The organism is Polynucleobacter sp. AM-26B4, assembly GCF_018882285.1.
Taxonomy (GTDB): Bacteria; Pseudomonadota; Gammaproteobacteria; order Burkholderiales; family Burkholderiaceae; genus Polynucleobacter.
In genome coordinates this window covers 1,085,999-1,316,684 of sequence record NZ_JACVOT010000001.1, presented here as the reverse complement: position 1 = coordinate 1,316,684, position 230,686 = coordinate 1,085,999, and the positions used below count along the sequence as shown (strand labels likewise).

Sequence of the window (230,686 nt, the reverse complement as noted above, 5' to 3'; positions counted from 1 at the left end):
CAAGATACTTGAATAGGTATGGAGTCTACTGAAAGCTTCAGCCAACGGTGAGAGTATCACTGGAAAGCCATGACTCAACGCTTCTTCACGCAAAGAGTCCATCATCGGCTCAAAAATAAATGCTGATACTCCTGCGCAAATCAACATGGTCAACAAGTACCAGCGAATATTTTTATAACGCCCACAACCACGCTTGACCAATAAATTTGCAAACACAATCAAGCCGACACTGAGGATCATGCTGATGATTCCCTCAACGCGGAACAATGCGCCAGCGACCATGCCGGCCACCTGTCGATCTGAAAGAGTTGCAAATAAAGTGGGGGTCACGATGTAACCCACCGTGATGATGCTACCCACCCACAAAGTCAAGATGTAAAGAAAAACTCGTTGGGCGGTGATGTGCATCTAAATGTCGCCTGAAGTTTGTTTGAAATTGCCTGGGTTAGATGTATTTAACGTTCAGAATTTCAACTTCACGGCTGCCGCCTGGAGATGAGAAGGTCGCCACATCACCCTCCTCTTTACCAATCAGCGCTCTGGCGATTGGTGAGCTGATAGAAATCTTATTGGCTTCTAAATCTGCCTCGTCATCTCCCACGATTTGGTAAGTGGCTTTTTTGCCATTTTCTAAATCTTCAATTTCCACAGTGGCGCCAAAAACAATGCGACCCTCAACATCCAATGTTGATGGATCAATGATTTGAGCTGCTGCCAACTTACCTTCTAACTCTTGAATGCGGCCTTCGATGAAAGCTTGCTTTTCTTTGGCGGCATCGTATTCAGCGTTTTCAGACAAGTCACCCTGGGCGCGAGCTTCAGAGATTGAATTGATCACAGATGGACGCTCAACGTGCTTCAAGTTATGCAACTCTTGCTTTAATAACTCTGCGCCATGTTTTGTAATAGGAATGGTACTCATAAATCTACATCCAAAATCTAGTTAATCTAATAACAAATGACTGGTAGTTCTCTACCAGTCATTGTTGTTTTTCGTATTTATTTTTAGTTTACTTCTAATTTATAAGACATCTTAGCCGATATCTTATAAAGAGGCGTGCAAGCCCTGCAAGTCGTAAACTTCAAGCTGATCAATCGCCTTAATACCGGCAACCGCAGCTTTAGCACCACTGATGGTGGTGTAATAAGTCACACGGTTCGCTTGAGCAGTGGTTCTGATGGATCTTGAATCAGCAATCGCTGTTCTTGTTTCATCAACCGTGGTGAATACCAATTCGATTTCACCATTCTTGATCATGTCCACAATGTGTGGGCGACCATCTTTGACTTTGTTCACGCGCTTGACTGGCACTCCAGCTTTTTCAATTGCATCGGCAGTGCCTTGTGTTGCCACAATGGAATAGCCCATGTCGTGAAGCATTTGCGCCACTTCAACAGCTTTGGCTTTATCACTGTCTTTAACAGTCAATAACACTGTGCCTGATTTAGGCAAAGTAGTGCTTGCGGCCAATTGTGATTTGAATAAAGCCTCACCAAAAGTTCTACCAACACCCATCACTTCGCCAGTTGAACGCATTTCTGGTCCAAGAATTGGGTCAACGCCTGGGAATTTATTGAATGGGAAAACTGCTTCCTTGACTGAGAAGTAAGGAGGAATGACTTCTTCGCCAATGCCTTGCTGGTCCAAACTTTGACCAGCCATACAACGAGCAGCAATTTTTGCTAATTGCAAACCTGTTGCTTTTGATACATATGGCACTGTTCTAGAAGCACGTGGGTTCACTTCAAGAACGTAAACGATGTCTTTACCATCCACTTGCTGAATCGCGAACTGCACGTTCATCAAACCAATCACATTGAGGCCTTTGGCCATCGCTGCAGTTTGGCGACGCATCTCATCAACAGTTTCTTTTGAGAGTGAGTATGGTGGCAAAGAACACGCTGAGTCACCTGAGTGAACACCTGCCTGCTCAATGTGCTCCATCACACCACCAATGAAGACTCTCTTACCATCAGAGATACAGTCCACATCACACTCAATCGCATCATTCAAGAATCTATCCAGCAACACTGGTGAGTCATGAGAAACCTTCACGGCTTCACGCATGTAGCGCTCTAGGTCACGACCATCGTGAACGATTTCCATGGCACGACCACCCAAAACATAGGATGGACGAACCACCAATGGATAACCAATCTCTTCAGCCAATTTCAGAGCTTCTGGCTCTGTGCGAGCTGTTCTGTTTGGTGGTTGACGTAGACCCAAGTCTTGCAATAATTTCTGGAAGCGCTCACGGTCTTCGGCAGCGTCGATCATGTCTGGACTGGTACCAATGATAGGTACGCCATTAGCCTCTAAATCAAGGGCTAGTTTCAATGGAGTTTGGCCACCGTACTGAACAATCACACCCTTTGGCTTTTCAATCGCAACGATCTCTAAGACGTCTTCAAGTGTCAGTGGCTCAAAATACAAACGATCAGAAGTGTCATAGTCAGTAGACACTGTTTCTGGGTTGCAGTTGACCATGATGGTTTCATAACCATCATCACGCATCGCTAAAGCGGCGTGCACGCAGCAGTAGTCAAATTCAATACCTTGACCAATGCGGTTAGGACCACCACCCAAAACCATGATCTTCTCTTTGGTCGTCGGTTGTGATTCACATTCACCGTGCTCTGCTTCGTAGCAAGAGTACATGTAGGCAGTGTTAGTTGAGAACTCTGCAGCACAAGTATCAACGCGCTTGTAAACAGGTCTTACCTTCAAGGCATGACGTGCTTCACGAACTGCTTTGGCATCTGTCTTTAACAGTTTGGCCAAACGACGGTCTGAGAAACCTTTTTGTTTGACGAAGCGCAATTCTTGCGCGCTCAAATCTTTTAATTGGCGATCTTGTAATTTCTTTTCAATCTCAATCAACTCTGAGATTTGTGCCAAGAACCAAGGATCGATCGCTGTGTGCATGAATGCATCATCCTTGCTCATGCCCATGCGGAATGCATCACCCAAATACCAAATGCGGTCTGGGCCTGGCTCACGAATTTCTTGGGTGATCTCATCCAAGTCTGTTGATTTCTCATCCAAACCATCCACGCCAACTTCAAGGCCACGCAAGGCTTTTTGGAATGACTCTTGGAATGTTCTACCAATCGCCATCACCTCACCCACAGATTTCATCTGAGTGGTCAAGCGCTTGTCAGCGGCTGGGAATTTTTCAAAAGCAAAACGAGGAATCTTCGTCACAACGTAATCGATCGACGGCTCAAACGATGCTGGTGTTTTGCCACCAGTGATGTCGTTTTGCAATTCATCCAAAGTGAAGCCCACAGCCAATTTCGCCGCAATCTTAGCGATTGGGAAACCAGTGGCTTTTGATGCCAAAGCTGATGAGCGAGACACACGTGGGTTCATCTCAATCACGATCATGCGACCATCCACTGGGTTGATCGAGAACTGAACGTTTGAACCACCAGTGTCCACGCCAATCTCACGCAATACAGCCAATGAGGCATTACGCAAAATTTGATATTCGCGATCGGTCAATGTTTGAGCAGGTGCCACCGTGATTGAATCACCCGTGTGGACACCCATTGGGTCTAAGTTTTCAATCGAGCAAACGATGATGCAGTTGTCTTTGCGATCACGCACCACTTCCATCTCGTACTCTTTCCAACCCAAGAGTGATTCTTCAATCAGAAGTTCACGAGTTGGAGAAAGATCTAGACCACGTTTACAAATTTCTTCGAATTCTTCGCGGTTATAAGCGATACCGCCGCCTGAACCACCCATCGTGAACGATGGACGGATGATCACAGGGTAACCAGAACTACCAGTCTCAGCCATGATCTGTTGCTGAACAGCATTCGCTTCTTCTAATGAGTGTGCGATGCCAGACTTGGCTGAACCAAGACCAATCTTGGTCATGGCTTCTTTGAACTTTTGACGATCTTCTGCTTTATCGATCGCTTCTGGTGAAGCGCCAATGAGCTCACAACCGTATTTCTTTAAAACACCATGTCTGTGCAAATCCAAAGCACAGTTCAAAGCTGTTTGACCACCCATGGTCGGCAAAATCGCATCTGGTTTTTCTTTAGCGATGATGCGCTCAACCACTTCCCAAGTGATCGGCTCAATGTATGTCACATCAGCCATCTCTGGATCCGTCATGATGGTCGCAGGATTGCTGTTCACCAAAATGACTTTATAACCTTCAGAACGCAATGCTTTACAAGCTTGCGCGCCTGAGTAGTCAAACTCACACGCTTGTCCAATCACAATTGGACCTGCGCCAATAATGAGGATACTTTTTATGTCGGTACGCTTAGGCATTCGTCAATCTCACATCAATTTAATAAAGCGATCAAACAAGTACGCAATGTCATGCGGACCCGGCGATGCCTCTGGGTGACCTTGGAAACAAAAAGCTGGCTTATCAGTCCAAGCCAATCCTTGTAATGAACCATCAAACAAAGACACATGAGTCGGTCTTACATTTGCTGGCAATGTTGCTGCATCCACAGCGAAACCGTGGTTTTGTGAAGTGATCACCACACGACCGTCATCCAAGTCTTTGACTGGATGGTTGGCACCGTGATGACCGAATTTCATTTTGAGAGTCTTAGCACCTGCTGCCAAACCCATGATTTGATGACCCAAGCAAATACCAAATGTTGGAATGCCTTTGTCAATGATGGTTTTAGCTGCTGCGATGGCGTAATCACATGGCTCAGGATCTCCTGGACCATTTGAGAAAAACACACCATCTGGTTTCATCGCCAATACATCAGCGGCTGAAGTTTTGGCAGGCACGACCGTGATTTTGCAACCGCGCTCTGTGAGCATGCGCAAAATATTGCGCTTCACACCAAAGTCATAAGCCACCACATGCTTGAGTGGTTTTTCTAATTTCTTAAAGCCTGGTTTACCGTGATCTGCGTTCAGACCCCACTCACCTTCTGTCCATTCGTAGATCGAAGGTGTTGTCACCACTTGCGCCAAATCCAAACCAGCCATTCCTGGGAAGCTCTTCGCTGCAGCCAATGCTTTTTCAGTCAAGGCTGCAATCGTGTCGCCTACTTTGCCGGTCACAATGGCGCCCGGTTGCGCACCCTTGTCGCGCAGAATGCGAGTCAATTTACGTGTATCAATACCAGCGATACCAACAACGTTTTCGCCAGTTAAATAGTCACTCAAGGTTTTTTCAGAGCGGAAGTTTGAAGCGATCAATGAAAGATCTTTGATGATCAAACCGGCTGCGTAGATTTTGCTAGATTCGCAATCTTGTTGATTCACACCCACGTTACCAATGTGTGGATAGGTCAAGGTCACGATTTGACGTGTGTAACTTGGGTCTGTGAGGATTTCTTGATATCCAGTCAAGGCTGTATTGAAAACAACCTCGCCAGCGGATTGCCCAACGGCGCCAATGCTGTAACCAGGAAAAATGGTTCCATCGGCAAGAGCCAAAACTGCTGGGGGTAAAGAAGGAATTAGTGGCAGCAAAGGTATTCTCCAAAGCCCTGCTGCCATCCGACACATCCCTCTTCCGGAAAAGACACCTCCGGTCTGAGAATTTTCGGGAGGTATATGTGTCTTTAAGCGCTAGGGCAAGTATCTAATAATTTAACTAAGAAATTATACCTTACCGGGGGTGTTTGACCCCATTTGTCGCATCTGCCACAAATGAAAATAGGGGATAAATCCCCTATTTTTCAACAACTTAACTTGCTTTAACGCTTGCCTTCTCAGTCACATTAACAACTGTTTTGAGAGGGCTTTCTAAAGCCTATGAAGCAGCCGTGAACAATGTTTTGATATTGGCCAAAACACTTTGATCATCCAAAGTGCTCAAGTCACCAGGATCACGGCCTTCAGCCACCGCTTGTAAAGCACGGCGCACAATCTTGCCAGAACGTGTTTTTGGTAATGCTGCCACCACATACACGCGTGCAGGTCTTGCCACCGCACCCAATTGAGAATCCACTGTTTTCAGAATCTCTGCTTCCAAAGTGGCGGTGTTGTTTGAATCTTTAGCAATCGCAAAACCGATTGCTACCTGACCTTTGAGTTTGTCAGCGATACCCACCACGGCCACTTCGGCCACGTTCGGATGACTTGAAATACTTTCTTCAATCTCACGGGTGCCAAGACGGTGACCGGCCACGTTGATCACGTCGTCGGTACGACCCAAGATGAAGAAGTAACCATCTTTGTCTTTGATACCCCAGTCAAAGGTGGAGTAAACCATCTTGCCTGGTACTGTTTCCCAATAAGTTTTAACAAAGCGTGCGTCATCACCCCAAACCGTTTGCATACATCCTGGAGGCAATGGTCCTTCAATCGCAATCACACCCTTTTGATCAGCGCCAAGTTCAGCGCCTGTTGAATCATCCAAAAGTTTCATGTTGTAACCGTACACAGGAACACCTGGTGAACCAAACTTGTGCGGCATCACTTCAATACCACGCTGCAAGGCAAGCATTGGCCAACCTGTTTCTGTTTGCCAGTAGTTATCAACGATTGGCTTGTTGATTGCACCATGCAACCATGAGGCGGTTGGCTCGTCCAATGGCTCACCTGCTAAGAACACTGAGCGCAAAGTTGATAGGTCATATTTTGATAAGAATGCTGGATCTTGTTTTTTCAATACACGTGCTGCAGTTGGTGCAGAGAACATCACTGATACTTTGTACTTCTCAACCAAGTTCCACCAGATACCAGCATCAGGACGCAAAGGCGTGCCTTCATACATGATCGTTGCCATGCCGTTGAGCAATGGGCCATAAATGATGTAGCTGTGTCCAACCACCCAACCAATGTCAGAAGTTGTGAACATTGCTTCACCTGGCTGACCGCCATAGATGTGGCGCATCGATGAAGCCAAAGCGACTGCGTAACCACCCGTGTCACGCTGCACACCTTTTGGCTTACCAGTAGTGCCTGATGTGTACAAAATGTAAGAAGGATCGGTCGCATCTACCCATTCACAAGGCACTTGAGCATCCATCACTTTGGCACGCTCAGTCGCGTAATCTAAATCGCGACCAGCCACCTTGTTGTACTCAACCAATTTACGATCAATCAATAAAACTTTTTCTGGCTTGTGTGTCGACAAAGTGATTGCTTCGTCCAACAATGGCTTGTATGGCACAGGCTTGCCACCACGAGCACCCGCATCAGCCAAGATCACCATCTTTGGTTTGGCATCATCGATTCTTGAGGCCAAGCTGTGTGAAGCAAAGCCACCAAACACCACAGAGTGAATGGCACCAAGACGAGCACATGCCAACATCGCAAAAGCTGCTTCTGCCACCATTGGCATGTAAATTAAAACGCGATCACCTTTAACCACACCATTTGCTTTAAGAATCGCAGCCATGCGATTCACTTCAGTGTGAAGTTCTTTGAATGTGTAAGTTTTTTCTTGGTCAGTTTCTGTTGAAACAGAAATCAAAGCTTGTTGATCACCACGATCTTTTAGGTGACGGTCGACAGCGTTATGGCAAAGATTGATTTTGCCGCCCACATACCACTTTGCAAATGGAGGATTGTTGTAATCCAACACTTTTTCAAAAGGCTTTTGCCATTCAACTAATTTAGCTTGCTCCGCCCAAAATCCTTCTGGATCCTTAATTGAACGCTCGTGAAATGCCTTGTAAGCAGACATGTATCTCTCCCTGATAAATAGTCATTAATACTTTAACTGCATGAATGTGCGACTTCATGCTGACTAGCATCTGACACATCAGGGTTCACCCTAGTTTATAGGGATTGAATCAGCCAATCTGGCCCTGAGAATGCCTAGTTGGCCTTCTTCTCATTAGCAGCCACCTTGGTGTCTGCTTGAGACTTGGGCTTTGGTTTAGGCTTATTGGCGTTATTGGCTGTTTGTTTATTGGCTGACTGCTTATTGCCTGCTTGTTTATTGGCAGGCTTTTTAGCTTTTGCCCCACTGGTGTTGTTCGCTGTGGTTTTTGGCTTAGCGGCTGCCTCCCGCTCCAACATCAACTTGCCGGCGTTATTGGCCAAATGCTCAGCCACATCACCGACCTTACCGCCCCTAGGAATCAATACCGTTGATCCAGCTTTGATTCTCATGCCCTTAGGAATGTTATTGATTTGCCTCACCTGATTGGCATCCACATCCAAACGGGTGGCCAGTTGATCAACCGTCTCACGGCCGTTAACTCTAATAGCAGTCCAAGAAGACAGGCGCCCTTTGTATTGCAATAGATTTTCTTGGAAAGATTCAGCGCGACCAAAAGGCAATAATATTTGTGGCTCACTGGCACCCAAAATCACCGGCTTATTGAATGATGGGTTCATCGCCTTGAACTCTTCAACGGTCATACGAGCAAACTGAGCGGCCAAATCCACATCAATATCTTTAGCAGTTGTAACAACCACAAAATACGGGTGATTCTCCAAAGTCGGCAGGGTCAAACCGTAAGACTTAGGATTTAAGACGATGTTTTTAACTGCGAGTAATTTAGGCACGTAATTGCGCGTCTCATCCGGCATTTTTAAACTGGCGTAATCAGTCGGTAACTTTTTGGCTTGATTGCGTTTGATGGCTTTTGAAACATTGCCCTCACCCCAGTTATAGGCTGCCAAAGCCAACTCCCAATCACCAAACATTTTGTGCAAGCGTTGCAAGTAATCCAAAGCTGCATCGGTCGACTGAATCACATCGCGACGCTCATCACGAAAAATGTTCTGAGTTAATTTAAAGTCTTTACCAGTGGCGGGCATGAACTGCCACATGCCTGAGGCTTTGGCGCGTGAAAAGGCTTCAGGGTTGAAGGCACTTTCAATGAAAGGTAACAGTGCTAACTCCATCGGCATCTTGCGACGCTCAACTTCTTCAACAATGTAAAAAAGATAACGCGATGAGCGAGACATCATGCGATCAACATAGTCAGGACGATCGGCATACCAACGCACATGTTTGATCACCAAAGGACTGTCTGAATCTTCTAACTCAAAGCCATCACGGATACGATCCCAAAGATCGTTGTATGGAGCATCCAAAGCACCGACGGAATCTTTATCAATATTGACTCTTGGGGCTTTGCCAGATTTGCTGTATTTGCCAGTCTTAGCAGTTTGTTTGTTTGAAGTTGAATCACTCCACTCATCATTCATGGTGGCACATGCACTGAGGGCTGATGCAACCATCACGACAGTGATGAGTCGGAATAGTCGTGAAAAAGAAGCTGAGAATCTTTGCATCATGCTCTGAAGGTGTCTTTCCATGAACGCAAATGAGCAAACACCGTCACTGGATGAGTGTCTTTGATTGCTTGATGTTGTTTCACTGATTCAATCACGCTGGATTCTTCACACCTTAAAAATGGATTAACGCTTTTTTCATGAGCGATGGTTGTTGGCACCGTGGGCACACCCTGTTGTCGCAAGCTCTGTGCTTTCTGCTGCCAAGCCAATAGCTCTTGGTTTTGAGGCTCAACAGCCAAAGCGAATTTTATATTAGATAAGGTGTACTCGTGAGCGCAATGCACCAATGTTTGATCAGGTAAGTTTTTTAACTTGTTCAATGAATCCACCATTTGTGCGGGGGTGCCCTCAAACAGGCGCCCACAACCCGTGGCAAACAATGTGTCACCACAAAACACGTGCGACTGTTCCTCCGCATTCAGATAGAAAGCAATGTGTCCTGCAGTGTGCCCTGGCACATCTAGGACTGTGAATTCACACGCAGGTCTTGCAACAGAAACAATGTCTGATTCAATCAAACGTTCAGTGACCACTGCGATGTTTTCATGGGCTGGCCCATAAACCACTGGTTTTTCTTGGCCAAGAGAATCGCACCAAGCCAATAAATTAACCACGCCACCGATGTGGTCAGCATGATGGTGAGTGATTAGAATGGTGGTCAGTGTTAAATGATGTTCTGTGAGGTAGCGAATCACTGGCGCAGCATCACCTGGATCAACAACTACGGCACAATGCTTATCGGAAATCAACCAAATATAGTTATCGTCATAAGCTGCAATTGAATGCACTTGCAATAAATTGTCATCAGGCATAGAAATAACCACTCATGAGTCAACCAACCGATACCGATCATCAACAAGCTCCATGGACATCATGGGATGCTTGGCTTGGCTCGCCTCCAGGGAAATACGTCCTGAAGTGGGAACAAACTCAATTTGACCACATTGTGAGCGATATTTTTGGTTATCACGCCTTGCAAATTGGCTTGCCGCAATTACCCGCTTTGACTGAAAATCGGATGCCTTTGCAAATGATCTTGCGCGCCCCGCACGACAAGCCCAACGATGAATCTGGCGGGCAATGGCACACGATTGAAGGCATCCCAGAAGAATTGCCCTTTGCCAGCCAAAGTCTTGATTTGGTGGTGCTACCCCACGTCCTTGAGTTCGCGACTGATCCTCATGCCGTTTTAAGAGAGGTTGAACGCGTCTTGATGCCTGAAGGTCGGGTGGTGATTTCTGGATTTAATCCAGCGAGTCTTTGGGGCTTGCGCCAATACTGCAGTCATTTGGTTGGCCAACCTTACCTTCCTAGAGATGGGCAGTTCATTGCATTGTTAAGATTGAAAGATTGGTTGAAGTTACTTAACTTCTCAGTTGATCGCGGTCGCTTTGGTTGCTATCGATTGCCCTTGCGAAGCGAATCCGGTATGCAAAAGCTGGCTTTCCTTGAAAAAGCCGGTGATCGCTGGTGGCCTGTCTTGGGCTCTGTGTTCATGGTGTCGGCAATCAAACGCGTGTCGACTTTGACACTCGTGGGCAGAATTGAGAAAGGTGTTGCGGCCAATCAAGCACAATTGAATCCTGTCACCCAATTAAACACATCCTCACAAAAAAATCAGTTGCAAAATAAGTTGAAAGATCAGGCATGAGCACTCCCGCACAAAGCAAGGTTGTGATTTACACCGACGGTGCTTGCAAAGGCAATCCAGGCCCTGGCGGCTGGGGAGTGGTATTGCGTTCTGCAGATAAAGAAAAGCATTTGCATGGCGGCGAGTTGATGACAACCAACAATCGCATGGAAATGACAGCAGTGATTGAGGCTTTAAAAGCACTCAAAATGGCTTGTCATGTGAGTTTGTACACAGACTCAAAGTACGTGATGCAAGGGGTCACTGAATGGATGGGCGGCTGGAAAGCCAGGGGCTGGAAAACTGCCGGCAAAGATCCTGTTAAAAATGTCGACTTGTGGCAAGAAATTGATGAATTGCTGGGCAAACATCAAATTGACTGGCATTGGGTCAAAGGCCACGCAGGACATCCCGGCAATGAGCTTGCTGATGCTCTAGCCAATAAGGGCGTCGAAGAAATCCTCAAAAAAACTGCGTTCTGAATCTAATTCTGCTATCAGGGCACTTCAAGCCCGTAATTAATGCCAAATCAGGCTGAGTGTGCGAGAATTAAGCTAGAACAAATAAGGAGATAGCGGCTTTAAGTCAAAGCCCCTCAGCCATGCAGTTACTCACCAAAATTAAAGACAAAGTCATGCAGCTAGGCTGCCGTGTTGTGACTTACACCATGAACCTGATCAAGAAGTTCGATTGGGCTAAAACTTATGCGTTTGTGCTCAAGCGTAAAAAAAGAATCATCATCATTTTGATTGTGCTTTTTGCTGCCAATTACGCTTATGACAAGTGGATGCCAAAGTCAGCAAAAAAAGCACCGCCTCAATTGGTGACCACCACTGTGGTTGAAACCGCAGACACACCAGTGATCATCGAAGCAACCGGCACCATCATCGCTGCCAACATTGTGGATATTCGTCCGCAAACGACCAATGTGGTCAGCAAGATACACATCAAAGAAGGCCAAGCAGTAAAAGCTGGTGAGTTGCTGTTCACCTTGGACGATAGAGCCAGCCGTGCCAATTACGAAAAAGCCAAAGCCTTGGCTGATGATGCAAGCCGCCAATACAAGCGATCTTTAGAACTGATTGAAAAGAAGTTTATTTCTCAAGCAGCGGCTGATACATCCAAAGCCAATATGCAATCAGCTGTGGCAAATGCCAAAGCCGCTGAAGTTGCCATGAGCTTTGATCACATCCGCGCACCGATTGCCGGTCGTGCTGGCGTAATCAACGTCTTCCCAGGAAGTCTTGTGCAAGCTGGTACCAATATTTCTACTACCAGCAGTGCGACGTCAACCACCACCACAGGTGCGATGGTCACGATCACTCAGTTGGACCCTATCAATGTGCAGTTCACCATTCCTGAGAAAGAAATTCCTTTGATTCTTGGTAGCCGCGAAGCTGGTGAAGAGCTGACCGTGAGCGTGGATGTGAATGGCTCAGACAAACCAGTCCAAGGTACCGTGTATGTGATCGACAATCAAGTGGATCCAGCCATCGGTGCAGTGAGAGTCAAAGCTCAGTTAAGCAATAAAGATGGCAACATGATTCAAGGGCAATTTGTCAGAATCAAATTAAAAGCCAAAACATTGAAAGACTCTTTGGTCGTTCCAACGCAAGCAGTTGTTACCAATACCAAGGGTGATCATTTGTACGTGGTTGAAAAATCCAACACAGTTGCTCTTAAGCCAATCAAAGTGATTTACCAGTACCAAGGTCAAACAGTGGTCACAGGTGTGAACGCTGGTGACAAGATTGTGGTGGAAGGTAAACAAAACTTAAGACCTAATGGCGTGATCAGAGAAACATCTGGCGCTGGGAAGTAATCACTCATGAACATCTCAGAGTTATGTATACGCCGCCCGGTCATGACGGTATTGCTGTCATTGGCCACTGTTGCCGCTGGCACTGTTGCTTATTTAAAAATACCCGTCGCCGCCCTACCAAGCTTTAACACGCCGGTCATTCAGGTCAGCGCCACCTTGCCAGGTGCCAGCCCTGAGAACATGGCGTCATCGGTTGCCCTGCCTTTAGAAAAAGAGTTTTCAACGATTGACGGTATCACGGTCATCAGCTCAACGAATACATTGGGCAGCAGCAATATCACGCTTGAGTTCAACAACAACCGTGACATTGATAAAGCAGCAGTGGATGTTCAAGCAGCCTTGTTGCGCGCTCAAAGACGTTTGCCGATTGAGATGACCAATCCACCGTCGTATCGCAAGGTCAACCCTGCTGATGCGCCAGTCTTGATCATGACAATGACCTCTCCGTCGATGGATTTGTCACAAATTAACGATTACGCCGAGAACTTGATTTCTCCAACACTATCGACCATTGATGGTGTGGCACAAGTCTTGGTTTACGGTCAAAAAAGATATGCGGTCAGAGTTCAAGTCAATCCAACTGTATTGGCCGCCAAGAATCTCACCATTGATGATGTTGCCAAAGCCATCAACAATGCCAACTCCAATACCCCTGTCGGTGTTTTAGATGGTCCTCGTCAATTACTGACCATTTATGCCAATGAACAATTGGTCAAAGCCAGTGAATACGGTAATTTGGTGGTTGCGCAACGAAATGGTTTGCCAGTGCGTTTAAAGGATGTGGCGCTGGTTGAAGAAAGTTATGAATCTGTCAAAACAGTAGCCGCCTATAACGGTGAGCGCTCAATCGCTTTAGCGATCTTGCGCCAGCCAACCGCCAACTCTGTTGAGGTGGTGGATGCCGTGCGCAAGATGGTGCCTAAGTTTGAAGCGCAGATGCCAGCGTCAATCAAAGTGAATTTATTGATTGATCGCTCAAAATCAATCAGAGAAGCCATCCATGATGTGAACCTCACCTTATTGCTCACCATCGGTTTGGTGGTGATGGTGATTTTCTTGTTCTTAAAGCGTGCAGCTGCCACGATCATTCCTGCGCTGAGCTTGCCGATTTCTTTGATTGGGGCTTTCTCGATCATGTATTGGATGGGTTACAGCTTAGACAATATTTCTTTGCTGGGTATCACGATTGCTGTTGGCCTGGTGGTCGATGATGCGATCGTGGTACTTGAAAACATCATGCGTCACATTGAGAACGGCATGCATCCTTTAAAGGCATCTTTATTGGGCAGTCGTGAGGTGAGCTTCACCATCATTTCAATCTCCATCTCTTTGGTCGCTGTGTTTATTCCGATTTTCTTTTTACCAGGCCCACTTGGTTTGTTGTTCAGAGAATTTGCGGTGGTTGTGTCTTTATCTATTTTGGTATCTGCAGCGGTGTCGCTCACTTTGGTGCCAATGCTTTGCAGTCGCTTCTTACCCAAGCATGGTCAAGAAGCCAAAGAGCGCCCTATCACCATCAAGTTTGATCACTATTTCAATCAAGTCTTGGCCATCTATGAAAAAGCACTTGATTGGGCGCTGACCAATCAAAAGAAAGTTTTACAAGGTGCCTTGGCAACGTTTGTTATCACGATTGGTTTATTCATCTTAAGTCCTAAAGGTTTCTTCCCAGAAGAAGACACGGGTCAATTGTTTGTGACCACTGAAGCAGCGGATGACATTTCTTTCAATGCGATGGTCGAGCTACAAAACAAAGCGGCTGAGATTGTTCGTAATAATGAAAATATTGAAGGTCTTGTGTCGATCATCGGCGGTGGCGCAAGCTCTGGCACCAATACTGGCAGGATGTTCGTGAATCTAAAACCTCGCGGCGACAGAGTCCCGATGAAAAAGGTTTTAGAGAGTCTGCGCAAAGACTTGAGAGACATTCCAGGCCTTGCGATTTATTTGCGCCCTATTCAGAACTTGCAACTAGGCGGCAAAGTCACCAAGAGTCGCTATCAATACATTTTGCAAAGCGTGGGCTTTGAAGGCATCAATGAGTGGTCCAACAAGGTCACTGAAAAGATGCGTGCAGATCCTGGTATCTTCCGCGACATCACCACTGATTCTCAGTTAAAAGGTTTGCAAGCTCAAATTGACATTGATCGAGAAAAAGCTGCGAGCGCAGGTGTGACCGTTGCTGATATTCGAAATGCTTTGTATTCAGCTTATGGTGAAAGACAGGTTTCAACCATCTACACCAGCGTGAACACTTACCAAGTGATTTTGCAAGCAGCGAATGAGTACAAGCAATATGAAACTGATCTCAACGGCATTTACGTTAGAGGCAGAAACAATGACAAGCTAGTTCCACTATCCAGCATTGCCTCATTCAGAAGAACCATTGGACCAACGGCTGTGAACCACCAAGGTCAAGTGCCTGCGGTGACGATTTCATTTAACTTGGCTCCTGATGTGGCTTTGGGCGATGCAACCAAGAAGCTAGAGCAATACGTCAAAGAACTTCAGTTACCGCCATCAATCATCACCAGCTATGGTGGTGATGCTGCGGTATTCCAAAGCGGCCAATCCAGCCAAATCATTTTATTGTTGGCTGCCGTATTGGTGATTTACGTTCTCTTGGGTGTTTTGTATGAGAGCTACATCCATCCTTTGACGATTTTGGCAGGCTTACCGTCTGCAGCGATTGGTGCTTTGATCTTCCTTCGAATTTTTGATTTGGAATTAACCATCATTGCAACCATCGGTATCTTGCTCTTGATTGGTCTGGTGAAAAAGAATGCGATTTTGATGATTGACTTTGCCTTGGATGCGCAACGCAATCAAAACTTATCACCTCGTGAAGCAATCCGCAGCGCCTGCTTATTGAGATTCAGACCTATCACCATGACCACCCTCACAGCTGTGGTGGGTGCATTACCAATCGCTCTAGGCTTGGGTGCTGGCGCTGAATTAAGACAGCCTTTGGGTATTGCTGTGGTGGGTGGTTTGATTGTGTCGCAATTCGTAACATTGATCATCACACCAGTCATTTATCTTTATTTAGATAAATACAGTGGCACAGGTCCGATGGAAATCCCCGCTGAAATGCTGAAGGATTGAGCATCAGTTTAGAAGTTTGAGTTTTGAGATTTAATTTTGTTATTGGTTTTAAGTTAGGAAGAATTTATGCGTCAGATCATTCTTGATACAGAAACAACTGGTCTTAACCCGCTCACTGGTGATCGGGTGATTGAGATTGGCTGTCTAGAAATGATCGATCGACGCTTGACCGGTAATAAGCTTCATCATTACATCAACCCTCAACGCGATATCGATCCAGGCGCGGTCGCTGTGCACGGTTTAACGGTGGAATTTTTATCAGATAAGCCAGTCTTTGCAGATGTGGCTGATGAAATCATCACCTTCCTTAAAGATTCTGAAGTGATCATTCATAACGCCCCCTTTGACGTGGGCTTTTTAGATGCTGAGTTTGGTCTTCTAAAACGTGGCAAGGTCGATGAGCATGTGGCAGGCGTGATTGATACTCTCAAGAATGCCCGAGAAATGTTTCCTGGCAAAAGAAATTCCTTAGACGCTCTGTGCGAGCGCTTTGCAATCAGCAATGAGCACCGCACCCTGCACGGCGCGCTTCTAGATGCTGAACTCTTGGCTGAAGTGTATTTGGCCATGACCCGCGGTCAAGAAGATTTGATGATTGATCTGCATGGCATGGACAGCGATGCAGCCAATGCGAAACGCAAGCCATTGCCCACGAAATTAGTGGTGCAGTTAGCTTCCATCGAAGAGCAAGAAGCTCATCAGGCTTATCTAGAAGGTGTTGCCAAGGCAGCCAAGAAGCCACCTGTTTGGAATTGAATAAATCCAAAAGGGTTGGTTAAAGAAATAAAGCTAGAGAAATAGAGTTGGGGAAATAAAAAAGATCGCCGTGGCGATCTTTTTTCTTTTGTGCTCTCTAGTTCTTTACTTTTCACTGATTGCTTTAGTTATTTGCTTATTTACTTATTTGATTATTTACTTATCACCCCATCTTAGGCGGGAAGAATTTGTACCAAAAACCGTAGGCCCAGCAAGCGGCACAGAATGAAAATGCCCACTCAAGGGTAGAGAAAATCACCAAGGCAGTGGCAGGCACTTTCCATAAATCATTGCCTGAATAAAACAAGATGGAGGCAATGGTCGCAGCGATGAATAAAATCTTATTGGCAAACATTTTTGCACCGGCATTCTCTTTTTTGCCTGCGAGGTTCATGCCGGTCAAGATCTTAGTGAATAAGCGATGTGATGGACATTTATAGTGCCCCAAAAATCCTCGCATAAAACCCATCAATGCTAGTAGAGGTAAAAGATGTGGAAAGCCCAATAGAGCGATAAGACAAACCACAAATGTAATAAAGGCTTCAAGCCTCACCACATTGGCGTTCACGGGTGGTATATCAAAACGTAACATGCTCACTCCTCAGAAGAGATTGAATCTCATTCAGTTACTTTGTATCTCATTTATTAACTATTTGTAAATTTTAAGCCTGAAGATTCTTCTCGTCACTTAGAGAAAATTTTTAAGTGAATGCCTTGTTTTAGGGCATTCACTTTGTAAGATTTACTGCAAGGCTTTGGTGATTTCTTCTTGCTTGGTCACGAAATTGATTTCAGTCACTTTTCCAGACTTGAGCTTGATGATGGTGATTGCATCATCTTTTTGTGGGAATAGCTTTGACTGTGCCTCATCTCTCAAGATGGCAATCGTATAAGGTCTTTTTTGCATTTTAGGAATCGCCACCATTTTGGTGATGAAACTTGGCATGCCACTGATATCAGCCACGTAGATGGCTTTTTTATCTTTCAGAGTGGTCGGCGGCAAGTCTTCCAAGGTTTTGCTCATGAGTGCACTGGTTGATTTACCAGCGGCAAATAGAATCAAGTTGGTTTGCTCGTTGATTGCGACGGTTTGATCGTGCTGATCTTTGAGTTCAAGGACCAAACTATCGCCAATACGTGCCCCGCTCGCCGCTTGATTGGCAGAGGCAATCAAAGCAAAACCGCACAAAACCAAGACTAAAGCCACTAATTTTTTCAAAATAACACCTATTTTCTATTAAATAAATTTATATAAATCAATGGCTTAAGTATTTAATGCCTTGATTTAAGAATCCTTAATTTAGCCTTAATTTTCGACCTCTATTGTTTGACCTATACCAAACAAAAGGATCAGACATGGCTCTTACATTAAGAACATATCATGACGCAAAGCATACCTTAATCTGCCCAGAATTTAATTCTGAGGAAGATCTTTACAAGTTCGAATGGGTAACCAAACAACACCCAGACCGCGAAAGCCTTCAGTCTTTCATCGCAACCACTTTCTATAAAACCTATGGCGCTGATGTACACCACTTCAGCGATATCTTGGTGGGCTGTAAAGATGCTCAAGGCCAATGGCTAGCAGCTTTAGGTTTTTCAGCCATCACCGACAAAAAATGCTTTTTGGAGCAATACTTAGATGCGCCACTAGAAATCAACATTGAAGCTCAAGTCAAAGAACACACGACCCGCAAGGAAATCGTGGAAGTCGGCAACTTAGCAGCCATCCATGCAGGCGCTGGCAGAACACTGATCATCAATATGACCCGCTTTTTACATGAGCAGGGATACAAGTGGGTGACCTTTACAGCCACTCGCACTTTGCTGAATTCATTCAAGCGCCTAGGCATTAAGTTATTTCAGTTGGCAGAAGCGGATCCAAGTCGTTTAGAAGATGGCGGCAAAAACTGGGGCACTTATTACAACACTCAACCACAAGTGATGTTTGGTGACATCGCTTCAGGCTATGAGACGCTGGCTTAATTTAATCCCAGAAAATAAAATTATCTTGTCCTCAGGGGCAGAGTCTTGGGATAAGGCTGCCCTTTTAAAGAAAATATCTCAAGTATCAGAAGCTCTTTTAAATAGAAAAAATCCTAAAGCACCTGTTGGGGTTTTGGCAGATAACTCTTTAGAGTGGATTGCGATTGATTTGGCCACCCAAGAGATTGGCGTGACTTTGATTCCTCTTCCAAGCTTCTTCACACCCAATCAATGGCTGCACGCCATCAAATCCAGTGGCATGCAAGCTATTTTTTGCCCACAAGAAGATGTGGCTAAAAATCTTGGCTTCATGTTTCAGAATGACTATGCTGGCGAATTAAAGTTGTTTGAAAGCATGAGTGTTCTTTCAAGCATCGTGGACCAACCCAATTTATCAGAAGTACAAAAGATAACCTACACCTCTGGCACTACCTCAGAGCCAAAAGGTGTTTGCTTGAGCACCGATCAACAATGGTCCGTGGCCCAATCACTAGAGCAGGCCTTGCGCTCGCTTCAAATCAAGAAACATCTGAATGTCCTGCCCTTATCAGTTCTTTTAGAGAATATTGCTGGCGTATACACAGCTCTAGCATGCGGCGTAGAAAACACATGCGTGCCATTGAGTGAAGTTGGCTTGCACGGCTCAAGTAATTTTGATGCGGATGCTTGCATCACAGCAATTGAAAAATACCAGGCAGAAAGCATCATTCTTTTGCCTCAAATGCTTCAAGCCATTGTTGCTAAAAGCACCAAGCAAGATCCTCGCTTAAAAAGCTTGAAGTTTGTGGCTGTGGGTGGCGGTAAAACGCCTGTGGCATTGATCAAGACTGCTAAGTCGATGGGCATACCTGTTTATGAGGGCTACGGCTTATCGGAGTGCGCATCAGTGGTTGCCTTAAATACACCCGAGAATGAACGCATCGGCAGTGTTGGTAAAGTTCTTTCTAATCGAAATGTTCGAGTCTCAAAAGATGGTGAGATTGAGGTCAAGAATGTGGACCTTCCTCATTATTTAGAAAATCCTGCAGGTCTCACAAGCACTCTCACAAGCACACCTTCAAGTGCTGGTGGTGAATGGTTGCCAACTGGTGATTTGGGTCATTTAGATGATGAAGGATTTTTGTATTTAGATGGTCGTAAAAAGAATGTATTGATCACCAGCTTTGGCAGAAACATATCGCCAGAATGGCCTGAGTCACTATTACTGGGCAGTGGCTTGTTCAAACAAGCCATCGTGATTGGCGATGGGCAAGCACAGCTCAGCGCTTTACTGGTCACCTCAAAAGATGATGTTTCTGATGAAGCGATTCAGCTAGCGATTACATCGGTCAATCAAGATCTTCCAGACTACGCTCAAATTGGGCCATGGATGCTGGCTGATGAGCCCTTCTCACCGAACAATGGTCTTGCAACTGCCAATGGCAGACTTAAACGAGATCTCATTAAAAACAAATTTAACAATCAAATTGAATTGCTGTACGCAAGAACTTAAACCTATGGAGAATCGCTTGAAATTTTTCAATCAGTTAGAAAGCTCAACCGAGCAAGAAAGACAAGTTCTTTTTGCTGCCCCCATCATTGAATATGCCTTGAAAGGTGAGATTCAGAAGGAGCAGTATGTTGCATTCTTGACTCAGGCTTATCACCACGTTAAACACACAGTGCCATTGTTGATGGCTTGCGGTTCTCGATTGACTTCTCAACATGAATGGTTAAGAACAGCCATTGCAGAATACATTGAGGAAGAACTCGGACACGAAGAATGGATTTTGTCTGATATCGCGGCATGCGGTGGCGATGCGAATCAAGTAAGACACTCACGCCCGCACATCAGCACTGAGATGATGGTGGCCTACGCCTATCACCAAATCGACCGCGGTAATCCAATTGGATTTTTTGGCATGGTGCATGTTCTTGAGGGAACCAGCATCGCCTTGGCCACCAATGCAGCCAGTTCTATTAAGAGCAGCCTTGGTTTACCTCCCAATGCTTTTAGCTACCTCAATTCTCATGGTAGCTTGGACTTAGAGCACGTCAAATTCTTTGAGAGCTTGATGAATCAAGTGACTGATTCAAAGGATCAAGAAACCATCATTCATTGCGCCAAGAATTTTTACAAGCTTTACGGCGATATTTTTAGAAGCATCAATACTGAAGAAATCATTTTTAACTGATCACCATGACACATAAACCATATAAAGCTGTTTTAACAGGTGCAACTGGGGGCATTGGCAAAGCGATTGCCATGCAACTTGCACCACAGTGTTCATCATTGATTTTGATGGGACGCGACACTCAAAAGCTAGAGGCTTTAAAGGATGCATTGCTTGATTCAGGAGCAAACATTCAAATCGTTTCTGGCGATTTGTGTGATGACAGCACCTCCGTTCGATTGATGGATGCCATCTCGGCTCAACAAGGGATTAATCTGTTGATCAACAATGCCGGTATCAGCCAGTTCAAGAGTTTTGAACAGCAATCAGATAAAGACATCACGCAGTTGATGCTAACCAATCTGATTTCTCCGATGCTCTTGTGCAAACAATTAGTGCCTCTTTTGAAGAAAGAATCCTCTCAAATCATCAATATCGGGTCTATCTTCGGATACTTGGGATTTCCAGGCTTTTCTTCTTATTGCGCCAGCAAGTTTGGCCTGCGAGGTTTTTCTCAATCCCTTCGACGAGAATTGTCAGACACATCGGTATCAGTCAGGTACTTTGCCCCACGCGCCACCAAAACAAGCATCAATTCAGATCAAGTGATGCAAATGAATGCTGAACTTAAAACTGATTCTGATACACCTGATGCAGTTGCTAAAGAATTCATGAAGTTTCTACGTGGTAATGCCTGGGAAAAGAAATTAGGTTTCAAGGAATCATTTTTTGTCTTTATGAATCACTTATTTCCAGGGGTTCCTGATAAAGCTATTCAAGGTCAGCTTCCAATCATCAACAAATACTTAAATAAATAAACACGAGGTTTTTATGAACATCATTAAAAAATTACCAGCCGCTCTTTTGATCAGCTTATCGCTGATCAGCTCTCTTGCCTTTGCAGGCCTCGAAGAAGATGTCAGCACCCTCCAAAAGGAATGGGAAAAGATCAAGTACCAAAGCCCTGAATCAAGTCATGAAAAAGGCTTTGAATCATTGATCAAAGAAGCCAATAAATTGGTTGCACAAAATCCGAACCGCGCCGAGATTTTGATTTGGCAAGGCATTGTTGAATCTAGCTATGCAGGAGCAAAAGGTGGGTTAGGTGCATTGGCTCATGTGAAGAATGCTAAAAAGACTTTTGAAAAAGCACTTGAAATCAATCCTTCGGCTTTGGATGGTTCTGCATACACAAGTTTGGGCTCCCTTTACTATCAAGTTCCAAGTTGGCCGATTGGCTTTGGAGATGACAAAAAAGCTGCTGAGTATTTGAAGAAGGGTTTGAGCATCAACCCTGATGGCATCGACCCAAATTACTTTTATGCTGATTTCTTGTTCAGAAGTGGTGATTACGCAGGCGCTGAGAAATCTTTGCGCAAAGCTTTGCAAGCACCCGCTAGAAATGGCCGCAAAGTAGCTGATGATGGTCGTCGCAAAGAAATCAGTCAATTACTTGAAAAAGTGGCTGAAAAACGAAAATAATGCTCTGGGTTAATCGATTAAACTATTCAAATTGATAGTTAATCTTTGATAAAAGGGCTTGGGCGGTGAGAATTTTATTGGTAGAAGACGATGAATTACTCGCCTCCGGCTTGATGACCGCATTGACTCGGGCCAACCATCATGTGGACCATGTCGAGGATGGCCAAAAAGCCATCCGCGCCATGACTGATGGTGAGTTTGATCTTGCCATCCTGGATTTGGGTCTACCCGTAATAGATGGTACCGAGGTACTCAAAACCATACGTCAAAAAGGCAGTCATATCCCAGTATTGATTTTGTCTGCCAGGGATGCCACCAAAGACCGCATCTTAGGCTTGGATTTGGGAGCCGATGACTACCTCACCAAGCCATTTGAGCTAGATGAATTACTTGCAAGGATTCGGGTTTTAGAAAGACGTCGTAGCGGCAATACGGTCAATCAAATAAAAATTGGTGATTTGGTCATTGACCTCACTTCTTTATCTGTGACCTGGAAAGGCACCATCCTGGATTTACAGCGCCGCGAATTCGCCTTACTGAAGAAGTTAGCAGAAAGCCCACATCAAGTTTTTAATCGTTCTCAGCTTGAAGAATCGCTGTATGGTTGGAATGACGGCGTTGAGAGCAACACGATTGATGTGCACATTCATAATTTACGTAAAAAAATCAGTCCAAATATCGTTAAGACACTTCGAGGCGTTGGCTACAGAATTGGTGACATAGAAGAATCATGATTTATTTTTCAATTAGAAAACGCTTACTGCTGGGGATATTTTTATCCATGATCATGATTTTGGGTGGCATGGGTCTTGCCGCCCACTTTGTCACTGAACATGAATCAGAAGAGATTTTCAGTGCGAGACTCGCAACTTCTGCCAGAGTGCTTGAAGTTTTAGCGGCCAAACAACTCGAGCATGCCACGATCAATAATCCAATCATCATTGAATTGCCCGATGAATTAGAGCACCAGCACTCATCTACCGAAGAAATCAGTGGTCACCCCTACGAAAGTAAGATTTCTTTTCAGATTTGGCACAGCAATGGGAAATTATTGGCCAAATCTGCCACCGCTCCTGATAAACCTTTAGGCCCGATGACCGAGGGCTTTGGTAAAAATCAAATTGGCGATGATTTATGGCAAGTCTTTAAACTCAAATCAGGTGATGTTTGGGTGATGGTCGCTGAAATGGATGCAGTGAGAGGCGAGATGGCCGGTGACTTGGGCGTGGCCATCATGACGCCATTGATCATTGGCTCACTGCTTTTATTGATCGTGATTAATTTGATTGCTTATAGAAGCCTAAGGCCTTTGCAAGCTTTGGCCAATGTCATTGCTGCTCGTGACCCACAATCAATCAAACCCATCAAGTTATCAAAGACACCTTCTGAACTAAAGCCTGTAATTGATGAACTGAATCACCTGCTTGATCGAGTTCAAAAAGCGTTTAAACGTGAACAACAGTTCATTGATGCGGCTGCCCATGAAATCAGAACGCCGATTGCAGCACTTCAACTTCATATTGAAAACGCTGTTAATGCCAAAAATGATGCTGACAGAGATCAATCCTTGGCGGAGGCCTTGAATGGTCTTCGCAGAACCACGCGTCTAACAGAGCAACTCTTGACCATGAGTCGAGTCAGCGGTGCGACCGATCAAGAACAGCAGCAAGTGTTATCCCTCGATGGCATTTGTAGAGAAATTGTTAAAAATACCAAGCCACTCATCAATCAACGTGGTCAAACGATTGAGTTACATGTCAGCGATGATTGCTTGATTCATGGTGAACAGCACAAGATTGAGCGCGTGATACAAAATCTGATTGATAACGCCTCTCAATATGGTGCAGCACAGGGACTGATTTCAGTTTCTTTAGAGAAAGTATCCAACGCTATTCACTTGGTTGTAAGCAATGATGGCGACACCATCCCTCAATCTGAAAAGATCAAGGTGTTTGATCCTTATTACAGAATCTTGGGCAGTAAATCATTTGGCAGCGGCTTAGGCCTTGCGATTGTCAAAGAAATTGTTCAGCAACACAAAGGATCTATACGGATTGAAGATAAATCCGCAGGCAATGGCGTTCAAGTGATCATTGAATTCAAAAGCGCGATTTAATCAAACCACTTTTGAGTATCTGGCTTCTGTTTGCACATCTCTTAAGTGCTTATCAAACACCATGGCAACGCGCCTAACCAGCAAACGACCTTTGGTAGGCACATAAATCTTTTTACCTTGCCACTCCAATAACCCTGCCTCTTCAAGCTCTTTAAGCTCTGGCAACTCTCTTGAGAAATAAGCATCAAAATCAATTTGGTGATTTTTTGCAAATAGCTCTGTATCAAGCTCAAATTGGCACATCAATTCACCAATCAACTCACGTCTGAGTAAATCATCTTGATTCAATCTCATGCCACGCAGAGTGGGGAGTTGATTGTGATCTAGAGCGTGGTAATAGTCTTCAAGTGTTTTGACGTTTTGTGGATAGGTGTCAGCCACCTTACCAATCGATGAAATACCAAAGGCCAATAGATCACATTCAGCTTGAGTTGAGTAGCCCTGGAAGTTGCGATGCAAACGCCCTTCTTTTTGAGCAATCGCCAACTCATCATCTGGCTTTGAAAAGTGATCCATACCAATGAAAACAAATCCAGCCCCATTGAGTTGTTCAATGGTGTTGGCCAAGATGTCTAATTTATCCTTGGCCACAGGCAATTGGTCCTCCGCAATACGACGTTGAGGCTTGAAGATGGTGGGCAGATGCGCATAACTATAAACAGACAAGCGATCAGGGCTCATCTCAATCACCGCATTGACTGTGTCCTTGAATGTCACAGGGGTTTGCTTGGGCAAGCCATAAATCAAATCAACGCTGACGGAGTTGAAACCATGCTTTTTGGCCCAATCAATCACATCTTTTGTTTCTTGTATTGTTTGCACCCGATGAACCGCTTGCTGAACTTCCAAATTGAAGTCTTGCACACCCAAACTGATGCGGTTAAATCCCAACTTCGCCAAGAGCTCAATATCAGCTTCACTGACACGGCGCGGATCAATCTCAATTGAATACTCACCAGCCTCTTGCAATTCAAAATGCTCTTTGGTGTGATGCATCAACTCAATCATTTCTTCATGAGATAAAAATGTGGGAGTACCACCACCCCAATGAAGTTGAGTCACTGGTATTTTTTTGCTCGCACCCATGGCTTGGGTGACGAGATTCATTTCTTTGGCCAAGTACTTAATGTATTTCGCACTTCGACCATGATCTTTGGTGATGATTTTGTTACATCCGCAGTAGTAGCAAATGTTCGGACAAAACGGTAAATGGAAATACAAAGAAATTGGTTTTTGATGCGTGGCGCATCGTTTCAATGCATCGACATAGTCAATCTGATTGAACTGGCCATTGAATCGATCAGCCGTTGGATAGGATGTGTAGCGTGGCCCATTGATGTCAAAGCGTTTCAACAATTCAGGCTGAAACAGCGGTTCAGGGCCAGCAGGGGCTAAGACAGAGGGTTGCTCTAAAAAAGTCATGGGGGCTATTTTAAGCCCCCATGTTTTAGCTCCAATTGATGAAAATCAAATGGATTGGTTAAAGTTAGTTAAATTAACTAAGGATTTAATCCTTTAACCATTCACTGGCATGCTAAAGCTCGGACCCTGAGCAATGGTTTCTGGCCAACGCTGTGTCACTGCCTTCATGCGAGTGTAGAAACGCACACCTTCTGGACCATGCACGTGATGATCGCCAAACAGACTGCGCTTCCAACCACCAAATGAATGGAATGCCATCGGTACTGGAATAGGCACGTTCACACCCACCATACCTACCTGAATACGGCTCACGAATTCACGGGCAGTGTTGCCGTCTCTGGTGAAGATTGCTGTGCCGTTACCGTACTCATGATCATTGATCAACTGAATCGCTGTTGCAACATCATCAACACGCATCACGCTCAACACTGGGCCAAAGATTTCTTCTTTGTAGATGCTCATATTAGGCTTGACGTTGTCGAATAAACAACCGCCCAAGAAGAAGCCGTTTTCACAACCAGCCACTTTTAGGTTACGGCCATCGACCACCAACTTAGCACCTTCTTTAACACCAGCGTCCACATAACCTGTGACTTTATCCAAATGAACTTTGGTCACCAATGGGCCCATTTCAGCACCAGGAGTTAAACCATTATCAACCTTGAGTTTCTTGATACGAGTGGATAGTTTTTCAATCAAGGCATCAGCCACATTACCAACAGCCACCGCTACTGAAATCGCCATACAACGCTCACCAGCAGAACCGTAAGCAGCACCCATCAAAGCATCCACCGCTTGATCTAAGTCGGCATCAGGCATCACCACCATGTGATTCTTGGCTCCGCCCAAGGCTTGAACGCGTTTGCCATTTTTAGCAGCTGTTTCATAAATATAAGAAGCGATTGGAGTTGACCCAACAAAGCTGATGGCTTTGACATCAGGATGGTTCAACAATGCGTCCACAGCGGTTTTATCGCCCTGCACAACGTTGAATACACCTTTTGGTAGGCCAGCTTCTTCCAACCACTTAGCAGCCAACAAGGTGGCTGAAGGATCTCTTTCTGAAGGCTTGAGCACAAATGTGTTGCCAGAGGCAATGGCCACTGGGTACATCCACATTGGCACCATCGCTGGGAAGTTAAATGGCGTGATACCTGCACACACACCCAATGCTTGACGCATGGTCCATGCATCCATGCCTTTGGCAATTTGCTCGGTGTATTCACCTTTTAAAAGCTGAGGAATGCCACAGGCAAAATCCACCACTTCTAGGCCACGCTGAATCTCACCTTTGGCATCATCAAATGTTTTACCGTGTTCACGGGTGATCGCTTCTGCCATTTCATCGATACGCGCTTCAATGATGGCCTTGAAATTGAACATGACCTTGGCACGACGTGTCACAGGAGTGGTTGACCAAGCTGGAAAAGCAGCTTTGGCTGCAGCGACTGCTTTGGCAACGCCGTCGACTGAGGCTAACTCTACATTGGCACGAACTTGACCTGTTGCAGGCTCATACACTGGGGCAGCATTGCCACCAAAACGAATGACCTCACCATTGATATGGTGTCCGATAGTTTCTGACATTTTGTCTCCTACTTCATTTATATTCTTAGAATTACAACTTTACCAATATTCTACCCAATTGACCGTTTTTAGACTTTTTCTCAAGCTTTTTGCAGCGGTATTCGCCCTAGGGCAATTATCAGCCTGCGCCATGGTGGCGGCCTACCCATTGACTGCTGCCAGCGTTGGCACCACAGTGACCACCGGAAAGAGTTTGACGGATCATGCCGCATCTGAGGGCACGGGGCATGACTGCTCGGTGATGCGGGTATTTGAAGGTAAAAATGTCTGTGAAAAGCGCCTAAAACCGAGCGAAGTTCCAGTTCAAGACTTCAGCCGCCAACAGAGAGTGGTACCCCAGTAATTATTGAAGAGTATCTTTTAAGGCTGGGAATACTGGTAAAGAAACGACCTCAATGCCCTCTTCACGAAGCTCCGCAGTTTCATCCACAGTGGCATGACCACGAATGCTTCTTTCAGGGGCTTCTTGGTAGTGGATTTTTCTGGCCTCTTCAGCAAAGTCATGGCCAACGTCTTCTGTCTTATTGATAAGCTCTCTCATCGCCCTCATGACCGTGGCCTGAACTTGAGCCTGTAAGTGCGCCTGCTCTGAACCAGTCAAAACCATGGATTGACCAGCATCGCTGTTCATAGCAGCAGGGTTAGTGGCTTGGGCTGGCGATTGATTGGCAGACACCAACTCACGGCTACTCCGCTTAGCGATTCGCGGAGCTGAAGGTAAACGAACAATCTCATTGCTATCGCAAACAGGGCAACTGAGTAAACCAGTTTCTTGCTGAGAAATATAATCAGCCTCAGAAGCAAACCACCCCTCAAAGTGGTGATCTAGATGGCAAGCGAGGTTATAAACTTTCATGGGGCAAGGCAAACTTATGACTTATTAATATATTTGCTATTTTAATTACTTAATAGATTTCTGTTTTATTTTTGACTTCTTCAAAGTTGTTTGAGACGTCTGGCCAAGTGGTAAACAGAAATGATGGTTTTAACGTCGGTGATTTTTCCTTTAGCAATCCACTCGTGCATTTCATCCAAAGTGGCAGCAAAAACATCCAAGAATTCACCCTCGTCCAAGGCGCATTCACCCAAGGTCAAATCTTTGGCGAGATAAATATCGATGATTTCAGTTGAATAAGAAATCACTGGATGAATTCTGCCAAGAAATTCCCAAGATTTAGCCGAGTATCCGGTTTCTTCTAAGAGTTCACGCTTGGCACACAAGAGTGGGTCTTCGCCAAGCTCTAGCTTGCCAGCAGGAATCTCAATCATGGCAGCATCCACAGGGTAACGGAACTGTCTCTCTAACAAGATACGGCCATCATTCAAGATAGGCATGATCGCCACTGCCCCAGGATGAATTAAATATTCGCGATAAGTTGAGTTGCCATCTGGCAACTTAACAATGTCTTTTTTTAAGTGCAGGAATTTTCCCGAATAAACATCTTCAGAAGATGTTTGATGCTCACGCAAGTGATCATCAGATTCAGGTAAATCAGAGAAACTTTTCTCTGACTTGTTTGACTCAGACGAACTCATAAAGCTAAGGAAATAAAGTGGCGCTTAGCCACGAGCATCATTGCGATGCTTCATCAGAAAACGCCAAGTGAAGCCCGGGAAAGCCGCCACGAAGAACAAGCACAAGCTAACCGCAAAGAATTCCCAACGCTTTGGAAAGACATTACCAATCATGCTTTCCAATGAATACCCAATCAAACCAATCAGAGCGTACCAAACACCCATTTCCAATAAGCACCAACCCACGTGTTTGTCTTCGAGTGTTTTAAAGAATAAAAATTTACGGCTTGCATAAGCAGCGTTGGCAGCGACCAAGGCCACCAAAATCAAAATCCAAGATTCAATGCTTAAGCTTGTGGGGGCCATGATTAACTCAGCAATGTGGTTGACATGGCACTCAAGCAAAGTGCCATCAATGTTGCTGGGAAAATGCCGCACAACAGAACAAATAGACCGTTCAAGGTAAACACGGTTTTAACAATCAAGCCACCTTCGATTGGCGCTGTTTGAATTGGCTCATCAAAGTACATGCATTTAACAACGCGCAAGTAATAGAATGCGCCTACCAATGAAGCCATCACAGCAATGATTGCAAGATACAAATGCTCACTGTCAATCAAGGCCTCAAGAATTGATAACTTCGCAGCAAACCCAACTGTTGGAGGAATACCGGCCAAAGAGAACATCAAGATCAAACCGATGAAGGCCATCCATGGATGACGGCGGTTCAAACCTTTAAGGTCATCGAGTGTTTCACACTCATAACCTTTGCGAGAAAGAATCATTAGCAAACCAAATGAACCCAAAGTGGTCAGCACATAAGTCACAGCGTAGAACAAAGCAGCGCTGTAAGCGTGCTCATCAAAAATTGACAACATGCCTAAAATCATGAAGCCCATATGAGAAATTGTTGAGTAAGCCAACATTCTCTTGAGATTGGTTTGCGCAATCGCAGTCAAGTTACCAATCACCAAAGACATCACCGCTAGGATCATGATCATTGGTTGCCAATCATTGGTCAATGGCAACAAGCCACCCACCAATAAGCGGAACAACAATGCGAAGGCAGCCACTTTTGGTGCGCCAGCAATCATCAATGTCACAGCCGTTGGTGCACCTTGATACACATCAGGTACCCACATGTGAAACGGTGCTACACCAAGCTTGAATGCCAAGCCTGACACAATGAACACCACAGCAAAGGCTAATACCAAACGGTTGATGCGTTGGTCACCCACCGCTTTTAAGATTTCATCAAGATCAAGGCTGCCTGTAGCGCCGTATAGCATTGACATGCCGTACAACAAGAAACCAGAAGCCAAAGCACCCAAGATAAAGTACTTCATTGCAGCTTCAGTACCCAAGCCAGAGTCACGCTTCATGGCAACCAAGGCATAGGTTGGTAGCGCTAATAACTCTAAACCCAAGTAAAGCGTCAATAAGTTAGAACCTGAAATCATCACGCATTGACCCATCAAGGCCAACAGCGTTAGAACAATGAAATCTACTCTGAATAAGCCACGATCAATCAAGTATTGCTTTGAATAAACCAAAGTCACGAAAACAGCCAAACAAGCCACTGACTTCAAGATGCTTGATAAAGCATCAACCACGAACAAATTATTGAAGGCGTGTACTGGCTGATCGACTGCTTGCAAACCAAATGCAAAGCTCAACCCTAGCAACAAGGCCAAACTGATTTTGTAGGCTAATTCAGTGCCACGTGGCGTATAAAAAATATCTTCGTCTGATGCCTGTGGCTCATTCATGAAAACAGTCATTAATAGCAAACATGCTACCGTCAGGAGCACTAGCTCCGGCAACATCGCAATGAGATCAATCGATTGCATAAATATCTCTTTCCTCTTTCAGGATTAAAGTTTGCTAACTGCCACGTGCTTTAAAAGCTCGATAACAGAAACGTGCATCACATCAGTGAATGGTTTTGGATAAACGCCCATGCCAATCGTGAAAATGGCCAAGACACTCATGATTAAAAATTCACGGGCATTGATATCAGTTAACTCTGCAACGTGTTGATTACCCACATCGCCAAAGAACACTCGCTTGGTCATCCACAATGAATAAGCAGCACCAAGGATCAAGGCAGTCGCTGCCAAGATACCGATCAAGAAGTCGTAATCAACGGCGGCCAAGATAACCATGAACTCACCCACAAAACCTGAGGTTGCTGGTAGTCCGCAATTCGCCATGGCAAATAAGACGGCAAAGGCTGTGAATTTAGGCATGGTGTTGACCACACCACCGTAATCAGCAATTTGGCGTGAGTGCATGCGGTCATAAAGAACACCGATGCTCAAGAACATGGCAGCAGAAATAAAGCCATGAGAAATCATTTGGACAATCGCACCCTCAACACCCATTGGGTTGAAGATGAAGAATCCTAAAGTAACGAAGCCCATGTGTGCAATCGATGAATAAGCCACGAGCTTTTTCATATCAGCTTGAACCAAGGCCACCAAACCAATGTAAATCACCGCGACCAATGACAGCGCAATCACGGCAGGCGCCAAGTATTGACTTGCATCTGGTGCAATCGGTAATGAGAATCTCAAGAAACCATAAGCACCCAACTTCAACATGATTGCAGCCAACACCACTGAACCACCGGTGGGTGCTTCTACGTGAGCGTCTGGCAACCATGTATGAACTGGCCACATCGGTACCTTGACCGCAAAGGCCATGAAGAATGCGCCAAAAATCAGCACTTGCTCAACAATGTCTAGCTTGGCTTTGTGCCAAGTCAGAATGTTAAATGTGTCTGTCACGTTGTACAAATACAAAATGGCAATCAAAGTTAAGAGTGAGCCAAGCAAGGTGTACAAGAAGAACTTGAAGGCCGCATACACACGATTTGGACCGCCCCACACACCGATGATGATGTACATCGGAATCAATGTGGCCTCAAAGAAAACATAGAACAACAAGCCGTCTAATGAGGCAAATACGCCAATCATCAAACCAGACAAAATCAAGAATGCAGCCATGTACTGAGATACGTTGACTGTGATCACTTCCCATGCAGCAACCACCACGATCACTGTGATGAAAGCTGTCAACACAACAAACCACATTGAAATACCATCAACTCCTAAGAAGTAATTGATGTCATAGCGTGGCACCCAAGATACTTGCTCCACAAACTGCATGGCTGCCGTGCTGGTGTCAAAGCCTGTGACCAATGGCAAGGTTGCAGCAAAGCTGATCAAAGAAGCGATCAAAGCCATGATGCGAACATAGCCCTTGCTGTTGTCCGAACCAGTGAACAAAATAATCAAACCGAAGATGATCGGTAACCAGATTGAGTAAGAAAGAATCATATTGGGGCGCTCTATCTATTGTTTTATTTAATGGAGCCCAAGTGGGTATATAAAATCCAGCCGATCAAAGCAATCAAGCCAAGAATCATCGCAAATGCATAGTGATACAAATAACCTGATTGCACCTGACGCACGCTTGCTGAGAACCAAGCAATCACTCGTGTGCTGCCGTTCACAACCAAACCATCAATCAATCCCTGATCAGCACGCTTCCACAAGCCAGTGCCTAACAACCTTGCACCTTTGGCAAACACAGCTTGGTTGAAGTCATCCATGTAGTACTTGTTATCAAGGATCGTCTTAACTGGTGCTAGCACACGAGCAAAGAATGCTGGAATCTGAGGTAACCACAGATAAAAGACTGCAGCCGTCACCACGCCACCCAGCGCCAAATACAAAACCGGTGTGTGCAATGAGTGAGCCACCATGCCCAAAGGACCTGTGAAGGCATCCGCAAGTTCTTTAATGGCCACGTGCTTGGTCACATCAACAAAGATGGCATTACCAAAGAAGTCGCCAAACAACATTGGGCCAATCGTGAAGTAACCCACAATCACTGATGGAATCGCTAATAGAACCAATGGCAATGTAACCACCCATGGAGACTCGTGTGGTTTTTGACCAGGAGCCAAACCATGATGGTGATCATCGTGATGATCGTCCTTGGCGTCATGAGCATCATGACCGTGGTCGTGATGAGCTTGACCAAAACGTTCTTTACCGTGGAAGACCAAGAAGTACATTCTGAATGAATAGAAAGCCGTGATAAATACGCCGGCCATCACAGCAAAGAAGGCAAAGCCAGAGCCAGTGATGGTGCTCTTGGCAACCGCTTCAATGATTGAATCTTTTGAGTAGAAGCCTGAGAAAAGCGGTGTACCAATCAAAGCCAAAGAACCCAACAAAGATGTGAACCATGTGATTGGCATGTACTTCCACAAACCACCCATGTTGCGCATATCTTGGTCGTGGTGCATACCCATGATCACACTACCCGCTCCCAAGAACAACAATGCCTTGAAGAAAGCGTGAGTCATTAAATGGAATACGGCGATTGGGTAAGCAGACACGCCCAAAGCCACTGTCATGTAACCAAGTTGTGACAAAGTTGAATAGGCCACCACACGCTTGATGTCGTTTTGTACGATGCCCAAGAAACCCATGAACAAAGCAGTGATTGATCCAATGATCAAAACAAATGACAAAGCAGCATCAGACAACTCAAACAATGGTGACATACGGCTCACCATGAAAATACCTGCAGTCACCATCGTGGCCGCGTGAATCAAAGCAGAAATCGGTGTTGGACCTTCCATTGAATCTGGCAACCAAACGTGCAATGGGAATTGCGCAGACTTACCCATCGCGCCGATGAACAAGCAAACGCAGGCCACTGTGACCAAATTCCAATCAGTGCCAGGTAAAACCTGTTGAACCAATAAATCCTTCTGAGCAAACACACCGTCATAACTCATGCTGCCGGTGTAAGCCAATAAAAGACCAATACCAAGAATGAAACCAAAGTCACCCACACGATTAACCAAGAAGGCTTTCATATTGGCGAAGATTGCGGTTGGTCGCTTGTACCAGAAACCAATCAATAAATAAGAGACCAAGCCAACAGCTTCCCAGCCAAAGAACAACTGCAAGAAGTTATTGCTCATCACCAACATCAACATAGAGAAGGTGAACAAAGAAATGTAAGAGAAGAAACGAGCATAACCCTCGTCTTCAGCCATGTAACCAATGGTGTAAATGTGCACCATCAAAGAAACAAAGGTCACCACCACCATCATCATGGCAGTCAATGGGTCGACCAAGAAACCAACCTCTAGGCTCAACTCACCCAACTGCATCCAGGTGTAAATGGTTTCGTTGAATCGTGCACCCGCCATCACATCATTCAAGACCATGAATGAAAGGATGCATGAAATAGCCACACCAAGAATAGTCACGGTGTGTGAAGCTGAGCGACCGATGAGATTGCCCAAGAATTTAGTACCAAATAAACCAGCAATCACTGCACCCACCAATGGGGCTAGTGGGATGGCCAGTAATACTAGAGGGTTCAAGATTGGAGTAGTCATATGATCTGTCTTAACCCTTCAGTTGTCCGAGGTCTTCAGCATGGATTGTGTCCAGCTTACGGAACATCGTGACCAAAATTGCCAAGCCAATGGCTGCTTCAGCAGCTGCCACGGTCAAAATAAAGAATACGAATACTTGGCCAGCCATATCTCCTAGGTAGTGAGAGAAGGCAATGAAGTTCAAATTAACGGCCAACAACATCAATTCCAAAGACATCAACAAAACAATGATGTTCTTGCGATTCAAGAAAATGCCAACCACGCCAATAGCAAACAAGATGGCAGCCAACACTAAGTAATGAGCTAAGGTGATTGTCATGAATAAATCCTTTTTCCGAAATGTCTCATCATCACTGTCCTAAGATTTTTTATTGGCTGATGAATCAGCATTCATAGAGGTGACCATGCGCACACGATCTTCTTTTCTTGTGCGAATTTGATCAGGAATATCTTGGGTTTTGGTGTCTTTGCGGCGACGCAAAGTCAAAGCCACTGAAGAAATGATGGCTACCAACAAAATAATGCCGGCGACTTCAAAGCTGAAGAGGTACTCGGTGTAAAGCAAGATACCCAATGCCTTGGTGTTATTAGCAGCTACTTCAGGATCCATGTTTCTGATTGGCTGAGTGGTACCGATGAAGCCACGAATCAACACAATTGCCATCTCAGCCACAATCACTGCGCCCACCAAAGAAGCCACTGGCATGTATTGCTTGAAACCTTTGCGCAAATGATCCAAGTCGAGGTCTAGCATCATGACCACGAACAAGAACAAGACCATCACCGCACCAACATAAACCAAGACCAACAAAATAGCTAAGAACTCAGCATGCAACAACATCCAAATAGCCGCCGCTGTGAAGAAAGATAAAACCAAGAACAATGCAGCGTGAACTGGATTGCGGGCAGTGATCACGCGCAAAGCAGCCATGATCAAAATGGCAGCAAAGATGTAAAAGAGGATTGATTTAGGTTCTAGCATCATTTGTATTTAGCATCCGCTGTTTTGTTTGCAGCGATTTCGTTTTCATAACGGTCGCCTACTGCTAACAACATGTCTTTCGTGAAATACAAGTCACCACGCTTTTCGCCGTGATACTCATGAATATGTGTTTCAACAATCGCATCCACTGGGCAAGCTTCTTCGCAAAAGCCACAGAAAATACATTTGGTTAAATCGATGTCATAACGAGTGGTTCTGCGAGTGCCATCATCACGCTGATCTGATTCAATCGTGATGGCCATGGCTGGGCACACTGCTTCACATAGTTTGCAAGCAATGCAACGCTCTTCACCATTCGGGTAGCGACGCAAAGCGTGCAAACCACGAAAACGTGGAGACATTGGAGTTTTTTCTTCAGGGTATTGCACAGTGATCTTTGGCTTGAACAAGTACTTGCCAGTCAAAGCCATGCCTTGCAACAACTCTCTTAAGAGCAAGCTACCGAAGAATTCGCGGATACGTTGGAACATTTTTAAATCCTCGCCTTATTTCCAAATATTCCAGGGTGACAAGACCCAAGCACCGACCAACAAGATCCAGAAGATCGAGATGGGAATAAATACCTTCCAACCCAAACGCATGAGTTGGTCATAGCGGTAACGTGGGAATGACGCACGCAACCAAATAAAACAAGATAAGAAGAAGAATGTCTTAGCAATCAACCAGAAAATGCCTGGGATGTCGCGCAAGATTGGCAAGTCAACAATCGGAGCCCAACCACCGAAGAACAAAATAGAGGTCAAAGCAGCGATCAAAATCATATTGGCGTATTCGGCCAAGAAGAACATCGCAAAGGCCATGCCTGAGTATTCGATCATGTGACCAGCAACAATCTCAGACTCACCCTCAACCACGTCAAATGGATGACGGTTCAATTCAGCAACGCCTGAGATGAAATAAATCAAGAACATTGGCAACAACGGTAACCAGTTCCAAGATAGGAAGTTCAAACCAATACTGGCGAAGTAACCCGTTTGCTGAGACTTCACGATGTCGCTCAAGTTCAAAGTGCCAGAGATAACCAACACAGCAGCAAGCGCAAAGCCCATCGCGATTTCATAAGAAACCATTTGAGCTGAAGCACGCATCGCTCCTAAGAAAGCGTATTTAGAGTTAGATGCCCAACCAGCCAAGATAATGCCGTACACACCCACAGATGTAATAGCCATAACGTACAACAAACCAGCGTTCACATTGGCCAGAACCATGTCTGCTTGGAACGGTACCACTGCCCAAGCAGCAAATGCAGGAGCAATCACCATCACGGGAGCGACAATGTACAAGACCTTGCTGGCCTTGCTTGGAATGATGACTTCTTTGAGCAATAACTTAAGAGCATCAGCGATTGGCTGCAACAAGCCTAAAGGACCCACACGATTAGGGCCTAAACGAACGTGCATCCAACCAATGAGCTTACGCTCCCACAAAGTCAAATAAGCCACGCAACCAAACATCGGTAAAACGATGGTCACAATTTTGATCAAAGTCCAAACGATGGGCCAAGCCATCTCACCAAACAGAGCTAAACCGTGTGTATTGATTGTTTGAATAAAGTCGGTCATACACGCTCCACAGATAATTGACCAAACATTCCGCCCAATTGAGCACTGAATGCTGTGCCTGCAGAAAGTCTGACAACGCCACTGGTCAAAGCACGCTCTTCTGTCACTGGCATGTTCACTGAAGATCCAGCTTGGGTGACACGCACAACATCACCCTCTTTTAGTTGCAACTGCATCATGAGATCAGTTGGCACACCCAACTTCAAAGCCTTCTTCGCATCTTGCGTCAACTGTAAAGCAGGTGCACGACGCACAATCGCATCAGTTGAATGAATCGTCACATCAGCCAAACGCTCAATCGCCGGTGTGAATGTACTGGTGATTGCAGGAGCAGCAGATGTGTTGTTATTTAACTGTTCAGCAAAGTTTTTAGGAACCGCTTCGTCCAACACCTCATCAGAACTGTTGAAGTAGAAACCATCCATGCTCATCAAGTTACCAAGCACACGAATTACTTTCCATGCAGGACGAGCTGAACCCAAAGGCTTAACAACCGCCTGTGTGGATTGCAAGCTACCCTCTAAATTGATGAAGCTGCCAGAAGTTTCTGTGTATGGTGTGATAGGCAACAAAACATCAGCCACTTCACGAAGTTCAGCGCTGTCAAATGCCGTCATGGCAATCACCGTGCCAGCTTTTGCTAAAGCTTGCTTGGCCAATTGTGGATCTGGCAAGTCTGTGCCAGGTTCAATATTCATGAGCAAAACTGCTTTAAGATTTTTTGCCATCAAGCCATTGATGCCTGATGCAGAAACAGCTTTAACGATATGAGCACCAACCGCATTACCACCCTCAGGCAAGAATCCCAAAGTTGCTTCTGTTTGGTTTGCAATGAACTGTGCGTAAGCATGTAATTGTGCGAACTGTGGGTGAGCCATGGCAGCCGCACCCAAGAACACTGCTTTACGCTCACCACTTAACAAACTATCAGCGATGGCTTTTGCTTGTGCGCTGATGGCAGCATTACTTGGAGCACTCACGCCCTTGGCTTGAGCAACCGCTGCTGCAACACCCGCTAACTCTGCCGGCCAATTCGCTGGCGACACTTGAGCGCTGGCAGCCACTGGCATCAACCAGTCTTCGGTGCTAGCACCTAAACGAGTGACTTTCAGACCACGCTTGGTGGCTGCACGAACTCTGGCTGCCAACAAAGGTTGATCTTTACGCAAGAAACTACCAATGAAGAAAGCTCTTTGTAATTGGCTCACTTCAGCAATCTTCATACCCAACCATGGTGCAGTCGCTGCACCACTCACATCTTGCGAACGCAAACGTGTTTCAGTGTTGTCAGATCCCAAACCAGTCATGAGTGTTTTAAGAAGATACAACTCTTCAACACTTGAGATTGGGTGAGCCAAAGCAGCGATGGCATCAGAGCCATGATCTTGCTTGATCGATGACAAAGAACGTGCCACGTAATCTAAAGCAGACTCCCAGTCTGTTTCGATCCATTGATTGTTTTGCTTGACCATTGGATTTTTCAAACGGTCTTTGCTGTTCAAGCCTTCGTATGCAAAGCGATCTTTATCGCTGATCCAACATTCATTGATGGCTTCGTTTTCTAAAGGCACTGTGCGCAATACTTGATTGGCTTTGGTTTGCATCACCACGTTAGAACCCATCGAATCATGCGGGCTCACAGAGCGCTTGCGGCCTAATTCCCAAGTACGTGCTGAGTAACGGAATGGCTTGCTGGTCAAAGCACCCACTGGGCAAAGATCAATCATGTTGCCAGACAACTCTGAGTCAACAGTCTTACCAACGAATGAAGTGATTTCTGAATGCTCACCGCGGTTGAGCATGCCCAACTCCATCACGCCAGCAATCTCTTGACCAAAACGAACACAGCGAGTGCAGTGGATACATCGGCTCATCTCTTCCATTGAAATCAATGGGCCAACATTCTTATGGAAGACCACGCGCTTTTCTTCATCGTAGCGAGATGTCGTTTTACCGTAACCCACCGCCAAGTCTTGTAATTGACACTCACCACCTTGATCGCAAATCGGGCAATCCAAAGGATGGTTGATCAACAAAAATTCCATCACTGATTTTTGTGCTTGTACTGCTTTTTCTGAATGCGTGAACACTTTCATGCCAGGTGTTACTGGAGTTGCACAAGCAGGCAAAGGTTTTGGTGCTTTTTCAACTTCAACCAAACACATGCGACAGTTAGCCGCGATTGACAATTTCTTGTGATAACAAAAATGAGGGATGTGCGTGCCAATTTTCTTAGCCGCATCCATCACCATAGAACCCTGTTGGATTTCTACTGTTTTGCCATCAATTTCGATTTCAACCATCTTATTTTCCTGTCGATCTCTTCGAATGCTTAAACGTATGCCGGCACGATGCAACGCTTGTGCTCAACGTGATACGCAAACTCATCCATGTAATGCTTCAACATGCCCCGCACAGGCATTGCCGCAGCATCACCCAATGCACAAATTGTTCTACCTTGAATATTCGCAGCAACGTCGTTCAAAAGATCCAAGTCTTCTGGACGACCTTCTCCGTGCTCAATGCGATTAACAATGCGCCATAACCAACCGGTACCTTCACGGCATGGTGTGCACTGGCCACAAGATTCTTCGTGATAGAAATAAGATAAACGCAACAGTGACTTCACCATGCAACGCGTTTCATCCATCACAATCACCGCACCAGAACCTAGCATTGAGCCAGCCTTAGCAATGCTGTCGTAATCCATACCGGTATCCATCATCATCGCGCCTGGAATAACAGGAGCTGATGAACCACCAGGGATCACTGCTTTGATTTTTTTACCGCCGCGCATACCACCCGCCAACTCTAAAAGAGTAGCAAAGGGTGTACCCAACGGAATCTCATAGTTACCAGGACGTTCTACATCCCCAGAAATTGAGAAAATCTTTGTTCCACCATTGTTAGGCTTACCTATCTTGGCGTAAGCCTCACCACCAATTTCAAAAATGAATGGCACAGCAGAGAATGTTTCGGTGTTATTGATCGTTGTTGGTTTGCCGTACAAACCAAAACTTGCTGGGAAAGGTGGCTTGAAACGTGGCTGACCTTTTTTACCTTCTAAAGATTCTAAAAGCGCTGTCTCTTCACCGCAGATGTAAGCACCCCAACCATGATGAGCATGTAATTGGAATGAGAACTCAGAGCCACAAATCTTGTTGCCCAAGAACCCAGCCGCGCGAGCTTCTTCTAAAGCTTCTTCGAAGCGAGCGTACTCGTGCCAAATTTCACCGTGAATGTAGTTGTAACCAACTGCAATACCCATGGCGTATGCAGCAATCGCCATGCCTTCAATCAAAGCATGCGGGTTGTAACGCATGATGTCGCGATCCTTGAACGTACCAGGCTCGCCTTCATCGGTGTTACACACCAAGTATTTATCGCCAGGGAACTGACGTGGCATAAAACTCCACTTCAAACCCGTTGGGAAACCTGCACCACCACGGCCACGCAGACCAGAGGCTTTTACTTCAGCAATCACCGCTTCAGGCGTGATGCCTTCAGTCAAAATTCTTTTGAGTTGCGCATAACCGCCACGCGCAACGTAATCTTTTAAACGCCAGTTATTACCATCAAGACCCTTAAGGATCAAAGGCTGAATGTGACGTGTGTGCAAACTGGTCATGCTGCACCTCCAGTTGCATTAGCTTTGGCTTTTAATTCATCAATCAAAGCATCTAATTTGTCATTGCTCATGAAACTGCACATGGTCTTATTGTTCACAATCGCCACAGGCGCATCACCACAAGCACCCATGCACTCACCCTCTTTCAAGGTGAATGTGCCGCAAGGAGTTGTTTCGTTGTAATCAATGCCCAACTTCTTCTTCAAGTACTCACCTGCACGAGTGCCACCAGATAGTTCACATGGCAAATTAGTACATACAGCTAATTTGAATTTGCCAACAGGCTTGGTGTCGTACATGTTGTAAAACGTTGCCACCTCTTGAACAGCAATCGGTGGCATTTCTAGAATGGCAGCAATTTCTTCGATTGACTCAGGTGTGACCCATCCGAATTGGTCTTGAGCAACCACCAATGCGGCCATCACAGCAGACTGTTTTTGATCGGCCGGATACTTTGCAATATTGCGATTGATTTCAGCGCGAGCTTGTGGGGAAAACATATGCTCTCTTATCCTTTTAGCGGTCAATCTCGCCGAACACAATGTCCTGCGTACCAATAATCGTTACAGCATCAGCCAACATGTGACCTTTTGCCATTTCATCTAAAGCTGATAAATGCACAAAGCCCGGGGCACGAATCTTCAAACGGTAAGGTTTGTTAGCGCCATCAGAAATTGCATAAATACCAAACTCACCCTTTGGATGTTCAACGGCGGCGTAAGCCTCACCTGCCGGCACGTGAATGCCTTCTGTGAACAGTTTGAAGTGGTGAATCAATTCTTCCATGTTGGACTTCATGTCCACACGTTTTGGACTTGTGACTTTGTGGTTATCGCTCATCACTGGACCAGGATTAGCTCTTAACCACTTCACGCATTGCTGAATGATTTTGTTGGACTGACGCATCTCTTCAACACGAACCAAGTAACGATCGTAAGAGTCGCCGTTAACGCCCACAGGAATATCAAAATCTAATTTGCTGTAAACCTCATACGGTTGCTTTTTACGCAAATCCCATTCAATGCCTGAGCCACGCAACATCGCACCAGTGAAACCAAGTTGCAAAGCACGTTCTGGTGAAACCACACCAATACCCACCAAACGTTGCTTCCAAATACGGTTGTCGGTTAATAGAGTCTCGTACTCATCAACATACTTTGGAAATCTGGTGGTGAAATCTTCAATGAAATCCAACAAAGAACCTTGGCGGTTTTCGTTCAATTTCTTCACAGCTTTTTCGCCACGAATCTTATTGGCCAAGTACTGAGGCATGGTGTCTGGCAAATCACGGTACACACCACCTGGACGATAGTAGGCAGCATGCATACGGGCACCAGAAACGGCTTCGTACATATCAAACAAATCTTCACGTTCGCGGAAGGCGTACAAGAACACCGCCATGGCGCCTACGTCCAAACCATGACAACCAATCCACAACAAATGATTTAGTAAGCGAGTGATTTCATCAAACATCACGCGGATGTATTGCGCACGCTCTGGCACTTCAATTTGTAATAGCTTTTCAATGGCCATCACATAAGCGTGCTCATTGGCCATCATTGAAACGTAGTCCAAACGATCCATGTATGGAACGTTTTGTACCCAAGTTCTGGTTTCTGCTAATTTTTCAGTGGCACGGTGCAACAAACCAATGTGCGGGTCTGAGCGCTGAATCACTTCACCATCTAACTCCAAAACCAAACGCAACACACCGTGCGCGGCAGGATGCTGTGGGCCAAAGTTCAGGGTGTAATTTTTAATATCAGCCATGATTAAGAACCGTAGCTTTCTTCGCGGATCACTCGAGGAGTTACCTCGCGAGGATCAATCGTGACAGGTTGATAAATAACTCTCTTTTGCTCTGGGTCATAACGCATTTCTACGTTGCCAGAGATCGGGAAATCTTTTCTGAACGGATGGCCAATGAAGCCATAGTCCGTCAAGATGCGGCGCAAATCGTCATGACCATCAAACAAGATGCCATACAAATCGAATGCTTCACGTTCAAACCAGTTGGCTGAATTCCAAATCGGTGTCACAGACGCCACCAATGGGAAATGATCCACCGGTGCAAACACACGAAGACGTAAACGCCAATTGTGTTTCACAGATAACAAGTGACTCACAGCAGCAAAACGAGGGCCTTCCCACGTTGCGTTGTCGTACTCACTGTAATCAACGCCACAAAGGTCCATCAACTGATCAAAGCCTAAAGTTGGCTCATCTCTCAAAGTTTTTGCTACTTCTAAATAGTCTTCTGAGCGCACCACCAAAGTGAGTTCGCCAAGCGCCTCGTGTAAACGAGAAACTTTTTTGCCCAATACTTTTTCTAAGCGCTCTTTAAGCACGGATAGAGTGTCTGACATCTCAGGCCTTTCTCGCAATCGTGCTGGTGCGCTTGATCTTGGCTTGCAATTGAATGATGCCGTACATCAAAGCTTCAGCAGTTGGAGGACACCCAGGAACATAAACGTCCACAGGAACAATGCGGTCGCAACCGCGAACCACAGAATAAGAGTAATGGTAGTAACCGCCGCCGTTAGCGCATGATCCCATTGAGATCACCCAGCGTGGCTCAGGCATCTGGTCATACACCTTGCGCAAAGCTGGTGCCATCTTGTTACACAAAGTACCCGCCACAATCATCAAATCAGACTGACGCGGTGATGGTCTGAACACAACACCAAAACGGTCCAAGTCATAACGAGAAGCACCGGCGTGCATCATTTCAACTGCACAACAGGCCAAACCAAAAGTCATCGGCCAAAGAGAACCTGTTCTCGTCCAGTTAATGAGCTTATCAGCCGATGTTGTGACAAAACCTTCTTTTAAGATACCTTCAATAGCCATGTTTTATCGTCACTCCCAGTTAAGGGCGCCCTTCTTCCAGATGTAGGCAAAGCCAATCACGAATTCCAACAAGAAAATCAACATCGATATGTAGCCAGCCCAGCCAATTTCAGACAAGGCCACGCCCCAAGGGAACAAGAATGCTGTTTCTAGGTCGAATAGGATAAAAAGAATGGCGATCAAGTAGTAACGCACATCAAATTTCATGCGCGCATCTTCGTATGCGTCAAATCCGCACTCGTAAGGGGAAATTTTTTCAGCGTCGGGCTTGTTCGCTCCGAGCAATTTGCCTAGGCCCATGGGGGCCAAGCCAACACCAATCCCCACTAGGATGAATAGTAAAACGGGAAAATAAGCTTCTAAGTTCAAGAGCGTTCCAATTCGTAACTCTAAGTATCACTTACATATTTTCACTAATTGGTCTTGCAGCTTTCTGACAAGCGGCAAAACCCCCTATTTGGTGCCGTCGGCGAGACTCGAACTCGCACAGCTTACGCCACTACCACCTCAAGATAGCGTGTCTACCAATTCCACCACGACGGCATACGGTAAAACCCTTAGATTTTAGCTTATTGCCGTCTTTCTAGAGGTGTTTTTTCAGAATTCTTAGAACTTATCTAGGGACATTTTGACCAGAACCGGTCACTGGAGCGACTGGCGAACCTGGCGCAGCTGTTGCTGGCGCTGGAACTTCAGCAGCTGGGGCTGTCACAGGAGCGCTGGTACCTGATAAAACACCTGCGTTTTGTGACTTGGTTGAACCAAATAAAGTGATGCCCAAGGTAGACAAGAAGAAGATTGTGGCAAGTACAGCCGTCACGCGTGACAAGAAGTTGGCTGAACCAGCGGCACCGAACAAGCCACCTGAAGAACCACCGCCAAAGGCTGCGCCCATATCTGCGCCCTTACCTTGCTGAATCAGAACCAAGGCAATCACGCCAATCGCAGAAATGATCTGCAACACAACCAATATAGTCTTTAACAATTCCATCTAAGTCTCCAAAAACAAATTTATTTACATGCTTGGCATAAAGCCAAAAAATCTTTTGCATTCAACGATGCGCCACCCACCAAACCACCATCAATATCTGGCATCGCCAACAAATCTTTAGCATTATCAGGCTTTAAGCTACCGCCATACAAAATTGCCACTTTTGAGGCTGCTTCATCATCGAATTTAGCGAGCTGCAAACGCAACTCTCTATGCACCTCTTGAGCCTGAGCCGGGGTAGGTACTTTTCCAGTACCAATGGCCCAAACAGGCTCATAAGCAATGATGCAAGACGCAATTTGGCCTTGTAGCAAATCCAAAATAGCCTGTAACTGACGACGCACAACGGTCAAGGTTTTGCCGTCATCATGTTCAGCTTCAGTCTCACCCACACAAATGATAGGAGTGATATTGGCTTGCAAGCAGGCTTTCGCTTTTCTGGCTACCAAGCCATCACCTTCTTGATGAAATTGACGGCGCTCAGAGTGACCAACAATCACATACTGACAAGCAAACTCTTGCAACATTTTTGCGCTGACGTCGCCCGTGTATGCCCCGTTAGGATGATCAGAAACATCTTGGGCACCACAAGCAATCGGTGACTTGGCCAATAATTGGCTGACTTGCGATAAGTATGGATAAGGCACACATAAACCTGCGCGCACACCTTGCAGATTTGCTAAAAAATCTTTGCTGCTCAATAACTCTTCAATGAGTTGCTGATTGGCAGCCAAGCTGCCATTCATTTTCCAGTTGCCAATGATGGTCAAGGGTCTCATTAAAGTCTCGTTTAATTAACAGTTAATACTATCTTACCAATGTGCTGACTTGATTCCATCAATTGATGGGCCTTGGCAGCAGCTTCTAATTCAAATACTTCATGTATCACCGGTCTAATCTTTTTAGACTCCAGTAATGGCCAAACATGCGCTCTCAATGACCTTGCAATCGCACCCTTGAAATCAACCGACCTCGGTCTCAAGGTTGATCCAGTGATGGTCAAACGTCTACGCAAAACTTGACCCATATCCACTTCTGAAATTTTACCGCCCTGATTAGCAATGATCACAATTCGGCCATCATCTGCTAAACAATTAATTTCTCTGCCCACATAAGGTCCTGCCACCATATCTAAAACAACGTTGGCACCTTTGCCTTTTGTAAAAGATTTAACTTCTTCAACAAAATCTTGGGTACGGTAGTTGACCGCCAATACAGCACCAAGCTCTTTACAAGCTTTGGCTTTTTCATCACTGCCCACAGTCACAAGTACATCATGGCCCAAAGCAGTCACCAACTGAATCGCTGTGACACCAATGCCACTGCTGCCACCATGAACCAATAATGTTTCTTTGCCACGCCCATCTAAACCCAAACGACCGCGGTCAAAAACGTTGCTCCAAACCGTGAAAAATGTTTCTGGAATACTCGCTGCTTCAACATCCGACAAACCTTTAGGCACTGGCAAACATTGCGCCAATGGAGCAATGCAATACTCCGCATACGCACCACCAACCACCAAGGCACAAACCCGACTACCCACTTCGAAACTAAAAAAATTATCAGGGTGTGCAATATCACCACCAATAATTTCACCTGCCAATTCCAAACCAGGTAAATCTGTTCCACCAGGAGGGACAGGATAGAAGCCTTGACGTTGCAAAACGTCAGGACGGTTGACCCCTGCAGCTCTGACTCTGATCAATACTTCACCAGAACCAGGAAGCGGTAAGACCAAATCAGGTCTTACCGTCGCCTTTAAAACTTCAGGGCCACCATACTGGCTGATTTCAACAGCACGCATGCCGTTTTAGCTCAGATTATTGCTGTTGCTGTTCAGCTTGGTCTGCAGGTGCAGCATCAGCTTGAGGTGCAGCACCGTTCAAAGGAGCAATGCTTGTTCCTTCATCAGCACACGCAGCCTTCAATGACAAACGCAAACGTCCACGCTCATCAGCAGCCAATAACTTCACGCGCACAACTTGACCTTCTTGCAAGTAGTCTTTCACATCTTTCACACGCTCATTAGCGATTTCTGAAATATGCAACAAACCATCTTTACCTGGAAGAATATTGATCAAGGCGCCGAACTCTAACAACTTCACTACTGGGCCTTCGTAGATCTTGCCTACTTCAGCTTCAGCTGTGATGCCTTCAATGCGACGCTTCGCTTCTTCCATGCCTTCAGCACTTGTTGAAGCAATTGTTACAAGACCATCATCAGTGATATCAATGCTAGTACCAGTTTCTTTTGTCAAAGCCTGGATTGTTGCGCCACCCTTACCGATCACTTCACGGATCTTGTCTGGATGAATCTTGATTGTCACCATGCGTGGAGCGTGCTCAGATAACTCTGTGCGAACGCCACTCATGGATTCTTGCATCTTGCTCAAAATGTGCAAACGGCCTTCTTTAGCTTGAGCTAAAGCAACCTGCATGATCTCTTTGGTAATACCTTGTACCTTGATATCCATCTGCAATGCAGTGATACCGTTTGATGTACCAGCTACCTTGAAGTCCATGTCGCCCAAGTGATCTTCATCACCCAAGATATCTGTCAAAACAGCGAAACGATTGCCATCCAAAATCAAGCCCATCGCTACACCAGCCACGTGGGCCTTCACAGGAACACCGGCATCCATCATCGCTAAACAGCCGCCACAAACAGAAGCCATTGAAGATGAACCGTTTGATTCAGTGATTTCTGAAACAACGCGCAAGCTATAAGCAAACTCTTCTGCGCTTGGCAATACTGGAATCAAAGCACGCTTAGCTAAACGACCGTGGCCGATTTCGCGACGCTTTGGACTGCCTACACGACCTGTTTCGCCAGTGGCAAACGGAGGCATGTTGTAGTGGAACATGAAACGATCACGTTGCTCACCTTCTAAGGCATCAATGATTTGCTCATCGCGTGCTGTACCCAAAGTTGCAACCACCAAACCTTGTGTCTCACCACGAGTGAACAATGCTGAACCGTGAGTACGTGGCAATACACCCGTACGAATTTCAATTGGACGAACAGTGCGTGTATCACGACCGTCAATGCGTGGCTCACCGTTCAATACTTGACTACGAACAATCTTTGCTTCGATGTCAAACATGATGTTGCCAGCTTCAACTTCATCAAATTCACCATCTTCAGCCAACTTGGCCATCACATCTTTTGTCACTTCTTTCAACTTAGTTGAACGAGCTTGCTTTTGACGAATTTGATACGCTTCACGCAAACCAGCTTCAGCCAAGGCAGTGACCTTAGCAATCATTGGCTCATTCTTAGGAGCTGCTTGCCAATCCCACTCAGGCTTACCACCTTCGCGCACTAAATCATTGATCGCATTGATCGCTGTTTGCATTTGCTCATGACCATAAACAACCGCGCCCAACATGATCTCTTCAGACAATTGATAAGCTTCAGATTCAACCATCAACACAGCAGATTGAGTACCAGCAACGATCAAATCTAATTGGCTAGTTGCTTGCTCAGTGCGTGTTGGGTTCAACATGTATTGACCATCTTTGTAACCCACGCGAGCGGCGCCCACTGGACCATTGAATGGAATGCCTGAAACAGCCAAAGCTGCAGAAGCACCAATCAATGCAGGGATGTCTGCAGGTACGTCTGGGTTGATCGATACCACATGAATCACCACTTGCACTTCGTTCAAGAAACCTTCTGGGAACAAAGGACGCAATGGACGATCGATCAAACGAGAAATCAGTGTTTCGCCTTCTGAAGGACGGCCTTCACGACGGAAGAAACCCCCAGGAATCTTACCGGCAGCATATGTCTTCTCTAAATAATCAACTGTGAGTGGGAAGAAGTTTTGGCCTGGCTTGGCATTTTTTGCGCCAACCACTGTTGCCAAAATAACTGTGTCATCCACATCAACTAAAACTGCACCACCTGCTTGGCGAGCAATCTCACCAGTTTCCATACGAACAGTGTGTGAACCCCATTGAAAACTTTTTACTACTTTATTAAACATCGTCATTTATGTATATCTCCAATCAACATTTGCCATAGAAAATCAGCGCTATGGCAGCACTGGAGCAATTAGGGGCTATGCGGAGTAAGGATGCCATTCCAAAGAAAGGCTTAGAGAGAAGAGTTAACCTGTCTTTGGAATGACACGGGTCCTGTACTGCGAGCAGCCACCGACCGCTCAAAACGATAATGCCTGCCAAAGTCAAACTGAGGCAGGCATTGTCGGAATTACTTACGTAGACCGAGCTTATCAATCAAAGCGCGATAACGATCAAAATCTTTTGACTTCAAATAGTCGAGCAAACGACGGCGACGGCTAACCATCTTCAACAAGCCACGACGGCTGTGGTGATCTTTAGCATTTGCTTTGAAGTGAGGTGTTAAATCATTGATGCGAGCAGTTAACAAAGCAACTTGAACTTCAGGACTGCCTGTGTCATTTGCTGCACGTGCGTTATCTTTAACAATAACGGCTTTATCAGCTGTAAGAATAGCCATTTTTAAACTCCATACTTGCGAACAAACGAGCTTGAGATTCAATAATTATTGGTCTCTGACCCGATATGTCGTGCGAATTGTTGAAAAACCCAGAAGCTTTTGGTTCTTTTATTACTTATTAAAGAAATCAATCACTTCGGCACTTTTTGGGAAATTACCAGAAAGTGCCGAAATTATAGCCTATTTGGCCTTAAACAGCCATCTGAGCGTTCAATTTCTGTTGAGCGGGGTCGTATAACTTGTTCAAAGCTGCCAAATAAGCCTTGGCTGAAGCGGCCACAATGTCCGGATCTGTGCCAACGCCATTCACAATCCGGCCACCCTTGGCAAGACGGACCGTGACTTCACCCTGAGACTCGGTGCCGGTCGTGATCGCATTGACCGAGTACAACAACTGCTCAGCACCACTTTTGACCTTTGATTCGATCGCATTCAAGGTTGCATCGACCGGGCCATTGCCTTCAGCCTCAGAGGTGAACTCTTCTTTGCCAGATTTGAAAATAACTTTGGCAAATGGGCGCTCCCCAGTCTCAGACCTTTGTGACATTGAGATAAAACGATAGTGGTCACTAGCCTCTTCAGCGTTATTGCCCACAATTGCAGTGATATCTTCATCAAAAATCTCGGCTTTTTGGTCAGCCAAGGTCTTGAATCGAGAGAAGGCGTCGTTCATTTCAGCCTCAGAATCCAACTCGATGCCCAATTCTTGCAAACGCTGTTTGAATGCATTTCGGCCAGACAATTTGCCCAAAACGATCTTGTTAGCTGCCCAACCCACATCTTCTGCACGCATGATCTCGTAGGTATCACGAGCTTTTAAAACGCCATCTTGGTGAATACCTGAAGCGTGAGCGAAGGCATTGGCGCCAACCACCGCTTTATTCGGTTGCACCACAAAACCCGTGATTTGAGAGACCATCTTAGAGGCTGGCACGATTTGAGTCGTATCAATGCCCACTGATAAATCAAAGTAATCTTTGCGGGTTTTGATCGCCATCACAACTTCTTCCAAAGAAGTGTTGCCGGCGCGCTCACCCAAACCATTGATGGTGCATTCAATTTGACGAGCACCGCCAATCTTCACGCCCGCCAATGAGTTGGCAACGCCCATGCCCAAGTCATTGTGGCAATGCACAGACCAAATGGCTTTATCCGAATTCGGGATGCGCTCACGCAAAGTCTTGATGAAGTTGCCATAAAGCTCAGGAACAGCATAACCAACCGTGTCAGGAACGTTGATGGTTGTAGCGCCTTCTTTGATCACAGCTTCAAGCACGCGGCACAAGAAATCTACTTCAGAGCGATAACCATCTTCTGGTGAAAACTCAATATCGTTGGTGTGATTACGAGCAAAGCGCACAGCAGCTTTGGCTTGTTCAAACACTTGATCGGGCGTCATGCGCAACTTCTTTTCCATGTGCAATGGCGATGTCGCAATGAATGTGTGAATACGCTTAGAGTTGGCACCCTTCAAGGCATCAGCAGCTCGGCCGATGTCTTTTTCATTAGCACGAGCCAAAGAGCAAACAGTCGAATCCTTGATGACTTGAGCAATGGCATTAATGGCCGCAAAATCTCCGTCAGAGCTGGCAGCAAAGCCTGCCTCAATCACGTCCACGCGAAGACGCTCAAGCTGTCTTGCAATCCTGACCTTTTCATCTTTGGTCATTGAAGCACCAGGTGACTGCTCACCATCTCTCAAAGTGGTATCAAAAATAATCAATTTATCTGTCATGACTTGCTCCCGAACTTACAAAATTTACTAAATAAAAAACCCCAGTAGGACTGGGGTTCGTGTTGTTTGCTTTGACTCTAAGTGTTTAAGCGTGCACCGACCCCAGGTTTTGACCTAGTCCTAAAAGTAGCAGCAGTGACAAGCTTGTATTCATAAACTCCAATATACACAAAAAATGAATTAATTGTTAGAAAGCATATCTGAAGCTTTTTTCTTGCGCAAGACAATTTTTTGCCATACCCAAAAAACATAGCCCGAGATCGCATAAGCCACAAATAAACCAAACAATGCAACCGGTGGATCGCTTGATACCAAAACAAAGCCCAAGATCACCAAAATCATGACGCCAAAGGGTGCTCTGTAGCGCACATCCAATGCTTTACCGCTGTAGAACATGGCATTTGAAACCATCGTGATACCCGCATAAATGGTCAAGGCAAACATCACCCATGGCAATGCCAGCTCCTGAACATGCAATTTATTGTCCACAGCCAACCAAACAAAACCTGCAATCAAGGAAGCTGCAGCAGGACTTGGCAGACCTTGGAAAAAGCGTTTATCAACCACGGCGATATTGGTATTGAATCGTGCCAAGCGCAAGGCAGCTCCTGCACAGAAAATAAATGCAGCCAACCAGCCCCACTTACCTAAATCTTTTAAAACCCACTCATAAGCAATCAATGCGGGTGCCACACCAAAAGAAACCATGTCAGTGAGTGAGTCGTACTGTTCACCAAAAGCACTTTGAGTATTGGTCATACGAGCGACACGGCCGTCCATGCCATCCATGACCAAAGCCACAAAAATAGCAATCGCAGCAAATTCAAAACGCTGGTTCATGGCCTGCACAATGGCAAAGAAACCGCAAAATAAATTGGCGGTTGTAAAAGCATTCGGCAATAAATAGATGCCACGGTTACGTGGTCGACCTAGGTTCTCTTGATCAGGGCCAGCCCAATCATTGCGACGCAAAGGCGTCACATTGCTAGGTAAATTTTTAGTTAATCTTGGTTTTCTACGTCGAAATGTCGTCATAGACTACTTTTTAGTCCAATCCGGGCAATTTGGCTAGTACCGTGCTGGTTGCAGATACTTTGTCGCCAACACTCACCAATGGCTCAGCTGTCAGAGGCAAATAAACATCCACTCTTGAGCCAAAACGGATAAAACCATAACGCTCGCCCTTTTTAAGCTTGTCGCCTAAATGTGCGTAGCAAAGAATTCTGCGGGCAATCAAGCCGGCCACTTGAACCAATGTGATGGTTTGACCATTTGCGTCAATCACAACAGCATTGCGTTCATTTTCTGTGGATGCTTTATCTAAATCAGCATTCACAAACTTACCAGGGAAATACTCAATGCGTTTGATCGTGCCGTTCACGGAAGAACGATTGGAATGGACGTTGAACACGTTCATAAAAACGCTGATCTTGAGTGCTTCACGATTAGCGTATGGATCAAATGATTTTTCAACAATGATGACTCGACCATCTGCTGGCGATAAAACCGCATCTTTGGTCAGAGGAATCAGACGACCTGGGTCTCTGAAAAACTGAACAACAAAAATAAAAATAATCCAGAAAGGCCAAGACCATGCCCACCCTGCGGTGGAATGAATCACGAACAATACAAAACCCGCGATGGCCACGTGTGGCCAACCTTCTTTTGCAATGATTGGATGCGGGTAATGAACTGCCATGTTGTCTCTCTTTCTGGATCTTTTTATTTATTTAACAACTACTCTTAGTTCTTGCTTTGATCAACTAGCTTGTTCTTAGCAATCCAAGGCATCATTGCGCGCAACTTAGCACCAACTACTTCGATGTCATGCTCAGCGTTCAAGCGACGACGAGAAATCAATGTAGGAGCACCTGCTTTGTTTTCCAAGATGAAGCTCTTTGCATATTCACCAGTTTGAATATCTTTCAAACACTGACGCATTGCATTCTTAGTATCTTCAGTCACAACGCGTGGACCAGTCACATACTCACCGTACTCAGCATTGTTTGAGATTGAGTAGTTCATGTTGGCGATACCACCTTCGTAGATCAAGTCAACGATCAACTTCAACTCGTGCAAGCACTCGAAGTAAGCCATTTCAGGAGCGTAACCAGCTTCAACCAAAGTTTCAAAACCAGCTTTGATCAATTCAACTGCGCCACCACAAAGAACAGCCTGCTCACCGAACAAGTCAGTTTCAGTTTCTTCACGGAAGTTTGTTTCGATGATGCCGGCACGGCCACCACCGTTGGCTGTTGCATATGACAAAGCTACGTCACGTGCTGAACCAGTTGTGTTTTGATGAACAGCGATCAAATGAGGAACGCCACCACCTTGTGAATATGTGCCACGCACAGTGTGACCTGGTGCCTTAGGAGCAATCATGATCACGTCCACGTCTGCACGAGGAATCACTTGACCGTAGTGAACGTTGAAGCCGTGAGCAAATGCCAATGCAGCGCCTGCCTTGATATTTGGAGCAACTTCTTTGTTGTACACCTCAGCAATTTGTTCGTCAGGCAACAACATCATCACAACGTCTGCGCCCTTAACAGCTTCAGCCACTTCTTTAACTTGCAAACCTGCGTTCGCAGCTTTATTCCAAGAAGCGCCACCTTTACGTAAACCAACAGTTACTTTCACACCAGAATCATTCAAGTTCTGTGCGTGGGCATGGCCCTGTGAACCGTAACCAATGATTGTTACTTGCTTACCTTTGATCAAAGATAAGTCTGCGTCTTTATCGTAAAAAACTTTCATGCTATTTCCTATGTAATTTCAGTTTGTTGTTTGTTAAAAAGTTATACCTTCAAGATACGCTCACCGCGACCAACACCAGAGCAACCAGTTCGAACTGTTTCCAAAATGGCACTGCGGTCTGTAGCCTCAATGAATGCATCTAATTTACTGCTGTCTCCAGTCAGCTCGATGGTGTAAGACTTATCGCTGACATCAATGATACGACCGCGGAAAATGTCCGTAATGCGTTTCATCTCTTCGCGCTCCTTACCAACAGCTCTGACCTTGATCAACATGAGCTCACGCTCAATGTGAGGACCATCGGTCAAATCAATCACCTTCACCACCTCAACAAGGCGATTCAAGTGCTTGGTAATTTGCTCAATGACGTCTTCAGAACCCACTGTCACAATCGTCATGCGTGACAAAGATGGATCTTCTGTAGGAGCCACTGTTAATGTTTCAATGTTGTATCCGCGAGCAGAAAATAAACCGACCACGCGTGACAACGCACCTGGCTCGTTCTCTAAAAGAATAGAAATAATATGGCGCATCATAGTTCCTCGCTTCCTAAAAGCATTTCAGTAATGCCTTTACCAGCTTGAACCATCGGCCAAACGTTTTCTGTTGGGTCTGTTTGGAAATCCATGAACACAGTTCGATCTTTCATTTTGAATGCTTCACGAAGTGCTGGCTCAACATCAGATTTCTTCTCAATGCGCATACCCACGTGACCATACGACTCAGCCAACTTAACAAAGTCAGGCAATGAATCCATGTATGAACTTGAATAACGCTTGTTATAAGTTAACTCTTGCCATTGACGAACCATGCCCAAATAGCGATTGTTCAAAGAAACAATCTTGATGGGTGTGTCGTATTGTTTGCAAGTTGATAACTCTTGAATACACATCTGAATAGAACCTTCACCAGTGATGGTGACGACTTCATTGTCAGGGAATGCTTTTTTGATGCCCATAGCGTATGGCAAGCCAACACCCATGGTGCCAAGACCGCCAGAGTTGATCCAACGACGTGGCTTATCAAATTTGTAGAATTGCGCAGCCCACATTTGATGCTGACCAACGTCTGAACAAACGAAGGCATCACCTTTGGTGAGTTCCCAAATTTTTTCAACCACGTACTGTGGCTTCACAATTTCAGAATCACGGTCAAAGCTCAAGCAATCTTTTTTGCGCCACTCATTGATTTGTGACCACCAAGCATCCAACTTAGCTTTGTTCTTCAATGGACCAGCGGCCTTGATCATGGCAGACATCTCAACCAATACTTCTTTGAGATCGCCCACGATAGGCACGTCTACTTTCACGCGCTTTGAAATCACTGAAGGGTCGATATCGATGTGAATGATTTTTCTAGGCACACTCGAAAAGTGCGCAGGGTTACCAATCACGCGGTCATCAAAACGAGCGCCGATCGCGATCAATACATCGCAATGCTGCATGGTCATATTGGCTTCATACGTGCCGTGCATACCCAACATACCCAAGAAACGTGGGTCTGTGCCAGGGAATCCACCCAAGCCCATCAAGGTATTGGTCACAGGGTAACCAAGCAAGTCAGCAAATTGCTTAAGCTCAGGTGCTGCATCTGAAAGAATCACGCCACCACCTGTGTAGATGTATGGACGCTCCGCTTCTAGCAACAAACTGATCGCTTTGCGAATCTGACCACTGTGACCTTTGTTCACAGGGTTGTATGAACGCATGTTCAATTCATCTGGATAGTTAAAGCGTGCTTTTTGGAAAGACACGTCTTTAGGAATATCCACCACCACCGGACCTGGGCGACCAGTTCTGGCAATGTGAAAAGCTTTTTTCAAAGTCAAAGCAAGATCCGCAGGATCTTTGACCAAGAAATTATGTTTAACGATTGGACGAGTGATACCAACGGTGTCGCACTCTTGGAACGCGTCTTCACCGATCGCAGCCGTAGGCACGTTACCAGTGATGATCACCATTGGGATTGAATCCATGTAGGCAGTCGCAATGCCAGTCACAGCATTGGTCACACCAGGACCTGAGGTCACCAATGCAACGCCGACATTACCTGTGGCACGCGCATAGCCATCAGCAGCGTGAACAGCTGCTTGCTCATGACGCACCAAGATATGTTCAAACTTATCTTGTTTGAAGATCTCGTCGTAAATAAATAAAACTGAACCGCCTGGGTAACCCCAGACATATTCCACACCTTCAGCATGAAGGGCATGGACCAAAATTTCGGCGCCAATCATTTCTGGGCCGTCTTGGTTTTGATTGTTACTAGCAGGGTTCAAAAGTTCCGCGCTGTTGTTATTTGCATTCATTTTCTATAGTCCTTTGCAATTTTCGGCAAAAAATTGTTTGGGCTACTCTGGCTCCGTGCTTATGGCTCGGGTTCGAGTGGCGGTCGCTTAAATCCGGGAAAAAACCATCTTATGAAAGGTCCGGCAAGTCGAACCTAGGATTTTAGCCTATAAAGCCTTATTAGGGGTGGGTTTGTGAAGCGTTGTCTAATAGAGGTCATGGCTTCTGCAAAAGAACTGTCCGACTTCCTCAAAGGAGTCGAGGCAAAATCCTTCAAACGTACCGTATTCTCTACGCGGGACGAGGATGCAGCCTTGGATATCGTGCAAGACAGCATGATGAAACTGGCTGAGAAGTATGGCGACCGCGATGCTGCAGAACTGCCCTTGATTTACACCCGAATTCTTCAAAATACGACCTTGGACTGGTTCCGACGTCAAAAAACCCAAAATATCTGGGTCAGCCTCTTCTCATCCATGAGGGGTGGCAATAAAGATAATTTGGATGACTCTGATTACTCAGATCCTCTCGAGTTCCTTGATTCTTCAGAAGAAAATCTAGGTTTTGAGGATGGCGCGACGATTTTAGAGCGTCAACAAGTGATCAAAATCATCGAAAATGAGATTTCAAAACTACCTTCACGTCAACGCGAAGCCTTCCTCATGCGTTATTGGGATGATCTGGGCATTTCTGAAACAGCCAAATTAATGGCTTGCTCAGAGGGTAGCGTGAAGACACACTGCTCTCGAGCATGCTCTTTTTTGGCGAAAGCCCTTAAAAAACAAGGATTTAAATTGTGAGTAAGCACTATCAAACCCCTCAAGTCGATGGCAACCAAGAGTTGCAGGTGGCTCTACTTACCCGCGATTTACTCAATGAAGGTGCTGCAAATCTGCCAGCACACATCTCAAATCGTCTTGAAAATGCCAGAAAACTGGCTTTGGCAGCAAAATTAGAAGAACGCAAACCATTCTGGTCACACAACTGGGTCAGAGAGAGTTTTAAAAACTCAAACTCAACAGGCTCGGATTGGCGCAACCGTGCATGGGGTGCATTTGGTGCCGCCCCCATCTTGGCTTTGGCTTTTGGCATTGTTTTGATTTCGAATTGGCAACAAGATGAGCGCATCTTAGATATCGCCAAGGTTGATAGCGCTATTTTGGTCGACGTTGTTCCACCACATGCCTACAAGGATGATGGCTTTGTTCGATACCTGATCACCAATGGCAAAGATTTGGCTGTTGCAGAAGATGAGGAAGAAGAAAAGATCTGATCATGTCTTTTTCATCTTTCTTTAAATCCTTCACAAACATGAAATGCCAAAATCGGTATATCTGTTTAAGCCGTTGCCTAATTTCACACATCACTGTTTTTGTTTTTATTCTTTTAGCTTACCCCGTGGTGGCTAATGCGCAAAACTGGTCAGCACTCAATGAGGATCAACGCTTGATTTTGGCACCGCTTGAGGAAGATTGGTCGAGCCTCACTGTTGCTCGTCAAAAAAAATGGGTGGATGTGGCGAATCGCTATCCATCAATGTCTGATACCGAAAAAAGTACCTTGCAGTCTCGCATGTCAGAGTGGGCTAGTTTATCGACGCATGAGCGCCAGCGTGCCAGAGATAACTACCTGCGCATCATCAATATTTCACCTGAGAAAAAAGCAGCTGCCTGGGAAAGTTATCAGCAACTATCGGCTGAAGATAAAAAGTTATTGGCGCAAAAAAGAGCTCAAACAAGCAAACCAAGCGCAGTCACTTCACCAACGCTAAAATAGCGTTTGTGAAAGAATCCAATCAGTTCATCCCCCTTCCCGCAAGTTACTTAAAGTCGCTGCCAGTACCGACGATCAAACGTCGCATTGCCTTGAATCTTTATGAGATGTTGGTTTTGTTTGGCGTCTTGGCGTTTACCTTTTTGGTGCCGCACTTGATCATCGGGGTTTTGTTTGAGGTCACAGCACCCCCTGCCATTTTGATGGCTCACATGTACCTTGTCTTGGCTTTTTACTTCATGTGGTACTGGACCAAAACAGGGCAAACGCTCGCGATGCAAACTTGGCGCATTCAGTTGGTGAGTGAAGATGGTGCCATCATGAAACGTTCGCAAGCATTGATGCGCTTTGCGATAGGTTCACTGTGGTTGATACCTGCCGCCTTATTACTCTTCATCAATATCAAAATGAATCCATCGGCCAGCATGGGTGGATCAGTTTCAATTATTTTCTTTTCAATTACTTTATTTTTGTGGCCGCTATCAGCCATCTTGGATAGAAAGAATCGCCAATCGATTCCTGACCGCTGGTCTGGTACTCGCCTGGTTCAATTACCCAGCACGATTCCTCATCCAGTCAGCAGTAGTAAAGAATGATTGCATCAGGCGTTCAAATAGAATGCCATTGATGCCAACGTCTTTCATCGCTTGACGCATGCACTGCAACCACTGATCTCTTTCAGAAATACCAATTGAGAATGGCAAATGTCTGGCTTTGAGTCTTGGGTGTCCGTATTGCTGAACAAATAAATCTGGGCCACCCATCCAACCACTCAAGAACATGAACAACTTTTCTCTCGATGAAGTTGAATCAGCAGGATGCATGAGTCGTATCCCCTGATAATTTTCTTCTAGATCCATCAGGTCGTAAAAACGATCGACTAACTCACGTAGCTTCTCAGCTCCGCCAATTAACTCATAAGTGGTTTGTTCTTGTGACATATCTTTATTTTATTCTTGATTAAAGACTTCTGAGCACTTCTGATGCCGACGTATGAGAAATCTTTCTCTGTAACCACAGACCACCCAATACGCAGGCAGAAACACCAAACACAACACCATAAACAATCACGATCCATGGAATTGGTAAATTGAATTCAAAGACATGGGTGGCCAAAGCCCAACCCACACCAATGGCGCCCAAGGAAGCCAAGAGCCCTGAAATAAAACCAATCACAGTCAACTCGGTATAAAAAGCACGCCTGATTTGAGCATGACTGGCCCCCAAGGTTTTGAGTAAACCTGCATCCTTGAGACGCTCATCTTGAGTCGATGCCAAAGCAGCGGCTAATACCAAGATGCCAGCAATCACCGTGAAGCCAAAAAGTAATTCCACAGCTGCTGATAATTTATTCAATACATCCTGTACTTGATTTAAAGCAGACTCCACATCCACAACCGTCACATTAGGAAATTGCGCCACGACAGAAATATCCAAAGGCAACACTTGTGGCACCAGAGGTCCTTGCTTATAGGCCGTGATCCAAGTTTGAGGCATTTCACTGAGAAGATGCGGTGGCAAGATCGCAAAGAAGTTAACGCGCATGCTGCCCCAATCAAGTTCTCTGATGGAGGTGACCTTTGCCTTCACAGGTATACCTGCGATATCAAAGACTAAGCTGTCACCTAACTTTAAAGACAGCGTTTTAGCCAAACCTTTTTCAATCGATACTTCTGGCATGCGCGTGTTGCCATGCCAAGTTCCTGCGGTCACTTTATTTTTATCTGGTAAGTCTGCGGCGTATGAAAGATTGAATTCTCTATCCACCAAACGTTGCGCGCGTGAATCTGCAAAATCTTGCGGCAACACCACTTGATCATTGATGTGCGTTAAACGACCGCGCACCATGGGATACAAGACAATTTTCTTAATGTCAGCGTTCAATAATTTTTGCTCAATGGCTGATTTTTGTTCTGGCTGGATATTGATCAAAAATCGATTGGGTGCATCCGGCGGAGAACTGCCTTTCCATGCACTCATCAAATCTTGTCTGACCACAGCCAAGAGCAATAGCGCCATGATGGCAATCGCTAATGATGCTATTTGTAAACCAGTGAACAAAGAGCGTCTGGATAAAGACTGCCAAACAAATCGTTGCACAACGTGCTGACCTAACCATGAATGCTCTGCCATCTTGGCAGTCAATTTGATCAACAACCAAGAGACCAAAATAAAGACGCCGGCTGCCAATGAAAAACCGCCCAAAGTTAAAACAGCTAATTTGACATCTTTAGCAACACTCAAGAGCAACACGAAGAAACTAATCAATCCGAAAAACATCAACAGCCAAGAGGCGGGATGCCTGACTGAGATATCACGACGAATCACTTTGAGTGGTGAGATATCACTCAAATACAGTAATGGCGGCCAAACAAATCCGATCAACAAAACCACTGCCACCAGTAAAGACCAGATCAATGGCCAGATGGATGCTGATGGCAAATCAGCCACCAACAAATCACCCAAGAAGAAAAGCAAGCCTTGATGACCGATCCATCCTAAGAATGCACCTATGGCTCCACCCAAAAGCGCAATCACCATGCTGGCTTTGAAGTGCTCAAGCAACACTTGGCGCTTGTTAGCGCCCAAGCATTTCCAAATTGCTGTTGGATTGGCTTGCTTGCTGGTGTAGCGTTTGGCTGCTAAAGCCATTGCCACAGCAGCGACCATGGCCGTCAAAATGGCCACCAGTGATAAAAACTTTTCAGCGCGATCGAGTGTTGCTCTCATCAAGGGTTGACTGTTATCAACCCCTTCAATTTTGATACCCCTTAATTGCTTGGCATCGATTTCTTTTTGAGCCCACGACAAAAATGCATTGACCGTTGGTTCTTGACCAGCAATCAAGAATCGATAAGTCACCCGACTACCAAAACCAATCAGCTGAGTTTTAGATAACTCATCGTCACGCATCATGACCCGTGGTGCAAAGTTTAAGAAACCAGCACCCTTATCTAGCTCTTGAGTTAACAAAGCTTCAATCACAAAACTGCTTGACCCCAAGGTGATGCGATCTCCCAACTTTGCAGAAAGACCTGCCAATAGAGCAGGCTCTACCCACACGGACCCTGGCGATGGTGTTGCACGTGCGCTTGCGCCCTTGATGTCTAGAGCATCTTTAGAGATCTTGATACTCCCCCTCAGCGGGTATGCCTCTGTGACTGCTTTTAAAGCCACTAGGCGGGTATTCGAGCCAACGGATGACATCGTGGGGAACACCGTGGTCTTGGCCGTTAGCAACCCTTGTTTGGCAGCCTCTTGTTCAAAAAGGATTGGTAAGGGCTGATCACTCTGAATCAAAGCATCTGATGCAATCAATTGCTTGGCATCTCTCTCAAACGCTCTTTGCATGCGATCTGCCAAATAAGCCACGCTGCTCAAAGACGCCACGGAAACAACCAAGGCGGCTAAAAGCCAAGCAAACTCAATAGATCTGAAAGAACGGGGAAGATTCATTGCAACTCAATATCAGCCAATTAGTGATTTAGGCACTAGGATAGTGGTTGTTCACTAAAAGTGTGCAAGCTTGCAATACCCCAGATTGATCAAGGTCATCTAATAGCCACTCAAGGGCAGATGACTGAGCTTGATGAGAATTAATTCAATGTGAGACCAAGCTTGGCAACAATATCGCGGTAGATGTCATATTCAGCTTTGATTTCTGCTGCGAACTGTTCTGGACTATTGGCCACAATGATCGACCCAGTGTCTTCAATGCGCTTTCTCACTGCAGGATCTTGTAGAACTTTGATCACTCCTGCGTGAATCTTTTCCACAGCTTCTCTTGACATACCAGCTGGACCGATCAAACCATAGAAAGCCATGCGATTCACTGGAGTCAAACCTACTTCTGCAAATGTTGGCACATGAGGCAAGCTACTCAATCTTTTTGGAGCAGCCACAACCAATGGCAGCAAACGACCATCTTTAATAAAAGGATAAGCTGATGGCAAATTATCGTAAATGATGGGTACTTTTCCTGAAACCGTATCGACCAAAGCTGGTCCAGCTCCGCGATAAGGCACATGAATCATTTGAGCACCAGTCAAACTTTTAAATAATTCAGTTTGTAAATGACCAATGCCGCCGGAGCCTGAAGTTGAATAACTGTACTTACCAGGATTCTTTTTAATTAACTCTAAAAATGATTTGTAATCTTTAGCGCTGAATTTTGGATACACAGCAATCACATTGGGTGTTGCTGCGATGTTAGTAATAGCCTGAAAATCTTTGATCGGGTCGTAACCAATTTTTTTATTGATCGCTGGACTTGAAGCAGTGGTTGAGACTGTCGCGATGCCAATCACATGCCCATCCTTACCGCCCCTCACGATATCCAATGCACCGATGGATCCACCAGCGCCCGCTTTATTTTCAACAACAACAGGTTGACCAAGAACTTTACTCAAAGGTTCGGCAATGGCGCGTGCGATGATATCTGTGCTGCCACCAGGTGCGAATGGCACGATCAAACGAATCTGTTTTTGCGGGAATGACTGCGCATGGGCCATGAATGGCATGAAAACGCTCACAAGCGCAATGATGAAAACAGAACGTAGCAAACCAACTCTCCCTCAAAGACATGTCCTGGTAATTTCGTGACACATGCCCCAACCCAATTGAATGCATTTTTAAATTCAATGCTTATCAATTCTTATTTCAATAATTTATATTCGGGAGATATTTAAACACAGTTACAGGGGCATTCAAAGCCAAATCAACATCGCCATACAGGTACCCAACAATTGATGAAAAAGATACTTTGTAGGTGTTTTGTAGGTAATTTTTTAGACCTTGTGTTTTGAGACGCAGCTTGGGCTCTCATTGGGAGAATGAAGCAGCTTGAATGAAAAAGGGCCTAGCTTTACACTAGGCCCTTCTGTTTTGGTGCGGCTGGCAGGAATTGAACCCACGACCCCTTGGTTCGTAGCCAAGTACTCTATCCAACTGAGCTACAGCCGCATTAAGACCGACATTATGCCATGGAAATCAAAAACTACATAACTCCTGCTGGTCACCAGCGCATGAAAGATGAACTTTTGCATCTCTTGGATGAAGAACGCCCAGAAATTGTCAAAATTGTTTCATGGGCTGCCTCGAATGGTGATCGCTCTGAAAATGGTGATTATCAGTACGGTAAAAAGCGTTTACGTGAAATCGACCGTCGTATTTATTTTCTGACCAAGCGCTTAGAAGATGTCTTGGTGGTTGATCCTGAGGCAAGAGATAAAACTGACCAAATCTTCTTTGGAGCAACGGTTTGTTATGCAGATGAAACTGGTCAAGAAACCACCATTGCGATTGTGGGTGTTGATGAAGTCGACATGGAGAAAAATCATGTCAGTTGGATTTCACCGATTGCCAAAGCCTTCATCAAAGCAAGAGAAGGCGACACAGTTAATTTACAAACGCCTGAAGGTTTGAAAGAGCTTGATATCTTAAAAGTTACTTACCAAAAACTCGAGTGATTTTTAGAACGTCTTGATTCTGTCTTAAGCGACGCATGACCTTGGCCAAGTGATAACGGCTTTCCACCTGAATCACAAAGCGAATACCCACAGCAGATTCACTGAAGCGATCATCCATTGCCACGTGAGCAATATTGGCATCAGCCGATGTCAATGTGCCAGCAATGCGAGCTAAAACACCTTTGGCATTTTTGACATCCACACGAATCGCCACATCAAAACTTCTTTGAATATCTTCTGCCCAAATCACATCGACCCAATGATCTGGATCACGGTGATGCAATCTTTGAGCTTGGCGACATTCATGCGTGTGAATTTGTAAGCCCTCACCTTTACCAAGGTAACCCAAGATGTTGTCACCAGGAATTGCATGACAGCAAGCAGGGAAAGACACTGACTCACCGGCATTGCCATCAATCATGATGGCTTGCTTGTGCTCAGGAACATCATCAGATGAGGTCTCCCACTCAGCAGTGTCCAAGCGCATTTGTTCCGAATGGCCCTTGCTCTCTCGAATGATCATTTCAATTCTTTTTGCCATCACCGCAGGAACGCGATGACCCATGGCAATGTCAGCACACAATTCTTCACGACCTTTACTGCCGGTCCAATGCAAGAGCTTTTCCCAAATATCATCTGTGACCAGAGCTGCATCACCACCTTGCTGACGCAGCGCTTGAGACAACAAGCGCTCACCCAACTGAATTGCCTCTGAGTAACGTCTGGTTTTGAGGTGATGACGAATCGCTGCACGAGCTTTGCCAGTTTTAACAAATGTGAGCCAAACAGGATTCGGTTGTGAATTAGGCGTTGAGCTGATTTCGATGATGTCGCCGTTCTTTAACTCTGTTCTTAATGGCAACTGCACGCCGTTCACTTTGGCACCAACACACTCGTTACCTAAGTCACTGTGCACAGCATAGGCGAAATCCAATGCTGTGGCGCCCCTTGGCAAGGCTCTGATTTGTCCTTTAGGCGTGAACACGTAAACTGCATCTGGGAATAAATCGATTTTGACGTGTTCCAAGAATTCTTGAGAGTCGCCACTGTTGTCTTGAATATCCACCAATGATTGCAACCATTGATGAGCTCTGGTTTGCATTTCAGTGAGATGGTCATCACCATCTTTGTAGGCCCAATGTGCAGCAACGCCCTCTTCTGCCACGCGGTGCATGTCTTGGGTACGAATCTGAAACTCCACCGGCATACCAAAAGGGCCCACCAAAGTGGTGTGCAGTGATTGATAGCCATTGAGCTTAGGGATGGCAATGTAATCTTTGAACTTGCCAGGCATTGGCTTATACAAGGCGTGCAAGACGCCCAGCGCTCGGTAACACTCATCAATTGATTTGACGGTGACACGGAAAGCGTAAACATCCAAGACTTGAGAGAAGCTCAAATGCTTTTGACGCATCTTCATGTAGATGCTGTACAAGGTTTTTTCTCTACCGCGCAAATCAGCCTCAAGACCTGACTTACTCAAAGTCATGCGCGCAGCATCCAAAATCTTACTCACCATTTCTTTGCGATTACCCCTGGCTTTTTTAATTGCCTTATCCAAGGTGGCATATCTGAATGGTGATGAATGTCTGAAGCTTAAATCTTGCAGCTCTCTGTAAACCAAATTCAAACCAAGGCGGTGAGCAATTGGTGAATATATTTCTGCAGTTTCAAGAGCGACTCTTTTGCGCTTGGCCAAAGTGGTTGCATCCAGGGTGCGCATATTGTGTAAACGATCTGCCAACTTCACCAAAATCACTCGAACGTCTCTGGCCATGGCCATGAACATTTTTCTAAAGCTTTCAGCCTGCGCTTCTGCCTGACTTTGGAACTCAAGCTTGTCTAACTTGGTTAAACCTTCCACCAATTCAGCCACTTTGCCGCCGAAAATTTCTACCAACTCTTGGCGAGTACTGCCTGTATCTTCAATCACATCATGCAATAAGGCGGCCATGATGGATGGGGCATCTAAGCGCCAACTAGCACATAGTTCGGCAACGGCTAAAGGATGGGTGATGTAAGGCTCGCCACTCTGGCGATATTGACCTAGATGAGCAGAGTCTGCATATTGAAATGCTTTTTTGACCAAAGCAATTTCATCAGGTTTTAAATGAGAGATTTTTTCGATAAGGCCGGCAAGAGAAACAACTTGTGGCTTTGGGGGATGAGCCGGCTGGGATGTGGGTCCGAATAAATGCCGGCTTGACTGCTCCAGGATGGCGGCTAGGATGCCTTGGGCATCTGGGTTTGGCGCCACCGTGTCACCTCTTATAGAGGTACTTTAACCAACATGTCTCGATCTGTAACGCCAGCAGCCACTTCACGCAAAGCAATCACGGTTGGCTTGTCCTTAGCGTTCACTCTAGGAGCATGGCCTTGCGCTAATTGACGAGCGCGATAGGTAGCAGCTAGAACCAATTCAAATCGATTTGGGATGGTTTTCAAACAATCTTCTACAGTAATACGGGCCATGTGTTTAACTCAAAAAGTACTAGGAATACCTAAAGGATAACTCACTTGGGCAAAAGTGACAGAAAGTTCACTTTTGATTGTTTGTGGCACCGAGCTCTTGAGCTAATTTTTGATGTCTGGCCAACTGAGAATTCTTGCGCAAACGACTCGCTAAAACCACATGATTTAACTCAGCCAAGGCTGTTTCAAAATCATCATTGATCACCAAGTAATTGGCTTCAGCCACATGCGTTAATTCTTCCTTGGCGGCAGCCACGCGTTTTTGAATGGTGGCCTCATCATCTTGAGCACGGTGTTTCAAGCGATCTTCTAGCGCCTGTATTGATGGCGGCAAAATAAAAATCCAAATCGCTTCAGGAATGATGGCTTGAACTTGACGCGCTCCTTGCCAATCAATTTCTAAAATGACATCTCTGCCATTTTTCATTTGAGACTCAATCCAAGATTTGGATGTGCCGTAGTAGTTGCCGTGCACTTTGGCCCACTCTAAAAAATCACCGGCTTCTTTGCGCTCTAAAAATTCTGCTTCACTGAGAAAATTGTATTCACGACCATTCACTTCACCAGGCCTTGGGGCACGTGTGGTGAACGAGACAGATAAACCAATACCAGCATCTTGCTTGAGAAGTGCATTGACCAAGGAGGATTTGCCTGCCCCAGAAGGAGCAACCACCATCAACATGCTACCGGTATAAGTCATGAGACGCCCTCTAAAACCTCAGTTAAAACATTACTCAAGATTTTGCACCTGCTCACGCATTTGCTCAATCAATAATTTGACTTCAATCGAGGCATTACTGCTTTCTTGAGACACTGACTTAGATCCCAGCGTATTGGCTTCACGATTCAATTCTTGCATTAAGAAGTCCAAACGCTTGCCAACCGGTCCACCCTTCTTAAGGGCTGACTCAACAGCGTCCAAATGTGTTTTAAGACGCTCAAGCTCTTCAGCCACATCAATACGAACGCCATACAAAATAACTTCTTGTTTGATACGTTCTGAAACGTCATTTTTTGCCACAGCCTGACCTTGTGCATCAATGCCTGTGAGTATTTCAGTCAAGCGCTCTGTGAGCTTGGCTTGATGTGCGGCAATGATTTGAGGAATCAATGGCTTTAATTGCTCAACAATCGCACGAATGCCATTCACACGCTCCATCAAGATTTCAAGCAGAGCCTTGCCTTCGCCCTGACGACTACCCTTAAGAGCTGTCAGAGCCTCTGTGGCAGCTTCCAAAGTCAGCTTGCGCCAGAGTTCGTCATCCACATTCTTTTCATTGATCACACCTGGCCAACGCAAAATCTCACCCATGCGCATATTTCCCGCATTCGGCATTTCTTTCAAAACAGCAGCTTCTAGCGCTTTGAGGCTTTTCAGACTGTCTGAATTTAATAAATCTGTGGATTGAGTCGAGGCCTCTGTTTCACGGTGGACATTGATGCGGAACTCCACCTTGCCACGGCCCAACTGTTTGGTGACCAATTCGCGCAAAGACATTTCTGCAGAACGGCACTCTTCAGGTGAACGTATGTTCAAATCTAGGAAACGACTATTTACTGAACGGCATTCAACCGCTACAGTTGCATAGACTCCGCCACCCAGGTCTAATTGTCTGGAGGCACTACCAAAACCGGTCATACTTTCTATCATTCATCCATTGTAAAGTCCTAACATGACAATATCCAAACGCCCTAGTAATCGCCAAGCCGAAAATCTTCGCCCAATTGCCATCATTCGTGGCTTTACCAAGCACGCAGAAGGCTCTGTATTGGTGAAATTTGGCGATACACACGTGCTTTGCACGGCGTCCATCCTTGAAAAAGTACCCCCTCACCAAAAAGGCAGCGGCGAGGGTTGGGTCACCGCAGAATATGGCATGTTGCCTAGGGCCACCCATACCAGGGGCGATCGTGAAGCCGCTAAGGGCAAGCAAAGTGGTAGAACCCAAGAAATTCAGCGCCTGATTGGCCGCTCCATGCGCAGCGTGTTTGACCTCAAATTACTGGGTGAAAGAACCATTCATTTGGATTGCGATGTGCTTCAAGCCGATGGCGGCACCAGAACAGCAGCAATCACTGGGGCTTTTGTGGCCGCCCGTGATGCCGTCAATCAACTATTAGAAAAGAAACTCATTGCTCAAGATCCGATCAAAGATCATGTGGCGGCTATTTCAGTGGGCATTTATCAAGGCACGCCTGTGCTTGATTTGGATTACGCCGAAGACTCTGCTTGCGACACAGACATGAACGTTGTGATGACTGCTCAAGGTGGCATCATTGAAGTTCAGGGAACAGCCGAAGGTCCAGCGTTTTCTAGAAAAGAACTGGATCAACTTTTGAACTTGGCTGAGAGTGGCATCAAAGAATTGGTGAAACTTCAAAAAGAAGCTTTAGCAAAAAAATAATGTCTTCGAAGAAAATTGTCTTAGCTTCCAACAATTCTGGAAAAGTTAGAGAATTTAACGCTTTACTCAGCCCACTTGGCTTTGAAGTAACGCCACAGGGTTTGCTGGGCATCCCATCCTGCGAAGAACCCTTTCCAAGCTTTGTTGAAAATGCCATTGCGAAAGCCAGGCATGCCAGCAAACTGAGTGGTTTACCCGCCCTTGCAGATGACTCTGGTATTTGTGTTGATGCACTCGGTGGTTTGCCAGGAGTCTTATCAGCCAGATTCGCTTTGAGTGATCAAAAGAAAGATCCTTCAGATGCTGATAACAACGCTTTGTTGATTAAAAAGTTAAGTGGGGTCGAGCAACGAAGCGCTCACTTCACTTGCACCTTGGTGTTCCTCAATTCAGCGGATGATCCAGAGCCTCTGATCGCGGTCGGTCACTGGCATGGTGAAATCCTCGAGGCCCCACAAGGTGAACATGGCTTTGGCTACGATCCTTTGTTCTTCATTCCAGCGCTTGGTAAAACAGCGGCTGAATTAAATGCTGAAGAGAAAAATCAAATCAGTCATCGTGGGCAAGCACTGAATATCTTGGTTCAAGAGTTGAATAAAAAGTTAAACAAAAAAATTGGCCTGTCACGCTGACACTAAACGATGCTGACATCATTGCCCCCTTTATCTCTTTACGTTCACATCCCATGGTGCATTAAAAAATGTCCTTACTGTGACTTCAATTCTCATCAAATCAAAGATGTCAAAGAAGCTAAAGATACAAAGAGCAATGTGATTGAGATTCATCAGACCAACCAGACCAACGAATCAAACGAAGCCAAGCAAGGCTTTGATGAAAAAAGATATCTTGAGGCCCTGCGTTTAGATTTACAGAGCACGCTTCTCAAAGTTTGGGGTCGCAGAATACATTCAATTTTCATCGGTGGCGGCACACCCAGTCTTCTTTCTCCAGCGGGATTAGATCAACTGTTGTCCGATATACGCGCACTTCTGCCAGTGAATGCAGACGCTGAAATCACGATGGAAGCAAACCCAGGTACTTTTGAAATTGAAAAATTCAAAAGCTATGCTCAAAGTGGCATCAACCGTATTTCACTCGGCATTCAAAGCTTCAATGATGAGAAGCTCAAAGCATTGGGCCGCATCCATGACTCAGCTCAAGCCAAGGCCGCCATCCATGCAGCCATGGAACTCTTTGATCAGGTCAATCTTGATTTGATGTATGCCTTGCCCAATCAAACTCTGGATGAGGCCATTCAAGATCTAGAGCAAGCCTTGGCATTTAAAACGCAGCACCTGTCTCTTTATCACTTAACGCTTGAACCCAATACATTGTTTGCGAAATACCCACCGGCCATTCCTGATGATGACAGCGCGTTTGAGATGCTCGATGCCTTGATGGAAAAGCTGAATGGTGCCGGGTATGAGCGTTATGAAATTTCTGCATATGCCAAAAATGGCAATCGTTGCCAACACAATATGAATTACTGGAAGTTTGGTGATTACATTGGCATTGGTGCTGGGGCGCACGGCAAGATTTCTGCTCACAACCAAATTGCCCGACAAACCAATGAGCGCCATCCAGATACTTATATGCAAAAGATATTCAATCAAGGCCATGCACTGATTGAAGAGCGCATCTTAGGCAAAGATGATCTACCTTTTGAGTACATGCTCAACACTTTGAGGTTGATTGATGGTGTGCCCACCCATGAGTTCAAAGAAAGAACTGGTTTGGAAATCAGTGCTATCAATGGCCCGATTCAACAAGCCTTGAAAAAAGGTTTGTTAGATGAAGACCCCAGCACTTTGAAAGCATCAGCATTAGGTATTCAGTACCTGAATGATTTGCAGATGTTGTTTTTGAAGTAAGCGATAAGCCACAAATATCAAAGACAAGAATAAATAGACATAAAAAAGCCCCCTGGCTTTTCAACGAGGGGGCTTTCGGGTCTGGCGGAAGCTGTGAGATTCGAACTCACGGAGGACTCGCATCCTCGGCAGTTTTCAAGACTGCTGCATTCAACCACTCTGCCAAGCTTCCAAAACAGCGGTGATTATAAGGTATCTGAAACCAAGCGCCATTTTTTTTCATTTTATGGGCTCTGAAACTTGTTAAAATCAATAAATGTCTAAATTAATTAGCGCTGTAGACCTTGCTCTAGATACCGCCTACCAACAAATCACTGATGCCGAATGGCAGCAATTGTTTGAGTTGGCAGCAAGCCGTGGTGTTTTTGAAAAGCGCGATGCGATCTTTTCGGGCGGTGCCGTTAATCAATCAGAAGGCCGTTCCGCCCTTCACCCAGCTCTTCGAAACTTATCAGACCAGCCCATGATGGTGGATGGTGAAGATGTCATGCCCCAAGTTAAAGCAGTTTGGCAAAGGATGGAAGGGTTTTGTAATCAATTGATCGGCATCACCGATGTGATTTGCATCGGTATTGGTGGTTCAGATTGGGGTCCGCGCTTGGTGTGCGACGCGCTGTATCAAGTGAATCCAAATCTGGGTAAAGCGATTCGTTTGCATTTTGTGGCAAACGTCGACAGCGCTGAATTAGCCACCACTTTGTCAAAAGCTCAACCTCGCAGCACCAGAGTTCTGATCACATCCAAAACTTTTACCACCCTTGAGACCATGAGAAATGCTCAAACGGTCATCAATTGGTTAAAGCTGAACAATGTCAATGCATCTCAACTCAAGAAGTGTTTGATTGGTATTACTGCAAACCCAGAAGCTGCTGAAGCTTTTGGCATTGCCCCAGAGAATATTTATCCATTTTGGGATTGGGTCGGTGGTCGCTTCTCAGTGTGGTCAGCCGTTGGCTTCCCGATTGCCATCAAGTTTGGCTTTGCTACCTACAAACAATTTTTAGCTGGTGCTTTTGCGATGGATCAGCATTTTGTGAATGCTCCAGCAAAAGAAAACATGCCACTAACCTTGGCATTGACTTTGATTCACAATCAACGCAAACATGGCATCACTGCTAAAGCGATTGTTCCCTACGCCCATGGCCTCAGATTTTTACCTGAGTGGTTACAGCAATTAGAAATGGAAAGTCATGGCAAGAGCGTGACTGTCAACGGCGAATCATGTGACCCAACATCACCCGTGGTGTTCGGAAGTGCTGGCAGCAATTCTCAGCACAGCTATTTCCAAATGCTTCACCAGGGTACACAAATCATCCCAGTGGACTTCATCGCAATCAAACAAGCGATGAGCGATTTACCTGAAGCCAAAGAACATCATCAATCTTTGATTGCTAACTGTTTGGCCCAGGCGCAAGCTTTGGCCAATGGATCCGAAGAAGAGTTCGCTTATGACTCTTGTCCTGGTGGTCGTCCAAGCAACTTGATTTGGCTACCGAAACTCGATGCTTATTACTTAGGTGCTTTGTTAGCGCTCTATGAACATCGTGCACTTTGCTTAGGGGCCATTTGGGGTCTCAATAGCTTTGATCAACCAGGGGTTGAACTAGGTAAAAAATTAGCCAAACCGATTCAAGCGGCGCTCAAAGGTGACAACCCATCATTGGATGGCATTGATGAAATCACGGCTGCTCGCATCAAGTGGCTCAACTCTTAATTCTTAACGCCCAACTCCTAAATCAGTAGAGAGCTCATGGAACTATCTCCTTCAATTTTTAAAGCCTATGACATTCGTGGTGTCATCGATAAAACGTTAGACCCAAGCGTTGCCAAACTGATTGGCCAATCTTTTGGCAGTGCGATGCGCGAGATTGGTGAAACAGTTTGTGTGGTGGGCCGTGATGGTCGATTGTCTGGTCCAGCCCTGATGGCAGGTCTCACAGAAGGTCTTTTATCTGTTGGTGTGGACGTGATTGATTTAGGCGTTGTGGCAACGCCCATGGTTTACTTCGGCACCAACATCAAGATCAATGGTCAGCAAGCCAAGTCTGGAATCATGATCACAGGTAGTCACAATCCACCGGACTACAACGGCTTTAAAATGGTTTTAGGCAGTTCTGCCATTTATGGCGAACAAATACAGGCCTTGCGTGAGCGCATCATTGCCAAGCAGTTTGCAACTGGCTTGGGCAAGCGTTCTGAATACGATATCTTTCCTGAGTATTTAGCGCGCATTGTTGGCGATGTGAAGCTTCAGAGAAAAATCAAGATCGCTGTTGATTGCGGCAATGGTGTTGGTGGTGCATTTGCTGGAAAACTATTCAGAGCCCTTGGTTGTGAAGTTGAAGAATTGTTTTGCGAAGTTGATGGAACTTTCCCAAATCACCATCCTGATCCAGCTCATTTGGGAAACCTACAAGATTTGATTAAAAATCTTAAAAATACTGATAACGAAATCGGTCTTGCCTTTGATGGTGATGCAGATCGTTTAGGGGTTGTGACAAAAAGTGGTGAGGTGATATTCCCGGATCGTCAGATGATGTTATTTGCCAAAGATGTTCTTGGTCGTAATCCTGGCGCACAAATTATTTACGACGTGAAGTGCACGCGCAATCTAGCCACCTATATCAAGCAAGCCGGTGGCGAACCATTGATGTGGAAAACAGGTCACTCACTGGTCAAAGCAAAACTAAAAGAAACAGGTGCTCCTCTTGCAGGCGAAATGAGTGGTCACATTTTCTTCAAAGACCGCTGGTATGGTTTTGATGATGGTCTTTACACGGGCGCACGTCTTCTAGAAATTCTGAGTGGTGAAAAAGATCTCAATGCCACCTTGGAAGGACTTCCTAATGCGATCTGTACGCCTGAGCTACAAATGCCGTGCGCAGAAGGTGAGCCTTTTATCTTGCTCGACAAGATCAAGGAAAAAGTGGCCGAAGGTAAATCCTTGGGCACGAACACATTGTTCCCAAGCTCTGAATCCATCAACACCATTGATGGCGTGAGAGTTGAATACGCAGATGGCTTTGGCTTGGCTCGCCCATCAAACACCACGCCGATCGTGGTGATGCGTTTTGAAGCCGATAGTCAGGAGGCCATTGAAAGAATCCAAGCTGAATTCAAACAAGTGTTCTTGGGCATCAAGCCAGATGTAAAGATGCCTTTTTAAAGAGTTTTTAAAGTTTCAATAAGTCAAAAGGCAGCCATGGCTGCCTTTTTGCTTTTTATTACCAAACTACTTTTAATCACCAGAACTATTAAATGGTGATTTTCTTAATTTCTTTGATTTTGTTCTTGTCATTTACCAAGATAACTTTCGGGATAAATGTTTTGGCATCTGCCTCAGACATTGGGCCATAAGTACAGATGATCAATAAGTCACCCACATGAGCCTTGCGTGCAGCAGCGCCATTCAAGGAAATAGCGCCAGAGCCACGAGCTGCTTTGATGATGTAGGTTGAGAAGCGTTCGCCATTATTGATGTTGTAAAGCTCAATGCGCTCGAATTCACGCATATCAGCCGCGTCTAATAGATCTTCATCAATACCGCATGAACCTTCGTACTCTAAATCGGCCTCAGTCACCGTTACACGGTGTAATTTGGCACGCAACATCACTCTTTGCATAATTTTCCCTCCGGGTGCGGATTCTACCTTGTGGAATGGCTATTCGCTGTAAAATTTAGCAGGTATGATGATTAAATCGAATTTTTAGGGGTTTTTATGGCTGATAACAATCAAAACGGCTGCTTAACTGTTGGCGAAGGCGTTAAATTAACTGGCAATTTTGTAGTTCCTGACATTGCTTCCATTTCAGGAACCATTGAAGGTGAACTCACTGCTCGCGAGATTTTGGTTGGCAGCACAGGCGTTCTTAAAGGCAAAGTAACTGCGGACGTGGTCGATGTACGCGGTGAAATCCATGAAAACCTAACGGCTAATAAGTCTTTGTTTATTCGCTCTACAGGTAAGGTGATTGGCACGGTTCAATACACTGAAATTGAGATTGAAAAAGGTGGTGATTTACAAGGTAACCTCGCAAAATCAGCCAACGGTTATAGCGCTTCTTAAGCATTTTCTAGGATATGAATATGTTTAGTAAAAAAACAGAGAATGAAAATTCTGAATTTTCATCAGAAGAGTCTATTTCAAGTGAAGCGGTTGAAGGGAATGAGAATTTTGAGTCCGGCACTCAAACTTCAAGTGTTTCTCTAAAACCATCCATCATCAGTGAAGGTTTTGAGTTCACGGGTGACATGAAATCAGGTGGCTCGATCACAGTGGATGGCACATTCAAAGGTAATCTATCAGTTCAAACATTATTGATTGGTGCTGGTGGCTTTGTGGATGGAACAGTTACTGCGGACAGCATCAACGTTAAAGGCAAGCTTTCTGGAACAGTGAGCTGTCGTGACTTGGTGATCGGTGGACGTGCGACTGTTGATGGCACGCTGAACTACACAAGCATCACAATTCAACGAGGCGGCACTATCAAGGGCGATTTAAAGCGCAAGTGATTAGCACCTCAATAAGTAAAAAAGCTCACTGATGTGAGCTTTTTTACTTATTGAGGCCTTAGATCTGAATTTTTACAATTTTTATATTTCAGTTTTTATTTTTTATTGCTTAACGACGCTCTTGCACGGCACGAATCACATCCGATGCTTGATTAGCTGATTTTTTATCCACACCCTGAATCACCAAACCAATCACACGCGCACCGTGCTCAATGCCGATCGAGCCATAAGTGACATCACCACGCACTTGAGCAGTTTGATGAAACTCAACACGCTCAGTTGCGTAGATATTACCTTCTACCTTGCCAGCGATCATGACGCGATAAGCAAAAATATCACCGATCACTTCACCGTCTTCGCCGACAGCCACAGTGACTTTTGAATTTTCTTCACTTTCAATATTGCCAACCACTTTGCCATCGATGCGCAGGCTCTCACCAACGACCATGCGGCCATAGATTTCTGATGTTTTACCAATCAAAGTATCAAAACGTTCATTGGTGGGTAGCAACAAGGATGTTTTACGTTTGCCGAACATATTTATCTCCGTTATGCATTCATTCTAAATGTTTTTATACCCATGGGATGATTTTGAACCCTTGAATCAGTTAGTTTCAGGTTCACTTAAGAAAATTGCCTTAATATTCATACATGAACAAAGAATTATTCGATTATCCAAAGCAAGACGGGTCTGGTGCGACCTGCATCGCGCAAGCATGGGCGAAAGTACCTAGAGCACTGCCTGGGGAAGAAAAAGCGCAAGTTATTCAAAAGATTAAGTCTGAACTCATCAAGCAAAACGCGGTGCTTGTGGCGCATTACTACGTTGATGGGGATATCCAAGACCTTGCTTGGGAAACGGGTGGCTTTGTAGCTGATTCATTAGAAATGGCTCGTTTTGGTAAAAACCACGCGGCAAAAAAATTGATTGTGGCGGGTGTGAAGTTCATGGGTGAAAGCGCCAAGATTTTGAGCCCAGAAAAAACAGTGTTGATGCCAGATTTAGATGCCACCTGTTCTCTTGATTTGGGTTGTCCTGCAGAAGACTTCAATCAGTTCTGCGATGCACATCCCGATCGCGAAGTGGTGGTGTATGCCAACACAAGTGCAGCAGTAAAAGCCAGGGCTGATTGGATGGTGACCAGCTCTTGTGCCCTAGCGATTGTTCATGAACTGCACCAGCAGGGTAAAAAGATATTGTGGGCTCCCGATCGTCACTTGGGTCGCTATATACAAGATCAAACCGGAGCTGATATGTTGCTTTGGGAAGGTCATTGCATCGTGCATGATGAGTTCAAAGCAATCGAGCTTGAAACCCTCATCAAAAAACATCCGGATGCCATGGTGTTAGTGCACCCAGAATCGCCAGCCCATGTGGTTGATTTAGCGGATGTGGTTGGATCCACTTCTGCCATGATCAAAGCAGTGGTTGAAGGTAGTGCCAAGGAATACATCGTTGCTACAGACAAAGGCATTCTGCATCGCATGCGCCAGTTAGCCCCTGAAAAAATCTTGATCGAAGCTCCTACCGCCGGCAACAGCGCTACTTGCAAGAGTTGCGCTCACTGCCCTTGGATGGCCATGAATGGTCTTGAGGGCATTCTGAGTTGCCTAACAAATCAGTCTGGTGAAATTTTGATTGATGAAAGTATTCGATCTGATGCTCAAGTTTGTATTGAGAAAATGTTGTCTTTCACAACAAACCACCCTGAGTTGTTAGCAAAAGCTCAACATGGCTTTGTTAAAAATATCGGCGCAGCTTAATCACTTTTTTCTTATTTTCATTTAGTCTTTTTTGATTCATCTTTTTAAAGATATTTTTATGTTTGATCACAACGAATCACTCGAACAAGCTCGTGAACGCAATATCAATGATGCTCTCTTAGAAGATATTGGCACAGGTGATTGGACAGCGATGCTGGTTCCTGATTCTGGTCTCGTTCACGCCAATTTGATTGTTCGTCAAGAAGCCGTTCTTTGCGGAAGAGCTTGGTTCGAAGGATGCTTAAAAAAACTTGATCACTCAGCCACCATCACCTGGAAATACGCCGAGGGTGATTTAATGAAAGCCGACACCACTGTTTGCGAAATCACCGCCAAACCAAGAGCTCTTTTATCAGCAGAGCGCCCTGCCATTAATTTTTTACAGACTCTCTCTTGGACTGCTTCAATCACCAAACAACATGTGAAAGCCATCGAGGGTGCAAGCCCTAACAGCCATGGCTGCGCTGTTTTGGATACCAGAAAAACAATTCCTGGATTACGCCAAGCTCAAAAATATGCAGTGACTGTGGGCGGTGGCAAAAATCAACGCTTGGCTTTATGGCATGGCATCTTGATCAAAGAAAATCACATCGCTGCAGCCGGTGGCATCAGCGCTGCCATGAAAGCAGCACAAGCCCTGAACTCAGGAGTTGATATCCAAGTTGAAGTTGAAAATATGACAGAACTTCAAGAAGCTCTTTCGGCTGGTGCTAAAAGTATTTTGATTGATAACTTCAGCCTTGATCAAATGAGAGAAGCTGTGGCTTTTACCAAGGGCACCGCCTTATTGGAAGCATCGGGGGGTGTGAGCCTTGATCAATTGAAAGCCATCGCGGCAACGGGTGTGGATCGCATTTCTATTGGCAAATTGACCAAAGACGTGATCGCTGTCGACTTCTCTTTGAGAGTTCAATAACTTTAGCTGGTACCAATTAGCTTATTGCTGGCGCCAACCAATGCTTATGACTGTCTATTGATGGGCGTGAGGATGGTTGGATAAGAAACAGTCCAGCTTTGAGGGTAATCACGGCTGTAATGCAAACCACGACTCTCCTTGCGCATCAATGCAGAACGCACGATCAGTTCAGCGCAACTCAATAAGTTTCTTAATTCTAATAAATCTCGTGTCACTCTGAAGTTCGCGTAATACTCTTGCACTTCACTTTGAAGTAATTCAATGCGATGCAAAGCCCTTTCTAAGCGACGGTTGGTTCTAACGATGCCTACGTAGTTCCACATCAAAAGACGCAGCTCATCCCAGTTGTGAGCAATGACCACTGTTTCATCCGCATCTTCTACTCGACTTTCATCCCAATCCGGAACTTCTGGCATTTCTTTTAGCGGATGTTGTTTGATTTCTGCTGCGGCTGATTTACCAATCACCACACACTCTAATAATGAATTACTCGCTAAACGATTGGCACCATGCAGGCCTGTGTATGTGGCCTCACCAACCGCATATAAACCTGGTAAATCAGTTTTACCTTCTAAGTCAGTGACAACACCACCACAGGTGTAATGCGCAGCAGGCACCACTGGAATAGCCTGCTTGGCGATATCAATGCCCAATGCAGCACAACGAGCGTGGATCGTTGGGAAATGCTCTTTCAAAAAGGCCTCACCTAAGTGAGTGGCATCAAGCAAAACATAATCCAAGCCCAAGCGCTTCATTTCAAAGTCAATCGCACGAGCCACAATATCTCTTGGGGCAAGTTCAGCTCGCTCGTCATGGTTGGGCATGAAACGAGTGCCATCGGGGAGCTTTAATTGCGCACCCTCACCTCGAAGAGCTTCAGTGATCAAAAAGGTTCTATCTTGCGGGTGGTACAAACATGTGGGATGAAACTGAACAAATTCCATATTGCCCACGCGACATCCTGCGCGCCAAGCCATGGCAATACCGTCACCGGTCGCAGTTTCTGGATTGCTGGTGTAGCGATAAACCTTACCCACACCACCAGTGGCCAATACAACTGCAGATGCAGGGATTGCTTCAATTTTTCCACTAGAGATGTTGAGAGCATAGACACCGTAACAGCGCTCAGATTTTTTTAACTGTTTGTCTTTAAGGTGTCGGTTGGTGATCAAGTCCAAAGCCATCCATCGCTCTAACAATTGAATATTTGGATGCGCTCTCGCTTTATCTAACAAGACCTCATGAATCGCTTTACCTGTGGCATCTGCGGCATGAGCAATGCGACGATGACTGTGACCACCCTCTCGGGTCAAATGAAGGCCCTTGGGGCCCTGTGGATCGGTTGTGAAGGGCACGCCCTGATCAACCAACCAATCGATTGCGTCGGCACTTCTTTCAGCAATGTATCTAGCGGTGGATTCAACTACCAAGCCAGCACCAGCTTCGACGGTGTCTTTTACATGAGCATCCACACTGTCTTGCTGATCTAAAACCCCAACGATGCCACCCTGCGCCCAAGCAGTGGCTGATTCTGATAAACCGCGCTTGGCCATGATGATGACTTGACGAGACTCAGCCAGCTCCAGGGCAACGGTTAAGCCCGCCAAACCAGCGCCAATGATGACGACTGGTAAAGAATCGGAAGCAGATGTTTTAGGCATGATCAATGGTAACTTGAATAATCAATGTGCGCTGCTGAGATTAGTCATAAGATTTTCGCCATCAAGAAAGCTTGCTGGCATGCTCCCTGGTCTCATGGAACACAATTTGAGGCCAACGCTCTTGAGTAACTCTTAAGTTCACAGCAGAGTTCGCCAAATAAGCCAAATTATCTGCAGCATCTAAAGCCAGTTGATGACCTGCTGATGAGTTCTGAAAATCACTCATCATTTTTTTATCTTCACAAGTCACCCAACGTGCGCAGTTGATGCTGGCTGTATCAAAAACAGCATCAACGCCATATTCGTTCATTAAACGACTGGCGACCACTTCAAACTGCAAGGCGCCCACAGCACCAAGAATCAGATCACTGCTGTTCAATGGTTTGAATACCTGCACAGCACCCTCTTCGCCCAATTGCTGAAGACCCTTTTGAAGCTGCTTGATCTTCATTGGATTGCGAATGCGGGCAACTCTGAAAAAGTCTGGGGCAAAGTATGGAATGCCGGTGTACTGTAAAACTTCACCTTCAGAAAAGCTGTCGCCAATTTGCATATTGCCGTGATTCGGCAAACCAATGATGTCACCAGCGTAGGCTTCCTCAACCTGCTCACGACTAGAGGCCATGAAAGTCACGACGTTCGATACTTTCACTTCACGGTTGATGCGTAGGTGATTGATTTTCATACCGCGCTCAAACTTGCCTGAACAAACGCGTAAAAATGCGATGCGGTCTCGATGAGCAGGGTCCATGTTGGCCTGGATCTTGAACACAAAGCCACTGAACTTATCTTCTCTTGGATCAACAGATCTGACCGTTGCACTGCGCTCTCGCGGACCTGGGGCCCAATCTAGAAGTGCGTTGAGGATTTCTCGAACACCAAAGTTATTGATGGCTGAACCAAAGAATACGGGGGTCTGTAAACCACCCAAGAAACGCTCTAAATCAAATGGATGCGATGCACCCTGCACCAACTCCACTTCCATTTTGAGTTGTGCCATTTCATCAGGGAACATTTCATGAAGCTTTGGATTATCAATACCCTTCATCACTTGAAACTCTTGATCCGCACGATCGTTACCAGCGGCAAACAACAGAATCTCATCATTGATGAGGTGATAAACACCACGGAAATTTTTACCCATGCCGATTGGCCAAGTGACTGGCGCGCACTCAATCTTCAAGACAGATTCAAGTTCATCCAGCAATTCCATTGGGTCTCTGGTTTCGCGGTCCATCTTGTTCACAAACGTGATGATGGGGGTGTTTCTCATGCGGCAAACATTCAATAACTTGATGGTTTGCTCTTCAACACCCTTGGCGGCATCGATCACCATCAATGCAGAGTCGACAGCGGTTAAAACGCGATAAGTATCTTCAGAAAAGTCTTGGTGACCTGGGGTATCCAAAAGATTGACCACATGGTCACGGTATTCAAACTGCATCACCGAGCTGGCCACAGAAATGCCGCGCTGCTTTTCAATCTCCATCCAGTCAGAAGTGGCGTGTCTGCCACTTTTACGAGCTTTAACAGTTCCTGCCAATTGGATAGCTCCAGAGAACATCAAGAGTTTCTCTGTCAGGGTTGTTTTACCGGCATCAGGGTGAGAAATAATGCCAAAAGTCCTGCGTCTTGCGACTTCGCGGACAATATCGTTACTGTAATTCATAGGCTTTTCAATCAAATAGCCCTATAGTTTAGTTTAGAGCGCCAAAACTGGCATTAATTGAATATCAACAAGGATTTACACCGGTTCAAAAACCGCTAAGACGCCATGATCGACCCATCATCAAAAAAAGATGTTTCTTCACAAAAACATGAGATCAGACCGACTCAATCCATTGAACTTTTAAAAGAATTGCACATCCTCACTCGCGATGGCAAGCTCAATCAAGACACACGCAGGAAACTCAAACAGGTTTATCACTTGGTTCAATTCATTGAACCATTGCTTCAAGAGGTCTTGAACCGCAAGGATCACTTGAGCATTGTTGATCATGGCGCCGGCAAGTCTTACTTGGGCTTTATTCTGAACGATCTCTTTTGCAAGTTACAAGAGAAGCCATCAACAATCTACGGCATTGAAGTTCGTGAAGAATTGGTCAAGAAATCTCAAGACTTGGCGAGTCGTTTGAACTTCTCAAATATGCAGTTTCTTCACTTAAGCGCTGAAGAGTCGCTGGATTCAGACCTTCTGCCCAATGAAATAGATGTGGTGACGGCTTTGCATGCCTGTAATACAGCGACCGATGACGCGATTCGCTTTGCCTTTGCCAAGAAGGCCAAGCACGTTGTGTTGGTTCCTTGCTGTCAGGCGGAGTTAGCAGCGGCTTTGAGAAAGACCAAAGCTCAATCGCTTAAAAACGAATTATCAGAAATGTGGCGCCACCCGATTCATACCCGCGAATTTGGTAGTCACATCACCAACGTTTTGCGTTGCCTGCAATTAGAGTCTCATGGCTATGATGTGACCGTGACTGAATTGGTGGGCTGGGAACATTCCATGAAAAATGAGCTGATCATTGCAACTCAGAAGAACTTGCCTGGCCAAAAAGCCCAAGAAAGAAAGATAAAGTTACTGGCTGAAATAGGCTTGAGCAGTCTTGAGGAACGCTTTGCATAGATAGCTTTTAAATGTGTGGGTATTGCGACTCTTGTGATTTTTTAAGATTTTTGATGTTGGGGAAATAAAAAAGGCTGCCTAGGCAGCCTTTTTTAATCTCAGAAGAGAAATTACTTGCGCTTGTTTACAGCGTCTTTGAAAGCCTTACCAGCTGTGAACTTAACAGTCTTAGCAGCTGCAATCTTGATTGCTTCGCCAGTCTTTGGGTTACGGCCAACACGTGCAGCACGCTTGCCTGAACCGAATGTACCGAAACCGATCAATTGAACCTTGTCACCTTTAGTAACAGCCTTGATGATTGTGTCGATTGATGTGTTCAAAACACGCTCAGCAGATGCCTTTGAAATGTCTGCATCTTTTGCAATTTTTTCTACTAATTCAGCTTTATTCATTTTTTACCTTTCAACTTAGAAACTGGGAGTCTGTACATTAGTTATATTTTTTTAATTAAAAACTTATTCCTGATGCACTGACGACATTAAATCACATAATCACTGTGGGAGCTAGTATTTATAACCTTCTTTAGGGTTTCACCTATGTTTTATAGTGGTTGCAGGGTTATACCAGATTATTTCCCAATGAATTCAAGGCTTGCACCTTTTTAAAGCGTGAGCTTTTCTAACCCACCCATGTAAGGTTGCAAGGCTTTAGGTATTTTGATGCTGCCATCGGCTTGCTGATAGTTCTCCAGGATCGCAACACCAGTGCGTCCCACAGCCAAACCAGAGCCATTCAAGGTGTGTACCAATTCAGGTTTATCTTGACCCGTTTTGAAACGAGCCTGCATGCGTCTAGCTTGAAAATCACCCATGTTTGAGCAAGAGCTGATTTCACGATAGGTGTTTTGCGCCGGCAACCAAACCTCTAGGTCATAGGTTTTAACGCTGCCAAAGCCCATATCACCCGTGCACAAGAGAACCTTTCTGTAAGGCAACTCTAGCTTTTGCAAGATAGCTTCTGCATGAGACGTTAATTCTTCCAATGCCGCCATAGATGCTTCTGGCTTGGTGATTTGTACCAATTCAACTTTTTCAAATTGATGTTGGCGAATCATCCCGCGTGTATCACGTCCATAACTGCCTGCTTCAGATCTAAAGCAAGGGGTGTGAGCCACAAATTTCTTTGGCAATTGCTCAGCCGGCGTGATGGTGTCACGCATCAAGTTGGTGACAGGCACTTCTGCAGTTGGAATGAGGTAAAAATTCTCATAAACAGCCTCAACTGATTCATCTTGATCGTCACCACCTACTTTTCGTGGCACTTTGAATAAATCAGCTTCAAATTTTGGTAATTGACCAGTGCCCTTCATGGATTCAGCATTCACGATAAAAGGTACAGCCACTTCGTGATAACCAATTTGGATGTGGTTATCCAACATGAATTGAGCCAAAGCTCGGTGCAAACGAGCAATCTGCCCATGCATCACGGCAAAGCGTGAACCCGTCAACTTTGCGGCACTGTCAAAGTCTAGACCCAATGGGGTCGCCAAATCAACGTGATCTTTGACCGGAAAATCAAAACTTGGAATAGTGCCCCAACGCAAAACTTCCTGATTGGCAGACTCGTCTTTGCCAGATGGCACAGATTCGTGAGGAATATTAGGAATGTTCAATAAAAAGTTATTGAGTTGAGACTGAACAACTGTGAGCTTTTCTGTGAGCGCCTGTAATTCTTGGTTAACGGCCGTAGATTCAGCCATTTCAGCACTGGCATCTTCACCCTTGCCTTTTTTCATGCCCACCGCTTTGGCCAATTGATTGCGCTTGGCTTGCAGTTCTTCTGAACGACTTTGCACTTGCTTACGATCAGACTCTAAAGAAACAAAAGTGTCTTTATCAAGAATAAATTTCCGCTCTGCCAAACGTGCGGCAACGGTATCAAGGTCTTTGCGTAAAAGCTGAATATCGATCATGAGTTTCTCAATGCTATTTTTGTATTTACTGCTATATGCTTATTGCTTAGCTTGGTGCTTAGTTTAATACTTGGTTTGGCACTAATTTTTTACTGAACATTTAGAACATCTGCGCCAGCAGGCGGTGAAAATTTAAATGTATTTGGCGACAAATTAATGTTTGTACGAATTTTACTCAGATTAATCAGAACAATCGTACCAAAGTTGTCATGCAACTCTAAGCCGGCCGGCAGACCATTCGACATTCCAACACCGATTCGGCTGTAGGGCATGTCTCCCGAACCGCCTGTGGCTTTAGGCTTTAACTCCACCCAAAACATTCCACCTTTTTCGCCACCAGAGATTAAGTCAAAATATTCCTCTGCCATGGCACCACCAAAGAGGATGGCCGCAGGACTGGCACTCAATCCTTTGCTTGCAGGGCGCACGGTCAACTGATTGAGGTCTTTATCCCAGAGTAATAGCTTTTGACCATCGGCAATCACTTTTTGCTCAAAAGGTTTGATGGTTTCCCAAACAAACTTACCTGGTCTTTGAAAAACAAAACGACCTTGGCTTTTGCGCAGAACTTTTGGTTGAGCTTCACCCTGTTTGGTAGCCCTGATCTGTTGCTGAGTGAATTCACCTTCAGCATTATTAACAGATGAAATAAATTGTTTGAATTGCTTGATGCCCTCATCTGCAAACACAGCAGGCGACATCAAACAAGAAACGCTCAACAAGAGCGAAAAAGCCAAGTGTTTAAAGTTGATAAAACCCATCTTCATCTTAGATATTTGACTGAGCTTTATCTTAATTGTCGCTTGGGGCACGAACCAAGATATCTCGATTGCCATTGCTGCCCATTTTGGAAACAAGCCCTGCTCGTTCCATGTCTTCTAGCAATCTGGCCGCGCGGTTGTAACCAATGCGCAAATGACGCTGTACCAAAGAAATAGAGGCTCGCTTGTTTTCTAGAATGATGGCCACCGCTTGATCGTAAAGAGGATCGGCTTCACCACTGGCAGATGCCTCACCAGAACCAGAGTCCATTTCTGTCTGAGGCTCCAAGATTGAATCAATGTAATTAGATTCGCCATTTTTCTCTTTTAGCCAAGTCACCACACGATGTACTTCATCATCAGTCACAAAGGCACCATGAACACGGATTGGTAAACCAGTACCAGGTGCCATGTACAACATATCACCCATGCCTAATAAACTTTCAGCGCCCTGCTGATCAAGAATGGTGCGACTGTCAATACGACTACTGACTTGGAATGAAATACGCGTTGGTACGTTGGCCTTGATCAAACCAGTGATCACATCAACGCTTGGACGTTGTGTGGCCAAGACCAAGTGAATGCCTGCGGCACGAGCTTTTTGCGCGATACGAGCAATCAATTCTTCAATCTTCTTACCAACCACCATCATCAAGTCAGCCAACTCATCGATCACGATCACAATGACTGGTGCTTTATGTAAAGGCTCAGGATCATCAGGTGTCAAACTGAATGGGTTGTAAAGATATTCGCCTTTTTCTTCAGCATCAGCGATTTTTTTATTAAAGCCAGCTAAATTACGAACACCGAATTTACTCATCAACTTGTATCGGCGATCCATTTCAATCACAGCCCAATTGAGCGCGTTATAGGCTTGCTTCATGTCTGTGACTACTGGGCACAATAAATGAGGGATGCCCTCATAAACTGCCATTTCAAGCATCTTTGGATCAATCATGATCAAGCGAACTTCATCTGCTTTTGCTTTGTATAGCAAAGATAGAATCATCGAATTGATACCAACTGATTTACCTGAACCGGTGGTACCAGCAACCAAGCAATGTGGCATCTTTGCCAAATCCGCAACAATTGGAGCACCACCAATGTCTTTACCCAAAGACAAGGTCAGAAGCGAGGCACTGTCGTTGTACACACGAGAGCTCAGAATTTCAGTGAGGTGCACTGCTTGGCGATTAGGGTTCGGTAACTCCAAGCCCATGCAAGTTTTACCTGGAATTGTTTCAACCACTCGAACACTTAAAACACCCAAAGCGCGAGATAAGTCTTTTTGTAGATTAACAATCTGACTACCTTTAACGCCCATCGCGGGCTCGATCTCATAACGTGTCACCACTGGACCAGGATGAGCGGAAATCACTTTTACTTCGATGTTGAATTCTTTTAGCTTGCGTTCAATCAAACGTGATGTGAACTCAAGCGTATCGGCAGAGATGGTTTCTTTGACTGGTGGAACTGGGTCTAACAATGACAGTGGTGGCAATTCAGAATCGGTGATTTCAGCAAACAAAGGTTGTTGCTTTTCACGCTCAACTCTTTCACTCTTCACCACGGTCAATGGAGCTCTATAAATAGGCACTGGAGGGAGCTCTTCAATCTTCACGCGCTCTTCTTCAACGATCTCTTCGCGCACTTCAGCAGCCTGCTCACCAATGCGGCGATCTTCTTCAGATTCACGTCGCTGACGAATACGCATCCATGAGACTTCTAAAAATCTACCCAGCTGTTCTGCCAAGGTCAACCAAGAGAATCTTAAGAACAGTGAAACGCCAATCGCTAGAATCACCAATAAAACTAAAGTGGCGCCCGTGAAACCAATCGCCATTTGTAAAGGATCGCCCAAGAGTTCACCCAACACACCTCCAGGTGGTCGAGGTAAATCCATGGTCATGCTGTGCATGCGGATTGATTCAAGCGCCATGCTTGCAATCATGGTCAAGCCAAAGCCCAAGAATCTAGGTAAAAATGGTTCAGGCTCTAATTGCTGACCAGGTAGTTTGGCCGCAGTTAACTCTTGCCAACCGCGAATCGCTCGTCTGAGCAACAAAATGACCCACCAGTAGGCTGATGCGCCAAAAACATAAAACAAGATATCGGCCAACCATGCACCTAAACGACCACCGATATTGGCAATATTGGCGACCTGGTTGGCATGAGACCAAGCTGGGTCACTTTTACTGTAACTGGCCAATACGGCAAATAAGGCCAAAGTCAGGGCCATGAAGGCAATCCATTTGACCTCACGCACAAGGCGGGTCAAACGGGTTTCAGGCCCGCTATTAGCTGGAGGTGGGTTTTGAGAGGATGCAATTCTAGCCATGTTCTCCTGATTGTAATCAACAAGAAACAATCAAAGTCTTATAATTGACTTATGACGACAAAAAATCTTAAACACGCAAAAGTATTGATCCTAGGTTCTGGCCCTGCGGGCTACACAGCAGCCGTTTATGCGGCACGTGCCAACCTAGACCCTGTTTTGATCACTGGCATCGCCCAAGGCGGTCAATTGATGACCACCACAGAGGTTGAAAACTGGCCAGCTGACCCAAATGGCGTTCAAGGACCAGAGCTCATGCAGCGCTTTTTAGAGCACGCAGAGCGCTTTAAGACCGAAATCATTTTTGACCATATCCACACGGCCGCTTTGACAGAAAAGCCGATTCGCCTAGAGGGTGACTCAGGTACTTACACCTGCGATTCTTTGATCATTTCCACAGGTGCTTCAGCCCAGTACTTGGGTATGCCTAGTGAAGAGGCTTTCATGGGTAAAGGCGTGTCTGCCTGCGCTACTTGCGATGGCTTCTTTTACAGAAACCAAGATGTTTGCGTGATTGGTGGCGGTAATACGGCTGTTGAAGAAGCTCTTTATTTGGCAGGCATTGCCAATAAAGTGACGGTGATCCATCGTCGCGATAAATTCCGTGCTGAGCCAATCTTGATTGATCGCCTCATGGCCAAAGTGGCCGAAGGCAAAGTTGCCATTGAATGGAACAGTCATTTAGATGAGGTATTGGGTGACAACACTGGTGTGACAGCTGTTCGCGTTGCCAATTCATCAGGCGCCAAAAAAGAAATCCCACTTAAAGGTGTGTTTGTTGCCATCGGTCACAAACCAAACACTGATTTATTTGTAGGGCAGTTAGATATGGAAAACGGCTACTTAAAGACCAAGAGTGGTTTGGCAGGCAATGCAACAGCCACCAACATTCCGGGTGTTTTTGCAGCTGGCGACGTCCAAGACCACATCTATCGCCAAGCGATTACCAGTGCTGGAACAGGCTGTATGGCTGCATTAGATGCTCAGCGTTATCTAGAAACTTTGTAATAAGGGATGCCTAGGCATTACCCAGATATAAGTTTTTAGTAGAGCTAAAAGTACCAAAAAATAAAGCCCAGAATTTCTGGGCTTTATTTTTTTCAGCTAAGTGTTTTGATCAAACAGCTGATTCGTTGGTTTCACCTGTGCGGATACGGATCACTTGCTCAATTGGAGAAACGAAGATTTTGCCGTCGCCAATTTTGCCGGTGTGAGCTGCTTTAACAATCGCATCAATCACTGCGTCAACGCGATCGTCAGCGACCACCACTTCAACTTTGATCTTAGGCAAGAAATCGACCACATATTCAGCGCCACGGTATAGCTCAGTATGGCCTTTTTGACGGCCAAAGCCCTTGACTTCAGTCACAGTCAAACCTGTAACTCCTAATTCAGCCAAGCCCTCGCGGACCTCATCCAATTTAAACGGTTTAATGATTGCTGTAACTTGTTTCATATTCATCTCCTAATAAATTTGATGATACCTAAATTTCGCTCAAGATATCAAAATATCAAGCACGGAACTTATTGGTAATAGGGTAACGCCAATCCCGGCCAAAAGCTCTTTGAGTAATCCTCACACCAATCGGTGCTTGGCGACGTTTGTATTCGTTGATCTTGATTAAGCGCGTGACCTTCTCCACATCTTCCGCTTTAAAGCCGCGATCGATGATGGATTGAATCGATTCGTCTTGTTCCATATAAAGACCCAGGATGGCATCCAATACTTCATACTCAGGCAAGCTATCTTGATCCTTTTGATCGGGCCTTAATTCAGCCGACGGGGCTCTGGTCAAAATACGCTCAGGAATCACGGCTTCAATGCCATTTCTGTATTGGCACAGGCGGTAAACCAAAGTCTTGGCAACGTCCTTGATCACAGCAAAACCACCGGCCATGTCACCATACAGGGTGCAATAACCCACAGCCATTTCACTCTTATTGCCCGTGGTCAAAACAATCCGACCAGACTTATTCGATAAAGCCATCAGCAAGGTGCCGCGCACGCGTGCCTGGATATTTTCTTCGGTCGCATCAATCGGCAAACCTTCAAACTCAGAGGCCAATGAAGCATCAAAAGCATCCACCATCGGTGCAATGTTGATTTCATCGTATTGCACACCCAAGTTATCAGCCATTTGTTTGGCATCAATCCAAGAGATGTCTGCGGTATAGCGTGAGGGCATCATCACTGCACGCACCTTATCGGCGCCCAGTGCATCTACTGCAATCGCTAAGACCAAGGCTGAATCAACACCGCCAGACAAACCAATGATGGCGCCCGGAAATCCGTTTTTACTCAAGTAATCTTTTACGCCCAAGACCAAAGCGTCATAGACTTGCGCTTCAATTGAGGTCGCTGGGCTGATGGTGTTTTGTACCAAGTCATTGATGCCAGCGTCCTGATTAAATTCAATGAATGCCAAGCACTCTTTGAAGTGAGGCAGACTCAAAGCAACTTCACCTGACTTAGTCAAAGCAAACGAAGCGCCATCAAACACCAATTCGTCTTGTCCGCCAACCGCGTTCAAGTAAACCAACGGTAAGCATGTTTCTAAAACAATTGACTTGATCACTTGTTGACGAAGTTCTTGTTTTTCCAAGTGATAAGGTGATGCGTTCGATACGATCAAGAGCTCCGCTCCTGCGTGCTTGGCTTGGGCAGCTGGGCCACTGTGCCATGCATCTTCACAAATGAGAATACCTACTTTTGTGCCATCAATATCAATCACGCAGGCGTCATTACCTGGCTCAAAATATCTCACCTCATCAAAGACTTCATGGTTCGGTAATTTTTGTTTGGCGTAAGAGGCAATCACTTTGCCGCTAAACAAAATGCTGGCCATGTTTTGCAAGCCAGCAGATGTTCTTTGGGGATGCCCAACCAACACCCTTAGATTTGGATAAATGGCCAATGCTTTAGCCAATTGATTCAATTGCTGGTCAACGGCCTGGATGAAGGCATCTCTTAACAGTAAATCTTCAGGCGGATAACCCGTGAGAGATAACTCGGGTGTTACCAGTAATTTAGCGTCCTTGGCAGCAGCGTTTTTTGCAGCATCAAGGATCAACTGCGCGTTCTTGGCTAAATCACCAAGAACGGGGTTTGATTGAGAGAGGGCAATAAAAAACGGAGGCATGAGAAACATTATCCCATTGCCTCCGTTTAGCGTCAGAAGACTGCTTATTTAGTCTTGTTGTAACGCTCTACGCTGTCCATGATTTCTTTCTTGGCAGCGTCAATACCTTCCCAACCCTTCACTTTCACCCACTTACCTTTTTCAAGGTCTTTGTAGTGCTCAAAGAAGTGCTGAATCTGTTGGGTCACCAATGGGTTCAAATCTTCCATTTTCTGGATATCTGCGTACATTGGAAGGATCTTTTCAGTTGGTACAGCCAATAACTTAGCGTCGCCACCTGATTCATCATCCATGTGCAACACGCCCAAAGCGCGGCAAGTGATCACAACACCTGGTGGAATTGGGAATGGTGTCAACACCAACACGTCCGCAGGATCCCCATCATCTGACAATGTTTGTGGGATATAGCCATAGTTGCATGGGTAATGCATGGCTGTGCCCATGAAACGATCCACAAATACCGCGCCAGACTCCTTGTCCACTTCATACTTCACTGGGTCTGAATTCATCGGAATTTCAATGATGACATTGAACTGATCTGGGATCTTTGATCCTGGTTGAACGTTGTTTAAGCTCATTTTTTCTCCATACAATACATTTAGTTGGGACGAATCTTAGCAAAGCAAACCATCACAATCCTGACGGCTCATTTATGCAGTGCAGCAATAAAAGCGAAAGTATGGCATAATCTTAGCTGTAGTATGAAACATCGCCCCCAGCCAGAGTTCTGATTTAGAGAACATCATGCCTTTTTGTTTGTCTGTTGGTCGATGCCTTAATTGACCAAACCACAGAAAGGACATCCCTCTTTAGGGATGTGCGCGACTATGACTATTAGTTTTAAAGAACTGGGCTTAGCCCAACCCCTACTTCAAGCAACTGAAGCTCTTGGCTATACACAGGCTACTCCTGTACAAGAAAAAGTGATCCCTGCTGCCCTAATCGGTGGCGACTGGATGGTTAGTAGCCAAACAGGTAGCGGAAAAACAGCTGCTTTCTTATTACCTCTATTGAATCAATTGCTAGCGGCTAATCCAAACGGCAAACCTGTTCCAGGTCGTGCTGAGCCACAAGTATTGGTTTTATGCCCAACACGTGAACTTGCACAGCAAGTGAGTGCAGACGCCATTAACTTGGTTAAGTTTGCCCGCGGTATCCGCATTGCAACCATCATGGGTGGTATGCCTTACGGTAAACAAATTTCTCAAATCAAAGGTGCCAACTTAGTGGTTGCCACACCTGGTCGTTTGTTGGACTTGAGCAACAGCCGTGCGATTCGCTTGGATAAAGTGAAATGCATGATTGTTGACGAAGCAGACCGCATGTTGGATCTTGGCTTCCAAGACGACATCGAAGCCATCCATGAATTATGTTCAGACCGTGGTCAAACCTTGATGTTCTCAGCAACATTTGCTCCGCGCATCATGCAATTGGCCACAAGCCTCATGAACAACCCTGGCCGCATTGAATTGGCCAGCGCTCATGACAAACATGAAAACATTTCTCAGACATTGCATTGGGCGGACAGCGTTGCTCACAAGCATAAGTTGTTGAGCCACTGGTTATCAGACCCAACAATGGAACAAGCTGTTGTGTTCGCTAGCACTCAAGTAGATAGCGAATCAATTGCTGATTCATTGCGCGCTGATGGACATGAAGCAACTGCCCTTCACGGTGCAATGCCTCAAGCCGTTCGTAACCGTCGCTTGCAATCATTGCGCAAAGGTCAAACTCGTATCTTGGTAGCAACTGATGTGGCTGCTCGCGGTATCGACGTTCCAACCATCACGCACGTGATCAACTTTGGCTTACCAATGAAAGCTGAAGATTATGTTCACCGCATTGGTCGTACAGGCCGCGCTGGTCGCAGTGGTGTTGCCATCACTTTGGCTGAACATCGCGATCGTTCAAAGATCCGTGCCATTGAACAGTACACACAACAGCCATTACAAGCTGAAGTGATTCCTGGACTTGAGCCACAAGAAAAATCACGCAAGCCATCACACCGTCCAGGTGCTGGTCGCCCAGGTAGATCTTTTGGTGGCAAAGGTGCTAGCAATGCTTCAAATCGTCAAGGTCAAAATTTCGGCCAAGGCGAAGGTAAGACATTCAAGCAAAATCATTTTGCAAAGCCAACCGGTCCTAAGTTTGCTGGTTCAGGCAAGCCTTCTTCAGGTCCTAAGTTTGGCGGCGGTAAACCTTCAGGTCAAAAGCGCTCATTTGCGTAAATGAAAAAGCTTCGCCAGTCTTGGTTGAATCTTGATCACACGGTGCTGCATGCAGCACCGTTGGTCTGGCAGGACTGGTTAAGCAACCCTCATTCCCTCACCCAACTCATCGCAGAGAAAACCCAATCAACAGTCACTGTTGAGGTTTCCAGCGATTGCAGGCAAGGCCTGCTAGCAGACGAAGCAGCCCTCTTTGGCAACTCCATTCGTCGCTGTCGTATTCGAGAAGTCTATCTATGCGTCAATGATGTTCCAGTTGTTTTTGCGCGCAGCGTATTACCCACCAGCAGCTCCACAGGCGTAAATCGCGATGTCTTACAACTTGGTAGCAAGCCATTGGGCGAAGTGCTGTTTAAAAAAGGTAAAGCGCCGATTCTGTTGCGAGAAATAACTGAGATACCTGGCTTAGGCTGGGGAAGAAGAAGCCTCTATCAACTCAGAGGTCACCCCATTCTGATCAGTGAATTCTTCTTACCTGAGTTACTTGATCAAATGAAATAAACAAGCAATCAAATAAGAGAACAAATAAAAAAGCTGCCAAGGTTTCCCAAGGCAGCTTTTTTTAAAACTTATTTTGATTACAGAACGTAACCGATGTGCGCAGCAGCTAGAGCGAACAAAATTGCCAAACATGTAGCAGCGGCCAACATCACGATCAATGTGATGATCTTTTGGTTGATTTCGTCTTTACTTTCTTTGTGCCATTCGTTCATTTAAAGCTCCCTGATCAAAATATTCTCTATGGACCATATTATCCATGAAAAAGCTCTTTTATTTGATATTTATCAAATTTCTTATCTCTTTAATGACTTCCGAGGGTGTCAAGCCGATCGGCCCAACACCTTGATTTAAAAGGCTATCAGCCGCAGCAGCATGAAGCTCTACCGCCAGACAACTGGCCTCAAATGGGTTGATGTGGTGCTTGATTCCCTGGCTCATGATGGCTGCAATCACCCCAGTCAAGACATCCCCCATACCAGCAACCCCCATGCCAGGATGACCCTTGAGACACATCTGAGTTGCTTCATTCAATTGAGGAGATTTGATCAAAGTGTGTTGACCTTTGAGCACAACGATGGCTCCTGTCAATGCGACGAGTTGATCAATTGCCAATGGTCGGTTGATTTGCACTTGCTCAGCGGTGGTGTTGAGTAATTTAGCGGCCTCACCTGGATGAGGTGTTATCACTGTGCTCAATGTTGGGCGACTCTTGAGTTGCTTCATCAGTTCAAGATCACCCGCGATTAAATTAAGTCCATCAGCATCAATGATCAACAAAGCAGATGACTGCAAGGCATCACTCAATAAATCGCGAGCTTGCGCGCTCTGACCTAAACCAGGGCCAATCGCCAACACATCGGCTTGGGCCTGCGCCATCATTTCTCTTGATGCATGACTCAACATCAATTCAGGTTGCTCTGAAAGCACTGATAAGGCGTGCTCATCCAAAAAGTCAATCATCACCCATCCAGCACCAGCATGCAGAGCTGCACGACCAGATAACAAAATAGATCCGGCCATTCCAGGGGCTCCACCAATGATCAAGACCTTGCCAGCATGGCCTTTGTGCTCATGGGGTTGCCGAATTAGGCGGCTGCGTAGATGCAGAGAATTGAGTTCTTGAGGATTCATGAGTTTTCTATTAAGTCTATACTCAAGACTACAACAAAAAAGGGGATCAACAATGAATTTGCATTTGTACTACTGTCCAGGAACCTGTTCTTTCGTTCCTCACGTGATGCTTGAATTAGTCAAAGAAAGCAAAGGTCAAGATTTCTCATCGACCATGATCACTTTGCGTACCGGTGAACACTTGAAACCTGAGTACCAAGCAATCAATCCAAGAAGCCAAGTGCCTGCATTGATTGTTGATGGTCAATTGGTGACACAAGTCATAGCGATCACCAACTTCTTGAACGAAGCATTCCCAGAAGCTGGCATCTTCCCGAACGATCCAATGGAAAAAGCACAAGCCCTATCCATGCTTGCCTGGATGAACAACACAGTTCACCCAACCTTTACCAGAGTGTTTAGACCCGAGCGCTTTGGTGACGAAGCAGGCAAAGCAAGCGTTAAAACAATGGCACTGGAAATGTTCAAGACTCATCTTTTAGAGATTGATAAATCAGTGGCAGATGGCCGCTCATTCATTTGTGGCAATCAATTAAGCCCTGCAGATCTTTACGCAGTTGCCTTCATTCGTTGGGCTGGCATGGCTGGTATCAATCCAGCTAACTACCCTCAGTATCAACGTTACGCTGCAGCGATTGCAGCTTTACCAGTGGTTGATCGCATCATGACCAAAGAAGGTATTAACTTAAATACTTACGTTGGTAAGTAAGTCAGTAAATCACTAAATAAGTGAATAAGTTAGTTCGAAATTTTTTTAAGTCATACATCTAGGCCCAAATTCTGAGTAATCAGGGTTTGGGCCTAGACCATTTTCTGAGTAGTAAAGCATTCCCCACCACACTCACACTCGATGCTGCCATCGCGGCTCCCGCAATCATAGGAGTTAAATAGCCTAGTGCAGCCAATGGAATACCAATCAAGTTATAAACAAAAGCCCAAAATAAGTTTTGTTTTATTTTCTGCCAGGTTTTGGTCGATATCTGAATCGCATCAGGCACCAGTGCAGGGTCACCACGCATGAGAGTGATACTCGCTGCATGCATGGCAATGTCCGTTCCGGTTGATACGGCAATACCAACATCGGCAACCGCCAGCGCGGGCGCATCGTTCACCCCATCCCCCACCATGGCCACATAACTGCGTCCATTGATGGCTTTTAAAGATTCAATGATGGCGGCTTTTTCTGCAGGCAAGACTTGTGCATACACTTCATCAATGCCAATGGTTTTAGCAAGTAAATCAGCGACCAGTTGGTTATCGCCAGAAATCATCACCGTTTTAATGTTCATTGATTTGAGTCGTTGAATCGCTTCACTCACACCTGGCTTTAGCTCATCCCCAAATGAATAAATCGCCAAAATCAAATGATTAGATGCATCTGTCACATCAACCAAACAAGAAACACTGTGACCAAGATTTAATTCATTGACTGCAACCACCTGCATTTGCTCAGAGGCATGCTCCTTAATTGCATGAAAGCTCACAAAGGCGATGACTTTACCTTGATAAGCACCTGTCAAACATTGGCCCTCAATGCCCTTACCCACGTTGGCAAGAATCGTGGCATAGCCTTCTGCATTCACATGACGCTTCACACCAAACTGAATCATGGCTTTTGCCAAAGGATGTTCACTGCCCATTTGCAATCCCAAGGCCAAAGCATGAATTTGCTGATCTTCTGAAGTACTGAAGTTATGGAAATTTTTAACGCTCGGTTTACCCAGCGTTAATGTGCCAGTTTTATCAAAGGCCACAGTGTTGATGCGGTGAGCTAATTCAAGGGCCTCTGCATCTTTGATCAAAATGCCAAACTTTGCTGCCACCCCAGTACCAGCCATGATGGCCACAGGTGTTGCTAAACCTAAAGCACAAGGGCAAGCAATCACTAAAATTGCTACTGAATACAACAGGGCATTTTGTGTGTCGTTAAAAATGAATGCGTGAACTAAGAAGTTAAGTACTGCGATCAAAACCACTGCTGGCACAAACCAAGCACTGACCTGATCCACCAATCTTTGGATGGGAGCTTTGTCAGCTTGGGCATTTTCGACCAAAGCAATCATCTTAGCTAAAACGCTTGTCTCACCAATGCCGGTTGCCTGAATGATCAATCGCCCAGAACCATTCAAAGAACCGCCAATCACAGTTGAACCTTTTTCTTTTTCAAGCAACTTCGATTCACCAGTCAACATCGATTCATCAATTTCGCTGAGACCCTCGATCACCAAGCCATCGACCGGAATGCGCTCACCAGGAAGAACCAAGACCCAATCACCAGGCAGTATTTGTGCGATTGGTAAATGCTCATAATCCAATTGATTTAAATCACGCTGGCGCAATAGCTTGGCCTGATCAGGCCACAAAGATTGCAGAGCCGTGATGGCTGCGGTGGTTTCTTTTTTAGCCCTGGCCTCTAACCACTTACCCAACATCACCAATGAAATCACCACCGCTGAACTTTCAAAATAAAGTTCATGTGGCTCATAACTTCGACCCCAGTCCGATAAGTACCAAGTGTAAATACTCAAACCATAAGCAGCTGTCGTTCCAAGTGCGACCAACAAGTCCATATTGCCCGAGCCCATGCGCAAGGCTTTAAAGCCAGCCACATAAAAACGAGAACCCAAAATAAACTGCACAGGACTTGCTAACAAGAACTGTACCCATGCAGGTAACATCCAATGCATTCCAAAGGGCATGAGCAGCATCGGGGCAACCAATGGCAGAGACAGTGCGATGGCCAACATAACAGCGCCCTTGCCATGCAAATTAATCACGTTGCTTAGCTTGGCACTTGTTGATGAATCTTCTGTTGATTTTGAATTTGTTGTTTGGCGACTAAAGACACTCGCCTCAAATCCTGCTTTTTCAACCGCAGCGATCAAAAGACTGGTGATGGCTTGAGGTTCTTGATTGATTCTGATCTGAGCTTTTTCAGTTGCTAAATTAACGCTGGCAGCATCAACCCCCGCAACTTTTGATAATGATTTTTCAAGCCTAGCCACACATGAGGCGCATGTCATGCCGCGTATGTTTAAGGTGACTAATTGACTCATAAGCTCCATAATGGAATAAGTTAAGATTCACATAGATTGTCCTCCTTATATTAGGAAACTACAAAAAATATGACATTCATTTTTACCGTTAAAGGCATGAACTGTGGTCATTGCACCCAGGCCATCACAAAAGCCATTACTGAACTCGACCCCCAAGCAACGGTTGATACAGACATTCCTAAACAAACAGTAGCAGTGACAAGCAGCCTCGAGCGTGAAACTTTGAGCGAGGCCATTGTTGATGCTGGTTACGACATTGTGGCGGTCGCATAATGGATATCGCAAACATCATTCAGACAGTCGCCATTTATGCGATCCCAGTTATTTTTGCGATTACCTTGCATGAAGCGGCACACGGTTATGCGGCCAAGAAATTTGGCGACAACACAGCCTACGCTTTAGGTAGGGTCACACTCAACCCCATCAAGCACATTGATCCAATGGGCACGATCGCTGTGCCGCTATTGCTGTACTTTGCTACGGCAGGAACTTTTTTATTTGGTTACGCCAAACCAGTCCCAGTTCGCTTTGGTAATTTAAGACATCCTAAGAAAGATATGATTTGGGTGGCTCTGGCAGGCCCAGGATCGAATTTGATTCAGGCCATTTTTTGGGCCATCATATATTTGCTCTTGGTCAAGGTATCACTCACCGAGCGTTTCTTCCTAGAAATGTGTCAAGCAGGTGTATTGGTCAACGTGGTGATGTTTGCCTTTAATTTATTCCCTCTTCCACCCTTAGATGGTGGACGTATCTTGGTAGGCGTGTTACCTTGGAAACAGGCTGCGATGGTCTCAAGAGTTGAACCTTGGGGCTTTTACATTGTTTTAGGTTTGGTGGTCACCGGTGTGATCAGCACCCTTTGGATGCGGCCAGTGATGTCTGCAACTTACTGGCTCTTAGATGCTTTACTTGTTCCACTTCGTTTCATTTTTTAATAACTCAGGAGATATCCATGAAACAACCGATCTTAGTAGCAGGTGTATTGCTTTCACTATTAGCGCCCGGCATGGCTCATGCTCAATTTGCCAAAACTGAAGATGCCATCAAATATCGCGCAGCAACCTTTGTGGTGATGGGTAACCATTTCTCCAGAATTGGTGCTGTTGTTAAAGGTGAAAAGCCATTTGATAAAAATGAAGTTGCTGCAAACGCTGCAGTGGTTGCCAGCTTGGCTCACCTTCCATGGCAAGCATTTGGTCCAGGGACAGAAGGCGGTAAATCATTGCCTGAAATCTGGAAAGAAATGGATAAGTTCAAAGCTGGTAGCGAGAAAATGCAAAAAGCTGTGGCTGAATTAAACACAGCAGCTAAGGCTGGCGATCTAGAAACGATTAAAAAGGCATTTGGTGAAGCAGGTAAATCTTGCAAAGCCTGTCACGATAACTATCGTAAGAAGTAATACATGATCAAAGCGATGGTAATCATTATGGCCATCGCTTTGAGTCTCACCTTTGAGTCGTCCTGAATCAAAGGCTCCTTAGCAGCATCTGCCAATTCCTTATCACCCGTGATCATCGCAGAAGTCAGATTGATTCTCTTGGCATATTTGTAATACAGAATTGCTCCAATGTGTGTTGCCACCAATGCAAGCAGCACCCATTCATTCCAACGATGAAATGAAGTCAAAAGCTCTACCCACGCAGAAGCCACATATTTAGCAAGTGGTCCATCAAAGGCAATGTCATCTGTTGCAAATAAGCCTGCCAAGGCTTGCGCCAAAAATAAACCAAGTAATACAAGAACAGAAATTGCACCCATTGGGCTGTGTCCAGGGGTTTCAGATGGATTCTTAAGATAGGCTAAGATGGCTTTAGGAGACTTGATAAATTGTGCAAAGCGCGCATAATGCGTGCCCACAAAACCCCAAACGAGTCTGAAAGCAATCAAGGCTAAAACAAGATACCCAAAACGACCGTGCCAAATCATGGCATTACCACCTAATTTGACAGACACAAAACTGCCGATCACTGCCATGACCAACAGCCAGTGAAATAATCTCAGAGGTAGATCCCAAATACGAATTTTCATATGTGTATCAATTTAGTTTACGATGTGATGATGCGTAAATACATTTATATTTTCTTTATTTCAATCACGAGCGTTTTCATTTTAAGCGCTTGCGCCAATCAGGCGGTTTACCGTCAATCAAGCAGCCCTTTAAAAAGCGTCAGCTCCGTTGACTTGAATCGCTACCTTGGCACCTGGTATGAAATCTACCGTCTACCCAATTGGTTCGAGGGCACAGACTGCGTGACCGTCTCAGCTCAATACGCCATCAGAGATGACGGCAATATCAGCGTTCTTAATACCTGCCTTAAAAAGGACGGTCCCAAGGTCGCTAACGGTATTGCTAAAGTGGTTCCAGGCTCCAATAACTCTCAACTCAAAGTGTCTTTCTTCAGACCTTTTTATGGGGATTACTGGGTGATCGATTTGGCAGAAGACTACTCTTGGGTGTTGATTGGTGAACCAGCAGGCAAGTATTTTTGGATTTTGGCCAGACAAAAACAACTGGATCCAAAGCAAGAAGAAGCGCTTTTGGTCAAAGCTGAAAAATTAGGCTATCAACGCAAAGATTTGATCAAGCCAAGTAATAGCCTTTAAAGACTTCTGAATGCGTTTTTAATGTTTTGATAGAACATCATTGCTGGTGCGCTCTTGGCCATCAGCAAATAACTTGTAGCAAAGACCAGCGCCTGTTTGATTGCGGACCTTCTTAGCAGCCTCTTGCATTTTGTACATGGTATTGAAGCAATCCATGCGCGAATCAAATTGATATGTTTTGATTTCGGTCGGCTTGTTGTTTTTGAGCAATGTGAATTCTAAGGTCCAATGAGTGTCACCCATTACCCTGGGCGCATCTTCCTTATGACCTAATTGGCAGGCCGTTAAGAAGATTGCACTCAGTAGTAATAGTTTTCTCATTCAGCGTCTCATTCAGTGATTCACTGCCCCATTTTTACTTGATCATAGTCATGTTTATTTGGCACCAAATAAGCACCAATCAACATACCAAACGCACTGGCTATCAAGCCCAATAAATGAGGCTCAACCAGTAATTCAGCGTTTGTGAACTCTAATAGTAACCATACACCCAAACCAAAGGTGATAGCAAGAGCAGCGCCCAGATTGCTCGCTCTCTTCCAGAACAAGCCGGCTGCCAAAGGCACAAAAGCGCCAGCCAAAGTGATGCGGTAAGCATGCTCAACCATGGTGTGAATCGATGCATCTGTGTAAATCGCATAAAACGTCACAATGCACGCAAAGCAAGCGACCGTGAATTTGGTGGCCCATAAAAATTGTTTATCACTCATGTGTGGCACAACTGACTTCAGAATATTTTCTGAAAAAGTCACCGATGGAGCCAATAAAGTTCCTGAGGCTGTGCTCATGATCACGGATAGCAATGCCCCAAAGAAAACCACTTGCATAAAGAATGGCATTTTTTCCAAAATGAACATCGGCAAAATCAACTGAGAATCTTTGCCAAGATATCTTGCGACCAAATCAGGATCAATCATCGTGGCTGAGTAAGCCAAAAACAATGGCACAGCAGCGAAGAAGAAGTAAGAGATACCACCCAGTGTGGTTCCCCATATAGCCACTCGCTCACTTTTGGATGAGTTAACTCGGGCAAACACATCTTGCTGGGGTATTGAGCCCAAAGCCATGGTCACCAATGCGGCAATCCAAGCAATCATGTCGACCCACTCCAACCTTGGCAAGAACTCAAACTTGCCTGCGGCTGCAGCACTGCTGATCACTTTATCAAAGCCACCCGCCATGTCTCCAGCCATCCAAGAAACCGCCAGTAAGCCAATCACGATCACAATCATTTGCACAAAGGTGGTGATGGCCACAGACCACATGCCGCCGAATAAGGTGTACAACAAAACCACGGCCGCACCAATCAACATACCTTGGGTTTGAGTCAATACATCGTATGAGAGGACATTGAATACAAGCCCCAAAGCAGTGACCTGTGCTGCGACCCAGCCCAAATAAGAAATAACAATGCACAGCGACAGAATCATTTCTGTTTGTTTGTTGTATCTGATTCTGAAAAAGTCACCCAGGGTGAGCAAGTTCATGCGGTAAAGGGGTCTGGCAAATATCAAACCAAAAATAACCAAGCAGATAGATGCGCCCAAAGGATCAGAGATTAATCCGCGAAAACCACTCTCTAAGAAGGTGGCAGAAATGCCTAGAACAGTTTCAGCACCAAACCAGGTGGCAAAGACCATGGCAAGCACCATGGGCAAAGGCAAGTTACGTCCAGCCGTGATGTAGTCCTTGGCACTGTGTACTTTTCTGGCACTTAAGAGACCAATCACAATTGATGCCAATAAATAAATTGCAACTAACCAAAGCAACATAGTTAACCTTTGTATCGAAACTGATTAATTCGCAAATTATAGAGGAGCATTCCTTGAATTTGATAAATAAAAAGCCATGCATCTGCATGGCTTTTTAAGATCTAGTGCACCGATAAATCAAGACTTTACTGACTTCCTTGCTGTCTTTGTAGCAGTCTTTGTGGCCGTCTTTCTAACGACCTTTTTAGCCGCCGTTTTAACTGCCTTCTTAGCAGCTGGTTTTTTACCCGCAGAAGGCGATAACTTTTTACCAGCGTCATGAGCCATTTTTTCTAAATTAGCGAAACCATGTTCTGCAGCTTCTGCAGCCTGCTTTGCCATCTTCCGACCTTCTTTTAAGACCTTGTGACCAGCATCCGACACATCACGCACAATATCTGTGAACTTGTCTGATCCTGCTGGCAAGTTCTTACTGGCAGTTTTTAACCAATCTTCCATGGCTGAGCGCGCTTTGTTGAGATGTTTTTCAACTTCATCGGCCGCCTCATCTTCCATGGATTTCAGAAGGCTTTTGATCTTCTTTTGATAGATAGTCATGCGAGCCATGGCATCTTCAGAAAACTGCTCCTGCAAAGCCTTTAGCTTGGCCACATCATTGGTAGCTGCTTGCTTGGCATAAGACTTGGCATGCTCTATGCTGGCCTTGATTTCAGTGACTTGATGTTCACCAAGCTCTTTGGCAGTCTCTAACAGTCGATGAGATAGAGAAAAAAGTTCTTTGGCACGCTCTTGTTGCCACTTCATGAATTCATGTTGTCCTGACATCGCGACCTCCTATGGATAGTTGATCTTTCATCCTATACCTAATTGAGGGTTTTGCCAACAATGTCACTTATTGAGAGATATCCTTGAACCATCGGCTCAGCCTCAGCTTTTCAATCAACTCTTCTGAGCGTTGACCCAATGTTCTTCTAAAGTAAGCCTGTGATTGTTTGCGATAAACAAAGACCACGGCCACGCCTGCAATACCAGCGGCTAGAAACAGCAAATAAACCAAATCTCCAAACTGTGGCTTGAGGACATAACCAATCAAGGCTGGGATCGCAAAAGCAACAGCCATCAAACCAACATCCAGAATGACGACCGTTAATTCAAAGAATGTGAAGATCAAAAGACAAAGCCCAGTCAGCAAAGTCTTTTTGTTCATCATCTATTAATATAATTAGAGGAATTAGAAACGATTTTCAACAATCATTTCTGATTGTGGAATGAATCCAGGCTTTGGCCAGGCTGGTTTTATGGCCTTACCAATTGGCAACATCGCAGCCAATGCAAAGTCTTTTGGCAAATGAATCAATTCAGCAACTTTCTTAAAATCAAAGCCAACCATTGGGCAAGAGTCATACCCCATCCCTTTAGCGGCCAACATCATGGTTTGCAGCAAAATGCCAGCAGATCTCATGGCTTCATCACGCTGTAACTGCTCATCAGCTGAGTAGAAAGGATTGATCCATGGCACCAAGATATCTTGTGCCTCTTTAGGGGCATTGACCCAATATCTGGCAGGATCTTTGCTCCATGCCTTGATATCCACAGCAATCACAAACAGTAATGAGGCATCTGTGACTTGAGCTTGATCATGAGCAGCAGCGCGTAACTGAGTTCTCAAAGCTTTGTCAGTGACATTCACCAAACGCCAGTGTTGAATATTGAATGAAGATGGGGCTTGCATCGCTAATTCGATTAATTGCTGGGTTTCTTCTTTGCTGAATTGATGAGCTGGGTCAAAGTGTTTGATCGCTCTTCTTTGGCGGATAGCATCTAGTGTGTTCATGTGTGTCTCTTATTAGTTATTGCTCATTTATTGGTTAAAAGTACTCAAAGATGAATTATGTCTTAAAAAGGTAATCATCGATCAAGTACTTAATTAAAGCTCTTTTAGCCGCTATCGAGATGGCCGTAATTAAACTCAAGAAGACTTATACAATGACAAAATGAGCAATATAGAAATTGTGACCCCTGCCCCAGCAGGAAGCCTCCACGGAAACCGCATCACAGCATTGCGCTGGCAGAGCTTTCTGAAAAAATTAAGTCACCAAGTTCGAGTATCTAATCAATGGACGGGTAAAGACACAGATTTATTGATTGCACTTCATGCATACAGAAGCCATGCATCAATTGTTCAGTTCCGAAAAAAATATCCAAACCAGCCAATCATCTTAATTTTGACTGGCACTGATTTATATCGCGACATGGCATCACATGCTGAAGTAATTAAATCAATGGAAATGTCTGACGCAATCGTTATCTTGCAATCCGCAGCATTGGCGATGATTCCAAAGCATTTGCAAACAAAAACTCACGTCATTTATCAATCCACTAAGCCAGTTAAACGTAAAGCTCTTTTGAAGAAGAGTTTTTTAATCAGCGTGATCGGACATCTGCGATCAGAAAAAGATCCTTTCTGTACTGCCAAGAGTCTCAAGTACCTGGGGCCAGAGAGCAAGATAAAAGTCATACATATGGGTAAAGCTATGAGCCCTGAGATGAAAAGTCTGGCAAAGGCATTCAACAAAGAACTCAAGAACTATCAGTGGCTTGACGAACTAAGTCACTCTGAAACATTACAGCAACTCTCCCGCAGCCATCTCATGGTGATATCAAGCCTCATGGAGGGTGGAGCACATGTGGTAACTGAGGCAATCGCCATTGGGGTGCCTATCATTGCATCTGATATACCTGGCAACCGAGGCCTACTCGGAGATGACTATCCTGGCTACTATCAAGTTGGGGATGAGAAGGCTTTGGCCAAGATCCTGCAAAAGACAGAATCGAATGCAGCCTTTTATCAATCTCTTGAAAAGCACATCAAAAAAAGAAAAGAATACGTGCGGCCAGAATTTGAATTGAATTCAATCAAAGCGCTACTGAATCGTTTAATTAAATAAACCGCTTGTTGAGATCAGGGGAAGATCAAGCCTTGGCATAGCAAACCATGAACAACTCTTGAGGATCCGTCCAAACCCGGACATCATCAAATCCAGCTTTGATCAATAAATCAGAGAATGAAGCTTTAGTGTATTTATAACTATTTTCTGTGTGAATCATCTCACCAGCTTTGAAATTAATGGATTGCGATTGCGAATGCGATGGCCACGTCACAACTAGGTCACGTTTAGCGCGAAGATGCATTTCAATGCGAGATTGCTCTTGATTGAAGACAGCGTAGTGCTCCCAATCCAAAACATCAAAATCACTGCCAATGATGCGGTTAACGTGCTTGAGAACATTTAAATTAAACGCTGCCGTTATTCCAAGAGAATCATCATAGGCCCTTTGAAGAACGTCACTGTCTTTGACCAAATCAACGCCAATCAAAAATCCGCCTGAACCATTACAAATGCTGGCAATGTTTTCAAAAAAAATACTGACTTGATCAGGGGTGAAGTTCCCGATAGAAGATCCAGGATAAAAGAAGGTTTTCTTCTTACCTGCCAAGTCTGGAAAGCTTAGCGGCTGAGCCAAATCACAAACCTGCGCAGACATCTGTATATGAGGAAATCTCTTTTTTAAATCAACAATTGCTAATTCTAAAAAGTCTTTTGAAATATCCAGCGCAAGATATTCTTTTGGATTAATTGAATTAAAAAGCTCACTGGCTTTAGCGCAATTTCCTGCACCCAAATCTAATAAGACATCACAAGTCCCAACAGCAGATGCTATTTGAGACTCATGCATCTTCATGATCGATTTTTCAACTCGCGTTGGATAGTATTCTTCTAAAAAGGTAATGGCCTCAAACAGGTGTGAGCCAATATCATCATAAAAGAACTTAGGAGATATGGATGGTGTGACTGACTTTAGCCCGGATGTTATTTCTTCAATCAGTGATTGATTCATTTTTTACGCCACGGATAAACCGGAGCCCTCAATAAATTGTCCGATTTTCTTCGCCTTCATAAAGTCACCTGCTTGCAAAATGGCCAGCACTTCAGCCTCTGCTTCTGGTGCACAAGAAATCAATAGACCACCGCTGGTTTGAGGATCAGTCAATAAATTTTGCTGCCATAAAGATATGTTCTGCGCCAACTTAACTTCGTGTCCGTAGCCAACCCAATTACGTGTTGAAGCACCGGTGTAAATATCTTTTTGTACCAACTGAACAGCTTCCTCAACAACCGGAATACTGTTCCAATCTAACTTGGCCTCTAGTTTTGCGCCACGCGCTAACTCAAGTAAATGTCCGGCCAAACCAAAGCCTGTGACATCGGTCAAAGCATGAACCCCGTCTAATTGCGCTAATTCAACGCCAGGCTTATTGAGCTTGGTTGTTAAAGCAATCATCTCGCGGTAACCAGCTTCAGACAATTGCTCTTTCTTAAGCGCTGCTGAAAGAACACCCACACCTAAAGGCTTACTTAAAATAATGCTGTCACCTGATTTGGCTCCATTGTTTCTCTTAAGTTTCTTAGGATCGACGATGCCAATCGCTACCAAGCCATAAATAGGCTCAACCGTGTCAATAGAATGACCACCCGCAATCATGATGCCAGCATCAGCACAAACCGATTCTCCGCCTGCTGTGATTTGCTGAATGACCTCCATTGGCAAAACATTGATGGGCATACCAAGCAAAGCCAAAGCAAATAATGGTTGTGCACCCATCGCATAAATATCAGATATCGCATTAGTCGCAGCAATTCTGCCAAACTCAAATGGATCGTCCACGATTGGCATGAAAAAATCTGTTGTTGCTACGATGGCCTGATGTTCATTGATTTGATAAACAGCTGCATCTTCATTGTTGTCTGAACCAGCAAGTAATGCAGACGGAATGTTTCTGATTGGTGATGCCTTCAGGATATCGCTCAAAATGCCCGGGGCAATTTTGCAACCACAACCACCACCATGAGAAAGAGAAGTAAGACGACCGTTATAAGACATAAATGCTCAGTAAAAGAATGAATGAAGAGACTGAAAAATCAGGAATACCGTAGCTTACTCAATTTAGCGCAAACACGTACGAAAGCCACAAAAATGATCAGATCGTTGAGGCGCATAAAAGTTACGGAATGCGACCCTTCTTAAACGCTCTGGGGTGTATGGGCTCCAGCCTTTCAAAACCTGATAATTACCATCAAACCATGGCTTAGAGTAATCAACATAAGGATCAGCCGAAAACCCTGGGAAAGGCATGAAGGGACTTGAAGTCCATTCCCATAAATTGGATGCCTGCCATTGACCGTCTGCTTGACTCATTAATAGTGATAATTCATGCTCGGTTGGCAATCTAACTTGGCGCCACTCACAATAATGCTGAGCATCTACATAAGACACATGTCGTACAGGCTCATCTAAAGCAAGTAATTGCCAATTATCAAAAAATCGTTGATACCAATCACCCCCCTCTTTTTTCCAATAATTAGGAATCGTGATTGGCTTACCATGCGAATAGTTTTTAGATGATTCAATAAACTCTAAATACTCACCATTAGTAATTGGTTGTCTCGCAATAGAAAATTTATTCAAATCAACAGTATGTGCCCATTTTTCATTATCAAATATGAAACCACTCTGTTTATGTGCGCCAGCTTGAATACTTGATTTTGGGAAGTGAATATATTTAGACTTTAAATCACCTTGGGCGCTCTTTTTTGAAAAAGGTTCAAAAGGCTGCGCATAAGACATGGTTTGCCACATATAGGCAAAAGCTTCGTTGTGCATATCCTGATGAAAGATAGACAGCTGAATAAAGTAGGCAGTCTCAGCATCAACAGTGCCCTGAAGTAAATCAATTGTTTTCTGAGCCACTTCAAAGTTATATTGCAGCAAACTCTCCAATGCCGGCACCTCAATCGTCCAACGATCTGCATGAGCTATTTCTGAAGAATTAAAAAATAGATCAGCGTTACTCAGCAAAGATGGATGAGAGATTTGACCTTTTCGATGCACCCAAAACTCATGGAACCATGTGAGATGCCCAAACTCCCAGTTAGGAGGATTTAATATTTCGAGCCTTGGAACCACTTCTTGTCTCGGCTTGAGATTCAGGAAAATACTGCGCGTGCGCTCAATTGTCTCAATCAACCAAGCTTTTAATAAAGATTGGTTAGCTTGAGTCTGATATTGAAGATGATCATGTAATTTTTGATTCACCCCCTGATTATAGGGTTCAAGATGAGCGCTTTTTAGTGGAATTAAACAAAAAGCCAACCCGTGAGTTGGCTTTTGAACTACTGGTGGGCCGTCGCCGACTTGAACCGCGGACCAAAGGATTATGAGAACAGACAACCAAATAAACCATTAGGATTTCAAGAGATTACACCTCCTAAATATTGGTGTGTAGCTTTTTGTTAGTTAAATACCCTCTTATTAAACCAATAATCTCAAAACTTTGAGTTTTAAAAATTACATTGGTTTGGAGCAGCCATCTAACATATCGTCGCTCCTAATACTTAAAGTATCTTAGCCGCATGCTTTAGATAAGAATTTGGGATCAATCCACTCATATTTACTGCTTTATTTATAGGATTGATAAATACTAGGCTGACCATTCATTCCAATCAATAAAACATCGTATGGATCTTTTTTTTCACCGTATTCAGGTCCATCCATTCCAGGCGAACCAATAGGCATAGCAGGAACCGCCAAACCCAATGCTATAGGTTTTTCAATTAATAACCTTTTGATTTCTCTTGAGGGCACATGACCCTCAATGACATATCCATTTATTAATGCAGTATGACAAGAACCATATTGAATGGGCATCCCTAACTTTTTACGTATTTGATCATTTCCCTGAGGAATAGCCTTTACATTAAAACCATTTTTCTGCAGATAAATTTCCCAATCTTTACAACACCCACAGCTTGGACTTTTCCACATCGTGATTAGAGGCTTTAGGGGAGATGAAAAACTGAGAGCGGGAAATAACATCGCCCCAAAAAAGATTGACCGTCTAATTTTATTTAAATTTTTCATAAGTTTTTACCAATCAAACATTGAAGATTAATTTTTATTGTGGCTTTCTAATTTGTTTAACAATTAGCTTTGTTCCTTTTTCTTCAGCCGTGAATTCAACCTTATCGCCTGGATTAATTCCTTTCAAAATATCAGCATTCTCAACGTAGAAAACCATGGACATTGGAGGCATATCAAGACTTTTGATTTCTTCATGTTTTATGGTCAGCTTCTTATTCTCAATATCAATACGGCGAACCTCTCCCTTAGCCCACTCAGTCGCAAAAACACTAGAGCTCAATAGAAATAATCCCATTGCAATAAGTTTTTTCATTATTTCACCTCAATTTTTCCAACCATACCGGCTTGATAGTGCCCAGCAATCAAGCAAGCAAATTCAAATTTTCCTGGCCGATTGAATTTCCAGATGATTTCTGCTGATTTCCCTGGAGAAACATGAGCCATATAGGGTTCATCGTGCTCCATGTTTGGATGCTTCACCATCATTTCTGCATGCTTATCAAGCACTGGCTTAGTTCCAATCACCATCTCATGCATTAACTTCCCGTTATTCTTGATGACAAACTTAATGGTTTCGCCTAATTTAATATCAATTTTTTCGGGCTTGAACTTCATATCATCAGACATTGACACCGCAATGGTGCGAGTGACCTCCTTGCTATTACCTGCAATACCCCAGTCTTCCTGCTGAATAGTCATTTGATGATGCATCGGCTTTTTATGCTGATCCCCATGAGCAAAGGTTAACTGAGACAAAGCTAAGCCAAAAAATATATAAGCGAACTTGAATTTCATTTTGAACTCCTAATTAGTGATTGTGACTTGTTGAACCTGAAGGCTTTTTGACCTTCACTTCGACTTCTGGTGTTGGATGCATTCGCTTCATTGCAGAAGACCCTGCATCCTTACTTCTTGATGGGCTTGGTGTAGCACCCTTCCATTCAAATGCCTGGGTCCCTTTGGGCTGTTTGAACCATCCAGCATTCTTATAGTCGTTGGGAGCTTGATCCTTTCGTACTTTCAAGACTGTGAACATGCCACCCATCTCAAGGGATCCATAAGGACCATCGCCTGTCATCATTGGAAGAGTGTTTTTGGGAAGCTCCATCTCCATCTCAGTCATATCAGACATGCCTCGCTCTCCCATGACCATGTAATCAGGTATAACTTTCTTGATTTTTCCAGCCAATCCTCGATGATCAACTCCAATTAAATTAGCAATATCGTGCCCCATAGCATTCATAGTGTGGTGACTCTTATGACAATGGAATGCCCAATCACCTTCTTCATCCGCCAAAAACTCAATTTGACGCATTTGACCCACCGCGACATCAGTTGTCACTTCATACCAACGGGTTGCCTTTGGCGTTGGTCCGCCATCAGTACCTGTGACATGAAACTCATGTCCATGTAGGTGAATAGGGTGATTGGTCATCGTCAAATTACCCACACGGATACGCACTTTGTCGTTCAAGCGGACATTCAGAGTGTCAATACCAGGAAAGACTCGGCTATTCCATGCCCAAATGTTGAAGTCCAACATCGTTGCTGGGTTAGGAGTAAAGCTACCAGGATCAATATCAAATGAGTTCAAAAGGAAACAAAAATCACGGTTGACCTCATCAATGTCAGGATGCTTTTCCTTTGGATGCGTCACCCAAAAGCCCATCATTCCCATGGCCATCTGTGTCATCTCATCAGCGTGAGGGTGATACATGAAAGTACCAGGACGACGCGCGGTAAATTCATACACAAATGTCTTGCCTGATGGTATTGCCGGCTGATTCAGACCAGCCACCCCATCCATACCATTGGGTAGACGTTGCCCATGCCAATGGATTGAGGTGTGCTCGGGTAGCTTGTTTGTGACAAAAATTCTTACTTTGTCACCCTCAACGACCTCAATAGTGGGCCCTGGTGATTGACCGTTGTAACCCCATAAGTGCGCTTTAAATCCTGGCGCCATCTCACGAACAACTGGTTCAGCAACTAAGTGAAATTCTTTGACTCCATTGTTCATTCGCCAAGGCAAAGTCCAGCCATTGAGAGTCACAACCGGGTTGTACTCTTTTCCACTATTTGGAAATAGCGGCTTTTGTGTATTAGGGCTCGTTTGAATAACTGGCTCAGGCAATCTTGCTAAAGCATGTCTACTCACTCCAGCAGCGGCCATCGTGACCGCAGCTCCTGTTAAAAATTTTCTGCGTGTGTTCATTGACTACCTCACATTGATATTTGAGAAATCCATCTGCGCATCGATTAGATCTTTCTCTAATTTGGCAGCTTGGATTAATAAAGCTAAGTTCGCATCGATATACTCAATGACCGTTTTACTTTGTTTTTCTGCATCTTCTAGCAGGTGAAATACATCAATCAGCATCCCGTTATATCTGAGTAAGTTTTCCTCAGAAATCTTCTTTTGGGTTGGCAAGATATCTTCCTTGTAGGATTTAGCTTTATTGAATTTCTCCGTGTAGTTCTCATAAGAAATCCGAGCCAAAGAACGTATATGAACAGATCCAGGATTACTGATTGCTCCGAGATTGATTGATCTTTTTTCTTTGTCAGTCAGCCTCCTTAAATCTTTTGGCGGCTCAGGTAAACGAGGCTCAACATCTACGTTTACATCTCGGTTAACAAAGTTCAGTCTTTGAATAAAACGCTCCTTTGCCTCTAAATGCTTAGTTTCAAGAGCTTTATATTCCAATCTTTTTTTGTATAAGTCTTTCTTCTGGTTTAGAAGCTTGAGCTCATTCACATTACCAACCTTGTACATACGGTCAGTTAGCTCTGAAGCAGCTTCTACAGCGTTAAGCACATCCTCCATATGTGCCAGCTTTTCTCTTTGCGCCACCAATTCATAATATGACTTTGATGTTTCATAAATGATGGCATATCGCTGTTGGAGCGCAGAGCGCTGAGCAGGACTTAATACATAGTAATCAGTCATTGACTCAGAGCCTGGCAAATAGTTAACCGAATCCAATTGATGACTCAGCATTCGCTCAACAGCTTGATTTAGTGAAAAGATATTTTGATTTGATGGCACCATAGCAGGAGGCTGCTCTTTGGCATAAACCTTCCAACCACCAATTTCTCCAACCAGTTTATTTTGTTCTACCCATACAGAATTAGCTTGGGCATGCAAGGCCATAAAACCAGCAAATGCAAATATTAGTTTCTTCATATAACTCTCCAATAACAATCAAACCCAAAATTTGGGCGGACTTATACTAGGGGAGTTACAGAATGGGTGGCTTGATTGGTGCGGCTAGGTCGTGGCTAATGAAACTCACATCTCTAGACTTAAAAGATACAAAGTATGAAGTCGGAGTTATTTCTGGCTTTGAATAAAAAAAGGCAAAAGCCATGCACAAAGCGCAAGAGTTACAACTTTTACCTTGGGGCGATGAGTGATTGTCATCAGCAGAAGAATCTGAGGTGTTTTGATGACAATTATGCTGTGATGCATCAGTTGCTTCAACACGGAGGGCCAAGGAAGAATGTTGAAAAGGCATCTGCGATGCAGCCCAGGATTGCAAGGGTGCACTAGCAAGTAAAAGAACAAGGATTAACTTTTTCAACATGTTCTGACTTTAACACCAATCAAATATATTTGCCAAAATACGCTTGCTGACTGAACGGGGTATTGTTTTAAATGATATTTTTACTATATGACAACTAGATATTATTGGGACTTTTATGACTTGGATCATTACAAAATACTTATTAACAGCCGGAATAGTTGTGTTGGTCAGTGAAGTAGCCAAACGAAGCGATAAGTTAGGAGGATTCATTGCAGCACTACCGTTGATAACGTTACTCACCTTAACTTGGCTTTTTATTGAGAATCAATCAGAAGAAAAAATAGCAAACCACGCTTATTACACTTTTTGGTATGTGATTCCTACTTTGCCGATGTTTTTATTATTTCCATACCTGCTCCCTAAATTAGGTTTTTGGTTAACTATGGGAGGAAGTATTGCAGTAACTGTTATCAGTTTTGGACTATTTTCCTTATTGATGAAAAACTTTGGAATTCAACTATTGTGATGATTTACTTCCGAATGAATCAATACTTATTTTATGAATGCGTCACAAAATATTATTAGTTCATTGCTCCAACGCAGACATCCATATCTATTGGGTTTGCAGTTGGTAATGTAGAGTTTTTCATTACACACCGACCACACAGAAAAGAAAAATGACCTAGCGTTTTCACACTAAGTCATTGATTTTATTGGTGGGCCCTCGCGGACTTGAACCGCGGACCAAAGGATTATGAGTCCTCTGCTCTAACCAACTGAGCTAAGGGCCCTTATGGATTAATCTTCCTCTAAGAAGCTCTTAAGCTTGTCGCTTCTGCTTGGATGACGCATTTTACGCAACGCTTTTGCTTCAATTTGACGAATACGCTCACGCGTTACGTCAAACTGCTTACCAACTTCTTCCAAAGTATGGTCAGTGCTCATCTCAATACCAAAACGCATTCTCAATACTTTTGCTTCACGCGGTGTCAATGAATCAAGGATGTCCTTGACCACATCACGCATTGAGTCATGCAAAGCAGCTTCTTGCGGAGCCAAAGTGTTCGTGTCTTCAATGAAGTCGCCCAAGTTTGAATCAGCATCATCACCAATTGGGGTTTCCATTGAGATAGGCTCTTTGGCAATCTTCATGATCTTGCGAATCTTGTCTTCTGGAATCTCCATCTTCAACGCCAATGTTGCAGCATCAGGCTCGACACCTGTTTCTTGCAAAATTTGACGGCTGATACGGTTCATCTTGTTGATGGTTTCAATCATGTGAACAGGGATACGGATTGTGCGGGCCTGGTCAGCGATTGAACGCGTGATCGCCTGACGAATCCACCATGTTGCGTATGTTGAGAACTTGTAACCACGACGGTATTCAAACTTATCGACGGCCTTCATCAAACCAATGTTGCCCTCTTGGATCAAGTCCAAGAACTGCAAACCACGGTTGGTGTATTTTTTAGCAATCGAGATCACCAAACGCAAGTTAGCAACAGTCATTTCACGTTTAGCAGCACGAGCACGTTTTTCGCCCTCGTTCATCTTCTTGTTCACTTCTTTTAATTCTGGAAGTGGCAAGACCACGTTATTTTGAATATCAATTAACTTTTGTTGAATTTCTTGAATTGCAGGAATGTTTCTTTCAAGGATCGCTGCGTAAGACTTGGCATCTTTCAACAAAATTGAAGACCACTTCAAGTTCAATGCTTGTTTTGGTAGAGCTGCTAGAACTTCACCACGTGGTACACCCACTTTATCAACAAGTACTCGAACCAAGCTGCGCTCTAATGCCCACACTTGATCAACTTGCTTGCGCATCGTGTCACATAGTTTTTCTACAGACTTGGCCGTTAAACGGAAGCCCATCAATTCATTACGAATCGCTTCTTGTGCTTTTTTGTAGCCAGGAGAGTTGTAGCCCTCTTTCTCATGCGCTTTGCGCATTTTCTCGAATTGATTGCGAATCACCACAAACTTAACGAGAGAAAGTTGCTTTAATTCTTCAAGCTGCTTAGCGGACGCAGTATTACCACCGCCGCCACCGCCGCCTTCTTCTTCACCCTCTTCACCTTCTTCATCTTCAAGAGGCTCTTCTTCTTCAACGGCAGTCATTGGGATGTCTTCTGCGTTTGGATCCACCAAACCATCGACAAACTCATCAATCTCCATCGTGCCTTCTTCGATCTTCTTGACGTTGTCCAAAATCTCAACAATCGTCACAGGGCATGCTGACAACGCCATCACCATTTCTTTAAGACCGGCTTCGATCTTCTTGGCAATGACAATCTCGCCTTCACGAGTCAAAAGATCAACGGTACCCATTTCACGCATGTACATACGGACTGGATCAGTTGTTCTACCAAACTCAGAGTCAACGGTTGATAAAGCTGCTTCAGCTTCTTCTTCAGCTTCTTCTTCGGTTGTGGCAGAAGGTGCGTTCTCATTCAATAACAATGTTTCTGCATCTGGCGCCTGTTCGTAAACAGTGATGCTGATGTCGCTCAACAAGCTGATCAATGTTTCTAATGAATCAGAATCAGAAATTTCATCTGACATCACGTCATTGATTTCGCCATGCGTTAAGTAGCCGCGTGACTTACCCATCTTGATCAAATGCTTCAAGCGAGCACGACGCAACTCTTGCTGCTCTTCACTACCTAATTTTTGAGCATTGAATTCTTGCAACAATGCTTTTTCTTTTGCTTTGCGATCACGTGCTTTTTGACGATCTGTGCGGTTATCCACATTTGGATCAACCGGCTCTACTGGCTTTGGTTTACGTCCACGTGTTTTTTTAATTGGCTCACCGTTCTCATCTAGAGCAACGGCTAATGCTGCCGCTTTTTCTTTGACTTTATCGGCAGCGATTTTTTGTTTTTCTGCTTTAGCTAATTCTTTAGCCAAAGCTTTGGCAAGCTTGGCTTCTTCTTTTAATTCTTTTGCTGTTTTAACTGCAGGCTTAGCTGACTTAACTGACTTAGCGAGTTTTACTGGCTTCGCAGCTTTAGCTGGAACTTTGGCAATCACTTTTTTAGCCACTGGCTTTGCTGCGGCTTTTTTAGGTGCTGGTTTAGCTACTGCTTTGACAGGTTTTTTAGCAACTGGCTTAGCAGCAGCTTTCTTGGCCACTGGTTTAGCTACAGGTTTTTTAGCAACTGGCTTGGCCGCTGCTTTGACAGGTTTCTTAGCAACAGGTTTCGCAGCAGGCTTTTTGGCCGCTGGTTTGGCTGCAGGTTTTTTAGCCACTGGCTTGGCCACTGCTTTTTTAGGAGCTGGCTTAGCAACTTTTGCAGCAGGCTTCTTAGCCACTGGTTTTGCGCTTACTTTTTTTGGGGCTGCCTTAGAAATGACTTTTTTGGCTTTAGATGCTGGCATAATGTTAGTACTCACTCACTTTAATAGACTAAGAAGTTACAGAACTGCTAACTTATTGAATTTCATTAGAAATTCGGAAACCTTGTATTATAGTCGGTGAGCTGGAGTTTTTCCAGATTATTTGAGTTTTGTCATTAATTGACGATAGCGCTCAACATCGCCTTCCTGGGTTTGACCAGCCGCTATTCTGGCAGCAATTTCGGTCATTTGATCCTTTAAATCAATCTGTTCCAGTTTCTTGAGGGTGCTATAAAAGTCTTCTTTGGCAATATCTTCGGTTAAATCACTTTGCATGATTCTTTCACGAAGGATGGCATAAGACTTGGCCAAAGGCGCCCGATCCAATTGTTCCTGAAATACTGCAAAACCAACATTGGATGGCATTTGCTCACACTGGAAAATCAAATCGGCCATCAATGCCATGGCCTTTTCTGATCTTTTTTGAGCAGCTGCCAAAATAAGGCGTTTTGCTTCAGGCTCAAGTGTTCTTGCAAAGAATGGGAATTGCAAAAGAATTCTTAAGATTTGTTCTGCTAAATCGGTTGGCGCTGTGGGTGGCGGCCCAGATGAAACTGGTGCTTTTTTAGTCCATGGTTTTTTACCATTCGAACCAGCCCCACTCATGTATTTATCTGAACCATTATTCGTGACAGGCGTCATTGGCTTTTGCTCAACAACTGGCTTGAATCCACAAAATGATTCAAGCTCTGCTGGAGTGATGCCAACTCTTTGCGCCAACTCACGAATCAATTGCGCTCTTAATGCGATCGCAGGCATCGATAACAACAGTGGCTTTGCTGCGTGTTGAGTTTGTGCTCTACCTTCAGGCGTATTCCAATCATGACCTTCATTGGCCACTTGAATCAAAAACGAAGACAAAGGCATCGCTTGGCGAATCGCTTCTTCAAACGCTGGAGCACCGCGCTCTCTGACAAAACTGTCAGGATCGTGTTCTGTTGGCAAAAATAAGAATTTGATTTCTTTGTCATCTGCCATCATCGGCAAACAAGCTTCAAGCGCTCGCTTCGCAGCTCGCTGACCAGCGGCATCACCGTCGAATGAAAAAATGATCCGATCAGTTTGACGCATCAACGCTCTGACGTGATTGGCTGTACACGCCGTACCCAAAGTGGCCACACCATTGGCAAAGCCTAATTGAGCAAGCGCCACCACATCCATATAACCTTCACAAACGATCACATATCCTTTATCTCTGATGGCTTGTCGCGCTTCAAACAAACCATACAAAGTATTGCCTTTAGAGAACAGTGGTGTTTCTGGTGAATTTAAATATTTAGGTTCGCCAGCATCTAAGATTCGGCCACCGAATGCAATCACCTGGCCTTTAGGATTGCGAATTGGGAACATGATGCGATCACGAAAGCGATCGTATCGTTTTGACTCTGACTGAATAATCAAGCCGGCTTCAACCAAAACATTGGCAATCGAGTCTTGAGTGTAAGAACCAAACACAGCTTCTAAGCCTTGCCAAGCTTCCGGTGCGTAACCCAAGTTAAATCGCTTAGCGATTTCACCACTCAAGCCACGACCTTTTAAATAATCAATCGCGCGCGTGTTTTGTTTTAGTTGTTGTTTGTACCAATCAGCCGCTGGTGACATGACTTCACTCAGAGCAATTGCTTGCTGTTGCTTCGCAAGGTCTTGCGGTCTGCGCTCTTCACGAGGCACAGTCAAGCCAGCAGATCTTGCCAACTCTTCAATGGCATCTACATACGTTAGACCAGAATGCTCCATGAGAAAACTGATCGCAGAGCCATGCGCTCCACAACCGAAGCAGTGATAAAACTGTTTGGTTGGTGACACACTGAATGATGGAGACTTCTCGTTATGAAAGGGACACAAACCTTGAAAGTTGGCGCCCGCTTTTTTCAATGTCACATGACGCCCAACAACCTCGACGATATCGATGCGATTTAATAAATCAGCAATGAAGGATTGAGGAATCATGTTGGCAGTCTATGACAATTCTTTATTTTGTTAAAGCAGCTTTCACTTGAGCAGAGACAACACCCATATCCGCTTTACCGGCCAATTGTGATTTAACAAGGCCCATGACCTTGCCCATATCTTGTGGTCCAGTCGCGCCAACTTCCGCCACTGCTTTTGCAACCACTGCAGCTACTTCAGCTTCAGACATTTGCTCTGGCATATAAGCCTGCAAAACAATCAGTTCAGCATTCTCAATCACTACTAAGTCATCACGCTTAGCAGCCTGAAACTGAGAAATAGAGTCTTTGCGTTGCTTGATCAGTTTTTCAATGATGGCAATCACTGCGCCGTCATCCAACTCAATGCGCTCATCCACTTCTTTTTGCTTCATGGCAGCCAACAATAAACGGATGGTTCCCAAGCGAGCAGTGTCTTTTGCGCGCATGGCATTTTTCATATCTTCTATGATTTGGTCTTTTAAGCTCATCTTTACTCCTCAAATGAAAAAACCCACTGCGGGATAACCGTCAGTGGGTTTGTCTTATCCCAAGGCTAGAAATCCAGCCTGAGAAAAAATTAATACATTTTCTTAGGCAACATCTGGCTGCGAATACGCTTGTAATGGCGTTTAGCAGCAGCAGCTTTCAAGCGCTTGCGCTCAGCTGTTGGCTTTTCGTAGAACTCACGAGCACGTAACTCAGTCAAAAGACCGTTCTTCTCGATGGTGCGCTTGAAACGGCGCAGTGCTACTTCAAAAGGTTCGTTTTCGCGTAAGCGGATTGTTGTCATGCTGTAGTTCTCTAAATAGGATCTGAAAAAAAAGTCAGAAAAAACTGTAAAACGAGATTGTAGCACGGCAAAATACAGTCATGCGAGTACTTGGTATAGAAACCTCTTGTGATGAAACAGGCGTGGCAATTGTCGATACAGCCCCCTGGGAGGCTGGGAAGCCTGCTGGGATGGGCTTATTAGGCCAAGCCCTGTACTCTCAAATAGCCATGCACATTGATTATGGCGGCGTGGTGCCAGAATTGGCCTCCAGGGACCACATCAAAAGAATATTACCCCTTATAAATCAGGTACTTAAAGAAACACCCGGGGGCTTAGAAGACATCGATGCGATCGCTTTTACCCAGGGTCCAGGCTTGGCCGGGGCTCTTTTGGTCGGCGCATCCGTGGCAAAAGGCATGGCCTTGGCCCTGAATAAGCCAGTTTTGGGCATTCATCATCTGGAAGGTCACCTTTTATCGCCTTTATTGGCTGATGACGCCAATATTCAGTTCCCATTTGTGGCCCTTTTGGTCTCAGGTGGGCACACACAACTCATGAAAGTGACTGGGGTTGGCGAATACACGATCCTTGGAGAGACTTTGGATGATGCTGCCGGTGAGGCGTTTGATAAAACTGCCAAGATGTTGGGCTTGAGCTATCCGGGAGGACCAGCTGTTTCCAATTTAGCTAAAACTGGTAATCCAAGCACCCATCAATTCCCTAGACCCATGAAACATTCGGGTGATTTGGATTTTTCATTTGCTGGTTTAAAAACATCGTTACTGACCCAAGTTAAAAAAGTCACTGCTGCTAACAATGGTCACTTGAGTGACTCCGCCAAAGCGGATGTCGCCAGAGGATTTGTTGATGCCATCGTTGAGGTGTTGGTCAGTAAATCCATTAATGCCTTAAAGCAAAGTGGTTTAACAACCTTGGTTGTGGCTGGTGGCGTTGGCGCCAACGAACAACTCAGAGAATCATTGGCTCAATCTTGCAGCAAAGAAGGTTTCTCAGTTCATTACCCACCGATGCATTTGTGTACCGACAATGGTGCGATGATTGCTTTTGCTGGGGCTATGCGTCTAAAGAAAAATCCCCAACTTGCTACCAAAGATTGGGGATTTGACGTGAGGCCTAGATGGCCTTTGGATGATTTGAATTAGTCTGACTGAATCAGTGCATACGCACTGTGATTGTGAATCGACTCAAAGTTTTCAGCTTCAACAACAAACGATTTAATTCTTGCATCAGCTTTTAATCGACCAGCCACATCACGCACCAAATCTTCAACAAACTTTGGATTGTCGTAAGCTCTTTCGGTCACATACTTTTCGTCTGGGCGCTTTAACAAGCCCCACAACTCACATGAAGCCTCTGCTTCAGCGATTCTGACCAAATCTTCAATACTCAAATCAATGTCTTTTTGCAAAGTCACATTCATCGTGACATGTGAGCGTTGATTGTGAGCACCGTACTCGGAAATTTCTTTTGAACATGGGCACAAGCTTGTGACAGGCACAACCGCCTGAAGCTTTAAATCCACTTCTACTTGACCATTCACATTTTTAGCGTTAGCCACCCAAGTCACATCGTAGTCAAGCAAGCTCTGCACACCAGAGATGGGCGCTGTCTTGTTGATGAAGTGTGTGTACTTAAGTGAAATCTGACCAGCCTGCGCTTCTAACAATGGCAACATTTTGCCAATCATCGAACGCATCTCATGAGCATTCAAAGGCGCATGACTGTCTTGTAACAAAGCGATAAAGCGGGACATGTGTGTGCCCTTTTTATCCGCTGGCAACAGAACATCTAAATCAATCATGGCAACGCTTGGTTGCACGCCTGATTCGGTTGTCACCTGAATAGGATGGCGCACGCCACGAATTCCAACGCGATTAATCACGATGTTGCGATGGTCAACGGACGACTGAACATCGGCCATGGCCGATGTTTTTAGGAAAGATGTGTTGATGTCATTCATGGTCATATTGTCCTGCAATTTTACGCAGCTTGCTGTTTTGCTGGAATTCCCAGCTTTTCTGCAATGGCTTTGCGGATACCTGCCGCATCCAGACCACATTCTTTCATCAGCAAAGCATGGTCCCCATGATCAACGAATCGATCAGGCAAACCAAGCACCAAAGTGGCTACTTCAATGCCCGCAACTGACAAAGCTTCAAGGCAAGCACTGCCTGCTCCACCACCCACAGCACCTTCTTCTAGGGTGACAATCAAGTCGTGCTCTTTGGCCATCTTGCACACAAGATCAACGTCCAATGGTTTGATGAATCGCATATTCACAACGGTGGCATCAAAGTCAGGCGCAACTTCTAGTGCTGGGTACAACAAGGTACCAAATGCAAGAATCGCCACTTTTTTACCTTGAAGACCTGAAGTGCTGCGTCTGATTTCAGCTTTACCAAGAGGTAATTCTTTGAGTTCTTTGCTCACGGCTGCACCAACTCCAGCACCGCGCGGATAACGCACAGCCGATGGATGATTTTGTTTAAAAGCAGTGGTGAGTAAATCACGGCACTCTGCTTCATCTGCAGGAGCCATCAACAACATATTTGGAATGCAACGCAAATAAGGGATGTCATAAGCACCAGCATGAGTGGCGCCGTCTGCACCCACCAATCCTGAACGGTCCATCGCAAAGACAACTGGCAGATCTTGCAAAGCCACATCATGAATCAACTGATCGTAACCACGTTGCAAGAATGTTGAGTAAATCGCAACGACTGGTTTCATGCCTTCACAAGCCAAGCCACCAGCAAAGGTCACGGCGTGTTGTTCAGCAATACCCACATCGAAATAACGATCAGGGAAGCGCGCCTCAAAATCAACCAAACCAGATCCTTCGCGCATTGCTGGTGTGACTGCTACCAAGCGCTTGTCTGCCTCAGCCATATCGCACACCCAGTCACCAAAAACTTGTGTGAATGTTTTCTTACTTGGGGTGCTTGGTTTTGCAGTTGCAATTCCTTGGGCAGGATCAAACTTGCCTGGTCCGTGATAAAGAATCGGATCAGCTTCTGCTAATTTATAACCTTGTCCTTTTTTGGTGACCACGTGCAAAAACTGTGGGCCTTCACCATCAAGAGCCAAACGTCTGACGTTTTGTAGGGTCGGTACTAACGAGTCAAGGTCGTGACCATCAATTGGTCCAATGTAATTAAAACCAAACTCTTCAAAAATAGTTCCAGGTACAACCATGCCTTTGGCGTGCTCTTCTAATCTTTTTGCAAATTCTCGCAAAGGTGGTGCCATCGATAAAACACTGTCCAAACCTTTTTTAGTGGCAGCGTAAAAACGACCACTCATCAAGCGCGCCAAATAACGATTCAAGGCGCCCACTGCTGGCGAGATAGACATGTCGTTGTCGTTAAGTATCACGACCAAAGGCAAGTCTTTGTGTATGCCGCCGTTGTTCAATGCTTCAAAGGCCATACCAGCACTCATCGCACCATCACCAATTACTGCCACAGCCACGCGTTTTTCGCCTTGGGCACGAGCACCCAGCGCCATACCAATCGCTGCAGAAATACTGGTTGAAGAATGCGCTGTACCAAAAGTATCGTATTCACTTTCAGAACGACGTGGGAAACCTGAGATACCACCATACTGTCTGAGCGTGCCCATGCGCTCACGACGACCGGTCAAAATTTTATGTGGGTAACTTTGATGACCCACATCCCAAATCAAGCGGTCATAAGGGGTCTGAAAAACGTAATGCAAGGCAACTGTTAATTCAACAGTGCCCAAATTAGACGATAGATGTCCGCCTGTCTTTGCAACAGAATCCACCAAGAACTCGCGCAACTCTGCAGCAAGCTTTGGTAATTGATCACGATTTAATTCTCGTAAATCCTTTGGATCATCAATTGTTTTAAGTAAATCAGTCATAAATTATTTTAATTACAGCTTCCACACCAGCTATCAGCTATCTCTGTTCACCACTTTACTAGCAATAGCTCTTAACAAATCAGCATTGTCGCCCCAAACGCTCAGACTATCGAGGGCTTCTTGATGCAATTGTCTTGCAAATTCTCTTGCGCCATCTAAACCCATCAAAGAAACAAATGTTGGTTTATTGGCAGCGGCATCTTTTCCGGCAGTTTTGCCCAAAGTTTGACTGTCTGAACTCGCATCCAAAACATCATCCACTACCTGAAACGCCAAACCCAAGGCACTGGCAAACACATCCAAGGATTTCTTTTCTTGCTCACTCAAATCAATCGCAATCGCACCGATTTGTACCGCTGTTCTTAACAGGGCTCCTGTTTTTAAACGGTGCATCTGCTCAAGTTCATTTTGCGTCAACTGTTTGCCAACACTCGCCAAATCAATGGCTTGACCACCGGCCATGCCAGCCATACCGCCGGCCATGCTCAGGCTTGTGATCACTTGCACTTTCTGTGCATCGTTGAGTGCGCTTTGCACAATTAACTGAAACGCCATGGTTTGCAGGGCATCACCCACCAACAAGGCACTGGCTTCATCAAACGCTTTGTGAACGGTTGGTCTGCCACGACGCAGGTCGTCGTTATCCATACAAGGCAAATCATCATGAACCAATGAATACGTGTGAAACAACTCCAAAGCCACTGCACAAGCATCAAGTCCAGCCACCTGATCCAACTCTTTGCCAGAAAGACTGGCTGTTGCGTAAGTCAATAAAGGACGAACCCTTTTGCCACCACCTGTGGCGGCGTAGTGCATGGCAGATTTCAAGCCTGATGCTGCCGAGACTTGCTCATCAAAATATTTCAGGATGGCCTGATCCACACGCTCTGTTGAACGTTGCAACCAGACAGAAGTTGTATCACTCAGCTTCAAGCTATCCCTTAACCTTGGACCATCTTCACTTGTTGCTCAACCTGCTCTAAAACATGCTGGCAATGCTTCAATAGTTCAGCGCCGCGCTTATAAGCAGTCAAAGTATCTTCAAGACTTAACTTGCCAGACTCCATGGTCGCGATCAAACCTTCAAGCTCAGAAACAGCATCCTCATAACGAAGATCAGGGCTCAAAGAAGTGGGGGAAGCAGAAGTAGCTTCAGCGCCAGTCTTTTTAGGCATAAAAATCCCTTTTATTTGATAAAAAACAATTCACTGACCGATTTTAAGGCTTTAGGGACGGTTATAATCTTTTTCCCTATCCAATATCGACCCGTCGATGGTTGGATTGGTTATTCCGCTTAGCTTCGGCTGACTTTTTTCGGGGGTGGGAAGAATGACTAATCTAGCTAGCGCGCAGCATCTTGCGCAGTCCAAGCTACAACTGCCAGTATCGGCTTACTTTGATGCAGAGCTGTATCAAAGAGAAATTGACCTGCTTTTTAAGCAGGGGCCTGGTTACGTCGGTCATGAGCTCATGGTCCCAGAGATTGGTGACTATCAAACTTTAAGTGCCGAGAATGAAGGTCGCGTTTTGGTCCGCAACGATCAAGGCATTGAACTACTCTCAAATGTGTGTCGCCACCGTCAAGCCATCATGCTCAACGGACGAGGACATGTAGACAACATTGTTTGCCCATTACACCGTTGGACCTATAAAACTGATGGAACCTTATTGGGTGCACCGCATTTTGATGATCAGCCTTGCTTGAACTTAGGTAAGAGTCCTTTGCAAAATTGGCAAGGTCTCTTATTTGAGGGCCCAAGAGATGTTCATGCAGACTTGATGAACATGGGAATCTCAAAAGATTTAGATTTTTCTGGATACATGTTGGATCACGTTGAAGTTCATGAATGTAATTACAACTGGAAAACATTCATTGAGGTTTACCTTGAGGACTATCACGTCGAGCCATTCCATCCAGGCTTAGGCAAGTTTGTTTCTTGCGAAGATTTATCTTGGCAATTCGGAGATTGGTACAGCGTACAAACAGTTGGTATTAAAAATCAATTGAAGCACGCAGGCTCACCAACCTATCAACGTTGGCACGATGCCGTTTTAAAAACTCATCCAGAAAAAATGCCAAAACATGGTGCCATTTGGTTAACCTACTACCCGAACATCATGGTGGAGTGGTACCCAGGTGTTTTGTGTGTGTCAACGCTGCAACCCATGGGTCCGAATAAAACCAGAAATATTGTTGAGTTTTATTACCCAGAAGAGCTTGCTCTGTTTGAACGAGAGTTCATTGAAGCAGAAAGAGCTGCTTACATGGAAACATGCATTGAAGATGATGAAATTGCAGAACGCATGGATCAAGGTAGAAAAGCACTTCTTGATCGCGGCGTGAACGAAGTAGGTCCATATCAAAGCCCGATGGAAGATGGCATGCAACACTTCCACGAGTGGTACAGAAAAGCGATGTCCTACAAGTAAAGAAGTAATAAAAAAGGATTGATGATGCTATTGATAGAAGCTGCCGAATTAAACAGTGACTTGGAATCAGGCAAAGCGTTTTTATTGTTTGATTGCCGATCCGATCTAGTCAACCCTAAAGCAGGTTATGAATCTTATTTAGATGGACACATTCCATCTGCTATCTTCGTTGATGTTGATCATGATTTGGCTTCTACGAAAAACGGTCGGAACGGTCGACATCCTTTACCAACGATTGAGCAGTGGCTCAAAACATGCGCCAGCCTTGGCATCACAAAAGATAGCAACATCGTCATTTATGATAATCAGTCTTGCATGTACGCCGTCAGAATGTGGTGGATGTTAAGAGCCACAGGTCACAAGAATGTTCGATTACTGAATGGTGGCTATGCCTCTTGGTTGGCTGCTGGTTTTGCAAGTGAAAAAACAGAAACCCAAAGACCTAATACCTCTGCTTCATCGAACACCAGTCAAGCAGCTGCTTACAAGGATGCGCTGTTAGCCTCAGACATTCTTAATAATTTATCCAGTAAAAAATTCGTGGTTCTGGATGCGCGTTCAGCCGATCGCTTTCGTGGCGAGAATGAAACGCTGGACCCTGTGGGTGGTCACATACCTGGCGCAATCAATCGTTTCTTCAAAAATAACTTGGATGCCAATGGCCAATTTAAATCGGCTGATGTCTTGGTAAAAGAGTTCAAAGATGTACTTGGTGACACCCCAAGTGAATCCATCATTCACCAATGCGGTTCAGGCATCACGGCTTGTCACAACATGTTTGCGATGGAATTAGCTGGCTTGAAATCATCAATGATTTACCCAGGCAGCTGGAGCGAGTGGTGTGCAGATCCTGCTCGCCCTATTGAGAAGTAAATCGATTAAGTGTTTAGCTCAGTAGTGACTCAATAGTCTTAATGACTGTGGCCTAAATGGCTGAGCTCTGAAATAAACAAAACCAAAATAACGCCAAGAACAATCAATAAGATTTGCTCAAGTGATTCTTTGAGCTTTGGTCGTCTGTGCATCTGTGGCATCAAATCGCTCACAGCGATGTAAATAAAACTACTAGACGCTAAGACGATCACATATGGGATCAGGGCTTGTGCACTGTCTAAAAAGAAATATCCAAGCACCCCACCAATCACAGCCATCATGCTAGAAATGAAGTTGTAGAGCAAAGCTTTTGCTTTGCTAAAACCTGCATTCAGCAAAATAATGAAATCGCCCACCTCTTGCGGTATTTCATGCAAAGCAATCGCAACAGCAGTCAAAACACCAATTTGTGGATCTACTAAAAACGCGGCAGCAATCAAAATACCATCGGCAAAATTGTGCAGGCCATCGCCCAACAAAATCACCCAACCACTCTTACCAGCAGACTCTGCATCATGGCCGTGATGATGACCATGACCATCGTGCTCGTGATGGTGACTGTGTCTTAAAAGCGCAGCTTTCTCCAGAATAAAGAAACCCAGCAATCCTGCGAGAAGCGCAATAAACAAAGAAGAAATATCAGCACCAGGCGTCGTAAAAGCTTCTGGCAAAGAATGTAATAAAGCGGTCGCCAGTAAAACGCCGACCGATAGACTCACCATCTTGTTGACCATTCTTGATAGAACAGTCAAAGACAAGCTGGCTGCAGCAGCAATACTCAAAACCCCAGCCACCGTGGTGGCCAGGATGATCCAAAACAATGTCATACAACCCCTTGTTGCTTAAACCAAGCCAAGGCCTTGTCCCAACCATCTTTTGCTGGGCCTTCACGATAAGTAGCTCGGTAATCAGCGTGGAAAGCATGCGGCGCATCTGGATAAATTTCAAAACGAGATGCTTGTGCAGCTTTATTGGTTTTGGCTGCCGCCAAAGCCTGCTTCATTTGATCAACGCTCTCTAAAGAAATGCCAGTGTCTGCACCACCATACAAGCCAAGAACAGGTGCTTTCATTTGAGCAGCAAGATCTACTGGGTGCAATGGATTGTTAGGAGTCTTATCTCCAATCACGCGTCCATACCAAGCCACACCCGCACGTATTTGCGGAATTTGAGCACAAGCTAACCATGTGATGCGGCCACCCCAACAAAAACCAGTGATGCCAATACGCTTCACATCACCACCATTTTTACCAGCCCAATTAATGCCAGCTTGCAAATCAGCCATCACTTGCTCATCTGAAGTTTTACCAACAATCTCTTTCAAGATTTCAGCCATGGTGCCCAGAGTATTAGGATCTCCTGCTCTCACAAACAACTCTGGAGCAATCGCTAAGTAACCCATCTTGGCAAATCTTCTTGCCACATCAGCAATGTATTCATGAACGCCAAAAATTTCACTGATCACAAAAACCACAGGCAAACCATTTTTAGGCGCCTTCTTTGGTCTTGCTACATATGCTGGAACATCGACTCCATTAGAAGTAAACGTCACTTCTTGTCCGTCAATGCCATCAAAGTTTGTTTTAATGGCCTGCGCTAAAACTGGTTCAGCAGCAGCAACATATCCCAAACCAACAGTTGCAACAGCGCCGGTCTTTAAAAAACTACGACGATCAGTGCCAGTGCTATTCAATAGTGATTCTGCTTCTTTGATTAAATTCTTATCCACAGCGTTCTCCTCTTACTTATTTTAGTAATGATTGTTTTCTTAATGGGCTTCTTCCCAATTAGAACCAATTCCAACTTCCACCAATAACGGCACTTTTAAAGATGCAACACCCGTCATCAGTTTTGGTAAATTTTCTTTCACTAATTCAAGCTCAGACTCAGGCACCTCAAGCACCAATTCGTCATGAACTTGCAAAAGCATACATGTTTGCATGTGATTTTGCTCTATCCAATCCTGAACAGCAATCATTGCCAATTTAATCAAATCCGCAGCCGTTCCTTGCATTGGAGCATTGATCGCGGCCCTTTCAGCACCCTGACGACGCATACCATTGGCACTTCTGATTTCAGGCAACCACAAACGACGCCCAAAAACAGTTTCCACATACCCCATTTCTTTGGCGCGCACCCTGGTGCTTGCCATGTAATCGGCCACACCTGGATACCTTGCAAAATAAGTATCAATGTATTGCTGAGCGGCAGAACGTTCGATGCCCAAATTGCCTGCTAAACCAAAAGCGCTCATGCCATAGATCAAACCAAAATTAATCACCTTTGCATAACGTCTTTGCTCTGAACTCACTTGATCAAGTGCCACATGGAACATTTCAGCGGCCGTGGCTTTATGAATATCTTCACCTGCTGCAAAAGCTTTTAGCAAACTCTCATCTTCAGCAATGTGAGCCATGATGCGTAACTCAATCTGAGAGTAGTCTGCCGAAACCATGACTGATCCAGGTTTAGCAATAAAGGCTTCCCGAATCTTTCTGCCTTCTTCTGTTCTTACTGGAATATTTTGCAAATTTGGCTCACTTGAAGCCAAGCGCCCAGTCACAGCCACTGCCTGAGAGTAGTTTGTATGAACCCTGCCTGTTTTAGGGTTGACCATTCTTGGCAATTTTTCAATATATGTTGATTGCAACTTGGCCAAGCTTCTGTAGTCCAAGATTCTGGCTGGCAAGGGATAGTTTTCTGCCAACTTTTGCAACACCTCTTCATCGGTGGACGGCGCACCAGAAGGTGTTTTCTTAACAACCGGTAATTCAAGCTTGCCAAACAATATTTCAGCAATCTGCTTGGGCGACTGAATGTTGAAAGGCTGACCAGCCAGCTCATGAATTTGTTTTTCTAATTCAAGTAAACGTTGTCCAACGATTTGCCCTTGAGCAGCCAACTTGGCACTATCAATCAAAATACCATTGCGCTCCATGACAGCAAGCGCTTGCATGGCGGGCATTTCAATCTCGCGATAAATATGCAATAACTTTTCATCGGCCTCAATGGCTGGATACATCGCGCGATGAAGTCTTAAAGTGATGTCAGCATCTTCAGCCGCATATTGCGTCGCAGTTTCAAGATTGACTTGATCAAAAGTGATTTGATGAACACCTTTGCCACAAACATCTTCATAAGCAATGGTTTTCTCACCCAAGTGGCGCATCGCCAAGCTGTCCATGTCATGACTTCTGTGCGACTCTAAAACATAGGACTGCAAGAGTGTGTCGTGCTGGATGCCACGAAGTCTTATGCCACAACCATCAAAAATATGAATGTCATATTTTAAATTTTGGCCAAGCTTGGCATGCTCATCACTCTCTAGCCACGGCTTGAGTTTTTCCAGCACTGATTGTTTGTCCAATTGATCTTCATTGGTCGTGTGAGCCAAAGGAATGTAACAAGCTTCCCCAGGTGAAACAGCCAATGAAATACCCACGAGATCAACTCTGAGAGCATCCAAACCGGTTGTTTCTGTATCAACACATGTCAATACAGCTGAATTAATTTTCTTTAACCAAACCTCGAGCTCAGCATCAGTAGTCACACATGAATAATGACGCTCGATTTTTTCAGTCGGCAGTTCAGCGACAAAGCCCAGTAGATCACCAGCTGAGATTTCTTTTACATCAGTTGTTTTTGCTTCTGTTTTTACCTCTGTTGCTGTTTGAGTTGCTGCTTGGGTAGTTGATGAACCTGAGTTAGATCCACGATCCAAGTCTCTGAGCAAAGATTTAAATCCAAACTGCGTGAACAATTCTCTGAGGGTTTCTTTGTCTTCTGACTTAGCATGCAAGTCATGTAAACCAATCAAATGTTCTTTGAGATCACAGTCAATTTTGACCGTGACTAATTCTCTGGCTTTGGGTAACCAATCGAGGCTGGCACGTAAATTTTCTCCAACCACGCCCTTCACCTCAGCAGATCGTTTCATCAACTCATCCAAGGTGCCAAACTCATTCAACCATTTGACAGCGGTTTTCGGGCCGGCCTTAGGCACACCAGGAACGTTATCCACGCTATCGCCCATGATGGAGAGGTAATCAACGATTCTTTCAGGTGGAACGCCAAATTTATTTAATACACCAGCGCTATCTAAACGCTCTTCTGTCATGGTGTTGATCAAGCTAATGCCAGGCTCCACCAATTGCGCCAAATCTTTATCGCCCGTTGAAATAAGAACATTCCAATCAGCTGCCTTGGCCTGCTTGGCCAAAGTTCCAATCACATCATCAGCCTCAATACCTGGTACGACTAATACGGGCCAACCCATGGCACGCACCACTTGATGGATTGCTTCAATTTGCATCGCCAAATCTTCTGGCATGGATGAACGATTGGCTTTGTATTCTGGGTACATCTCATCACGGAATGTTTTTCCTTTGGCATCGAATACACAAGCGATGTGATCGGCATCCAATTCTGTTCTTGCACGCCTCATCATATTGACCATGCCTTGAATGGCGCCCGTTGGAAAACCTTGCGCATTGCGCAAATCTGGCATGGCATGAAAAGCACGGTAAAGGTAGCTAGAACCGTCAACTAGCAAAAGGCGATGTGTAGACATCCCACAATCGTACAATTGATGCATGATGACACCGACTTTTTCTCAAATGAACTCCCTAAAAAACACGTCTTTTAAGCTTGTTTTAGGTGGCCTAATGACAACATTAATCCTTGTATCTCAAGGACTTATGGCTCAGAGCTCGCAAGGTTTGAGTGCCGAAGAACTGCAAAGAATCAATCAGCAGCCAATTGCCCCAAATATCAAAAATAATGCTGAAACTGGTAAATCGGCTGAAAAAAAGCCTACTTTTCAGCATCAAGAGGCAGATGGCACCAGCATCAAGGAATACAAAGAAGGTGGCAAAGCAACCGAAGTTATTGTTGAAAGCTCCTTTGGAACTCGCTACGAACTGAGCACACCTGATGATGCAGCATCACCCAAAATCAGAGATCAGAACGTGAATCGCGTGCCAACGATTCGAATGCCCTTTTAATAGTCATGGCGGTCTTCACATCAGTCACTCTCGATGAAGTCAATGCTTGGTTACAAAAGAACTACCAAGTAGGTGTTGCTTCAGAGCTAAAAGGTATTAGCAGTGGTATCGAGAATTCTAATTTCTTCCTGACCACGCAATCGAGTGGCGCTCAACATGAATTCGTTTTGACTTTGTTCGAACGTTTGTCAAAAGAGCAATTGCCCTACTATTTAGAGTTAATGGAGCATTTGTCGAAAAAAGGCATCAAGGTTCCAGCTCCCATTAGAAACAATGCTCATCAGATCGTTGGCGACTTAAATGGCAAACCTGCCACCATCGTCTCAAAGCTTTCTGGGAAATCATTTTTAAATCCTTCAGTGCGCCATTGCGAATTAGTGGGTGAGGCCTTGGCCAAAATGCATTTGGCGGGCAAAGACTTTCAGTTGTCACAAGCCAACCTGCGCAGCATTGATTGGTGGAAAAGCACTGTGCCATTGGTCATCCCTCACCTGAATCCTGCTCAAGATCAACTGATTCAGTCAGAGCTTGCCGCACAAATCAATTTCTTCCATAGTGCTGAATACCAATCACTGCCTTCTGGACCAAGTCATTGTGATTTGTTCAGAGACAATGTGTTGTTTGACAACACATCTGGTCAAGATGAACTCGGTGGATTTTTTGACTTTTATTTTGCTGGTAACGATAAATGGTTGTTTGATTTGGCGGTCACCATCAATGACTGGTGCATTGAATTGGCGACTGGTCAAATTGATCCAGCAAGATACGCCGGCATGATTGAAAAGTATCAGGCTGTTCGATCTTTTGAGCCAGCCGAAATCAATTCTTGGAACATGATGTTGCGAGCAGCCGCTCTGCGTTTTTGGGTGTCTCGCCTTTGGGACTATCACCTTCCTCGAGAGGCAAAAATGCTGACCCCACATGACCCTACTCATTTTGAGAGAATTCTGATCTCACGCCGTGAGGTAAGCTCTAACCTTCCAAAAAACTCTGTTAAATATGCAACTAAATAAAGCACCATCCGGCGACGGTTACGTTTGGGTAAGACAAGGCTTCTGGCTTTTTAAGAAAAATCCATTGGCATTTCTGATGCTGGTATTTCTATATGTCTTTATTGCTCAGTTCGCGATTCTGATTCCTGTGTTCGGAGTTTTTGCCGTATTGCTTTTAACCCCAGCCCTCACCGTTGGCTTCATGACAGCCTGTCAAATGGTGATTCGTGGTGAGAGAGTGATGCCCACCGTCTATCTCGCCGGCTTCAGAGGAACCGATTCGATCACCAAAAAGAATTTATTGGTGTTGGGCACAGTCTATGCCTTCGCCATTTTGATTTTGAGTTTGATTGCCAGTGCTTTCATTGATTTCAAGCAATTGGTCACTCTACTAACGCAACAGAAAGAACCGACCATCAGAGACGTTCAAGGTTTGTACACAGGTCTCACCATTGGTCTTTTACTTTATTTGCCAGTGGCCATGGTGATGTGGTTTGCGCCCATCTTGGTTGCTTGGGAAAAAATGTCAGTGGCTCAAGCACTCTTCTCAAGCTGGGTGGCTTGCTGGACCAATAAAGCTGCCTTTATTTTTTACTTGATGATTTGGGCAGCCTTGATTGTTGCTGTGCCATTTTTCTTGGAAGCATTCCTTGATGGGATTGGCCTTCGAGCTGCCATCCCATTCATCATCCCACCTTATTCAATGGCAGCTCTGACAGTCATGTACTGCTCATTCTTTGCCACCTGGAAGGCTTGCTTCAACAAAGAATGATCAATCAATGGCGGTTAATTTAGCAATCGCCAATTGCAACCATTTAGGTCCATGACGATTAAAGTTGACGTTGGCCTTGGCTTGATCAGCTTGACCTTCAATGGCCAAAATTCTTCCCTCACCAAATTTTGTGTGAAACACGCTTTGCCCAACTCTGAAGCCATGCCCATTGTCTTTTTGCGGCAAGCTGCTGACCGGTACAGTGATGGCACTGTTTCTAGAAGACCTCGGAATCGTTGCCGCTGGACCGCCCCAATCACTGCCCTCAGACCATGAAGGCATTCTGGTGGTGGTCGTACTACTGCCCCAGCGTGCATCTTTATTTTTAGGCGTCAAATGCTTCAAAGATTCAGCTGGTAATTCATCTAAAAATCTTGATGGCAAGTTATATCTCACCTGACCATGCAGCAGTCTTGATTGCGTGTGAGATAAAAATAATCTTTCTTTGGCTCTGGTGATGGCCACGTACATCAAACGTCGCTCTTCCTCAAGACCATCATCTTCATTGATGCTGTTTTCATGAGGGAATAAACCTTCTTCCAAACCAGTGATGAACACATTGGTGAACTCAAGACCTTTGGCAGCATGCACAGTCATCAACTGAACAGCATCCTGACCAGCTTGCGCTTGGTTGTCTCCCGCCTCCAGTGAAGCGTGTGCCAAGAAACCAGCCAAAGGCGACATCTCAGTGATCACTTCAGTCTGATCTGTTCCAGCCACTGTGTCTTGAGCAAAGCCTTCTTCAGCAATGAACGCTGTGGCAGCGTTGACCAATTCTTGTAAGTTCTCTACACGGTCTTGACCTTCACGCTCTGCCAAATAGTGCTGAATCAAACCGCTGTGCTGAATCACGTAATCAACTGTTTCAGGCAAGGTGTTGTGACGTGTGGCATCACGCATGTGATCAATCAAGCGCACAAATGCTGAAATAGATGTTCCTGCTTTACCTTCCAAGTAAGGAGCTGCAGCATAGAAAGAACAATTATTTAATTTGGCACTGTCTTGCAAAGTTTCAATACTTTTCGCTCCGATGCCTCGAGTTGGAAAGTTCACTACTCGCGCAAAGGAAGTATCGTCATTGGGGTTTTCTAATAAACGCAAATAAGCCAAGGCGTGCTTGATCTCAGCACGTTCAAAGAATCGCAAACCGCCATACACACGATAAGGAATGCCCGCAGAAAATAATCCATGCTCGATGATGCGTGACTGAGCATTGCTGCGATACAAAATAGCGATCTCGGTGCGCATGCTGCCGGTGTTGATCAAGCTCTTGATTTCATCAACCATCCACGCAGCTTCAGTGCCATCAGTGGCAGCCTCGTAGACTCTCACAGGTTCACCGTGACCTGCATCTGTTCTGAGGTTTTTACCAAGACGCTCAGTGTTATTGGCAATCAGATGATTGGCAGCATCCAGGATATGTCCGTATGAACGATAGTTCTGTTCAAGCTTCACCAAGTAAGGCTTGTAGTGGCGCTCGAACAATTTCATGTTCTCAACATCAGCACCCCTGAAGGCGTAAATACTTTGATCATCATCACCAACCGCAAACACAGAGCTCGGTGAAGATGTGCCGTGACCGGATAAAAGTTTTAGCCAGGCGTATTGCAAAGCATTGGTATCTTGAAACTCATCAACCAAAATATGACGGAATCTTTCTTGGTAATGCTCACGAATCGGTTGGTGATGTTTTAAAAGCTCATAGCTGCGAAGTAACAATTCTGCAAAATCAACCACGCCCTCACGCTGACATTGCTCTTCATAAGCCTGATACAGCTCAACCATGGTGTTTTGGAAAGAATCTCCACGATCCATGTCTTTGGCGCGCATGCCTTTTTCTTTGGCATGAGCAATAAAGTACTGCAGCTGCTTGGGCGGATACTTCTCATCATCAATCTTGAGTGACTTTAAAAGTCTCTTGATGGCTGACAACTGATCTTGGGTGTCCAAAATCTGGAATGTGGATGGCAAGCCAGCATCTTTGTGATGGGCTCTCAATAAACGATTACACAGGCCGTGGAAGGTGCCAACCCACATACCCCTGGTGTTGATGGGCATCATGGCAGAAAGACGCGTCAACATCTCTTTAGCAGCCTTATTCGTGAAGGTCACGGCTAAAACGCCTACTGGGGATGCCTGACCTGTCTGAATCAACCAAGCGATTCTGGTGGTCAATACCTTGGTCTTACCGCTGCCAGCACCAGCTAAAATCATGGCTGATTGACTATTACCTGCCTCATTAACAGGCGGCAAAGTCACAGCTTCTAGCTGTTCTGGATTTAAATTATTAAGAATATTCGTCACATGCGCCTTTACGTTCAACAAAAAATTATAATTCGGGCTTATGTCTAAAAATCTTTCTGACCTCGCTAAATCTTTCGAACCCTCCCAAATCGAGGCCCAATGGGGTCCTGAGTGGGAAAAAAGGGGTATTGCCACTGCCACTTTGGACGACAAAAAGGATAGTTTTTGTATCCAATTGCCGCCACCGAACGTCACAGGCACCCTTCACATGGGTCATGCCTTCAACCAAACCATCATGGATGGCTTGGCAAGACATGCTCGCATGCAAGGCAAAAACACCCTTTGGGTACCCGGTACTGACCACGCAGGCATTGCGACACAAATTGTGGTCGAAAGACAATTGGATGCCCAAAAGGTTTCAAGACATGATTTGGGCCGTGAAAAATTCTTAGAAAAAGTGTGGGCCTGGAAAGAACAATCTGGTTCCACCATCACCAATCAAATTAGACGCCTGGGTGCTTCGATTGATTGGAGCCGTGAATACTTCACGATGGACGACAAAATGTCCCAAGCAGTGGTTGAAGTATTTGTCAGCTTGTACGAGCAAGGTTTGATTTATCGCGGTAAACGTTTGGTGAACTGGGACCCTATTTTGGGCACAGCAGTTTCTGACCTAGAAGTTGAGAGCGAAGAAGAGCAAGGTTCGATGTGGCACATTCGTTACCCACTATCGAATGGCCAAGGACATCTCACGGTTGCCACCACTCGTCCAGAAACCATGTTGGGTGACGTAGCAGTGATGATTCATCCAGAGGATGAACGCTACAAGCATTTGATTGGTCAAACAGTTAACTTACCTCTATCAGACAGACAGATCCCAATCATTGCTGATGATTATGTCGATAAAGAATTTGGTACTGGGGTGGTTAAAGTAACCCCAGCACACGACTTCAATGACTACGCTGTTGGCTTGCGTCATGAATTAGAGATGATCAATATTTTGACCTTGGATGCCAAGATCAATGAACACGCACCAAAGAAATATCAAGGTCTTGATCGCTTTGAAGCGCGCAAGTTGATCGTTGCTGATCTTGAAGCTTTGGGTTTATTAGAAAAAGTTCAACCACACACCTTGATGGTGCCACGTGGCGATCGTACCAAGTCTGTGATTGAGCCAATGCTCACCGATCAGTGGTTTGTGGCGATGTCTAAACCGACTGAGCACAATCTGTATCGTCCAGGTAAATCAATCGCTGAGGCAGCCCTTGATGCAGTTAAGTGTGGTGATGTGAAGTTTGTTCCAGAAAACTGGACCACCACCTATAACCAGTGGTTAGAGGGTATTCAGGATTGGTGCATTTCACGTCAACTCTGGTGGGGTCATCAAATCCCAGCGTGGTATCAAGAAGACGGCAAGATTGTTGTGGCACGCACAGAAGCAGAGGCTATCGCAAAAGCAAAAGCCAATGGCTACACAGGCGCTTTGCGTCGCGACGAAGACGTTTTGGACACATGGTTCAGTTCTGCTTTGGTGCCATTCTCATCATTGGGTTGGCCAAATAAAACACCTGAGCTCGCTCATTTCTTACCATCATCAGCTTTGGTGACTGGCTTTGACATCATTTTCTTCTGGGTGGCTCGCATGGTCATGATGACTTGCCACTTCACTGGCAAGATTCCATTTGAAACTGTTTACGTTCACGGCTTGGTGCGCGATGCCGAAGGTCAAAAGATGAGCAAGTCCAAAGGCAATACTTTGGATCCAATTGATCTGATAGACGGCATTGATTTAGATACCTTGTTGGCCAAACGCACAACCGGTTTGATGAATCCTAAGCAAGCCGAAAGCATTACCAAGAAAACCAAAAAAGAATTTCCAGACGGCATTCCTGCCTTTGGTACAGATGCATTGAGATTCACATTCGCATCGATGGCAACACTTGGTAGAAATATCAATTTTGATCAAAAGCGTTGCGAGGGTTACAGAAACTTCTGCAACAAGCTATGGAATGCCACTCGCTTTGTATTGATGAACTGCCCAGGAACACCCGAAGACAATGGCATTGCCCAGTGCGTTGGCGAATGTGGTCCAGACGGTTATTTAGACTTCTCACCTGCAGATAAGTGGATCGTGTCCTTGTTGCAAAGAGTTGAAGAAGACATTGATAAAGGCTTCAAAGATTATCGTTTTGACAATATCTCAACGTCTATCTATCAGTTTGTTTGGGATGAATATTGCGATTGGTACTTAGAACTTGCCAAGGTTCAATTACAAAACGGTACGCCGGCACAACAACGTGCGACACGCAGAACTCTTTTGCGCGTACTAGAAACTATCTTGCGCTTGGCACACCCAGTGATCCCATTCATCACTGAAGAGTTGTGGCAAATTGTTGGTCCAATGTCTGGCAAGGATCTTGAGAAACAAGAAAAGCAAACGATTGCATTACAAGTTTACCCAGTTACTCAGCCAGAGAAGATCTGTACCAAGAGCGAAGCTTGGGTTGCTGAAGTCAAGGCTTTGGTAGATGCGTGCCGCAACCTCAGAGGTGAAATGCAAATCTCTCCAGCGCTGCGCGTGCCTTTGTACATCAAAGGTGATTCTGAGTTCTTGAAAATGGCAGCGCCTTACATTCAGGCATTGGCAAAACTATCAGAAGTAAAAATTTATGAAGATGATGCCAGCCTAGAAAAAGATGGCGCAGGCGCACCAGTATCGATCGTGGGCAATACCAAAATATTGCTCAAAGTTGAAATTGATGCGGCCGCTGAGAAAGCTCGCTTGAGTAAAGAAATCGAGCGCATCAGTGCTGAAATCAATAAAGCCAATTCAAAGTTAAACAATGAAAGCTTTGTGGCAAGAGCGCCTGAAGCCGTGGTGATTCAAGAGAAACAGCGTTTGGCTGATTTTGAGTCTTTATTAGAAAAACTGAACAGTCAATTAAGTCGTTTACCATCCTGATATGAATACAACCATCACCAAAGCAGTTTTCCCTGTTGCAGGCCTTGGTACCCGCTTCTTACCAGCGACCAAAGCCAGCCCTAAAGAGATGTTGAACGTAGTTGATAAACCATTGATTCAGTATGCCGTTGAAGAAGCCATGGCTGCTGGCATCACTGAAATGATTTTCGTCACAGGTCGTAGCAAACGAGCGATTGAAGATCACTTCGACAAAGCTTATGAACTTGAAGCTGAATTAGAAGCTAAAAATAAACAAGATTTACTGACTTTGGTTCGCAGCATCAAACCAAGCCATGTGGATTGCGTGTATGTCCGACAGCCAGAGGCTCTTGGTTTGGGTCATGCTGTTTTGTGCGCTGAAAAATTAATCCGCGACGAAGCATTTGCCGTGATCTTGGCGGACGATCTATTGGATGGCAAAGTGCCCGTGATGAAGCAGATGGTCGATAAATATCAGCACTATCGTAGCTCCATCTTGGGCGTTGAAAAAATCTCGCCTGAGCAAAGTAAATCTTATGGCGTGATTGACGGTAAATTATTTGATGAGCGCATTTACAAGCTGAGCGGCATTGTTGAGAAACCAGCCCCAGCGGATGCCCCATCAAACATGGGTGTTGTGGGTCGCTATATTTTGTCTTCAAGAATCTTTGACCACATCAAAACGATCAAACCAGGTGCTGGTGGCGAATTACAGTTAACCGATGCGATTCAATCACTGCTCAGTCAAGAGCAAGTATTGGCTTATGAATATGAAGGTGTGCGCTATGACTGTGGCAGCAAACTGGGCTATTTAAAAGCCACTGTGGACTTTGCTTTGCGTCACCCTGAAGTCAAGGACGGTTTTAGCGAGTTTCTTAAAACTCGCTGATTGATTTAATTTATTTGTTTGATTTGCCTGATCAGATCGATCAGGCAATCTTTAGCGGCGCTTGAGATAAAACACAAAAGCGTCTGCTAATTTCTCAGTGAGTAGCAACTCATTACCGGTGTGCTTGGCAAAAGTTGGGAAATCTTGCTCAGCACCTGCATCGGTTGCTGTCACCTTAAGAACTTCCCCACTTTGCATTTCTGCCAATGCTTTTTTGGCTCGCAAAATAGGCAGTGGGCAATTCAGCCCACTGGCATCCACTTCTTTATCTACCTGCTGACTCATAAACGCTCTGATACCCAAGCTTGAACGCTCTTGAGAGCCACTGTGAGGCCTTTTGGATCGGTGCCACCAGCCATCGCCATGTCAGGCTTACCGCCGCCTTTACCGCCTACCTGTTGCGCCACGTGGTTCACCAAATCACCAGCTTTGACCTTGGCAATCGTGTCAGCAGTCACACCAGCCGCTAATTGAACTTTTCCATCTTGAACAGAAGCCAAAACAATGGCGGCTGACTTCAATTTATTTTTAAGCTGATCCAAGGTTTCTCGCAAAACTTTGGCGTCCGCACCTTCAAGAAGAGCTGCCAAGATTTTGACGCCATTCACCTCAACAGCTTGTGACATCAATTCATCACCTTGGCTAGCGGCCAACTTAGAACCTAAGCGCTCCAATTCTTTTTCCAAAGAACGTGCGTGGTCTTGAAGCTGTGTGATTCTTTGAGCCAAATCACTCGGGGTTGCTTTCAAACTTGCAGCCAATTGATTGATCTGAGTGTCTAACTTTTGCAAATAAGTCAAAGCACGATCACCGGTGATAGCCTCAACTCGGCGAATACCAGCAGCAACGCCACTCTCTGACAATATTTTAAAAATACCAATATCACCGGTTCTCTGAACGTGTGTACCACCACACAACTCTTTGGATGAACCGATTTCTAATACACGAACAGACTCACCGTACTTCTCTCCGAACAACATCATGGCGCCCGTTTTCTGCGCATCATCCAAGCTCATCACTTTGGCTGAAGTAGCAGCGTTCGCAAGAATTTCAGCATTCACCAATTGCTCTACCTGAGCGATCTGCTCTGGAGTCATAGGGGCGGTGTGCGTGAAGTCAAAACGTGTTTTATCAGGATCGACCAATGAACCCTTTTGCTGCACATGAGCGCCCAATACTTCACGCAATGCTTTGTGCATCAAATGAGTCGCGCTGTGATGACGAATCGTTCTTGCACGTCTTTCAGCATCCACTTTGGCATTGAGCTGATCGCCCACTTTGATTTCACCTTCAAGCACTTGACCATGATGACCAAATACATCCGCCTGAATCTTCAGTGTGTCTTCAACTTCAAACAAACTGGATTGATTGCGCAACTCACCAGCATCACCGACTTGGCCACCAGATTCAGCATAGAAAGGTGTATTGTCTAAAACCAAAACAGCACTGTCGCCGGCTTTGATTGAGTTCACTTGTGAGCCATCAATATATAGTGCCAATACCTTGGCTGAATCTTTGTTCAAAGTGTCATAACCATGGAACACGGTTGGCGCCCCACTGTACTCAAGACCTTGAGCCATTTTGAATTTACCTGCGGCACGCGCTTGATCACGCTGACGGTTCATGGCAACTTCAAAGCCTGCTTCATCAACAGTCACGCCACGTTCGCGACAGACGTCTGCCGTTAAATCAAGCGGGAAACCAAATGTGTCATGCAACTTGAACGCTGTTTCACCATCTATTACTTTTGAAGTATTGGTTAAAGCAGTTTCAAGAATCTCCATACCGTTCGAGATGGTTTGGAAGAATCTTTCTTCTTCTTGCTTCAATACTTCAGTCACCCTGGCTTCATTGGCCTTGAGTTCTGGATAAGCCTCACCCATTTCTTTAACCAAAGCACTCACAAGTTTATGGAAGAATGGGGCACGAGCACCCAATTTGTAACCGTGACGAATCGCACGACGAGTGATACGACGCAAAACGTAGCCACGTCCCGCATTGCCCGGAATCACACCATCTGCAACTGTGAAAGAACATGCGCGAATGTGGTCTGCAATCACTTTGAGTGATGGACTGTTGGCATCACAGTTGCCAGCACCAGCACCATCAACCGCTGCTTTCGCAGCGTTGAGCAAATTAACAAATAAATCGATTTCGTAGTTTGAGTGAACATGTTGCAAAACTGCAGCAATGCGCTCAAGACCCATACCAGTATCAACACTTGGCTTAGGCAGTGGATGCATCACACCATCTTCATCGCGATTGAATTGCATGAAAACGTTGTTCCAGATTTCGATATAGCGATCGCCATCTTCATCAGGACTACCTGGAGGGCCGCCAGCAATGTGGTCGCCGTGGTCATAAAAGATTTCTGTACAAGGACCACAAGGACCAGTGTCACCCATCATCCAGAAGTTATCTGATGCGTAACGGCCACCTTTGTTGTCGCCAATGCGAATGATTCTTTCAGCTGGCACACCAATTTCTTTTTGCCAGATGTCATATGCCTCATCATCTTCGGCATAAACAGTCACCCACAACTTTTCTGCTGGCAACTTATAAACAGTGGTCAAGAGTTCCCATGCGTAGCTGATAGCATCTTTTTTGAAATAGTCGCCAAAAGAGAAGTTACCCAACATCTCAAAGAAAGTGTGGTGACGAGCGGTGTAACCCACATTGTCTAAGTCATTGTGCTTACCGCCAGCACGAATACATTTCTGCGCTGTAGTAGCTCTGTTGTAAGGGCGCTTATCAAAGCCCAAGAAAACATCTTTGAATTGATTCATGCCCGCGTTGGTGAACAACAAGGTTGGATCATCACCAGGCACGACCGGACTGGAGGAGACCACTTGGTGACCCTTGGATTCAAAGAACTTTAAGAAATTTTGGCGTATTTGAGTAACTTTCATGTGCGTAATTATGACTCAGACAACGCCCATTGGTACAAACCCCAAGCCAAAAAACGGGAATCTTAGCTTTAAGAAAGCTTACAATCGTGTCTTTATCACTTACTTGCAAAATAAAGAGGGCCTAACGATGCATATTCGCAGTCAAAAAGACTTCGCCTCAGGAATCATGTTTGTACTAATTGGACTTGGTTTTGCCTACGTTGCAACAACCTATCCTATGGGTACACCCGCCAAGATGGGTCCTGGATATTTCCCATTCTGGTTAGGCATTGTCCTAGCCATGATTGGCGCCATTGTGACCATGACTTCAATGTCTAAAAAAGGTGAATCAGACAAACTTGCTAAATGGGACTGGGTCTCAGTTTTGTGGGTCACTGGATCAGTGGTTTTATTCGGTCTTGTTTTAAAGCCAATGGGTTTGGTAGTTTCATTGGCTCTTCTGGTCTTCATCTCAGCCATGGCCAGCCATGAATTCCATTGGAAGGGCACTGTAGTAAATATAGTGATCATGAATTTAATTGCCTACGTTGCCTTTATCTGGGGACTGAAACTTCAGTTCCAAGTTTGGCCAAGCTTTTTAACTCCTTAAATCTCGGAGAAGATACATCATGGAATTATTAGACAATCTCTCGCTGGGCTTTGCCACTGCCTTCACCCTGCAAAACTTACTTTACTGTTTCATTGGTTGCTTACTTGGCACAATGATTGGTGTTCTTCCAGGCCTAGGACCAATCGCTACGATTGCGATGCTCCTGCCTGCAACTTATGCATTACCTCCAATTGCAGCACTCATCATGTTGGCTGGTATTTACTACGGCGCCCAATACGGTGGTTCTACAACTGCTATTTTGGTCAACATCCCAGGAGAATCATCCTCGGTGGTTACTGCGATTGACGGCTACCAAATGGCTCGTCGCGGTCGTGCTGGCGTGGCTCTATTCACAGCTGGCTTTGGATCTTTCTTCGCCGGTTGCGTGGCCACTTTAGTGCTTGCTGCATTTGCTGCACCATTGGCAGAAGTTGCCTTTAAGTTTGGTCCTGCAGAGTATTTCTCTTTGATGGTTCTTGGTTTGATTGGTGCTGTGGTTTTGGCCTCAGGCTCATTGGTCAAAGCGATTGGCATGATTGTGCTTGGCTTGTTGCTTGGTTTGATTGGCACAGACGTTAACTCTGGCGCAGCTCGTTATTCATTTGATATCCCTGAATTAACAGACGGTATTGGTTTTGTGGCGATTGCAATGGGTGTGTTTGGTTTTGCTGAAATCATGAATAACCTTGAGCAAAAAGAGAAGCGTGAAACTTTCTTGGATAAAGTCACATCACTTTGGCCTGGCAAGGAAGACTTCAAGCGCATGATTCCGTCGATCCTTCGCGGAACAAGCATTGGCTCTATCTTGGGTGTTCTACCTGGAGGAGGTGCAGCATTGGCTGCGTTTGCCGCCTACTCAGTTGAAAAGAAAACATCGAAGCACAGTGCAGAATTTGGTAAAGGCGCGATTGAAGGTGTGGCTGGTCCTGAAAGTGCTAATAATGCCGCATCACAAACATCATTCATTCCTTTGTTAACACTTGGTATTCCACCAAATGCTGTGATGGCTTTGATGGTGGGTGCGATGACAATTCATAACATTCAGCCAGGTCCACAGGTGATGACTTCTAACCCAGCTTTGTTCTGGGGTTTGATTGCATCGATGTGGATTGGTAACTTAATGTTGATCATCTTGAACCTGCCGTTGATTGGCGTGTGGGTCAAAATGTTGACGATTCCTTATCGCCACCTCTATCCAGCCATCTTGGTTTTCTGCTGTATCGGCGTATACACCGTTAACAACACCAACTTTGATATTTTCATGACAGCCATTTTCGGTATTGCTGGCTACTTGTTCTTCAAATTGGGTTGCGAAGCACCTCCATTGCTTCTTGGCTTTGTTCTAGGACCGATGATGGAAGAGAACTTCCGTCGCGCCCTGCTCCTTGCCAGAGGTGATTTCACGGTCTTCTTGACGCGTCCACTATCTCTTGGTTTATTGATTGCTGCAGCCGCATTGGTTGTTATTGTGACTCTTCCAGCAGTGAAAAAAACCAGAGAAGAGGCTTTCGTCGAAGAATAAATTTACAATGTGGGTATGTCTGAAAAGAAGAACCCAATTCCTTCTAAATTCGAGACCCTAGAGGTCTCGAATTTTTTGCGTCAAATCATTGATGCCGATCTTGCCCAAGGCAAGCACTCTAAGCGCTTAGATTCCTCTGGCAAGCCGCTCCCAAGCGTTATCACCAGATTCCCGCCTGAGCCGAATGGCTACCTGCACATCGGTCATGCCAAGAGCATTTGCCTGAACTTTGGTCTTGCCAGAGATTACGCACACGCTTTGAATGGCGCTCGCTGCAACATGCGTTTTGATGACACCAACCCAAGTAAAGAAGAGACCGAATACGTTGATAGCATCATTGATGCCGTCCGTTGGTTAGGCTTTGACTGGATCCATGAGGGTGTAGAGCATCAACACTATGCCAGCGACTATTTTGACCAATTGTATGAATTTGCTGAAAAGTTGATTGAGGGCAACAAAGCTTATGTTGATAGTCAATCAGCTGATGAGATTCATAAAAATCGCGGTAACTTTACTCAGCTAGGCACCAACAGTCCATTCAGAAACCGCAGCCCGGAAGAGAATTTGGCTTTATTCAGAGAGATGAAGTCTGGCAAGTATCCAGATGGCGCTCATGTATTGAGACTCAAAATCGACATGAGTCATCCGAACATTGTTTTACGTGACCCAGTGGTGTATCGCATTCGTCACGCCCACCATCATCGCACTGGTGATAAGTGGTGCATCTACCCACTTTATGACTTCACTCATTGCATTTCTGATGCTTTAGAAAACATCACTCACTCCATCTGTACCTTGGAGTTTGAGAACAATCGTCCACTCTATGACTGGGTTTTAGAAGCACTCAAAGAAGTGGGTGTCTTCAAAGATCCTTTACCAAAGCAATATGAGTTCGCGCGCTTGAATTTAACGTATGCCATCACCAGCAAGCGCAAGCTATTGCAGTTGGTTGAAGAAAAACGTGTGGATGGTTGGGATGACCCGCGCATGCCAACCTTGGTGGGTATCAGACGTCGTGGCTTCACCCCTGAAAGTATTCGTTTGTTCTGCGAGCGCATTGGCGTATCCAAAGCAGATAGCTGGATTGATATGTCTGTGCTTGAACAAGCTTTGCGTGATGATTTAGACGCTAGGGCAGAGCGTGCCTTTGTGGTGTTAAAGCCTTTGAAACTGATCATAGATAACTTTGATGCCAACCACAGCGAACCTTGCTCTGCGCCCAAACATCCTCACCACGAAGACTGGGGTCGCCGCGAATTCAATCTGAGCAAAGAGCTTTGGATTGAAGAAGATGATTTCATGATTGAACCTGTCAAAGGTTTCTTCAGACTCTACCCACCTGCGAATGGTGAAGCGGGCAGTCGTGTGCGTCTGCGCCACGGCTTTGTGATTGAGTGCACTGGCTACGATACTGATGCCAGCGGCAAAGTGATTGCAGTTCACGCTAATTACTTCCCTGATAGCAAGAGTGGCACACCTGAGTCGAACAATTACAAGGTGAAGGGCAATCTTCACTGGGTCAGCGTCAAAGAAGGCATCAAAGCTGAGATTCGTGTTTACGATCGCTTGTTCACTGACCCACATCCAGACAGTGGTGATAAGAACTTCTTGGATGCTATCAATCAAGATTCAAAACAAATTTTGAATGCTTATTTAGAACCAAGCCTAAAGGATGCGCCAGCTGAACAGCGCTTCCAGTTTGAACGTCATGGTTATTTTGTAGCGGATCGAATTGACCACACAGCATCCAAGCCAGTGTTTAACTTGTGTGTGGGCCTGAAAGATACTTGGAAATAAATCTCAAAGAGTTTTAAAGACTTAAAAAACTTTAAAGAGAATTTAAACAGTCTTCCACAGTCGGGTAACGAAGTTTAAATTTGAGTTCTTTCAAGCGCTTATTCTGAATGCGTCGCGACTCACTCATGAACGACAGCATCATAGGATCTAACTGAGCACTCAAGTCCTGCCTCGATGCTCTTGGAGGTTTTGGTAAATCCATCTTTTCAGCAATCAAGTCAAAGTAATCAGCCATCTTTAATTGACTGTCATCACAGGCATTGATGACGCGCTGAGATTTACCTCTCCACAAAACATAAGTGATCAATCTGGCTAAGTCATCAGCATTGACGTGATTCGTATAAACATCCTCATCAGCATTCAGCACAGGAGTTCCCCTTCCCAATCTTTCGACAGGAAGTCGATCACCGGCATAAATGCCTGGCACCCTCAAAATGTGAGTCTGAACCCCTGACATGCCCCATGCCCTGATTTGCTGCTCGGCAGACACCCTTCTTTGAGCTCTAGCCGTGCTTGGATTAAGGGTTTTGGTTTCGTCGATCAGGGCTCCCTGACAATCGCCATAGACGCCTGTGGTGCTGATATAAATCAGTTGCCTGATAAATCCTGCCCCGTGAGATAAAATTGACAGCAAGTTACTTGTACGACGATCTTGAAGGCCTTGAGTAGCTGGCGGGGCCAAATGGACCACTTGGGCAGCCAAGTGAGGTAAACGCCATAGAGTCTCTGGCTGGTCAAGGTTCCCATAGATAGGAATTGCCCCAGCTTGCCTCAATGCCGACATCCTACTGGTTGAAGAAGTCAGAGCAAAGACTCGGTATTTCTTCACCAATAGCGGCAGCAAGCGCATACCGACGTCGCCACAACCAACGATAAGAATTCTAGGTTTACCAATACGTTGCATAAACTCAATCGTAATGCTTTAAAAAAGGAATGTCAGTGTCTTACCAAATAACCATTAAAACCAGTGGAAAAACATTTAGTGCCAACGGCGATGAAACTGTTTTAGAAGCCGCGATGCGTCAAGGCATCAATTTACCTTATGGTTGCAAGAATGGTGCCTGTGGCTCATGCAAGGGCAAGATTGAATCTGGTCAGGTTTCACATGGCCAACACCAAGAAAAGGCTTTGACGGCTGAAGAGGCTTTCAATGGCTGCGCCCTATTTTGCTGCGCTAAGGCAGAATCAGATTTGGTGATTGATGTGAAAGAAGTGCCATTGAATGGCGATGTCACGATCAAGAAGATTCCTTGTCGTGTGGCCAGTCTAGAGCAAGCTGCCGAGGATGTGGTGGTTGTGAAACTCCAACTCCCTGCTACCGAGAAGTTTCAGTTTTTAGCAGGACAGTACATTGAGTTTTTATTGAAAGACAAACGTCGCGCTTACTCAATTGCAAGCGCTCCGCATGAAGAAGGTCCTTTAGAGCTACACATCAGACACATGCCTGGTGGCTCATTCACCGACTTTGTATTTGGCAAAACTGAGAACGGTACGACCCTCAAAGAAAAAGATATTTTGCGTTTTGAAGGCCCTATGGGCAGCTTCTTCTTGCGTGAAGATTCTGACAAACCAATCATCTTTATTGCCTCAGGCACGGGCTTTGCCCCAATCAGAGGCATCATTGAGCACATGCGTCATGCAGATATCACTCGTCCAGTGAAGCTTTACTGGGGTGGTCGTCGACCAAAAGATTTTTATCGTGATGCCTTGTGTCAATCATGGGCCAAAGAAATGCCTAATTTCTCATACATTCCGGTTGCTTCAGACGCTACCCCAGAAGATCAATGGACTGGTCGCACAGGCTTTGTTCATGTGGCAGCAATGGAAGATAATCCAGATATGTCGGACTACCAAGTGTATGCCTGTGGCGCACCGATTGTGGTTGAATCCGCTAAAAACGATTTCGTTGCAAAATGTCACTTACCGGCTGACGAGTTTTACGCAGACGCATTCACATCTGCAGCTGATTTAGCCAAGAAAAATGCCACTGCTTGAACTTTGATAAAGACTAAATTTTTGATCAACCCTGAAACAGATAAATAAAGACATGACTATTGATACCCATTCAGTGATGTACATCACCAAACGTCCAGACTTGGTTTTCACCGAAGGTCAGGGTTCTTGGTTGGTTGATCAGAACGGTAAAAAATATTTAGACTTTTTACAAGGTTGGGCTGTTAACTGTTTGGGTCATTCAAACCCAGGCATGATTGAGGCGATTGAAAAGCAAGCTAAAAAGGTCATCAACCCAAGCCCTGCTTTTTATAACGAGCCGATGATTGCGCTGTCTAATTTACTGACGGCCAATAGTTGCTTTGACAAAGTATTTTTTGCCAACAGCGGTGCTGAAGCCAACGAAGGTGCGATCAAGCTAGCTCGTAAATGGGGCAAGCTTCATAAAAACAATGCTTTTGAAATCATCACTTTCAATCATGGATTTCACGGTAGAACATTGGCCACGATGAGCGCTTCTGGTAAAGAAGGCTGGGACACCATGTTTGCTCCTCAAGTTCCTGGTTTTCCAAAAGCAGAACTGAACGATATTGAATCAGTTAAAAAACTGATCAACGATAAAACTGTGGCCATCATGCTTGAACCTGTTCAAGGTGAAGGTGGTGTTATTCCAGCGGATCATCAGTTCATGCGTGATCTTCGCGAAATCACCAAGCAAAATAAAATTTTATTGATTGTTGACGAAGTTCAAGCTGGTTGTGGCAGAACAGGCAAATTATTTGCTCATCAGCTTTACAACATCAATCCTGACATCATGACGCTGGGTAAAGGCATTGGTGGTGGCGTGCCATTGGCCGCACTTCTAGCCACTGATGAAGTTGCTTGCTTTGAACCAGGTGATCAAGGCGGCACATATAACGGCAATCCTTTGATGACTGCGGTTGGATTCAGCGTGATTTCTCAATTGCTAGCGCCAGGATTTTTGGATGAAGTGCTTGCCAAAGGTCAGTACTTAAGAGAATTACTACTAGATCTGAGCAAAGAACTAGGTCTTGATGGTGAGCGTGGCGAAGGCTTATTGAGAGCTCTCAAATTGAATCGTGACATCGGACCTGAAATCGTTGAACGCGCTCGTAATCTTGAGCCAATCGGCCTTTTATTGAATTCGCCACGTCCAAATTTAATTCGCTTCATGCCAGCGCTGAATATCAGCCGTGAAGAATTAAAACAAATGGTTGACCTTCTAAGAGGCGTGATCAAATCAATTAAGTAAGCAGATCAGGGCAGAACCAAAGGCAGTTTAAAGACCCTTGGGCAGTGGGAATGCTGTGTTCTCAACAATCCCTTCTAAAGGTCTCACACTCTTTGGCCCCAACTCTTTGATGCGATCAATGATTGATTGAGCCAAGCTCTCTGGTGCAGATGCACCTGCAGTCAGACCAATTCTCTTTTTACCTACAAACCATTCAGGATTTAACTGACTAGGATGGTCCACCATGTAGGAAACAACTCCAAGCTTTTCAGACAATTCTCTCAAGCGATTGGAGTTAGAGCTATTGGGACTACCAACCACAATCACCAGTTCAACTTGTGGAGCCATGAACTTCACAGCATCTTGACGATTTTGAGTTGCGTAGCAAATGTCTTGTTTTTTTGGTTGCTGAATATGTGGGTACTTTGCTTTTAATGCGTCCACAATTTCTTTGGTTTCATCTACCGACAAAGTTGTTTGCGTCACATAAGCAACAGGACTGTCTGACGGAATCGTCAAGGCTTGAACATCATGAATGTTTTCCACCAGTTGAATGCCTTCCGGTGCCTGGCCCATGGTGCCTTCAACTTCAGGATGACCACGATGACCAATCATGACAATCGTCATGCCTTCTTTGCGCATTTTTATAACTTCAACGTGCACCTTTGTGACCAAAGGACAAGTCGCATCAAATATCTTCAAGCCACGCTGCTCTGCTTCTTGCCTTACTGCTGGCGAAACACCGTGCGCGCTGAAGATCAAAGTATTACCAGCCGGAACCTCATGAAGCTCATCGACAAAGATGGCGCCACGAGCTCGCAAATCATTTACAACATAAGCGTTATGAACAATTTCATGGCGCACGTAAATAGGCGCCCCAAACTTTGTCAAAGCCTGCTCAACGATCGTGATGGCACGATCAACTCCCGCACAAAAGCCTCTGGGTTGAGCCAGCAAGATCTCGCCGTCATTCACCACTTCAGAAGTTGCTTGAGCAGGCGTTGTCATTTAAAGAATCGCGATGATTTCTGCTTCGAACAAAATTGTTTTGCCAGACAAAGGATGGTTAAAGTCAAAAGTTGCAGAGTCACCATCAATTGCCAAAAGAGTTCCAGAGTAAGTTGCGCCATTAGGTGCATTGAACTCGATCATGTCGCCAGGCAAATACTCTTCTTCAGGAGAGGAGTTTTCACGCAAGGTTGTCAAAGAAATTGTTCTAATCAAATCTGGGTTCTTCTCGCCAAAGGCAGCCTCGGGAGCCATGGTAAAAGTTTTGCGCTCATTCAAGAGCATGCCAACCAATGCTTGCTCGAGTGTGGGCGAGAATTGCCCAGTACCCATCATCAAAGTGGCAGGCTTGTCCTCGAAAGTGTTCATGACGTCTCCACCCTCGGGCAAAGAAATCCTGTAGTTCAAGGTCAAAAACGAATTGGCGGTAACTACGGCTCCGCTAGCCATATTAGATTCAGTCATAGCGACATTTTAACTAGCCCTGAGAAATCTGGCCAAACATCGATTAAAAATTGGCCAAAACAGTCTCAACCACGAGAAAAACTTCTTTTAAGTGGACCCAGCTCCATGAATGACGCTGAACTACTCTCCATCATCCTCAGAACAGGCCACCAAGGAGAAAACTCCCTGAATCTATCCCATCGACTGATTCAGGAATTTGGCTCGCTCTCATCCATCCTCACTGCAAACCTGAAAGACTTTGAAGCTTATAAAGGTATTGGCATTTCTAAATGGTCACAACTACAAGTCATTCATGAGCTGGTGCAACGCAGCTACAAAGAGAAGATCAAACAACAAAGTATTTTGACTTCGACTAATTTGGTCAAAAGTTATTTGATCGGCCTGATCGGTCAGAGGGAGTATGAGGTCTTTGTTTGTCTCTATCTGGACATCCATTTAAGGCTGATTGATACCCATGAAATCTTCAGAGGATCCATCTCTGAAACAACCGTGCATATCCGTGAAATTGCCAAAGAATGTCTCTTGAGAAATGCGAGTAATTTGATCATTGCTCACAATCATCCCAGTGGGAGCTTAAAACCCAGTCAAGAGGACATTGCTTTGACCATTGTTTTGCATGAGGCGCTGCAACTTCTTGAGGTCAATCTCTTGGATCACTGTATTGTCACAAAAAGAGGAGCCTCATCTTTTTTAGAGCTTAAAATAATGCCTTTTAAAGATAGTAAACACTAACTTAAAAGTCTATTTTGAGTGGAATTTTGGTCAAATCAGAGACTTTTTTTGATCCGATTCAGAATGCCTTTGTGTAAATAGTGGAATAGTTTCTCGCCACCTGCTACAATCTCTTTTTTTCGCAATTCAAGGAGTGTGTCATGGCAAAAGTATGCCAAGTCACCGGGAAAAAGCCGATGGTCGGCAACAATGTTTCCCATGCAAACAATAAGACAAAACGTCGCTTTTTGCCTAATCTGCAAAATCGTCGTTTTTGGGTTGAATCTGAAAACCGTTGGGTAAGCTTACGCATTACCAACGCCGGTCTTCGCATGATCGATAAAGTAGGCATCGACGCTGTATTGGTTGATTTGCGTACTCGCGGTGAAATCTAAGGAGCGGCAAAATGGCTAAAGGTGGACGCGAGAAAATCAAACTAGAATCGACTGCAGGTACTGGTCACTTCTACACAACGACTAAGAACAAACGTACCATGCCTGAGAAAATGGAGATCATGAAGTTTGATCCTAAAGCTCGCAAGCATGTGTCTTACAAAGAAACAAAGATTAAATAAATCTCGGCTTCATCAGCTGATCAGATTTACTTGATCAAATAAAAAACCCGCTCTAGAGCGGGTTTTTTATTGTCTACTTTATGTTATCTATTGCCGAATACTAACTAGCCATCTTTCAAACCATCAGGTAGCTATTTAAAGCCACCTGGGCAGCTTTAAACCGTGTATCTGCGCAAGCGCAATGAGAACTCTTGCAAGCCCGCCATGCCGCTTGTTTCGGCCTTATGGCACCATTGCTGCAACTGAGCGATCAACTGCTCTTTGGTCACGTGTGAACGCTGCCACAAGCTGGCCAATTCACGACGCATCTCAACCATCAACTTCACTGACTTATTCGTTGCCATGAGCTTCTCAAGGCTCGCAAGCTCAGCTTCAGTTAACTTGGCTTCATCTTTGTATAACCAAAGACGTTGATCACCAAACTGAGCAGCCAATTCTTTCATGTGCGCAACTTCAGCATCGAATGTTTGACGCAAAGTTTTTGAATAACGCGCCATCACTTCATATCGATTAGCAATCACTGCTTGCAAAGTCTTTTCTGAAGCTTGCTCAAGTTCAGCCAATACTGGCTTAGGAGGCAATTTTTTAACTTTGGCTAGACCAGCCATTTCTAATGCACGGATATAAACCCAACCAATATCAAACTCGTACCATTTGTTAGAAAGCTTGGCGCTGGTTGCATAGGTGTGATGATTGTTGTGCAACTCTTCACCACCAATCAAAATACCCCAAGGCATTAAGTTAGTAGAAGCGTCTTCGCAATCGTAATTGCGATAGCCCCAGTAGTGACCCATGCCATTGATGATGCCGGCTGCAGTGATTGGGATCCACAACATCTGAACAGCCCAAACAGTGGCGCCCAGCGCTCCAAAAAGAATCACATCAATGATCAACATCAATGCAACACCTTGCCATTGATATTTTGAGTAAAGATTTTTTTCCATCCAGTCATCAGGTGTACCGTGACCAAACTTCTCAATAGTTTCTTTGTTCTTCGCTTCAGCGCGATACAACTCAGCGCCTCTTGATAGAACAGTATTGATACCTAAAACTTGAGGGCTGTGAGGATCATCAACGGTTTCGCACTTAGCGTGGTGCTTACGATGAATCGCAGCCCACTCTTTGGTCACCATACCGGTGGTCAACCACAACCAAAAACGGAAGAAGTGAGATGGAATAGCGTGCAACTCTAGAGCGCGATGAGCCTGACAACGATGCAAGAAAATTGTCACGCTGGCAATGGTGATGTGAGTCAACAACAGTGTGATCAACAAAATCTGCCACCAAGACCAATTCAGGTAGCCATTTGCAATCCAATTCAACACAAAATCTCTAGTTTGTTCTAACCAAGCCATGCGGCCATCCTCTCAATATGCTTAAGAGAGATATTTTATCAAGCTTTCACCATGTTCACACAGCAAATCTCAAACAGATTTAATCTAAATCATGTTTTTTAGCTAATAAATCGAATTAGTTAGTGAAATTTAGCTACTTTTAGTTAAGTTGCGGCTTTTCGTTCCAAAATGGCCCCAAAAAACGCGTCTGTGCCATGAATATGAGGAAATAACTGCCAGTAAGAGCTGTTTTTGCTGGTTCCAATCGGCAATTCACCCATCATCGGAAAGCTATCTCTTAAGACTTCTTTAGGGTCTTTTAGCTCAAATTGCGGGTTGTTAGCCAAAAAGGCTTCGACAACACCTTGATTTTCTTGATAAATCAAGCTGCAGGTCGCATACACCAAGCGACCGCCTGGTTTTAACAATCTGGCCGCTGAAGTGAGGATAGATAGCTGCTTTTGCGTTAATTCAGCCACGCTTTGCGGGGACTGGCGCCATTTAAGATCCGGATTGCGACGCAAAGTACCCAGGCCGCTGCAAGGGGCATCGACCAATACTCTGTCAATCTTGCCAGCCAAACGTTTTACCTTGGCATCGTTCTCATTGTCGATCCACACAGGATGGACGTTGGACAGACCACTCTTGGCCAAACGAGGCTTCAAGTTGGCCAAGCGCTTCTCAGACACATCAAAAGCGTACAAACGGCCGCTGGACTTCATCATGGCGCCTAAGGACAAGGTCTTGCCGCCTGCTCCAGCACAAAAATCCACCACCATCTCGCCACGCTTAGGCTCTAAAAGCATGCCCAATAGCTGGCTGCCCTCATCTTGAACTTCAGCAAAGCCATTTTTAAAGAACTCTTGGGTTTGCAGAGCCGGCTTACCTTTCAATCTAACGCCATTTGGAGCGTAAGGGGTTGGTTCTGCCGCATAACGCCCACCAAGGTCATTTAAAACGCTCAGAAGGTCTTCTCTTTGGGTTTTGATGGTGTTGACGCGCAAATCTAAAGAAGCAGCTTTCAGCATCGCTTCAGCCAGTGGTAAGCACTCATCTTTAGGAACAGATGAGCCAAGGGCGTTCCAGATCCACTCAGGCATATTCACTCGAGTTAAAGGAGCCAGGGTATTTCTATCGATGGTGCCAAAGCGTTGCAGCCAATCGATTTCATTCGGATGCACCACAAATGCCAAGTCAGCTAGGGCGCTCTCAGCACGATTGCCTGAACCCAAGCCACTTTCAATCATCGTGACCAACAATGACAAGAGCGCTAAACGTCTGGCCAATGGGCCCGCGCCACTTTCAGCAAATTGGGAGATTTCAGTTTTTCTGCGCAAGAATGCAAAAGAGGCCTCAGCAATCAATGCCCGATCTCTATTGCCTAAGCGGGGGTTAGAGCGAAAGTATCTACTCACCACCATATCAGCTGGATGAGCAAACTTCATCAACTCAGTGATGACGATTCCGAGGTGCTCAACGTGTTGCGGGAGTGCTTTTGCCCTTGCTGCAATGGCTTTTTGATCAGTAGTCATTAATTATTTATCCGTAGAGGTGAGCATTTGAAGCTCTGGAGGGCTCACTAAAACTCGATTGTCGCTAATAGTTAAGCGATTATCAATGAACCAGCGCACAGCGCGAGGATAAATAACGTGCTCTTGCTTTAAAACTCGTTTAGCCAAAAGATCTGGGGTGTCGCTTGGAAATACTGGAACACTTGCCTGAATCACCATCGGGCCATGATCCAAGGCCTCAGTCACAAAATGAACCGTGGCTCCATGTTCCTTCACACCAGCCTCTAATGCCTGCTCATGGGTGTGCAAACCTGGGAACAAAGGCAACAAAGAGGGATGGATGTTTAACAAGCGACCTGCGTAATGCTTCACAAAGCCACCAGTCAAAATCCGCATAAATCCAGCCAAAACCACCAAATCTGGGGAATATGAGTCAATTAACTTGATCAATTCAGCATCAAAACTGGCTCGATCTTTAAATTGAGAGTGATCTAATACCGCCGCCTCAATATCCTGAGACCTAGCAAAATCAAGGCCTCCAGCGTTGGGACGGTTAGAAATAACCGCTGCAATTTTGGCCGGCCAAGCCTCTTTTTGAGCTGCATGAACAATGGCTTCCATATTGGAGCCGCGACCAGAAATAAGAATAACAATTGAAGTCATGCCCGCCAATATAATTCATACCTTAACGTGAAGGTAATTAGAGGCATCCCTCCCGCAACTGATTGGACCCCCTGCGCCCTGACCATCGGCAATTTTGATGGTGTGCATCGGGGGCATCAGGCATTGCTAAAAAAATTAGTGGCTAAGGCAAAAGCCCTTCAAGTGCAATCGTGTGTGATGACGTTTGAACCACACCCCATTGAATACTTTGCTCCTGAAAAAGCGCCCGCAAGAATTTTGGGCTTGAGAGACAAACTAGAAGCTTTGGCAGAAATCGGCATTGATCAAGTATTGGTGATTCACTTCAATCAAGTATTTGCCAACTTGAGCCCCGAAGCTTTCGTTAAAGACATCTTGGTTGATGGCTTAAAAGTGAAATCAATTTTGATTGGCGATGACTTCCATTACGGTGCAAAGCGCGCTGGTAATTTTTCTGATTTACAAATCGCTGGTCAACAATTCGGGTTCTCGGTTGAGCGCATGGAAACGTTGGTTGAAGATCAAGAAAGAATTTCCAGCTCAGCTATCAGGCTGGCGCTTCAAAATGGGCAGATGGATCGAGCTCAACAATTACTGGGTCGCCCCTACATGCTGAGTGGTCATGTATTGCATGGCCAAAAGCTTGGAAGAACACTGGGGTTTCCCACTTTGAACTTGGCCGTTGCCAACAGACTGCACAAAAGAAAGCCAGCAGCACAAGGCATTTTTATCGCACAAGTGCACGGCTTAAGCGACAATCCACTACCTGCGGTTGCAAGCCTTGGGCAAAGGCCCACGGTGGATGATTCAGGAAGGTATTTATTGGAAGTTCACATCTTTAATTTTCAACAAAATGTTTATGGAAAATTAGTGCGTGTAGAGCTTGTCAAAAAATTAAGAAATGAAGAAAAATACAACGATTTAGAAACACTTACAACCGCCATCAATAACGATGCAGTAGCAGCAAAAAATTACTTTGAAATAAATGACCATGTCTGATAAAAAAAATTCTTACCCCGTCAACTTACTCGACACGACATTTCCGATGCGTGGCGATTTGCCTAAACGCGAACCTATTTGGGTAAAAGAATGGCAAGAGAAAAAAATCTATCAAAAAATTCGTGAAGCAAAAGCTGGCAAGAAAACATTCATCTTGCATGATGGCCCTCCGTACGCAAACGGTGACATTCACATCGGACACGCGGTTAATAAAATTTTGAAGGACATGATTGTTAAAGCTAAGGGCTTTGCTGGCTACGATGCTAAATATGTTCCTGGTTGGGATTGCCATGGCATGCCCATTGAAATTCAAATTGAAAAGCAATTTGGTAAACATTTACCAACTGCAGAGGTTCAAGAAAAAGCCAGAGCTTATGCAAAAGTTCAAATCGCAAAACAAAAGCAAGACTTTGAGCGTTTAGGTGTTCTTGGTGATTGGCAAAACCCATACCTCACGATGGACTTCAAGAATGAAGCTGATGAAATTCGTGCTCTTGGAAAAATTCTTGAAGACGGTTATGTCTATCGCGGTTTAAAACCAGTGAACTGGTGCTTTGATTGTGGATCTGCTTTGGCTGAAGCTGAAGTTGAGTATCAAGACAAAGAAGACCTCGCAGTGGATGTTGGCTTTGCATTCCCGAAAGATCAATTACCAGCGATTGCCAAAGCGTTCTCATTGAACCAACTGCCAAAATCAGAAGGCATGGCAGTGATCTGGACCACCACACCTTGGACCATCCCATCCAACCAAGCGCTGAATGTGCATCCTGAGATTGACTATGCCTTGGTTGATACAGCAAGAGGTTTGTTGATTCTTGCCAAAGATCGTACCGAAGCTTGTTTAAAAGAATATGAGCTTGAAGGACAAGTGATTGCTACTTGTAAAGGTCAAGCGCTGGCAGGTTTAGAGTTTCATCACCCATTGAGCAAAGCACATGAAGGCTTTGATCGTCGCTCACCAATTTACTTGGCTGAATACGTGACGATTGACAGTGGTACCGGCATGGTTCACTGTGCGCCAGCTTATGGTGAGGAAGACTTTAAATCTTGCAAAACACATGGTTTGAAAGATCAAGATATTTTGAACCCAGTGATGGGTGATGGTGTTTATGCATCTTGGTTACCGTTGTTTGCAGGACTCACTATTTGGAAAGCGAACCCACAAATTGTTGAAGCACTTCAACAAGCAGGTTCACTTCTAAAGTCAGCAAAACTCAAACATTCCTACATGCACTGCTGGAGACACAAAACACCGGTTGTGTACCGAGCTACTGCGCAATGGTTCGCCAGCATGGATAAAAAAGTTGCCTCAGGCAAGAGTCTGAGAGAAACAGCTTTAGAGGGCATTGAAACCACTGAGTTTTACCCAGCATGGGGTAAACAACGCTTGCGCAACATGATTGCCAATCGCCCAGATTGGACACTCTCAAGACAGCGTCAATGGGGTGTGCCAATGGCCTTCCTCATTCATAAAGAAAGTGGTGAACTTCATCCGCGCACACCTGAGCTATTAGAAATCATTGCCAAGCGTGTTGAAAAAGAAGGTATTGAAGCTTGGCAATCGATTGATCTTAAAGAGCTCATCGGTGATGAAGCTGCGATGTATGAAAAGAACAAAGACACTTTGGATGTTTGGTTCGATTCAGGCACCACGCACTGGCACGTGATCCGCGGTTCACATGCAGCCACATTGGCAGATGCCTCTAGAGATAATCCAAATGAGCGCTGGGCTGATTTGTATCTTGAAGGATCAGATCAACACCGCGGCTGGTTCCATTCATCCCTACTCACTGGCGCCATGCTTGATGGCAAACCGCCCTACAAAGCTCTCTTGACTCATGGCTTCACGGTTGATGGTCAAGGTAGAAAAATGAGTAAGTCTGTGGGCAACGTGATTGCCCCTCAAGAAGTTGCTGACAAAATGGGTGCTGAGATCATTCGTTTGTGGGTAGCCTCTACAGACTACTCAGGTGAAATGACCATTTCGGATGAAATCTTGAAGCGTGTAGTTGAAAGCTATCGCCGCATTCGCAACACTTTGAGATTTTTATTGGCCAATCTTTCAGATTTCGATATTGACCAACACCGCATGGATCCAAAGGATTGGCTGGAGCTTGATCGCTATGCCTTAGCAGTGACTGAAGAAATGCAAAAGGAATTGACGGCCCACTACGATCAATATGAATTCCATCCAGCAGTATCCAGACTGATGACCTTCTGCTCAGAAGACATGGGCGGCTTCTACCTAGACATCATCAAAGATCGTTTGTACACATTGGCTGCTGATGCTCCAGCTCGTCGCTCTGCTCAAAACGCACTGTTCCACATCACACAATCATTCTTGCGTTTGAGCGCGCCATTCCTATCGTTCACAGCTGAAGAGGTTTGGGGTATTTTTGCTCACAAGACCAAGAGCAAAGACACGATCTTTACTGAAGAGTTTTACCAGTTGCCATCAATCAATGATGCCAGCGCTCTGATCGCTAAATGGGATCGTATTCGTGCGATGCGTTCAGACATCACCAAAGCGATTGAATTTGAGCGTGAGGCTGGCAACGTTGGCTCTTCATTACAAGCTGAGCTTCAGATTGAAGCATCTGCTACTGATGCAGCGCTCTTGAAATCACTTGGCGACGATTTAAAGTTCATCACCATCACTTCAAGCGTGAACGTGACTGAAAATTCTTCACTTGAAGAAATCAAAGTAACGGTTAAATCATCAAGCCATCAAAAATGTAGTCGATGCTGGCATTACAGAGAGGATGTTGGGCATGATGCCGAGCACCCTACTTTGTGTGGTCGCTGCACCAGCAACTTATTTGGTGATGGCGAAAAACGCCATATAGCCTAAAAGTATCCAAGGAGAATTATTTGGCACGCTCTAGCAAATCATCTGGCAACCAACAAAGCTTTTTGCTTTGGATGGGAACGGCTGCACTTATTTTGATCCTTGATCAATTGACCAAGATCATCGCTAAAGGCAATTTGATTGAAGGTATCTCTCAACCAGTCACCAGTTTTCTCAATTGGACTTTGGTTTACAACCCTGGTGCAGCATTTTCATTTTTAGCTCAAGCAGGAGGTTGGCAGCGTTGGTTTTTCACATGCATCGGTTTGGTCGCTGCAGCTGTGATGATTTGGTTGATCAGAAAAAATACCAGTCAAACCCTTTTTTGCTTGGCCATGAGCCTGGTCTTAAGTGGTGCAATCGGCAATGTGATTGATCGCATCTTGTATGGCGCCGTTGTTGATTTTGTTGATCTTCATTACGCTGGCTGGCACTGGCCTGCGTTCAATATTGCTGATAGCGCCATCACCATTGGTGTGATTCTGTTAATCTTAGATGAAATCAAGCGCGTCAATAAATAACCTAAGGTAAATAGCTCATGTATTCACTTCAAGGCAAACATATCCTTCTGACGATGTCAGGTGGTATTGCTGCATTCAAAGTGGCTGAGTTAGCACGCTCTTTAATTCAAGAGGGTGCCACAGTGCAAGTCATCATGAGTGAAGCTGCGACCAAATTCATGACGCCTGTGACCATGCAAGCACTCACTGGCAATCACGTCTACACAGACCAATGGGATGCCCGCATTTCTAACAACATGGCGCACATCGAGCTTTCTAGAAAAGCCGATGTCATTGTGGCTGTTCCAGCCAGCGCAGACTTATTGGCAAAAATTTCACATGGCTTAGCCAATGATCTTGTGAGTGCTACTTGTTTGGCCAAAGAGTGCCCATTAGTTGTGGTGCCTGCGATGAACAAGCAAATGTGGGAAAACGCTGCCACCCAAAGAAACATGCAACAACTACAAGCAGACGGCATCACTGTGCTGGGCCCTACCAGTGGCACACAAGCTTGCGGTGAAAATGGCATGGGTCGCATGCTTGAAGCTGCCGAGATCTTGGAAGGCATCATCGCCTTTTTTCAAAAAAAAGTATTAGCCGGTAAAAAGGTATTGATCACTGCTGGTCCAACATATGAGGCCATTGATCCTGTCAGAGGCATCACCAATCGAAGCTCTGGAAAGATGGGCTTTGCATTAGCCAAAGCTGCTGTAGAGGCTGGTGCTGAAGTTCAATTGATCGCAGGTCCTTGTCATCTGCCAACACCTCTTGAATACACTGGAAAAATCAAACGCACCGATGTGATCAGCGCAAAAGATATGCATGCTGCTGTCATGAATCATCTTGATTGCGATGTTTTCTTTTCGGTTGCTGCTGTAGCAGATTGGTCAGTGAAGAATGCATCTGCACAGAAAATTAAAAAATCTGACCAAACTAATCCAGTATTGGAATTTGAATTAAATCCTGACATCTTGGCTGAAGTTGCCAAGAAGGTATCGGGCAAGAAGCCTTACTGCATTGGGTTTGCAGCCGAAACCAATGATTTAGAGAAGCATGCGCAAGAAAAGCGCATCAAGAAAAACATTCCGATGCTTTTAGGTAATCTTGGTCCAGATACTTTTGGTCTTGATGACAATCAATTATTGATCGTTGAAGAAACAGGCATGACTAAAACCAATAAGCTCGACAAAACTGCTTTGTCTCGAGAAATCATTCAACTCATTTCCACAAAAATTTAAGTCAATAAGCTATGAAAAAATTACAAGTCAAAATTCTTGATGAACGCATGAGAAACAATTTGCCGCAATACGCTACCAGCGGCAGTGCCGGCCTTGATTTAAGAGCTTGCTTAGATGAAGCGATTGTCATCGAGCCTGGTCAGACAGTATTGGTACCAACCGGCTTATCTATTTTCTTGGATGATCCTGGCTACGCTGCTTTGATCTTGCCTAGATCTGGATTAGGTCACAAGCACGGCATCGTCTTGGGTAATCTTGTGGGTTTGATTGACTCAGACTACCAAGGACAGTTGATGGTCAGCACTTGGAATCGCGGTCAAACTGCTTTCAAATTGGAGCCAATGGAGCGCCTGGCACAGTTAGTGATTGTTCCAGTGGCACAGGTTGAATGGACTGAGGTTACAGAGTTCAGCGCCAGCGATAGAGGCGCAGGCGGGTTCGGAAGTACTGGCAGAGCTTAATCAAACAATTAATTAAGCCCTGCGTTTTCCTTAAATTTCTTGAACCTCATGGCCTGCTGCAGCTTTTTTAACGGCAGGTCTAACAGGCGCATCAAAATCAAGAATAATCTTCTCATCGGCGTCCATGTCAACCACCACATGACCGCCATGAACCAACTTACCAAATAGCAATTCATCAGCAAGCGCTTTGCGCACCAAGTCTTGAATGAGTCGTTGCATTGGTCTTGCGCCCATCAATGGGTCAAAGCCATGCTTGGCCAAATAAGCTCTGAGGTTTTCAGTGAAACTTGCGTCCACTTTCTTCTCATGCAATTGCTCTTCAAGCTGCATCAAGAACTTATCAACCACGCGCAAAATAATGCTTTCATCCAATGCCTTGAAGCCCACGATGGCATCTAAACGATTACGGAACTCTGGCGTGAAGGTGCGCTTGATGTCACCCATCTCATCACCTGCTTGACGCACGGTTGTGAATCCAATGGTGGACTTCTGCATCGCTTCTGCACCCGCATTGGTGGTCATGATGATGATGACATTTCTGAAGTCTGCTTTGCGACCATTGTTATCAGTCAATGTACCGTGGTCCATCACTTGCAACAAGATATTGAAAATATCGGGGTGAGCTTTTTCAATCTCATCAAGCAATAAGACGCAATGAGGCTTCTTATTCACCGCCTCAGTCAACAAACCACCCTGATCAAAGCCAACATATCCTGGAGGCGCGCCAATCATGCGACTCACCGCATGGCGCTCCATGTACTCAGACATGTCAAAACGAATCAGCTCAATGCCCATGATGAAGGCCAATTGCTTGGCTACTTCAGTCTTACCAACACCGGTTGGGCCAGAGAACAAGAAAGAGCCAATTGGTTTGTCATCTTTACCCAAGCCAGCTCTCGACATTTTGATGGCTGATGCCAATGCTTCAATCGCAGGCTCTTGACCAAACACAACACTCTTCAAATCACGATCAAGGGTTTGCAACTTACTGCGATCGTCCACGGACACTGACTGTGGCGGAATGCGTGCAATCTTTGCCACGATGTCTTCAACCTCTTGGCGACCAATCGTTTTCTTCTGTTTTGATTTTGGCAAGATGCGTTGCGCAGCACCTGCCTCATCGATCACATCAATCGCTTTGTCTGGAAGGTGTCTGTCATTGATGTAACGTGCTGACAACTCTGCAGCCGCTGTCAAAGCTGCTTGAGCATACTTAACACCGTGATGCTCTTCGAACTTTGATTTAAGACCGCGCAAAATTTGCACCGTTTGATCAACAGATGGTTCTAAAACATCGACCTTTTGGAAACGTCGTGAAAGCGCTGCATCTTTTTCGAAAATGCCGCGATACTCATTAAAGGTGGTGGCACCAATACATTTCATTTGGCCACTAGACAAAGCTGGCTTCAATAGATTGCTGGCATCCAATGTTCCGCCTGAAGCTGCACCAGCACCAATCAGCGTATGAATTTCATCGATGAACAAAATCGCATCTGGATTGTCTTTGAGGTTCTTTAAAACGCCCTTCAGACGTTGCTCAAAGTCACCACGGTACTTTGTACCTGCCAACAAAGCGCCCATATCCAATGAATACACCGTCGCCTTGGCCAAAACCTCTGGCACATCATTCTGCGTGATTCTCCAAGCCAAGCCCTCAGCAATCGCCGTTTTACCAACGCCAGCCTCACCCACCAATAGAGGGTTGTTTTTTCTGCGACGACATAAAACCTGAATCACTCGTTCAACTTCGCCTTCGCGACCGATCAATGGATCGATGCGCCCCTGCTTAGCCAACACGTTCAGATTTTGCGTGTATTGCTCTAGTGGGCTGTCTTTGCCAGCTCCACCAGCATCTTCACCCTCAGCACTAGGCTCGCTCGCTTTTGGAGCATCTACCTGATCTTTTCTGATGCCATGACTGATGTAGTTAACGATATCAAGACGTGTCACGCCTTGCTGCTGGAGATAGTAAACAGCGTGTGAATCTTTTTCACCAAAAATAGCCACCAAAACGTTGGCGCCAGTGACTTCCTTTTTTCCGTTAGAAGTTGATTGCACGTGCATGATGGCACGCTGAATCACTCTTTGGAAGCCCAAGGTTGGTTGAGTATCCACATCATCTGATCCAGGCACGATTGGCGTGTTGTCATTGATGAAGTTTTTTAGATTACTTTTTAGATCATCAATATTGACCGCGCAAGCTTTCAACACATCCGCAGCTGTGGCGTTATCCAGCAAGCCACACAGTAAATGTTCAACGGTTATGAATTCATGTCTTGACGCTCTAGCGTCCACAAATGCCATATGCAAGGTAACTTCTAACTCTTGAGCAATCATGCTTCCTCCATAGTGCACTGCAATGGGTGCCCAGACTCTCGGGCTCTATCTACAACTTGTTGAACTTTGGTTAAAGCGACATCTTTAGTATATACACCACAAACCCCTTTTCCTTCTAGGTGTACTTGTAGCATGATGCGCGTGGCGCGTTCTTGGTCATGGTGAAAATATTCCTGAATCACCATCACCACAAATTCCATCGGAGTGAAGTCATCATTCAACAAAACAACTCGGAACATCTTAGGTGGCTGAACACGCTCAGACTGGCGGTCCATCACCGTGGTGTGATCCTCCTGAAAAGCAGGGAAATCTATCGGGTTGGCTGTTTTAGGTTTTCGACTCATATACCCTATTCTAAACATAAGTTTCAAATTGGGGGGAAGCCCTATTTTTGCTATTTTTACAAATAAAAATTTGCATTAAATCCAGGCATTTATTGAAGATTTAATGAAAGTTTTATTTTGATGAATCTCATTAAAGTATGATGAAACCATTGAGAAAATTTTTCAGGATTTATCTAGCAATGCTTCACAAAATCATCACCGCTGTTTTTGCGTACTTTATTTTTAGTTCAACTGCGATGGCCCAGCAAGGCCCTACGATTGATTTGCACGCGGGCATGTACAAAATACAAGCGGAAGTGGCAAAAACAGAAAAGGCCCGTCAATTAGGCCTCATGCATCGCACCTATATGCCTGCTGATGACGGCATGCTGTTTATTTTTGAGCAAAGTGCCACACATTGCTTTTGGATGAGGAACACAAAAATTCCTTTGGCCATCGCTTTCATTGCAGATGACGGAAAGATTGTGAATATTCTAGAAATGAAAGCAATGACTGAAGATAATCATTGCCCAACTAAACCCGTTCGCTTTGCTTTAGAAATGAACCAAGGCTGGTTCAGCAAGAAAGGGGTTCTTCCTGGGCACACCATCACTGGTCTACCCAAGAATTAATCAGTTAATTAGCTATTAACCGAAGTGACAAACGTAATGAACCGGCTGTTCGGCGCGGATCACAAAGTAACCACCCGCCTCAACTGTCCATGATTGACCAGCAGCAAACGCCTGCTCTGCCGCACCGTTGATGCTCACATGAGCTGTGCCATCAACCACTTCCATCACTTCTTTAGTTGTTAAGTCAAAGCGCAATGTGCTTGGCAAAATCACGCCAACAGACTTGCGCTCGCCACTTGGCAATGTCACTGTGTGAGAAACACATTTACCGTCAAAAAAAACATTGGCTTTTTTGTTAACTGTTACTTGATCGAATTGCATGTCTTACCCTTTAATCTTGTTAGCTATTAAGAACCACGCTTGCGACGTGCATTCGCAGCAATGCGCATGCGCAAGGCATTTAATTTGATGAATCCACCAGCATCGGCCTGGTTGTAAGCACCACCATCATCGTCAAACGTAGCAATGTTTTGATCAAACAAAGTGTTGACAGAATCTCGTGCAACCACGGTGACAGAACCTTTGTACAACTTCACGCGCACAGAGCCACTCACGCTTTGCTGAGTATGGTCAATCAATGTCTGAATCGCCACACGCTCTGGCGCCCACCAATATCCGTTGTAAATCATGCTGGCATAACGCGGCATCAAATCATCTTTCAAATGAGCCACTTCGCGGTCCAAAGTAATGCTTTCGATACCTCTGTGAGCCTTCAAAAGAATCGTTCCGCCAGGAGTTTCGTAGCAACCACGGCTCTTCATACCAACATAGCGGTTCTCAACAAGGTCCAAACGTCCTACGCCGTGCTTGCCACCGATTTTATTTAGTTCAGCGAGCATTTCATGGGCTTTGTAACGCTTACCGTTGATGGCCACGGCATCACCACGTTCAAATTCAATATCGAGGTACTCAGGAGCATCAGGAGCTTGCTCTGGTGAGACTGTCCAACGCCACATAGATTCTTCAGCTTCAGCTTTAGGATCTTCAAGATGACGACCTTCATAACTGATGTGCAACAAATTGGCATCCATTGAATATGGAGCGCCACCTTGCTTGTGTTTCATTTCAACTGGAATGCCATGTTGCTCGGCATAGGCCAATAATTTTTCACGTGACAACAAATCCCATTCACGCCATGGAGCAATCACTTTGATCGACGGCTCTAATGAATAGTAGCCAAGCTCAAAACGAACCTGGTCATTGCCTTTGCCTGTAGCGCCATGCGATACAGAATCAGCACCGGTTTGACGTGCAATTTCAATTTGACGTTTGGCGATTAATGGGCGAGCAATGGATGTGCCCAATAAATATTCGCCTTCATAAATGGTGTTAGCGCGGAACATTGGGAAAACGAAATCCCTAACAAATTCTTCGCGCAAATCATCAATGAAAATATTTTCAGGCTTGATACCGAATTTAAGCGCCTTAGCTCTTGCTGGCTCAAGCTCTTCACCCTGACCCAAGTCCGCTGTGAAAGTCACGATTTCACATTGGTAGGTGTCTTGCAACCATTTCAAAATAACGCTGGTATCTAAGCCACCAGAATAAGCTAGAACAACTTTTTTAATATCTGACATATCTATCTAATTAATTAAAGTTTAAGTAAAAATTACAACTTGCCGCAAAGCAAAAATTCCATCAAAGCTTTTTGTACATGCAGACGATTTTCAGCCTCATCCCAAACAACGCTTTGAGGACCATCTATCACTGAGGCAGAAACTTCTTCACCTCTATGGGCAGGTAAACAATGCATGAACAATGCGTCTGAGTTAGCGGCGGCCATCAATGCATCATTGACCATCCAACCTTTGAAAGCTTTCAAGCGAACTTGATTTTCATCTTCGTACCCCATGCTGGTCCAAACATCGGTGGTCACCAAATCAGCTCCACGACATGCATCAACAGGGTTTTCAAAAATCGTTAAATGTTTTTTAGCATTTGGACTCAACATCTTTTGGTCCAACTGATAGGTCGAAGGAGCAGAGAAGTGCACCTTGAAGTCCAAAATCTCAGCCGCTTGTATCCAGGTGTAGGCCATGTTATTGGCATCACCCACCCATGCAACAGTTTTACCCTTGATGCTGTCACGGTGCTCCACATACGTGAAGATGTCAGCCAATACTTGGCAAGGGTGGTATTCATTGGTCAAGCCATTGATCACTGGCACACGTGAATGAGCAGCAAAACGCTCAATGATGTCTTGGCCAAATGTTCTGATCATGATGATGTCAGTCATGCGCGAGATCACTTGAGCTGCATCCTCAACTGGTTCACCACGACCTAACTGGGTGTCTTTGGTATTTAAAAACACAGCATGGCCACCCAACTGATGGATACCTGCTTCAAAAGATAATCTGGTGCGCGTGGAGTTTTTTTCAAAAATCATGGCCAAGGTTCGGTCATGAAGTGGGTGCCAGGTTTCGTATCTTTTAAATTTAGCTTTTAAAAAAGCTGATCTTTCTAAAAGATAAGCGTAGTCATCCGCACTGAAATCAGTGAACTGTAAATAATGTCTAACAGCAAGATTTGACGCCATAAATTTCAAATACCTGATTAACTCAATAATTGATTCACGATAGTTCTAGACTGCTAAAATAGTCGGGTTTCCCCCAACTAATTATTCATTTATACCGCATACACATCGTGACGACCAAACAATTCTTTATCCAAGGTCTCACTCATGATGGCAAGCCATTTAGACCCAGCGATTGGGCTGAAAGACTTTGCGGTGTCATGGCTCAATTTCGACCAGAAAATGATTCAAGCGACCCTCGTTTCACATATTCACCATTTGTTAAACCTGTGATCATTGCAGGCACAAAGTGTGTGGTTGTCGATGAACGCCTAAGGGATATCGAGCCAAAAGCCATGGATTTCGTGAAAAACTTTGCCAAAGATAACAATCTTCCGATTGTTGAGGCCTGCGAAATCCCAATAAAATCAAACAACTAGAAACAAAAAACCCGCTCCGGATAAGGGAACGGGCTTTTTTAAAACTGACCTAAATTAGGCAGTCATGCCCTTAACAGCTGCAGATAAGCGTGATTTTGTACGCGCAGCAGTGTTTTTATGCACTACTTTTTTGTCTGCAATCTTGTCGATAGTTGCCTGTGCAGCTTGGAAAACCTTGGCTGCAGCAGCTTTATCACCAGCATCTACGGCTTTACGTACAGACTTGATAGCTGTGCGAAGACGTGAACGCAAGCTGGTGTTGTGTTCATTTTGAGAAACTGCCTGGCGGGCACGTTTACGAGCTTGGGCGGTATTTGCCATGTTTATAACCTTTAGGGGTATTGCCAAAAGAAAAAGATTATAACTTATCCTGAGGAAGGCTACCACCCCTTCCAGAAATCTGTAAAACTATGCCTGTGAACTTATTATCTGCCGCCGCCAAAATCAGTAGCTTTACCATGCTCTCCCGCATCACGGGATTGCTCCGAGAAACCCTCATCGCTAGAACTTACGGGGCTTCGGAGTGGACGGACGCCTTCAATGTGGCCTTCAGAATCCCCAATTTATTGAGGCGTTTATTTGCCGAAGGGGCGTTTTCTCAGGCATTTGTGCCAGTTTTAAGCGAAACCAGCACCAAAGAGGGTCAGGAAGGCACCTCATTGATGGTCAGCGCGATTGCCACCCTCTTATTTTGGGCATTGGTGGCAACTGTCCTTTTAGGCGTGCTTGGCGCCCCATGGATCATCTTCTTGGTTGCCTCAGGCTTGCGTGAGACTGGAGCCCATGAGGCCAGTTTGACTCTCACTCGCATCATGTTCCCCTACATTGGTCTCATTTCGATGGTGTCCTTGTCTGCTGGCATCTTAAATACTTATAAAAAATTTGCCGTTCCAGCGTTCACACCCGTTTTATTGAATTTATCCATGATCTTTTCATCATGGTTACTTTCTCCCTATTTTGAAACCCCTATTTACGCCTTGGGTGTTGGCGTGATCCTTGGCGGCATCACTCAATTAGCGATTCAGATACCTGCTCTTAAAAAAATTGGCATGTTGCCCAGCATTGGATTAAGCCTTGGCAGAATCAAAAGTGCTTGGGAGCACCCTGGAGCTAAAAAAGTATTGCGCCTGATGTTGCCTGCATTGTTTGGCGTCTCAGTGGCTCAACTCTCACTCATCATCAATACCAACATTGCCTCACATCTTGCGGTAGGAAGTGTTTCTTGGCTTTCATACGCTGATCGCTTGATGGAGTTTCCAACTGCCTTGTTAGGTGTTGCGATTGGTACAGTCTTATTGCCAAGTCTTTCAAAAGCAAATGCCCTTGAAGATAAAACACAAATGACTCAGTTAGTTGACTGGGGTTTGAAGCTAACCTTCATCTTGGCAGCGCCAGCGGCTTTGGCATTGTTCATGTTCGGTCAGCCATTGGCTGCAGTCTTGTATCACTATGGTCAGTTCACGGCCGTAGATGTGACGATGACTCAACATGCGTTGGCTGCCTACGGCGTTGGTTTGATTGGTTTGATCTTGATAAAAATATTGGCTCCAGCCTATTACTCAAGACAAGACATCAAAACACCTGTAAAAATTGCCATCACTGTTTTGGTCTTAACTCAATTAGCCAATATTGTTTTAGTACCATGGCTCAATCATGCAGGCTTGGCTCTTTCCATTGGTTTGGGTGCTTGCCTTAATGCCCACTTATTGTGGCGCGGTCTTCATAAGCAAGGTTTGCTAGCAAAAAATGCCGGGTGGCTTAAGTTTTTATTCAAGCTATGCATTGGCTTGGTGGCGATTGGTATTATTTTTTACTACGGTGCCCATCAGCACGACTGGTTAGAATTAAAAAATACGCCATTCATCAGAATTGTTTGGCTAGGTTTATGGTTGGCACTGGCCGGTGGTGTTTATTTAGGCACTCTATGGTTAACAGGTTTCAGGGTTAAAGATTTTTTATACAAAGCAAAATAAAACAGATTTTTTGAACTATGCCAACACAACAACTTGATTACTTTGCTTCATTGGTTTCAGAGGATGATCATTTCCCTTTGACAGAAGCAGCGATTGCAATTGCACAACACGCATACCCAGATTTGGTGGTTCAGCATGTGTTTGATGAGTTAGATTTATTGGGCGACAAACTCAAGCAACGCGTCACTCATGAAATGGCTGGGATTCAAAAGTTACAAATCTTAAAAAACTTCTTTTACAAAGAACTGGGATTTGGGCCAAATCGCAACGACTACTACGACCCAAATAATTCTTATTTACACAGTGTTCTAGAAACAAGACGAGGCATTCCAATTTCTTTGGCTTTGGTCTTCATGGAGCTTGGGCAACAAATTGGTCTGAACATCAAAGGCGTTTCTTTCCCAAACCATTTCATGGTTCGCTTATCTCTACCTCAAGGCGAAGTGATCCTTGATCCTTTGACTGGAACCTCTTTATCAAAAGAAGAGTTGCAACAAATGTTGGATCCATACTTGGACGCCCAAGGATATCGTGGCGAATATCAACTGCCTTTGAGTGCCTTTTTAAGATCCTCAAGCTCCAGAGAAATCTTGTCTCGCTTTTTGCGCAATCTAAAAGCCATTTACACACAACAAGAACGCTGGGAAAGATTATTAGGTGTTCAGCAGCGCTTAGTTATTTTGCTTCCAGATGCACTAGAAGAAATCAGAGACCGCGGGATTGCATTGGCACAACTTGATTACATCAGGCCCGCCATCGAAGACATGCAAACGTATCTGGATGGCACAGCGGAAGCCAGTGACCTAGATGAAATTCGAGCACAGATCATTGAGCTCGAAGAACAACATCGTCACCATTAAACGAATCTGATTGCTTTATGAGAAAAGTCATAGCCGCGCTGCCGGACACGCTGATCAGTCAAATTGCAGCAGGCGAAGTGGTCGAAAGACCAGCCTCAGTGGTCAAAGAAGTTCTTGAGAACGCCATTGATGCTGGTGCTCAAGCCATCACAATTCGATTAGAGGAAGGTGGCTGCCAAAGAATCTCCATTCAAGATGATGGCTTAGGCATTGCTCACACAGAACTCCATCTTGCGATTCAACGTCACGCCACCAGCAAAATCACTTCCCTTGCAGATCTTGAATCAGTCGCATCATTGGGCTTCAGAGGTGAAGCGCTCGCATCGATTGCATCGGTATCAAGATTCAGTATCACCACACGAACCAGTGAAGATGAACATGCTTGGCAAATTCAGGTCAATGGCGGTCAAACCATGGGTGATGTATCACCTTCATCTGGCCCCATCGGCACAACCATTGATGTTCAAGATTTGTACTTCAACACGCCAGCAAGAAGAAAGTTTTTAAAAAGCAGTGCCACTGAATTAGGTCACTGTTTGGAACTGATTCGCAGAATCGCTCTATCTCGCCCAGATATTGGCTTTGCTATTTGGCACAACGGCAAGGTGATTGAGCGCTGGGCATCATGCAACATCGAACAACGCGTGGACGCAATCCTTGGCCAAGAATTTCAAAGTTCCAAGATTGCGCTTGAGCATATCTCAGGTCCTTTAACGGTCAGAGGCTTTATCAGCAAGCCAACCGCTAGCCGCGCAAGAGCAGATCAACAGTACAGCTTCGTGAATGGTCGTTTTGTCAGAGATAAAGTGATTCAGCATGCCATTCGCAGTGCCTATCAAGATGTTTTGCATGGTGATCGCCAACCAATGGTGGTTCTCTCATTAGAGATTGATCCTCAATTGGTCGACGTGAACGTTCATCCAGCCAAAACAGAAGTCAGATTCAGAGAAGGCGGCGCTGTTCATCAGTTCATCTACAAAGCGATCCAACATGCTCTTGGCACTGCTGCTGGTCAATCAATAGATTCATCAGGTCAGCACACCCCAAGTTATAGCTTTGCTCAAGTATCAGGCGCTGGCTCTACAAGTTATGTGAATTCTAGAAGCTCTACAAATGCCTTCAGCAATCAGAACTTGCCTCTCAGTCAAAGCAGTAAAAGTGAGATTGATAACTTTTTTATTCAACTGAATAATCGCCCCGCAGAACACCTAGCCCCAACAGAAAACAATGATTTGCCATTGGGTCATGCATTGGCTCAAATCCATGGCATTTACATCTTGGCTCAAAATAAATTTGGCTTGGTCTTGGTTGATATGCATGCGGCTCACGAGAGAGTCTTGTACGAGAAACTCAAAGAAGATTTGGCATCAGGCATCAAAGTTCAACAACTCTTGGTCCCCGTTGTGATGCACGCCTCAGAATTAGAAGTGGGTAAGGCAGAAGAGCATCGTGCCACCCTGAATCAATTGGGCTTTGATGTGGCAACTCTCTCGCCGACACAGTTGGCGATCAGAACCATTCCTACCCTGTTACAAAAAGCAGAGCCAATCAGCTTGGTCAGAAACCTTTTAAATGATTTGGATTCAACAGGGTCTCAAGCAGTGGTCGATGCCGCTCAACATGAACGCCTGGCAACGCAAGCTTGTCATGCCGCGGTCAGAGCACACCGCACTCTGACCCTGACCGAAATGGACGCACTGCTGCGCCAGATGGAGCAAACCGAAAGAGCTGATCAGTGCAATCATGGACGCCCCACTTGGATTCAGTTGAGCATTCAAGATTTGGATAAATTGTTTCTGCGTGGTCGCTGATCATGACACCTGATCAAGCAGTCATCGCCATCGTTGGCCCAACTGCCAGCGGCAAAAGTGCGATTGCCATGCAAATTGCTAGAACAGCAAAGTCGCTTGGTAAAACTGTTGAAATCATCAGCATGGATTCAGCGCTTGTTTACCGAGGCATGGACATTGGCACTGCCAAACCAAGCAAAGCTGAAATGCAAGAAGTACGCCATCATGGCATCGACATTGCTGAGCCAGAAGATCCATACTCAGCAGCAAAATTTGCGCATGATGCCAAGCAGTGGCTCAGAGAGATACGTGAAAGAAACAACATCCCATTGATTGTGGGTGGCACGATGCTCTACTGGCGCGCACTCGCCCATGGTTTATCCAATATGCCTCCAGCTTCCCCTGAAATCCGAGCAGACATTGAGTCACGCGCAGCCAAACTTGGTTGGCCAGCGATTCATGATGAGCTAAGACAGGTTGACCCAGAAACTGCTGCACGACTCGAGAAGAATGATACGCAGCGCGTGCAGCGAGCCCTTGAGATTTATTTACAAAGTGGCAAGCCGATGTCTGAGTGGCTTCAAGAACAACCGAAAGACAGTGGCAGAGGCGACGGTGGTGGCAGCGACGATCGCAACACCCCCATCAATCTTCGTTTAATTTCAATTGAACCAAGTGATCGTTCAGTACTGCATGACCGCATTGCAAAGCGTTTTGACATCATGATGGCTGAAGGTTTTTTAGATGAGATGAAAGCTCTTCATCAAAATCCCCGCTTACATCTCGACTTACCATCCATGAGAGCTGTGGGATATCGTCAAGCTTGGGATTATTTGGATGGGAATATCACTGTTCAAGAATTTCAAGATCAAGCGATTGCTGCCACAAGACAATTGGCCAAACGTCAATTGACATGGCTCAGAGGCATTCAAAAGAAGGAAGTGGTTGACTCTTTAGGCAGCAGCCAGATGAAGCAATGTGAGCAAGATGTTCTTGCTCACTATCAAATTATTTAATCTAAATCTTGAATTAAATAACGATGGTTTGATGTGCGCCTGCAGGTCTTTCAACGATCTCACCTAATTCATAGACCGTCTCACCCGTTGATTCAAGTTGCGCTTTAGCAGCTTTTGCATCTGAGGCATTCAAAATCACCACCATGCCAACACCGCAGTTGAATACGCGGTGCATCTCAGCATCTTCAACGCCGCCATTCTTTTGCAACCATTGGAATAGTTGCGGCAACTGCCATGCATCACGATGCAAAACAGCTTGAGTGTTTTCAGGTAATACACGGGGCACGTTTTCAACCAAACCGCCACCAGTGATATGAGCCATGCCCTTCACTTTGATTTTCGCAATCAAAGCCAACATTGATTTAACGTAAATACGGGTTGGCGCCATCACAACATCCGTCATGCTTTGACCATGGAAATCATCGCTGGCTTTAGCGCCTGCACGATCAATGATTTTTCTGATCAAAGAATATCCATTGGAGTGAGCACCGCTCGATGCCAAACCTAAAATGACATCGCCTGCATGAATACTTCTGCCATCAATCATGGCTGACTTCTCAACCGCGCCAACAGCAAAGCCAGCCAAGTCATATTCACCTTCAGGGTACATGCCAGGCATTTCCGCTGTCTCGCCACCGATCAATGCGCAACCAGCTAGTTCGCAACCTTGAGCAATACCACCCACCACTGTTGCAGCAGTATCAACAGATAACTTGCCGCAAGCAAAATAATCCAAGAAAAATAGTGGCTCGGCGCCCTGCACCAAAATGTCGTTGACACTCATGGCCACCAAGTCTTGACCAACCGTGTCGTGACGATTCCAGTCAAAAGCGAGCTTTAACTTTGTGCCAACGCCGTCGGTACCAGAAACCAAGACCGGCTCTTTGTAGCGCTTAGGCACCTCAAAAAGGGCTCCAAAGCCACCAATGCCTGCCAAAACGCCTTCGCGCATGGTTTTCTTTGCCATCGGCTTGATACGCTCAACCAGCGCATCACCAGCCTCCATATCAACACCGGCGTCGCGGTAAGAAAGACCTTGAGATTTAGAAGAATTTTGATCAGACATGGCTATAAATGTATTTGAATCAGTAGAATCTTAGAATTCTAGTGGATACGCTAAACCTATGGCTTCTTTATTAACAACTTTCTTGGCCGCATTTATCCTGGCTTATGTCTTAAGGCCTTTATACAAGAGCCTTGTAGGCTGGGGAGCGCATAAAACTGTCTCAGCATTTTTGACCGTTTTAATCGGGTTTTTGGGTGTTTTTGGCTTGATGGTACTTTTTTTGAGTGTTTTACAAAAAGAATTGCCTGCTTTGAGACAGCAATTACCCACTTGGCTTGAACAAATTCAAAGTCTCACCCAACCTTGGCTGGACAGTCTGGCACTTGGCATTGATTTAGAAAAAATCCAAGAGATGATTCAAACCAAAGTCAGTGCCCACCTATCAAACAATGCTGATACATTGATCAGCCATGGTTTATCAACAATTTTAAATTCTGGACAAACCATCATCGGCAGCATCGTTGGTCTTGTCTTGATTATTTTTGTGGTTTTTTATTTGATCATTCAGTGGGAAGATTTTTTCAAAAAAATGAGTCCCATGATTCCTCCAAGATGGCTTGGTCAAACCAAACAAATCTTGCTAGAGATTGATGAACTTTTATCTCAATACCTGAGAGGCCAACTCTTGGTGATTGCAGTGCTGTCCATCTACTACTCAATGGGCCTATATTTTTTAGGCGTGACCGGTGCGATTGCGCTAGGGCTGTTCACAGGGCTGGCGATTTTCATTCCTTACATTGGTTATGGTGTCGCTTTGATCTTGGCCCTTCTATCGGCTCTATTGCAAGCAGAGGCCGGGGTCAGCATTCTGGCCGTGTTGGCGCTTTACATTGTTGGTCAAACAATTGAGAGTTTCTTCCTAACGCCTAAATTGGTGGGAGAGAAAATTGGCCTACATCCAGTATTGGTGGTTTTTGCTTTGATTCTTTTTGGTAGCTGGTTCGGCTTCTTCGGAATACTCTTGGCCCTTCCAATGAGTGCGATTTTGTTGGTATTGGGACGACACTTGATGGTCTTCTATAAAAATTCTTCTTGGTACAAAGGTTAGTCTTAGTGTCTCAATCGCCATCACTGCCTCGCCAAATAGCACTGGACCTTGGTCACACACCCAAGCCAACGCTCGATAACTTCATCGCCACTGGCAATGAAAATTTAATCGCTGTTTTAAAAGATATTCAAAGTAACTGGCAGCAAGACTCATCAGAACAAAAAGCATTAAGTACTGATTCAAAGATGATTCATTTGTGGGGTGCCAGTGGATCTGGTCGCACTCACCTTCTGTCAGCACTCCAACTCCAGGCGTCTGAATTGGGTATCAATGCCTACCTGCTCAATCATGACAGCAGCATGGATGAATGGCGCGCCTGCGCGGATGCTTTGATTGAAAATAATCAAGCACCTGGTTTACTGTGTGTTGACGACATTGATCATCTGAGTGAGTTTGCTCAAGGCGCCTTATTCAGACTTCATAACTTGATTCGTGAAGCAAGTCATCAACACTTGATCACCACCAGTCTTGCACCATCGTCAAATTTACAAATACGCGAGGATTTAAAAACTCGCTTGGTCTGGGGTTTGGTGTTTCAGATGCACGCTTTGTCCGATTCCGAAAAATTACAAGCACTTCAGCAAGCTGCTACTGAACGAGGTTTACAAATCTCCAATGAAGTGGCCCCTTGGCTCTTGAAGCACTTTCATCGTGACATGCCAAGCTTGATGTCTTTGTTAGAGGCTTTGGACAATTACTCGCTTGAAACCAAAAGAGCGATCACTCTTCCATTATTAAAAGAAATGCTTGCTCAAAAAAATTGAGCATAATGTTACCTAGATGACACAAATTGCCTTATTTGACTTAGACCACACCTTATTACCCATTGACAGTGATCATGAATGGGGAAGATTTTTAGCCAAAATTGGGGTTGTTGACTCTGAGTATTACGCCTTACAAAACGAACGTTTTTACGCTGACTATAAAGCTGGTCGCTTAGACATCTATGCTTTCCTTGAGTTTGCCCTAAAACCTTTATCTGAACACTCAAGAGCCCAGTTAAATGAATGGCATCTTCAGTTCATGGAAGAAGTGATTCAACCTCAACTGAAACCAAGTGCTTTTGATTTGGTGAAGCGTCATCAAGATGCAGGCGACTTGTGTTGCGTTGTCACTGCCACCAATAGCTTTGTGACAAGGCCGATTGTTGCTGCATTTCAGATTGATCACTTGATTGCCACTGAACCGGAAGTGATGGGCGATCCATTGACCGGTAACTTCTCAGGCAAAGTATCAGGCCTTCCTAATTTCAAAGAAGGCAAAGTCACTCGCTTAGAAGCATGGCTCAAAGATCAACAACTGTATTTGAGCTCTGTGCAGAGCAGTTACTTTTATTCAGATTCGATCAATGATTTGCCTTTGCTTGAAAAAGTATCTCACCCAGTGGCAACCAATCCGGACGCTAGACTGCGTGAGCTTGCAATAAAAAATCAGTGGCCTATTTTGGAATTGTTTGCATGATTCGTCGATTCATCAATAAATTACTTAAAAAGCCAACGGGGCAAAAGAAGTTGATCCATGGTCATGCACTGACCGCTCAAAAGATCAGTAAGCAAACCCATCGAATCAATCCCGAGTTACTTTCAAAGAATGCTGTGAAAGTAACTCATGTTCTTCAAGACGCAGGTTATGACGCCTACATTGTGGGCGGTGCTGTGCGTGACTTGCTCCTTGGTATTGCACCCAAAGATTTTGATGTGGCAACCAATGCCACACCCGATCAAGTTCAAAAACTATTTCGTCGCTCAAGATTGATTGGTCGACGCTTTCAGATTGTGCACGTCACCTTCTACGGCAAAGAGCGCCCAGAGATCATCGAAGTTTCTACATTCAGAGCCCACGCTCAGGCAGATCAAGCGGATGTAGCGGCCAGCGGCAGAATTCTTCGTGACAACGTTTGGGGTGATCAGGCAGAAGATGCCACACGCAGAGATTTCTCCATTAATGCGATGTACTACGATCCACAAACTGAAGTTGTCTTGGATTATCACGATGGCATGAAAGATTTAAATGCCAAAATTATCAGAATGATTGGTGAACCAAGTCAGCGATACCGTGAAGATCCGGTTCGCATGCTAAGAGCCATTCGATTCGCCGCCAAAACTGGCTTTGTGATTGAAAAAGAAACCCTTGCCCCAATTGAAGAGCTGGGAGATTTGATTCAGGACGTGCCAAGCTCACGATTGTTTGATGAGATTCTGAAGCTACTCATGTCAGGCCATGCTTGGGCTTCGATTGAGGGTTTGGAAAAAGTTGGTTTGCATCACAAAATACTGCCACTGATTGATGTCATCTTGAGTGACGACGATAGAACTGCCTTTGTTAAGAAGTCTCTAGAAAATACTGACGAAAGAATCAAATCTGGCAAACCAGTTTCTGCCGGCTTCTTGTTTGCAACACTTCTTTGGCATGACGTACAAGAAGCCTGGGCAAATTTTGAAAGCTCTTCGATGCCAGCTGTTCCAGCATTGCATGCTGCGATTGACCAGGTCTTTGAACGTCAAAAAGAATTTTTAGGCATGCAAAGACGCCATGAAGCAGATATGCGCGAAATCTGGACCATGCAACCTCGTCTAGAAAAGCGCGTCAGTCGCTACCCTTACCGCTTGGTTGAAAGTCCAAAATTCAAAGCTGCATACGATTTCCTTCTATTGCGCTGCCAAACTCAAGAAATTGACGCTGAAATTGGCCAATGGTGGACTGATTTCTGGCAAGGGGATGAGATATCTCGAGCAGATTTGATGCTGCAGGTCAAAAATACCCCGGGGGCGGCTGGAAGCTCATCCACCCCCAAGAAAAGGCGTCGCAGAACGCGCTCGAAAGCTGTAAAACCAGCAGTCGAGCAAACTAATTAAAAAAACGATAAAGTACAGCTATATTGAAAAGGGAGTTCCAATGGCATTGGCCTTCATTGGTCTTGGTGGCAACATTGGTGATACGAAGCAACTCATCAAAGACGCCATAGTTTGTTTAGCTCAACATCCTGAGCTGAGGATACTCACGCGCAGTTGTATGTATGAGAGCGCTCCCGTTGGCGCCGAAGGTCCCGATTTCATCAACGCGGTCATTTCTCTTGAAACTCAATTACCGCCCGAAGATCTATTAACAATTTGCCAAAACATTGAAAACACTTTTGGTAGAGAGCGTCCTTACATCAATGCGCCTCGCACACTTGATTTAGATGTTTTGGCTTACGATGATTTATCGATCCAAAACGAAAGATTAACGATTCCTCACCCACGGATGATTGAACGATCATTCGTTCTTTTCCCACTTCTAGAAATCGCTCCGGATATTGACTTGCCAGGATTTGGTAAATTAACGAAATACATACCAAATGTTGAGCACCAAAGAATTAACAGGGTGCAGGGGTGCAATTGCCCTAGTCAGCATATTTAAAGGGCAAGATACACATGAGTTATTTACAAGAATCAGCCACCACGCGTGGGCTTGTGACCATTTCTAAACTTCAAGAGATGCGTCAATCAGGCGAAAAAATTGCGGTTTTGACTGCTTATGATGCAAGCTTTGCAGCCCTCATGGATCAAGCTGGTGTTGACGTGATTTTGATTGGTGACTCCTTGGGCAATATTGTTCAAGGTGAAACCAGCACACTGCCCGTAACGATTGAGCACATGGTTTATCACACCAGTTGTGTTGCTAAAGGACAAGCATCTGCTTTCCTAATTGCCGATATGCCGTTTGGATCTTATTCAACACCTGAGCAAGCCATGCAAAGTGCAGCTCAGTTGATGAGAGCTGGCGCTCACATGGTGAAGCTAGAAGGTGGAGCTTGGCTTGCACAAACTGTGAAGTTTTTAGTTGAAAGAAGCGTGCCTGTTTGCGCTCACTTAGGCTTACTGCCTCAGTCAGTTCATACCTTGGGCGGCTTTAAAGTTCAAGGCAAATCAACAGAGTCAGCGCAAACTTTGATCAATGATGCCAAAGCTTTGCAAGAAGCAGGTGCTCAACTGTTAGTTTTAGAAGCCATTCCATCAGAGCTTGGCAAAAAAGTGACTGACGCAATTCAAATACCAACAATTGGTATTGGTGCAGGGCCTGATTGTTCTGGTCAAGTATTGGTGATGCACGACATGTTAGGTGCATTCCCAGGCAGAAGTCCTAAATTTGTTAAAAACTTCTTGAATGGACAAAGCTCTATCGAGGCCGCATTTAAATGCTACGTCCAAGAAGTCAAAACCGGGAAATTTCCCGGTCCTGAGCACTGCTTTAAATCAGCCTAAACATTTTGTTCGGGCTTTAAGTCATTAAAGCACTTAATTAAAGAAGTCTTTCACGCGATCGACCCAACCCTTTTGTTGAGGGTTGTGTTTAGCACCGCCTGATTTCAGACTTTCATCTAATTGCTTCAAGATATCTTTTTGCTCTTGATTGAGTTTCACTGGTGTTTCTACTTGAACATGGATGTACAAGTCACCAGGCAAAGATGTTCTCAAGCTCTTAATACCTTTTGATCTCAATCTGAATGTCTTGCCACTCTGAGTTCCTTCTGGAACATCAAAGCTGGCTTTACCAGAAAGTGTTGGCACCTGAATTTCACCACCCAAAGCTGCATCAATGAATGAAATTGGCATTTGGCAATGCAAGTCATCACCATCACGCTCAAATACTGAATGCTCTTTGATATGAACTTCAACGTATAAATCGCCGCTTGGGCCACCATTCACGCCTGGCTCACCGTTACCAGCCGAACGAATTCTCATGCCGTCATCAATACCCGCAGGGATTTTGACTTCGAGTGTTTTTTGAGATTTTGTTTTGCCAGCACCATGACATTTTTTACATGGTTTAGGAATATGTTTACCTGATCCATTGCATCGTGGGCAAGTCTGCTGCATAGAAAAGAAGCCTTGAGAAACTCTGACTTGGCCAGCGCCATGACAAGTTCCACATGTTTCAACTTTTGTACCGGGTTCAGCACCCTCACCGCCGCAATGCTCGCAGTTAGACCAACTTGGGACTCTGATCTGTGTCTCGTGACCATGAGCAGCCTCTTCAAGCGTGATCTCCATGCTGTAGCGAAGATCGGCGCCACGATAGACCTGAGGTCCACCACGGCCACCGCGAGCGCCAGCAGCGCCACCACCGAAGATATCTCCGAAGATGTCGCCAAAGGCATCAGAGAAGCCGCCGAAACCTTGACCACCGCCCATGCCGCCCATATTTGGATCGACGCCAGCATGACCATATTGATCATAGGCAGCACGCTTCTGAGGATCAGATAGCATCTCATAAGCCTCTTTGGCTTCCTTGAATTTATCCTCAGCTTCTTTGCTATCAGGATTACGGTCTGGGTGGTACTTCATTGCCAACTTACGATAAGATTTTTTGATCTCATCATCCGTGGCATTCCGAGCTACCCCCAGAATGTCATAAAAATCGCGCTTGTTAGCCAAAACTATTCCTTACTTCTTGTCGTTTACTTCCTTGAATTCTGCATCAACGACATTGTCGTCCTTAGGTTTAGCATTATCACCGCCAGCTTGGGCTGCTTGGTTTTTTTCAGCCATCGCAGCATAAACTTTTTCACCTAACTTCTGACTAACCTTGCCCAACTCTTCAGTTTTGGCAGTAATGGCATCTTTATCAGTGCCCTTACCTGCTTCTTCCAAGTCTTTCATGGCTGCTTCAATTTTTTCTTTCTCACCAGCCTCTAAAGAAGCACCGTGCTCTTCAAGGGCTTTCTTGGTTGAATGAACCAAAGCTTCAGCTGTATTTTTGGCATCCACCATTTCACGCAACTTCTTGTCTTCTTCTGCGTTTTCTTCCGCATCTTTGACCATGCGCTGAATTTCATCTTCAGATAAACCAGAGTTGGCTTTGATGGTAATTTTGTTTTCTTTACCAGTTGCTTTGTCTTTGGCGCCCACGTGCAAAATACCGTTAGCGTCAATGTCAAAAGATACTTCAATCTGAGGTGTGCCACGTGATGCTGGAGCGATACCTTCAAGATTGAATTCACCCAATACTTTATTGGCTGAAGCCATCTCACGCTCACCCTGGAACACCTTGATGGTCACTGCAGGCTGATTATCTTCGGCTGTTGAAAACACTTGAGCATGCTTGGTTGGGATTGTGGTGTTTTTTGTGATCATCTTCGTCATCACGCCACCCAATGTTTCGATACCCAATGACAAAGGTGTCACGTCCAACAACAACACGTCAGTACGATCGCCTGATAAAACCGCTCCCTGAATCGCAGCACCTACAGCAACCGCTTCATCTGGGTTCACATCTTTACGTGGCTCTTGACCGAAAAATTCTTTTACCTTCTCTTGAACCTTAGGCATGCGAGTCATACCGCCCACCAAGATCACATCATGAATATCGCCCACAGAAACGCCAGCATCTTTGATGGCTGTGCGGCAAGGATCAATTGTGCGAGAAATCAAATCATCAACCAATGACTCTAATTTTGCGCGAGTCATTTTGATGTTCAAATGCTTAGGGCCTGATGCATCAGCAGTGATGTATGGCAAGTTAATGTCTGATTGAGCGCTTGATGACAATTCAATTTTTGCCTTCTCAGCAGCTTCTTTCAAACGCTGCAAAGCCAACACGTCTTTTGAAAGATCCACGCCTTGTTCTTTTTTGAACTCATCAATGATGTAATCAATGATGCGCTGGTCAAAGTCTTCACCACCCAAGAATGTGTCACCGTTGGTAGATAACACTTCAAATTGCTTTTCGCCATCAACATCAGCAATCTCAATGATTGATACGTCAAACGTACCACCACCCAAGTCATAAACCGCAATCTTGCGATCGCCTTTTTCTTGCTTGTCCAAACCAAAAGCAAGCGCTGCTGCAGTTGGTTCGTTGATGATGCGCTTAACATCTAAGCCAGCAATACGGCCAGCATCTTTGGTTGCTTGACGTTGGCTGTCGTTGAAATACGCAGGCACAGTGATCACGGCTTCAGTGACTTCTTCACCCAAGTAATCTTCAGCAGTCTTCTTCATTTTGCGAAGAACTTCAGCGGAGATTTGTGGAGGGGCCATTTTTTTACCGCGTACCTCAACCCATGCATCGCCGTTATCAGCTTTTGCAATCGTATAAGGCATCAAGCTGATGTCTTTTTGAACTTCTTTTTCTTCAAACTTGCGGCCAATCAGACGCTTCACCGCATAAAGGGTGTTGCGAGGATTGGTCACAGATTGACGTTTAGCAGGAGCACCCACCAAGATTTCGCCATCTTCCATATAAGCAATGATGGAAGGGGTTGTGCGCGCACCTTCTGCGTTCTCAATCACTTTAGGGCTATTGCCTTCCAAAATTGAAACGCACGAATTGGTTGTTCCTAAGTCAATACCGATGATCTTTGCCATGCTTAACTCCTAAAAATTGTTTATGTATGTAATTTGGGGATGAATGATGTGATTTCAAGGCCTGGTTTGTTTGGCCTTACTTGGGCTGACTAACAGTCACCAAAGCAGGTCTTAAAACGCGGTCTGCGATCAAATAGCCTTTTTGCAAGACAGTCACAACAGTATTGGCCTCTTGTTCATGAGGAACCATTGCAATGGCTTGGTGGCGATGAGGATCAAATTTTTCGCCCACGGGGTTGATTTCTAAAACTCTGCCTTTTTCTAAAGCTGATACCAATTGCTTTAACGTTAACTCAATGCCCTCCTTCATCTTGGCGGAGTCGGCACCACTGTCTGTTAAGGCAGCGTTCAAGCTATCTAAAACGGGTAATAAATTCTCAGCGAATCCTTCAATGGCAAATTTATGGGCTTTAGCCACATCTTCCATTGAGCGTCTGCGGGCATTTTCTACTTCAGCCTTGGCACGTAAGAACTGGTCCTGAAACTCTTTGATTTGAGCTTCCAAAGCCAAAATGGTTTCTTCGGGGGTCAAAGGGGCTTTAGCTGCATCAGCAGCACCAGATGCGTCTGATTCTTTGGCAGCCTGATTCAACTCATTGATTTCATGAGTATTTTCTTGTGAAGACGAAGGTATTTCTTGGTTTTTATCTTGGCTCATAGGTCATTTATTCGTGTAATAAATGACCATATAGGGCCTAAAAATCAAATTTCAAGGCCCTATCTTCATTTTCTCTTTACTTTATTTTTGCTTGATCTTGGCTTGAACTTGGCTTTAACTTTATTTTTTATCAGCCAATGCCGCCGCTCTTTGCATGCTCAAAGCCAAGGCTTGCTGTGACTCTGGCAGTTGTGGCCAACCACCTAAATGATCATCCGCTATTTCTGCCAATCCAGAAATCCAAACTGGGCTGTTATTCAAGCAAGCAATGTAGTGATACTCACCACCACCCGCGGTCAAAAATTCATCACGAACTTCCATGGCGATCTCTTCCAATGTTTCCAAACAATCAGCAGGGAATCCTGGGCAGAAAATATCCACGCGACGAGTTTTTTGATGGCCCAAGGATTCAACCGTTGGCGCTGTGTATGGTTTTAACCACTCAGCTTTACCGAAACGAGATTGGAATGTCACCATCGCCTGCTCGGCAGTTAAACCCAAAGCCTCGCGAAGTAAACGACCGGTCTTATGACATTCGCAGTGATAAGGATCACCCTTATCCAAAGTTCTCTTAGGGACACCATGGAAGGAAAACAATAATTTATCGCCAGCAGCAAAGTCAGGGCGACCATGAGCTTGCCAATACGATTCAACTTGCTCTTTGAGTGCGTTGATGTAGCTTGGATGATCGTGATAGTGTTTGATCAAACGAAGCTCTGGCTGATTGCGCCAGCCACTCACGATTCTAAAAACTTCATCAAAGGTAGAAGCGGTAGTCGTTGCTGAGTACTGTGGGTACAGAGGCAAGATCAATAATCGTTCCATGCCTTGCGCTTCAAGTTTCTTTAAAACAGATTCCATGCTTGGATTGCCATAACGCATGGCAATATCAACCAAGACATCTTTGCCTTGCGCGATGAACTTTTGCTCCAAAGCTTTGGCAGTATTTTTTGAGTGCACCAATAATGGCGCCCCACCATCGGGACCAGGCATCCAAACGCTGGCATATTTTTTTGCTGATGCACCTGAGCGAATTGGCAAAATAATCAGATTTAGAATGCACCACCAAATAATTTTAGGTATCTCAACCACACGTGGGTCAGATAAAAATTGTTTGAGATACGGCTTCACAGCTGCAGCAGTAGGAGCATCTGGCGTACCTAAGTTAATCAACAAAACTGCTGTGCGTTGCGCTTGGCGACTAATGGCCATAAAACTTCCTCACTTATTAAAAATGCCGCTACTCAAAGCGCTTGATAGTAATTTTGATGTGATATCAACAATTGGTATCACTCTCTCATATGCCATACGGGTCGGGCCGATCACTCCCAAGGTACCAACAATTCTGCCATCCACACTGTAGGGAGCAGTGATGACCGCCATATCTTCCATGGGCACCAACTCACTTTCACCACCAATGAATACTTGAACACCCTCTGCTCGAGAAGAAACATCCAATAGTTGAAGTAATTCAGTTTTCTCTTCAAACATACCAAACAATTGCTTTAACTTGACCATGTCAGAAGAAAGATCACCGACGTTCAACAAACGTCTTTCACCGGAGATGATCATGTTTGAATCAGGCTTGGCATTTTCTGCACCAACCTTCAAAGCAGCTTCCATCAAAGACGAGATGCCTGAGCGGATACCTTCTAACTCTTGGCGCAACTTTTCTTTGACTGCAAAAAAGCTCAACCCTGCAAACTGACTGTTCAAATAATTACTGGCTTCAATCAATTCAGATGGGCCGTAGTCTCGTTCAGTCAGAATAATTCTGTTTTGTACATCGCCCTCAGGTGTCACCAAAATCAAAAGCACGCGTTTCTCTGACAACCTCAAGAACTCTACTTGCTTAAAAACTTCTGAGCGCCTTGGGGTCATCACCACCCCAGCGAAATTTGATAAGTTTGATAAAACTTGGGCTGCTGCTGCCACCACTCTTTGTGGGGCATCTGCCTGAATAGCATCTTGTGCTTCATGAGCCATGATTTCTTCAACCGGCTTCACCGTGAGCATCGTGTCGACAAAGAGTCGATAACCCTTAGGCGTTGGAATGCGTCCAGCAGACGTGTGCGGACTGGCCACAAAACCCATATCCTCCAGATCAGCCATGACATTGCGGATCGTTGCGGCCGATAGATCCAAGCCCGAAAATTTAGACAAAGCGCGAGAGCCAACGGGCTGGCCATCGGCAATATAGTGCTCAATCAGGGTTTTTAGTAGGCTTTTTGAACGGTCATCCATCATTTAGCAATTGTAGGGCTATTGGGGCTATGGTTTAATCATCAACATGTCAAATCTTAAGACAAAAAGCGCTCAGAGACATTTTAAAAAAATCGCCTTGGTAGGCAAATACCAGGCGGATGGCTTTGCACACATGCTTTTGAACCTCTCAAACATCCTTAAAAACTTGGGGTGTGAGGTCTTTTTAGAGGCAGAAACAGCTCAAAACACAACGATTACTCAAATTCCAAGTGTTGCTGCCAAAGACTTTAAATCGAATATTGATTTGGTAATTGTTCTGGGTGGTGATGGCACCATGCTTGGCATCGCAAGACAAATTGCAGGTCAAGACGTTCCTTTGATTGGTATCAACATGGGAACTCTTGGTTACATGACTGACATCCCTCTTCAAGACGTTGAATTGGTTTTAACTGAAATGCTCAAAGGTCACTATGAGTCAGACAGTCGTTACCTGCTTGAAGCAGAGGTTTTCAGAAATGACCAGATCATTGGCACAGGATCAGCCTTGAATGATGTTGTTGTGAATCGTTCTGGCATCTCAGGCATGCTTGAGCTCACTGTTCGCGTGAATGGTCAGTTCATGTACAACCAACGATCTGATGGTTTGATTGTGGCAACTCCCACTGGCTCAACTGCCTATGCGATGTCTGCAGGCGGTCCAATCCTTCATCCCTCAGTGGCAGGGGTGGTGCTAGCGCCGATTGCACCGCATGCACTCTCCAATCGCCCGATTGTTTTACCGAGTGATTCATTGATTGAGATTGAATTAATTGGCGGCAAAGATGTCAGCGTTAACTTTGACATGCAATCACTGACCCAACTCCAAGTCGGTGATCAAATCAGAATCAAGCAATCCAAAAAAACAATCACACTGCTTCATCCAATTGATCACAGCGATTACAGAGCTCTTCGACAGAAGTTGCATTGGAACGAACACCCCTCTTCTTTCTAACCATGTTACGTAGCTTATATATTCGCGACTTTGTGATTGTCGATGAACTAGATATCGATTTGGAAAGTGGCTTCACCGTTCTAACTGGCGAGACTGGCGCAGGCAAATCTATTTTGTTGGACGCCCTTTCTCTAGCAATGGGGGAACGAGCAGATCCAAGCCAAATAAGAGAAGGGAAAAATCGTGCGGAGATATCTGCAATTTTTTCTTTGAATGACCCTCTTAAAAAAACCATTTCTGCATGGCTAGAGTCGCAAGAATTTTCTGCTGAAGACGATGGTGCAACCATCATTCTCAAAAGAGTGATTGACACCACAGGACGTAGCAAGGCCTTTATCAATGGGGGCACAGCCACATTGAGTCAACTCAAAGAGCTTTCAAGCTTTTTGGTTGATATCCATGGACAGCACGCACATCAATTACTTCTTAAATCTGGTGCCCAAAGAGATCTTTTGGATAACCAAGCCAACCTTGATGGATTGGTTGCAGAAGTTAAACAACTTTATCAAGCCTGGCAAACAGCCAAGAAACAATTAGAGCTTGCAAAGAATGCTGGTGAGAACTTACAAAAAGAGCAAGAGCGTTTGGCTTGGCAGCTTGAAGAATTAGATGCGTTGGCACCACAAGCTGGTGAATGGGCAGAGATTGAGCAAGACCATGCGCGCTTAGCGAATGCAGCCAAACTCATTGAGGGCTCACAAAACGCCATTCAAGCACTCCAAGATCAAGAGGGTAATGCGGAAGAACTTCTCTCGAAAGCATTCCATGAAATTGCTGATCTAGCGAAGCTTGATAGCAACTTAGAAGATGCAAAAATCGCCATTGAATCTGCGCAAATACAAATTGGCGAAGCAAGTCACAGTCTGAATCGCTATTTGCAAAAAATAGATGTAGATCCTGAGCGCTTAGCAACTGTTGAAGAACGCCTCAAGGCACTTCACAGCGCCGCTAAAAAATTCAAAGTGATGCCGAATGATCTTCCGGAAAAATGGGCAGAGATTCAGGAACAAGTCACTGCCATTAAAAACTCACAAGATTTGGGTGCTCTTGAACAAAATCTCAGCAAAACTTTGGCGGCTTATTTAAAGAGTGCCAAAAAGTTAAGTCAAGAAAGAATCGCGGCAGCAAAAACATTAGAAACTCTAGTAACAGCGGCGATGCAAGATTTAGCCATGGCTGGTGGTGTGTTTGCAATCCAAATTGAAGCTCTTGAAGAAGGCAATGCTCATGGTTTAGAGCAAGTTGAATTCTTGGTGGCTGGTCACCCAGGCGCAACACCTAAGCAGCTTGCAAAAGTTGCCTCTGGTGGTGAATTGGCTCGAATTAGTTTGGCCATCAGCGTGATCACTTCCGAAGCCAGTCAAATACCAACTTTGATTTTTGACGAAGTTGATTCTGGTATTGGTGGCGCAGTTGCTGAAACAGTTGGTAAGCGCCTAAAAGAATTGGGGCAAGCACATCAAGTCTTGTGTGTGACCCACTTACCTCAAGTAGCAGCTGAAGGCCATCAACATTGGAAAGTTGCCAAACTAAGCCAAGACAATGTGACCATCTCAAGCATGCAAATATTGAGCAGACAAGAACGCGTTGAAGAAATTGCAAGAATGCTTGGTGGCGCTGAAATCACAGACACCACCAGACGTCACGCCCGAGAATTACTGGGTAAGTAAAACTTTTTCCCAGAGTTTCTTAACGCAATCACGCGACTCAATCAAAGCGGCATCCATCTGATCCTGAGACACCCTGGTTTTATCAGCGCCATCTAATCTGATGCGATGCTGGTATTCACGATAAAGACGATAAGCATTCGCAGCCTTCAGCGCTTGATCACTTGGAATCAAACCTTCCTCACTGGCCAGAGATAACAAAGCGATATTTCCCAAGTTACCTAAAAGTATTGGATGGCCTTGACTGAAACGCAAGACCAAATACTGAACAATGAATTCAATATCAACCATACCACCGCTGTCATGTTTGATATCAAATAAGCCCGAGTCATTGGGATGACCCTCACTGACTTTTTGACGCATGTCTAGAATTTCTTGCTTGAGCAAAGCTTCATTTCTTTCTTGGGCCAATACTTCTGACCTGATTTTTTCAAACTTCTCACCAATGGCCACATCACCAGCGCAAAAACGTGCGCGAGTTAAAGCCTGATGTTCCCAAAGCCATGCAGAGTTATCACCCTCTCGCAATTGATAACGTCTGAATGAATCAATGCTAGTCACCAACAATCCTGCTGCGCCATTGGGTCTTAAACGAGTATCGATTTCAAAAAGAATGCCCGCTGAAGTTGATGCGGTGAGCCATGCAATCAAGCGTCTTGCATAGAATGCGTAGATCTCTCCTGCAGTCTGATCAGACTCTGGGGCATCGTACAAAAAGACAATGTCCAAATCGGATGCATACCCCAGCTCTTTGCCCCCCAGCTTGCCGTAGGCGATCACTGCGAAGGAAGGCGGGATTACTTCATTTAATTGGAACTTCTTGGCCACCATCGGCCAAACTCTCTCTAGAGTCAAACCAAGAATCAAATCAGCCAAAGCGGAGAGTCGATCACTCACCTTTTCAATCGGCAATGGTTGATCTCGTCCAATCCCTAACTCTGCTAACAAAGTCAGGAATGTTTCAGTGTGATGAACTTGCCTCAATATATCCATGGCTTGCTCAGCTTGGTCGCCATTATCCATAGCGTCGTCTAGCAAAATATTGATATCTGCCTTGAGCTTTGTCCAATAAACCGCAGGATGATCTTCTGGCGTGTATTGACCTTGACCAGTTAAAAGATCATCCAATAAATGTGGGTGCTGAGTCAAATAATCTGTGCCCCACTTAGAGGCTGAAATCAATGAGATCAGCCTACTTAAAATATGAGGGTACTCACTCAACAACGCAAGATACGATGCACGCCTAGAAATTGAATCTAGCAAATTCATCATTCTCACCATGACCTCATCAGATCTTGATAAGCCCCAGCCCTGCTGCTCTACGTGACCAGTTGCTGCAGACATCAATTGCGTGAACTTTCTTCTCGATGAGTCAGATAAAGAGCGCCAGCGCGCACTGCCCCACCACTCACTCCATTTCTCAGTCAAAGCAGAGTAGTCAGCAGGTGGCGACCATACAGCAAGATCAGCCCCCTCTGAATCAGTCTCTGCTTGATGCTTTTTCAATACGAACGCATCTGCAAATAATTTGGCGACATTGTCTCGATGTTGTGCCAATTGCTTTTTGAACTCATCCAAGGTGGCATGGCCCATCGCAATACCTAATCTTTGCTGAGAAGCATCATCACCAGGCAGGTGATGTGTTTGAGCATCTTCCCAGTATTGCAAGCGATGCTCTAATTTTCTAAGGTAAACATAGGCATTGGTGAGTTGATCAAGCTCCACCTGACCAATTAACTGGCGCTCAAAAACAGCTTTTAAAACTTCCAATGTCGGGCGAATCCTCAGGCCAGGATCTTGACCGCCTCGCACCAATTGAAACATTTGCGCCATGAATTCAATTTCACGAATTCCTCCGCGCCCCAACTTCACATCCGCCGCTCTTTCTGGATGCATCAGACTGCGCTTTTCAGCTTCTTGCTGAATTTGTCCATGCAGCTCTCTGATCGCCGCAATCACGCCAAAATCAAGGTAGCGTCTGTAAACAAATGGCCTGACCAAATCTTGCAAACCTTTTTGGCATCTTTCATAAGCAGGCATATCAGGCGAGGGATAAATCATGCGTCCCTTAATCCATGCATACCTTTCCCATTCACGACCCTGAACGCAGAAGTATTCCTCGAGCATCCCAAGGCTACAAACCAGAGGTCCAGAATCGCCATTGGGTCTTAGGCGCATATCCACTCTGAATATAAAACCCTCAGACCTTAATTCGCTCAACAAGGCAATCAGACGTTTGCCAACGCGCGTGTACCACTCTTGATGTGAAATACTTTTTGAGCCCCCTTGAGTTTCACCATCCTCTTCGTATAAAAAGACCAAATCAATATCCGATGAAACATTCAGCTCACGTCCGCCTAATTTACCCATACCAACAATCATCATGGGCGAGTAATCACCACGCTGATTCAGGGGCTCACCAACCATCGGCTTGATATCTTGTCGGATTGCCTCAATCGCTAAGGCAGTGACCTTTTCGGCAAAGCAACTCATGGCTTGAGTGACTTCTTGCACATCGGCTGCGCCATTAAAATCTCGAGCAGCTATCAGCAACATGAATTTTTGGCGTGCAAGGCGTAAATTAGCTGCCAAATCATCAATACTTTGGGCTTGATCCGCCTCAGCTGGAAGTGCAGATTTAAGTAAATCATCAATCACCGACTCGCTCACAGGGCTGGAGGCCATTTCACCAATTTCTGAAGACCATTCTGGGCGGGCAGTTAGCCAACGGACGGCATAGGCTGAATGGTCTAAAAGAGCGGAAAGTTTAGGGTGAATTGTTGTCATAGGTATCATGTTATCGCTATCAATACCTGCTCGGCTACAGCATAATTATAAAAATGTCATGGTTATCCAATTTCAACCCTCTGGAAAGCATCCGTAAACTTCAAGTTCACGAGAATAGTCTTGCCATTTGGAAAAAAAGAGCTCAATGGCTACTTTTGTTGATTGCCCTGCTTTTTGTGGTCGTGCATCTGCTGACACGCTTTTACATATGGCCACAAGTTGAAAAAAATAAAGCCTCTTTTGAGCAGGTGATCAGTCAAACGCTGGGTGTTAATTTAAAAATTGAAAGTATTCAAACTGGTTGGGATTTTCTTTGGCCAGCATTCAAAATTGACAACATCAAGCTTTATGAACTTGGCGATTCCAGCACCCCCAAATTAAGCATCCCTCAAGTAAGCGGAAAGTTGTCCTGGGAAACTCTGTGGAAACTAGAGCCTCACTTTCACGACCTAAGTTTTGATGATGCGCTGATTCAGATACAAAGAGATTCAAAAGGCAACTGGAATATTGCCGGCATCAAACTAGATCAATCAAGTGCTGGTTATAAATTTGGTAATTGGTTATTTGAGCAAGATAGTCTTGAAGTTAAAAACGCCAAAATCAATTGGCTGGATCAACGCTTTCAAAGCAGTCAATATTCAATAGACATTGAATCTCTTGGCTTAAAGAATACTTGGTTCAAACATGCCATTGACCTAAATATCAAAACGCCATGGCATTCAAATACCGCCTCCATCAAAGCTGATTTCAGACACAGTGTTTTTGGCAATGCGGGTAACTGGAAAGACTGGATCGGCAGACTTGAGTGGCAAATCAACGAACTCAACATCGCTAAGGTCAATCAATTATTTGATAGTCCAATCAATGTTATTTCTGGCCAACTCAACTCCCAAGGACGCACCTATATCGATGGTGGAGCATTAGATGGTGGAACAACAAAACTTGCGGCACAAAATCTTCACATCGAATGGCCTCGTTTAGGTGCGCCGCTCAGGATTGCCAAAGTGGATGCAGAGCTAGAGCAAAAAACTGCTGGCAAAAAAATGTCTGTCAGCGCTCCATTGCTCAAATGGCAAGTGAACGATAAGTCCACCCCAAAGGAACTTAACGGCATCAGCATTTACTGGGACATGGCCGCCAATATTGATGCCATCACTCACGCTGGAGTTAAAGCCGATGAAATTGATATCAATCTTGTTGAGCAACTAGCAAAACAATTTCCACTACCCAAAGACATCACTGAATTCATCAAGCAATACCAACCTTCAGGGACCTTAAAAAATTTAGATGCTAACTGGCATGCAGAGGCAAGCAAGTTGCCGTTCAATATAAAAATTCCAGGGTTCAATGAATCTCATTACAAACTCTCATTTGATTTTGAAAAAGCCTATCTAAAACCCGAAAAAAAAGGTCAGCTTTCAATAGCCAACTTAACTGGCAGGCTCTATGCAACAGAACTTGGCGGCGAACTCACGCTCGATAGTGAGGATGCATTCATTGTTCTTCCTCAAATGTTAGAGAACGACAGCCTTGCACTAGATCTCATCAAGGGAAAAATTAAATGGCTTAAAAAAGATGCCGGCCTTGAATATCAAATCAGCAAGCTGAAACTGAAGAACGATTCGGCCAACTTGATTTTTGATGCCAACTACAAAGCCAAAACTACTAAAAATCCTGCTGATCTTTATATCAAAGCAGATATTTTGGAAGCCAATGTCAAAAACTTGACCGGCTACTTCCCTCTGGGCATGTCTAAAACCGCCAGGGCTTACTTGAATGCAGCTTTAAAAGAGGGTGTCATCCGCAATGGTCAAATCCATATTCATGGTGACCCTCTGCATATTCCATTTGATACCAAGTTTCCAGGAATTTTTGAGCTCAACTTACCAATTGAACAAGTTCAATACTCACCAGCCCCGACTGCCGATAAAAAACAAGGGCAATGGTCAGACTTTTCAGATGTGCATGGCGTCGTTTCATTCAAAGGTCCAAAACTACAACTTGATTTAAAAAGAGCTTCATTCGAAAGTGTTCAGCTAACAGATATAGAAGGAGTTATAGACAATATTGTTAGCCCAACTGCAACATTAAAAATCAATGGTGTTGCCAAAGGCTCCAGCCAAGAACTACTCAAGTACTACGTTGATAGCCCATCAGGAAAAAGCATTGAAGCCATCAGTAAAAAAATTGAGCTTTCAGGCAATGCTCAATTAAAGATCAATATTGAAATGCCCCTCAATGCCACCAAAGAAACCAAATTACAAGGTGAATTGAAGCTCGATAGAAATCAGGCAAAAATTAATCAAAAACTCGACGTACAGCAAATTTCTGGCGATATTTTATTTTCCGAAGAAAGCGTGATCGGTCGAAACCTAAGGGCTCAATTGCTTGGTGGCGAACTATTGATCGATAACGCGAACAAATTACCTTGGCAATCATCTTCAGACATGAAGGTTTCAGGCAAGGTCGATATCAATCAATTGATCAATGCCTTAAATGCCTCAGACTCATCTGAAATCAAAAAAATACAAGCGCAGTTAAACGGCTTGGTTTCTTATGATGGAAAACTTGCGATTCGCTCAAAAGGTTACCAACTAGATTTGGGCTTAAAGCTCGATCAACTCAACTCTCAATTCCCAGCCCCATTCAATAAAAAATCTGGTCAGGCGCTCACTGGTCAATTTAATTTAAGCAATTTAAGTGAAACTGCAGATAAAGCGACGTCAGGTCAATTAAAGCTGGGCAAAATCATTGATGCTAAGTTTCTCTCTAGCGCCAATCAAAAAATTCGCCTTGGCCTTGGTATCAACGCTCCTGGATATATCCCACAACAAGGTTTCTCAAGCACCATTGCTTTAGACCAGTTGGACGTTTCAGCTTGGCAGAACTGGCTCGATAAAAACTTCCCTGAATCATCAAAACCAGCAAATGCCAATGCTTCGACCAGTTCAGATTTTGATATTGACACTGTTTCAGCAAAAATTAAAAACCTTAAATTGGCTGATAGATCATTCAAAGATGTGGCCATACAAGCCACCCACGATAAAGAGCAATGGCATGCCAGCATTCAATCGCCAGTTGCCAAAGGTTTGGTTCAATGGAAATCAGCCCGAGCAGGCTTCCCTCAAGGAAAACTAACAGCACGCCTCCAGCAGTTAGTGATTGAAAATACTGAATCTGGTGAAACTCTTACCAAAGGTGTCAATAAACGCATTCAAAAGATTCCAGCCTTAGATATTCAGTCTGATGAACTTATTTTTAACAATAAGTCTTATGGAAAGATGGAGTTACTTGCCAGCAATGATAAAAATGACTGGAAGATTGAAAAGTTATTTTTGAAAACGGCTGATGCCCAAATCAATGCAACTGGTAGATGGATTCTTCCAAAAGAATCCAAACAATTAAACGCCGGCAAAACAGAACTGAATTTTGATTTAGACATTAATAATGCTGGCAAGCTTCTATCAAAACTTGGCTTTCCAAAAGCAATTGATGATGGATCTGGAAAGCTGGTGGGGCAAATCAATTGGGCGAATGCTCCGTATAGTTTTGATATCAAATCTTTGAATGCAGACCTATCTTTAGATTTGATCAAGGGCACGATTTTGCAAGTTGATCCAGGCGTTGCAAGATTGCTCGGTGTTCTCAGCTTTCAAGGCCTAACTAGAATTGCGACCTTGGATATTGGCGGCGTACTCAAACCAATTGTGACGCAAGGAACTCCTTTTGACAGAATCACTTCCACAGGCTCTATTAATAATGGCATAGCCAACATCAAAGATTTGAGTATGCGCGGGCCTCAAGGGAATATTCGCTTAACTGGTAGAGCCGATTTGATTCAAGAAAACCAAGACATCCGAGTGACGGTTGTTCCCAACTTCAACGCAGGCTCGGCGTCTTTGGCTTATACATTCATTAATCCAATCATTGGTCTTAGCACCATGGTTGGTCAATACTTGATCGCAGATGAAGTCAGCAAGTTGTTCCAATTAGATTATCTCGTTCAAGGCACTTGGGCAAACCCACAAATCATTGCACTAGATAACAAGGGCAAGCCGCTAGATGAGAAGCAACTAAAAGAGATTCGAGATAAATCTTTATTGAAGCAACAAACTCCCACCAAAAAGTAGATCAGAGTTAATATCAAGTTAATGAATCCCAATCAATTAACTGTTGCCGCAATTCAAATGACTTCAACTGATTCAGTTGAAGAAAATTTACAAACGGCTCAAAAATTAATCCAAGCAGCAAAACAAGCTGGCGCTGACGTCATGGTGTTGCCTGAGTATTTTTGTTTGATGGGGCACACAGATCAAGACAAGGTGACCATCAGAGAAGATTTTGGTCAAGGCCACTTGCAAGATGCTTTAAGTTTGATCGCTAAACAGAATCAAATTCATCTGATTGCTGGAACCATTCCCTTGAGTGCTCAAAATAAGCACCAAGTTAAAAACACCAGCTTGGTTTTTGATCCAAATGGTCAAGTCATCAGCCGGTACGACAAGATTCACTTGTTTGGCTTCAAACAAGGTGATGAAGAATATCAAGAGTCAAAAACGATTGAACCTGGCTCACTGCCCTGCAGCTTCAACATTCAAAAGAATGGTGTTGATTGGAAATTCGGCGTGACTATTTGTTACGACATACGCTTTCCTGAGTTGTACAGACAAATTGGTCCGGTTGATTGCCACATTGTTTCAGCTGCTTTCACTCATACCACAGGTAAAGCTCATTGGGAAATCCTCCTCAGAGCAAGGGCCATTGAAAACCAATCCTACCTGTTAGCGAGCGCTCAAAGCGGTCAGCACAGTAATGGTCGAAAGACTTGGGGGCAAAGCATGCTGATCGATCCTTGGGGTGAGATTCAGTCGGAACTTAAAGAAGGTGAAGGATTTACCCTGGGTATTTTGGATAAGAGCAGAATTAATGAAATTCGAGCAAAATTACCCTCACTACAACATCGCACCATCTAAAGAAAATAATGAATTCAACTCTTGCACTAGAAAACCCCCTTCATCTCAGTCGAGCTGATGCTTTAAATATTGCAAAAGAAATTCTTTTGGCGCCAGCAGGCATTTCTGAACAAGATCTTCAGAAGACTCTTGCGCACATGCACACCCATCAATTAGATGATGCTGACTTGTATTTTCAAAGAACTCACAATGAATCTTGGAGTCTTGAGGAAGGTATTGTTAAATCAGGTAGCTTTAGCATTGATCAAGGCGTTGGCGTTCGCGCAGTCAGTCATGACAAAACAGCATTCGCTTACTCCGACGAGATCAGTGCTTTGGCATTAAGAAATGCTGCTGAAGCAACACGCGTGATCGGCGCTCAACAAAAGAGCACCTACATCAGCCCCAAGTGGAAAACACCGGCTACCCATGCCCTGTATCAGTCATTCAACCCATTGGACAGTCTTGATGCAAAAGCAAAAATTGCTATTCTTGAAGACATTGAACGCAAAGCCAAAGCCAAAGATCCTCGCATTGTTCAAGTGATGGCAGGCCTTGCTGGTGAATTTGATGTGGTGTTGGTGGCTCGCGCAAACGGTGTTCTTGCAGCTGATATTCGCCCACTGGTGCGCATTTCAATCACAGTGATTGCAGAACAAAATGGTCGTCGCGAAGTTGGTTCATCAGGCGGCGGCGGTCGTTTTGACTATCACTTTTTTGTCAAAGATAAGATTGATCATTGGATCGACGAAGCGGTTCGCTCAGCTTTGGTCAACCTTGAATCACGACCTGCCCCTGCAGGCCCGATGACCGTTGTTTTAGGTCCCGGCTGGCCAGGCGTGTTGCTGCATGAAGCGATTGGCCACGGCCTTGAAGGTGACTTCAACCGCAAAGGTTCTTCAGCGTTCTCAGGCAAGATTGGTCAACGAGTCGCTGCCAAGGGTGTCACGGTCGTCGATGATGGAACCATTCCAGGTCGACGTGGCTCTTTATCTGTTGATGATGAAGGCACTCCCACACAATGCACCACCTTGATTGAAGACGGTGTTTTAAAGGGCTACATCCAAGACAGTCTCAATGCACGTCTCATGAAAATGCCAACGACCGGCAATGCCAGACGTGAAAGCTATGCATCTCTCCCAATGCCACGCATGACCAACACTTATATGCTGGGTGGCAAAGAAGATCCACAAGAAATCATCGCCAGTATCAAAAAAGGTCTGTATGCCGCCAATTTTGGTGGCGGACAAGTAGATATCACCAGTGGTAAGTTTGTGTTTTCTGCGTCTGAAGCCTATTGGGTTGAAAACGGAAAAATCTTATATCCGGTCAAAGGAGCCACCATCATTGGTAACGGTCCTGAGTCGCTTAAAGACATCAGCATGATTGGCAATGACATGGACTTGGATAGCGGCATTGGCGTTTGTGGCAAAGAGGGCCAAAGCGTGCCAGTTGGTGTTGGCCAGCCCACTCTGAGGATTGACAATATGACAGTCGGCGGAACGGCTTAATCACTAAAGTCAATAAAACTGTGCTACATTAACCCCATGTCTGCAAATAAATTTTATTTCTTTTACTTTTGGTTCTCAGCCCACGGCGGTCGAGAGGCAGAAATTCAAGCATAAATTTCCAGCACTCAAAATAACCGCCGACACTAACGGCGGTTTTTTTTTACAGATTTAAGAATGACGGTAATAGAAAAAGGAGTTAATGAAATGGTTGATAAATCTCTCAGTACAAGAGACAGCTGGTATGCCAGTATTGATAAGACGTCAGAGACTGATGATGCCCGCATTCAAAATATCACGGTGCTACCACCGCCAGAGCATCTCATTCGCTTCTTTCCTATTCAGGGAACATCTGTTGAGAAATTGATCAGCAAAACCAGAAAGAAGATTCGCGACATCATGCATGGCAAAGATGACCGTCTTTTGGTGATCATTGGCCCATGTTCTATTCATGATCCAAGCGCTGCGATTGCTTATGCTCATAAATTATTAGAACAACGTAAAAAATATGAAGGCGAATTAGAAATCGTGATGCGCGTTTATTTTGAAAAGCCTCGCACAACAGTCGGTTGGAAAGGCTTGATCAATGATCCGTATCTTGATGAAAGCTACCGTATTGATGAGGGCTTGAGAATTGCTCGTCATCTATTGATTGAAATCAATCGCATGGGCATGCCTGCTGGCAGTGAATTCTTGGATGTGATTTCTCCACAATACATCGGCGACCTTATTTCTTGGGGCGCGATTGGAGCAAGAACCACAGAAAGCCAAATTCACCGTGAACTTGCTTCTGGTATCTCAGCACCGATTGGCTTTAAGAATGGTACTGATGGCAACATCAAAATTGCTACCGATGCGATTCAATCAGCGAGTCGTCCACACCACTTCTTATCAGTTCACAAAAACGGTCAGGTGGCGATTGTTGAAACAAAAGGCAATGGCGATTGCCACGTCATTCTTCGTGGCGGCAAAACCACGAACTACGATGAAGAAAGCGTTGCCAAAGCTTGTAGCGAACTTGAAGCAGCGAAGTTACCAGCTTCATTGATGGTTGACTGCTCTCATGCCAACTCAAGCAAACAGCACGAGCGTCAGATTGAAGTGGCCAAAGACATTGCTGGTCAATTGGCCAAGGGCTCAAAACAAGTATTCGGCGTGATGGTGGAAAGTCATCTGTTTGCTGGAGCTCAAAAATTCACTCCAGGCAAAGACAATCCTCAAGAGCTCAAATACGCCACCAGCATTACTGATGCTTGTATTGGTTGGGATGACTCTTTGGATGTACTAGAGATCCTTGCAGAAGGCGTTAAAAAGCGTCGCAAGAAGTGATCTGGCAGCTGACTGACTGAGCATTCAACTCAGTCAACAACTAACTAAGCAATCAAGACCCTTCGGGGTCTTTTTTGTGGTTCCACAAAACATCAGTGCCGCCTGCAGCGCGATTGAGCACACGAGCTAAAACAAACAATAAATCTGAAAGTCTGTTGACGTATTGACGTGGCGAATCATGAATGGGCTCATGACGACCCAATTTCACGATTGAACGCTCAGCTCTTCTACAAACAGTTCTACACACATGAGCTTGGGCTGCTGCACGCGTGCCACCAGGAAGAATGAATTCTTCTAAGCGAGGCAAGCTGGCATTGTATTTTTCAAGCCAAACATCTAATTGAGCAACTTGCTCTTCTTTGAGCAAGGTGTAGTTAGGAATGCATAACTCTCCACCCAAATCGAATAAATCGTGTTGCACGGTGGAAAACAATTCTTTTAATTCAGAGGCAATTGACGGAGGAATATCTTCAGTGATCAAGACCCCAATTTCTGAATTTAGCTCATCAACGTCGCCCATGGCGCAGATTCTGAGATGGTCTTTATCAACGCGTTGACCATCACCTAAACCGGTGGTGCCAGCATCGCCTGTGCGTGTTGCAATTTGTGTCAATCTTTTACCCATATGACTGATTATAGGGAAATGGCTAGAATAGAGCTAAACCACCAAAAATCGAGACATATGAATACTGTTAACGAGAACTCTGAGGCTTTCATTAAAGCCCGCCAAGCCCACCTGGTTAAGGCTTTAAAGCCTCATTTACCCGAGCACGCCCTACTTTGGGAGCCCGAGGACACAATCCCTTATGAATGCGATGGTTTAGCGGCTTATCGCCAAATGCCTTTGGCGGTTGCCCTTCCAGAAACCGAGGCCCAAGCCGTTGAAGTCATCAAGGTTTGTAAAGAACTGCAGGTGCCAATCGTCCCAAGAGGAGCAGGAACAGGTCTTTCAGGTGGTGCCATGCCGATTTCTCAAGGTTTGGTGTTGTCATTAGCAAAACTCAAGAAAATCATTCACGTTGATCCTATTGCCAGAACCGCAGTGGTTCAACCGGGTGTTAGAAATTTAGCGATTTCTGAAGCAGTTGCAAAACATGGTTTGTATTACGCTCCGGACCCATCCTCTCAAATTGCCTGTTCGATTGGTGGCAATGTCAGTGAAAACTCAGGTGGCGTGCATTGCTTAAAGTACGGTCTAACTCTTCACAACATTCTTAAAGTGCGTGGCATTTTGATGAGTGGCGAAGTGGTTGAGTTCGGCAGTCTTGCGCCAGATGCACCGGGATTGGATTTAATCTCAATCTTGGTCGGCAGCGAAGGCATGCTAGCCGTGATCACAGAAGTGACAGTGAAATTAGTTCCTAAACCTCAGTTGGCACAAGTCATCATGGCCAGCTTTGATGATGTAGAAAAAGGCGGCAATGCCGTTGCAGCAATTGTTGCAGCAGGCATCATTCCAGCGGGTCTAGAAATGATGGATCAGGCGGCAACGCGTGCTGTGGAAGAGTTTGTTCATGCTGGTTACGATGTGAACGCAGCGGCGATTTTGTTGTGCGAATCTGATGGCACACCTGAAGAAGTGGCTGAAGAAATTGAACGCATGACAGCTGTTCTAAAAAACAGTGGCGCCATCCGCATCCAAGTTTCACAGAATGAAGCCGAGCGTCTGAAGTTTTGGAGCGGCAGAAAAAATGCTTTCCCAGCTGCCGGCAGAATTTCTGCTGACTACTACTGCATGGATGGAACCATTCCACGTCAACACATTGCGACATTGCTAAAACGCATTCAAGAAATGGAAAAGAAATATCAATTGGGCTGCATGAACGTGTTCCACGCAGGCGATGGCAACATGCATCCACTCATCATGTTCAACGGCGCAGATGAAGCTGAATGGCACCGTGCCGAAGCATTCGGCAGTGATATTTTAAGAACTTGTGTCGAGCTTGGCGGCACCATCACTGGTGAACACGGCGTAGGTATTGAGAAGATCAATGAAATGTGTGTTCAGTTCAGTGACTCAGAGCGCGAACTTTTCTGGAGAGTGAAAGCAGCGTTTGATCCAGATAAATTATTGAATCCTGATAAAGCAATCCCAACACTCAACCGCTGCGCCGAATATGGCCGCATGCGCGTCACTGGAGGCGTTTTACCTCACCCAGAATTGGAGCGCTTCTAAATGAGTGATCAATTATTAAAAGGATTTGCAGAGCAAATCCAAGGTGCAGTACAAGCCAAACAATTGTTGCGCATCACAGGTTCTGGTTCTAAGGATTGGTTAGGTGGTGAGCTCAAAGGCACACCTCTATCAACCAAAGACTATCAAGGTGTGGTGAGTTATCAGCCAGATGAACTGGTGATCACAGTCAAGGCTGGCACCCCCATCAAAGAAGTTGAATCAATCCTTGCAGAAAAGAATCAACAGTTCTCATTTGAATCCCCACACTTTGGCGCTAACGCGACCATTGGCGGCATGGTTTGTGCAGGTTTAGCAGGTCCTGGTCGCGTGAGCGCTGGCAACCTCAGAGATTTTGTTTTGGGCGCAAAAATCATGGATGGGCAAGCTCAAATCATGAACTTCGGCGGTACCGTCATGAAAAACGTGGCTGGTTATGATGTCTCAAGATTAATGCCAGGTTCATTCGGCACTTTGGGACTGCTACTAGATGTATCCATCAAAGTTTTACCAAAACCAGCAGCGAGTGCCACAGTTGCAACGCAAATTACTCAAGCTGAAGCTATTCAGTTAATGAACCTCTTGGCAAGCCAACCATGGCCTTTGAGTGCTTCTTGCTGGCAAGGCGATGGCTCAGGAACCCTTCACCTTCGATTGAGTGGTGCCAAAGCAGCTGTGCAATCAGCCATCCAAACTTTTGGTCAAAAATACGGCATGAAAGTCATTGATGATGAGCAAGCCGCTATTTTTTGGAATGACTTAAAAGAACAAAAAAATACTTGGTTCAATGAGGCTAGCGATTCACCACTGTGGCGCTTTGCAGTAGCTCCAACATCAGAGCCATTAGATTTACCAGGCACAAGCTTGATTGAATGGCATGGTGGACAGCGTTGGTGGAAAGGTCAGCTTGATGCAGAAAGCGCCAAGAAGATTGCTTTCAGAGCCAATGGTCATGCAAGTATTTTTAGAGCAAGCAATAAAAACCAAGCGATGCTCAGCTCACTAAAAGATAACCCTCTAACAAGCCCTTTGGCAATCGTTCAAGATCGACTCGTAAAAGCATTCGATCCGCATGGCGTTTTTGCAACTGGAAGATTGGCCTAATATGCAAACACAACTAGCTCCTCAATTTATAGGCACTCCTGATGGCACGATGGCTCAAAGTATTTTGAGTAAATGTGTCCATTGTGGTTTTTGTACAGCAACCTGCCCCACCTATCAGCTACTGGGTGATGAATTAGATGGTCCGCGCGGACGTATTTATTTGATCAAACAAATTGCTGAGGGCAAAGAAGCCACTGAAAAAACCAGAGAACATTTAGATCGCTGCTTGACCTGCCGCAACTGCGAAAGCACCTGTCCTAGCGGCGTTGACTATGGTCACCTGATTGATATTGGTCGTAAGTGGGCTGAAGAACAAACCAAGCCAAGACCATTCATGGAAAGAATGCTTCGCAAAGCCTTGGCCAATGGCTTAACAAACAAAACATTATTTGATAATGCGATGCGCATTGGAAGAATTGTGCGCCCTCTCATGCCAGCAGCCATCAAGCAAAAAATTCCTCAAGGAAAAAATCCTGGCACAAGACCTGCGGCTAACTTAAATAAAGCCAAGATGCTGATCTTGGAAGGTTGCGTTCAACCGGGCATGCTACCCAACATCAATAATGCAAGTTTCAGAGTGATGTCTCACTTGGGCGTTGATGTTTTGGCCGCTCCTAAAGCTGGTTGTTGTGGCGCCTTGAAATACCATTTAAACGAACAAGAAGGTGGTTTGAATGATATGCGTCGCAATATTGATGCATGGTGGCCATACATTGAAGGAACTGCTCCTGAATGCCAAGGTGAAAAGGTTCAAGCCATCTTGATGAACGCTTCAGGTTGCGGCGTCACCATCAAAGAATATGGTCACATCCTAAAAGACGACCCTATTTATGCCAAGAAAGCCCAAGTTGTTTCAGATCTATGCAAAGACTTGGTCGAAGTCTTGCCTCAGTATCTTGAAAAGCTTCAAGGCTTGGTTGGTGATCGCGCAAAACAAGAAGGCGTGATTTTCCATCCACCTTGCACTTTGCAGCATGGTCAGAAAATCAAGGGCCAGCTAGAAGCCATGCTTGGAAAGCTAGGCATTAGCATCAATACTTGCCAAGACAGTCACCTATGTTGTGGCTCAGCTGGTACTTATTCAATTTTGCAAGCTGATCTATCCAAACAGCTAAAAGAGCAAAAATTGCATAATCTTCAGCAGGCGGTTACTGATCATCAAGCGCAAAGAATCGTTTCTGCGAACGTTGGCTGTATCACTCATTTGCAAAATGAAACAACTCCTGTTGAACATTGGATTGAACTGATTGACTCTCTCATCGAGAAGAACATGGGACATGTCAGCACTTCAAAATAATTTACATGCCATCAAAGAGCGCATCCATCAAGCTGCCATAGCTTGTGGTCGCTCTGCGCAAGATATTAAGTTATTGGCTGTCTCCAAAACATTTCCAGCGGAAGATGTCAGAGATGCTTTTGCTCTTGGCCAAAGATGCTTTGGTGAAAACTATGTTCAAGAAGGTGTTGCCAAAGTATTAGAACTAAAAGATTTGCGTTCAAGCCTTGAGTGGCACTTTATCGGCCCAATTCAAAGCAATAAATCGAAAGATGTGGCAGAAAACTTTGATTGGGTTCACAGCATCGATCGCATCAAAATTGCCCAACGCTTAAATGATCAGAGACCCTCTCATTTGCCGCCATTAGAAGTTTGCGTTCAAGTGAACATCAGCGGCGAGGCATCCAAGAGCGGCATTCAGCCCGATGAGCTTTTAGATATCTGCCAAAAAATATCAGACATGCCAAATCTACACCTAAGAGGCCTCATGAGCATTCCAGAGCCCACCGATGATGTGCAGGTTCAAAGAAAGGCTCACCAACAATTACGTGAGCTTTTAAGCAAATTACAGCAATCCACTGCCCTGGATCATCAGAAGGTCCAGTTAGATACTTTATCCATGGGCATGTCTTCAGATATTGAAGCTGCGATTGCAGAAGGTAGTACGATGGTGCGTGTTGGCACAGCAATTTTTGGCAAAAGAACTTATTTATGACTTCATTAGCAAATTTAAAAATCGGCTTCATTGGTGGCGGAAACATGGCCAGCGCTTTGATTGGTGGTTTGATTAATCAGGGAGCTTTGGCAAAGAATATGTTTGTCGCTGATCCATTTGATCAAACACGTCAACGCCTTGAAAGCGATCTTTCAATCATTTGCGCTGCATCTGTGGATAAATTAGCGCCACACATTGAAAGTTGCGATGTTCTTGTCATGGCTGTTAAGCCACAACAATTTAAAGAAGCTGCTGCTGAGTTAGCACTTGTATTGAAGTCACTCTCGAACAAACCTCTATGCTTGAGCGTGGCGGCTGGTATTAAAACAGCCGACATGGCCAAGTGGCTTGGGCACCAGAGAATCATCCGTGCCATGCCCAATACGCCTGCCTTGATTGGTGAAGGCATGACTGGCCTATTTGCAGATAGCAATATCAGCGCTACAGACAAAGCACTTGCAAGCTCGATTTGTGAAGCCGTAGGCAAGATTGTTTGGGTTGACTCTGAAAAACAAATGGATGACATCACGGCCGTATCTGGCAGTGGTCCAGCGTATGTATTTGCCTTCTTGGAATCTCTTGAGAAGGCTGCCATTGCTCAAGGGCTCTCACAAGAGCAGGCACGTCTATTGGCGATACAAACTTTGCAGGGGGCTGCCAAGCTTGCAGCTCAATCCACAGAGTCACCAGCCACTCTTAGAGAGCGTGTGACTTCAAAAGGTGGCACAACTTATGCTGCACTAACAGTTCTTGAGCAAGAGTCTTGGGCCAACATCATGATGAAAGCGGTTGCAGCAGCCAGCGATCGCAGCGAAGCCATGGGCGAAGAATTTAGTAAGCAATAAGAACCTACATCAATCATTTCTCTGATTGATGTGCCGCTAGAATTTTAGTAAGCGAAGGCGATGGCTAAAAACAAGCTCATGCCAAACCAATTGTTTCTTCTGAATGCCAAAAAGCACTTTTCTTTCTGACGATCTTTGATCAATTGGAAATAATAAATAGACAGCAAAAAGGCTAATCCCAAAAAGATCCAAAAGATTGTAGGGAATGCCAACAACCATCCAAGCACAACAAAGCAAAGAAGGCTGATGCCATAGCAAATGCAAATGGCTAAAACATCAAACTGCCCAAACGTGATGGCAGACGTCTTGATACCTAAACTCAAATCATCGTCCCTATCAACCATGGCATAAGCGGTATCGTAAGCAATCGCCCAAGCGATGTTTGCAAGTACCAATAACCATGCATAAGCAGGTATCTCGTTCATAACGGCCGCAAAGGCCATTGGAATACCAAATGAAAAAGCAATGCCCAAAATGGCTTGAGGAATCGAAAAAAACCTTTTAGTGAAGGGATAAATAATTGCAATGGCCACTGCAGGAACAGACAAAATCTTTGTGTATGTATTGAGTGGCAAAATCAAGATGAAGGCCAAAATCGCAAGTATTGCCGCAATGATCAGCGCTTCTACAGGCTTGATTCTTCCAGCAGTGAGAGGACGATCTTGGGTTCTTGAGACATGCTTATCAAAATCTCGATCAGCGTAGTCATTGATGGCGCAACCGGCGCTTCTCATCAGAAAGCAACCCAAAACAAAAATAATCAGATGAGATGCTTTTGGCTCGCCAATCGATGCAATCCACAAACCCCACAAAGTTGGCCACAAGACCAATAAGGTGCCAATTGGTTTATCAAATCGAATCAGCGCTAAATAATCAGACAACCTTGAAGCCATTACAAGAAATCCACCCCTGTCATGCCAGATGATTTAATCGCATCGGCCAAAGCATGCATGGCTTTTGTTCTAGCGTAACTCTTACGCCAAGCCAAGACCACGCGACGCTTAGGAATCGGATTGGCAAATGGAATGTAGCGAATCAAACCATTGCTATTAGCATCCTCAGGGATCGATGTGATTGGCATGATGCTGATACCTATGCCGCCCGCCACCATCTGTCGAATAGTCTCTAATGAGGATCCTTCAAAAGTACTGATCTCTCCATCTTTTTGATTTTTTTGCATGTCAGGACAAATATCTAAAACCTGATCTCTGAAGCAGTGCCCCTCACCCAACAACAATGTTTTTTGTGACTGCAATTCATTATGCTGAATGATGGACAGGGTTTGCCAAGGATGTCCTTGAGGAACCGCGACCATGAAGCCTTCTTCATACAAAGGTAAAACCTCAAGACCACTTTGTGGAAATGTATCAGCCATGATGGCAGCATCAATATCACCTTGCTTTAAAAGCTCCAAAAGCTTTGTCGTGAAATTTTCTTGAAGGTACAAAGGCATCTGCGGCAATGCTTCACGACATTTGGCGATTAATTTTGGCAACAAATAAGGTGCGATCGTGTAGATGGTTCCAAGACGCACAGGGCCTGAAAGAGGGTCCTGACCATGTTGAGCCAAGTGTTTGATGAGCTGGGCTTCATCTAAGACCTTTTGGGCCTGATGAATGATCGTATGCCCCAAAGCAGTGATTGCCAGCTCAGAACCAGAACGCTCAAAAATCTGAACATTGAGCTCATCTTCTAATTTTTTGATTGCGACCGATAAGGTTGGCTGAGAAACAAAGCAAGCCTCAGCTGCTCGGCCAAAGTGGCGCTCCCTTGCAACAGCAACGATATATCGAAGTTCTGTGAGTGTCATACAGAGAGGATATCAAGCTTTTAGATATTCAGCACGATTACCCAACCAACGCAATAAATGTTCCTGAGCAATATCGGGGTGACTGATGAGGAGTTGCTTGGCTAACTCTTGAGTTTTTTCAATCAACCAAGATTCTTTTTGTAAATCAATAAAGCGCAACATTGCATCACCTGATTGCTTCGAACCTAGCAATTCACCCGGTCCGCGCAAAGCCAAATCTCGCTCGGCAATCACAAAACCATCCTGTGTCTCTTTGAGTGTTTGTAAACGCTCTTTCGCTGCCATTGATAGTTCAGGGCCGTATAACAAAATACATACTGACTCAGCCGAGCCCCGTCCGACTCGACCTCTTAATTGATGAAGTTGTGAGTAGCCAAATCTTTCCGCATGCTCAATGATCATCAATGAGGCATTTGGCACATCCACCCCGACCTCAATCACAGTCGTGGCCACCAAAACCTGGATATCGCCTGCAGCAAATGCTTGCATCACAGCATTTTTCTCAGCGCCCTTTAAGCGACCATGAACCAAACCAATCGCAACCCCAGGCAAAGCCTCTTGAAGCGCCGCATGAGTCTCTACCGCTGTCTTTAATTGCAAGACCTCAGATTCTTCAATCAAAGGGCACACCCAATAAACTTGGCGCCCTTTATCTAACTCAGACACGAGCCCCAAGACCAACTCTTGGCGACGTTCGTTTTTAACTAGTTTGGTGACAATCGGAGTTCTACCAGGTGGCAATTCATTGATAACGGACACCTCTAAGTCAGCATAAAAGGTCATCGCCAACGTTCTTGGTATCGGTGTTGCAGACATCATCAACTGATGACAATCAACTTCAACGTCATCAATTTTTTGTTGCAAACGTAAACGCTGCTTAACTCCAAAGCGATGCTGCTCATCAATCACCGCAAATCCCAATCTTGCAAACTCAACACCCTCTTGAATCAAGGCATGAGTTCCAATCACTAACTGCGCTTCGCCATTACAGATGAGCTCTTGAGCCTCTCGCTTTTCTTTGGCCTTCAGAGAGCCGGTTAACCAGGTTATCTTCACACCCAAAGGCTCAAGCCAACTTTTTAATTTGCGGTAGTGTTGCTCAGCGAGTATTTCTGTTGGTGCCATGATTGCCGCTTGATAGCCATGATCAATGCAATGCAATGCCGCCAAAGTGGCCACCACAGTTTTGCCACTGCCAACATCCCCTTGCAAAAGCCTGTTCATCGGGTATGACTCACCCAAGTCTTTCAAGATATCCACCCAAGATTGCTGTTGAGCATTGGTCAACTGAAAAGGCAATTGCTTTAAAAATTTCTCCAGCACGCCACCTTTGACGGCCTTCTCATTCATGCGCACAGCTTGACGAGCCAAGCGTTTTTCACGAGCCTGCAAAAGAGATAATTGCTGAGCCAGCAACTCTTCTATCTGAACCCGTCTCCAGGCAGGATGATGGCGATCTTGAATCGCTGCCAAATCATCAGACTTACCCGGCTGGTGCAAAGTGTTTAAAGCACTCCACAAACTTGGAATGTCTAAACCCACAAAAGTACTTGCCATGACTTCTTTGGGCAAAAGATCTTTTAAATGTGACTGCAATTCATCATCTTTAAACGCCTTGTTGATGGCTTGGCGAATCACATGCTGACCAACACCTGCCACGGTTGAATAAACCGGCGTCAAAGTACTTGGCAAAGGAGTATCAGGGCTCACTGCTTTAACTCCCGGGTGAACCATCTCGGGGCCATAAAATCCATCTCTGATTTCACCGCGCACCCTCAAATTAACCCCAACAGCCATTTGCTTTTGCTGGCTGGGGTAAAAGTTCAACCATCGGAGGAATAACTCATCCCCATGCTCGTCTCTGATGACCACCAATAATTGCCTTCTGGGACGAAACAAAACCTCTTGCTTGATCACAACCCCTTGCACCTGAAAGGTCAATCCGCCAAAAGTACCAACAGCCTGCCCAATGGTTGATAATTTGGTTTCGTCCTCATAACGAATAGGTAGATGTAAAACGCAGTCCAAGCTGGAGTGCAATCCTAGCTTTTCTAATGAAGGTGAACTGGCTTTTTTGGTCATTGATAAAATCTTTATATTCCCATGGTACAGCGATGCGTCTTTCAGACTTTAATTACAACCTGCCGCCCGAGTTAATTGCTCAAAACCCACTTCCCAATAGAACGGCTAGCAGGTTACTCGTTCTGGAAAATAATGCTGCAGACATCGTCATCAAAAATCAACAATTCACTGATTTGATTGATTTGTTAAATCCCAATGACTTATTGGTATTCAATGATACAAAAGTTATCCCTGCCCGTTTATTTGGCAAAAAAGAATCTGGTGGTGCCGTTGAAGTCTTCTTAGAAAGAATCACAGGTGAAACCACAGCGCTTGCTCAAATCAGAGCTTCAAAATCCCCAAAACCTGGCAACAAAATCATCTTGGGCAGCGATGATGAGCCATTTGAAATAGAAGTCATGGGTCGCCCTGATGACTCGGATAATCGCTTCTATGAAATTAAATTCTCTTCGCCATGTTTATCTTTACTAGAAAAACACGGACAACTACCGCTGCCACCCTATATCACCCATGAAGCGAATGCCGATGATTTAGAACGCTACCAAACTGTCGTGGCCAAAAATCCTGGTGCAGTTGCTGCCCCAACCGCAGGTCTTCACTTTGATCAAGCAACTTTAGACAAAGTCATGGCCAAGGGAATCAAATACACCACCCTCACTTTGCATGTTGGCGCTGGCACTTTCACTCCTGTTAGAACCGAAGATTTATCTGAACACAAAATGCACAGCGAGTGGTTCTCCATTCCAACAGAAACACAGGAGCTCATAAAACAAACCAAATTGGCAGGTGGAAAAGTGATTGCCGTGGGCACCACCAGTTTGAGAGCTCTTGAGTCATCAGCTGCATTTGGTATCCAAGAGGGTGAAACAAAATTATTCATCACCCCAGGCTACGAATTCAAGGTGGTCGATCAATTGATCACCAACTTTCACTTACCCTGCTCAACCTTGCTCATGTTGGTCAGCGCCTTTGCTGGGGTAGAGCCCATCAGAAAAGCTTATGATCATGCCATCCAACAACAATATCGCTTCTTCAGCTATGGCGATGCAATGCTACTCACACGTCAATGAATTCATTTAACTTCAAACTTCTCAAAAAAGATTCCCGAACACATGCCCGCAGAGGAGAACTAAGTCTCACGCATGGCAAAGTTCAAACCCCTATTTTTATGCCGGTTGGAACCTACGGCACCGTCAAAGGAATGACGCCTCGAGACCTCGAGGAAGCCGCTGCGCAAATCGTGCTTGGTAACACCTTTCATCTATGGCTAAGACCAGGTCTTGATGTGATTGGTAAGCATCAAGGCTTACATGACTTCATGGGCTGGAAAAAGCCTATCTTGACGGATTCTGGTGGTTTTCAGGTGTTCAGTTTGGGTGCCTTAAGAAAAATCACTGAAGAGGGTGTTGCCTTTGCATCACCGGTGAATGGCGACAAGTTATTCATGTCTCCTGAGATCTCAATGGATATCCAGGCGGTCTTGAACAGTGACATCGCGATGCAATTTGATGAGTGCACCCCTTACGAAACCAATGGCATCACCACAGACGAAAAAACTGCCAAGAACTCATTAGAGCTTTCACTCAGATGGGGTGAGCGCTCTATACGTAGATTCAGAGAACTCAATACAGGCAATGCTTTATTTGGCATCGTGCAAGGCGGGATGTTTGAGCATCTCAGAGATGTTTCTTTGGATGGAGTCGCCAATCAAGACTTTGACGGTATCGCCATTGGCGGCCTATCAGTAGGAGAGCCCAAACCAGAATTTGAAAGAATTCTGAGCCACATTGGTCCAAAGTTACCTGAAAACAAACCTCATTATTTGATGGGCGTTGGCACACCTGAAGATTTGGTTCTAGGTGTGAGCCAAGGTATTGATATGTTTGATTGCGTGATGCCGACCAGAAACGCAAGAAATGGCTGGTTATTCACTCGATTTGGCGACTTAAAACTCAGAAATGCTGCCTTCAAAGACGATACCCGTCCTTTGGATGCAAGCTGTGGTTGCTATACCTGCCGCAACTTTTCAAGAGCCTATTTGCACCATTTGCAAAAAACCAATGAGATCCTTGGGGCGCAGCTCAACACGATTCACAATATTCACTATTACATCAATCTGATGAGTGAAATTAGACAGTCCTTAGATGAGGATCTATTCCCTGAATTTATTAAGGAATTTCATAAAAACAGAGCTTTAGGTGTCCTTGAAACTACAGGGTAAAATCAGACTTTCTACTTGGAGGAAATAAGATGTTGATCAGTAACGCATATGCACAGACAGCCGGAGCAGAATCTGGTGGATTAATGGGTTTTTTACCTTTGGTATTGATGTTTGTTGTTTTGTACTTTGTGATGATTCGTCCACAAATGAAGCGTCAAAAAGAAGTTAGAAACATGCTTGAGGCTTTGGCAGTTGGTGATGAGGTTGTGACTGTTGGCGGCCTAATGGGCAAAGTAACTACTCTAAAAGATCCGTATGTCACAGTTGAGTTGCTACCTGGAACAGAAGTAAAAATGCAAAAGAATGCAATTACTGCTGTTTTACCAAAAGGCACGATCAAAGAAATCTAAGAAAGTTTTAGCATGAACCGTTACCCGCTGTGGAAATACCTCGTCATCGTTATAGCGCTTCTCATTGGAGCTCTATACACTCTTCCAAATTTTTTTGGGGAGGCCCCGGCAGTACAAATCTCAGCGGGTAAAGTCACGGTAAAAATTGATGGCAATATGCAAGACCGTATTGCCGACATCTTAAAGAGCGCACAGATTGAGCCAAAAGGTATCCAATTTGAACGCATTGGGGCGAACGGCACGATCAAGGTTCGCCTTAATAACACTGACACCCAGTTGAAGGCCAAGGATGTTTTACAAAAATCCTTGAACCCAGATAGCAATGATCAAAGTTATGTCATTGCGCTTAATCTAATTTCTAACACTCCCGCTTGGTTAAGCTCCATGGGCGCAATGCCAATGTATTTGGGCCTTGATCTAAGAGGCGGCGTTCACTTCCTTTTACAAGTGGACATGAGAGGCGCACTACAAAAGAAATTAGAAAGCTTGAGCACCGATACCCGCTCACAGCTTCGTGAAAAAGGTTTACGTCACTCTGGCATTGAGCGTCAGGGCGACACAATTGTTGTTAGATTCCCTAATCAAGAAGATGCAGCTAGCGCCAAAACCTTGCTGAACAGTAATTTACAAGGTCTTGAATTCACCGTTGAGAAGTCTGCCGACGGCTTCAAGTTAGTCGGCAAATTCAAAGATTCAGCAGTCAAAGAAGTTCAAGAAAATGCTGTTAAACAAAACATCACCACCCTTCACAATCGTGTGAATGAATTAGGTGTGGCAGAACCAGTGATTCAACAGCAAGGTCAAGACAGAATCATTGTGCAATTGCCGGGCGTACAAGATACAGCTAGAGCAAAAGACATCATCGGACGTACGGCGACCCTTGAGTCTCGCCTAGCAGACCCAATCAAGACCTATTTACTCTCTGGCGAACTCCCTCCTCCAGGCTCTGATGTTTTCAAAATGGGTGATGGTCGTCAGGTTGTCTTTAAAAAGTCAGTGATTTTTAGTGGTGATCGAATCACGAGCGCCTCAGCAGGCTTTGATTCAAATCAACGTCCAGCTGTGAACATCACTTTGGACTCTGCTGGTGGACGCGTGATGCAAGAGATCACTCGCGAGAACATTGGCAAACCAATGGGCATGATTCTTTTTGAAAAGGGTCGTGGCGAAGTATTAACAGTTGCGACTATTCAAAGCGAGTTTGGCTCTAAGTTTCAAATCACTGGTCAGCCAAGCACTGACAGTGCGAATGATTTAGCCCTATTGCTTCGCGCAGGCTCATTGGCTGCCCCAATGGAAATCATTGAAGAAAGAACTATTGGACCTAGCTTGGGTGCCGAAAATATCTCGATGGGCTTTAACTCTGTGATTTATGGATTTACCGCCATTGCGATTTTCATGATTGCCTATTACCTATTATTTGGTGTGTTCTCTGTCATCGCTTTGTCGGTCAACTTATTCCTATTGGTAGCAGTTCTTTCAATGCTCCAGGCCACATTGACCCTCCCAGGTATTGCAGCGATGGCTCTTGCTCTTGGTATGGCGATTGACTCAAACGTGCTCATCAACGAGCGTATTCGTGAAGAGTTACGTGCAGGAGCCACGCCACAAGCAGCGATTGCAACAGGCTTTGAAAAAGCCTGGGGCACCATCCTTGACTCAAACATCACCACTCTAATTGCCGGTGTTGCTTTATTGGCATTCGGCTCTGGTCCGGTCAGAGGCTTTGCTGTTGTGCATAGCTTGGGCATCTTAACGTCGATGTTCTCTGCGGTATTTTTCGCAAGAGGCCTTGCCAACCTTTGGTACGGTCGCAAAAAGAAACTCGATAAATTATCTATTGGCGAAGTTTGGCGCCCTACAGAATAAAAGGAAAACAACATGGAATTTTTTCGTATCCGCCGTGACATTCCCTTTATGCGCCATGCGTTGGTGCTAAATGCAATTTCCGCGATCACTTTTTTAGCCGCTGTCTTTTTCTTGGTCACCAAGGGCTTGCATCTATCTGTTGAGTTCACAGGCGGCACAGTCATGGAAATCAGCTATCAGCAAACAGCCCCTTTAAATACCATCAGAGCTGATCTAACCAAGCTTGGCTACCAAGATGTTCAAGTTCAAAACTTTGGTAGCTCAAAAGATGTTCTGATTCGCTTGCCACTTCAAAAAGATGCGCAAGGTAAAGCTATCTCATCTTCACAGCAAAGTAATCAAGTACTCGAGACACTCAAAGCTTCCAGCTCTGACGTTACCCTCAAACGTGTTGAGTTCGTAGGGCCTCAAGTGGGTAAAGAATTAGCGACCGATGGCTTACTGGCACTCATATTCGTTATTCTAGGAATTGTTGTTTACCTTGCTATTCGCTTTGAGTGGAAATTTGCGTTGGCAGGTATTTTGGCCAACCTTCACGACGTCGTGATCATTTTGGGATTCTTTGCTTTGTTCCAATGGGAATTCTCCCTATCAGTATTGGCTGCTGTTCTGGCCGTTCTTGGATACTCAGTGAACGAATCTGTGGTTATTTTTGACCGTATCAGAGAGAACTTCCGCAAGTACAGAAAAATGGAAGTATCTGCAGTGATTGATAATGCTATCACCAGCACAACCAGCAGAACGATCATCACCCATGGCAGTACGCAGATGATGGTGTTAGCCATGTTGCTATTCGGTGGCCCAACGCTTTACTACTTCTCTTTGGCTCTGACCATCGGCATCTTATTTGGTATTTATTCTTCAGTATTCGTTGCTGCAGCATTAGCCATGTGGTTTGGCATCAAGCGCGAAGATCTTGTGTCTGCAGAAACAAAAGCAAGCGCAACCGCTACCAAATCTGATGACCCTAACTTTGGTGCTCAAGTTTAAATATTGATATTTCTATTGATATTTTTTGAATAGTTTTTAAATATCTCTTACAAATAAAAAAGCGGGCAATGCCCGCTTTTTTATTGTCTTCCTCGGTAACTGTTAATTAGTAACCAATTTAATAATTGTTATTTAAATAGCTACTGCAGCTTTTTTACTTGCCTTCTTAGATAGCTTGAATTGAATTGCAGTCAATGCAATAGCAAACATCCATGGAGATAGTTTGAGTATCCAAGGATCCACACCTGCAAGGTAGTCAACGAACAAGATCTCTTTCAAAACCATTTGAACAGACACTGCAAACAGAACAAAGCCACCGATAAAAACAGCGTTAGGCCAACGATCCAAAATCTTGGTCACCATGCTTGAACCGAAAATAACCACTGGGATACTGATCAATAAACCCATGATGATGAAGCCCCAATTACCGTTTGCTGCAGCGGCAATACCCAAGGCGTTATCAACACCCATGACAGCATCTGCAATCACGATGGTTGTAATGGCTGACCAAAACGTATCGGCTGCTTTAACTTCTTCATGATCGTCCTGGAAAGCTAACTTCCAACCAATCCACACCAAAGCAATACCGCCCACAAGTCTTAAACCAGGAAGCATCATGAGGTAAGTGATGATGGCGACAGAAATAAAACGAATCGCGATGGCGCCAAATGTGCCCCAAAAAATTGCTTTTTTACGCAAATGTGGTGGCAAACGATTCGCTGCCATACCAATCACTAAGGCGTTGTCTCCTGCGAGCACTAGGTCGATGAGAATAATCGCCAAAACAGCCCAAATAGCATCAATGGACATGAAATCCATAGAGTTTCCTTTTTATAGTATTTGGTCTTGCCAAGGACCCATTCCCCTCATGTACCGGGCGCTTAAACGCCGTGTTGACGATACAAAAGACTCATGACTATGAGCTGGCTACTCCCCAGTGTTTTGAGGGATTCTATAGAAGTAATGGGATTAACCATTAAACCTTATAAAGATTAGGGATTTGATCTAGCTATGAAAGGGTTTCCCGAACAACTGCGACGATCTTTTTTGTAGCGCCCGTGTGTTGATTCGCGAAATCTAGAGCATTGGTACTCATGTCTTCTTTGACTTGATGATTGGTCAACAACAAATCCACAGCCTTCACCAATTCATCAACATCAGAAATCCGAATGGCCGCTCTAGAGTCAATCACATCTGTGCTGGCCTGTTGAAAATTAAATGTGTGCTCACCCAGAATAATGGGCCTACCCAATGCGCATGCCTCAATGAAATTTTGACCACCCAATGGCAACAAACTTCCGCCCATGATCACGACGTCAGATAAGGCGTAATAAAAACTCATCTCGCCCATCGAGTCGCCAAGTATCACTCCACCATGATTAATGACGTCAGTAAATTGTTGATCACCGAGGTTTGATCGACGCGACACTTTTGTAAAGCTTGACTGTAATTGGGCAAAAACATCATCAAATCGCTGCGGATGTCTTGGCACAATCAATAAGCAAAAATCATTTGGATTTTCTTTGGTCTTTAGAAATGCTTGCCACGCCTCAATGATCAACGCCTCTTCACCGTCTCTGGTGCTTGCGGCACAAACAATTTGAACCTGATCAGTTAATTTCTTCTTAAGGGCTAAAGCATGCTCAATTTGTTCAAGATTGGGTGTGACATCAAACTTCAAATTACCAGTGACCATCACATTGCTTAAACCCAAAGAGTTATAGCGCTTAGCATCTAAATTGGTTTGAGCCAAAATTTTTGTGAAAGACTGATAAATCAATTGAGCAAAATTTGAAAACCGACTAACCCGACGAGTACTGCGTTCTGACAATCTTGCGTTGATGAGAATGACGGGTAAAGATTTTTGATGAGCAGACAAAATCAAACTTGGCCAAACCTCGGTCTCCATGATCAAACCAACTTTGATTGAAAAGTATTGGTAGAACGAGTTCACAGCCCAATGGATGTCATAAGGAAGATAGCTTTGCACCAATTGACCTGAAGCGATGTGATCTGCAAATAACTGGCGCCCAGTATCTCTTCCAGTAGGTGTCATGTGGGTCAACAAAATCTTTTCACCACTTTGAATCAAGGCATCAATCAATGGCGCAGCGGCCCTTGTTTCGCCAACAGATACGGCGTGCACCCAAATACGTGGGGTTGTTCCGCCGATAGGCCAAGACATGCCTAAACGCTCGTTGATGTGCTCTCGGTAACCTTTTTGCAGTCTACCTTTCCAAAGGAGACGGCCAAGTGCCAATGGCAAGGCCAGATACCAAAATAATTGGTAAAGCCCCATCATCAATCGATGACTCATCTTCATTGGGGCATTACCAATCAAGGTCATTATTTTTTCAGACGCTTGGCTAATTCTGTTGCTTTACCGATATAGGAGGCAGGAGTCATTTCTAAAAGAAGTTTCTTGGCATCATCAGGAATAGCCAAACCTTGGATGAAGCTTCTCAAACCTTCTGGAGTAATACCTTTACCTCTGGTCAACTCTTTTAGCTGCTCATAAGGATTAGGCACACCGAAACGACGCATCACTGTTTGTACAGGCTCTGCCAATACTTCCCAGCAATTATTCAGATCTTCAGCCAAGCGCTCAGGGTTTGTTTCTAACTTACCCAAACCTTTTAATGCGCTGTCATAAGCTAAAAGACTATGACCAAGTGCTGTACCCAAATTACGCAACACTGTTGAGTCTGTTAAATCTCTTTGCCAACGTGACACAGGTAATTTTTCTGACAAATGTTTTAGAAGTGCATTAGCAATACCTAAGTTACCTTCTGAATTTTCAAAATCAATTGGATTGACTTTGTGCGGCATGGTGGATGAACCGATTTCACCTGCTTTGGTTTTTTGTTTGAAATAACCAACTGAGATATAACCCCAAATATCACGGTTCATGTCTAGCAAAATCGTATTGGCTCTGGCAACGGCATCAAACAATTCAGCCATATAGTCATGAGGCTCGATCTGAATGGTGTATGGGTTGAACTCCAAACCTAAGCGCTTCTCAACGACTTCCTTAGAGAACTTTTCCCAATCCACATCTGGGTATGCAGACAAGTGAGCGTTGTAGTTACCCACAGCGCCATTCATTTTGCCAAGCAAAGGCACTTTTTCAATATTTGCGATGGCTCTTTGTAAACGCATGGCCACGTTCGCCATTTCTTTACCCAAAGTTGTTGGTGATGCAGGTTGTCCATGTGTGCGAGACAACATCGGCACATCTGCATTGACCACTGCCAAATTAGTCAGCGCTGATAATAGTTCACGTAATTTAGGCAAAATAACTTCTTGACGAGCCCCCTTCAACATCAAACCATGGGATGTGTTGTTAATGTCCTCAGAAGTACAGGCAAAGTGAATGAACTCGCTGGCTTTTTCTAATTCAGGTTGGCCAACGACTTTTTCTTTCATCCAATATTCAACCGCTTTCACATCGTGATTGGTCACAGCCTCAATGGCTTTGATTCTTTCCGCGTCGGCATCAGAGAAATCCGCAACCAACTTCAATAAAACAGCCTCCGCATTGGTGCTAAAGCTTGGGAAATCCGGTAATTTGGCCTGAGATAGGGCAATTAACCAGTGAACCTCAACCTGAACGCGTTGCTTCATGAAGGCTGCCTCTGATAGCCAAGGGCGCAAACCGTCTGTTTTTGAGGCGTAACGGCCATCCAAAGGGGATAAAGCACTTAATGTAGATAGTTGAGTAGTCACAGCTAATTCCTAAAAAAGCATCGAAAACATGATTTTAGTCTTTCTGAAGAAATAAGCCTAAATAGCTATACTAATGCCATGAAATTAATTGGATCACTCACCAGCCCCTACGTGCGCAAAGCAAGGATTGTTTTTGCGGAAAAGAAAATTGAAGTTCCACTCATTCAAGAGAATGTTTGGAGCCAAGACACCAAAATCATGCAAGCCAATCCACTTGGAAAAGTTCCGTGTTTGGTCATGGATGATGGCGGAGCCATGTTTGACTCACGCGTCATCGTTGAATACGCTGACACTTTGAGCCCTGTGAACAAACTTATCCCAGCCTCTGGTAAAGAGAAAGCAGCCGTTAAAACTTGGGAAGCTTTGGCAGACGGCATTTTGGATGCCTCAGTTCTTGCAAGACTAGAAGCAACCTGGAGACCGGATGAGCAAAAAAGCCAAGCCTGGATAGACCGTCAGCTGCATAAAGTGGATGTATCACTCAAAGCGATGTCTAATGGTTTAGGTGAGTCTGAGTGGTGCTTTGGCAATCAGATCAGCTTGGCCGATATTTCAGTGGGCTGCGCCTTAGATTATTTGATTTTTAGATTTCCAAATAATCAATGGCAAAAGTCTTATCCGAATTTAAATCGACTTTATAAAAAGTTGATGTCACGCCCTTCATTTGCAAACACGGCGCCACCACAATAAGTGATTTAGTTTCACCAGTTAAATTGTTTTAACTGGTGATAATCCCACCGCCCAAGCAGCGTTCACCGTCATACAAAACAGCTGACTGACCCGGCGTGACAGCCCATTGGGCTTGATCAAACTCCAGCGTGAAACTGTCTGCAGAAACCTGCGTTAATTGGCAAGGTGCATCTGATTGTCTGTACCTTGTTTTGGCGGTGTAGTTCTTTGCTGCAGGCAAACCATCAAACGTCCAACTGATTTGTGATGTGTGCAACACCTTGTTCAACAACCATGGGTGCTCATGACCCTGAACAATGTAAAGAGAATTGCTGGCCATGTCTTTCTTCGCTACAAACCAAGGATCACCACTGCCATCCTTGCTCCCCCCCATGCCAATGCCTTTTCTTTGCCCAAGGGTATAAAAAGCCAAACCAATGTGCTCGCCAATCACCTTACCGTCTTCCGTTTTGATGGGGCCTGGCTTATTAGGTAAATAGCGATTCAAGAAATCTCTAAAAGGTCGCTCACCAATGAAACAAATACCTGTCGAATCTTTTTTCTTGGCATTGGGCAAACCAATCATTTCTGCAATTTCTCTGACCATCGATTTTCTAATGCCGCCCAATGGAAAAATGACATGACTCAATTGTTGTTGAGTTAAACGATATAAAAAATAACTTTGATCTTTGGTGTCATCAATGGCTTTCAATAAATGAACGCCATCATCACATCTTGCAGTTTTTGCGTAATGGCCAGTTGCAATGGCCTGCGCACCTAAACTGATGGCGTGATCTAAAAAAGCTTTGAATTTAATTTCTGCATTGCATAGAACATCTGGATTAGGCGTTCTGCCTGCTGAGTATTCTTTTAAAAATTCAGCAAACACACGATCTTTGTACTCAGCAGCAAAATTGACTGCTTCAACATCTATTCCAATCAAATCAGCCACAGAGACAACATCCAACCAATCTTGGCGTGAAGAACAGAATTCACTGTTGTCATCGTCTTCCCAATTCTTCATGAAAAGACCAACCACGTGATATCCCTGTTGCTTCAAAATCCAAGCAGCCACTGATGAGTCAACCCCTCCAGACATCCCAATCACAACCGTGGCAGGCGGTAATACGGGTGCAGCTTCCAAAAAGCCTGTGTCAAAGGGAGGAAAGGTCATAGGTATTGTCAAAGTCAGTTACTCAATAAAGTTAGGATAAAACACTAAATGACCAAAAAAACATAAAATGATGGGTCAATTTGATCAGAAAACCCCGAAAATTAGGGTAATCTTAAACTTTTTACAATAACAGGGAGAAACCCATGCGCATTGGCGTGCCCTTAGAGACGCGGGCGAATGAAACGCGCGTTGCTGCCACACCTGAAACAGTGAAGAAATTCATCAGTCAAGGTCACACAGTTATAGTTCAAAACAATGCTGGCGTCGCAAGTAGCCAGCCTGATTCCGCTTATGAAGCAGTTGGTGCAAGTATCGGTTCCGCCGCTGATGCATTGGGCGCAGATATTGTGCTCAAGGTCAGAGCACCAGACGCCAATGAATTAGCTCAAATGAAATCAAACGCTGTCCTGTTAGGCATGCTTGATCCATTTGATAACGCTAACAATGCTGCCATGGCTGCTAAAGGCATCACTGCCTTTGCGCTTGAAGCTGCCCCAAGAACGACCAGAGCTCAAAGCCTGGACATCTTGTCATCACAAGCCAACATCGCTGGTTACAAAGCTGTGATGGTTGCCGCGAATGAATACCAACGCTTTATGCCCATGTTGATGACAGCTGCTGGAACAGTGAAAGCTGCTCGCGTATTGATTCTGGGTGCAGGTGTTGCTGGTTTGCAAGCGATTGCGACTGCTAAACGTTTGGGTGCTGTGATTGAAGCTTCAGACGTGCGCCCTGCCGCGAAGGAACAAATCGAGTCATTGGGCGGTAAGTTTGTTGACGTGCCTTTTGAAACTGAAGAAGAGCGCGAAATCGCTCAAGGTGTTGGTGGTTATGCTCGTCCAATGCCAGCTTCTTGGATGCAACGTCAAGCAGCCTTGGTTGCAGAACGTGCCAAGCAAGCAGATATCGTGATCGCAACAGCTTTGATTCCAGGCCGTAAAGCTCCAACCCTATTGCACTCAGAAACTGTTGCGCAAATGAAACCAGGTTCAGTGGTAATCGATTTGGCTGCAGGCAAAGGTGACAATGGCGGTGGTAACTGCCCACTCACAGAAGCAGACAAAGTGGTTGTGAAGCATGGCGTTAAATTAGTTGGTTACACCAACTTAGCCAGCATGGTTGCAGCAGATGCTTCAGCGCTGTACGCACGCAATCTTCTAGACTTCATGAAGCTCATCATTGACAAGGAAGCTGCTTTGGCCATCCCAACGGATGATGACATCGTGACAGCCTGCTTGATGTGTCAAAACGGTCAAGTTCTTCGTCAGAACGCATAAGAAGAATTACAAGGAAAAAATCATGGACATGATCAGCCCAACTATTTATAACCTCATCATCTTCGTGCTAGCCATTTATGTTGGCTATCACGTTGTTTGGAACGTCACTCCAGCACTTCACACGCCTTTGATGGCTGTGACGAATGCTATTTCAGCCATCATCATCGTTGGTGCCATGCTTGCCGCTGCTTTAACAGAAGGCACGCTTGGTAAATCAATGGGCACGATTGCTGTTGCTCTAGCTGCAGTCAACGTGTTCGGTGGCTTCTTGGTAACACGACGCATGCTAGAAATGTTTAAGAAAAAAGATAAAAAAGCTAAAGGAGAAACAGCATGAGCTTAAATCTCGTTACGCTTTTGTATTTGGTCGCCTCGATTTGTTTTATTCAGGCACTTAAAGGTTTATCCCATCCAACCACGTCTATCAAAGGTAACGTATTTGGTATGACAGGTATGGCGATTGCCATCATCACAACCGTTGGCTTGGTCATGATGCTTGCTAAAGAATCAGCGGCTGGCGGTATGGCTTATGTTCTAGCAGGTCTTGTGATTGGTGGCGGTGCTGGTGCCATCATGGCCAAGCGTGTTGAAATGACAAAAATGCCTGAGCTAGTAGCATTCATGCACAGCATGATTGGTCTTGCAGCGGTTTGTATCGCTGTGGCTGCAGTTGCAGAGCCTCACGCTTTCGGTATCGTGGCTGTGGGTGAACCAATCCCATTGGGCAACCGTCTTGAATTGTTCATCGGTACATTTGTTGGCGCAATTACCTTCTCTGGATCAGTGATTGCCTTCGGTAAATTATCTGGCAAATACAAGTTCCGTTTATTCCAAGGTGCGCCTGTTACTTTCCCAGGTCAGCACATGCTCAATCTGATCCTTGCGATTGTGATGGTGGGTTGCGGTGTGATGTTCTCTATCGCTCCTGGTGCAGAACCTGCTTGGAACTACTTTGTTGTGATGGTTGTGATTGCCTTCATCTTGGGTGTTTTGATCATCATCCCAATTGGTGGTGCTGACATGCCTGTGGTTGTTTCAATGTTGAACTCATACTCTGGCTGGGCTGCAGCTGGTATTGGTTTCTCATTGAATAACTCAATGTTGATCGTGGCTGGTTCATTGGTGGGCTCTTCTGGCGCCATCTTGTCTTACATCATGTGTAAAGCGATGAACCGTTCATTCTTCAACGTGATTCTTGGTGGTTTCGGTGGCGATACTGGTAGTGCAGCAGCTGGCGGATCACAAGAGCAACGCAACGTTAAATCAGGTTCTGCAGACGATGCAGCATTCTTGATGACCAACGCTGAGACAGTCATCATTGTTCCAGGTTATGGTCTTGCAGTTGCTCGTGCCCAGCACGCTCTAAAAGAACTAACAGAGAAGCTAACTCACGCTGGTGTCACAGTGAAGTATGCGATTCACCCAGTGGCTGGTCGTATGCCTGGTCATATGAACGTTCTTTTGGCTGAAGCTGAAGTTCCATACGATCAAGTGTTCGAAATGGAAGACATCAACAGTGAATTCGGTCAAGCCGATGTGGTATTGATTCTAGGTGCTAACGACGTTGTTAACCCAGCGGCAAGAACCCCAGGCAGCCCGATTTTCGGTATGCCAATTCTTGAGGCTTACAAAGCCAAGACTGTGATCGTGAACAAGCGTTCTATGGCTTCAGGTTATGCTGGTCTAGACAACGAGTTGTTCTACATGGACAAAACAATGATGGTCTTCGGTGATGCGAAGAAGGTCATTGAAGACATGGTGAAAGCTGTTGAGTAATCCTCAATCGCTTCGCAAAGAACCGCCTACGGGCGGTTTTTTGTTGCCTACACAGTATGTGTTTGGCCTAATTACGTCTTAATGATGCTCTAGTTAATTGAGTATGATTGCATCATGAATATCAAAAAACGTTTGTCTCTTGCTCAAATTAAACGCCAAGCATTATTGATGGCAGGTGTTCCACCAAAGTCATATGGCCAGAAGAAAGCCACTCAAGTAGTCAAAAGTCGGAAGAAAGCTCTGGCCACAAGAGGCCATAAACACCGTCAAAGTGAGTCTCTTAATTAATTCTCAATGTTTGATAGTTGTATGAAGAGGAAATAAAAAAGGCGCCGAAGCGCCTTTTTTATTTGAGTATGGACTCAATTACATCATGCCGCCCATACCACCCATGCCACCCATACCGCCGCCCATATCAGGCATTGCTGGAGCGTCATCCTTTGGTGAATCAACTACTGCGCAGTCTGTTGTCAACAACAAACCAGCAACAGATGCTGCGTTCACTAAGGCTGTCTTAGTTACTTTAGCTGGATCGATTACACCCATCTCAACCATGTCACCATATTCACCAGATGCTGCGTTGTAACCATAGTTGCCTTTACCAGCAGCTACGTTATTCACAACAACACTTGCCTCGTCACCAGCGTTTGAAACGATGATGCGAAGTGGCTCTTCCATGGCGCGCAACACAATGCTGATACCAGCATTTTGATCTGCGTTATCGCCCTTCAAAGTCATGATGGCTTGTTTAGCACGTACCAAGGCAACGCCGCCGCCAGGAACAATACCTTCTTCAACAGCAGCACGTGTGGCATGCAATGCGTCGTCAACACGAGCCTTCTTCTCTTTCATTTCTACTTCTGTGGCTGCGCCAACACGTAGAACTGCAACACCGCCTGCCAATTTAGCAACGCGCTCTTGTAGCTTTTCACGATCGTAGTCGCTTGTAGCCTCTTCGATTTGTGCACGAATTTGCTTAACGCGAGTTTCAATGTTCTTAGCTTCGCCTGCGCCATCAATGATGGTTGTGTTTTCTTTACCGATTTCAACGCGCTTAGCTTGACCCAAGTCTTGTAATGTTACTTTTTCTAGTGTCAAACCAACTTCTTCAGCAATCACTTGACCACCAGTCAAAATAGCGATGTCTTCAAGCATGGCTTTACGACGGTCACCGAAACCTGGAGCTTTAACAGCACAAGTCTTCAAGATGCCACGAATGTTGTTAACTACCAATGTTGCCAACGCTTCGCCTTCGATATCTTCAGCGATGATCAACAATGGACGACCAGCTTTAGCTACCTGCTCCAATACTGGCAACAAGTCACGAATGTTGCTGATTTTCTTGTCAAACAACAAGATGAATGGGTTCTCAAGAATAGCTACTTGCTTTTCTGGGTTGCTAATGAAATATGGTGAAAGGTAACCGCGGTCAAACTGCATACCTTCAACAACGTCTAGTTCATCTGCCAATGATTTGCCATCTTCAACAGTGATAACACCTTCTTTACCAACTTTTTCCATGGCTTCAGCAATACGCTCACCAATGCTGTAGTCGCTGTTTGCTGAAATAGAACCAACTTGAGCGATTTCTTTTGTGGTTGTGCATGGCTTGCTGATTTTTGTGATTTCTGCGATTGCTGCAGTCACTGCTTTATCAATACCGCGCTTCAAATCCATTGGGTTGTGACCAGCAACTACATACTTCATGCCTTCACGAACAATTGACTGAGCCAATACTGTTGCAGTTGTTGTACCGTCACCAGCGTTGTCAGCTGTCTTCGATGCAACTTCCTTCACCATCTGTGCACCCATGTTTTGTAGCTTGTCTTTAAGCTCAATCTCTTTAGCAACTGACACACCGTCTTTAGTTACTAATGGGCCACCGAATGAACGCTCTAGAACCACGTTACGACCTTTAGGTCCTAAAGTTACTTTAACTGCGTTAGCCAAAATGTTAACGCCTTCGACCATGCGCGTACGCGCGCTGTCACTGAAAAATACATCTTTTGCTGCCATTTGAATTCCTTTCGATGTCTCTTATTAAATTACTTCTGAACGACTGCCATGATGTCTTCTTCGCGCATCACGAGAAGCTCATCGCCATCAACTTTTACTGTCTGACCAGCATACTTGCCAAACAAAACACGGTCGCCCACCTTCACATCTAGTGGAATAACCTTGCCTGACTCATCTTTTTTACCTGTGCCAACAGCAAGGATCTCGCCTTGATCTGGCTTTTCAGCTGCAGTCTCAGGAATCACTAAACCTGAAGCTGTTTTTGTTTCGTTGTCTAAACGCTTGATGATCACGCGATCATGTAAAGGGCGTAAATTCATTTTGACTCCTTTAAAAAAGTTAGTAAGTATTTACTTAACAGTTAGTAAAAATAATTAATTATAATTTCCAGAAGTAGTGCTACTAAGCTGAAACAAGTTGTTAGCACTCTAACTGGTTGAGTGCTAATTATAGGGATGGAACCCTAGCTTTTCAAGGGTCATGACCACATTTTCCGTTTAAAGAATGGATTCCCTGAGCATTCACAAACAAGCTTTTCTCTAGAGCAATTTAAACATTGGTGATTAAAAATCATCAAGTTATTGATTTTATTGGATTTAATTATGAAACCTAAGTCTCGGCTCTATTCGTTGGTTAAAAATTGGACTAAAAAGCCAAGCTTGGCAGTTAAAGAGCTCCACCAGGGACAACTGTATGAAGTGATGATGCAACCAGAGAGTCGCCAGCTTGAGGCTTGGGCAAGCTCTCAACATTTATCTTTTGAGCTGGTATTGAGCTCTAAAGACCTCGTCACTGAATTTGTCACCCTCACGCCCTTAGAGCATGCTTCAAAAGACACGGTGATTGATTTAGTCAAAGACGGTATTCGTGCGGCCAATTATTGGCACAGCTTCACAAAACCGCACGCCATCATGCTGACCATGAAAGCTGAATGGCTAACTGATCCAAACTTGATGAATGACTTTCAAGAGGTACTTCTGAAGTGCTATTTACCCGTTGGTCTGATTTATGTCGGCATCAGCGACTTGGGGCAATCAAAAGATGCCAATCCGCTACAAGAGGCTTTGGTTCAATTACAACGCCTGGGCATTTTGTTTCATCTTCTTAATTTCACAGGACAGGATGAAGAATGTCAGCTGATGCTCAATCATCGATTCACTCACATTCATCTGGCTGGTGATCTCATCAGACAAGCAATCCCAGGAAGTCAATGTGAAAAGAAATTGATCGCCCTTAAAGCACTCATTCATGCCAATGATGCTAGATCCGTGGCAGGCCCTATCAAACTCATGCACGAGAAAACTGTGGCCGAAAAGAACGCGATTGATTGTTACTACGGTAAACACATCATGCCGCAAATGACTCTTCACCAAGTGCTCAAGTTGGGTAAAACAGCTAAACAACAATTAGCCATGAAACAACTACTGAAGAAACAGTCACAAAAGGAGTGAGTTAGATGAGGAAAAAAGTCCTATTGGTTGACGACCATCCAGCCATGCTCTGGGCACTTAAAAACATGCTGGCACAACAAGTTCATTTTGAAATTATTGGAGAGGCAGTCGATGGCGATGGCTGCCTTGAGTTCGCTAGAGAAAATGAAACAGACTTGATCATTTTGGATATAGATATGCCAAAAGTAGATGGCTTTGATGTGATTCGCCGTTTGAAAATCATTGCCCCAGAGAGCAGAATATTGGTCGTGTCTTCTTTAGAAGCCAAGGTCTATGCCAGTCGCGTCAGAAGTATTGGTGGTCATGGCTTCATCAACAAAACAGCCAGCTCAGACATCATCCTAGCTGCTTGCTTAGCGGTATCTCAAGGATATACATTTTTTCATATCAACAATTCATCAAAAATATTCAGCAGTGATGAACAGATCATTTCATCATTTTCACCAAGAGAATTTCAAGTCATTAAATACTTGGCCGATGGGCACCCCAACAGTGCCATCTCAGAATTTCTTCACATCAGCACTAAAACAGTGTCGACCTACAAGACACGTGTTTATAAAAAAATTGGTGTGACCAATATTGCAGAGTTAATTACATTTTGTAGAACCAATCGAATCACTGATGCTTAACGAACATCAGCTCACCCTCTTTGCTTTCATTTGCACTTGCTTACTCAGTCTGTACTTACTGATTAGAAATAAGCATTGGTCGAATCTCGCCCATAAAAACCAACAAAATCTAAGTGCATTTCAAGAAACAAAGAACCAGGCGATCTCAACTATCAGCCATGAAATAAGAACACCTATCAGCGCCATACTCAGCATCCAAGAAAAGCTTTTACGCAATAGTCAACTCGACCATTCCGAAAAGACTATTTTAGAGAGTGCTCATGCTTCAGCAGAGTCAATGTTGGAGGTCTTAAATCAATTACTGGATTTATCTAAAATTGATGCTGGAAAAATGACACTCAAAACAGAGGCCTGTAACTTAGGGAATCTGATTAAAAACATCAACCGAACATTCAGCACACTTGCTCAAAAAAATAACACTTCAGTCCAGTGTCACATCTGCCCAGAAATAGCAGAAAGCTTGATTGCTGATGGGACGAGATTGGGCCAGGTATTACATAACTTGATCAGCAATGCCATCAAGTTCAGCCCAGATAAAAAAGTTCAAATCACAACTCGAACCCTTGCAAATGATCATTTCGCTCAAATCATCTATTTTGAGGTTTCTGATAATGGCAAAGGGATACCGCCAGCTCATATAGCAAGAATATTCCAACCCTACGAACAATATGAACACATTGATACAGAATATTCACAGTCAAGTACAGGGCTTGGTTTGACCATTGCAAAGCAGCTCATTGCGATGATGGGCGGCAAAATAGAGATTGATTCTGAAGAGGGGCTTGGCACATCAGTGAGCTTCACGCTTTCTTTTAAAAGATCCATAGAGCAACCTAAATACACAAGAATCAACACTGCTCATGAGAAAGTTCCACCAATCATCACTCATCATGAAAGCGTGATGATTGTGGACGATCATGCTCCAAGCAGATTCATCACAGAGGCTCAATTCAAAGAGATGGGATATTGCGTTCACTCAAGCGCGTGCAGTCAGGAGGCCATACAAAAAATTAGTGAGTCTTCTTTTGATATTTTGGTCACAGACTTGACCATGCCCATCATCGATGGGGATCAGTTAGCGATTTCTGCTCATCAGCACTATGGTTCAAAAATCAAAATATTTGGCATCACCGCGCACACTGATGGCGCTCATAGATTACTAAATCCTAACAATGTGTTTGATTCTGTTTTGATCAAGCCAGCATCTCTGAAAGACTGGCAACAAGAATTGACTCTTGAAAATACATATTTAATAACATTCAAAGACCCTGCGGATGCGTCACATTCCATGCTTAAGGTCATTGCCAGCGAGATCCTGATATACCAAGAAAAATCCTTGGATCTTTTACTCCAATGTCTTGGTAAGCAAAAATGGGTAATAAGCGAAATTGAATTAAAAAGCATGGCTCACAAATTGCTGGGCGGTGCCAAGCTAAGCAATGACCCAAGACTGGTCAAACTGTGTGAGCAGTTCCAAGTCAAAATACCTCAGCCTCATCGCCCTCTTTTTTATGACTTATGCATTGCCCTGACTCGCTCAAACACGATCTTAAAAAAGATAGTTACATAGTATTAGCCATATATACATAAGTGCGCATTAGGCTATATGATTTAGGGATGCCATTTAAGAGACATTTATTGATATTGACAGGCTTTTTTTTAGCCACGCAAAGCTTTGGCTTATTTGCGAAAGATTCTTTACCTGCCCCTGTTGAATCGGCAATCAAAAAAAGCTCCATACCAAAAGAAGCAATTGCAATATCTGTCTCAAAAATCACCAGCCAACAAGGCCATGCGACCTTTAATTCCCATGATGTGATTCATTGGCAGGAAAATGTTGGCATGAATCCAGCATCCACGATGAAGCTTGTCACAAGCTTGGCTGCCATGGAAATGCTAGGACCTGAGTACAGATGGAAAACAGATCTATTCACTAACGGCCAAATCTCAAAAGGCACTCTGCGCGGGGACTTACTCATCAGAGGTAGTGGTGATCCTAAGCTCATACCAGAGGAAGTGAATAAGCTTTTAGCCAACCTCAAAGCCAGCGGCGTTAAAAATATCCATGGAGATTTAATCTTTGACCGAAGCGCTTACGATAAATCTGTCAAAGAATCATCTTTTTTTGATGGCGAACCTACTCGCGCTTATAGCGTGGCGCCTGATGCTCTTTTATTTGCCTTTAATAGTTTCAGTTTTCAGTTCTTTCCAAATCTTGAAAATCGATTGGTTGTGATCAAGCAAACACCTCGAATGGCAAATTTATCAATTGATAATAATTTGACAGTGGTGGATGGCCCTTGTACTAATTGGCGAGACGGCATCACGATGACTCTGAAAACAGAGAAAAACTCGGCATGGATTGCCAGTTTTAGCGGTGACTACCCCAGCGCTTGTTCTACTGCCAATTGGAATATTGTTGCGTCCGATACCGATCAATTTTTGTCGCAGAGCTTGATTGCAGCATGGGAAGATCTTGGCGGCACATGGGGCAAGAAGCCGGTGATTAAAAATGGTCAGCTAACCGATTCTTTCAGGCCAGTCGTCACGCACTTTGGCATACCCTTGTATGAATCAGTCAAAGATATCAATAAGCTTTCAAATAACGTGATGGCCAGACAAGTTTTACTCACATTGGCATTAGAAAAAAATGGTGCTCCCGGAAATACCAACAACGGCAATATGGTGGTTAAGTCGTGGCTCAAGAAATATCAATTAGACATGCCTGAGCTGGTCATTGAGAATGGTTCTGGCCTATCTCGCATCGAGAGAATCAGCTCCAAACACCTCAATCAAGTATTACTGCTTGGCCTGAATTCTTCAACAAGAGAGTACTTCACTGAATCACTTCCAATTGCAGGCGTGGATGGAACTATGAAACATCGCTTGATGGATAAACTTCGTCAATACATCCCCAGAAAAGGCGATGTGCAAGCTTTTGAAAACAACATATCTCAGTTCCCCAAGCCCATCAAAAAATATGGTGCTTATATTAAAACCGGGTCCTTGGCTGATGTGAGAAGCATTTCAGGCTATGTCGTGAGTAAAAGCGGCCAGGTATATGCGATTTCTTCTTTCATCAATCATCGCAATGCTGGCTCTGGTCGAGGCATTCATGATGCATTAATGACTTGGCTTCTTGATGATGGTCCGCAACAATTACATACCAGAGCCAACTGAGGCACGCCCCAATCTATCTCTGATAGCGTCCCACTCAACACCATCAGGTAGCTGTTCAAAGAAGATGCAATTCACGTTCAGGGCATCCAAGTGTCTTAGCAAAGCATAGAGCTCTCGACCCACTGCATTTGATTCAAGAGGCAAGAGCACTTCCTTTGCCACATTCTTTAAACCAAGATCTTTAGCAGACAAATCTTTTGCGAAATGCACCCAGGCAACATTCTCTAAATCAGAGTTATTCACTTGAGCCAATACTGACTCAGCATCTTTGGCATCATATAAAACTAATTTTGTCTTCGGCGCATAGTGCGCACTCAAACTACCAGATACCCTAGGTGCCGATGCACTCGTATTTTGTTTTGTAAATTCAGTCTTTCCAACAACACCATCAATCATTGCCTGCGTGATGGCCCCTGGCCTCAAAATAACAGCACCATGAGTATCAAGGCGAGTCAGATCAACAATGGTAGATTCAATACCCACATCACAGGGACCGCCATCAAGCACCAATACCTCATCACCTGGAAACTCTTCACGCACATGCTCTGCAGTTGTTGGAGAAATTCTGCCAAAACGATTGGCAGAAGGTGCCGCTAAACCACCGCCGAACTCTTTTAATAAATTCTGCGCTACAGGATGCTTGGGACAACGAATTCCAACGGTTTCTTGTCCGCCTGTCACTTCCAATAAAACATTTTTCGCTTTTGGAAGAATCATGGTCAAAGGGCCCGGCCAAAATGCTTGAGCCAAAATCAAAGCCTCTGGCGAAACATCTCTTGACCATTGGCTGAGGATTTCTCGCCACGCATTCGACATAGCCTGTTGATCATTACTCAAGCCAATGTCAGGCTGTGCAATATGCACAATCAAAGGGTGACCAGAGGGGCGACCTTTACTAGAAAATATTTTATTGATAGCTGATACATTGCTTGCGTCAGCTGCTAGACCATAAACCGTTTCGGTGGGCATACCCACCAAACCACCAGCCTTAAGAACGTCTATCGCCCTTTGAATTGAATCAGGCATGATCAGCGCGCTATTTTTAGGACTCGTATAGCCTCTTGGCAAACCAACTCAACAGCAGATGAGGTTTTGCCTACAAAATTAATGTGTCCCATTTTGCGACCCACGCGAGGCTCAGCCTTGCCGTAAAGATGTAGCTTTGCAGAAGGAGCTTTCAGAATTTTTTCCCATGAAGGCTCTTCTTGTTTTCCAGAGACCAACCACTCATCACCCAGAATATTGAGCATGATGCTTGGGCCAATCAACTCTGCGCTACCCAAAGGTAAACGGGCCATCGCTCTAACCTGCTGCTCAAATTGACTGCTTAAACAGGCATTCTGTGTGTAATGCCCAGAATTATGTGGGCGTGGAGCAATCTCATTGGCAACCACATCTCCATTTTTGAGAACAAAGAACTCAACACACAAGACACCCACGTAATCTAAACGACGGATGATTTCTTTGGCGGCATCGACGATTTTTGTTTCTTGAGCTGAATTGATCGATGGTGCCGGCACGGTTGTTGTGTGCAAAATGCCATTCTTGTGAATATTTTGTGCAATTGGATATGCAACAACTTCATCATCATGACCACGCACCACCAATGCTGATACTTCAAAGGCCAAATCCATGCGTTTTTCTAAAACACACACAACTTGGTTAAACCCATTCCAGGCCTTCACAAGTTCATCACGATCATGAACTGTCACCTGACCTTTACCGTCATAGCCCATTCGAGCAGTTTTTAGAATACCTGGAAATAAATCAGCAGAAACTGCTTCAGCGTCGCTTTGCTTTTCAATGACTTGATAAGGTGCCGGGCCGATACCAGCTTCTTTTTGCCACGTTGCTAAAAACTTCTTTTCAGCAACACGGTCTTGTGCAATAGATACACCAGCACTTCTTGGGGCAACAAATACACCCAAAGACTCTAGCTCATCAAGTGCCGTAGCAGGAACATTTTCAAATTCAGTGCTGGCTGCCTGACAGATAGCTGCCATCTCTTTTAAAGCAGCGCTGTCGGTATAACTTGCTTGAATATGTTTATCTGCAACGATTCCGGCAGGACTCTGTGCATCATGGTCCAATACGCATACTTTGTATCCCATGGCTTGAGCAGCATGAGTGAACATGCGCCCCAATTGACCACCCCCAAGAATCCCTAGGTAAGATCCCGGCAAAATTGGGTTTTGACGATCTGCCATAAATCAAGAATGTCCTGGTAAGTTCATGGCTCTTGCTTTTTCAGTTTGAGCACCTCGGAACACCTCTAACTTTTTAGCCAGAGCAGGGTCGTTTACTGCAAGATTAGCAATCACATGCAAAGCAGCATTAGCTGCACCGGCATCACCAATAGCAAAAGTTGCCACAGGAATACCTTTAGGCATTTGCACAATGGATAAAAGTGAATCTTCACCACTCAAATGCTTTGAGGCAACCGGCACGCCGAAAACAGGAACAATTGTTTTTGCTGCCAACATACCTGGCAAATGTGCAGCACCACCAGCGCCAGCAATGATTGCCTTGATACCGCGCTCTGCTGCAGTTTCAGCATAAGCAAACATATCATCAGGCATGCGGT

General features: G+C 44.9%; 216 protein-coding genes and 4 tRNA genes (2 of these 220 cut by a window edge). 96 read left to right on the top strand and 124 right to left on the bottom strand.

What is annotated here, in order from left to right:
* From ICE88_RS06625 to gloB, 7 genes are all read right to left on the bottom strand, one after another.
* Positions 1 to 408: the 5' portion of a DUF4149 domain-containing protein gene (locus tag ICE88_RS06625; protein ID WP_216862212.1), read on the bottom strand. Its footprint begins 63 nt before the window's first position; 408 of the gene's 471 nt are visible here — the first part of the coding sequence; its start codon is at positions 406 to 408; its stop codon lies off the left edge, out of view.
* A gap of 37 nt (positions 409 to 445) precedes the next feature.
* Complete coding sequence (greA, locus tag ICE88_RS06620; RefSeq protein ID WP_216250821.1) at positions 446 to 922, bottom strand: transcription elongation factor GreA; 477 nt, start codon at positions 920 to 922, stop codon at positions 446 to 448.
* A gap of 123 nt (positions 923 to 1,045) precedes the next feature.
* The gene (gene carB / locus ICE88_RS06615) at positions 1,046 to 4,291 is read right to left on the bottom strand and encodes a carbamoyl-phosphate synthase large subunit (protein ID WP_216250818.1); all 3,246 of its coding nucleotides are present in this window, start codon (positions 4,289 to 4,291) and stop codon (positions 1,046 to 1,048) included.
* 9 nt (positions 4,292 to 4,300) lie between these two features.
* On the bottom strand, positions 4,301 to 5,491 hold the full coding sequence (gene carA / locus ICE88_RS06610; RefSeq protein WP_216250814.1) for a glutamine-hydrolyzing carbamoyl-phosphate synthase small subunit: 1,191 nt from the start codon (positions 5,489 to 5,491) through the stop codon (positions 4,301 to 4,303).
* A gap of 256 nt (positions 5,492 to 5,747) precedes the next feature.
* Positions 5,748 to 7,628: a propionate--CoA ligase gene (locus tag ICE88_RS06605; protein ID WP_216250811.1), complete on the bottom strand. Its 1,881-nt coding sequence runs from the start codon at positions 7,626 to 7,628 to the stop codon at positions 5,748 to 5,750.
* 134 nt (positions 7,629 to 7,762) lie between these two features.
* A complete protein-coding gene (locus ICE88_RS06600) occupies positions 7,763 to 9,196 on the bottom strand; it encodes a transglycosylase SLT domain-containing protein (RefSeq protein ID WP_255535243.1) in 1,434 nt (477 codons plus the stop codon).
* A complete protein-coding gene (gene gloB / locus ICE88_RS06595) occupies positions 9,193 to 10,008 on the bottom strand; it encodes a hydroxyacylglutathione hydrolase (RefSeq protein ID WP_216250808.1) in 816 nt (271 codons plus the stop codon). The genes ICE88_RS06600 and gloB overlap by 4 nt, the downstream gene beginning before the upstream one ends.
* Before the next feature lie 14 nt (positions 10,009 to 10,022).
* On the opposite strand from gloB, the gene ICE88_RS06590 reads away from it, so the two are divergent.
* The 5 genes from ICE88_RS06590 to dnaQ all read left to right on the top strand — a co-directional run bounded on the left by ICE88_RS06590 (position 10,023) and on the right by dnaQ (position 16,509).
* The gene (locus ICE88_RS06590; protein WP_216250804.1) at positions 10,023 to 10,847 is read left to right on the top strand and encodes a class I SAM-dependent methyltransferase; all 825 of its coding nucleotides are present in this window, start codon (positions 10,023 to 10,025) and stop codon (positions 10,845 to 10,847) included.
* Complete coding sequence (gene rnhA, locus ICE88_RS06585) at positions 10,844 to 11,308, top strand: ribonuclease HI (RefSeq protein WP_089516290.1); 465 nt, start codon at positions 10,844 to 10,846, stop codon at positions 11,306 to 11,308. The genes ICE88_RS06590 and rnhA overlap by 4 nt, the downstream gene beginning before the upstream one ends.
* Positions 11,309 to 11,427: 119 nt before the next feature.
* Positions 11,428 to 12,648, top strand: a complete 1,221-nt coding sequence (locus ICE88_RS06580; RefSeq protein ID WP_216250801.1) for an efflux RND transporter periplasmic adaptor subunit — start codon at positions 11,428 to 11,430, stop codon at positions 12,646 to 12,648.
* Between the two features lie 6 nt (positions 12,649 to 12,654).
* Positions 12,655 to 15,753, top strand: coding sequence for an efflux RND transporter permease subunit (locus tag ICE88_RS06575; protein ID WP_216250798.1), 3,099 nt, complete (start codon positions 12,655 to 12,657; stop codon positions 15,751 to 15,753).
* Between the two features lie 66 nt (positions 15,754 to 15,819).
* Positions 15,820 to 16,509 carry a DNA polymerase III subunit epsilon gene (gene dnaQ, locus ICE88_RS06570; RefSeq protein WP_216250794.1) on the top strand — a complete coding sequence of 230 codons (690 nt, stop codon included), beginning with the start codon at positions 15,820 to 15,822 and terminating at the stop codon, positions 16,507 to 16,509.
* A gap of 163 nt (positions 16,510 to 16,672) precedes the next feature.
* On the opposite strand, the gene ICE88_RS06565 is transcribed toward dnaQ, so the two are convergent.
* Positions 16,673 to 17,101 carry a DUF4395 family protein gene (locus ICE88_RS06565; protein ID WP_216250792.1) on the bottom strand — a complete coding sequence of 143 codons (429 nt, stop codon included), beginning with the start codon at positions 17,099 to 17,101 and terminating at the stop codon, positions 16,673 to 16,675.
* Between the two features lie 150 nt (positions 17,102 to 17,251).
* Positions 17,252 to 17,728, bottom strand: coding sequence for a hypothetical protein (locus tag ICE88_RS06560; protein WP_216250789.1), 477 nt, complete (start codon positions 17,726 to 17,728; stop codon positions 17,252 to 17,254).
* Positions 17,729 to 17,865: 137 nt separating this feature from the next.
* Between ICE88_RS06560 and ICE88_RS06555 the strand changes: the two genes are divergently transcribed.
* From ICE88_RS06555 to ICE88_RS06525, 7 genes are all read left to right on the top strand, one after another.
* Positions 17,866 to 18,495, top strand: a complete 630-nt coding sequence (locus ICE88_RS06555) for a thermostable hemolysin (protein WP_216250786.1) — start codon at positions 17,866 to 17,868, stop codon at positions 18,493 to 18,495.
* Positions 18,496 to 18,520: 25 nt separating this feature from the next.
* On the top strand, positions 18,521 to 19,987 hold the full coding sequence (locus ICE88_RS06550; RefSeq protein ID WP_216250783.1) for an AMP-binding protein: 1,467 nt from the start codon (positions 18,521 to 18,523) through the stop codon (positions 19,985 to 19,987).
* A 16-nt stretch (positions 19,988 to 20,003) separates the two neighbouring features.
* On the top strand, positions 20,004 to 20,669 hold the full coding sequence (locus ICE88_RS06545) for a TenA family transcriptional regulator (protein WP_255535240.1): 666 nt from the start codon (positions 20,004 to 20,006) through the stop codon (positions 20,667 to 20,669).
* Positions 20,670 to 20,674: 5 nt separating this feature from the next.
* Positions 20,675 to 21,466 carry an SDR family oxidoreductase gene (locus ICE88_RS06540; protein ID WP_216250778.1) on the top strand — a complete coding sequence of 264 codons (792 nt, stop codon included), beginning with the start codon at positions 20,675 to 20,677 and terminating at the stop codon, positions 21,464 to 21,466.
* A 13-nt stretch (positions 21,467 to 21,479) separates the two neighbouring features.
* Positions 21,480 to 22,130 carry a tetratricopeptide repeat protein gene (locus tag ICE88_RS06535; RefSeq protein WP_216250777.1) on the top strand — a complete coding sequence of 217 codons (651 nt, stop codon included), beginning with the start codon at positions 21,480 to 21,482 and terminating at the stop codon, positions 22,128 to 22,130.
* A gap of 65 nt (positions 22,131 to 22,195) precedes the next feature.
* Complete coding sequence (locus tag ICE88_RS06530) at positions 22,196 to 22,864, top strand: response regulator (protein WP_216250774.1); 669 nt, start codon at positions 22,196 to 22,198, stop codon at positions 22,862 to 22,864.
* Entirely contained in the window at positions 22,861 to 24,246 is a 1,386-nt protein-coding gene (locus ICE88_RS06525; protein WP_216250770.1) for an ATP-binding protein, read from the top strand. Before ICE88_RS06530 ends, ICE88_RS06525 begins: the two co-directional genes overlap by 4 nt.
* On the opposite strand, the gene hemN is transcribed toward ICE88_RS06525, so the two are convergent.
* Both hemN and ICE88_RS06515 read right to left on the bottom strand, forming a co-directional pair.
* Positions 24,247 to 25,668, bottom strand: coding sequence for an oxygen-independent coproporphyrinogen III oxidase (hemN, locus tag ICE88_RS06520; RefSeq protein WP_216250767.1), 1,422 nt, complete (start codon positions 25,666 to 25,668; stop codon positions 24,247 to 24,249).
* Positions 25,669 to 25,761: 93 nt separating this feature from the next.
* The gene (locus ICE88_RS06515) at positions 25,762 to 27,255 is read right to left on the bottom strand and encodes a CoA-acylating methylmalonate-semialdehyde dehydrogenase (RefSeq protein ID WP_216250754.1); all 1,494 of its coding nucleotides are present in this window, start codon (positions 27,253 to 27,255) and stop codon (positions 25,762 to 25,764) included.
* A 58-nt stretch (positions 27,256 to 27,313) separates the two neighbouring features.
* On the opposite strand from ICE88_RS06515, the gene ICE88_RS06510 reads away from it, so the two are divergent.
* Entirely contained in the window at positions 27,314 to 27,598 is a 285-nt protein-coding gene (locus tag ICE88_RS06510) for a hypothetical protein (RefSeq protein ID WP_216250752.1), read from the top strand.
* Here ICE88_RS06510 and ICE88_RS06505 read toward each other — a convergent pair whose 3' ends face one another.
* The 29 genes from ICE88_RS06505 to ICE88_RS06365 form a co-directional block, all read right to left on the bottom strand.
* On the bottom strand, positions 27,599 to 28,111 hold the full coding sequence (locus tag ICE88_RS06505; RefSeq protein WP_216250750.1) for a DUF1178 family protein: 513 nt from the start codon (positions 28,109 to 28,111) through the stop codon (positions 27,599 to 27,601).
* Positions 28,112 to 28,191: 80 nt separating this feature from the next.
* Complete coding sequence (locus ICE88_RS06500; protein ID WP_216250748.1) at positions 28,192 to 28,791, bottom strand: NUDIX domain-containing protein; 600 nt, start codon at positions 28,789 to 28,791, stop codon at positions 28,192 to 28,194.
* 24 nt (positions 28,792 to 28,815) lie between these two features.
* Entirely contained in the window at positions 28,816 to 29,136 is a 321-nt protein-coding gene (locus ICE88_RS06495; protein WP_216250745.1) for a DUF2818 family protein, read from the bottom strand.
* 2 nt (positions 29,137 to 29,138) lie between these two features.
* A complete protein-coding gene (gene nuoN, locus ICE88_RS06490; RefSeq protein ID WP_216250742.1) occupies positions 29,139 to 30,620 on the bottom strand; it encodes an NADH-quinone oxidoreductase subunit NuoN in 1,482 nt (493 codons plus the stop codon).
* A gap of 24 nt (positions 30,621 to 30,644) precedes the next feature.
* A complete protein-coding gene (locus tag ICE88_RS06485; RefSeq protein ID WP_216250739.1) occupies positions 30,645 to 32,111 on the bottom strand; it encodes an NADH-quinone oxidoreductase subunit M in 1,467 nt (488 codons plus the stop codon).
* 23 nt (positions 32,112 to 32,134) lie between these two features.
* Positions 32,135 to 34,198 (bottom strand): NADH-quinone oxidoreductase subunit L, encoded by a 2,064-nt coding sequence (gene nuoL / locus ICE88_RS06480; protein ID WP_216250736.1) that lies wholly within the window; start codon positions 34,196 to 34,198, stop codon positions 32,135 to 32,137.
* A gap of 10 nt (positions 34,199 to 34,208) precedes the next feature.
* On the bottom strand, positions 34,209 to 34,517 hold the full coding sequence (gene nuoK / locus ICE88_RS06475) for an NADH-quinone oxidoreductase subunit NuoK (RefSeq protein WP_089516340.1): 309 nt from the start codon (positions 34,515 to 34,517) through the stop codon (positions 34,209 to 34,211).
* 39 nt (positions 34,518 to 34,556) lie between these two features.
* Positions 34,557 to 35,183 (bottom strand): NADH-quinone oxidoreductase subunit J, encoded by a 627-nt coding sequence (locus ICE88_RS06470; protein WP_255535238.1) that lies wholly within the window; start codon positions 35,181 to 35,183, stop codon positions 34,557 to 34,559.
* Positions 35,180 to 35,671 (bottom strand): NADH-quinone oxidoreductase subunit NuoI, encoded by a 492-nt coding sequence (gene nuoI / locus ICE88_RS06465; RefSeq protein WP_215290035.1) that lies wholly within the window; start codon positions 35,669 to 35,671, stop codon positions 35,180 to 35,182. Before nuoI ends, ICE88_RS06470 begins: the two co-directional genes overlap by 4 nt.
* Before the next feature lie 15 nt (positions 35,672 to 35,686).
* The gene (gene nuoH / locus ICE88_RS06460) at positions 35,687 to 36,763 is read right to left on the bottom strand and encodes an NADH-quinone oxidoreductase subunit NuoH (protein ID WP_216250733.1); all 1,077 of its coding nucleotides are present in this window, start codon (positions 36,761 to 36,763) and stop codon (positions 35,687 to 35,689) included.
* Positions 36,760 to 39,066: an NADH-quinone oxidoreductase subunit NuoG gene (gene nuoG / locus ICE88_RS06455; protein ID WP_216250728.1), complete on the bottom strand. Its 2,307-nt coding sequence runs from the start codon at positions 39,064 to 39,066 to the stop codon at positions 36,760 to 36,762. Before nuoG ends, nuoH begins: the two co-directional genes overlap by 4 nt.
* Before the next feature lie 29 nt (positions 39,067 to 39,095).
* Positions 39,096 to 40,391 carry an NADH-quinone oxidoreductase subunit NuoF gene (nuoF, locus tag ICE88_RS06450; protein ID WP_216250725.1) on the bottom strand — a complete coding sequence of 432 codons (1,296 nt, stop codon included), beginning with the start codon at positions 40,389 to 40,391 and terminating at the stop codon, positions 39,096 to 39,098.
* On the bottom strand, positions 40,388 to 40,891 hold the full coding sequence (gene nuoE, locus ICE88_RS06445) for an NADH-quinone oxidoreductase subunit NuoE (protein ID WP_216250721.1): 504 nt from the start codon (positions 40,889 to 40,891) through the stop codon (positions 40,388 to 40,390). The genes nuoF and nuoE overlap by 4 nt, the downstream gene beginning before the upstream one ends.
* Before the next feature lie 16 nt (positions 40,892 to 40,907).
* Positions 40,908 to 42,161, bottom strand: coding sequence for an NADH-quinone oxidoreductase subunit D (locus ICE88_RS06440; protein WP_216250718.1), 1,254 nt, complete (start codon positions 42,159 to 42,161; stop codon positions 40,908 to 40,910).
* A gap of 2 nt (positions 42,162 to 42,163) precedes the next feature.
* A complete protein-coding gene (locus tag ICE88_RS06435) occupies positions 42,164 to 42,757 on the bottom strand; it encodes an NADH-quinone oxidoreductase subunit C (protein ID WP_216250715.1) in 594 nt (197 codons plus the stop codon).
* 1 nt (position 42,758) lies between these two features.
* Positions 42,759 to 43,241, bottom strand: a complete 483-nt coding sequence (locus ICE88_RS06430; protein ID WP_089516355.1) for an NADH-quinone oxidoreductase subunit B family protein — start codon at positions 43,239 to 43,241, stop codon at positions 42,759 to 42,761.
* A gap of 9 nt (positions 43,242 to 43,250) precedes the next feature.
* Entirely contained in the window at positions 43,251 to 43,610 is a 360-nt protein-coding gene (locus ICE88_RS06425) for an NADH-quinone oxidoreductase subunit A (protein ID WP_089516357.1), read from the bottom strand.
* An 89-nt stretch (positions 43,611 to 43,699) separates the two neighbouring features.
* Positions 43,700 to 43,784 (bottom strand) — tRNA-Leu (locus ICE88_RS06420).
* Positions 43,785 to 43,854: 70 nt separating this feature from the next.
* Positions 43,855 to 44,232 carry a preprotein translocase subunit SecG gene (gene secG / locus ICE88_RS06415; RefSeq protein WP_216250713.1) on the bottom strand — a complete coding sequence of 126 codons (378 nt, stop codon included), beginning with the start codon at positions 44,230 to 44,232 and terminating at the stop codon, positions 43,855 to 43,857.
* A gap of 20 nt (positions 44,233 to 44,252) precedes the next feature.
* Positions 44,253 to 45,011, bottom strand: a complete 759-nt coding sequence (tpiA, locus tag ICE88_RS06410; RefSeq protein WP_216250710.1) for a triose-phosphate isomerase — start codon at positions 45,009 to 45,011, stop codon at positions 44,253 to 44,255.
* Between the two features lie 11 nt (positions 45,012 to 45,022).
* Entirely contained in the window at positions 45,023 to 46,036 is a 1,014-nt protein-coding gene (locus tag ICE88_RS06405) for an NAD(P)H-quinone oxidoreductase (RefSeq protein WP_216250707.1), read from the bottom strand.
* 16 nt (positions 46,037 to 46,052) lie between these two features.
* Complete coding sequence (gene pnp / locus ICE88_RS06400; RefSeq protein ID WP_216250704.1) at positions 46,053 to 48,227, bottom strand: polyribonucleotide nucleotidyltransferase; 2,175 nt, start codon at positions 48,225 to 48,227, stop codon at positions 46,053 to 46,055.
* 221 nt (positions 48,228 to 48,448) lie between these two features.
* Positions 48,449 to 48,718, bottom strand: coding sequence for a 30S ribosomal protein S15 (gene rpsO / locus ICE88_RS06395; protein ID WP_215290060.1), 270 nt, complete (start codon positions 48,716 to 48,718; stop codon positions 48,449 to 48,451).
* Between the two features lie 190 nt (positions 48,719 to 48,908).
* Positions 48,909 to 50,453 (bottom strand): 2-isopropylmalate synthase, encoded by a 1,545-nt coding sequence (locus ICE88_RS06390; protein ID WP_216250701.1) that lies wholly within the window; start codon positions 50,451 to 50,453, stop codon positions 48,909 to 48,911.
* A gap of 180 nt (positions 50,454 to 50,633) precedes the next feature.
* On the bottom strand, positions 50,634 to 51,488 hold the full coding sequence (gene pssA / locus ICE88_RS06385) for a CDP-diacylglycerol--serine O-phosphatidyltransferase (protein WP_216250698.1): 855 nt from the start codon (positions 51,486 to 51,488) through the stop codon (positions 50,634 to 50,636).
* A gap of 10 nt (positions 51,489 to 51,498) precedes the next feature.
* Positions 51,499 to 52,152, bottom strand: coding sequence for a phosphatidylserine decarboxylase (locus tag ICE88_RS06380; RefSeq protein WP_215290065.1), 654 nt, complete (start codon positions 52,150 to 52,152; stop codon positions 51,499 to 51,501).
* A gap of 44 nt (positions 52,153 to 52,196) precedes the next feature.
* A complete protein-coding gene (gene ilvC, locus ICE88_RS06375; RefSeq protein ID WP_215290067.1) occupies positions 52,197 to 53,213 on the bottom strand; it encodes a ketol-acid reductoisomerase in 1,017 nt (338 codons plus the stop codon).
* Between the two features lie 41 nt (positions 53,214 to 53,254).
* A complete protein-coding gene (ilvN, locus tag ICE88_RS06370; protein ID WP_089516373.1) occupies positions 53,255 to 53,746 on the bottom strand; it encodes an acetolactate synthase small subunit in 492 nt (163 codons plus the stop codon).
* Positions 53,746 to 55,521, bottom strand: coding sequence for an acetolactate synthase 3 catalytic subunit (locus ICE88_RS06365; RefSeq protein ID WP_216250695.1), 1,776 nt, complete (start codon positions 55,519 to 55,521; stop codon positions 53,746 to 53,748). Before ICE88_RS06365 ends, ilvN begins: the two co-directional genes overlap by 1 nt.
* A 198-nt stretch (positions 55,522 to 55,719) precedes the next feature.
* Here ICE88_RS06365 and ICE88_RS06360 point away from each other — a divergent pair, with 198 nt between their 5' ends.
* From ICE88_RS06360 to ICE88_RS06345, 4 genes are read left to right on the top strand one after another with little or no spacing between them, the layout of a single operon-like run.
* Positions 55,720 to 56,301 (top strand): RNA polymerase sigma factor, encoded by a 582-nt coding sequence (locus tag ICE88_RS06360; protein WP_216251918.1) that lies wholly within the window; start codon positions 55,720 to 55,722, stop codon positions 56,299 to 56,301.
* On the top strand, positions 56,298 to 56,774 hold the full coding sequence (locus ICE88_RS06355; RefSeq protein WP_216250693.1) for a DUF3619 family protein: 477 nt from the start codon (positions 56,298 to 56,300) through the stop codon (positions 56,772 to 56,774). Before ICE88_RS06360 ends, ICE88_RS06355 begins: the two co-directional genes overlap by 4 nt.
* Positions 56,775 to 56,776: 2 nt before the next feature.
* Positions 56,777 to 57,277, top strand: a complete 501-nt coding sequence (locus tag ICE88_RS06350; RefSeq protein ID WP_216250691.1) for a DUF3106 domain-containing protein — start codon at positions 56,777 to 56,779, stop codon at positions 57,275 to 57,277.
* Between the two features lie 5 nt (positions 57,278 to 57,282).
* Positions 57,283 to 57,870: an RDD family protein gene (locus ICE88_RS06345; protein WP_370624434.1), complete on the top strand. Its 588-nt coding sequence runs from the start codon at positions 57,283 to 57,285 to the stop codon at positions 57,868 to 57,870.
* On the opposite strand, the gene ICE88_RS06340 is transcribed toward ICE88_RS06345, so the two are convergent.
* The 4 genes from ICE88_RS06340 to ICE88_RS06325 form a co-directional block, all read right to left on the bottom strand.
* On the bottom strand, positions 57,826 to 58,215 hold the full coding sequence (locus tag ICE88_RS06340) for a group II truncated hemoglobin (protein ID WP_216250688.1): 390 nt from the start codon (positions 58,213 to 58,215) through the stop codon (positions 57,826 to 57,828). The genes ICE88_RS06345 and ICE88_RS06340 overlap by 45 nt on opposite strands.
* 19 nt (positions 58,216 to 58,234) lie before the next feature.
* A complete protein-coding gene (locus ICE88_RS06335; protein WP_216250685.1) occupies positions 58,235 to 60,730 on the bottom strand; it encodes an ABC transporter permease in 2,496 nt (831 codons plus the stop codon).
* Between the two features lie 140 nt (positions 60,731 to 60,870).
* Entirely contained in the window at positions 60,871 to 61,794 is a 924-nt protein-coding gene (locus ICE88_RS06330) for a tripartite tricarboxylate transporter substrate binding protein BugE (RefSeq protein WP_216251911.1), read from the bottom strand.
* 365 nt (positions 61,795 to 62,159) lie between these two features.
* Positions 62,160 to 62,236: transfer RNA gene (locus ICE88_RS06325), tRNA-Arg, on the bottom strand.
* 20 nt (positions 62,237 to 62,256) lie between these two features.
* Between ICE88_RS06325 and greB the strand changes: the two genes are divergently transcribed.
* Positions 62,257 to 62,742, top strand: coding sequence for a transcription elongation factor GreB (greB, locus tag ICE88_RS06320; protein ID WP_216250680.1), 486 nt, complete (start codon positions 62,257 to 62,259; stop codon positions 62,740 to 62,742).
* On the opposite strand, the gene ICE88_RS06315 is transcribed toward greB, so the two are convergent.
* From ICE88_RS06315 to ICE88_RS06300, 4 genes are all read right to left on the bottom strand, one after another.
* Positions 62,720 to 65,014, bottom strand: a complete 2,295-nt coding sequence (locus tag ICE88_RS06315; RefSeq protein ID WP_216251907.1) for a RelA/SpoT family protein — start codon at positions 65,012 to 65,014, stop codon at positions 62,720 to 62,722. The genes greB and ICE88_RS06315 overlap by 23 nt on opposite strands.
* Positions 65,011 to 65,214: a DNA-directed RNA polymerase subunit omega gene (gene rpoZ / locus ICE88_RS06310; protein WP_088813555.1), complete on the bottom strand. Its 204-nt coding sequence runs from the start codon at positions 65,212 to 65,214 to the stop codon at positions 65,011 to 65,013. The genes ICE88_RS06315 and rpoZ overlap by 4 nt, the downstream gene beginning before the upstream one ends.
* 67 nt (positions 65,215 to 65,281) lie before the next feature.
* A complete protein-coding gene (gene gmk, locus ICE88_RS06305; protein WP_216250677.1) occupies positions 65,282 to 65,914 on the bottom strand; it encodes a guanylate kinase in 633 nt (210 codons plus the stop codon).
* A 30-nt stretch (positions 65,915 to 65,944) separates the two neighbouring features.
* Positions 65,945 to 66,865 (bottom strand): YicC/YloC family endoribonuclease, encoded by a 921-nt coding sequence (locus ICE88_RS06300; RefSeq protein WP_216250674.1) that lies wholly within the window; start codon positions 66,863 to 66,865, stop codon positions 65,945 to 65,947.
* A gap of 22 nt (positions 66,866 to 66,887) precedes the next feature.
* On the opposite strand from ICE88_RS06300, the gene rph reads away from it, so the two are divergent.
* Genes rph through hemW form a run of 3 tightly spaced genes read left to right on the top strand, consistent with a single transcriptional unit; the run spans position 66,888 to position 69,490 of the window.
* Positions 66,888 to 67,619: a ribonuclease PH gene (rph, locus tag ICE88_RS06295; protein WP_216250672.1), complete on the top strand. Its 732-nt coding sequence runs from the start codon at positions 66,888 to 66,890 to the stop codon at positions 67,617 to 67,619.
* Entirely contained in the window at positions 67,619 to 68,251 is a 633-nt protein-coding gene (gene rdgB / locus ICE88_RS06290; protein ID WP_216250670.1) for an RdgB/HAM1 family non-canonical purine NTP pyrophosphatase, read from the top strand. The genes rph and rdgB overlap by 1 nt, the downstream gene beginning before the upstream one ends.
* A gap of 9 nt (positions 68,252 to 68,260) precedes the next feature.
* Positions 68,261 to 69,490, top strand: coding sequence for a radical SAM family heme chaperone HemW (hemW, locus tag ICE88_RS06285; protein WP_216250665.1), 1,230 nt, complete (start codon positions 68,261 to 68,263; stop codon positions 69,488 to 69,490).
* 82 nt (positions 69,491 to 69,572) lie between these two features.
* Here the strand turns inward: hemW and ICE88_RS06280 are convergent.
* Positions 69,573 to 69,662 (bottom strand) — tRNA-Ser (locus ICE88_RS06280).
* 84 nt (positions 69,663 to 69,746) lie between these two features.
* Here ICE88_RS06280 and pgi point away from each other — a divergent pair.
* Positions 69,747 to 71,204, top strand: a complete 1,458-nt coding sequence (gene pgi, locus ICE88_RS06275) for a glucose-6-phosphate isomerase (RefSeq protein ID WP_216250663.1) — start codon at positions 69,747 to 69,749, stop codon at positions 71,202 to 71,204.
* A gap of 36 nt (positions 71,205 to 71,240) precedes the next feature.
* The gene (locus tag ICE88_RS06270) at positions 71,241 to 72,656 is read left to right on the top strand and encodes a phosphomannomutase/phosphoglucomutase (RefSeq protein ID WP_216250660.1); all 1,416 of its coding nucleotides are present in this window, start codon (positions 71,241 to 71,243) and stop codon (positions 72,654 to 72,656) included.
* Positions 72,657 to 72,744: 88 nt separating this feature from the next.
* Here ICE88_RS06270 and panD read toward each other — a convergent pair whose 3' ends face one another.
* Entirely contained in the window at positions 72,745 to 73,113 is a 369-nt protein-coding gene (panD, locus tag ICE88_RS06265; RefSeq protein ID WP_216250657.1) for an aspartate 1-decarboxylase, read from the bottom strand.
* A 96-nt stretch (positions 73,114 to 73,209) separates the two neighbouring features.
* Between panD and ICE88_RS06260 the strand changes: the two genes are divergently transcribed.
* Together ICE88_RS06260 and ICE88_RS06255 are read left to right on the top strand one after the other, a co-directional pair.
* The gene (locus ICE88_RS06260) at positions 73,210 to 73,557 is read left to right on the top strand and encodes a polymer-forming cytoskeletal protein (RefSeq protein ID WP_216250654.1); all 348 of its coding nucleotides are present in this window, start codon (positions 73,210 to 73,212) and stop codon (positions 73,555 to 73,557) included.
* A gap of 20 nt (positions 73,558 to 73,577) precedes the next feature.
* Positions 73,578 to 74,003, top strand: coding sequence for a polymer-forming cytoskeletal protein (locus ICE88_RS06255; protein WP_216250652.1), 426 nt, complete (start codon positions 73,578 to 73,580; stop codon positions 74,001 to 74,003).
* Between the two features lie 109 nt (positions 74,004 to 74,112).
* On the opposite strand, the gene ICE88_RS06250 is transcribed toward ICE88_RS06255, so the two are convergent.
* The gene (locus ICE88_RS06250) at positions 74,113 to 74,541 is read right to left on the bottom strand and encodes a polymer-forming cytoskeletal protein (RefSeq protein ID WP_215290123.1); all 429 of its coding nucleotides are present in this window, start codon (positions 74,539 to 74,541) and stop codon (positions 74,113 to 74,115) included.
* 113 nt (positions 74,542 to 74,654) lie between these two features.
* On the opposite strand from ICE88_RS06250, the gene nadA reads away from it, so the two are divergent.
* Positions 74,655 to 75,767, top strand: coding sequence for a quinolinate synthase NadA (nadA, locus tag ICE88_RS06245; protein ID WP_216250649.1), 1,113 nt, complete (start codon positions 74,655 to 74,657; stop codon positions 75,765 to 75,767).
* A 58-nt stretch (positions 75,768 to 75,825) separates the two neighbouring features.
* Positions 75,826 to 76,683: a carboxylating nicotinate-nucleotide diphosphorylase gene (gene nadC, locus ICE88_RS06240; RefSeq protein ID WP_216250647.1), complete on the top strand. Its 858-nt coding sequence runs from the start codon at positions 75,826 to 75,828 to the stop codon at positions 76,681 to 76,683.
* Positions 76,684 to 76,727: 44 nt separating this feature from the next.
* Here the strand turns inward: nadC and nadB are convergent, their stop codons facing one another.
* Both nadB and ICE88_RS06230 read right to left on the bottom strand, forming a co-directional pair.
* Positions 76,728 to 78,344 carry an L-aspartate oxidase gene (nadB, locus tag ICE88_RS06235; RefSeq protein ID WP_216250645.1) on the bottom strand — a complete coding sequence of 539 codons (1,617 nt, stop codon included), beginning with the start codon at positions 78,342 to 78,344 and terminating at the stop codon, positions 76,728 to 76,730.
* 61 nt (positions 78,345 to 78,405) lie between these two features.
* The gene (locus ICE88_RS06230; protein ID WP_089516397.1) at positions 78,406 to 80,013 is read right to left on the bottom strand and encodes a peptide chain release factor 3; all 1,608 of its coding nucleotides are present in this window, start codon (positions 80,011 to 80,013) and stop codon (positions 78,406 to 78,408) included.
* A gap of 105 nt (positions 80,014 to 80,118) precedes the next feature.
* Here ICE88_RS06230 and ICE88_RS06225 point away from each other — a divergent pair, with 105 nt between their 5' ends.
* Positions 80,119 to 80,967: an SAM-dependent methyltransferase gene (locus ICE88_RS06225; RefSeq protein ID WP_216250642.1), complete on the top strand. Its 849-nt coding sequence runs from the start codon at positions 80,119 to 80,121 to the stop codon at positions 80,965 to 80,967.
* Between the two features lie 110 nt (positions 80,968 to 81,077).
* Here ICE88_RS06225 and ICE88_RS06220 read toward each other — a convergent pair whose 3' ends face one another.
* The 4 genes from ICE88_RS06220 to ICE88_RS06205 all read right to left on the bottom strand — a co-directional run bounded on the left by ICE88_RS06220 (position 81,078) and on the right by ICE88_RS06205 (position 85,978).
* Positions 81,078 to 81,359, bottom strand: a complete 282-nt coding sequence (locus tag ICE88_RS06220; RefSeq protein WP_089516399.1) for an HU family DNA-binding protein — start codon at positions 81,357 to 81,359, stop codon at positions 81,078 to 81,080.
* Positions 81,360 to 81,568: 209 nt separating this feature from the next.
* Positions 81,569 to 82,879: a serine--tRNA ligase gene (gene serS / locus ICE88_RS06215; RefSeq protein WP_216250638.1), complete on the bottom strand. Its 1,311-nt coding sequence runs from the start codon at positions 82,877 to 82,879 to the stop codon at positions 81,569 to 81,571.
* 89 nt (positions 82,880 to 82,968) lie between these two features.
* Entirely contained in the window at positions 82,969 to 83,640 is a 672-nt protein-coding gene (locus ICE88_RS06210; protein WP_216250634.1) for an outer membrane lipoprotein carrier protein LolA, read from the bottom strand.
* A gap of 31 nt (positions 83,641 to 83,671) precedes the next feature.
* Positions 83,672 to 85,978, bottom strand: coding sequence for a DNA translocase FtsK (locus ICE88_RS06205; RefSeq protein ID WP_216250632.1), 2,307 nt, complete (start codon positions 85,976 to 85,978; stop codon positions 83,672 to 83,674).
* 51 nt (positions 85,979 to 86,029) lie between these two features.
* Here ICE88_RS06205 and trxB point away from each other — a divergent pair, with 51 nt between their 5' ends.
* Positions 86,030 to 86,983 (top strand): thioredoxin-disulfide reductase, encoded by a 954-nt coding sequence (trxB, locus tag ICE88_RS06200; RefSeq protein WP_216250630.1) that lies wholly within the window; start codon positions 86,030 to 86,032, stop codon positions 86,981 to 86,983.
* 109 nt (positions 86,984 to 87,092) lie between these two features.
* On the opposite strand, the gene glnK is transcribed toward trxB, so the two are convergent.
* From glnK to ppa, 3 genes are read right to left on the bottom strand one after another with little or no spacing between them, the layout of a single operon-like run.
* Positions 87,093 to 87,431 (bottom strand): P-II family nitrogen regulator, encoded by a 339-nt coding sequence (glnK, locus tag ICE88_RS06195; RefSeq protein WP_216250629.1) that lies wholly within the window; start codon positions 87,429 to 87,431, stop codon positions 87,093 to 87,095.
* Between the two features lie 55 nt (positions 87,432 to 87,486).
* The gene (locus ICE88_RS06190; RefSeq protein ID WP_216250626.1) at positions 87,487 to 89,115 is read right to left on the bottom strand and encodes an NAD+ synthase; all 1,629 of its coding nucleotides are present in this window, start codon (positions 89,113 to 89,115) and stop codon (positions 87,487 to 87,489) included.
* A gap of 44 nt (positions 89,116 to 89,159) precedes the next feature.
* Positions 89,160 to 89,693, bottom strand: a complete 534-nt coding sequence (gene ppa / locus ICE88_RS06185) for an inorganic diphosphatase (protein ID WP_216250625.1) — start codon at positions 89,691 to 89,693, stop codon at positions 89,160 to 89,162.
* Positions 89,694 to 89,942: 249 nt separating this feature from the next.
* Here ppa and ICE88_RS06180 point away from each other — a divergent pair, with 249 nt between their 5' ends.
* Positions 89,943 to 91,343 carry a DEAD/DEAH box helicase gene (locus ICE88_RS06180; protein WP_255535236.1) on the top strand — a complete coding sequence of 467 codons (1,401 nt, stop codon included), beginning with the start codon at positions 89,943 to 89,945 and terminating at the stop codon, positions 91,341 to 91,343.
* Complete coding sequence (locus ICE88_RS06175; RefSeq protein WP_216250622.1) at positions 91,344 to 91,844, top strand: chorismate lyase; 501 nt, start codon at positions 91,344 to 91,346, stop codon at positions 91,842 to 91,844.
* A gap of 77 nt (positions 91,845 to 91,921) precedes the next feature.
* On the opposite strand, the gene ICE88_RS08555 is transcribed toward ICE88_RS06175, so the two are convergent.
* Both ICE88_RS08555 and ICE88_RS06170 read right to left on the bottom strand, forming a co-directional pair.
* Positions 91,922 to 92,056 carry a hypothetical protein gene (locus tag ICE88_RS08555; protein WP_255535235.1) on the bottom strand — a complete coding sequence of 45 codons (135 nt, stop codon included), beginning with the start codon at positions 92,054 to 92,056 and terminating at the stop codon, positions 91,922 to 91,924.
* Between the two features lie 58 nt (positions 92,057 to 92,114).
* The gene (locus ICE88_RS06170; protein ID WP_216250620.1) at positions 92,115 to 92,975 is read right to left on the bottom strand and encodes an NAD(P)H-hydrate dehydratase; all 861 of its coding nucleotides are present in this window, start codon (positions 92,973 to 92,975) and stop codon (positions 92,115 to 92,117) included.
* 52 nt (positions 92,976 to 93,027) lie between these two features.
* Between ICE88_RS06170 and ICE88_RS06165 the strand changes: the two genes are divergently transcribed.
* Positions 93,028 to 93,684 (top strand): glutathione S-transferase family protein, encoded by a 657-nt coding sequence (locus ICE88_RS06165; RefSeq protein ID WP_216250617.1) that lies wholly within the window; start codon positions 93,028 to 93,030, stop codon positions 93,682 to 93,684.
* 79 nt (positions 93,685 to 93,763) lie between these two features.
* Here the strand turns inward: ICE88_RS06165 and ICE88_RS06160 are convergent, their stop codons facing one another.
* Positions 93,764 to 96,031: a cation-translocating P-type ATPase gene (locus ICE88_RS06160; protein WP_255535234.1), complete on the bottom strand. Its 2,268-nt coding sequence runs from the start codon at positions 96,029 to 96,031 to the stop codon at positions 93,764 to 93,766.
* 69 nt (positions 96,032 to 96,100) lie between these two features.
* On the opposite strand from ICE88_RS06160, the gene ICE88_RS06155 reads away from it, so the two are divergent.
* The 3 genes from ICE88_RS06155 to ICE88_RS06145 are packed head-to-tail and all read left to right on the top strand — an operon-like array spanning position 96,101 to position 97,433.
* Complete coding sequence (locus ICE88_RS06155) at positions 96,101 to 96,304, top strand: heavy-metal-associated domain-containing protein (protein WP_216250610.1); 204 nt, start codon at positions 96,101 to 96,103, stop codon at positions 96,302 to 96,304.
* Entirely contained in the window at positions 96,304 to 96,969 is a 666-nt protein-coding gene (locus ICE88_RS06150; protein WP_216250607.1) for a site-2 protease family protein, read from the top strand. The genes ICE88_RS06155 and ICE88_RS06150 overlap by 1 nt, the downstream gene beginning before the upstream one ends.
* A gap of 17 nt (positions 96,970 to 96,986) precedes the next feature.
* Positions 96,987 to 97,433 carry a cytochrome c gene (locus ICE88_RS06145; protein ID WP_216250604.1) on the top strand — a complete coding sequence of 149 codons (447 nt, stop codon included), beginning with the start codon at positions 96,987 to 96,989 and terminating at the stop codon, positions 97,431 to 97,433.
* Here the strand turns inward: ICE88_RS06145 and ICE88_RS06140 are convergent.
* Entirely contained in the window at positions 97,418 to 98,062 is a 645-nt protein-coding gene (locus ICE88_RS06140; RefSeq protein ID WP_216250602.1) for a cytochrome b/b6 domain-containing protein, read from the bottom strand. The two genes, ICE88_RS06145 and ICE88_RS06140, sit on opposite strands and share 16 nt — an antisense overlap.
* Between ICE88_RS06140 and ICE88_RS06135 the strand changes: the two genes are divergently transcribed.
* Entirely contained in the window at positions 98,063 to 98,638 is a 576-nt protein-coding gene (locus tag ICE88_RS06135) for a lipocalin family protein (RefSeq protein WP_216250599.1), read from the top strand.
* An 18-nt stretch (positions 98,639 to 98,656) separates the two neighbouring features.
* On the opposite strand, the gene ICE88_RS06130 is transcribed toward ICE88_RS06135, so the two are convergent.
* The 5 genes from ICE88_RS06130 to ICE88_RS06110 form a co-directional block, all read right to left on the bottom strand.
* Positions 98,657 to 98,959, bottom strand: coding sequence for a hypothetical protein (locus ICE88_RS06130; RefSeq protein ID WP_216250595.1), 303 nt, complete (start codon positions 98,957 to 98,959; stop codon positions 98,657 to 98,659).
* A gap of 20 nt (positions 98,960 to 98,979) precedes the next feature.
* The gene (locus ICE88_RS06125; RefSeq protein WP_216250593.1) at positions 98,980 to 100,410 is read right to left on the bottom strand and encodes a sodium:solute symporter family protein; all 1,431 of its coding nucleotides are present in this window, start codon (positions 100,408 to 100,410) and stop codon (positions 98,980 to 98,982) included.
* A gap of 117 nt (positions 100,411 to 100,527) precedes the next feature.
* On the bottom strand, positions 100,528 to 101,175 hold the full coding sequence (locus tag ICE88_RS06120) for a phasin family protein (RefSeq protein WP_216250591.1): 648 nt from the start codon (positions 101,173 to 101,175) through the stop codon (positions 100,528 to 100,530).
* Between the two features lie 67 nt (positions 101,176 to 101,242).
* Positions 101,243 to 101,557 carry a hypothetical protein gene (locus ICE88_RS06115; RefSeq protein ID WP_215290171.1) on the bottom strand — a complete coding sequence of 105 codons (315 nt, stop codon included), beginning with the start codon at positions 101,555 to 101,557 and terminating at the stop codon, positions 101,243 to 101,245.
* A 24-nt stretch (positions 101,558 to 101,581) separates the two neighbouring features.
* Positions 101,582 to 102,184, bottom strand: a complete 603-nt coding sequence (locus tag ICE88_RS06110) for a nitroreductase family protein (RefSeq protein ID WP_216250586.1) — start codon at positions 102,182 to 102,184, stop codon at positions 101,582 to 101,584.
* Between the two features lie 160 nt (positions 102,185 to 102,344).
* On the opposite strand from ICE88_RS06110, the gene senB reads away from it, so the two are divergent.
* On the top strand, positions 102,345 to 103,298 hold the full coding sequence (senB, locus tag ICE88_RS06105; RefSeq protein WP_216250582.1) for a selenoneine biosynthesis selenosugar synthase SenB: 954 nt from the start codon (positions 102,345 to 102,347) through the stop codon (positions 103,296 to 103,298).
* Between the two features lie 25 nt (positions 103,299 to 103,323).
* Here the strand turns inward: senB and egtD are convergent, their stop codons facing one another.
* From egtD to ICE88_RS06065, 8 genes are all read right to left on the bottom strand, one after another.
* The gene (egtD, locus tag ICE88_RS06100; protein WP_216250580.1) at positions 103,324 to 104,250 is read right to left on the bottom strand and encodes an L-histidine N(alpha)-methyltransferase; all 927 of its coding nucleotides are present in this window, start codon (positions 104,248 to 104,250) and stop codon (positions 103,324 to 103,326) included.
* 3 nt (positions 104,251 to 104,253) lie between these two features.
* Positions 104,254 to 105,294: a selenide, water dikinase SelD gene (selD, locus tag ICE88_RS06095; protein WP_216250577.1), complete on the bottom strand. Its 1,041-nt coding sequence runs from the start codon at positions 105,292 to 105,294 to the stop codon at positions 104,254 to 104,256.
* 63 nt (positions 105,295 to 105,357) lie between these two features.
* Positions 105,358 to 106,506: an SUMF1/EgtB/PvdO family nonheme iron enzyme gene (locus tag ICE88_RS08645; RefSeq protein ID WP_216250574.1), complete on the bottom strand. Its 1,149-nt coding sequence runs from the start codon at positions 106,504 to 106,506 to the stop codon at positions 105,358 to 105,360.
* Between the two features lie 363 nt (positions 106,507 to 106,869).
* Positions 106,870 to 107,331, bottom strand: a complete 462-nt coding sequence (locus ICE88_RS06085; protein WP_216250573.1) for a DUF411 domain-containing protein — start codon at positions 107,329 to 107,331, stop codon at positions 106,870 to 106,872.
* Between the two features lie 34 nt (positions 107,332 to 107,365).
* Entirely contained in the window at positions 107,366 to 107,644 is a 279-nt protein-coding gene (locus ICE88_RS06080; RefSeq protein ID WP_216250571.1) for a copper-binding protein, read from the bottom strand.
* Positions 107,644 to 108,126 carry a plastocyanin/azurin family copper-binding protein gene (locus tag ICE88_RS06075; RefSeq protein WP_216250567.1) on the bottom strand — a complete coding sequence of 161 codons (483 nt, stop codon included), beginning with the start codon at positions 108,124 to 108,126 and terminating at the stop codon, positions 107,644 to 107,646. Before ICE88_RS06075 ends, ICE88_RS06080 begins: the two co-directional genes overlap by 1 nt.
* A gap of 13 nt (positions 108,127 to 108,139) precedes the next feature.
* Positions 108,140 to 109,546 (bottom strand): multicopper oxidase family protein, encoded by a 1,407-nt coding sequence (locus ICE88_RS06070; protein ID WP_216250564.1) that lies wholly within the window; start codon positions 109,544 to 109,546, stop codon positions 108,140 to 108,142.
* 3 nt (positions 109,547 to 109,549) lie between these two features.
* Positions 109,550 to 110,518 (bottom strand): TolC family protein, encoded by a 969-nt coding sequence (locus tag ICE88_RS06065; RefSeq protein ID WP_216250562.1) that lies wholly within the window; start codon positions 110,516 to 110,518, stop codon positions 109,550 to 109,552.
* Positions 110,519 to 111,033: 515 nt separating this feature from the next.
* Here ICE88_RS06065 and ICE88_RS06060 point away from each other — a divergent pair.
* Positions 111,034 to 111,384 (top strand): DUF3147 family protein, encoded by a 351-nt coding sequence (locus tag ICE88_RS06060; RefSeq protein ID WP_216250560.1) that lies wholly within the window; start codon positions 111,034 to 111,036, stop codon positions 111,382 to 111,384.
* 188 nt (positions 111,385 to 111,572) lie between these two features.
* Here the strand turns inward: ICE88_RS06060 and ICE88_RS06055 are convergent.
* From ICE88_RS06055 to rpsU, 5 genes are all read right to left on the bottom strand, one after another.
* A tRNA-Ile gene (locus ICE88_RS06055) sits at positions 111,573 to 111,649 on the bottom strand.
* Positions 111,650 to 111,656: 7 nt separating this feature from the next.
* On the bottom strand, positions 111,657 to 114,257 hold the full coding sequence (gene rpoD / locus ICE88_RS06050; RefSeq protein WP_370624433.1) for an RNA polymerase sigma factor RpoD: 2,601 nt from the start codon (positions 114,255 to 114,257) through the stop codon (positions 111,657 to 111,659).
* A 102-nt stretch (positions 114,258 to 114,359) separates the two neighbouring features.
* Complete coding sequence (gene dnaG, locus ICE88_RS06045) at positions 114,360 to 116,210, bottom strand: DNA primase (protein ID WP_216250557.1); 1,851 nt, start codon at positions 116,208 to 116,210, stop codon at positions 114,360 to 114,362.
* Between the two features lie 22 nt (positions 116,211 to 116,232).
* Positions 116,233 to 116,679: a GatB/YqeY domain-containing protein gene (locus ICE88_RS06040; RefSeq protein WP_216250555.1), complete on the bottom strand. Its 447-nt coding sequence runs from the start codon at positions 116,677 to 116,679 to the stop codon at positions 116,233 to 116,235.
* A gap of 89 nt (positions 116,680 to 116,768) precedes the next feature.
* On the bottom strand, positions 116,769 to 116,981 hold the full coding sequence (gene rpsU, locus ICE88_RS06035) for a 30S ribosomal protein S21 (RefSeq protein ID WP_088813122.1): 213 nt from the start codon (positions 116,979 to 116,981) through the stop codon (positions 116,769 to 116,771).
* Between the two features lie 80 nt (positions 116,982 to 117,061).
* Between rpsU and tsaD the strand changes: the two genes are divergently transcribed.
* Positions 117,062 to 118,126, top strand: a complete 1,065-nt coding sequence (gene tsaD, locus ICE88_RS06030) for a tRNA (adenosine(37)-N6)-threonylcarbamoyltransferase complex transferase subunit TsaD (protein WP_216250552.1) — start codon at positions 117,062 to 117,064, stop codon at positions 118,124 to 118,126.
* Here tsaD and folE2 read toward each other — a convergent pair.
* From folE2 to xseB, 4 genes are read right to left on the bottom strand one after another with little or no spacing between them, the layout of a single operon-like run.
* A complete protein-coding gene (gene folE2, locus ICE88_RS06025; protein ID WP_216251900.1) occupies positions 118,123 to 118,944 on the bottom strand; it encodes a GTP cyclohydrolase FolE2 in 822 nt (273 codons plus the stop codon). The two genes, tsaD and folE2, sit on opposite strands and share 4 nt — an antisense overlap.
* Before the next feature lie 20 nt (positions 118,945 to 118,964).
* Positions 118,965 to 120,869, bottom strand: coding sequence for a 1-deoxy-D-xylulose-5-phosphate synthase (dxs, locus tag ICE88_RS06020; protein ID WP_216250549.1), 1,905 nt, complete (start codon positions 120,867 to 120,869; stop codon positions 118,965 to 118,967).
* 33 nt (positions 120,870 to 120,902) lie between these two features.
* Positions 120,903 to 121,802, bottom strand: coding sequence for a polyprenyl synthetase family protein (locus ICE88_RS06015; RefSeq protein ID WP_255535231.1), 900 nt, complete (start codon positions 121,800 to 121,802; stop codon positions 120,903 to 120,905).
* Between the two features lie 8 nt (positions 121,803 to 121,810).
* Positions 121,811 to 122,044: an exodeoxyribonuclease VII small subunit gene (gene xseB, locus ICE88_RS06010; RefSeq protein ID WP_216250546.1), complete on the bottom strand. Its 234-nt coding sequence runs from the start codon at positions 122,042 to 122,044 to the stop codon at positions 121,811 to 121,813.
* Positions 122,045 to 122,198: 154 nt separating this feature from the next.
* On the opposite strand from xseB, the gene ICE88_RS06005 reads away from it, so the two are divergent.
* Together ICE88_RS06005 and ICE88_RS06000 are read left to right on the top strand one after the other, a co-directional pair.
* Complete coding sequence (locus ICE88_RS06005; RefSeq protein ID WP_216250543.1) at positions 122,199 to 123,299, top strand: aromatic ring-hydroxylating dioxygenase subunit alpha; 1,101 nt, start codon at positions 122,199 to 122,201, stop codon at positions 123,297 to 123,299.
* 21 nt (positions 123,300 to 123,320) lie between these two features.
* Positions 123,321 to 124,172 carry a sulfurtransferase gene (locus ICE88_RS06000; RefSeq protein ID WP_216250541.1) on the top strand — a complete coding sequence of 284 codons (852 nt, stop codon included), beginning with the start codon at positions 123,321 to 123,323 and terminating at the stop codon, positions 124,170 to 124,172.
* A 38-nt stretch (positions 124,173 to 124,210) separates the two neighbouring features.
* Here the strand turns inward: ICE88_RS06000 and ICE88_RS05995 are convergent, their stop codons facing one another.
* From ICE88_RS05995 to polA, 3 genes are read right to left on the bottom strand one after another with little or no spacing between them, the layout of a single operon-like run.
* A complete protein-coding gene (locus ICE88_RS05995) occupies positions 124,211 to 124,999 on the bottom strand; it encodes a ZIP family metal transporter (protein WP_216250539.1) in 789 nt (262 codons plus the stop codon).
* Positions 124,996 to 125,901 carry a dienelactone hydrolase family protein gene (locus ICE88_RS05990; protein WP_216250538.1) on the bottom strand — a complete coding sequence of 302 codons (906 nt, stop codon included), beginning with the start codon at positions 125,899 to 125,901 and terminating at the stop codon, positions 124,996 to 124,998. The genes ICE88_RS05995 and ICE88_RS05990 overlap by 4 nt, the downstream gene beginning before the upstream one ends.
* 39 nt (positions 125,902 to 125,940) lie before the next feature.
* The gene (gene polA, locus ICE88_RS05985) at positions 125,941 to 128,742 is read right to left on the bottom strand and encodes a DNA polymerase I (protein ID WP_216250536.1); all 2,802 of its coding nucleotides are present in this window, start codon (positions 128,740 to 128,742) and stop codon (positions 125,941 to 125,943) included.
* A gap of 94 nt (positions 128,743 to 128,836) precedes the next feature.
* On the opposite strand from polA, the gene ICE88_RS05980 reads away from it, so the two are divergent.
* From ICE88_RS05980 to ICE88_RS05970, 3 genes are read left to right on the top strand one after another with little or no spacing between them, the layout of a single operon-like run.
* The gene (locus tag ICE88_RS05980) at positions 128,837 to 129,175 is read left to right on the top strand and encodes a hypothetical protein (protein WP_216250534.1); all 339 of its coding nucleotides are present in this window, start codon (positions 128,837 to 128,839) and stop codon (positions 129,173 to 129,175) included.
* A 5-nt stretch (positions 129,176 to 129,180) separates the two neighbouring features.
* Positions 129,181 to 130,188 carry a homoserine kinase gene (locus ICE88_RS05975; protein WP_216250532.1) on the top strand — a complete coding sequence of 336 codons (1,008 nt, stop codon included), beginning with the start codon at positions 129,181 to 129,183 and terminating at the stop codon, positions 130,186 to 130,188.
* Positions 130,175 to 130,939: a BPSS1780 family membrane protein gene (locus ICE88_RS05970; RefSeq protein ID WP_216250530.1), complete on the top strand. Its 765-nt coding sequence runs from the start codon at positions 130,175 to 130,177 to the stop codon at positions 130,937 to 130,939. The genes ICE88_RS05975 and ICE88_RS05970 overlap by 14 nt, the downstream gene beginning before the upstream one ends.
* Here ICE88_RS05970 and ICE88_RS05965 read toward each other — a convergent pair whose 3' ends face one another.
* Positions 130,940 to 133,243, bottom strand: coding sequence for a UvrD-helicase domain-containing protein (locus ICE88_RS05965; protein WP_216250527.1), 2,304 nt, complete (start codon positions 133,241 to 133,243; stop codon positions 130,940 to 130,942).
* A 40-nt stretch (positions 133,244 to 133,283) separates the two neighbouring features.
* Between ICE88_RS05965 and ICE88_RS05960 the strand changes: the two genes are divergently transcribed.
* Positions 133,284 to 136,145 (top strand): valine--tRNA ligase, encoded by a 2,862-nt coding sequence (locus ICE88_RS05960; protein WP_216250523.1) that lies wholly within the window; start codon positions 133,284 to 133,286, stop codon positions 136,143 to 136,145.
* Between the two features lies 1 nt (position 136,146).
* Positions 136,147 to 137,013, top strand: coding sequence for a UTP--glucose-1-phosphate uridylyltransferase GalU (gene galU, locus ICE88_RS05955; protein ID WP_215290233.1), 867 nt, complete (start codon positions 136,147 to 136,149; stop codon positions 137,011 to 137,013).
* 51 nt (positions 137,014 to 137,064) lie between these two features.
* Here galU and ICE88_RS05950 read toward each other — a convergent pair whose 3' ends face one another.
* Complete coding sequence (locus ICE88_RS05950) at positions 137,065 to 137,298, bottom strand: sulfurtransferase TusA family protein (protein ID WP_089514647.1); 234 nt, start codon at positions 137,296 to 137,298, stop codon at positions 137,065 to 137,067.
* Positions 137,295 to 139,922: an alanine--tRNA ligase gene (gene alaS, locus ICE88_RS05945; RefSeq protein ID WP_216250520.1), complete on the bottom strand. Its 2,628-nt coding sequence runs from the start codon at positions 139,920 to 139,922 to the stop codon at positions 137,295 to 137,297. Before alaS ends, ICE88_RS05950 begins: the two co-directional genes overlap by 4 nt.
* 127 nt (positions 139,923 to 140,049) lie before the next feature.
* Between alaS and ICE88_RS05940 the strand changes: the two genes are divergently transcribed.
* From ICE88_RS05940 to ICE88_RS05930, 3 genes are read left to right on the top strand one after another with little or no spacing between them, the layout of a single operon-like run.
* On the top strand, positions 140,050 to 140,511 hold the full coding sequence (locus ICE88_RS05940; RefSeq protein ID WP_216250518.1) for a tripartite tricarboxylate transporter TctB family protein: 462 nt from the start codon (positions 140,050 to 140,052) through the stop codon (positions 140,509 to 140,511).
* Positions 140,512 to 140,530: 19 nt separating this feature from the next.
* Positions 140,531 to 142,033, top strand: coding sequence for a tripartite tricarboxylate transporter permease (locus ICE88_RS05935; protein WP_216250515.1), 1,503 nt, complete (start codon positions 140,531 to 140,533; stop codon positions 142,031 to 142,033).
* A gap of 15 nt (positions 142,034 to 142,048) precedes the next feature.
* The gene (locus ICE88_RS05930; RefSeq protein WP_216250512.1) at positions 142,049 to 143,830 is read left to right on the top strand and encodes a glutamine--tRNA ligase/YqeY domain fusion protein; all 1,782 of its coding nucleotides are present in this window, start codon (positions 142,049 to 142,051) and stop codon (positions 143,828 to 143,830) included.
* A 31-nt stretch (positions 143,831 to 143,861) separates the two neighbouring features.
* Here ICE88_RS05930 and ICE88_RS05925 read toward each other — a convergent pair whose 3' ends face one another.
* Positions 143,862 to 144,734 carry an SDR family oxidoreductase gene (locus ICE88_RS05925; protein ID WP_216250508.1) on the bottom strand — a complete coding sequence of 291 codons (873 nt, stop codon included), beginning with the start codon at positions 144,732 to 144,734 and terminating at the stop codon, positions 143,862 to 143,864.
* Positions 144,735 to 144,769: 35 nt separating this feature from the next.
* Between ICE88_RS05925 and ICE88_RS05920 the strand changes: the two genes are divergently transcribed.
* Both ICE88_RS05920 and ICE88_RS05915 read left to right on the top strand, forming a co-directional pair.
* Complete coding sequence (locus ICE88_RS05920; protein ID WP_216250506.1) at positions 144,770 to 145,825, top strand: 2Fe-2S iron-sulfur cluster-binding protein; 1,056 nt, start codon at positions 144,770 to 144,772, stop codon at positions 145,823 to 145,825.
* A 52-nt stretch (positions 145,826 to 145,877) separates the two neighbouring features.
* Positions 145,878 to 147,056, top strand: a complete 1,179-nt coding sequence (locus ICE88_RS05915; RefSeq protein WP_216250503.1) for an acetylornithine transaminase — start codon at positions 145,878 to 145,880, stop codon at positions 147,054 to 147,056.
* Positions 147,057 to 147,083: 27 nt separating this feature from the next.
* On the opposite strand, the gene ispH is transcribed toward ICE88_RS05915, so the two are convergent.
* Both ispH and ICE88_RS05905 read right to left on the bottom strand, forming a co-directional pair.
* Positions 147,084 to 148,043 carry a 4-hydroxy-3-methylbut-2-enyl diphosphate reductase gene (ispH, locus tag ICE88_RS05910; protein ID WP_216250500.1) on the bottom strand — a complete coding sequence of 320 codons (960 nt, stop codon included), beginning with the start codon at positions 148,041 to 148,043 and terminating at the stop codon, positions 147,084 to 147,086.
* A complete protein-coding gene (locus ICE88_RS05905) occupies positions 148,044 to 148,508 on the bottom strand; it encodes a peptidylprolyl isomerase (RefSeq protein WP_216250496.1) in 465 nt (154 codons plus the stop codon).
* On the opposite strand from ICE88_RS05905, the gene radC reads away from it, so the two are divergent.
* From radC to rpmG, 3 genes are all read left to right on the top strand, one after another.
* Positions 148,464 to 149,240 (top strand): DNA repair protein RadC, encoded by a 777-nt coding sequence (gene radC / locus ICE88_RS05900; protein ID WP_370624456.1) that lies wholly within the window; start codon positions 148,464 to 148,466, stop codon positions 149,238 to 149,240. The two genes, ICE88_RS05905 and radC, sit on opposite strands and share 45 nt — an antisense overlap.
* A gap of 140 nt (positions 149,241 to 149,380) precedes the next feature.
* Entirely contained in the window at positions 149,381 to 149,614 is a 234-nt protein-coding gene (gene rpmB, locus ICE88_RS05895) for a 50S ribosomal protein L28 (protein ID WP_089514656.1), read from the top strand.
* Between the two features lie 11 nt (positions 149,615 to 149,625).
* Positions 149,626 to 149,793: a 50S ribosomal protein L33 gene (gene rpmG / locus ICE88_RS05890; protein WP_089514657.1), complete on the top strand. Its 168-nt coding sequence runs from the start codon at positions 149,626 to 149,628 to the stop codon at positions 149,791 to 149,793.
* A 155-nt stretch (positions 149,794 to 149,948) separates the two neighbouring features.
* Here rpmG and ICE88_RS05885 read toward each other — a convergent pair whose 3' ends face one another.
* The 3 genes from ICE88_RS05885 to purN all read right to left on the bottom strand — a co-directional run bounded on the left by ICE88_RS05885 (position 149,949) and on the right by purN (position 153,301).
* Positions 149,949 to 151,148, bottom strand: a complete 1,200-nt coding sequence (locus tag ICE88_RS05885) for a fatty acid desaturase (protein ID WP_216250493.1) — start codon at positions 151,146 to 151,148, stop codon at positions 149,949 to 149,951.
* A 143-nt stretch (positions 151,149 to 151,291) separates the two neighbouring features.
* Positions 151,292 to 152,659, bottom strand: a complete 1,368-nt coding sequence (locus ICE88_RS05880; protein WP_216250490.1) for an RsmB/NOP family class I SAM-dependent RNA methyltransferase — start codon at positions 152,657 to 152,659, stop codon at positions 151,292 to 151,294.
* A 3-nt stretch (positions 152,660 to 152,662) separates the two neighbouring features.
* Positions 152,663 to 153,301: a phosphoribosylglycinamide formyltransferase gene (purN, locus tag ICE88_RS05875; RefSeq protein WP_216250487.1), complete on the bottom strand. Its 639-nt coding sequence runs from the start codon at positions 153,299 to 153,301 to the stop codon at positions 152,663 to 152,665.
* Positions 153,302 to 153,328: 27 nt separating this feature from the next.
* On the opposite strand from purN, the gene ICE88_RS05870 reads away from it, so the two are divergent.
* The 5 genes from ICE88_RS05870 to dut are packed head-to-tail and all read left to right on the top strand — an operon-like array spanning position 153,329 to position 159,326.
* Complete coding sequence (locus ICE88_RS05870) at positions 153,329 to 154,279, top strand: bifunctional riboflavin kinase/FAD synthetase (protein WP_216250485.1); 951 nt, start codon at positions 153,329 to 153,331, stop codon at positions 154,277 to 154,279.
* Positions 154,272 to 157,130 (top strand): isoleucine--tRNA ligase, encoded by a 2,859-nt coding sequence (gene ileS / locus ICE88_RS05865; RefSeq protein WP_216250483.1) that lies wholly within the window; start codon positions 154,272 to 154,274, stop codon positions 157,128 to 157,130. The genes ICE88_RS05870 and ileS overlap by 8 nt, the downstream gene beginning before the upstream one ends.
* A 20-nt stretch (positions 157,131 to 157,150) precedes the next feature.
* On the top strand, positions 157,151 to 157,648 hold the full coding sequence (gene lspA / locus ICE88_RS05860; RefSeq protein ID WP_216250479.1) for a signal peptidase II: 498 nt from the start codon (positions 157,151 to 157,153) through the stop codon (positions 157,646 to 157,648).
* A 17-nt stretch (positions 157,649 to 157,665) separates the two neighbouring features.
* Complete coding sequence (gene coaBC, locus ICE88_RS05855; RefSeq protein ID WP_216250477.1) at positions 157,666 to 158,865, top strand: bifunctional phosphopantothenoylcysteine decarboxylase/phosphopantothenate--cysteine ligase CoaBC; 1,200 nt, start codon at positions 157,666 to 157,668, stop codon at positions 158,863 to 158,865.
* 11 nt (positions 158,866 to 158,876) lie between these two features.
* Positions 158,877 to 159,326, top strand: a complete 450-nt coding sequence (gene dut / locus ICE88_RS05850) for a dUTP diphosphatase (RefSeq protein WP_216250474.1) — start codon at positions 158,877 to 158,879, stop codon at positions 159,324 to 159,326.
* A 30-nt stretch (positions 159,327 to 159,356) separates the two neighbouring features.
* On the opposite strand, the gene clpA is transcribed toward dut, so the two are convergent.
* Both clpA and clpS read right to left on the bottom strand, forming a co-directional pair.
* Entirely contained in the window at positions 159,357 to 161,663 is a 2,307-nt protein-coding gene (gene clpA / locus ICE88_RS05845; RefSeq protein WP_216250471.1) for an ATP-dependent Clp protease ATP-binding subunit ClpA, read from the bottom strand.
* Positions 161,660 to 161,938: an ATP-dependent Clp protease adapter ClpS gene (gene clpS, locus ICE88_RS05840; protein WP_251370235.1), complete on the bottom strand. Its 279-nt coding sequence runs from the start codon at positions 161,936 to 161,938 to the stop codon at positions 161,660 to 161,662. The genes clpA and clpS overlap by 4 nt, the downstream gene beginning before the upstream one ends.
* Before the next feature lie 248 nt (positions 161,939 to 162,186).
* On the opposite strand from clpS, the gene ICE88_RS05835 reads away from it, so the two are divergent.
* Positions 162,187 to 162,618, top strand: a complete 432-nt coding sequence (locus ICE88_RS05835) for a DUF192 domain-containing protein (RefSeq protein WP_216250468.1) — start codon at positions 162,187 to 162,189, stop codon at positions 162,616 to 162,618.
* A 15-nt stretch (positions 162,619 to 162,633) separates the two neighbouring features.
* On the opposite strand, the gene ICE88_RS05830 is transcribed toward ICE88_RS05835, so the two are convergent.
* From ICE88_RS05830 to argF, 3 genes are read right to left on the bottom strand one after another with little or no spacing between them, the layout of a single operon-like run.
* Entirely contained in the window at positions 162,634 to 162,939 is a 306-nt protein-coding gene (locus tag ICE88_RS05830; protein ID WP_215290269.1) for a pyrimidine/purine nucleoside phosphorylase, read from the bottom strand.
* 26 nt (positions 162,940 to 162,965) lie between these two features.
* Positions 162,966 to 164,195 carry an argininosuccinate synthase gene (locus ICE88_RS05825; protein WP_216250466.1) on the bottom strand — a complete coding sequence of 410 codons (1,230 nt, stop codon included), beginning with the start codon at positions 164,193 to 164,195 and terminating at the stop codon, positions 162,966 to 162,968.
* A gap of 32 nt (positions 164,196 to 164,227) precedes the next feature.
* The gene (gene argF, locus ICE88_RS05820) at positions 164,228 to 165,154 is read right to left on the bottom strand and encodes an ornithine carbamoyltransferase (protein WP_216250463.1); all 927 of its coding nucleotides are present in this window, start codon (positions 165,152 to 165,154) and stop codon (positions 164,228 to 164,230) included.
* A 104-nt stretch (positions 165,155 to 165,258) separates the two neighbouring features.
* Here argF and ICE88_RS05815 point away from each other — a divergent pair, with 104 nt between their 5' ends.
* Positions 165,259 to 165,570 carry a DUF3579 domain-containing protein gene (locus tag ICE88_RS05815; RefSeq protein ID WP_370624455.1) on the top strand — a complete coding sequence of 104 codons (312 nt, stop codon included), beginning with the start codon at positions 165,259 to 165,261 and terminating at the stop codon, positions 165,568 to 165,570.
* Between the two features lie 54 nt (positions 165,571 to 165,624).
* On the opposite strand, the gene rpsT is transcribed toward ICE88_RS05815, so the two are convergent.
* Complete coding sequence (rpsT, locus tag ICE88_RS05810) at positions 165,625 to 165,891, bottom strand: 30S ribosomal protein S20 (RefSeq protein ID WP_089514673.1); 267 nt, start codon at positions 165,889 to 165,891, stop codon at positions 165,625 to 165,627.
* A 95-nt stretch (positions 165,892 to 165,986) separates the two neighbouring features.
* Here rpsT and murJ point away from each other — a divergent pair, with 95 nt between their 5' ends.
* The 4 genes from murJ to miaA are packed head-to-tail and all read left to right on the top strand — an operon-like array spanning position 165,987 to position 171,209.
* Positions 165,987 to 167,543: a murein biosynthesis integral membrane protein MurJ gene (gene murJ / locus ICE88_RS05805; protein WP_216251893.1), complete on the top strand. Its 1,557-nt coding sequence runs from the start codon at positions 165,987 to 165,989 to the stop codon at positions 167,541 to 167,543.
* A 17-nt stretch (positions 167,544 to 167,560) separates the two neighbouring features.
* Positions 167,561 to 168,403 carry a SirB1 family protein gene (locus ICE88_RS05800; RefSeq protein ID WP_216250456.1) on the top strand — a complete coding sequence of 281 codons (843 nt, stop codon included), beginning with the start codon at positions 167,561 to 167,563 and terminating at the stop codon, positions 168,401 to 168,403.
* Between the two features lie 17 nt (positions 168,404 to 168,420).
* Positions 168,421 to 170,214: a DNA mismatch repair endonuclease MutL gene (gene mutL / locus ICE88_RS05795; protein WP_216250453.1), complete on the top strand. Its 1,794-nt coding sequence runs from the start codon at positions 168,421 to 168,423 to the stop codon at positions 170,212 to 170,214.
* Between the two features lie 2 nt (positions 170,215 to 170,216).
* Positions 170,217 to 171,209, top strand: a complete 993-nt coding sequence (gene miaA, locus ICE88_RS05790) for a tRNA (adenosine(37)-N6)-dimethylallyltransferase MiaA (protein ID WP_216250449.1) — start codon at positions 170,217 to 170,219, stop codon at positions 171,207 to 171,209.
* Between the two features lie 13 nt (positions 171,210 to 171,222).
* Here the strand turns inward: miaA and purM are convergent, their stop codons facing one another.
* Positions 171,223 to 172,275 (bottom strand): phosphoribosylformylglycinamidine cyclo-ligase, encoded by a 1,053-nt coding sequence (purM, locus tag ICE88_RS05785; RefSeq protein WP_216250447.1) that lies wholly within the window; start codon positions 172,273 to 172,275, stop codon positions 171,223 to 171,225.
* A gap of 58 nt (positions 172,276 to 172,333) precedes the next feature.
* On the opposite strand from purM, the gene ICE88_RS05780 reads away from it, so the two are divergent.
* Genes ICE88_RS05780 through panB form a run of 6 tightly spaced genes read left to right on the top strand, consistent with a single transcriptional unit; the run spans position 172,334 to position 177,567 of the window.
* Positions 172,334 to 173,323, top strand: a complete 990-nt coding sequence (locus tag ICE88_RS05780; protein WP_216250444.1) for an AI-2E family transporter — start codon at positions 172,334 to 172,336, stop codon at positions 173,321 to 173,323.
* 5 nt (positions 173,324 to 173,328) lie between these two features.
* Entirely contained in the window at positions 173,329 to 174,087 is a 759-nt protein-coding gene (hda, locus tag ICE88_RS05775; protein ID WP_216250441.1) for a DnaA regulatory inactivator Hda, read from the top strand.
* Positions 174,088 to 174,103: 16 nt separating this feature from the next.
* On the top strand, positions 174,104 to 174,784 hold the full coding sequence (locus tag ICE88_RS05770; RefSeq protein WP_216250433.1) for an HAD family phosphatase: 681 nt from the start codon (positions 174,104 to 174,106) through the stop codon (positions 174,782 to 174,784).
* Entirely contained in the window at positions 174,781 to 176,178 is a 1,398-nt protein-coding gene (gene pcnB, locus ICE88_RS05765; protein ID WP_216250431.1) for a polynucleotide adenylyltransferase PcnB, read from the top strand. Before ICE88_RS05770 ends, pcnB begins: the two co-directional genes overlap by 4 nt.
* Before the next feature lie 40 nt (positions 176,179 to 176,218).
* Positions 176,219 to 176,722, top strand: coding sequence for a 2-amino-4-hydroxy-6-hydroxymethyldihydropteridine diphosphokinase (gene folK / locus ICE88_RS05760; RefSeq protein ID WP_216250427.1), 504 nt, complete (start codon positions 176,219 to 176,221; stop codon positions 176,720 to 176,722).
* Between the two features lie 14 nt (positions 176,723 to 176,736).
* Entirely contained in the window at positions 176,737 to 177,567 is an 831-nt protein-coding gene (gene panB / locus ICE88_RS05755; protein ID WP_216250425.1) for a 3-methyl-2-oxobutanoate hydroxymethyltransferase, read from the top strand.
* Positions 177,568 to 177,600: 33 nt separating this feature from the next.
* Here the strand turns inward: panB and dnaJ are convergent, their stop codons facing one another.
* The 5 genes from dnaJ to hrcA form a co-directional block, all read right to left on the bottom strand.
* Positions 177,601 to 178,740 carry a molecular chaperone DnaJ gene (gene dnaJ / locus ICE88_RS05750; RefSeq protein WP_216250422.1) on the bottom strand — a complete coding sequence of 380 codons (1,140 nt, stop codon included), beginning with the start codon at positions 178,738 to 178,740 and terminating at the stop codon, positions 177,601 to 177,603.
* A 9-nt stretch (positions 178,741 to 178,749) separates the two neighbouring features.
* Positions 178,750 to 180,672, bottom strand: coding sequence for a molecular chaperone DnaK (gene dnaK, locus ICE88_RS05745; protein ID WP_216250419.1), 1,923 nt, complete (start codon positions 180,670 to 180,672; stop codon positions 178,750 to 178,752).
* Between the two features lie 76 nt (positions 180,673 to 180,748).
* Positions 180,749 to 181,330 carry a nucleotide exchange factor GrpE gene (gene grpE, locus ICE88_RS05740; RefSeq protein ID WP_216250417.1) on the bottom strand — a complete coding sequence of 194 codons (582 nt, stop codon included), beginning with the start codon at positions 181,328 to 181,330 and terminating at the stop codon, positions 180,749 to 180,751.
* 120 nt (positions 181,331 to 181,450) lie between these two features.
* The gene (gene hemH / locus ICE88_RS05735) at positions 181,451 to 182,542 is read right to left on the bottom strand and encodes a ferrochelatase (RefSeq protein ID WP_216250416.1); all 1,092 of its coding nucleotides are present in this window, start codon (positions 182,540 to 182,542) and stop codon (positions 181,451 to 181,453) included.
* A 9-nt stretch (positions 182,543 to 182,551) separates the two neighbouring features.
* Positions 182,552 to 183,574 (bottom strand): heat-inducible transcriptional repressor HrcA, encoded by a 1,023-nt coding sequence (gene hrcA, locus ICE88_RS05730; protein WP_215291920.1) that lies wholly within the window; start codon positions 183,572 to 183,574, stop codon positions 182,552 to 182,554.
* A 46-nt stretch (positions 183,575 to 183,620) separates the two neighbouring features.
* Here hrcA and ICE88_RS05725 point away from each other — a divergent pair, with 46 nt between their 5' ends.
* Both ICE88_RS05725 and recN read left to right on the top strand, forming a co-directional pair.
* Positions 183,621 to 184,526 carry an NAD kinase gene (locus tag ICE88_RS05725; RefSeq protein ID WP_216250414.1) on the top strand — a complete coding sequence of 302 codons (906 nt, stop codon included), beginning with the start codon at positions 183,621 to 183,623 and terminating at the stop codon, positions 184,524 to 184,526.
* 2 nt (positions 184,527 to 184,528) lie between these two features.
* Positions 184,529 to 186,196 carry a DNA repair protein RecN gene (recN, locus tag ICE88_RS05720; RefSeq protein ID WP_216250411.1) on the top strand — a complete coding sequence of 556 codons (1,668 nt, stop codon included), beginning with the start codon at positions 184,529 to 184,531 and terminating at the stop codon, positions 186,194 to 186,196.
* Here recN and glnE read toward each other — a convergent pair.
* A complete protein-coding gene (glnE, locus tag ICE88_RS05715) occupies positions 186,182 to 188,980 on the bottom strand; it encodes a bifunctional [glutamate--ammonia ligase]-adenylyl-L-tyrosine phosphorylase/[glutamate--ammonia-ligase] adenylyltransferase (RefSeq protein ID WP_216250406.1) in 2,799 nt (932 codons plus the stop codon). The two genes, recN and glnE, sit on opposite strands and share 15 nt — an antisense overlap.
* Before the next feature lie 53 nt (positions 188,981 to 189,033).
* On the opposite strand from glnE, the gene ICE88_RS05710 reads away from it, so the two are divergent.
* The 4 genes from ICE88_RS05710 to ICE88_RS05695 all read left to right on the top strand — a co-directional run bounded on the left by ICE88_RS05710 (position 189,034) and on the right by ICE88_RS05695 (position 196,769).
* Positions 189,034 to 193,110 (top strand): YhdP family protein, encoded by a 4,077-nt coding sequence (locus tag ICE88_RS05710; protein WP_216250403.1) that lies wholly within the window; start codon positions 189,034 to 189,036, stop codon positions 193,108 to 193,110.
* 21 nt (positions 193,111 to 193,131) lie between these two features.
* Positions 193,132 to 193,953: a carbon-nitrogen hydrolase family protein gene (locus tag ICE88_RS05705; protein WP_216250399.1), complete on the top strand. Its 822-nt coding sequence runs from the start codon at positions 193,132 to 193,134 to the stop codon at positions 193,951 to 193,953.
* Between the two features lie 8 nt (positions 193,954 to 193,961).
* The gene (tldD, locus tag ICE88_RS05700; RefSeq protein WP_216250396.1) at positions 193,962 to 195,443 is read left to right on the top strand and encodes a metalloprotease TldD; all 1,482 of its coding nucleotides are present in this window, start codon (positions 193,962 to 193,964) and stop codon (positions 195,441 to 195,443) included.
* A 204-nt stretch (positions 195,444 to 195,647) separates the two neighbouring features.
* The gene (locus ICE88_RS05695; protein ID WP_216250394.1) at positions 195,648 to 196,769 is read left to right on the top strand and encodes a 3-deoxy-7-phosphoheptulonate synthase; all 1,122 of its coding nucleotides are present in this window, start codon (positions 195,648 to 195,650) and stop codon (positions 196,767 to 196,769) included.
* A gap of 52 nt (positions 196,770 to 196,821) precedes the next feature.
* On the opposite strand, the gene ICE88_RS05690 is transcribed toward ICE88_RS05695, so the two are convergent.
* Positions 196,822 to 197,394, bottom strand: coding sequence for a cob(I)yrinic acid a,c-diamide adenosyltransferase (locus ICE88_RS05690; protein WP_216250391.1), 573 nt, complete (start codon positions 197,392 to 197,394; stop codon positions 196,822 to 196,824).
* A 57-nt stretch (positions 197,395 to 197,451) separates the two neighbouring features.
* Here ICE88_RS05690 and ICE88_RS05685 point away from each other — a divergent pair, with 57 nt between their 5' ends.
* From ICE88_RS05685 to proC, 5 genes are read left to right on the top strand one after another with little or no spacing between them, the layout of a single operon-like run.
* Entirely contained in the window at positions 197,452 to 198,945 is a 1,494-nt protein-coding gene (locus ICE88_RS05685) for an FAD-linked oxidase C-terminal domain-containing protein (protein ID WP_216250388.1), read from the top strand.
* Positions 198,946 to 200,046, top strand: a complete 1,101-nt coding sequence (gene glcE, locus ICE88_RS05680) for a glycolate oxidase subunit GlcE (protein WP_216250386.1) — start codon at positions 198,946 to 198,948, stop codon at positions 200,044 to 200,046.
* Position 200,047: 1 nt separating this feature from the next.
* The gene (gene glcF, locus ICE88_RS05675) at positions 200,048 to 201,343 is read left to right on the top strand and encodes a glycolate oxidase subunit GlcF (protein WP_216250383.1); all 1,296 of its coding nucleotides are present in this window, start codon (positions 200,048 to 200,050) and stop codon (positions 201,341 to 201,343) included.
* Entirely contained in the window at positions 201,324 to 202,037 is a 714-nt protein-coding gene (locus tag ICE88_RS05670; protein ID WP_216250380.1) for a YggS family pyridoxal phosphate-dependent enzyme, read from the top strand. The genes glcF and ICE88_RS05670 overlap by 20 nt, the downstream gene beginning before the upstream one ends.
* Positions 202,034 to 202,882, top strand: a complete 849-nt coding sequence (gene proC, locus ICE88_RS05665) for a pyrroline-5-carboxylate reductase (RefSeq protein WP_216250377.1) — start codon at positions 202,034 to 202,036, stop codon at positions 202,880 to 202,882. Before ICE88_RS05670 ends, proC begins: the two co-directional genes overlap by 4 nt.
* Before the next feature lie 44 nt (positions 202,883 to 202,926).
* Here proC and ubiA read toward each other — a convergent pair whose 3' ends face one another.
* Genes ubiA through recG form a run of 3 tightly spaced genes read right to left on the bottom strand, consistent with a single transcriptional unit; the run spans position 202,927 to position 206,819 of the window.
* Entirely contained in the window at positions 202,927 to 203,775 is an 849-nt protein-coding gene (ubiA, locus tag ICE88_RS05660) for a 4-hydroxybenzoate octaprenyltransferase (protein WP_216250374.1), read from the bottom strand.
* Positions 203,775 to 204,692, bottom strand: coding sequence for a LysR substrate-binding domain-containing protein (locus tag ICE88_RS05655; RefSeq protein WP_216250371.1), 918 nt, complete (start codon positions 204,690 to 204,692; stop codon positions 203,775 to 203,777). The genes ubiA and ICE88_RS05655 overlap by 1 nt, the downstream gene beginning before the upstream one ends.
* Before the next feature lie 12 nt (positions 204,693 to 204,704).
* Positions 204,705 to 206,819 (bottom strand): ATP-dependent DNA helicase RecG, encoded by a 2,115-nt coding sequence (gene recG, locus ICE88_RS05650; RefSeq protein ID WP_370624454.1) that lies wholly within the window; start codon positions 206,817 to 206,819, stop codon positions 204,705 to 204,707.
* On the opposite strand from recG, the gene queA reads away from it, so the two are divergent.
* From queA to secF, 5 genes are read left to right on the top strand one after another with little or no spacing between them, the layout of a single operon-like run.
* Positions 206,807 to 207,844, top strand: a complete 1,038-nt coding sequence (gene queA, locus ICE88_RS05645; RefSeq protein ID WP_216250360.1) for a tRNA preQ1(34) S-adenosylmethionine ribosyltransferase-isomerase QueA — start codon at positions 206,807 to 206,809, stop codon at positions 207,842 to 207,844. The genes recG and queA overlap by 13 nt on opposite strands.
* Complete coding sequence (tgt, locus tag ICE88_RS05640) at positions 207,841 to 208,995, top strand: tRNA guanosine(34) transglycosylase Tgt (RefSeq protein ID WP_216250358.1); 1,155 nt, start codon at positions 207,841 to 207,843, stop codon at positions 208,993 to 208,995. The genes queA and tgt overlap by 4 nt, the downstream gene beginning before the upstream one ends.
* 29 nt (positions 208,996 to 209,024) lie before the next feature.
* A complete protein-coding gene (yajC, locus tag ICE88_RS05635; protein WP_215290311.1) occupies positions 209,025 to 209,345 on the top strand; it encodes a preprotein translocase subunit YajC in 321 nt (106 codons plus the stop codon).
* A gap of 12 nt (positions 209,346 to 209,357) precedes the next feature.
* Positions 209,358 to 211,214: a protein translocase subunit SecD gene (secD, locus tag ICE88_RS05630; protein WP_216250355.1), complete on the top strand. Its 1,857-nt coding sequence runs from the start codon at positions 209,358 to 209,360 to the stop codon at positions 211,212 to 211,214.
* A gap of 12 nt (positions 211,215 to 211,226) precedes the next feature.
* Positions 211,227 to 212,204 carry a protein translocase subunit SecF gene (gene secF / locus ICE88_RS05625; RefSeq protein WP_216250352.1) on the top strand — a complete coding sequence of 326 codons (978 nt, stop codon included), beginning with the start codon at positions 211,227 to 211,229 and terminating at the stop codon, positions 212,202 to 212,204.
* A gap of 132 nt (positions 212,205 to 212,336) precedes the next feature.
* On the opposite strand, the gene ICE88_RS05620 is transcribed toward secF, so the two are convergent.
* The 3 genes from ICE88_RS05620 to purB all read right to left on the bottom strand — a co-directional run bounded on the left by ICE88_RS05620 (position 212,337) and on the right by purB (position 215,930).
* A complete protein-coding gene (locus ICE88_RS05620; protein ID WP_216250349.1) occupies positions 212,337 to 213,023 on the bottom strand; it encodes a TerC family protein in 687 nt (228 codons plus the stop codon).
* A 190-nt stretch (positions 213,024 to 213,213) separates the two neighbouring features.
* Positions 213,214 to 214,551, bottom strand: a complete 1,338-nt coding sequence (locus ICE88_RS05615; RefSeq protein ID WP_255535225.1) for a 3-deoxy-D-manno-octulosonic acid transferase — start codon at positions 214,549 to 214,551, stop codon at positions 213,214 to 213,216.
* Positions 214,551 to 215,930 (bottom strand): adenylosuccinate lyase, encoded by a 1,380-nt coding sequence (purB, locus tag ICE88_RS05610; RefSeq protein ID WP_216250347.1) that lies wholly within the window; start codon positions 215,928 to 215,930, stop codon positions 214,551 to 214,553. The genes ICE88_RS05615 and purB overlap by 1 nt, the downstream gene beginning before the upstream one ends.
* Before the next feature lie 78 nt (positions 215,931 to 216,008).
* Between purB and ICE88_RS05605 the strand changes: the two genes are divergently transcribed.
* Entirely contained in the window at positions 216,009 to 216,620 is a 612-nt protein-coding gene (locus ICE88_RS05605; RefSeq protein ID WP_216250344.1) for a glutathione S-transferase N-terminal domain-containing protein, read from the top strand.
* Between the two features lie 28 nt (positions 216,621 to 216,648).
* Here the strand turns inward: ICE88_RS05605 and mnmA are convergent, their stop codons facing one another.
* The gene (mnmA, locus tag ICE88_RS05600) at positions 216,649 to 217,698 is read right to left on the bottom strand and encodes a tRNA 2-thiouridine(34) synthase MnmA (RefSeq protein ID WP_370624453.1); all 1,050 of its coding nucleotides are present in this window, start codon (positions 217,696 to 217,698) and stop codon (positions 216,649 to 216,651) included.
* A gap of 218 nt (positions 217,699 to 217,916) precedes the next feature.
* Between mnmA and ICE88_RS05595 the strand changes: the two genes are divergently transcribed.
* The 4 genes from ICE88_RS05595 to ICE88_RS05580 all read left to right on the top strand — a co-directional run bounded on the left by ICE88_RS05595 (position 217,917) and on the right by ICE88_RS05580 (position 221,114).
* On the top strand, positions 217,917 to 219,050 hold the full coding sequence (locus ICE88_RS05595) for a Re/Si-specific NAD(P)(+) transhydrogenase subunit alpha (protein ID WP_216250335.1): 1,134 nt from the start codon (positions 217,917 to 217,919) through the stop codon (positions 219,048 to 219,050).
* Between the two features lie 22 nt (positions 219,051 to 219,072).
* Entirely contained in the window at positions 219,073 to 219,387 is a 315-nt protein-coding gene (locus ICE88_RS05590; RefSeq protein ID WP_089514715.1) for an NAD(P) transhydrogenase subunit alpha, read from the top strand.
* Complete coding sequence (locus ICE88_RS05585; protein ID WP_216250332.1) at positions 219,384 to 220,826, top strand: NAD(P)(+) transhydrogenase (Re/Si-specific) subunit beta; 1,443 nt, start codon at positions 219,384 to 219,386, stop codon at positions 220,824 to 220,826. The genes ICE88_RS05590 and ICE88_RS05585 overlap by 4 nt, the downstream gene beginning before the upstream one ends.
* Before the next feature lie 114 nt (positions 220,827 to 220,940).
* Positions 220,941 to 221,114, top strand: coding sequence for a hypothetical protein (locus ICE88_RS05580; protein ID WP_216250328.1), 174 nt, complete (start codon positions 220,941 to 220,943; stop codon positions 221,112 to 221,114).
* Between the two features lie 78 nt (positions 221,115 to 221,192).
* Here ICE88_RS05580 and groL read toward each other — a convergent pair whose 3' ends face one another.
* Positions 221,193 to 222,842, bottom strand: a complete 1,650-nt coding sequence (groL, locus tag ICE88_RS05575; RefSeq protein ID WP_215290325.1) for a chaperonin GroEL — start codon at positions 222,840 to 222,842, stop codon at positions 221,193 to 221,195.
* Positions 222,843 to 222,871: 29 nt separating this feature from the next.
* Positions 222,872 to 223,162: a co-chaperone GroES gene (groES, locus tag ICE88_RS05570; RefSeq protein WP_089514718.1), complete on the bottom strand. Its 291-nt coding sequence runs from the start codon at positions 223,160 to 223,162 to the stop codon at positions 222,872 to 222,874.
* A 282-nt stretch (positions 223,163 to 223,444) separates the two neighbouring features.
* Between groES and ICE88_RS05565 the strand changes: the two genes are divergently transcribed.
* The 4 genes from ICE88_RS05565 to dacB are packed head-to-tail and all read left to right on the top strand — an operon-like array spanning position 223,445 to position 228,102.
* Positions 223,445 to 224,293: an EAL domain-containing protein gene (locus ICE88_RS05565; protein ID WP_216250325.1), complete on the top strand. Its 849-nt coding sequence runs from the start codon at positions 223,445 to 223,447 to the stop codon at positions 224,291 to 224,293.
* 5 nt (positions 224,294 to 224,298) lie between these two features.
* Positions 224,299 to 224,922 (top strand): response regulator transcription factor, encoded by a 624-nt coding sequence (locus ICE88_RS05560; RefSeq protein ID WP_216250323.1) that lies wholly within the window; start codon positions 224,299 to 224,301, stop codon positions 224,920 to 224,922.
* Positions 224,915 to 226,492, top strand: a complete 1,578-nt coding sequence (locus ICE88_RS05555) for a hybrid sensor histidine kinase/response regulator (protein ID WP_216250320.1) — start codon at positions 224,915 to 224,917, stop codon at positions 226,490 to 226,492. The genes ICE88_RS05560 and ICE88_RS05555 overlap by 8 nt, the downstream gene beginning before the upstream one ends.
* Positions 226,493 to 226,539: 47 nt before the next feature.
* Positions 226,540 to 228,102, top strand: a complete 1,563-nt coding sequence (gene dacB / locus ICE88_RS05550; RefSeq protein ID WP_216250316.1) for a D-alanyl-D-alanine carboxypeptidase/D-alanyl-D-alanine-endopeptidase — start codon at positions 226,540 to 226,542, stop codon at positions 228,100 to 228,102.
* Here dacB and ICE88_RS05545 read toward each other — a convergent pair.
* The 3 genes in view from ICE88_RS05545 to purE are tightly spaced (at most 3 nt apart) and all read right to left on the bottom strand, a layout consistent with a single transcriptional unit that may run on beyond the window.
* Positions 228,082 to 229,128: an L-threonylcarbamoyladenylate synthase gene (locus ICE88_RS05545; protein WP_216250312.1), complete on the bottom strand. Its 1,047-nt coding sequence runs from the start codon at positions 229,126 to 229,128 to the stop codon at positions 228,082 to 228,084. The genes dacB and ICE88_RS05545 overlap by 21 nt on opposite strands.
* A 2-nt stretch (positions 229,129 to 229,130) precedes the next feature.
* On the bottom strand, positions 229,131 to 230,309 hold the full coding sequence (locus ICE88_RS05540) for a 5-(carboxyamino)imidazole ribonucleotide synthase (RefSeq protein ID WP_216250309.1): 1,179 nt from the start codon (positions 230,307 to 230,309) through the stop codon (positions 229,131 to 229,133).
* Between the two features lie 3 nt (positions 230,310 to 230,312).
* Positions 230,313 to 230,686, bottom strand: the 3' portion of a protein-coding gene (purE, locus tag ICE88_RS05535; RefSeq protein WP_216250306.1) for a 5-(carboxyamino)imidazole ribonucleotide mutase. Its footprint extends 124 nt past the window's final position; only the last 374 of its 498 coding nucleotides appear in the window; its start codon lies off the right edge, out of view; it ends in the stop codon at positions 230,313 to 230,315.

Excerpts from the sequence above, each read along its gene's own strand:
- greA (WP_216250821.1), bottom strand. The coding sequence starts at position 922 with ATGAGTACCATTCCTATTACAAAACATGGCGCAGAGTTATTAAAGCAA.
- carB (WP_216250818.1), bottom strand. The coding sequence starts at position 4,291 with ATGCCTAAGCGTACCGACATAAAAAGTATCCTCATTATTGGCGCAGGT.
- carA (WP_216250814.1), bottom strand. The coding sequence starts at position 5,491 with ATGGCAGCAGGGCTTTGGAGAATACCTTTGCTGCCACTAATTCCTTCT.
- ICE88_RS06605 (WP_216250811.1), bottom strand. The coding sequence starts at position 7,628 with ATGTCTGCTTACAAGGCATTTCACGAGCGTTCAATTAAGGATCCAGAA.
- ICE88_RS06600 (WP_255535243.1), bottom strand. The coding sequence starts at position 9,196 with ATGATGCAAAGATTCTCAGCTTCTTTTTCACGACTATTCCGACTCATC.
- gloB (WP_216250808.1), bottom strand. The coding sequence starts at position 10,008 with ATGCCTGATGACAATTTATTGCAAGTGCATTCAATTGCAGCTTATGAC.
- ICE88_RS06590 (WP_216250804.1), top strand. The coding sequence starts at position 10,023 with ATGAGTCAACCAACCGATACCGATCATCAACAAGCTCCATGGACATCA.
- rnhA (WP_089516290.1), top strand. The coding sequence starts at position 10,844 with ATGAGCACTCCCGCACAAAGCAAGGTTGTGATTTACACCGACGGTGCT.
- ICE88_RS06580 (WP_216250801.1), top strand. The coding sequence starts at position 11,428 with ATGCAGTTACTCACCAAAATTAAAGACAAAGTCATGCAGCTAGGCTGC.
- ICE88_RS06575 (WP_216250798.1), top strand. The coding sequence starts at position 12,655 with ATGAACATCTCAGAGTTATGTATACGCCGCCCGGTCATGACGGTATTG.
- dnaQ (WP_216250794.1), top strand. The coding sequence starts at position 15,820 with ATGCGTCAGATCATTCTTGATACAGAAACAACTGGTCTTAACCCGCTC.
- ICE88_RS06565 (WP_216250792.1), bottom strand. The coding sequence starts at position 17,101 with ATGTTACGTTTTGATATACCACCCGTGAACGCCAATGTGGTGAGGCTT.
- ICE88_RS06555 (WP_216250786.1), top strand. The coding sequence starts at position 17,866 with ATGGCTCTTACATTAAGAACATATCATGACGCAAAGCATACCTTAATC.
- ICE88_RS06540 (WP_216250778.1), top strand. The coding sequence starts at position 20,675 with ATGACACATAAACCATATAAAGCTGTTTTAACAGGTGCAACTGGGGGC.
- ICE88_RS06535 (WP_216250777.1), top strand. The coding sequence starts at position 21,480 with ATGAACATCATTAAAAAATTACCAGCCGCTCTTTTGATCAGCTTATCG.
- ICE88_RS06525 (WP_216250770.1), top strand. The coding sequence starts at position 22,861 with ATGATTTATTTTTCAATTAGAAAACGCTTACTGCTGGGGATATTTTTA.
- hemN (WP_216250767.1), bottom strand. The coding sequence starts at position 25,668 with ATGACTTTTTTAGAGCAACCCTCTGTCTTAGCCCCTGCTGGCCCTGAA.
- ICE88_RS06515 (WP_216250754.1), bottom strand. The coding sequence starts at position 27,255 with ATGTCAGAAACTATCGGACACCATATCAATGGTGAGGTCATTCGTTTT.
- ICE88_RS06505 (WP_216250750.1), bottom strand. The coding sequence starts at position 28,111 with ATGAAAGTTTATAACCTCGCTTGCCATCTAGATCACCACTTTGAGGGG.
- ICE88_RS06500 (WP_216250748.1), bottom strand. The coding sequence starts at position 28,791 with ATGAGTTCGTCTGAGTCAAACAAGTCAGAGAAAAGTTTCTCTGATTTA.
- ICE88_RS06495 (WP_216250745.1), bottom strand. The coding sequence starts at position 29,136 with ATGGCCCCCACAAGCTTAAGCATTGAATCTTGGATTTTGATTTTGGTG.
- nuoN (WP_216250742.1), bottom strand. The coding sequence starts at position 30,620 with ATGCAATCGATTGATCTCATTGCGATGTTGCCGGAGCTAGTGCTCCTG.
- ICE88_RS06485 (WP_216250739.1), bottom strand. The coding sequence starts at position 32,111 with ATGATTCTTTCTTACTCAATCTGGTTACCGATCATCTTCGGTTTGATT.
- nuoL (WP_216250736.1), bottom strand. The coding sequence starts at position 34,198 with ATGACTACTCCAATCTTGAACCCTCTAGTATTACTGGCCATCCCACTA.
- nuoK (WP_089516340.1), bottom strand. The coding sequence starts at position 34,517 with ATGACAATCACCTTAGCTCATTACTTAGTGTTGGCTGCCATCTTGTTT.
- ICE88_RS06470 (WP_255535238.1), bottom strand. The coding sequence starts at position 35,183 with ATGATGCTAGAACCTAAATCAATCCTCTTTTACATCTTTGCTGCCATT.
- nuoI (WP_215290035.1), bottom strand. The coding sequence starts at position 35,671 with ATGTTCCAACGTATCCGCGAATTCTTCGGTAGCTTGCTCTTAAGAGAG.
- nuoH (WP_216250733.1), bottom strand. The coding sequence starts at position 36,763 with ATGACCGACTTTATTCAAACAATCAATACACACGGTTTAGCTCTGTTT.
- nuoG (WP_216250728.1), bottom strand. The coding sequence starts at position 39,066 with ATGGTTGAAATCGAAATTGATGGCAAAACAGTAGAAATCCAACAGGGT.
- nuoF (WP_216250725.1), bottom strand. The coding sequence starts at position 40,391 with ATGACCAGTTTGCACACACGTCACATTCAGCCTTTGATCCTTAAGGGT.
- nuoE (WP_216250721.1), bottom strand. The coding sequence starts at position 40,891 with ATGTTTTCCCCACAAGCTCGCGCTGAAATCAATCGCAATATTGCAAAG.
- ICE88_RS06440 (WP_216250718.1), bottom strand. The coding sequence starts at position 42,161 with ATGGCTGATATTAAAAATTACACCCTGAACTTTGGCCCACAGCATCCT.
- ICE88_RS06435 (WP_216250715.1), bottom strand. The coding sequence starts at position 42,757 with ATGTCAGACACTCTATCCGTGCTTAAAGAGCGCTTAGAAAAAGTATTG.
- ICE88_RS06430 (WP_089516355.1), bottom strand. The coding sequence starts at position 43,241 with ATGGCTATTGAAGGTATCTTAAAAGAAGGTTTTGTCACAACATCGGCT.
- secG (WP_216250713.1), bottom strand. The coding sequence starts at position 44,232 with ATGGAATTGTTAAAGACTATATTGGTTGTGTTGCAGATCATTTCTGCG.
- tpiA (WP_216250710.1), bottom strand. The coding sequence starts at position 45,011 with ATGAGACCCTTGACCATCATTGGCAACTGGAAAATGAATGGCAGCTTG.
- ICE88_RS06405 (WP_216250707.1), bottom strand. The coding sequence starts at position 46,036 with ATGCGTGCTGTTGAAATCAGCCAGTATGGTGGCCCTGAAGTTTTAAAG.
- pnp (WP_216250704.1), bottom strand. The coding sequence starts at position 48,227 with ATGACGATGTTTAATAAAGTAGTAAAAAGTTTTCAATGGGGTTCACAC.
- rpsO (WP_215290060.1), bottom strand. The coding sequence starts at position 48,718 with ATGGCTATTCTTACAGCTGATAAAGCCGTTATTGTTAAAGATAACGCA.
- ICE88_RS06390 (WP_216250701.1), bottom strand. The coding sequence starts at position 50,453 with ATGACAGATAAATTGATTATTTTTGATACCACTTTGAGAGATGGTGAG.
- pssA (WP_216250698.1), bottom strand. The coding sequence starts at position 51,488 with ATGACGACATTTCGACGTAGAAAACCAAGATTAACTAAAAATTTACCT.
- ICE88_RS06380 (WP_215290065.1), bottom strand. The coding sequence starts at position 52,152 with ATGGCAGTTCATTACCCGCATCCAATCATTGCAAAAGAAGGTTGGCCA.
- ilvC (WP_215290067.1), bottom strand. The coding sequence starts at position 53,213 with ATGAAAGTTTTTTACGATAAAGACGCAGACTTATCTTTGATCAAAGGT.
- ilvN (WP_089516373.1), bottom strand. The coding sequence starts at position 53,746 with ATGCGCCATATTATTTCTATTCTTTTAGAGAACGAGCCAGGTGCGTTG.
- ICE88_RS06365 (WP_216250695.1), bottom strand. The coding sequence starts at position 55,521 with ATGAATGCAAATAACAACAGCGCGGAACTTTTGAACCCTGCTAGTAAC.
- ICE88_RS06360 (WP_216251918.1), top strand. The coding sequence starts at position 55,720 with ATGGCTTCTGCAAAAGAACTGTCCGACTTCCTCAAAGGAGTCGAGGCA.
- ICE88_RS06350 (WP_216250691.1), top strand. The coding sequence starts at position 56,777 with ATGTCTTTTTCATCTTTCTTTAAATCCTTCACAAACATGAAATGCCAA.
- ICE88_RS06340 (WP_216250688.1), bottom strand. The coding sequence starts at position 58,215 with ATGTCACAAGAACAAACCACTTATGAGTTAATTGGCGGAGCTGAGAAG.
- ICE88_RS06335 (WP_216250685.1), bottom strand. The coding sequence starts at position 60,730 with ATGAATCTTCCCCGTTCTTTCAGATCTATTGAGTTTGCTTGGCTTTTA.
- ICE88_RS06330 (WP_216251911.1), bottom strand. The coding sequence starts at position 61,794 with ATGCCATTCATGGCCCATGCGCAGTCATTCCCGCAAAAACAGATTCGT.
- greB (WP_216250680.1), top strand. The coding sequence starts at position 62,257 with ATGGAAATCAAAAACTACATAACTCCTGCTGGTCACCAGCGCATGAAA.
- rpoZ (WP_088813555.1), bottom strand. The coding sequence starts at position 65,214 with ATGGCCCGTATTACTGTAGAAGATTGTTTGAAAACCATCCCAAATCGA.
- gmk (WP_216250677.1), bottom strand. The coding sequence starts at position 65,914 with ATGACTTATACCGGTAGCATGTTGATGGTGGTTGCTCCTTCTGGGGCA.
- ICE88_RS06300 (WP_216250674.1), bottom strand. The coding sequence starts at position 66,865 with ATGATAGAAAGTATGACCGGTTTTGGTAGTGCCTCCAGACAATTAGAC.
- rph (WP_216250672.1), top strand. The coding sequence starts at position 66,888 with ATGACAATATCCAAACGCCCTAGTAATCGCCAAGCCGAAAATCTTCGC.
- rdgB (WP_216250670.1), top strand. The coding sequence starts at position 67,619 with ATGTCTTCGAAGAAAATTGTCTTAGCTTCCAACAATTCTGGAAAAGTT.
- hemW (WP_216250665.1), top strand. The coding sequence starts at position 68,261 with ATGCTGACATCATTGCCCCCTTTATCTCTTTACGTTCACATCCCATGG.
- pgi (WP_216250663.1), top strand. The coding sequence starts at position 69,747 with ATGTCTAAATTAATTAGCGCTGTAGACCTTGCTCTAGATACCGCCTAC.
- ICE88_RS06270 (WP_216250660.1), top strand. The coding sequence starts at position 71,241 with ATGGAACTATCTCCTTCAATTTTTAAAGCCTATGACATTCGTGGTGTC.
- panD (WP_216250657.1), bottom strand. The coding sequence starts at position 73,113 with ATGCAAAGAGTGATGTTGCGTGCCAAATTACACCGTGTAACGGTGACT.
- ICE88_RS06260 (WP_216250654.1), top strand. The coding sequence starts at position 73,210 with ATGGCTGATAACAATCAAAACGGCTGCTTAACTGTTGGCGAAGGCGTT.
- ICE88_RS06255 (WP_216250652.1), top strand. The coding sequence starts at position 73,578 with ATGTTTAGTAAAAAAACAGAGAATGAAAATTCTGAATTTTCATCAGAA.
- ICE88_RS06250 (WP_215290123.1), bottom strand. The coding sequence starts at position 74,541 with ATGTTCGGCAAACGTAAAACATCCTTGTTGCTACCCACCAATGAACGT.
- nadA (WP_216250649.1), top strand. The coding sequence starts at position 74,655 with ATGAACAAAGAATTATTCGATTATCCAAAGCAAGACGGGTCTGGTGCG.
- nadC (WP_216250647.1), top strand. The coding sequence starts at position 75,826 with ATGTTTGATCACAACGAATCACTCGAACAAGCTCGTGAACGCAATATC.
- nadB (WP_216250645.1), bottom strand. The coding sequence starts at position 78,344 with ATGCCTAAAACATCTGCTTCCGATTCTTTACCAGTCGTCATCATTGGC.
- ICE88_RS06230 (WP_089516397.1), bottom strand. The coding sequence starts at position 80,013 with ATGAATTACAGTAACGATATTGTCCGCGAAGTCGCAAGACGCAGGACT.
- ICE88_RS06225 (WP_216250642.1), top strand. The coding sequence starts at position 80,119 with ATGATCGACCCATCATCAAAAAAAGATGTTTCTTCACAAAAACATGAG.
- ICE88_RS06220 (WP_089516399.1), bottom strand. The coding sequence starts at position 81,359 with ATGAATAAAGCTGAATTAGTAGAAAAAATTGCAAAAGATGCAGACATT.
- serS (WP_216250638.1), bottom strand. The coding sequence starts at position 82,879 with ATGATCGATATTCAGCTTTTACGCAAAGACCTTGATACCGTTGCCGCA.
- ICE88_RS06210 (WP_216250634.1), bottom strand. The coding sequence starts at position 83,640 with ATGGGTTTTATCAACTTTAAACACTTGGCTTTTTCGCTCTTGTTGAGC.
- ICE88_RS06205 (WP_216250632.1), bottom strand. The coding sequence starts at position 85,978 with ATGGCTAGAATTGCATCCTCTCAAAACCCACCTCCAGCTAATAGCGGG.
- trxB (WP_216250630.1), top strand. The coding sequence starts at position 86,030 with ATGACGACAAAAAATCTTAAACACGCAAAAGTATTGATCCTAGGTTCT.
- glnK (WP_216250629.1), bottom strand. The coding sequence starts at position 87,431 with ATGAAACAAGTTACAGCAATCATTAAACCGTTTAAATTGGATGAGGTC.
- ICE88_RS06190 (WP_216250626.1), bottom strand. The coding sequence starts at position 89,115 with ATGCCTCCGTTTTTTATTGCCCTCTCTCAATCAAACCCCGTTCTTGGT.
- ppa (WP_216250625.1), bottom strand. The coding sequence starts at position 89,693 with ATGAGCTTAAACAACGTTCAACCAGGATCAAAGATCCCAGATCAGTTC.
- ICE88_RS06180 (WP_255535236.1), top strand. The coding sequence starts at position 89,943 with ATGACTATTAGTTTTAAAGAACTGGGCTTAGCCCAACCCCTACTTCAA.
- ICE88_RS06175 (WP_216250622.1), top strand. The coding sequence starts at position 91,344 with ATGAAAAAGCTTCGCCAGTCTTGGTTGAATCTTGATCACACGGTGCTG.
- ICE88_RS08555 (WP_255535235.1), bottom strand. The coding sequence starts at position 92,056 with ATGAACGAATGGCACAAAGAAAGTAAAGACGAAATCAACCAAAAGATC.
- ICE88_RS06170 (WP_216250620.1), bottom strand. The coding sequence starts at position 92,975 with ATGAATCCTCAAGAACTCAATTCTCTGCATCTACGCAGCCGCCTAATT.
- ICE88_RS06165 (WP_216250617.1), top strand. The coding sequence starts at position 93,028 with ATGAATTTGCATTTGTACTACTGTCCAGGAACCTGTTCTTTCGTTCCT.
- ICE88_RS06160 (WP_255535234.1), bottom strand. The coding sequence starts at position 96,031 with ATGAGTCAATTAGTCACCTTAAACATACGCGGCATGACATGCGCCTCA.
- ICE88_RS06155 (WP_216250610.1), top strand. The coding sequence starts at position 96,101 with ATGACATTCATTTTTACCGTTAAAGGCATGAACTGTGGTCATTGCACC.
- ICE88_RS06150 (WP_216250607.1), top strand. The coding sequence starts at position 96,304 with ATGGATATCGCAAACATCATTCAGACAGTCGCCATTTATGCGATCCCA.
- ICE88_RS06145 (WP_216250604.1), top strand. The coding sequence starts at position 96,987 with ATGAAACAACCGATCTTAGTAGCAGGTGTATTGCTTTCACTATTAGCG.
- ICE88_RS06140 (WP_216250602.1), bottom strand. The coding sequence starts at position 98,062 with ATGAAAATTCGTATTTGGGATCTACCTCTGAGATTATTTCACTGGCTG.
- ICE88_RS06135 (WP_216250599.1), top strand. The coding sequence starts at position 98,063 with ATGTGTATCAATTTAGTTTACGATGTGATGATGCGTAAATACATTTAT.
- ICE88_RS06130 (WP_216250595.1), bottom strand. The coding sequence starts at position 98,959 with ATGAGAAAACTATTACTACTGAGTGCAATCTTCTTAACGGCCTGCCAA.
- ICE88_RS06125 (WP_216250593.1), bottom strand. The coding sequence starts at position 100,410 with ATGTTGCTTTGGTTAGTTGCAATTTATTTATTGGCATCAATTGTGATT.
- ICE88_RS06120 (WP_216250591.1), bottom strand. The coding sequence starts at position 101,175 with ATGTCAGGACAACATGAATTCATGAAGTGGCAACAAGAGCGTGCCAAA.
- ICE88_RS06115 (WP_215290171.1), bottom strand. The coding sequence starts at position 101,557 with ATGAACAAAAAGACTTTGCTGACTGGGCTTTGTCTTTTGATCTTCACA.
- ICE88_RS06110 (WP_216250586.1), bottom strand. The coding sequence starts at position 102,184 with ATGAACACACTAGATGCTATCCGCCAAAGAAGAGCGATCAAACACTTT.
- senB (WP_216250582.1), top strand. The coding sequence starts at position 102,345 with ATGAGCAATATAGAAATTGTGACCCCTGCCCCAGCAGGAAGCCTCCAC.
- egtD (WP_216250580.1), bottom strand. The coding sequence starts at position 104,250 with ATGAATCAATCACTGATTGAAGAAATAACATCCGGGCTAAAGTCAGTC.
- selD (WP_216250577.1), bottom strand. The coding sequence starts at position 105,294 with ATGTCTTATAACGGTCGTCTTACTTCTCTTTCTCATGGTGGTGGTTGT.
- ICE88_RS06085 (WP_216250573.1), bottom strand. The coding sequence starts at position 107,331 with ATGAAAAATTTAAATAAAATTAGACGGTCAATCTTTTTTGGGGCGATG.
- ICE88_RS06080 (WP_216250571.1), bottom strand. The coding sequence starts at position 107,644 with ATGAAAAAACTTATTGCAATGGGATTATTTCTATTGAGCTCTAGTGTT.
- ICE88_RS06075 (WP_216250567.1), bottom strand. The coding sequence starts at position 108,126 with ATGAAATTCAAGTTCGCTTATATATTTTTTGGCTTAGCTTTGTCTCAG.
- ICE88_RS06070 (WP_216250564.1), bottom strand. The coding sequence starts at position 109,546 with ATGAACACACGCAGAAAATTTTTAACAGGAGCTGCGGTCACGATGGCC.
- ICE88_RS06065 (WP_216250562.1), bottom strand. The coding sequence starts at position 110,518 with ATGAAGAAACTAATATTTGCATTTGCTGGTTTTATGGCCTTGCATGCC.
- ICE88_RS06060 (WP_216250560.1), top strand. The coding sequence starts at position 111,034 with ATGACTTGGATCATTACAAAATACTTATTAACAGCCGGAATAGTTGTG.
- dnaG (WP_216250557.1), bottom strand. The coding sequence starts at position 116,210 with ATGATTCCTCAATCCTTCATTGCTGATTTATTAAATCGCATCGATATC.
- ICE88_RS06040 (WP_216250555.1), bottom strand. The coding sequence starts at position 116,679 with ATGAGCTTAAAAGACCAAATCATAGAAGATATGAAAAATGCCATGCGC.
- rpsU (WP_088813122.1), bottom strand. The coding sequence starts at position 116,981 with ATGACAACAATCCGCTTACGCGAAAACGAACCTTTTGAAGTAGCACTG.
- tsaD (WP_216250552.1), top strand. The coding sequence starts at position 117,062 with ATGCGAGTACTTGGTATAGAAACCTCTTGTGATGAAACAGGCGTGGCA.
- folE2 (WP_216251900.1), bottom strand. The coding sequence starts at position 118,944 with ATGAATGACATCAACACATCTTTCCTAAAAACATCGGCCATGGCCGAT.
- dxs (WP_216250549.1), bottom strand. The coding sequence starts at position 120,869 with ATGACTGATTTACTTAAAACAATTGATGATCCAAAGGATTTACGAGAA.
- xseB (WP_216250546.1), bottom strand. The coding sequence starts at position 122,044 with ATGCCTAAAAAGACTGGCGCTGAAGCTACTTCTGCTTCCCCCACTTCT.
- ICE88_RS06005 (WP_216250543.1), top strand. The coding sequence starts at position 122,199 with ATGACTAATCTAGCTAGCGCGCAGCATCTTGCGCAGTCCAAGCTACAA.
- ICE88_RS06000 (WP_216250541.1), top strand. The coding sequence starts at position 123,321 with ATGATGCTATTGATAGAAGCTGCCGAATTAAACAGTGACTTGGAATCA.
- ICE88_RS05995 (WP_216250539.1), bottom strand. The coding sequence starts at position 124,999 with ATGACATTGTTTTGGATCATCCTGGCCACCACGGTGGCTGGGGTTTTG.
- polA (WP_216250536.1), bottom strand. The coding sequence starts at position 128,742 with ATGTCTACACATCGCCTTTTGCTAGTTGACGGTTCTAGCTACCTTTAC.
- ICE88_RS05980 (WP_216250534.1), top strand. The coding sequence starts at position 128,837 with ATGACAACATTAATCCTTGTATCTCAAGGACTTATGGCTCAGAGCTCG.
- ICE88_RS05975 (WP_216250532.1), top strand. The coding sequence starts at position 129,181 with ATGGCGGTCTTCACATCAGTCACTCTCGATGAAGTCAATGCTTGGTTA.
- ICE88_RS05970 (WP_216250530.1), top strand. The coding sequence starts at position 130,175 with ATGCAACTAAATAAAGCACCATCCGGCGACGGTTACGTTTGGGTAAGA.
- ICE88_RS05960 (WP_216250523.1), top strand. The coding sequence starts at position 133,284 with ATGTCTAAAAATCTTTCTGACCTCGCTAAATCTTTCGAACCCTCCCAA.
- galU (WP_215290233.1), top strand. The coding sequence starts at position 136,147 with ATGAATACAACCATCACCAAAGCAGTTTTCCCTGTTGCAGGCCTTGGT.
- ICE88_RS05950 (WP_089514647.1), bottom strand. The coding sequence starts at position 137,298 with ATGAGTCAGCAGGTAGATAAAGAAGTGGATGCCAGTGGGCTGAATTGC.
- alaS (WP_216250520.1), bottom strand. The coding sequence starts at position 139,922 with ATGAAAGTTACTCAAATACGCCAAAATTTCTTAAAGTTCTTTGAATCC.
- ICE88_RS05940 (WP_216250518.1), top strand. The coding sequence starts at position 140,050 with ATGCATATTCGCAGTCAAAAAGACTTCGCCTCAGGAATCATGTTTGTA.
- ICE88_RS05935 (WP_216250515.1), top strand. The coding sequence starts at position 140,531 with ATGGAATTATTAGACAATCTCTCGCTGGGCTTTGCCACTGCCTTCACC.
- ICE88_RS05930 (WP_216250512.1), top strand. The coding sequence starts at position 142,049 with ATGTCTGAAAAGAAGAACCCAATTCCTTCTAAATTCGAGACCCTAGAG.
- ICE88_RS05925 (WP_216250508.1), bottom strand. The coding sequence starts at position 144,734 with ATGCAACGTATTGGTAAACCTAGAATTCTTATCGTTGGTTGTGGCGAC.
- ICE88_RS05915 (WP_216250503.1), top strand. The coding sequence starts at position 145,878 with ATGACTATTGATACCCATTCAGTGATGTACATCACCAAACGTCCAGAC.
- ispH (WP_216250500.1), bottom strand. The coding sequence starts at position 148,043 with ATGACAACGCCTGCTCAAGCAACTTCTGAAGTGGTGAATGACGGCGAG.
- ICE88_RS05905 (WP_216250496.1), bottom strand. The coding sequence starts at position 148,508 with ATGACTGAATCTAATATGGCTAGCGGAGCCGTAGTTACCGCCAATTCG.
- rpmB (WP_089514656.1), top strand. The coding sequence starts at position 149,381 with ATGGCAAAAGTATGCCAAGTCACCGGGAAAAAGCCGATGGTCGGCAAC.
- rpmG (WP_089514657.1), top strand. The coding sequence starts at position 149,626 with ATGGCTAAAGGTGGACGCGAGAAAATCAAACTAGAATCGACTGCAGGT.
- ICE88_RS05885 (WP_216250493.1), bottom strand. The coding sequence starts at position 151,148 with ATGGCTTGGTTAGAACAAACTAGAGATTTTGTGTTGAATTGGATTGCA.
- ICE88_RS05880 (WP_216250490.1), bottom strand. The coding sequence starts at position 152,659 with ATGACTACTGATCAAAAAGCCATTGCAGCAAGGGCAAAAGCACTCCCG.
- purN (WP_216250487.1), bottom strand. The coding sequence starts at position 153,301 with ATGACTTCAATTGTTATTCTTATTTCTGGTCGCGGCTCCAATATGGAA.
- ileS (WP_216250483.1), top strand. The coding sequence starts at position 154,272 with ATGTCTGATAAAAAAAATTCTTACCCCGTCAACTTACTCGACACGACA.
- coaBC (WP_216250477.1), top strand. The coding sequence starts at position 157,666 with ATGTATTCACTTCAAGGCAAACATATCCTTCTGACGATGTCAGGTGGT.
- dut (WP_216250474.1), top strand. The coding sequence starts at position 158,877 with ATGAAAAAATTACAAGTCAAAATTCTTGATGAACGCATGAGAAACAAT.
- clpA (WP_216250471.1), bottom strand. The coding sequence starts at position 161,663 with ATGATTGCTCAAGAGTTAGAAGTTACCTTGCATATGGCATTTGTGGAC.
- clpS (WP_251370235.1), bottom strand. The coding sequence starts at position 161,938 with ATGGACCGCCAGTCTGAGCGTGTTCAGCCACCTAAGATGTTCCGAGTT.
- ICE88_RS05835 (WP_216250468.1), top strand. The coding sequence starts at position 162,187 with ATGCTTCACAAAATCATCACCGCTGTTTTTGCGTACTTTATTTTTAGT.
- ICE88_RS05830 (WP_215290269.1), bottom strand. The coding sequence starts at position 162,939 with ATGCAATTCGATCAAGTAACAGTTAACAAAAAAGCCAATGTTTTTTTT.
- ICE88_RS05825 (WP_216250466.1), bottom strand. The coding sequence starts at position 164,195 with ATGTCAGATATTAAAAAAGTTGTTCTAGCTTATTCTGGTGGCTTAGAT.
- argF (WP_216250463.1), bottom strand. The coding sequence starts at position 165,154 with ATGGCGTCAAATCTTGCTGTTAGACATTATTTACAGTTCACTGATTTC.
- rpsT (WP_089514673.1), bottom strand. The coding sequence starts at position 165,891 with ATGGCAAATACCGCCCAAGCTCGTAAACGTGCCCGCCAGGCAGTTTCT.
- ICE88_RS05800 (WP_216250456.1), top strand. The coding sequence starts at position 167,561 with ATGCCAACACAACAACTTGATTACTTTGCTTCATTGGTTTCAGAGGAT.
- mutL (WP_216250453.1), top strand. The coding sequence starts at position 168,421 with ATGAGAAAAGTCATAGCCGCGCTGCCGGACACGCTGATCAGTCAAATT.
- miaA (WP_216250449.1), top strand. The coding sequence starts at position 170,217 with ATGACACCTGATCAAGCAGTCATCGCCATCGTTGGCCCAACTGCCAGC.
- purM (WP_216250447.1), bottom strand. The coding sequence starts at position 172,275 with ATGTCTGATCAAAATTCTTCTAAATCTCAAGGTCTTTCTTACCGCGAC.
- ICE88_RS05780 (WP_216250444.1), top strand. The coding sequence starts at position 172,334 with ATGGCTTCTTTATTAACAACTTTCTTGGCCGCATTTATCCTGGCTTAT.
- ICE88_RS05770 (WP_216250433.1), top strand. The coding sequence starts at position 174,104 with ATGACACAAATTGCCTTATTTGACTTAGACCACACCTTATTACCCATT.
- pcnB (WP_216250431.1), top strand. The coding sequence starts at position 174,781 with ATGATTCGTCGATTCATCAATAAATTACTTAAAAAGCCAACGGGGCAA.
- folK (WP_216250427.1), top strand. The coding sequence starts at position 176,219 with ATGGCATTGGCCTTCATTGGTCTTGGTGGCAACATTGGTGATACGAAG.
- panB (WP_216250425.1), top strand. The coding sequence starts at position 176,737 with ATGAGTTATTTACAAGAATCAGCCACCACGCGTGGGCTTGTGACCATT.
- dnaK (WP_216250419.1), bottom strand. The coding sequence starts at position 180,672 with ATGGCAAAGATCATCGGTATTGACTTAGGAACAACCAATTCGTGCGTT.
- grpE (WP_216250417.1), bottom strand. The coding sequence starts at position 181,330 with ATGAGCCAAGATAAAAACCAAGAAATACCTTCGTCTTCACAAGAAAAT.
- hemH (WP_216250416.1), bottom strand. The coding sequence starts at position 182,542 with ATGGCCATTAGTCGCCAAGCGCAACGCACAGCAGTTTTGTTGATTAAC.
- hrcA (WP_215291920.1), bottom strand. The coding sequence starts at position 183,574 with ATGGATGACCGTTCAAAAAGCCTACTAAAAACCCTGATTGAGCACTAT.
- ICE88_RS05725 (WP_216250414.1), top strand. The coding sequence starts at position 183,621 with ATGTCAAATCTTAAGACAAAAAGCGCTCAGAGACATTTTAAAAAAATC.
- recN (WP_216250411.1), top strand. The coding sequence starts at position 184,529 with ATGTTACGTAGCTTATATATTCGCGACTTTGTGATTGTCGATGAACTA.
- glnE (WP_216250406.1), bottom strand. The coding sequence starts at position 188,980 with ATGACAACAATTCACCCTAAACTTTCCGCTCTTTTAGACCATTCAGCC.
- ICE88_RS05710 (WP_216250403.1), top strand. The coding sequence starts at position 189,034 with ATGTCATGGTTATCCAATTTCAACCCTCTGGAAAGCATCCGTAAACTT.
- ICE88_RS05705 (WP_216250399.1), top strand. The coding sequence starts at position 193,132 with ATGAATCCCAATCAATTAACTGTTGCCGCAATTCAAATGACTTCAACT.
- tldD (WP_216250396.1), top strand. The coding sequence starts at position 193,962 with ATGAATTCAACTCTTGCACTAGAAAACCCCCTTCATCTCAGTCGAGCT.
- ICE88_RS05695 (WP_216250394.1), top strand. The coding sequence starts at position 195,648 with ATGGTTGATAAATCTCTCAGTACAAGAGACAGCTGGTATGCCAGTATT.
- ICE88_RS05690 (WP_216250391.1), bottom strand. The coding sequence starts at position 197,394 with ATGGGTAAAAGATTGACACAAATTGCAACACGCACAGGCGATGCTGGC.
- ICE88_RS05685 (WP_216250388.1), top strand. The coding sequence starts at position 197,452 with ATGAATACTGTTAACGAGAACTCTGAGGCTTTCATTAAAGCCCGCCAA.
- glcE (WP_216250386.1), top strand. The coding sequence starts at position 198,946 with ATGAGTGATCAATTATTAAAAGGATTTGCAGAGCAAATCCAAGGTGCA.
- glcF (WP_216250383.1), top strand. The coding sequence starts at position 200,048 with ATGCAAACACAACTAGCTCCTCAATTTATAGGCACTCCTGATGGCACG.
- ICE88_RS05670 (WP_216250380.1), top strand. The coding sequence starts at position 201,324 with ATGTCAGCACTTCAAAATAATTTACATGCCATCAAAGAGCGCATCCAT.
- proC (WP_216250377.1), top strand. The coding sequence starts at position 202,034 with ATGACTTCATTAGCAAATTTAAAAATCGGCTTCATTGGTGGCGGAAAC.
- ubiA (WP_216250374.1), bottom strand. The coding sequence starts at position 203,775 with ATGGCTTCAAGGTTGTCTGATTATTTAGCGCTGATTCGATTTGATAAA.
- ICE88_RS05655 (WP_216250371.1), bottom strand. The coding sequence starts at position 204,692 with ATGACACTCACAGAACTTCGATATATCGTTGCTGTTGCAAGGGAGCGC.
- queA (WP_216250360.1), top strand. The coding sequence starts at position 206,807 with ATGCGTCTTTCAGACTTTAATTACAACCTGCCGCCCGAGTTAATTGCT.
- tgt (WP_216250358.1), top strand. The coding sequence starts at position 207,841 with ATGAATTCATTTAACTTCAAACTTCTCAAAAAAGATTCCCGAACACAT.
- yajC (WP_215290311.1), top strand. The coding sequence starts at position 209,025 with ATGTTGATCAGTAACGCATATGCACAGACAGCCGGAGCAGAATCTGGT.
- secD (WP_216250355.1), top strand. The coding sequence starts at position 209,358 with ATGAACCGTTACCCGCTGTGGAAATACCTCGTCATCGTTATAGCGCTT.
- secF (WP_216250352.1), top strand. The coding sequence starts at position 211,227 with ATGGAATTTTTTCGTATCCGCCGTGACATTCCCTTTATGCGCCATGCG.
- ICE88_RS05620 (WP_216250349.1), bottom strand. The coding sequence starts at position 213,023 with ATGGATTTCATGTCCATTGATGCTATTTGGGCTGTTTTGGCGATTATT.
- ICE88_RS05615 (WP_255535225.1), bottom strand. The coding sequence starts at position 214,551 with ATGACCTTGATTGGTAATGCCCCAATGAAGATGAGTCATCGATTGATG.
- ICE88_RS05605 (WP_216250344.1), top strand. The coding sequence starts at position 216,009 with ATGAAATTAATTGGATCACTCACCAGCCCCTACGTGCGCAAAGCAAGG.
- mnmA (WP_370624453.1), bottom strand. The coding sequence starts at position 217,698 with ATGTCTGGAGGGGTTGACTCATCAGTGGCTGCTTGGATTTTGAAGCAA.
- ICE88_RS05595 (WP_216250335.1), top strand. The coding sequence starts at position 217,917 with ATGCGCATTGGCGTGCCCTTAGAGACGCGGGCGAATGAAACGCGCGTT.
- ICE88_RS05590 (WP_089514715.1), top strand. The coding sequence starts at position 219,073 with ATGGACATGATCAGCCCAACTATTTATAACCTCATCATCTTCGTGCTA.
- ICE88_RS05585 (WP_216250332.1), top strand. The coding sequence starts at position 219,384 with ATGAGCTTAAATCTCGTTACGCTTTTGTATTTGGTCGCCTCGATTTGT.
- ICE88_RS05580 (WP_216250328.1), top strand. The coding sequence starts at position 220,941 with ATGAATATCAAAAAACGTTTGTCTCTTGCTCAAATTAAACGCCAAGCA.
- groL (WP_215290325.1), bottom strand. The coding sequence starts at position 222,842 with ATGGCAGCAAAAGATGTATTTTTCAGTGACAGCGCGCGTACGCGCATG.
- groES (WP_089514718.1), bottom strand. The coding sequence starts at position 223,162 with ATGAATTTACGCCCTTTACATGATCGCGTGATCATCAAGCGTTTAGAC.
- ICE88_RS05565 (WP_216250325.1), top strand. The coding sequence starts at position 223,445 with ATGAAACCTAAGTCTCGGCTCTATTCGTTGGTTAAAAATTGGACTAAA.
- ICE88_RS05560 (WP_216250323.1), top strand. The coding sequence starts at position 224,299 with ATGAGGAAAAAAGTCCTATTGGTTGACGACCATCCAGCCATGCTCTGG.
- ICE88_RS05555 (WP_216250320.1), top strand. The coding sequence starts at position 224,915 with ATGCTTAACGAACATCAGCTCACCCTCTTTGCTTTCATTTGCACTTGC.
- dacB (WP_216250316.1), top strand. The coding sequence starts at position 226,540 with ATGCCATTTAAGAGACATTTATTGATATTGACAGGCTTTTTTTTAGCC.
- ICE88_RS05545 (WP_216250312.1), bottom strand. The coding sequence starts at position 229,128 with ATGCCTGATTCAATTCAAAGGGCGATAGACGTTCTTAAGGCTGGTGGT.
- ICE88_RS05540 (WP_216250309.1), bottom strand. The coding sequence starts at position 230,309 with ATGGCAGATCGTCAAAACCCAATTTTGCCGGGATCTTACCTAGGGATT.